The organism is Asticcacaulis aquaticus, assembly GCF_028550415.1.
GTDB lineage: Bacteria > Pseudomonadota > Alphaproteobacteria > Caulobacterales > Caulobacteraceae > Asticcacaulis > Asticcacaulis aquaticus.
Genome location: NZ_JAQQKX010000011.1, coordinates 1 through 161,932, shown reverse-complemented (window position 1 = coordinate 161,932; position 161,932 = coordinate 1). Strand labels below are relative to the sequence as shown.

Below are 161,932 nucleotides of genomic sequence, written 5' to 3'. Positions count from 1 at the left end.
CTTCCACCGGTTACAGCTTAACCCGCTCAGGCGGCCGGGCGGCGACCGGGAGATGGTTGAAATACTCGCTTTGGTTCTCCAGCATGACGAGGCCGTCGTTCTGCAGGCTGTCGAACTGGTGCTGGAAGCCGGCGTGCCGACCAAGACGCACGTCCTCAACCTGCTGCACCGACTGATCGACGGAACCCCGCCGCCGGACACGATCGATGCACCGCAGGCCCTGCGTCTGGCGCAGGAGCCGCGGGCAAACGTTGAACGCTACGACGCCCTGCGCAGGGAGACCCGCCATGCGTCATGATCCCGCCAGCGCGGCTATCATTATCATGCTCAAGTCCCTCAAAATGTACGGTATGGCTCAGGCCGCCGGTGAACTGATGGAGCAGGGTTCACCAGCGTTCGAAACCGCCATGCCGATGCTGGCCCAGTTGCTGAAGGCGGAAACAGCGGAACGCGAAGTCCGCTCGATCTCCTACCAGATCAAGTCGGCACGCTTCCCGGCCTACAAGGACCTGTCAGGCTTCGCCTTCTCGTCCAGCGAGGTCAATGAGGCGCTGGTACGCCAGCTTCATCTCTGCGAGTTCATTGGCGGCGCGCACAACGTCGTCCTGATCGGCGGACCCGGCACCGGCAAAACCCATGTCGCGACGGCCATCGGCGTGCAGGCTGTCGAGCACCATCGCAAGAAGGTGCGCTTCTTCTCGACTATCGAGCTAGTCAATCTGCTCGAACAGGAGAAGGTGCAGGGTAAGGTCGGGCAGATGGCCGACCGTCTGCTCAAGCTCGACCTGATCATCCTCGACGAGCTGGGCTATCTGCCGTTCAGCTCTTCCGGCGGCGCCTTGCTGTTCCATCTGCTCAGCAAGCTCTACGAGCGGACCTCCGTAATCATCACAACAAACCTCAGCTTCAGCGAATGGGCAGGTGTCTTCGGTGATGCCAAGATGACGACAGCCTTGCTCGATCGGCTAACTCACCACTGCCATATCCTTGAAACTGGCAATGACAGCTTCCGCTTCAAAGCCAGCTCGGCGACCGCAAAATCAAAGAAGGAAAAACTCGTGACTTGACCACGACCTGACCCTCACCATTATACCCTTTAGGCGGGTCACTTCTCAGCGGAAATCAACAACCTATTATCATTGCACAAATTACAAAAGGCGATGGGGCTGTCGTAGATAAGGCAACTTATCTATGGTGGCGATGTGGGTTTAAAGCGCTGTAAATTAAGTCGAAAAGTGCAGTTGCGGCTTCTGGAATTTTTTGTTCTGTAGGTTACCGCGCGTTCGGCTGCGGATGTGCTGGATTTGCAGGCCAACACAGTGGCCTTGTTTTACCGCAAGGTTCGCGAACTGATCGTCGAGCAGGCGGCGGCCAACGAAGAATTGCTCGGCGGTGAAGTCGAGATTGACGAGAGCTATTTCGGCGGTGTGCGCAAGGGCAAGCGGGGGCGTGGTGCGCTTGGCAAGGTGCCCGTATTCGGCTTGCTGAAACGGGGCGGAAAGGTCTTCGTCGTCCCTATCTCAGACGCCAAGGCCACAACCCTGATGCCCATTATTCGCAAGAAAATTCAACCAGATAGCATCGTTTACACCGACACATTCGGTAGCTACAGCGCGCTCGATGTATCCGAGTTTCATCACAGCCGTATCAATCACTCCAAGCTGTTTGCCAACGGACAGAACCACATCAACGGCATCGAGAATTTCTGGAACCAGGCCAAGCGGGTGCTTAGAAAATACAACGGAATCCCAAAGCAAAACTTCTTCTTGTTCATCAAGGAGTGCGAGTTTAGATTCAATCACGGGTCGCCCAAAGAGCGGCTCAAAACACTGCGACTTTGGGCCAAACTCTGATACTTATCTACGACAGCCCCAAGAAGTATGTCCGTGAGGAAAAGCTGGCGGCGCAATTTGCCGGCCTTCTGGAAAGCTTGAGATTTGATCAGGAAATTCATGATCTGGTTGTCGACGCTCTCAAGTCCAGCTTCGACGTCGAGCGTCGTGAGCATGCTGACGCTGTCCGCCGAGTGCGGGGAGAAATCGACCGCCTGAAGCAGCGTCTCGATGCCGTCTATATTGATAAATTAGACGGCCGGATCGACGAAGCTTATTACCATCGCGTTTCCGCTCAATGGCGAGACGAGATGGCTCGATGTCAAAACGACATGGAGCGATACCAAGATGCCAGCGACATTTATATGGATGAGGGCGTCGCTCTGCTCAATTTGGCCCAAAATGCGCATCACCTTTTTGAGAAGGAACGCGGAAATAGCCGAAAAAAACTCCTAAATTTCGTACTATCGAACTGTAAATAGCAAGATGGTCGATTGACCGCAGATTTCCGAGAACCCTTTAACTTACTTGCGGAAAATCTACAGCCGTTCGAACCTGCACATGGGAGCAAACTGTATCATAATGCAGGAAAAGAAAATTGGCTGGGGAACTAGGACTCGAACCTAGAATGACGGTACCAAAAACCGGAGTGTTACCATTACACCATTCCCCAGCAAATCGGCTAAAGCCTTAGCGGCTTTGCTGGTCTCGCTTGTGTCCGCGAGAGAGGCGCTTCACTAACCCAAGCTTTTGTGACATGCAATCCCTCCGCTGAAATTTTCCCCAGGTTCTCGCGTTTTCCGTTTATGTCCCCCTCTTCTACCTCACAGCCTTTATTGATCCTTTTGCCCGGAACCGATGGCACAGCGGCCTTTTTCGAAGGCCTGAAAGCCGCATTGTCGCCCAAATAGGAGGTGTGCGCCCTCGCCTATCCGCAGACGGGTGATCAGGCCTATGCACATCTGGGGCAGCTCTTACTGCCGGAAATGCCGCTCGATCGCGACTATATACTGGTCGGCGAGTCGTTCGGTGGGCCGCTGGCCATCTGGCTGGCCCTTCATGCACCACGCAAGCCTCTCAAACTGATTCTGGGCGCGACCTTTGCCGCCTCGCCCTATGGCCGGCTGGGGCAGATCGTTTCACCGCTGATCCCGCTGGGGCGGTTTCTGCCGCTATGGACGTGGCAGATACGCCTGATGCTGTTCAATGGCGGCCACGCGGAGACGGCGCAAATGATCCACGACACCGTCAGTCCCATCGACCGCCGCACGCTTCTGGCGCGGGTGCAAAGTGTCCTGACCTGCGATATGCGGTCGCAACTGGCGGCGTTGCAAATGCCGATCCTCAGCCTCAATGCCGGTAAGGACCGGCTGATCCCGCCCGTCCTGCCGCGCCATTTCGGCAAGAATATCCGTCAGATACGCCTTGGCCTGCCGCATATGATCTTTCAGTGCGACCCGGCCGGTATCTGCGAAAACCATATCCTGCCGTTCCTGCGCCAGGCGTGAGGGGCTTTAATATGCCGGGCGTTTGTGATAGCGCCTCGCGGATGTCCGATAAGCCTTACGTCATCGCCGCCTTCTACCATTTCTTCGACTTTCCGCAGTTCGAAGCAATGCAGCAGCCCCTGCTCGACCGCCTGAAACATCTCGGCATCAAGGGCTCCCTGCTGATTACGCGCGAAGGCGTCAACTCGACCATGGCCGGGACGCGCGAAGCCATCGACAGCTTCCTGACCTATCTGCAAAGCGACCTGATCGGCGAGCCGATCGTGTGGAAGGAATCGTTTGCCGACACCCAACCGTTCGGCAAGACGCGCGTGCGCCTCAAGAAAGAGACCATTTCGCTGGGTGAGCCGGTCAGCCTGACGCGACGCGGCGAGTATGTGGAGCCGAAGGACTGGAACGCTCTGATCAGCCGCGACGACGTGGTGATCCTCGACACCCGCAACGATTATGAGGTCAATCTGGGCACCTTCCGCGGCGCCATCGACCCGCAAATCCCGACCTTCAAGTTTCTGCCCCAGTGGACGCGCGATAATGCCGAGCAGCTTAAAGGCAAGAAAATCGCCACCTTCTGCACCGGCGGCATCCGTTGCGAGAAATATACGGCCTGGATGCAGGACAACGGCTTCGACGAGGTTTACCACCTCAAGGGTGGCATCCTGCAATATTTCGAGGACGTCCCCGCCGAAGAGAGCCTGTGGGACGGCGAATGCTTCGTGTTCGACGAGCGCATCGCCGTGGATCATAATCTGACGCCGTCGAAGACCGCCCTTCTGTGCCTCTATTGCGACCACGCCCTGACCGCCGAAGACCAGCAGAGCCCGCTCTACCTGCGCGGCGTTTCCTGCCCGCACTGCCACGGCGATCCCCGGTATCAGCACGACCGCCCGTCCACCGCCCGCCCGGCGGCGGGTCGCACGAAATTCTGATTTTACCCCATCGGGTTTATTACAGCCCTTTCATTTGACCTGTGGCCGCAACCGTCTATGCTAGGCGGTAGTGCGCGTGCGTCTGTGCGGGGGGCGTAGTGCAATTTTCGGCGCAATTTTTACCGCATCCGGGGATGACGATCATCTTATGAAACAGTTTCTCATTACGGTGGGCGCCGTCCTGACCGCCTTCATCCTGTTTTTCATCGGCGTGCCTTTCCTGCTGATCACCATGGTCGCGGCCTCTTCGAAGCCGACGACGCCATCGGCGGTGACCCTGCTGATCGATCTGCGCGAAGGCCTGACCGATCAGTCTAAGCCCGACCCGTTCGCCTTCCTCACCGGGCGTCCGCTGTCGACCATGGACATCGTCACCTCGCTCTACCACGCCGCCGACGACAACAAGGTCAAGTCGATCCTCATCCGTCTGCCCGAAGGCGGCATCGCTCCGGCGGCGGCCGAGGAAATCCGCACCGCCGTGCGGTATGTGCGCAGTAAGAACAAGACCGTTATCGCCCACTCGCAAGGGCTCTATCCCGACACCATGGTCGTCGCCTCCTACATGATCGGCTCGTCGGCGACCGAGTTCTGGATGCAGCCGCATTCGGCCTTTCAGGTGACCGGCATCTCGACCGAGAACATGTTCTTCAAGCGCGCCTTCGACAAGTACGGCATCACGCCGCAGTTCGAGCAGCGCTATGAATTCAAGAACGCGGTGAACCCCTATCTGCAAAGCGACTATACCCCCGCGCACCGCGAAGCGACCCTCTCGTGGATGGGCTCGATCTACGACTCGCTGCTGTCGGCGGTGGTTGTGGACCGCAAGGACCTGAAAATGGACCTGCCGAAGCTCAAGGCGGTCCTCGAAGCCGGGCCTTACGGTGCCGAACAGGCGAAGGAAATGGGCCTGATCACCAAGCTGGGTCAGGTCCACGAAGCCGAAGAGGCCGCCAAGGCCAAGGGCGGTGCCGATACCGAGCTGATGGACGTGCAATCCTACGCCGCCACGGTGACCTCGTCCGGTGCGCAGACCATCGCCGTCATCAATGGTGAAGGCGCGATCATGACCGGCAAAGGCGGTGGCGGCTTCGGCGGCGGTGAGCCGGAAATGCTGTCGGACGATATTGCTCAGGCCTTCTACGACGCCGTCGACAATGACAAGGTCAAAGCCATCGTCTTCCGTGTCTCTTCGCCGGGCGGTTCGGACACGGCGTCCGAGCAAATCGCTCAGGCGATCAAGTTCGCACAGGATTCCGGCAAGCCGGTCGTCGTGTCGATGGGCAACTATGCGGCGTCGGGCGGCTACTGGATCTCCGCCGGGGCCAATGCCATCGTCGCCAACCCCTCGACCCTTACGGGCTCGATCGGCGTCTATGGCGGCAAGCTGGCCATCGGCGACGCGGCGGCGCGCTTCGGCGTCGATTTCCGCCAGATCGGCGTCGGCGGCGAATACGCTCAGGCCTATTCGTCGGGCAAGCCGTTCAGCGACAGCCAGCGCGCCTCGATCTCCACCTGGATCGACGGTATATATAACGCCTTTGTCGAACGCGTCGCCAAGGGCCGCAAGCTGCCGGTCGATCGCGTGAAGGAAATCGCCAAGGGTCGCGTCTGGACCGGGGCTCAGGCCAAGGAACGCGGTCTGGTCGACGATCTGGGCGGCTTCTATGCGGCGGTCGAAAAGGCCAAGGCTCTGGCCAAGATCGACAAGGATGCCAAGGTCAAGCTGGTCAGCTACCCCAACACCAAGTCGCCGTTCGCCATGTTCGGCAAGGGTGTGGAGGCCAGCGTCAAGGGCGTCGAAGCCCTGTCTTTCCTCGGCTGGGCCTCGACCGATCCGCGGGCCGAAGCGATCATGAAGGAAGCGAAACAGGCCCGCCTGCGCGAACAGGGCGCCAGCGTCCTGGCCCCTGAGCCCTACGCTCCCTCCGCGCGGTAAACCACCGTTCGCAGCTTTAATAAAAACGCCGTCCGGATCATCCGGGCGGCGTTTTTGTTTGCAAAGCGCCCGACATGGCGACCCGTGGCGGCACGATCGTTCAGGATGATTACGTCGAAGCCGCGATTTGAAAGTCTCAGGGGCGCAGTACGCGCCCTCAATACATAGAGGTCAAGCTGGCGTCGTCTCGATTGCGTTTAACAATGACCCGGTCGTAACGAGCGCCATCCGGCTCCAGAGGATGAACGAACGCGTCAATGCGCTTCGCTCCTTAGCCACCGCACAACACCCTTCCCCGGCCCTCGCCCAAAAGAAAACGGCGGCAGGTTGCCCTGCCGCCGTTTCTGTACGCTTTACGCTACTCTGAGGAATTAGAACTCGTACTTCAGACCGATACGGACGTAACGCGGGTTCTGATAGCTCGACGGCGAACCGTAGTTCGGGTTGCGGCTGGTCAGCGAGATATCGCCCGTTTCGACGTACTGTTCCGCGCCCTGGAAATTGAAGACGTTGAACACATCCGCCGTCACCTTCACCGTGCCGATCGGGATCGGCTGGGTCCAGGTCAGGTTGACGTCGAGCTTCTTGATCCAGTCGCCCGAGAAGGACTCACCGCGCGGCGTCAGCTTGCCACCGCAGTACCAGGCCGTGATTGTCGTCGCCACAGCACGACCGTCGTTCAGCGGATAGGCACCGATACAGCCGTAATGACGCGGCGACAGGATGTTGGCGTTGAAGCCACCGCGCAGGTTTTCGCTGAACTCGTACGAACCGTACAGTTTCAGGTTATAGCCATGGTGGTTCGGCAGCAGGCCGTAGGAACCGTCGGTCCAGCCAGGTTCGTCGAAGTCCTGCGTCAGGCCGGTGTCGTCCTGACCGTTGTCCGACTTGACGCCGCCTTCGATGTTACCGACCGTACGCGACAGGGTCAGCGAGCCACCCAGATACCAGGTGCCATCCCACGGGCGTTCCGCCGAGAAGGTCAGGGCCTGATAGTTACGCTTGGCTTCCGGGAAACCGAGGGCGTCGGCGGAGATCGTCACGACCTTGCCAGCGGCCGCACCGAAGGAGTCACCCAGTGCGACGACCAGATCCTTGCCCGGGTTGAGCAGAACATAGCCCGAGCTACCGAACGAACCGCTGTTGGCCTGAGCCTGGGTGATGACGCCCTTCGACACCAGATAGGCGGCGGCATTGGTCATGTCGACGTCGGCGTCTTCCATAACCGCCGAGAGCTTGCGGTAGGTGAAATCGACGCCAACTTTCCAACCGCTGTCGAGGCGCTTTTCGTACCCGACGATGAATTCGTCCTGATACTGCGGCTCAAGGTTCTGCGACACCAGGGTACCGGCATCCGGAACAGTACCGTCCGAAAGCACTTCGTGAAGATAGAGCGTACCCAGCGTCGGCACCAGGGTGGTCGCGTTGCGACCGGTGTAGCTGTACCAATCCTGAGTGAAATTTTCACCGCCGGCCATACGGATGTTCGTGTTGGCAGCGACGGGCAGGTAGTAACGGCCATAGAAGGCGGTCAGCTTGCTCGACTTGTCGCCCGTCGGATCATAGGAGATGCCGATACGCGGTGCGACCTTGTTCTCCATCTTCAGGAACGACTTACCGGCCGCATTCATGTTGTCGAAATTATCCGAACGCAGGCCCAGATTCAGAGCCAGACGATCGGTGATTTCCCAGCTATCCTGAATGTAGAAAGCCTGGTTTTCGACATCGAAGGCACCGCCGCTGAACAGCTTACGAACGCGCACGCAGTTGGTGATCGTCGTACCACCGCAGCTCGTCGCGCCGGTGTAATAACGATAATAGACGCCGCCCGAATAGGACGAGATCGCATCGGCGTGCAACTCTTCCTTATCGACGCCGACCTTCAGGTGGTGCTTACCGGCAAGGTTGAAGTAGAAGTCTGCATCGACGCGGTAGTTTTTACGATCGTCAGTGCCGGTTTCGATCAGCAGATCGGTGTTGCCGCGAACGACCTGACCATTTTCATAGACGTTGGCTTCGCTGTCGACATCCGAGGACGAAGTCTGATTGTAGGTCGAACGACCGTACATGGCCGACAGGGTGAACCAATCAGTGAACTTACCGGTATATTTGACGATTTCGGTCTTGCCGCCCGACATACGCGTCACGGCCGGCGCTTTACCCGTAGACGTATCCAGGGTCGGCTTTACCGACGACTGATCGTCGTTGAAATAGGTGTATTCCAGGCGATGCTGCGGGTTCAGGACGAAATCCAGCTTGCCACCCCAGAACGGGTCTTCGCGGCTTTCGGTCGTCTTGTAGAGCAGCTTACCCGACGTCGTGTCGTAGGTGTTGACTTCGCTTTGCAGGTCGCGCGGATTGTAGAAACCGAAGAAGTAGATGTGGTCCTTGATAATCGGACCCGACAGCCACAGGTTGGCTTCCGAGCTGGTCGGATATTCCTTACGGGTCTTCTGGCTATAAATCTTGTCGTAGGTAAAGTCGCCCTTCGTAGCCAGGCTATCGGGCTGATAGTAATAGGCGACGCCGCCCTTGAAGGTGTTCGAGCCCGAACGCGTCGTGGCGATGAAAGCGCCACCGGTCGAACGACCGTATTCGGCCGAATAGCCACCGGTCTTGACTTCGATCTGGTCGTAGAAATCGTAAGGAACGGTCGTGCCGCCGAGGAAGTTACGGAAGTTCGTAACGTTCATCCCGTTGACATAGTAGATGTTTTCGGCAGGCGACGCACCGGCGATCGACGGCGGGCCGAAGACGTCGTTGATGGTGATGCCCGGCACGAGATCGGCCAGGGCTTCGATCGAACGCCCCATCGGCAAGCGCTCGGACAGGGTCTGAACATCGAGAACGGAACCGCGGGTCGTGCGGTCGAAGTCGAGGTTACGACGCGCCTTGCCGCGGACGACAACGGTCTGAATGGACGAACCGCCAGCGGTGAAGTCATAGCTCGACACAGCGCCCAGCGTCACCAGCACGGTTTCCGATGCCTTGGCGCCCGACTTCGTCGTGATATCTACGGTGTAGCGACCCAGCGGGATCTGCGAAATCTGGAACTTACCTTCCGCGTCCGTCGTGGCGGTGCCGGTATAGCCGGTCGATTCACCGGTGATGGTAACGGTCGCGCCGGCGGCGGGCGTGCCCTCTTCCGACTTCACGGTACCGCCGAGCGTACCCGAGGTTAAGTCCTGCGCCAGAGCCGTGGTCGGCACAGCCGTCGCCACAGCGGTCACAAGTGCGGGGACGGCCAGCGACAGCAGCGCGCCGCACAGCGTCGTCGAGACCATGAGGCCTGATCGCATCGTTTTCTTGATCACTCTAAGTTCTCCGGAATTTGGCCGATACCCTGAGGGTCCGACCTTCGTTGCCCAGCATTACAAGCTGTTAACGTCGAGTAGGACACCTGCGTCATATTTCCGTCAATCGAGCGTCACAGATTTTTAAATATCGATTGCAACCTGTTTCAATAAAGTCACATACGCAACATGCCGCAAGGGAAAGAGGATGAAAATCATAAAAATGCCATTATGGAATTCTGAGGTCGGAAAAATTTATGAAAAATAATCCATTTATTACAATATTTTATTTTGTTTTCTTTGAATAAATTCGCAAATTTCAGACAGGGAAAGACCAGCACATAAGGCCGGCACATTACCTGCTGAACGCCTTTTCTTTCCGATGGCAAACGCATCAAAAACGCTAAAAACTTGGCGATTCGACGGCCCACAAGGGAAAAGCGACCCCCTCCGCACCCCTGAGGCGTGAAAAACCACATATAGTTTATATTGAAACTTATGCACAGGCCTCACGGCTCTTTATATTGCGGCGCAACATAAATTTAGCAAAACAAGACGCCAGATACCTGCGTTCCGATAACCGATCGGCCTTTATGAGGAAAAATATTTGTTTTAACGGGATGTTACAGTTGCGGCCTGCGCGGGCCGCACCGCAACACGCACCGCATAGGAAGCCGTAGGTTCCGGCGTACAGCTGGCCAGGATCACCTGTGCCAGAAAAAGACACAGCCAGCCGGTAGCCACGTAAAGGGCGCGTTTTGAGACAAAATATCCGGCGGAAGCGAGCATGAAAGGAACCCTTGACGTCTTAACCAGACGTTAAGCAATTCCCGCGCCGTCCGGACGGATCACGCGCCCTTGATGCGCTTCAACAGGGTCAGGACCCGTCGGCAGTTGCCGCCCAGGTCGGCCAGTTCTTCACGGCTGACCGAACGGATATCGGTCTTGTCCGGCTCGATCCGCACCACGACGTCGGATTTGAGCCCCCAATAGGGGTCTTCGTAGGTCGCCTCCACCCGCCATTCCGACCGCCCGAAGACAACATACCCCTCGTCCTTGAGGATGTCGGCGACCTGATCGGCATTTTTCGGCTTGCCTAGAATGGGGATCGCATCTGGGCAGGTCTGGGCATTGATGGCCGCTACACTCTGACCGCGCCACTCATAGGACACAGTGTTGGCGGTGAAGGGATCGTCCTCTATGGGGTTGGCCTGCGCACCCCGGGCCGCCACCAGCTTGCTGGAGAAGGTGACCGGGCGCTCCCAGTTGGTCGAAACGTCATGGATCGGCGGATAGGCCTTCAATCGGGTTTCATACGCGTAGTATCCGGCCAGCAGCCCGCCGGACACGATTACCGACATGAGCGCCCACGGCCCGTAGGTTCGGGGCGCCATAAACAGCGATATCAGCAAGGACAGGGTACAGATGATCATCGCCGTGGTGGCGATCTTGGGCACGTAATCGAGTGCAATCTGATTGAAACCCAGATCGTAGCTGAGATAGCCGACGCTGGTCGACAGCATGGCCGCCAGCAGTGTCAACGGCGCAATAAGACTGACGATCAGCGCCAGATGCGCGAAGGCGAAACCTTTTTTGCGCTTTTTGGGCGCTACGGGCGTCTCGTGATGCGTAATCTCTTCAGACAATTGTCCGAACCCCTTGAAGTAGTTGCGAAATACAATCTCGCTTTTGAACCGCGATACACGCCGCGGACTATTATGACACTCAGGCTCGGCTATTCGCAGGCCGCCGTCACTGCCATACCTTCCAAAAAGGGAATTTAAAGGCACAAGGTGTCAAAAATTCAACCCTGGCTCAAAGCGCATATAATAAATATAGCGTCACGGATTCGGTGTCCGCGTCCATAAGGCTTCGTCCAGAACCGGATCGGTCTGCGCCCCGGCAATATCTGGCGTGGCGTCGGAGACGTCGTTCGTGCGTTGAAGCACACGCCGCAGTCGCTCCTCCGCCGGCACGTCCATCCACAGGGCGCTGAACGTCACGTCGGCGTTTTCGGCCAAGGCCTTCGCTTCGCGCGCCCGGTCCTGATTGCGGAAGGTCGCATCGAGGATCACCGACTGCCCGCTCTGGATCGCCGTGCGCGCCAGATCGAACATATGGTTATAGACGCGCTCGTTTTCCGCCGGGGTATAGGCCTCTTTCGGCAGGGTCTCGAATTCCGGGAAAGCCCACAAGCGCTTGCGCATCTCGTCCGAGCGCAGAATCAGGGCTCCCGGTGCGCGGCCGGTCGCCGGCGCGATACGGCGCGAATGGCTGCTCTTGCCCGACCCCGACAGGCCGCCGACCGCGATCAACTCCGCGGGTTTGATCTCAAGGAAACGATGCGCCGCCGCCAGATAAACCTTCGCCTTTTCCATGGCGTAGTTCGGCGTGCCGCCGTAATTGGCATTGACGTGGCAGCGCACGCCCGCGCGCACCGACATATACAGCGGCAGCAGTTTCAGGCCCGCATAGACGCTGTGGATGTCGTCTTCGAGGCGCGAGGCGCGTTCGACATATATATTGAGCACCGTATTGGCGGCGTCTTCGTGGCCCCTCACCCACAGGTCCATCAGCAGGAAACCGAGGTCGTAGAGCACGTCGATCTGGCTGAGGCGCTCATTGAATTCGATGCAGTCGAACAGGACCGGCTTGCCGTTTTCGATCAGGATATTCCCAAGATGCAGGTCGCCGTGGCAGTGGCGAACATAGCCCTCAGTAAATCGGCGCTTCACGTCGTCTTCGAGTTCCGCATAGGCCGCCTGAATCGCCACGTCATAGGCGTCGACCGCCTCGGCCCCCAGTTCGTCGCGGAAGACGTCGATGTTCTTCTTGTTGGAGTCGATGACGTACTTGATATTGAATTCGTGCTCGGCATCGCGGCAGATTTCGGACCCGGCGTGGAACTTCGCCACCGTGCTCCCCAGATCGTGCATCAGGCCGAGGTCCGGCGCCCAATCGTCCTGCGCCTGGCTCTGTTCGGCCAACACACCCGCCGTATCGAAGCGACGCATGACCAGCACGCTTTCGCCCTGAATCTCCTCGACGCCCAGATAGATATCCGACGCCATGCGCTGATTGTAGCGCAGTTCGCGCAGCAGGGCCTTGCGGCGTTTCTCGACCGAAGTGAAGTCGAGAAAACCGTAATCGACGCTCTTCTTGACCTTATAGGCGCGCTTGCCTTTCAGGATCACCACCGCACAGGACGTCGTGATGATATCGTCCGCCCCTTCCGACAGATGGGCGATAAGCGAATCGGGCAAGGTCAGGTCTTGATCTTGAGTGTCGGACATGTGCGTCTTTGTTCAGATTGAGGGTTTTACCGAAGCCACGACAAGGCTATAGCATTGCGCATGTCTGTACCCGCTGACCTCCTCCCGCCACCCGGCGTCAAGGCGCTGATCTTCGACTGCGACGGTACCTTAGCCGATACCTTCGCCGCGCACTACCGGGCTTTAAGCGTGGCCCTTGAGGTTTACAACATAAATCTTGAGCCGCAGTTTTATGCCGACCGGCTGGGTTTGTCGCGCTCGGTGCTGCTGGAGGAATACGCCCGGCAATCCCCCCTGCCCTTCGACGCCGACGATATCGCCGCCCGCAATGCACCGCTGTTCATGGACCATATCGACCGTGTGGCCGCTATTCCCGTCACCGAAGCGCTGGTGCGTGAATATCACGGCCAGCTGAAGCTCGGCGTGGCGTCAGGCGGGCAGAAGCTGATTGTGAAGGCTACGCTGAAAGCCATTGGCCTGATTGACTATTTCGAGACCGTGACGACGTTCGAGGATACCGGCGTCGGCAAGCCTGCGCCGGACCTTTACCTCACCGCCTGCGACCGGCTCGGTGTCGCGCCCTCGGAGGCCCATGCCTATGAGGACAGCGACGAAGGCATGGAGGCCGCCCGCGCCGCCGGCATGACGGTCAGCGATATTCGGCCGTTCTACACCACCGATCCGGCGCTTTGGTAATCAGAGCGCGTTCCAAAACGTGTGAAGCGGTTTTGGGAGACAAGACGCGCAGCAACTAAGCCCGTTTGCGGACCGGCACGGCGCTGGCCTCTTCCTCGTGGTCCTGCGCTTCGCCGACGATTTGCCGCACGGTAAGCCCGGCGGGTTTGGCGCGATCCTGAGTCAGGAAGCGCCAGATCTCACGGAACCAGACGCGCTTGCCCATCCGGTAATACCAGCGGATGGCGTGGTGAATCTTGCGGTCCGGATGATAAAGCAAGCGTAACAGGGCCTTGGGCCGCGCCTGCGCCACGATCTCCATGAACTTGACCCACAGCAGCACCCGCCACGGCGGCATGTGCCGCATATTGAGCACCTGATGCTTATAATCCCACAGGGTCAGGTCGGTTTGCACGACCTCGCGGTCCTCGGCCAGCCGGTAATAGGGCGTCCAGCGGTGCGGCGTGACATAGAGCAACTGAATCTGGTCCGGGTCGTAGGAGATAATCTGCTTCAACCCGTGCCAGAAATCCCTGTCGGTCTGTTCGTCGAATCCTGCCACCCAGGTCATCATCGATAATATGCCGTGCTGACGCATCAGCTGGATCGCTTCGCGGTCGACGCTTTCGGTCGCGCCTTTCTTGATCAATTTCAACGTCGCCGCATCGGTGGTCTCCATCCCCATCAGGAAGCGCTCGAAACCGGCTTTTTTGTAGAGGTGCAGCACGTCCTTGTCGCGAACGATATCCCCGGCGCGGGTCGAGCCGCACAGGGTGACGTCTATATTTTCGGCAATCACGGCTTCCAGAAAGGCGATCCACGGCTTGCGCCCGGCGCTGGGGTTCTCATCGGCGAAGTTGAACACCTCGACACCCTCTTCGCGGTGCAGACGCGCGATTTCGGCGGCCAGTTTCTGCGGATCGCGGTGACGCCAGCGTGTCCAGAACCCGCGCTGGCCGCAATAGTTGCACAGGTGCGGGCAGCCGCGCGAAAACTGGATGACCACCGCGCGCTTGCCGCCCCAGTAGCCGTAGTTCTTGTGCTCGATCAGTTCCCAACCGATGCGCTGGGCGTCGAGATCGGCAATGACCGGTGCGGCGGGGTTGCCGACAATCTGGCCGTTACGCCGGTAACTGAGGCCGAGGATGCCCTCGACCGGCCGCTGTTCGCTGAGGGCGGTGATCAGTTCAAGACATATGGCCTCGCCTTCGCCGCGCACGATATAGTCGACATGCGGCTCGTTATACAGGATTTCGCGCCAGAAATAGCTGGGGTGAACGCCGCCATAGATGATGGTGACCGACGGCATCCTGCGCTTTACCTCGGCGGCCATGCGCGCGATGATCGGATGGCCGGACGACGATCCCGAATGCCCGAACAGCACGGCATCAGGCGCGAAACCGACCGCCTGCCTCAGCACCTCGCCGTCCGGCAAGGGGCCACGCTCGGCGTCGATCAGCTTGACCTCATGCCCGGCGTCAATCAGCGGCCCGCCGACCCACAGCAGACCAAGCGGCGGCATCTGTTCCTTCGGAATCCGGCTGCCGATCGCCGGATGCGCGATATTGATAAGCAGGATGCGCACGCGCTCCCCCCCCCCCCCATTTCAGTACGGTGACTGTCCCTGCGGAGAGAGGACTGCCACCGCATGACTTTTGTAGGGCGGATTTGCGGTTTTTAAGCGCATGCCAAAAAGTGCCCAGCGGTTTTTGGAACCCATGCGCGACAAAACTTAAGGGTAGAGCTTGGAGGTCGTCCAGCCGTCGCCCACGCGTTCGAACTTCAGGCGGTCGTGCAAACGGAACGGCTTGTCGCGCCAGAACTCGATCTGTTGCGGCACGATGCGGAACCCCGTCCAGTGCGGCGGCCGCGGCACAGCCCCCAGACCGAATTTCAAACCGTATTCTGCCACCCGCTTTTCCAGCGCGAAGCGGCTTTCCAGCGGTTGCGATTGCGTCGAGGCCCATGCCCCGATCTGCGAATTGCGCGCCCGAGAGGCGAAATATTCGTCGGCTTCGGCATCCGTGACGATCTCGACCGTACCGCGAACGCGCACCTGACGGCGCAGGGATTTCCAGTGAAACAGCAGCGCCGCCTTGCGCGCCGACAAAAGCTGTTGCCCCTTGGCGCTTTGGGTATTGGTATAGAAAACAAAGCCTTGCGCATCGAAGTCCTTGAGCAGGACCATGCGCGCGTCGGGCATACCATCGGCGTCCACGGTGGCCACTGTCATGGCATTGGCGTCGTTCGGCTCCTTGGCACGCGCGTCGATCAACCATTGACCGAACAAGGTGAACGGCTCGGCCCCGTCGATGTCGGCCTCATGCGCGGTGTGGGCGTCAGCGTAGTCGGGACTGGGGGGTATCAGGTCGGAACGGGACATAGGCACATCCTTTACATATCCCGCGCCGTTTAGCAGAAACCGCCAGTCAACCCAACCTCAACCGCAGAATTAACGCCCTGTTGACCATGTTGCCGCCATAGTCAGGTCTTCCCTTCCCTCAGCGGCTCTTTCAGAATGAACAGATCCTCGGCCCTGGCCCTGCTCGACCTTGGCGACGACGCCAGCCTCGACCACATTCAGAGCGCGTTCCGCAAACGCGCCAAGCAGGCCCACCCGGACCTCAATGGCGGCACGGACGCCCATCTGCGCCGCCTGATTCTGGCGCGCGATCTGTTGCTGCGTCAGTTGAAGACTGGCGTAAATCCAACTGAAACCATTGATGAACTGGCCGATCCCGCCGAGATCCTACGCCTCACGCCCGAACAGGCGGTCAATGGCGGGGTCATCGTTCAGGACGTGCCGATGCCGCTGGAACTGATCCGCGACAACGGCCCGAATCGCAGCCTGATGCACACGCGATCCCTGCGCATCGCCCTGCCCAAAGGCCTGCGTCACGGCGACCGTTTGCGCCTCAAAGCGTCCCGCGCCGGGACCGCCGAACATCTGTTCCGCATCGAGATCACGCGTGATGAACGGATGCACGTCGCCGGCAACGACCTGTGGATGACCGCCGAGGTCGATGCCCGCCGCGTTTCTGGTGGCGGCCCGGTCAGCATCGATACCCCGCATGGGCCGCAGGACCTGTTTCTGGGCCGCACGACCGACGGCGCGTGCCTGTGCCTGAAAGGTCTGGGCCTGCCTGCTACGGCAACGCACGCGGCGGGCGATCTCTATGTCCGGCTGGCGGCGACCGCCCTGCCCGCCCGTCCGGCGTCCGACCTGCTGTCGGAATTCCACAAGCGCTGGGCGTAAGGTTGCGCTGAATATTGCGCCGGGCCACGAAGTGTCCTAAGGCACTGTGACAAATTTCGCAGGGCGCAAAACCTATGTCGCACAACAGCTTCGGTCACCTTTTCCGCGTCACCACCTGGGGCGAAAGCCACGGGCCGGCGCTCGGCTGCGTGATCGACGGCTGCCCCCCGGGGATCGCGCTCACCGAAGCCGACCTGCAATGGGCGCTCGACCGTCGCAAGCCGGGCGGATCGCGCTTCGTCACCCAGCGCCGTGAAGCCGATGAAGCGAAAATCCTGTCCGGCGTGTTCGAAGGCGTCACCACCGGCACGCCGATCTCGATCATGATCGAAAACACCGATCAGCGCTCGAAAGACTATGGCGAAATCGCCCATCAGTTCCGCCCCGGCCACGCCGACTACACCTATTTCGCCAAGTACGGCGTACGTGACTACCGCGGCGGCGGTCGGTCTTCGGCGCGCGAAACCGCCGCCCGTGTAGCCGCAGGCGCCGTGGCGCTCAAGGTGCTGCAAACCCTGATCGGGCCTCAGATCAAGGTGCGCGGCGCCATGGTGCAGCTGGGCGTTCACACCATCGACCGGACGCAGTGGGACTGGGCGCAGGTCGATCAGAACCCGTTCTTCTCACCCGACGCGACGCACCTGACTCTGTTCGAAGAATATCTCGACTCGATCCGCAAAGCCGGTTCCTCCATCGGCGCGGTCGTCGAGGTACAGGCCAAGGGCGTCCCCGCCGGTTGGGGCGCACCGATCTACGGCAAGCTCGACTCCGACCTCGCCGCCAATCTGATGTCGATCAACGCCGTTAAGGGTGTCGAAATCGGTGAAGGCTTCCACTCGGCGACGTTGTCGGGCGAAGACAACGCCGATGAAATGCGCATGGGGCCGGACGGCGTCGAGTTCCTGTCGAACCACGCGGGCGGTATTTTAGGCGGCATCTCGACGGGTCAGACCATCGTCGCGCGCATCGCGCTGAAGCCCACCTCCTCGATCCTGACCGAGCGTCAGTCGGTCGATGTCAGGGGGCAGGACGTCGATATCCGCACCAAGGGCCGCCATGACCCCTGCGTCGGCCTGCGCGCCGTACCGGTGGCCGAGGCCATGCTGGCCTGCACCCTGCTCGACGCCTTCCTGCGTCATCGCGGTCAGACCGGCGGGATTGCCTTTACACCAGGCGCCCTTCAGGGCTAGTCTCACCTCATAATTCGAGGGGAAATGCCATGATGATCAAAACCGTCCTGTTAGCGGGGATCGCGCTTGCCTGCGCCACAACCGCATCCGCGCAAACCGATAAGCCGGCACCGCAAAAGGTCGATATCGAAAAGCTCTGTGCCGAAACCGCCTGCCGCCCCGCGGGCCGCGTCGACGTCGTCGTGCGCATCAGCCCGACGGAGTTCCGTACCGCGCCGGTCGGCCGAAGCCCCTATGTCCTCGCCGACGGCGCGATCATGCTCTATCCGGGCGAAACCCTGGCCATTCAATACACCATCGTCGATGGGCAGCCGACGGCACCGAAACTGATCCAGCGCTACGCCCCGGCCATGCCCGCGCAGATTATGAAGGACGGCAAGGCGGTCGCCAATCCGGACAATGCCACCTTGCCCAAGGTCGAGCGCGACGGCGTGGTGGCGAAACTGCCGCCCAACACCCTGCTGGTGTCCTACGGTCAGATGGACGACAAACCGGACACGTGGCTGAAGATCGAATCGACCCTGCCCGAAAACCTGAAATACAACGCCCTCATGATGCTGTTCAAACCGGCGGGCGAAACGGGATATCAGTTCCGTCCGACCTCGTCCTGCCCGGTATTGTCGGGTAAGATCGCCATCGAACACTGGCCGCACCCGATCGGGCCGATCCTTCTGGCCAAGCCGCGATTTGTGGCCAAGGACGATCTGGCCTGCAAATAGCTAAGAGACTGTTTGGGAAGTCAGCGGTTGAGCGCTCGCGAGGGATTTTTTTCGCAAAACGTAGTTTGGCCGCAAGGCGGAAACGAAGCCTCGATGTGATCATCGGGGCAAGTTTCCAACATAGCGGGCGGAAATAAAGACCCGTGAGAGCGACCCGAAGACTTCCCAAACAGTCTCTAAAGGCCCGCCGCTCCTGAGAACGGCGGGCGTTTCACTTACATTCCGAAGCGATAGGTGACGGTGAAGCGCAACGAATGCGCCTTCAGCTTGTCTTCGCTGCGCTTCATGTCCGTGCCCTGCGCATTGGCGATCAGGAACGGATTGGTCGCCGGAGCCGTGCCCGGACCGACGCGCACAGTATAGTCGTCGTCATCGAGGCTGGTGTAGAGATATTCCGCGCCCAGCGTCCAGTTTTCCATAACCTTCTTTTCGGTACCGAAGCCGATCTGATAGCCCTTGGCATTGTCGCCACCACGCGGCGTGAAGCTGTTGGCGGTATTGGTCGTGGTGAAACTGCGGTCGAGATCGGCCCAGGCGAAACCCGCCGTCCCGTAGAGCAGGTAGTCGTTCATGGCGTAACCGGCGCGGCCACGCAGCGCCGTTACCGTACCCGTTTTACGCGTAAAGGTGTAGGCGGCGGGCGTCGTTGAAAAGCCCGTCACATTGTCGGTCAGGTCCAGCTTGGCGATTTCGCCCACCACGCCGTAGACGAAGTTGCCCGACTGCCAGTCATAGCCGAGGCGCAGGCCGACATCGGCCCCGCCGTCATCGTCGCGACACGCCGAGGCCGCGCTGTTGCCATTGGGCGCGCCGTCGCAGAAGCCGGGCGAAAAGGCATTGGCCCCCGCCGAGGTATTCACCGTATCATTGTAGTTGCCGTCCAGATTGGTGTCGAAATTCAGACGCTCGCTATTTTTGTCCGACAGGCGGCTATAGCCCGCGTGGCCGCCGACATAGGGACCGGTCCAGTCCTGCGCCACGGCAGGCACGGCGAAAATCGTGGCGGTCGCCGCCAGCAGCCCGCAGCGGAAAGCGTTCAGTGTCATTGTAAGGCTCCATTCATGAGGTGGTCGTTCTCAGGTCTCTGATCAAAAACGCTTGTGGAGCGGGAACGGTTCACTTCGCCGTATGGATTTTCTCTAAATAACTCAAGAAACTATGTGGTGTTTCTCATCCGCCACGCATCACTTGTTTACAATATCGTTTGCAAGGGCAACCTCGTTGCAAAATAAGCAACGCAAGGTTTTTGATCGAACGGCTTCTGGCAACGCCGATCGTCGCTATATTCACCTCAACATTCACGCACACCCTGAGGAGATCGCCATGATCGACCATCGCCCCTTCGAAAAGCTGTACAATGCCAAACACGGCTGGCTGAACGCCCGTCACCATTTCTCCTTCGCCGACTATTACGACCCGAAGAAGATGGGCTGGGGTTCGATCCGCGTATGGAACGACGACGAAATCGACTCGAAGTCGGGCTTCCCGCCGCATCCGCATGCCGACATGGAGATCATCACCTATGTCCGCGAAGGCGCCATCACCCACGAGGACAATCTGGGCAACAAAGGCCGCACCGAAGCCGGCGACGTTCAGGTCATGTCGGCGGGCACGGGCATCCGTCATGCCGAATATAATGTCGAGGACGTCCTGACCAAGATCTTTCAGATCTGGGTCATTCCCGACAAACGCGGCCACGCACCGCACTGGGGCGCCAAGCCCTTCCCTAAGACCGACCGTTCGGGCAGGTTCGTGGCTCTGGCGTCCGGTTTCGAGGCCGACACCGAGGCATTGAAGATCAACAGCCCGGCCCGTCTTCTGGGGGCGACGCTGCTGAGCGGACAGACCGAGACCTACGCGCCCGAAAAAGGCCGTCATGTTTACGTAGTTTTAGCCGCCGGACGTGTTAAGCTTAACGGTGTGGACCTTAAGGCGCGCGACGGGGCGGCGATCATCGACGAGGATATCCTGACCTTCGAAGCGACCGAAGACGCGGAAATCCTCCTGCTCGACGCCCAATAGCGCCGGATACTTTTTTGTCGCGATATTTAGCCGAAAACCGCTTACACTTTTCGGCATATCGCTTTTGTTGAGACCTAAGATGCGATTGAAGCCCCTGATCACCCTGACGGCCCTGCTGGGTCTGCCTCTTATGTTGCAAGGCTGTCTGGCCGCTGCCGTTACTGGCGCTGCGGTCGGGACCGCCGTCGGGGTGACGGGGGCCGTTATCGGCACGACCGGCAAGGTCGTCGGCGCGGCCATCCCCGATGGCGACGACGAAAAGAAAGACAAAAAAGACAAGAAAAAGAAGTCCAAAGACGAGGACGACAACTGATGCGTCGCCGGATCGGTCTGACCGTGGCGGGTCTGGCGGTTGCCGGGCTTGGGTTGGGGTTGGGATTGAGTGCCTGCTCGCCCAAGGTTGAAAAGCCGCCCGAACCGGAAAGCCAGCGCGTCGATACGCTGGGCGGCATAGATATCAATGCGCCCCTGTCGGTGATCGGCACCGAACCCTTCTGGGGCCTGACCCTCAAGGAAGACGACATGATTCTGGTGCGACCCGGCCAGGAGGATGTCGTCTTTCCGCGCCATATGTTCGAGGTCAACAAGGACAAGGACGGGGCCCAGCGCGCCGAACTTATCAGCAACGAGATCAGCCTGACCCTGATCGCGCAAAAATGCTCCGACGGGATGAGCGGCCGCACCTACCCTCTGACGGCCGAAGCCAATATCGGCGACGAAATCCTCAAGGGCTGCGCGCTGCCGACCGCGTCCATGGAAAAACCCAAGCCATAAAAAAGGCCTCCATACGGAGGCCTTTTCAAAGATCATCAGGGCAGAACCTTGACCGGGACCGGCACGTCGCACCCGGTAATTTCAGCGCGGCCTTCCTTCTTCTTGGCCTCGATCAGGGCCTTGAATTCGCTGGACCCCGTGTCCATGACCTCGATCTTGGGTCGCTCGGCAACGGGGATGTCGGCCAGAACCTGCACCTTGGTCATGGTGTCCGGATCGACCGGCGGTTCGCCCAATTTGAGTTTGCGCACCACATCGAGCCCGACCAGAGTCATGCCGAAGGCGGTATATTTCTTTTCCAGCACGTTATTATAGTTGCGCATCAGGAAGAACTGGCTGTTGGCCGAATTGACATCGCCCGCGCGCGCCATACCCAGAGCGCCAGAGCAATACATGCCCCAGGCACTGACCCGACTATCCTTGGTAATCGCCATCAGGCCGTTGGTCTGGGTCTGCACCGGCATGGCCTTGACATAGCCGGTAACCACGCCGCGCGTATCGTCGATGACGCTGATCGGAAAGGCACCATCGCGGCGGATCGTAAATTCCGACGGCACATTGGGCAGATCGGAATTGCCTTCGCCGGTCCCTTTGGGGTCGCCGGTCTGGGCCATGAAGCCTTCGATGACGCGGTGGAATTTCAGCCCGTTATAGAAGCCCTTGCGCGTCAACGTCTTCATGCGCTCGACGTGCTGAGGGGCCAGTTCCGGGTACATTTCAACGATGACACGGCCCTTGCTGGTATCGATCACCAGCGTGTTTTCGGCATCGACGTCGCGATAGCCGGGCGAGGCGGCGAACGCTGTGCCCGCGATAAGCGTTGCGGCGCAAGCCAGACCGACGGCACCCATAGCCCCCATTTTAGACGTCATATTCACTTTCCAACCTTAGACAAGAGCCGCTCGGCGACGCTTTGAGAGACGAACGGCGCGATATTGCCGCCCAATTGGGCTATTTCTTTGACCAGACGCGACGCAATCGCCTGATGCCGGGGATCGGCCATCAGAAACACCGTTTCGATCTCACGGTTCAACTGCTGGTTCATCGCCGTCATCTGAAACTCGTATTCGAAGTCCGCGACCGCGCGCAACCCCCGAATGATGACCGAGGCCTTAACCTCTTCGGCAAAGTGCATCAAAAGGCTGTCGAAAGGCAAGACCTCGACGCGATCGGCAAACGGGGCGCAGCTTTCGCGCAACATCTCGACGCGTTCGTCCAGCGTGAAGACCGGCGCCTTGCCGGTATTGCGCGCCACCCCGATCACCAGATGATCGACCAGCTTGACCGCCCGACCGATGATGTCGGAATGGCCGTTGGTAACCGGATCGAAGGTCCCCGGATAAAGCCCGATACGCATGGTGTGCCCTCTTATTATGTGGGTCTTCTATCCGGCATCCGGCGTGGTTTCAACCGTCGTATCGTCCGGAGCTTCGTCGGCGTCGTCACCGCTTTCAGCCAGACGCTCGACCGAGACGACCTTGTCGCCCGAGGTGCGGAAGATGGTGACACCCTGCGTATTGCGGCTGGCGATGCGGACCTGCCCGACCGGCGTGCGGATCAGTTGCCCGCCGTCGGTGACCAGCAGCAGTTGATCGCTGTCCTCGACCGGGAAGGAGGCGACCAGCTTGCCGCCGCGTTTCGACAGGTCGATGGCGACGATCCCCTGTCCGCCCCGGCCCGTGCGGCGGTAATCATAGGAGGAGGTCCGCTTGCCAAAGCCCGTATCGGCAATCGTGAGGATGAATTCTTCGGCGGCCCCAAGCTCGGCGATGCGTTCGACCGACAGGGCGGCTTCACCCTCGACCTCTTCGGTTTCCTCTTCGACCACCGGGGTGTCGACGGCCTCTTCGCCTTCACCCGATACGGCGGCGCGCAAGGCGGCGGCGTGCTTCAAATAAGCGGCGCGTTCCGCCGGATCGGCATTCACGCGGCGCAGGATGGCCATGGAGATGACGCTGTCGTCGCCATTGAGGCGCACCCCGCGCACACCGGTCGAGTCGCGGCCCTTGAAGACGCGGACTTCATCGACGGCAAAGCGGATCGAACGCCCGGCGGCGGTCGACAGCAGCACGTCCTGATCCTCGGTACAGACCGCCACGCCGACGATGGCGTCGCCGTCTTCCAGCTTCATGGCGATCTTGCCGGCGCGGTTGACGTTGACGAAATCGCTCAGCTTGTTGCGGCGGACGTCGCCCGAACGGGTGGCGAAGATAATGTCCAGCTTGTCCCAGCCGGCTTCGTCCTCGGGCAGGGTCAGGATATTGGTGACAGTCTCGGCCTTTTCGAGCGGCAGCAGGTTGACGAAAGCCTTGCCCTTGGACTGCGGATTGCCGAGCGGCAGGCGCCAGACCTTCAGCTTATAGGCCTTGCCCACCGACGAGAAGAAGAGCATCGGCTGGTGCGTCGAGGCGGCGTAGATGCCGGTGATGGCGTCCTCGTCCTTCATCGCCATGCCCGAACGGCCCTTGCCGCCGCGGTGCTGGGTGCGATAGGCCGACAGGGCCGTGCGCTTGACGTAGCCGGAATGGGTAACGGTGACGACCATGTCCTCGCGCGGGATGAGGTCTTCGTCCTCGATATCGCCTTCGCCATCGACGATGGTCGTGCGACGCGGCACGGCGAAATTGTCGCGCACCTCGATTAGCTCTTCACGGACGATACCGACAATACGGTCGCGCGACGACAGGATTTCGAGGAACCCGGCGATGGCGGCCGCCAGGGTGCGGGCTTCACCGAAGATTTCGTCCTGCCCCAGACCGGTCAGACGCGACAGGGTGAGGGCCAGAATGGCGCGGGCCTGTTCGTCGGTCAGGCGCACTTCGCCGCCGTCAAGCACGATCGAGCGCGGGTCGGCGATCAGGTCGATCAGCGGCTTCATGTCCCCGGCGGGCCAGTTGCGCGCCGTCAGGCGTTCGCGGGCTTCCGACGGATCGGCGGACGAGCGGATAATGTGGATCACTTCGTCGATATTGGCGACCGCGATGGCCAGACCGACCAAGACGTGACCGCGGTCGCGCGCCTTGTTCAGCTCGAACTTGGTGCGGCGAACGACGACTTCCTCACGGAATTCGAGGAACAGTTCCAGCAGCTTGCGCAAACCCATCTGTTGCGGGCGGCCATGGTTGAGCGCCAGCATATTGACGCCGAAGCTGGTTTGCAGAGCCGAGTAACGATAAAGCTGGTTGAGGATGACATCGCCCGAGGCATCGCGCTTCAGCTCGACAACGATGCGCATGCCCTGACGGTCGGATTCGTCGCGGATGTCGGAAATGCCTTCTATACGCTTGTCGCGCACCATTTCGGCGATGTGCTCGATCAGGGTCGCCTTGTTCACCTGATACGGGATCTCGGTGACGATGATGGCTTCGCGGTCCTTGCGGATCGTCTCGACGCTCGCCTTGCCGCGCATGACGACCGAGCCGCGGCCCGTCATCAGGGCCTGACGCGCGCCGGATCGGCCAAGGATTTCGGCCCCCGTCGGGAAGTCCGGTCCCGGCACGATGTCGAGCAGTTCTTCGAGCGAAATCTGAGGATTATCGAGAAGAGCTAAACAGGCGTCGATCACTTCGCCCAGATTGTGCGGCGGGATATTGGTCGCCATGCCGACCGCGATGCCGCCCGCGCCGTTAACCAGGAGGTTGGGGATACGCGTCGGCAGAACGGTCGGCTCTTCTTCCTTGCCGTCGTAGTTCGGCTGGAAATCGACCGTGTCCTTGTCGATATCGGCCAGGATCGGCATGGCGGCCTTCGACAGGCGGCATTCGGTATAGCGCATGGCCGCCGGCGCATCGCCGTCGACCGAGCCGAAATTGCCCTGACCGTCCACCAGCATCAGGCCCATCGAGAAGGGCTGCGCCATACGGACCAGCGAATTATAGATGGCCAGATCGCCGTGCGGGTGTAACCGGCCCATGACGTCGCCGACCGGACGGGCGCACTTCACATAGGCTTTTTCCGGCGTATAGCCCGAGACCTGCATCATGTAGAGGATGCGACGATGGACGGGTTTGAGACCGTCACGGGCGTCCGGCAGGGCGCGCGAGACGATGACGCTCATGGCGTAGTCGAGATAGGACCGCTTGAGTTCGTCCTCGATGGTAATGTGGGCAATACCTTGAGGCGTCAGGCCGGAAGCGGGCGTATCGGTCATGAATTCGGTTCTTTGATCGTAGCAAATACGGGGATTTGACGGGAATCAGTTCGATGCCCGCAAATGATCCGTCACCTTAGCATTTTTATGTTTAATTCCCAAATGCAGCCCGTCGTTTAAGGGCTTAAATGCCCGCCTGTTAACAACTATTTTGTGTCGACAAACGCCCTGAACGCTTCAGCATAGTCGGGGTGCCAGCGCGACAGCGGCGGACGATTTTCGATAAGGTCGCCCATGGCCCACTGCATGCGCTTTTCATCCAATTCACGCGACACATCGTTGTCCGGGCACAGAATGTAGAAGTCGCCCTTTGCGATTTCTTCCAACATGAAATCAATGAGTTGCTGGGACGTCCAGGCACCGTCCGGTTTAGCAGAAGGATTGCCCCCGGCCCCCTCGCCCGTCATGCCGGTAAAGACGAAACCGGGGATCAGCAGATGCGCCCTGATCTGACAATCGGGCGTGTTGCGCAACTGATGCTCCAGCGACTCCGTAAAGGCCTTCACGGCGGCTTTGGATACATTGTAGGCCGGGTTGCCCGGCGGCAGGGTGATGCCCTGTTTCGAGCCGGTATTGATGATCAGGCCAGGCGAGCCCTGGGCAATCATGCCCGGCGCGAAGACCTGCGTCCCGTGGATAACGCCCCAAAGATTGGCGTCGAGAACATTCTGCCAGTTATCGAGCGGACCGAAGATATCGCTTTTGCCACCGATCGCGGCATTGTTCATCAGCAGATCGACGCGCCCGAATTCGACGCGGACCGCCTGCTCAAGCCGTTCGACCGCCGCGCGGTCGCGCACATCGGTTTCCACCGCCAGGAGGTCGGCCTCGGGCGTCTGCGTCCAGATCGCGGCCTTGGCGGCCTCAAGCCGCGCCGCACCGATATCGGCAAGGACCACTTTCAGGCCCAGCGCCGCGAACCGTTGCGCGGCGGCCAGACCGATGCCCGACGCCGCCCCGGTGATGACCGCGACAGTGCCGGGAACGATAGCGGGATGGGTCATGAGCGCCTCCTGAAATGCAAAAGGCCTGCGTTACCGCAGGCCCTGAAACCTTTATCCGCAATCCCTAGAACGGGATTTCGTCGTCGAGGTCGAAGTTCTGCTTCGGGCCGGAACCCTGCGCCTTCGGACCCGACGAAGCCGGTGCGCCATAGCCATTGTCGTCGCCATAGCCGCCCTGGTCATAGCCACCCGACTGACCGCCGCCATAGGACTGGCCACCGCCGCTATCATTACGGCCGCCCAGAAGCGTCAGATTGCCGTTGAAGCGCTGGAGCACGATTTCGGTCGTATATTTTTCGACGCCCTGCTGATCGGTCCACTTGCGCGTTTGCAGCGAGCCTTCGAGATAGACGGTCGAGCCCTTGCGCAGGTACTGCTCGGCGATCTTGGCCAGGTTGTCGTTGAAGATGACCACGCGGTGCCATTCGGTCTTTTCTTTGCGCTCGCCCGACATCTTGTCGCGCCATTGCTCGGACGTGGCCACCGTCAGGTTGGCGACGCGTTCACCCGAATTGAGCGTGCGGATTTCCGGATCCTTGCCCAGATTGCCGATGATGATGACCTTGTTGACTGAACCCGCCATGTGCTTCCTGTTCTGCCCGCCAGCTGCGGACACACCTATCTGAATCAGATGAGCATAGGTCGCAAAACCAAATCTGCCAAGATATGTTAACGCTTTGTTCACATCTTTCGGCGTGAACACCGCGACGCGTTTTACTTCTTTTGCGGCAGGTTATCCGGCAGGGTCTGCACATCCGAGAAGTCCGGCTTTTCCTGCTCGAACGCGCCGGGCACCAGCAAACGACCGTCGGGCGCCTTGGCCAGCAACTGGAAGCGCGGTCCCTCATAGGTCTGGCCGATCTTCACGCCGCGCGCATCGACGAACAGGAAGGTGCCCTGAAAAGAGCCCACCAGTTCCTTGCGCGGCGAGCCCAGCCTCATGAAATCGATACGTACCCGGTCAAGATGCGCCGCGCAGTATTCGATCGACGGCAGGTCGCGCTTGACGACGTTGAACTTCGGTTTCTGGTCCTTCGGGAAGGCGATCTGATAGCAGACGCCCTGATCTTTGGGCGCCACCAGACGGTTGGAATCGCAGGCGGTCAGCGACAGGGCCATCAGCCCCGTCGCCATGATGATCTTCGCGTTCATGAAGCGCTCCCTATTTTACCGAGCCGTTTATTTTACAGAACAACCCTGGCCCTGTTCGATCAGGGTGCGGAAGCTCTTGTTATCATCCGAGATTTCGACCCTTTTGGGGACCAGGCGCAGGGTCTGCGTCCCCCAGCGCGCATATTGCGCCTGACCGGGCGACACGCAACGCCCGTCATAGAGCAGCGTCACGCAGGCATTGAGCGAAATGGCATCGGACAGGCGGTTCCATTCATTACCCGCATAGCGCAGGCAGGCCGCCACGGGGCCGGACGAGGCCTTGGGCTCGGGGACGACCTCACCGGGCTCGACCTTGACCGGGGTGGCAGCGGGATCGACCTTGACCGGCGGCGGCGGGGCCAGCGACGCGGTCGGTGCGGCGGTCATTTCGCCGCTTTCGTCAACGCCGACATCCAGCGCATTGGCCGCCACGCCGTTTTTCTTGGCGCATTCGGCGATGGTCAGCATGCCGACGAAGCTGCCGTCGACGAAGCAGCGCAGGGTTTTCTGATTGTCGAGGGCCGGCGCGTCGTCGATATCGAGCACCAGACCGGGCCCTTCAGTGTTCATGCGCGGGGTTTCTTTTTGCGACGACGAAATCGCCCAGGCCACCAGAACCGCCAGCAGCAGTGCCGCACCGCCGCCCGCCAGCCAGATCGTTTGCTTGCGACCCATAGCCATAAAATCTTCCCCTCGGAGGTGTAAGTCCAATCCCTCCTAAAGGCCTGTTTATGCGCCGCCTGTCAAGCGGGACAACGCCGCCGCATAGTTGGAAGACTGGGCATTCCAGTAGGCCGTCGACGAGGCCGTCGAGGTTTTCTTGCTCGCGGCGTCGTCCGACGTGTCCTCTTCGCCATAGCGCAGATAGCGGTAGGCGGCGCGCACATTTTTCAGCGCGTCGTCCAGAGTCTTGATCGCCGCAACGATGCTGTCTTCCGACGTCAGATTGATGTCCGCGTTGAAATTCAGCCCGATCAGCTTTTCGTCGGTCGAGCTCTTTTTCTTGCTGGCGGACGACGAAGACGAGGTGTCCGCCGTCGTGGTGATCAGGCCTTCGCTGAGGCCCAGCCCTTCGAGCGCATCCTTGCCCGCCGGTCCCTTGACGATTTCCATCGACGAGTTCTTGTTGGCCGGCTCGATGACCAGTTGCGATTCCGCCTTGCCGGTCACCTTGGCTACGGTAACCTTGAGCGTATAGCCCGCCGCGCGCTGGATCTTCTTGGCAAGGGTTTCCAGCGTGTCGCTGGCTTCGATGGTGATCTTCTTCTCGCTGCCGCGCGAGTCGCGCAGATAGAAGCTGTCCCCGGCCCGCGTCGAGGTCGCCGAAGTGATCAGGGTCGAGTCGGTATATTTGATCGTACCCTGCGGCAGACCCAGCCGATCCAGCACCGACGCCCCGCCTTTCGAGACGGCCATCGCGTTCGGATTGACCTCGCCGTCCTTACCCGTATAGCGCTGCGACCATTCGACCGCGCCCGAGGCCACGTCCATGCGCGCGATAAAGGCGTCGGCCTCGCCGATCTTGGTCGTGCCGGTGATTTCGCCCTCGGTCTGACCGCTGAAATAAACCTTGCCGCTGGAGAACTGCACCTTGACGTCGTCCTCGACATCGGTGCCACCGTAATAGACGACCTTGTCACCACTGGTGTCGGCGAAGTTGACATTGACGGTGGCGGCAAAAGCGTCCTGACCGCCGTGGAAGGCGGTGGCCCCCGTGCCGCCGCCCAGAATATTGGCGTTGCCGGAGGAACCGCCGACATAGACCTGGCCGTTATAGACATCGATGGCGCCGATCTGACCGCCCCCCAGCCCGCCGAGATTGCGTGTGCCGGTCAGGGTTGCCTTGCCAGCGACCGACAGGTCGTAGGCCTTAAGGACCATATTGCTGTCTTCGATGCCCGCCACGTACATGGTATTGCCGACGACCTTGACCGCGCTGGCCTGATCGGTGCCCGCCGTGCCGGACTGCGTCGTGAAGGTCGACTTGCCCGTGGCGTCGAAGCCCATCACATAGGAATCCCAACCCCCGGCCGAACCGCCGCCGCCCAGCATGACGCCGCGCGCCTTGCCCGCCACATAGACAGAACCGTCGGCGCCGAAGGTCACCCCCAGCGCCATGTCCTCTTCAGTCGAGCCGCGGCGCTTGGTCCACTGCTCGACGCCATCGGCATCGAACACGGTCACGAAGCTGTCGGCGACCGTGGCATTGGTGCCCGAGGTGCCGGTGTCTTCCTTGGTCTGGCTGACCGTATAGGTCTGGCCTTCGACCGTATAGCTGGTCGAGGTCGTGGTGACGGTCGGCAGGCTGCCGGTCACGGACCCTGCAATGGCCACCTTGCCGTCATCGGATACGGCCAGCGCATAGCCCGTCGCCGTGTCGGCGGCCCCCAGCGTCCGTGTATAGACCACCTTGCCCGCCGAATCGTACTTGATCAGGGCCACATCCTGCGTGCCCTTGATCGTCTGACCGTCGATCGTGCCGTTGACATCGGCCAGCACATAGACCGAGCCGTCAGGACCCGACACCGTCTGATGCACCTTGGTGATCGAGTCGGCCAGGTCTTCCTGCACGCTGCGCCCGGCAGTCCAGTAGGTATCGCCCGGCGTTGCGGTTGTCGTCGTCGGCGTGGCGTCGGCCTGAAACTTGACCAGTTCCATGGTCTGCTCAGGCGTGACTTCCTCGAATTTCTTGGTCGTCTTGTTGTACTCGGTCGTCTTGTCGGTATTGCCGACGCTCTGAACCATGAAGATCGAATCGGCCGTCGTGGGTGCCGAGAAGGTCAGGGCTTCGGTCGTATCGCCCTTGATCTTGAGCGAAAAGGTATCCGGATTGGTGCCGACCTTGGTCGTCTTGCCGCTGACCGTCACCGTCTTGTCGGTACCCGGCGTGCGCTGGACCTCGAACTTGGTCGAGGCACCCGCGTCTTTCAGCTTGCCGTTGATATAGTTGACGACATTGGACATCGAGCGCGTATCGCTGCCCATCTCGCTGAGGTCGATACTGACGTTTTTCGGTGTCGCCGAACCGGTCGTCTTGATCGAGATGTTGAACTTCACATCGCCCTGAAAGGCGTCGACCGCGTCGGTCGCCGTGCCCTGATGGATGTCCTTGGCGAAATAGTTGGTGTCGGTTTTGGCGACCCCTACCGTCGATTTCAGCTTGTCGGTAATCTTGCCCTGGATGAGGTCGAGATACTCGTACTGAGCATCCTTAACATAACCGCTGACCTCGGTCAGACCCTTGCTGAAATTGCGGCGCAGGGTGTTGAGCGTCGTCGTATTGGTGATCGAATCCGCATTCGATCCGGTCAGGATGCTTTGCGCCTTCGACGCTACGGCGCGCAGCGAACTGAGGCCCGTATAGAGAGTATAGAGCTTCTTATAGTCCGCCGCCGATCCCGCCACATCGATATTGGTCGCCGATTCGCGCACGAAGCTCTTGCCGGCAAGGATGTTCTTGACCAGTTCCTCGTCGTTCGTACCGCCGCGTTCCCACGGCGCGGTCGGCGCCTTGCTGGTTCCGGTGGGCGACGTGGCCTTGGTCGCAGCCGCCTGCGCCGCCGCCGAACCGCTGTTGGCGGAGGCGAGCTTCGAGTTGAAGTAACTCGTCAGCAGGCTGGAATCGAACGAGACGGTCATCGGGCCTTCGGCATACAGAATTCGGGATCAGTTTCGCCGAACAAAGCTTAAGAGTCGTTAACCCGCCATTGCAAAAGCGCAAAAAAGCCCGCCAGACGGCTCTGGCGGGCGGTAATCGATTGCACTTTTGTGAGGATTAGCCCTGGAAGAGCGACAGGATGGCCTGCGGTGCCTGGTTGGCAATCGACAGGGCCTGCGTCCCCAGCTGCTGCTGCACCTGAAGGGCCTGCAGGCGGGCGCTTTCCTTGGCCAGATCGGCGTCGACCAGGTTGCCGATCCCGACCTCGATCACATCCGACAGCTTGGAGACGAAGCCAAGGTGGCCTTCGATCTGTTTGGCCTGAGAACCGAGCGCCGCCAGATTGGCATTGACCAGCTCAATCGACGAGTCGAGCTTGGCCAGAGCCGAGGTGGCCAGGGTCAGGCTGAGGACATTGGCCGTCGAGGCCAGAGAGATGATCGAGCCGCCGAGCGAGAAGTTACGTGACGACAGGGTAATGACCGAAGACCCGTCGGCGTTGTCGATAAAGGCGATACCGTTGGTGATCGAGTTATTCAGCAGGTTCGTGCCGTCGAAGGTGGCGTTATCTACCGCATGCTTGACCTGTTTCAGCAGTTCCTTGAAGTCACCGTTAAGCGCGTTGCGCGACGCGGTCGAGATCGAGGGGTCCATGGCAGAGACGACCTTGTCGCGCATCTGCACCAGAAGGTCCGATACCGATTCCCCGGCCGCCAGCGTCACATCCGCCACCGAGGTTGCCCGGTTGAGCGAGGTCTTCACAGCGTTCAATGAGGAAAGGTCCGCCCGCTGCCCCTGTGCGATGGAATAGAGCGACGCATTGTCCTTGGCGCTCGACACATCAAGGCCGGTCGAGATCTTGGTCTGCGTATGCTCCAGTTTCCGGGTCGTCGCATTCAGGTTCTGCAACGCCGTCATGGCTGTCTTATTCGTGTTGACACTGACGGTAGGCATTGGGATTCTCCATGTACTTTTCGACTCACAAGTCTTAACGAACATGGTAAGCAAAAGGTTAACAAACGCAAACGACTTTATCCGCGCCCTTTGCAGGACACGGTTTGCGTGGCGTATGTTACCTCAGGGCACGGACGCCCACGGGCCTCAAATATCGGTCTTGAGCAGCGTACCGGCTTGATAAGCCTTGGATTCCCGCATGCTCATCAGTTCCTTCTGCGGAAACTGACGCACCACTTCGCCGGTGTAGCGATCGATGGCGCGGTAGATGAATTCACCACTGTCCGGGTCCTGCTCGATCGTCAGCTTGAGCATATAGGCGGGCTGCGATTCGGGTCTGGCCTTATTGGACAGGTCGGATTCGGTTCCGGTCTTGTTACCGGTGTCCGCGGGGGCGACTTCCTTGACAGGCCTGACCGCTTCGGGCGGTGCTACCTGAGCCAGATCGGTGGCCGGCGGAAAACTCACAACATTATTGATCATCTCCAAAAATACGCCCGCCACGGGGAGGTGGAACGGACGCCCCTCTGTTGCTAGCGCATCCCGAAAAGTGTGAAGCGGTTTTCGGAAAAGATGCGCGTCAATAGACAGAGCCTGCTGAGTTCAGCTTAAAGAAAAAGAGGGACGCGCGCCCGAACGCGCCCGCCCCTCTCAATCCATTAACGGAACAGACTCAGGACAGTCGAGGTCGACTGGTTGGCGATCGAGAGCGCCTGCACGCCGAGCTGTTGCTTCGTTTGCAACGCTTGCAGCTTGGCACTTTCCTTCGCCAGGTCGGCGTCGACGATGTTACCCACACCGGCTTCCAGCGAGTCCTGCAGCTTCCCGATGAAGGAAGCGTGATTCGACAGAGACTTCGACGACGTGCCCAGCTTCGCGAGCGAAGCCGAAACGTTGGCAATCGAAGTGTTCAGGGTGGAGATCGCCGCCGTAGCCTTGGTCACGGTGTCGATAACGGCCGCAGCCGACAGGGTGATGGCCGAGTTCGTGCCACCGACCGACAGCTTTTGAGCCGCAACGGTCAGACCGCCGCCCGAGGCGTTAGCCAGGGCCGCGATTTCCGTCTTCGAACCGTCCAGCAGGTTTACGCCGTTGAACGAAGCGTTCGAGATCGTCTTCTTGATTTGATCGCGAATAGCCTTGAAATCTTCGTTCAGCGCATTGCGGCTGGTGGTGTTCAGCGTGGTGTCGGAAGCGGCCAGGGCCTTTTCCTTCAGCTGCGCGAGCATGTCGGAAATGCCTTCGCCGGCCGAGACGGCCACGTCGACGACGGATTGGTTACGGGAGAGCGAGTCCTGAACCGCGTTCAGCGAGGTAATTTCCGAACGTTGCGATTGCGCGATGGCGTAAGCCGCACCGTTGTCCTTAGCGCTGGCGACCTTCAGGCCCGTGTTGATACGGTTCTGGGTCGTTTGCAGGTCAGAGTTGGTCTTGTTCAGGTTTTGCAGGGCAACCATAGCCCCGAAATTGGTATTCACGCTGTTGAGCGCCATGATTCTAGTCCTTCTTCTAGATGAACCGAAGACATTTTGTCGTTCGGCGGCATTTTGCCTGACCTCAAGGCTGCAAGGGACGGGCCACTGCGGCCATTTTTAAAATCGTCCATAAATATTTGAAATTATTGCGTTATATATGCGTTAAGCACGTCACTGACTGGGTATTTTTTGCCCGTGCGCGGCAATTTTTGCCCACCTCGGCATATTTTGCCCAGAGCGCGTTCCAAAAAGTGTGCAGCGGTTTTTGGAATTAAATGCGCGACAAAAAAATGGCAAAAAGAGACCGGAGGCCCAGCCCCGCAAAGATGGCGGGCGGGCGCTCCGGTTTACGCTTACTGGAACAGGCTGGTGACGATGCCCGGCGCCTGATTGGCGATGGACAGGGCCTGCACCCCAAGTTGCTGCTTGGTCTGCAAGGCTTGCAGCTTGGCGCTTTCCTTCGCCAGGTCCGCATCCACCAGGTTGCCGATACCGGCTTCCAGCGAGTCAGACAGTTTGCCTATGAAGACCGTATGCGCCTCCAGCGATTTTGCCGAAGTGCCCAGACGACCCAGAGCCGCAGAGACGTTCTCGATCGATACAGCCACCGCGTCGGCGATGGTTTTCGCCTGAGCCGCAGAGGTGAATACCGAACCTACCGACAGCGTGATATTGCTGCCCGTCAGGCTGAGATCCTGAGCCGCCACCGTCAGCGAGGACGAGGCGTCGGAATTGGCCAGGGGCGCGATGTTCGCCGCGCCGCTCTTGATCAGGTTCACACCGTTGAACGTCGCATTCGAGACCGTCTTCGAGATCTGATCCCGCAGGGCCTTGAAGTCTTCGTTCAGCGCGTTGCGGCTGATGGTTGAGAGCGTGGTGTCGGACGCCGCGAGCGCCTTCTCCTTCATCTGGATCAGCATGTCCGAGACGCTTTCGCCGGCCGAAAGAGCCACATCGACCGCCGATTTAGCGCGGTCGAGCGAGTCGGTGACCGCCCCGAGGGACGCCACATCCGAGCGCTGCTTGGTGGCAATGGCATAGATGGCGCCATTGTCCTTCGCGCTCGCTACTCTTAGGCCCGTATTGATCCGGTTTTGAGTCGTCTGCAGATCGCTGTTGGTCTTGTTAAGGTTTTGCAGCGCCACCATGGCGCCGACATTGGTGTTAATCGATACATTCGACATCGACGTAGCGTCCTTTCCATTCTGGTCGGGTTTCAAACGGCAATTTTGCCGCATAGCCATTTTGGCTTGACCCTCAGCACTGCAATGCCAGTGCCAGAACGGAAGACTTTGTTAAATATTTAATAGGTTGTTTTTATTGGTTATTTTATAATTGAAAATGACGAGAATCAGAGATTCTCGCCATTCAAATTAAGACTTACCCGGCAAATATTGCTTAAGGGAAAAATTAACCCAACGTGCCGCGCACCGTGCCGGCAAAGGCCGCATCCTGCGCGGGCGACGACGTGTCACGCGGCGCCAGACCCTGCATGATCAGGCGATTGACCTCGATCAGCGGCTGGATGTCCTCCTGCGAGCGCATGACCATCGAAGTGTGACGGTTGACCCAGATCGACAGCGAAATGATCTGCGCGCGCAGGCCTTCCGGCAGGCCGTTGCCGGCCAGCGCACAGTCAGACCCCAGCACCGACCACAGGCGGCGGTTCCAGTCGAGCGCATCCATGCGCTTGGCGATTTCACTCTTGTCCAGACGATCGGCCTCCATCAGAGCCCGCGTCACCTGTCCGAAAAGGCGGTACTCCGTCTGACGCGGATCTTCAGACCGCAGCGTCGCCTTCTGGTAGGCTTGTAGAGACATTCGATAATCTTTCGTCTTCGTATTCGATAAGCTTACGGGCGCCCATCAGGGCCTTGTAGTATTCGCGACCCATGATGGCCTTGGAGACCAGCACGCAATCGGCCAGGACCGCCGGATTGGCAATGACGCTCATGAACTCGGTCATCCGGGTCAGGAATTCGTCGTAGTATTTTTCCGCGCCCGCTTCGTCCAGGTACATCATCATGACCGGGAAGTAGATGTGGCGGGCGGGCGAGGTGACCTCCGACGCCTGCATGATATCCTTTTCACGCAGCACCGAAGCCTTGTTTTGCAGGACCAGCGAGCAACGACGGTCGCCGTTCTGCACGACCGCACCATTAAGGACGAATTTTTCACCCGGCTTGAGCGAGAGTTTGAGCGGCATAGATATCCCCTTGGCCACGGCCTGAAACAGTCGCTTCAGGACACAGCCTGAGACGAACTTAACCCTTACACAGTTAACACCAGGTTTCAGGCGACGCGGGCGGCAGCAAGTTTATGACGCCGTGTCCGTTACCGTGGTCTTATCGAATCAAGCCATAAGGATGACATGACTATCGCAGAATGTCGCTTTTTTGATGAAATTGCCGCAATCTGCTTATAATACAAGGCCTTGCTGCGGGAGCTGGATATGCCGAAAAAAACCTGGCCCATGACATCCGGTCAAAAGCCCGCTGCGATTCCCTTCGACCTGCCGCCCGAAATCGCCCGGCACCTGACGCCGGCGGTCGCCCCAAACCCCGAGCCGGGCCCCGACCCGAAGCCTGCCGCGACCTTCGATCCGGCGAAAATCCGGGTATCCGGCGACGCCGCCCTGCCCCAGCCCGTCGGCAATCCCGACGATCAGTCGATCATCCTCGGCGACTCCCTGTCGAACGAGGCCCTGCGCGTGCTGCTGGAGACCACGGCCCACATCAAGCAGCTTGAGCTGCTCCATAAGCTGAAGGACGCGCTCGTCCACCTCAAGGACAGCGAATTCAAAGAGGCCGGGGACGACGCGCTCAAGGCGCTGGAGGTCGACGAGAAATGCGCCACGGCGTGGCACATACTGGCCATCAGTCGCGAAAAATCCGGCGACCTGAGCGGTGCCTTTTCCTGCTACGAAGCAGCGATGCGGCTTGAGCCGGAAAATATCGGCATCGCCAACGATATCGGGCGACTGGCGTTTTTCATGGGGCTGCACGAAAACGCCGAACAGTTCTACCGCTACGTCCTGAAGCGTGAGCCGTTTCACCCGGAAGCGATCAACAATTACGCCAGCTCCTTGCGCGAGATGAGCCGCCTTGAGGACGCCATCGAGGTTCTGCGCCCGGCGCTGGAGCAGACCCCGGACAATGCCGCCCTGTGGAACACGCTGGGAACGGTGCTGAATGCCCAGGGCGATCTCGACACGGCCCTGATCTTCTTCGACGAGGCGCTGAAACACGATAAAAGCAACGGCAAGATCTGGCACAACCGCGGCCTGATCCTCGGCAATATCGGCCGCGTCGATGAGGCTATAGAGAGCCTCGATGAAGCGCTGAAACGGTTCGAAGACCCCAATCACGTCGAAGCGGCGCAACTGGCTCAGGCCTTCAACTACTTCCTCAAGAGCGATCTTGCGCGCGGCTGGGAATATTACGAGGCGCGCAAACAGACCCACGGCCACGACGGCATGAAGTACCTCACCGACATCCCGCAACTGGATGTCATGGCCGATCTGCGCGGTCAGTCGGTGTTCATTTCAACCGAACAGGGGCTGGGTGACGAAATCCTGTTTGCGACTCTCCTGCCCGATCTGCTGGAAGAGCTGGGCCCGGACGGCAAGCTGACTCTGGCCGTCGAAAAGCGTCTGGTGTCGCTGTTCCAGCGGTCGTACCCGCAAGCGCACGTCACGCCGCACCTGACCGCCAAACACAGTACCTATCAGGTGAGATTCTATCCGGAAATCACTGATGTTGCACCCTATTCCGGTTTTGCGGTTCTGGGCGATTTCCTGCCGAAGTATCGCAAGACCGTGGCCGACTTCCCGAAACGGACGGCATTCCTCACCCCCGATCCGGACCGCGTCGCCTACTGGAAGGGCGAACTCGACAAGCTGGGGCCCTTCCCCAAAATTGGCCTCCTGTGGAAGAGTCTCGTCAAGCATTCCCGCCGCGACCGCTACTACTCGCCGTTCGAGTCGTGGAAGCCGATCCTGCGCACGCCGGGGCTGATTTTCGTCAATCTGCAATATGGCGACGCCAGCGCCGAACTGGCCGAAGCGGCGCGCGAAGGCCTGACGATCTGGAACCCGCCGGGCATCGACCTCAAACAGGACCTCGACGACCTGAGCGCCCTGTGTGCCGCCGTCGATCTGGTGCTGGGGCCGTCGAATGCCACCAGCAATATCGCCGCCGGCGTCGGGACGCCGATCTGGCTGCTCACCCCGCCCAATTCGTGGCCGATGCTGGGGACCGACTATTATCCGTGGTACGCCGTGGCGCGCATGTTCGTCAATCCGGACCTCAGCGACTGGACCCCGGCCCTGACCGCCATGCACGAGGCCTTGATCGAGGAGATTGCTGTAGCGATCGATGCCCCGCCCGCCGCCGATCTCGCCCGCACCTATCAGCAGGTGCAACGCGCCCTGCTCATGCGCGACTGGGACGACGCCGAGGCGCAGGCCCGCGCCCTGACCCACGTGGCACCCACCCATTCCGGCGCGTGGCAGGCTCTGGCCACCGCCCTCGACCGCCTCAACCGCCTGCCCGAAGCACTCGACGCCTATCAGCGGGCGCTGGGCCTTGAGCCGGACTCGCTCGATATCGCCGCCGATCTGGCGCAACTGGCCTTCCGCATCGGTCAGTACGATATGGCGGAACGCTTCTACGCCCACGTCATCGCCCGCGACCCGACGCACCTGACCGCTGTCAACTACTATGCGGCGGCCCTGCGCGAGCAGTCGAAATACGACGTCGCCATCGCAACCCTGCAAACCTATCTCGGCGAATATCCGAAACAGAGCGAGTTGTGGGACACGCTGGGCACCATATTGATGGCTCAGGGCGACCTCGATACCGCCCTGATATTCTTCAATGAGGCAGTGAACCTCGACAACAGTCTGGCGGCGCGTTTCAACCGCGCCTGCGCGTGGATGGAGCAAGGATTGGCTGACCAGGCCCTGCCCGATATCGAGGTCTGCCTCGACCGGTTCAGCGAACCGTCGAACCTGCGATCCGCCGAACTGACGCTGGCCTATGCCTATCTGGCGTTGGGGCGCGTCGCCGATGGCTGGAAGGCCTATGAGGCGCGGCATATGCAGGGGACACCGCAAGCCGTGGTCCATGAGATCAATGTGCCGCGTCACGATCCAAAATCAACGATTGATGGAAGGCGTTTGCTGGTGGTCGCGGAGCAAGGCCTTGGCGACGAAGTCATGTTGGCAACCCTGCTGCCGGATGTCCTGCGCGATCTGGGTGAGGGACATCTGACCCTGGCGGTAGAACCGCGTCTGGTGCCGCTGTTCAAACGCGCTGCCCCGCAAGCGACGGTTTTAGCCCACCATACGCGCTTTGAAGACGGTCTGCGCCACCGCAGCGTGCCGGATCTTGAATTATCAACGATTGATGAATGGGTCTTGCTGGGCGATTTCCTGCCGGTCTATCGCAATGACACAGCGGCCTTCGCGGCCTCCGGTGCCTATCTTCAACCTGACCCGACGCGCGTGGCCTTCTGGCACGCGGAACTGGCCAAATTCGGTGACGGCCCCAAGGTCGGGCTGTTGTGGAAGAGCCTCAAGAACGACAGCCGCCGGTCACGCTTCTATTCGGCGCTCGATCAGTGGACGCCGATCCTGTCGCAATCCGGCCCGGTCTTCGTCAATCTGCAATATGGCGATGTCGAGGCCGAACTGACCGAGGCGAAGGCCGCCGGATACCATATCTACAATCCGCCGATCGATCTGATGAACGATCTGGACGAACTGAGTGCGCTTTGCGCCGCACTCGACCTGATCATCGGCCCGTCGAACGCCACGACACAAATCGCCGCCGCGACAGGGGCGACGGTGTGGATGCTGCTGCCCACCGGCACGTGGACGACGCTCGGGACGGATCATTATCCTTGGTACCCCAAGGTCCGCCTGTTCCAGCCGCAGCATAACGACTGGGCCGCCCTGCTCTCACACGTGGCGATAAGCCTCAAGGCCTTAAGCTTATCGAGCGTTTAGTGCGCCATATAGAGGTTGAGGTTCGTATTATGCAGCAGGGCGCGCGTCGTGCCGCCGAAGGCGAATTCGCGCAGGCGGGACCGCCCGAAGGCCCCGGCGACCATATATTGCGCGCCATGCCGCTTATTGGCCTCGACCAGCGCCCCGATCAGATCATTGGTCTTGGACAGCAGGTCGATTTCGACATTCAGGCCGTGCAGCATATAGTAGCGCGCCAGCTTACCGAGATCGGCGGGGCTTTCGCCGACCGGCGCGCCGACGATGACGACCTTCGAGGCCTTTTTCAGTAAGGGAATGGCGCGGCGGGCGGCGCGCGACGACGGCTCCTTGCCGTCCCACGCCACGACGGCGGGGCCGGACAGGTCGAACGGCTGACGGGCGATAAACACCCCGGCACGCTCTTCCATCAGCACCTGCTGGAACGCCTCGGACAGAAGGCCGCGTCCGCGCGCGCTCTCATCCCCGAAAACCACCAGATCGGACAGGCGCGTCTCGACCGCCAGACACTGCCACACCGGTGATTTCAGCGGCAGGAAGACCTTGCTGTCGTAACCGAGCGCGTCGAACGCCTCGCGCGCGGCGGCTTCGGCCTCTTCGGCGGCGGTTTTCAGGCCATCCATGGCGGCGACCTGCACCGTGCCCATGAACCCTTCGCCCAGCCACGGGGCCAGTTCGGCCGGATCTGGCGGCGCAAACAGGAAGTTCAGTTGCGCCCCAAAGCCCGCCGCGACGCTGGCGGCGATATCGACGCTGACCGCTTCGGAGTCCGAACCCGATACCGGTATGGAAATACGCGCCCAGCTTTGAGCGGGTGCGGTTGCAGGGGTATCGGTCATGGCGGGCCTCCGGTTTTTGTGCATAGCTGCATTTCGGCGTGTCACGAACCGGCTAAATCGCTATGATCCGGTCGCCGCGATACGCGTCAACATTGCCTGAATATAGACCCATCCGGCCATTTTCGGCACGCGGCATATGGCCTCAAGCCATAAGTTTTCCGTCAATCCTTCGTGAGTTCCAATGCCTGTGCGCCCTCGCCCGTCTAAATCCGCTGTGGTGGCACCGCGCGCCTGGCAGCGCATGTTGTCGGGCCGGCGCCTCGACCTGCTCGATCCATCGGCCATGGATATAGAGATCGACGACATAGCCCTCGGCCTGTCGCGGGTGGCGCGGTGGAACGGGCAAACGACCGGCGAACACGGCTTTTCCGTCGCCCAGCACAGCCTGATCGTCGAAGAGATCTGCGCCCATATCGAGCCGGAGCTGGACACAAAATGGCGGCTGGTGGCGCTGCTGCACGACGCGCCGGAATACGTCATCGGCGACATGATTTCCCCGTTCAAGGCGGCTCTGGGGCTCGATTACCGCCGCTTCGAGGATCATCTGGAGCAGGCGATTCATATCCGCTTCGGCCTACCCGCCAAAATACCTGCCGCGATCAAGACCCTGATCAAGCGCGCCGATCACGCCTGCGCCTATTTCGAAGCCACGCAACTGGTCGGGTTTTCAGACGCCGAAGCACGACAGTTCTTCGGCCAACCGCCGGAAGGCTATCATCTGACCATCGATCCCCTGCCTACACGCGAGGCCTGCGTGCAATTCGTTGACAGGTTCGAGGCTTTAAGCGAACGGTTAAGCGCGCAATTATGAGGGCCTCGTTTGTCCGTTAGCCTGACCATCGAACTGTCCGCCGTCGTTGTCACCATTAAGGACAACGAAGCGATGGTCCTGTGCCTGAACCTGCCCGACCGGCGGGTGGCCCTGCCGTCGGGACCGTTCATGCCCGAGGCGCACCGGACGTTCGACCTTGCCGTGCGGGCATTTGTCGCCGAACAGACCGGCTTTTCGCCCGGCTATGTCGAACAGCTCTATTCCTTTGGTGACGAAGGCCGTCAGGGCCTCAGCTCTCTGGCCCCCGAAGGTCCGGACGAACAGCAACGCGTCATTTCGCTTGGCTATCTGGCCCTGACCTCGGACAGCGCCTTTCAGTCGGCCTTATCGGCATCGTGGCGGCCCTATTCGGCATTTTTCCCGTGGGAAGACTGGCGCAAGGGCGAGCCCGCGACCCTGTCTGGCTTACGTCAGGCCCTGCGTCAGTGGTGCGACGATGCCCCGGACCTACCGTCCACCGCCGATCGCCGGGGACGGATCGAGACCCTGTTTCCGGCTGATGCCGACCACTGGAACGAAGAGCGCGTGCTGGATCGTTACGAGTTGCTCTACAGCGCCGGACTGATCGGGGAATCCGCACGACCGTCGCAAACATCTGTTTCCAGCGGTTGCGAGATGATGTCCGACCATCGCCGCATCCTCGCCACCGGTCTGTCGCGGTTACGAGGTAAACTAAAATACCGCCCGGTGATTTTCGAGCTGATGCCTGAACGGTTTACGCAGCTGGAATTGCAAAAATCTCTGGAAGCTGTATCGGGCTTCGGCCTGCACAAGCAGAACTTCCGCCGCGCGCTGGAACGGACGGGGTTTGTTACCCCGACGGCGGCCTACCGCGACGACACCGGCGGGCGACCGGCGGAATTGTACGCCTATAACCGCGATCAGTTCCGCTTCAGTCCGTCGCTTGGCCTGAGCCTGCCGCGCGCTTAATTTAAGCCGCGCGGGCGGCCATTTTCGCAGCCTGAGCCATCCAGTTTTCGCGCATGATGCGCTTGGCCGAATGGATGCGCGCCGACAGCCAGGCTACGTGTTCCGGCGTCCAACTGGCCACCTGCCAGTAATGGAAAATGCCGAGATCGTTCAACTCTTTCTGGTTCGGTGCCCCGATACCCGAAATGAGGGTCAGGTCGTCGGCCTTGCCGTCCGGCCCGCGCAGACGATGCGGTTCAAGCCCCGTCCCCGCTTGTTCGACGGCGGCTTCGACGCTTTCCGGCGTCATGGCCGACAGCATCGACGCCTTGGGGCGCGACGTGCGGTCTAGCGTTTCCAAAACCGGTTCCGCGACCACCGTTGTGGCAACGACCGGCGCTTCGATATGCGCCATGATGGCGGGTTCGAGTTCGGTCGACACGCCCACTGGCGCAGCCACCGGGGCCGTCGTCGCGACCGGACGCAGCGGAATGATTTCCGCCGAGGTCATCTGACGGGCGGCGGCGACCATCGGATCGGACTCCGTCTGACGGACGGGCTCGGGTGCCGCAAACACAGGTGCGTCATCAAAGACCGAAACCCGGTGCGCCTTGCGCTTCGGCTTGGGCGACAAAAGCCAGCCGACCGCGCCACTGATCAGAAACACCCCCAGCAGCAAGGCCGCCGATTGCAGGATAAGCAGTAACATAAATCCCCCTTAACCGGCGCGGCGCGCGAGGAAACCCGTCGCCAGCCCCAGCACCGCGACCCCCAGCAGCAGCCAGCGCAATTCAAAGATCAGATAGAGCATGATCGACCTTTCCGACGGCAATGCTGATGGGTTTTTGCGTGGTATCGGTCACGACATCAAGCGCCGGACCGTACAGATAGCCTTCGCCGCGCGGGGCATAGGCCTTGATCGTGTCCGGCAGTTCCGGCTGCAAGGCGCGCACAGCGGCGGCGGCCTGCGCCAGACGCGCGGTAGCACTGGGCGGCGTCGCTCCGGCCTTGAGGCTTAAGTGAACATTGAGGCCATCGACGCGCGCATTCACATCGTCGATGCCCTCGGATTTGAGCGCCGTATCGACGCGCTCCGTCAGCGAGGCTTCAAGTGGCGGCAGCATCTTGTACAGACTTACCGCGCCACCGCCCGCCAGCAGCAATAATCCCAATCCCCATACCGTCTTCGACGACATGTCCTACCCCTCGAAATACCGCCGATGAAAATCGTTAACGAGTTAACCCCAAATCCCGGCGGCTGACAATAGCGCCGGAGACACACTTATTGCCCTGCACCCTATCGGCTCTGCATGACAGCGCCAAGACATACCCCTGAGGGGGGAATTGAAGAGAAAAGGATTGACCACGAACGACACGAAAAGCACTAAAAAGATGCGTCATCTTCTGCGCGAAGCGCTTGAAACCTGAATGGTCACACTGTTGAAAATTTGCCCTTCGGGCGAAGATATATCAGCCTGCGTTTTCGTGCTTTTCGTGTTTTTCGTGGTCAAAAAAAAAACGTCCGATGCCAAAGACACCGGACGTTCAATTATAAATTCAAATCAACCGCTTATTTACCGACGTTAATGGCCGCCTGAGCCGCCGCCAGACGCGCCACGGGAACGCGGTACGGCGAACAGGAGACGTAATCGAGGCCGACCTTCTGACAGAAGGCGATCGACGCCGGGTCACCGCCGTGCTCGCCGCAGATGCCCAGCTTGATATCCGGACGGGTCGTGCGGCCCTTGGTGCGGGCGATGTCGATCAGCGCGCCGACGCCATCGGGATCGAGCGAGACGAACGGGTCCTTCTCGAAAATCCCCTTTTCGATATAGGGGTTCAGGAAGCGGCCCGAGTCGTCGCGGCTGATGCCATAGGTCGTCTGGGTCAGGTCGTTGGTGCCGAACGAGAAGAACTCGGCCGATTCCGCCAGCTTGTCGGCCAGCAGGGCGGCGCGCGGCAGCTCGATCATGGTACCGACCTTGTACTCGACCGATGCGCCGCGCTTGGACAGCACGCCATCGGCGATACGGCGAGTCAGGGCGACCAGATTGGCCATTTCTTCCTTGGTCGCGACCAGCGGGTGCATGATGTCGGGCTTGGGGTCGAACCCTTCGGCCTTGACGTCGGCGGCGGCCTCGAAGATCGCCTCGACCTGCATCTCGTAGATTTCCGGGAAGGTGATCCCCAGACGGCAGCCGCGCCAGCCCAGCATCGGGTTGGTTTCCGACAGTTCCTTGGTCCGCTTGAGCAGCTTTTCCTCAGACACTTCCGTGGCTTCGGCGACGGCCTTGATATCGTCGGCGGTATGCGGCAGGAACTCGTGCAGCGGCGGATCGAGCAGACGGATGGTCACCGGCAGGCCGTTCATGATCTTGAACAGCTCGACAAAATCCGACTTCTGGTGCGGCAGCAGCTTGGCCAGGGCCTTGCGGCGACCGGCTTCGTCATCGGCGAGGATCATTTCGCGGACGGCGGTGATGCGCTCTTCGTCGAAGAACATGTGCTCGGTGCGGCACAGACCGATGCCTTCGGCGCCGAAGCCAACGGCGGTTTTGGCGTCGGTCGGGGTTTCGGCGTTGGTCAGCACCTTGAGCGTACGGAATTCGTCGGCCCAGGCCATGATCTGATGGAAGTCGTCGGAGAATTCCGGCTCGATCATGCGGACCGCGCCCTTGAGGATTTCACCGGTCGAGCCGTCCAGCGTCACGATGTCGCCGAAGCGGAACACTTGACCACGAGTCGAAAACTCGCCGCGCTCGGTCGAGATGACCAGCTCCCCGGCCCCCGACACGCACGGACGCCCCATGCCCCGCGCCACGACCGCGGCGTGCGAGGTCATACCGCCGCGCGCCGTGACGATGGCCTTGGCGGCGTGCATGCCGTGGATGTCTTCCGGCGAGGTTTCGTCGCGGACGAGGATGACGTCTTCACCGGCGGCGGCCAGACGCACGGCGTCATCAGCCGTAAAGACGATCTTGCCGCAGGCCGCGCCCGGCGAGGCCGGCAGACCGCGCGCGATCAGGACGCGCTCGGCCTTGGGGTCGAGCATCGGGTGCAGAAGCTGATCCAGCGCCGACGGATCGAGCCGCATCAGGGCTTCCTGCGGCGTGATCAGGCCTTCTCGAGCCATGTCGACGGCGATTTTCAGCGCCGCGCGCGAGGTGCGTTTGGCGTTGCGGGTTTGCAGCATGAACAGCTTGCCCTGCTCGACCGTGAACTCCACGTCCTGCACGTCGCGATAGTGGTTTTCGAGCTTTTCGACGGTCGATTTGAACTGCGCGAAAACGTCCGGCAACGCCTCCTCCATAGAGGGGTTGCGCTCGCCCATTTCTTCGCGCGCCTTGACCGTCAGGGTCTGCGGCGTACGGATGCCCGCCACCACATCCTCGCCCTGCGCGTTGAGCAGGAACTCGCCGTACAGCGACGCATCGCCCGTCGAGGGGTTGCGCGTAAAGGCCACGCCGGTCGCCGAGGTGTCGCCCATATTGCCGAAGACCATCGACTGAATATTGACGGCGGTGCCCCAGTCTTCGGGGATGTCGTGCATCTTGCGATAGAACTTGGCGCGGTCGTTCATCCACGACCCGAACACGGCCTTGACCGCACCCCACAGCTGGTCCTGCGGGTCCTGCGGGAAGTCGTGGCCCAGTTCGCGCTTCACCAACGCCTTATAGTCGACGATGATGCGTTCCCAGTCCTTCGCCGTGATGTCGGTGTCGATCGACACGCCCAGACGGTCCTTATGGTCGTCGAGCACGTCTTCGAAATTGTGGTGGCTGAGGTCCAGCACGACGTTGGAATACATGGTGATGAAACGGCGGTAGCAGTCGAGGGCGAAACGGCGGTCGCCGGTCAGGGCCGCCAGACCTTCGACGGTGGCGTCGTTGAGGCCGAGATTGAGGACCGTGTCCATCATGCCCGGCATCGAGGCGCGCGCGCCCGAACGCACCGAGACCAGCAGCGGATTTTCGACCGAGCCGAAACCCTTGCCCGTCGAGGTCTCCAGATTTTTCAGCGCGGTCGCGACCTGTTCGACCAGATCGTCCGGCAGGGATTTGTCGTTCTTATAATAATGGACGCAGGCTTCGGTGGTGATGGTGAAGCCCGCCGGCACCGGCAGCCCCAGGGCCGACATCTCGGCCAGGTTGGCGCCCTTGCCGCCCAGCAGGTTCTTCATCGTCGCATCGCCGTCCGCCGCGCCCGCCTTGAAGGCGTATACCCAGTGTTTCGACATCGAAAATCCCTCTTTCATTTGTCTGATATATTATTGTTTTTACATGAAAATATTTCATGTGGCTTTTTGTGAGCCATATAAACACGCTGGCGATCACGCCTAAATAGATTATTGTAAAAATTCTTTACTGTTGGTCCGCCTACATTGCAGCGCAATATGTATACCATTGTGGCGGCGTGCCTCAAGGGGTGCCGCTCCGGCAAGGTGATCACAACCCCTTTACTGTGGCCGTAAAAGCCCGAATACACGTGCAAAACGAAAACGCGGCAGCTTGGAAAGCTACCGCATTTCATCAGATTATCCGTTTCAGGCCAGCTTCGATAGGTCGGCCACGCTGTCCATCAGGCGGCGTAGCGCGTTCAGCAAGGCCAGACGGTTTTCGCGTTCGGCGGGCACCTCCGAATTGACCAGCACGCCGTCAAGGAAAGCATCGATATCCGGACGCAGCGCCGAAAGCGCCGTCAGAGCCTCGGCAAAGCGTTCATCATCGACCTGCTTGTCGAGGGTTGGGGCCAGCGACAGGGCCTTGTGGACCAGGGTCACCTCGACCTCAGGCGCGCCCGGCAGAACCTTCGGCGCATGATCGGGCAACGCGCCCTTCTTGGTTTCGGCGTTGAGGATATTGGCGATGCGCTTGAACCCGGCCTCCAGCGCCTCACCTTCGGCACCGGCCAGCACCTCTTCCAGCGCACGGATGCGGGCGATGGTGCGGACCAGATCGTCGTCTTTGGCCGCAAAGGCGGCTTCGATGACGTCGAAGCGCACGCCTTCATCCTTCAGCATGACCTTGAGACGGTCGGCGAAGAAGTCGGCGAATTCGGCGCTGACCGTGCGGTAGTCGCGGAAGCTCAGGCGGGCGTTGTCCACCTTCGGCGCGTTGGTGACGTGCTCGAACTTGATATCGAGATCGTAGTCGCGGTCGGTCGGGATGACCCAGACCGGGCTTTCCTGCAGACCGGCGCGGAAGTCGCGCAGATAGTTCTCATAGACCTCCGTCTCGCCTTCGGCCCAGCGCGGACCGGCCGACCCGCGCCAGTTTTCGGTGTCGACATAGACCGCCTGATCCGGACCCGCATAGATCAGCAGGGTCTGATACCAAAGCGCCACCATGTCCGACAACGAGGCACGGACATTGTGCTGACGCAGGATACGCAGCACGCCCAGCGCCGCCCGACGCAGCGCGAACGGGTCTTTCGAGCCCGTCGGCTTTTCGTCGATGGCGAAGAACCCGACCAGCGTATCGATCTTGTCGGCCAAGGCCACAGCCGCCGACACCGCGCCTTCGGGTACCGAGTCGGAGGGCCCTTGCGGCTTATAGTGTTCGCGGATGGCGTCGCGCACATCGCCGGGCAGCTTGGCGGCTTCGGCGTAGTAGCCGCCCATGATCCCTTGCAGTTCAGGGAACTCCCCGACCATGTAGGAGGCCAGATCGGCCTTGGCCAGACGCGCGGCCTCCTTCGCCATGCCCGCATCGGCGCGCAGCAGCGGCGCGAGATTCCCGGCCAGCGCTTCGATGCGCGCCACGCGTTGCGCCATGGTGCCCAGCTTGGCGTGGAAGGTGACGCCTTTCAGCTTCTCAAGCCACTGATCGAAATTGCCCTTGCGGTTGTCTTCGGACCAGAAGAACACCCCGTCCGACAGACGCGCCGACAACACCTTGGCGTTGCCGCGCTTGATTTCCGCGCCCTTGTCGGCAGCCTTCATGTTCGAGACGATGAGGAACTTGGCGGCCATTTTTTGCGTCGAGAGATCGCGGACGGCGAAATATTTCTGGTGCGTGCGCATCGAGGTCTTGATGACCTCCGGCGGCAGGGTCAGGAACTTCGGGTCCATATCGCCGAGCAGCGGCGTCGGCCATTCGTTGAGACCGGCAACCTCTTCGAGCAGACCATGGTCTTCCATCAGGGCGCACCCGGCCTCAGACGTGACCTTGTGCGCCTTTTCGATGATGATCGACTGACGTTCGGCGTGGTCGAGGATGACGAAATTGTCTTTCAGACCCTGCTTGTACGACTTGAAATCGCTGACGGCGAAGGGCTCGCCCGACGACAGGAAACGATGGCCCTGAGTCAGGTTACCCGACGTGACGCCACCGATTTCGAACGGAATCACCGCGCCGTCGAACAGGAAGATGATGCGTTTCAGCGGACGCACCCAGCGGAAGCTCGACATACCCGAGCGCATCGACTTCGGCCACGGGAAGGCGAGGATGACCTCTTCAAGGATGCCCGGCAGGACTTCGGCGGTTTGTTTGGCAGGCTTTTCGATCCGCGCCAGCCACACGCCGTTTTCCAGCACCAGCTGGTCCTGAGTCAGGCCGACCTTGCGCAGGAACCCGGCCATGGCCTGTTCCGGTGCGCCCTCTTTCGGCCCCTTGACCTCTTCGGATACGGCAGCCTGCTCCAGTGGCAGGCCTTCGACGTGCAGGGCCAGACGGCGCGGCCCGACATAGGCCTTCAACGTTTCCCACGTCAGGCCCTGCGCCTTGAGTTTGTCGCCGAACAGACGTTCGAAATCGCGCGCGGCCTGAAGCTGCATGCGCGCGGGGATTTCTTCGGAGAAAATTTCGATAAGTAATTGTGCCATCAGAATTAACGCGCCTCTTCCTGAGCCGCCCATTCGAGCGCGCAGGCCTTACACAGATCACGGATGCGGCCGATATAGGATTGCCGTTCGGCCACCGCGATGGCGCCGCGGGCGTCCATCAGATTGAACAGGTGCGACGCCTTGAGCACGTGGTCGTAAGCCGGCAGAACAAGCTTGTAACCGAGCGAATTTTCCGTGTTCAGTATCTTGGTGACCTGACGTTCCATGTCTTCGAACTGACGCTTGAGGGTCGCCACGTCGGAGGCCTCGAAATTGAAGGCCGAAAACTGACGCTCCTGCTCCTTGAACACGTCGCCGTATTTGACACCGTCATTGTTGAATTTGAGGTCGTAAACATTGTCCACGTTTTGCAGATACATGGCCAGACGCTCAAGCCCGTAGGTCAGCTCGCCCGACACCACATCGACCTCGATGCCGCCAACGCCCTGGAAATAGGTGTACTGCGTGACTTCCATGCCGTCGCACCACACTTCCCAGCCGAGGCCCCACGCGCCCACGGTCGGGTTTTCCCAGTCGTCCTCGACGAAGCGGATATCGTGCACGTCGGTATCAAGCCCTATAGCCTTCAGCGAGCCCAGATAGAGGTCCTGAAGATTATCCGGGTTCGGTTTCAGGATGACCTGATACTGATAATAGTGCTGGAGGCGGTTGGGGTTTTCGCCATAACGCCCGTCGACCGGGCGGCGCGACGGCTGCACATAGGCGGCCTTCCACGGCTTCTTGCCCAGCGCCCGCAAAACGGTGGCCGGGTGCAGGGTGCCCGCGCCCACCTCGACATCATAGGGTTGCAGCACGACGCAGCCCTGCTGGCTCCAGTAGTGGTGCAGGGTCAGGATCAGGTCCTGAAACGAAAGGGGCGCTTTGGTGTCTCTAGCCATAGATTTTAAGCCGTAATTTGGTTTGGCGGCGACCATAGAGAGGTGCGCCGCACCGGGCAAGCTTCGGGTGCAAAGAAAACCTGTTCAGATCGCGGAGAATCGCGCTTTGCTTCTACCACCCTTAGCCCAGTGGGGAGAAGGTGGCACGAAGGGCCGGTCAGGAGGGGGGGCAAAATGCCCGGCTCCGGTGTTGCCCCCTCACCCCGACCCTCTCCCCCATGGGGAGAGGGGGAGACGCACCGATGGCTTCAACCAAACCCACCGCCCGCGACATCTTCGCCGCCCTGAAAACCCCAAACGCCTGGCTGCTTCTGGTGCTGGGGTTTTCCGCGGGCCTGCCGTTCCTGATGACCGGGGCGACGCTCGGCTTCTGGATGCGTGAGGAAGGCATCAGCCTGACAATCATCGGCTATATGGGCTGGATCAGCCTGTTCTACGGCTTCAAGGTCGTGTGGGCGCCGTGGATGGACAAGGTACGCCTGCCGATCCTGCACGCCTGGCTGGGGCAGCGGCGATCCTTCATGTTGCTGGCGCAGGCGGGCGTGATCCTCAGCCTGATCGGCATGGCCGCCATCGGCCCTGGCGGCAACATCTGGGCCTTTGTGGCGGTGACTCTGGTGCTGGCCCTGAGCGCCGCGTCTCAGGAAATCGCTATCCATGCCTGGCGCATCGAACAGACCGAAGGTCAGGCCGCCGAAGCGCTCAACCCCACCCTTTATTCGCTGGGCTTCAAGGTCGCGGCCATCGTGTCGGGCTCTCTGATCCTGCTGCCGGCGGAAACCTATGGCTGGCCTGCAACGGTCACCGGTCTGGCGGTGCTCATGCTGATCGGGGTCGGCGCGACCCTGATCGCCCGCCCGTCAACCGCTGAGGCCCTGACGCCGCAAGTGCCCTACAGCTTCGACACCTATGTCACTGAACCGCTGAAAAGCTTCTTCCGCGAACACACCCAAAAAGGTTCTTCTCTGGCGTGGTGGATACTGGCGACCGTGGCGCTTTATCGCCTGCCCGACTATCTGATCGGCCCGGTCGCCGGACCGCTTTATAGCGATACCGGCCTGAGCAATGCCGACATCGCCTATGTGCGCTCGACCATCGGGCTGGCAGCCTCGTTTGCCGGTGTGGCTCTGGGCGGTGCGTGCCTGTTGTGGCTCGGCATCGAGCGCGCCTTCTGGCTGGGGGCGGTAACCGGCCCCCTGTCGAATATATGCTTTGCGCTGATGGCCAGCTATCCGGGCGAGGTGTCGGTGTTCGGCGGTACACTGATCGTCGACAATATCGCCAATGGCATCGCTGAAACGGCCTTCATCGCCTTCCTGACCCGCCTGACGGTCAAGGAACACACTCTCACCCATTTCGCCCTGATGTATTCAGCCGCCGACCTTGCCGGCAAGCTGCTGAAAGGGTTTTCGGGGCAGATCGTCGATTCGATGACACCCGATCTGGGGCTGTTCGGGGCCTATCAGGCCTTCTTTGTCGGCACGGCCCTTGCCGGGATTCCCGCATTGATTCTTTGTCTGATGCTGCGGCATCGTGGGCTATTTAAAAGCGCCTGAAACGGGTGTATCTTCGTTCGGCGCTATAATAAAAAGTAGCAGGGCCGAAATGAAAATCACCAATACCTTCATTACGATAGCCGAAGATTCGAAAACCCGTCAGGGCACCGTACCGCCGCACAAGGACGGCCCAAGGACGCTGGCGCGACTACACTTCGATCTGCTGGAAGCGCATCCTTACGAATACACGATCGACGATCTGAACTTCACCGTTCACGCGCTGAAAAACGGCATCGACCGCGAGGATGTTGCGGCCCGCGCAGCGTTTTTATCGAAGGGCCATCCGTGCATGCGCGCCTCGCCCCTGACCAAGACCTACGGTTTCGGCGCCCACTATAATCACGCGGGTAAGATCGCCATTTACCCCGCCGATTCCGTCGCCTATCACAAGTTCCTGAAAGACCCGGAGGTCAGGGTCGAAAAGGCCATGCGCAACCGGCGCGCGGTTGAGACGGCCTAAGGCTCACTTCAACATACAGGCCTGCACCCACGCATTGGGCCAGTCCTGACGCAGTCTGGCAGCCAATCTGTCCGCATCGGCCTCTGTATCGCACAGGGCAAAACACGTCGCGCCCGAGCCCGACATGCGGGCAAATCGTGCGTCTTCGTAGGTCTCCAGCGCGCGTAAAATCTGCCCGATCAGGGGATGCAGCGCCATCGCCGGGGCCTCAAGGTCGTTGCGCGTGGTGCGCAGAAACGCGATGAAATCCCCCGATATATCCGCGTCTATGGGTTCGAACGACCCTTGCGCATCGTAGGCCCTGAACACGGCGGGCGTCGAACATGCGATGCCCGGATTGATCAGCACCGCCGCCAGCGACGGCACTTCGACCGGTGTCAGCACCTCACCGTAACCTTCGGCAATCGCGGCTTTCGACCACAGGCACATCACACCATCGGCTCCCGTCTGCGCCGCGACGGCTTCCAACGCCGCGTCAGACATGTCCGGCGCATAGGCTTCGCGCAGCAGGTGCAGGACCGCGCCCGCGTCGGCGCTACCGCCCCCGATACCGGACGCCACTGGCAGGTTCTTGGTCAGGTGGATATCGTGCCGATCCACGCTCACGCCCGTGGCCGCCTCGAACCGCCGCACGGCGTTCAGGATCAGATTGTCTTCGCCTGTACTTAGGCCCTCAGCGAACGGCCCGTCGATAGTCAGCCGACCCTGCCCCGGCGACAAACTCACCTCGTCGCCATAGTCGGCGAAGACCACCAGACTACGCAGAGGATGATAGCCCCGCGCATCGGGCGCGGCGACGTGCAGGTACAGATTGACCTTGGCCGGGGCCAATCGGGATATTTTGGGCATCAGCTTATTTGGTTTTGATAACCGGTTTGGTCACGGGCTTCGGCGCCGGTTTCACCGCATCGGCCTCGGCCAGCTTCTGCGCCGCAAGCTTATCCGCCGCCTCGATCTTTGCGGTCACGCTGGCTTTCTGCGCGTCGTCGGCCTCAAGCGTCAGGACGCGCGACCACTGGAACTTCGCTTCGATATCGCGGCCCATGGCGTTATAGACGTCGCCCAGATGTTCGTTGATTTCCGGATCGGCCGGTTGCAGCGCGATGGCGCGCTCGATCCACAGCAGGGCCTGATCGTTATCCCCCTGCTTGAAATAGCCCCAGCCGAGCGAGTCCATGATCGCACCCGACCGCGGGCTCTTGTCCAGCGCCTTGCGCACCATCGCCACGCCTTCGGGCAGGTTCTCGTTGCGGTCGATCATGCCATAACCGAGCAGATTCAGCAGTTCCGGGCTATCCGGTTGGAACGCCAGACCCTTTCTGGCGGCGACCTTGGTCTTTTCCCAGTCGCCCGACGCCTGATGCAACACAGCCAGCGTGAACCACGACTGCCACGTAAAGGCCCCGTCGCCGTATTGCGCAACGTAGTCGTCCATCAGTTTGATCGCGCCCGCCGTGTCGTCCTTTTCCCACAGGATGCGGGCGCGCTCGACCGCGATGTCGGCGTCCTTCGGATTGGCGGCGTTCAGGCGGGTGAAAATCTCGAACGCCCCGTCGAGGTCGTCGGCTTCCTTCAGGCCCCAGGCGGCGCGCAACTGCGCTTCCTGATAAAACGGCGAGTCCGGCTCAATCGACGCCCACTCCTCCTGCGCCGCCTGTGTGTCGCGCATGCGGACCAGCACCTGCCCGGCCAGAAGCCGCGACCGGTCCTGAGTGCGGGCCGCGTCGGGTGTATCCGGCGACGAAAACTGCGACAGGCGTACCGTCGCCAGCGCCATTTCAGGCTGCTGCTCCGACGCGTAGAGCGTCGCCGACAGGAACAGGCTGTCGGCCATGATCAGTCGCACCGTCGGCTTTTTCGGTTTGCGATAGCCCTTGGCATCGAGCGTCTCCAACTGATGACGGACCAGCCGGTCTTCGGAGACGCTGAGGATATCGGTATAGATCTTGCGCGCCTCGTCCTTGCGACCGCGACGCTCCAGAAACGACGCATAATAGGGCCCGAACAGGACATTGGCCGGACCGGGCTGACAGATCAGCTTATAGACCGACTCGGCGTCGGCATTGCGGCCTTTCAGTTCGAGCAGACGCGCCTGATTGGCGGCTTGCAGGAAGACGACCAGCCGGTCGCGCTTGCTGGCCGATTCGGGGCTGAGTTCGGCGATCAGGCCGTTGTCGATGGCCTTGTCCCACTGCTTCGCCTCGGCATAGATCAGCGGCTTGAGCAGCAAGGTCGTGCGGTCGTTGGCGTCGAGCGCGACGGAGGCCTCGATGGCGGTCACCGCCGCCTTGCCGTTGCCCGAGCGCACGGCATCGAGTGCCCTGACCTGCGTGCCGAGATTGCGGGAAAAGCGGCTGCCGGATTCCGGCAGGTGCTTCGCGGCAAAGTCCATATCGCCGCCCAGTACCGCCGCCAGAAAGGCGCGTTCACGCAAGGCGTTGTTGGCCGGATCGGCGTCCGCCGCCGCCATCAGCGCCCGCGCCGCGGTTTCCGTGTCGCCCTGAGACGCCGCCAGCTTACCGACCAGATAATCACCATAGGGATTGTCGGTAAAGCGCGCATCACGCGCCATGGCGGGCGCCGCCAGACACAGGAGCGCCGCAACGGCAACGGCGGATTTCAGGATAGACTTCATAATTGACGCTTTCGGACTAGGCTTGTCATGCAGTGAACCCGCGAAACAAGGCTGGATCAAGTCCTTAAACAACTTAAAATAATGCCAAATTCAGGCGAAGGGCCGCCCCGAGCCTGAATTTGTCGATATCCACCACCACTTTTGTCCCTCGTCAGAGGGGCAAAAGTGAGAGGATTACATATTGGGATAGTTCGGCCCGCCGCCGCCTTCGGGCGTCGTCCAGACGATGTTCTGGGTCGGGTCCTTGATGTCGCAGGTCTTGCAGTGGACGCAGTTCTGGGCGTTGATCTGGAAACGCGGCTTGCCCGCGTCCTCGACGATCTCATAGACCCCCGCCGGGCAGTAGCGTTGCGCCGGTTCGGCATATTTGGGCAGGTTGATGGCGATCGGCACCTCCGGGTCTTTGAGACGCAGATGGACCGGCTGGTCTTCCTCGTGGTTGGTGTTCGAAATGAACACCGAGGACAGCTTGTCGAAGCTCAGCTTGCCGTCGGGCTTGGGATAGGCGATCGGCTTGAAGTCCGCCGCCGGTTTGATCGACTGGGCGTCGGACTTGCCGTGTTTCAGCGTACCCCACGGCGACCAGCCGCCGAAGAGGCCCGTCGTCATCATTTCAACCCCACCCAGCAGCGTGCCGAGCGTCGTGCCGAATTTGGTCAGCAGCGGCTTGACGTTACGCACGGCGTACAGTTCGCGCGCGATGTCCGACGCCTTATAGGCCGCATCATAGGCTTCCAGAGTCGACGGTGCGTCGCCGGACGCAATGGCCTTATAGGCGGCATCGGCAGCCAGAATGGCCGACTTGACGGCGTTGTGACTGCCCTTGATGCGCGGCACATTGACGAAACCCGCCGAGCAACCGATCAGCACCCCGCCGGGGAAGCTGAGCTTCGGCACCGACTGATAGCCGCCTTCGGTGATCGCCCGCGCGCCGTACGACACGCGCGACCCGCCTTCCAGATGCTCGCGCACCACCGGGTGCTGCTTGAAGCGCTGGAATTCGTCGAAGGGCGACAGATACGGGTTCTGATAGTTCAGGTGAACGACGAAGCCGATAGCCACGAACTCATCGCCGAAGTGATAGAGGAACGACCCGCCGCCGGTTTTGTCATCCAGCGGCCAGCCAAGCGTGTGCTGGACATAACCCGGCTTGTGCTTCGCCTTAGGTATTTTCCACAACTCCTTGATACCAAGGCCGTATTTCTGATAATCGCTGTCCTTGTCGAGCTCGTACTTACGGATGACTTGCTGCGACAGCGAGCCGCGCACGCCCTCGGCGAAGAAGGTGTATTTCGCCCGCAGTTCCAGACCCGGCTGATAATCGCCCTTGGGCTCGCCTTCGCGGTTGAGACCGAACACGCCCGCCACGACCCCGGCCACCGCGCCGCTATCGTCATAGAGCACTTCGGAGCAGGCCATGCCGGGATAGATTTCGACGCCCAGAGCCTCGGCCTGTTCGGCCAGCCAGCGCGCCAGATTGCCGAGCGAGCCGATATAGCAGCCGTGGTTCTTCATGTAGGACGGCATGGGCAGGGCCGAAATATCGAGCGCGCCCTGCGGCCCCAGATAGATAAAGCGGTCCTCAGTCACCGCGGTTTCCAGCGGTGCCCCCAGTTCCTTCCAGTTCGGGAACAGTTCCGACAGGCCCGACGGGTCGATCACCGCGCCTGACAGGATGTGCGCGCCGATTTCCGAGCCCTTTTCGAGCAGGGCCACGGAAATGTCGCCGCCGTCGGCCTGCACCTTCTGCTTCAGACGTATTGCCGCCGCCAGGCCCGCCGGACCGCCGCCGACGATGACGACGTCATATTCCATCGATTCGCGTTCAACTGCGGCGTCGGACATGTCTCTAAACCCTCGGTCGCGCCTTTCGCAGAGGCGCGTTTGATTATGATGTTTGATCTTTTGGCACAGTTTCCGTAAAGACTGTAAAGACCCTCATCGGTTCTTTTTTCGCAAAGTGTCCGCGCCGCCATGCCGCCAAGCCCCCAACAGATCCGGGAGTGGGAAAGCTATCTCAGCTTTCTGAGCGACCATGAGCTGGAAGACACCTTCGATCCCGAGCCTACTAACCGTCTTTTGGCGGAAAATAAATCGCGTTTTGCGGGCGGCCCGGCCAATTCCGCGCAAGCCAGCACCTTGGCCACGGTCACACCCCTGCCGATCGCGACGCGCGTCAATGCGTTGCGGCCGGAAAACCTGAAAAATTTCAATCTCGATCAGGCCGTCACCCTGGCAACCGCGCTGGCCTCTCAGGCGCCAACGATCGAGGCGCTTTATACGGCCATCGACGGTTTTGCCGACGCGCCGATGCGCTACGAAGGCGGCAAGGGCGTAATCAGGGGGCGCAGCGCGACTCAAGGCGAGGTCCTGATCATCGGTGAAGTGCCGGACGCGGACGAAGACGAAGCGCTGGAGGCGTTCACGGGCAAACCCGGTCGTCTGGTCGATGCGGCTTTGAAGGCGCTGGGCCTGACCGAGCGCGCCACCCTGCTGCCCGGCCTGTTCTGGCGTCCGGCAGGCAGCCGTCCGGCGACCGACGAGGACGTGGCCCTGACCGCGCCGTTCATGACGCGCCTGATCGAACTGAGCGCGCCGAAAACCGTGATTCTGCTTGGTGGGACGGCCATTCGCGTGACCTTGGGGACCAGCGACAGCGTCCAGAAACTGCGTGGCAAGCCGCAGGACATCGCCCTGCCCAACGGCACCAAGGTGCCCGCCTATGCCACCTTCCCAGCGGCGTTTTTGCTAACGCAACCCTTGGCCAAGAAGGCGTTCTGGGCCGATTTCCTCGCAGCGACGGCCTCTCTGTAATTGGCCCTCACATAAGCGTGCAAGCCGTCAGACTTGCTTTTGCATTAAGATTTGATTAGACTTTCAACTGCATCCTTGATGGGCATCATGACCAATAGGTCACTGGGGGATGCTGATTTAGTACATCGTGATTTCGCGCCGCGATTTTCCGGCCTGACGGTGGACACTCTACGACTCGGATCAACAACGACGGAGAGCCCCCTTGACCAGAGACGCGATGCGCGCCCGAAACCTCCGTGCCCTGATCACGACGGCCACCGCGCTGACCGGCCTTTGCGTGGGTTCCCCCCTCCTCGCCCAGACGGGCGACAAAACCGTCGATGCCATCCTCAATGCCCCGCAGAACGCCTACAAGGGCGTGGTGCAACTGGTCTCGGCGTCCGACACCCCGAAAAAACCCGTCGCCTATACCAGCCTCAAGAAAGTCGCCCCTGCCAATCCGGCGCTCGATAGCGGCCTGTCGCCGTGGGATGCGCAACTCTATCAGGCGGCGTTCGATGCCATCGAAAAAGGCGATTTCGCCGCCGCCGACGCCTCGATCGAAAAGATCACCGACAAGAGCCTGATGGGCTATGTCGAGTTCAACAAGCTCTTCCACGCCGGTTACACCGCCTCCTACGAAGAGCTTATGAGCTGGCTGGAGCGCTATCCCGATCATCCTCAGGCCATGCGGGCCTGGAACCTGGCCAAGCGCAAGAAACCCGACGGTGCCGAAGACCCACCGTTTCCGAAGCTTGAAGGCGCACAGAAACTCTCCGGCGTCAGCTTCAATCAGCCGCAAAAGTCCGAAGTCAAGGCCGCCACCGCCGGTCCCGACTCGGCCCTGACGCCCAAATCGGCGCGTTCGGCCTATAATGACGGCAAGCTGGATCAGGCGATCCGTCTGGGCGTTCAGATCGGCGACCGCTGGGTCGCGGGCCTCGCGGCGTTCCGGCTCAAGCGCTATGACGAGGCGCTGAAACACTTCGATTTCGTCGTCAACGACCCCAGCCAGAACGCGTGGAGCCAGTCGGGCGGCGCCTACTGGGCCGGACGCATCGCCACCAAGCTGGGCCGCAAGGACGAGGCCGACCTCTATTTCAAGTTCGCGGCCTCCTTCCCCTTCACCTTCTACGGTCTGCTGGCCGAGCAGCGTCTGGGCGTCGAGCCCGCCGTCATGCGCGCGCAAAAAGGCCTGCCGCCGGTATTTCAGGAAGGCACGCGCGGTGCCTATGCCGCGACGCTGAACGCCGATTTCGACTGGGCCAAGGGCAATCCGCAGGCAAAGCGCGTCTCGATGCTGGTGCAACTGAACCGTAAGGGCGAGGCGAAGACCGAACTGCAAACCGCCATTCAACGTTCGCCGGATCAGGATACGCGCAACAACTGGCTGGCGCTCGCGGCCGCGCACGACCTGTCGGTCAATCAGGTCAAGACCTCGGACCGCCTGTTCGACGCGTCTAACTACGCCATGCCGGACCTTGCGCCCACCGAAGGCTATAAGATCGACAAGGCCCTGCTCTATGCCTTTGCCAAAAAAGAGAGCAAGTTCAACGCCAAGGCCAAGAGCTATGCCGGGGCCTATGGCCTGCTGCAACTGATGCCCGCCACCGCCTATGTGGTCACGCGCGACTCCAGCCTGATGAGCAAGCCGGATCAGTTGCTCGACCCGGCGGTCAATCTTCAGGTCGGTCAGGATTACGTGCTGAAACTGTCCTCATCAGGGATTATCGACGGCGATCTGCTGCGCGTCGTGGCCGCCTATAATGCCGGCGAAAAGTGGGTGCAGGACGCGGTGCGCTCGGTCGGCGACGACGCCGACTCGCTGCTGGTCATGGAATCAATCCCCGTGGCCCAGACCCGCCAATATGTCGAAGAGGTCGTGGCGTCCTACTGGATCTATCGTCAGCTTATGGGCAAACAGAGCAAGTCGCTGGCTCAGGCCGCGTCGGATTCAAAGATCATCGACGTAATGGCGGATCACTGATTTTTTTCTAGCCGCGCATTTAATTCCGAAAACCGCTGCACACTTTTCGGAATGCGCTTTAACTCTTCTTTATCGGCGGCTTTGGCGGGAAACCGAGCAAATAGGCGATGAAGCCGAAGAACTTGCCGAACAGCGACAGATACCAACTCCCTTTGCGGAAGCGCTCGCCGTTGGTCGTCAGGCTAACCGGGATCGACCGCAACCGCGCCCGGCCAAGCGCCAGATCGATGCTCAGGTCCTCGAACGCCACCTGATCCTTATAGCCGCCGACCGCGTCGTACAGCGCCCGCGACAGGAACAGGCCGTGGTCGCCCGACGGAATGGCCATCCAGCGCGAATTGAAGGCTACCACCTCGGCCCATAGGCTGGCGAACCACGACGGATCGTCGAAGGCCAGCCGGAAATAACCGGCGCGCAGCGGATGATGCCGCATATGGGCGCGGACGTGCTCCATCCAGCCGTCGCCGAGCAGCGAATCCGGATGCAGGATCAGCAGCCAGTCGCCCTTGGCCTCTTTGCATCCCTGCCACAGTTGCAGGCCACGATTGGCGTCGGCGCGGATGATCGTACAGCCGGTCGAATCGGCGATTTCCAGCGTCGAATCCTCCGACCCCGCATCGACGATGATCACTTCCTTGATCAGACCTTCGACCACGGCAGGCACCAGCGCGCCCAGCGTGCGCACCAGCGACGCTTCGGCATTGAGGGTGGGAATGACGACGGAAATCAAGAACTGTACCTAACGCGAAAAAACCCCGACCAGCTCGACATGGCCGGACCACAGGAACTGATCTATAGGCGTGACGTGCTCCAGTTTAAAGCCCGCCGCCGTTAAAATCTTGGCATCGCGGGCAAAGGTTTGCGGGTTGCAGCTGATGCCGACCACGCGACCGGCTTTCGAGCGGGCGATCTGCCCGGCCTGAGCCTCGGCCCCGGCGCGCGGCGGGTCGAAGACGATGGCGTCGAAACCGGCCATTTCCTCGGCCACCACCGGCGCGCGGAACAGGTCGCGGACCTCTGCCGTGATGGGCTTGAGGCCCGGCGTGCGTCCGATCGCGGCCTTAAGCGATTTGAGCGCTCCGCCGGCCGTATCGGCGGCATAGACCGAGGCGGTCTCAGCCAGCGGAAAGGTAAAGGTCCCCGCGCCGCAGAACAGGTCGGCGACCGATTTCGCACCGCTCACCGCCGCCTTGACCAGCCCCACCATATCGGCTTCGGACTTCGGCGAGGCTTGCAGGAATGAGCCCGTCGGCAGTTCGACCATCGCGCGCCCGAAACGCACGGCAGGCAGGCGCACCTGATAGAGGATTTCGTCGGACAGCGAGATACGCGCCAGATCGGAGGTCTGCGCGATCATGGCGATTTCCATCCGCGCCTGGGCGCTCAGGCCACCGCTTTTGGTGCGTTCGACACCGCGGATATCGATGTCGAGCCCGGTCTGCGACACGGTGACCGACAGGATCGGCGCCGATTTCGGGTGCTCGAACAGATGAGACGCGATCTCGGTCAACACAGGAATAGCCGCCACGATGATCGGATCGGCGATCGGGCATTCCTCGATGCGCACCTGATCCCACGACCGGCGCAACTTGTACCCCAGTTCTGTGCGCACGATGCCTTTGGCACCCTTGAACTGCTTAGCGTGCAACCCGACGCGACGGCGCGTACCCGGCGGCGTGGTCAGGATCGGCCGCACCTCGGTCTCAAGCCCGGCGCGCGACAGCAAGACCTCAAGCGTCTCCTGCTTCCACTGGCTATAGGGCAGCAGGTCCCAGTGCTGGAGGCTGCATCCGCCGCAGACAGTGAAGTGCTTGCAGGCCGCCTCGACGCGCTCAGGCGACGGCGTCAGGACCTCCAGCAGCTTGGCGTGGTCCTTGTCGGCGCGCACCCGCACCTCTTCGCCGGGCAGGGTCAGGGGCACAAACAGGCCGTCGGCAGTGATACCGTCGCCCTGAAAGCCGACTTTTTCGATTTTACACGTCAGTTCGCTCATAGGGAGGCCTTAGACAGTCTGTGAGAAAACCTGAACAAAAATCTGAAAAAAAGTTTCGATGGTTTCGTGGGTCTGATCTGTCCCACATGCCCTCACCACCCCGTAAGCATTGTTTTCTTACGCTAATTTCCCGATTTTGCACCTCAATGCTGCCGCCTGAAAAAAGCGAACCTGAACGAAGATGAACGGGTTTCTCAAAAACCGTTCAGGTTCGGAGACTTATAAAGGGTGTCATCAACGGCCAAGGCGATCCCCGCCGACGCTCACGAAATTGAGGAATAACCACCATGACCAAGATCAACACCACTAAGAAGATCATTCTGTCGGCCGTGGCCTCGGGTATGCTCCTGAGCGCCGGTATGGTCGGCACGGCCTCCGCTCGCGATCGTTACGACGACCGCCGCTACACTGAAAACTGCGGCGATCAGAAGAGCAACAACAAGACCAATGGCGCCATTCTGGGTGCCGTCGCCGGTGCGGCGGTCGGCAACGGCGTCTCGGCCCGCAACGCCAAGACCGAAGGCACCATCCTGGGTGCGGTCCTCGGCGGCGTGATAGGTGCCAAGGTCGGCTCGGACAACACCAAGTGCCAGTACTACGGCAACAGCCGCGACCGCTATGACGACCGTTACGACCGTCGCGAGCGTTACGACGACCGCTATGACCGTCGCGATCGCTACGACCGTCGTTACTAAGTCCTTCTCCCCGAAGAGCGTCCCTTCCTGAGGGATTCCAGATCGACTTGCCCCGCCTCTCATCCCCCGGAGGCGGGGCTTTTTTTGAGTCTTTACAGACGCGCATCTGATTCCAAAAACCGCAAGGCACTTTTTGGGATGCGCTTTCACAGACGCGCATCTGATTCCAAAAACCGCAAGGCACTTTTTGGGATGCGCTTTCGAGGCCCTTAGATCCCCTTCTTCTGGTTCCAGGCCAGTGCCTTGGCGCCCCAGTAGTTCCACACGCCGCTCAACAGCGCCGCCGAAATACCCGCCGCGAACCAGTGGAAGCCGAAATAATCCTTCAGCAGGATCGCCACGCCAAGGCTGAGGATCGCGCCGATCGAGCAGGCGAAATAAAAGCCCAGAAGCCCGGTCAGCATCGGCCAGCCTTTGAGGCGCTTGTCGCGGAAGGTCAGGATATTGTTGAGCCAGAAGTTCCACGTCATCGACAGCCAGATGGCCAGACCGTAATTGATGATATCGTCCCAGCGCACCTGATAGCGATAGAGCGGCAGGGCCCCTTCGACGCGCAGCAGATAGTGGCTGACCGCCAGAACCAGCGCATAGACGAACGCGCCCGACACGCCCACCAGCCCGAACAGGACGAAGCGCGCCGTGATGATGCCATTGGTGGCTTTTTCGACCAGCAGCGCCGCCAGATCGAGCACCACGCGGATATCGAGTTTCGATTCGCCGCCCTGACGCTGACGCAGGGCCGCCTTGACCTCACCGAAGCGCGGCTTGACCCTGGTCGAGGCCACGACATCGACCAAAATCTTGAAACCCACACCGGTCAGGTTGGGGCGCGCCGTATCGTACCAGTCGCGCGTCATCATGAAGCAGCCGCTCATCGGGTCGGTCAGCGGCACCTTGAGCACCAGACCGGTCGCCAGAGTCGCGGCCTTGGACCCCAGATCCCGGATAAAGCTCAGGCCGGTATCGGTCTTGCCGATATAGCGCGAGGCGCAGACCAGATCCTTGTCGCCGGCCAGAATCATGTCGGCCAGGGCGCGGATCGCCACCGGGTCGTGCTGACCGTCGCCGTCCATGATGCCCAGCACCCGGCCCTTTGCGATATCCCAGCCCTTGATCGCCGCCGAGGACAGGCCACGCTCGCCCTTGCGCACGAACAGGCGCACGCGCGGATCGGTCTTGCCCAGATCGAGGACTTCGGCGGCGGTATTGTCCTTGGAATCGTCATCGACGACGACGATTTCATAGTCGATGCCGGTCAGGTGTTCGCCGATCTCGGTCACGACGCTGCGAATCGCCGCGCCTTCATTCAGGGTACAGATAATGAGGCTGAGAGCGGGGGCATTGTCAGCGGCAAATTTTGCGTCTGGCAAAAAGAACTCCTAAAACATAAGGTCGGCGTCATCGCCGTAGGCAACAGGCCTTTCGCTTGTTATAGCGGCGACAAGATGTCCGCCCGCTATATCGCGGTTTACAAACCAACACCAGAGGGTGCTGGCTTCGAGGGGTGAAGGCCTAAAGATGTCCCTGTTTTCAGCGCCGGTAAAGCGCGCCCTGCTCATTTTCCTGTTCGCCCTGCCGCTCCTCAGCGGTGTGGTGGGCAAGATCAGCAAGTCCAATGCCTGGTTCGGCGACTATCGCGCGGTGGCCTGCGGCGCGCAAAAGATCATCGACGGCGGCGCGCTCTACGACATGAACCTCAAGTGCGAGGACATGGACGGCACGACGGCGGTCTATGTCTATCTGCCCGTGGTGGCCGAGGCCTTTGCGGCGGTTGTGCGGGTCATCGGACAGGACGGGTTGTTCGTGCTCTATACCGGGCTTTACGTCCTCAGTCTGGCAGTACTGTTCTGGGGCACCTATTGCGTCCTACCCGGTACAAAGGAAGACAGTACAGAGACGGAAAGTGTTGCCCCCACCCTCATGCAGAAACTGCCCTTCGCCGCCTTCCTGACCGGCAGCGCCATCGTGTGGGGTAATATCGCCGTCCTCGGCCACGCCGCCGTGCTGGCGTCGGCCATGACGGCCCGACGCTTTCCGTGGCTGTTCGTCGCCGTCGTCGCCCTGTGCGGGGTCGTCAAACCGGTGTTCCTGACCTATCTGGCCGTCGTGCTGTTTCTCGATTTCAGCGTGTGGAAACGCCTGGGCCTGTTTATCGCCGGCGCCGTCGCCGGGGTGTTGCCGACCGTCCTGTTCGCCGCCGAACACAGCCCCCTGTCCGAACAGTGGCGGCAGACCCTGTCCTATTTCGTCTATAGCCTGACCCCCGGCGAAAGCTTCTACGGCTGGCTGTCGCTGGTCGGTATCCGCGCCGACAGCTCCATCGCCTCCATCGGCTGGCTGGTCTTCGCCGGGCTGATGACCCTCAGCGGCCTTGCCATAGCCGAAGGGCTCAGACTGAGTTCCCGCGCCCGCATCTGGCTGGGCCTCAGCCTCGGCGTGCTGATGATCCCGCGCCTGATGTCGCAGGACGTCTTCCTGATCGGCGTCGGTCTGGTCTATGCCGCCCTTCATGCGCGCGACCTCAGCGCCCCGTCAAAGCCCCTGATGGTGTTCAAGGACCGCGGCCTGACGATCCTGACCGTCCTTTGCCTGTTGTGCCTGATCGGCGGTGCGGCGGAACTAGGCGATTACACGACCCGACTGGCCACTCTGGGTCTTAGCCTCTATGTCCTGACGCTCGGCGTCCTGACCTTCGCGCAGCGCCGCGACATCGTTCTGAGCGCCCTCCTGCCCCGCCTGAAGACGTCCCCCCAATGACCGTATCCCCGCCTCCCGTCCGCAAACCCTGGGTCACCACCCTGTGGGTCGCCCTGTTCACCATGCCGGTCTGGTCGTCGCTTCTGGGGCGGATGCTCAAGGGCAAATGGTGGCTCAACGATTTCGATTCACTCATCTGCGGCGCCGATCACCTCCGGCGCGGCCTGTCGCCCTACGCCCTTATGCCCGTCTGCGCCGGCATCAACCCGGCACCCTTCGTCTATCCGCCGGCGATCGCCGCGTTTTTCGCTCCCCTGACGGCCCTGTTCAGCTTCGATCAGTTGCGGCTCATCTATGCCCTGATGCTGGTGCCCGTGGTGGCGCTCAGCGTCTGGTACGTCTTCATCAAGGCCTTCCCGGAGATGAGCCTGCGCTGGCGCGCGCTCGGCTGCGCCATCCTGACCGGCAGTTCGCTGGCCAGCGGCAATGTCAGCCTGATCCTGCACGGCGTGATTCTGGCGGCGGCCCTGTACCTCAACCGCAGCCGCTGGCCGTTCCTGATCGCGGTCGTGACCGCCGCCTTCATCAAGCCGGTCCTGCTCACCTATCTGGTCGTTCTGCTGTATCAGGACCGTAAGATCCTCAGCCGCATCGGCTTCACCCTGATGGGCGCGGTCGGCGGGATCGCCGCCTTTTATGGGGTGTCGCACGGTAGCGGCCCCCTGCATGCGGAATGGCTGGCGCGGATGGATCAGATCGTCCTGACCCAGCAGCCGGGCATTAGCTTCTTCGCCTGGGCCTCGGTCTTCGGCGGCAGCCCGGACAGCCCGCTGTGGCTGGGCCTGCTGCTCGTCTATCTGGGCGTCGTGACTCTGGGCGGCTTCGCTCTGGCCGAGATCACGCGCCTGAACGCCGATCAGCGGCTCCTGCTGGGGCTGGGGTTCGCGCATCTGCTCAATCCCCGCCTCATGGATTACGACATCCTGATCCTCGGCCCGTTTCTGGCGCTGATCGCCCTGACGGCCCGCCATGCCGGGGCGACCGCCGCCCGGTGGGCGCAACGCGGCCTGTGGACGGTGACGTCCATCACCCTGTTTTTCAGCATGGCCGATATCGACGCCGTCAAGGCCGCTCCGCTCGGCATATTGCTGAGTGCGCTTCTGTGCGGGTTCGTCACGAGCGCGGTGGTCGTCGCCCACTGGCCGCTCTTACGGGCCGAGGCCGCCACCTTGCCCCTCAGGCTTCGCCAAATACTGGCACGAAAAATCTGAACCAAATCATCCGTCTGGCGATTTTCGTGACTTTTCGGCGACGGGCGTCTGAAAATTCGTATGAAAATTGTCTTTATGCTTTTTTTATATCAAAAACCGGGTTAGCCAACACAACCCCTACAATCAAGGCATCAGGTTTCCCGCACCCGACATTGCCACAAAGTCACATTTCGAGCCTCAATTTCTCCCCAATAAAACGCTTTGGTCAGAGCCTCGAAATCGGAGTCCTGCATGTCGTTCCTTTCCGCCGCTCAGCGAGGCCTGAGCCTTGCCGGCAAACTGTCCCCCGCTGAGGATGCCATTAGCTGGCTGAAGCGCGTATGCGGCACGACGGCGGCGCGGAACGGGCTGATCCTTGCCTTTACCCTCCCCCTCACCGCCGGCGTCATCGGACGCATCGTCAAGGGTCGTCCGTGGCTGGTCGATTTCGATGCCTACGCCTGCGCCGCGGAAACGGTCGGGCGCGGACAATCGCCTTACAGCCTGACGCCGGTGTGCGAAGGACTCAGTCCCACGCCCTACGTCTATGCGCCGCAGATCGCCAGAGCGTTCGCGCCGCTGCTCGACCTGATCGGCCATGACGCCGCGCGCGGGCTCTACCTGCTCGGCCTGTGCCTGGCGCTCGCCTATATCGGCTGGGTCGGCATGATCAAGGCCTTCCCCAAGGCCTCGCCGCTGCTGCGTATCCCCGTCTATGGAGTCCTGACCGGCTCCAGCATCGCCTCGGGCAATATCGGTATCATCCTGCACGGCCTGATCCTGTGCGGCCTGTTTCAGCTCGACCGGCGGCGCTGGCCGTTCATTGCCGCCGTCATCTTCGGCGCCCTGTTCAAGCCGACGCTACTGACCTGCCTGCTGGTGCTGCTGTGTCAGGACCGGCCCTGGCGTTCGCGTCTGGGTGTCGGGCTTGCCGCCGGAGTTCTGGGCATAGCCGCCTATGCGACCCTTGTGCTCACCGCCGGGGCGTGGGGCGACGACTGGAAGGCCAGCCTCGCTCAGATCGTCATGACCGAGCAGCCCGGCATCGGCCTCCTCGCGTGGCTGAGCTGGACCGGCCTGACACCGGACGCGCCCCTGTCCATGGGGCTGGCCCTGATCTATATGGCGGGCGTCGCCCTGACCGGCCTGCTGATCGCCGAATTCGGCCGCCTGAACGGCGAAGAACGCCTTCTCTTCGGCCTCGGCATCGCGCAGCTCGTCAATCCGCGCCTGATGGACTACGACATCCTCTATGTCGCGCCCTGCCTCGTCATCCTGCTGAGGCTTACGCGGCAAACGGGACGCACCGGTTACCGCTGGCTGAGCTGGGCCTTTCTGGCGCTGTTTACCGGTATACTGCTCATCAACCTGCTGGACGGCGATGCGATACCGATCATTCCGCTGTCGGTACTGAGTTTCACTCTGCTGCTGACGACGACCGCCGGGCTCATGCTGTGGGCGCGGCGCGGCCGGATACGTACCGGTCTTTCGGGACAGGCGACATCGCTGCCGGTCGCGACCGCCGCCGAATAAAAAAGCCCTCCGGTACAAACCGGAGGGCTTTATCATTACAGCGCGGCTTTCAGCCGCTCAAGCGCCACCGAGAGGCGCGCCTTGCCGTCTTCGGCATCCTTGAGACGTTCCTGATTTTCGCTGATGACCTCTTCCGGGGCCTTCCGGACGAACTCCGGATTATCGAGCTTGCGCCTGGTGCCGTCGATCGTCTTGGTGAAGTCGGCAATCGCCTTTTCCAGACGCGCGGCCTCGGCCTTAAGGTCTATGAACTCGGCCACACTGAGATTACCCGTCGATTCGGCGATGACGAACGGCACCGAGCCGGTCGGCGCGGCCTCGGCGGTGGTGACCTCACCCAGACGGCCGAGGAACAGGATCAGATCGCGGTGGGTCTCAAGCCACGCCTTCGTCGTGTCGTTGGCCCCCGTGAGGGTCAGCGGCACCTTGGCCGAACCCGGCACGTTCATTTCCGAACGGACCGAACGGACTTCCGAGATCAAGTCGATCAGCCAGTTAATCTCCGTATCCGCTGCCGCGTCGATGGCCGCCGCGTCATAGGTCGGCCACGACTGGACGATCAGGGCATTGGCACGGCCTTCCGTCGCCTGCCACAGTTCCTCGGTCAGGAACGGCATGACCGGGTGCAGCAGGATCAGGCACTGATCGAGCACCCACGCCGTCGTGGCGCGAATTTCGGCCTTGGCGTCGGCATCGTCGCCATTGAGGATCGGCTTCGACAGTTCGACGTACCAGTCGCAGACGACGTTCCACACAAAGCGGTAAAGGGCATTGGCCGCGTCGTCGAAGGCGCAGGCCTCCAGCGCTTCGGTCACCGTCCTGACGGTCTTGTGCGTCTCGCCGCGTATCCAGCGCGACAGGGTCAGCTTGACGTTCGCCGGATCGAAACCGACGGGCGCGGCGCATTCGTTCATCTGGGCGAAGCGGTGCGCGTTCCACAGCTTGGTGCCGAAATTGCGATAACCTTCAATGCGTTGTTTGGCCAGCTTGATGTCCCGGCCCTGACCCGACATGGCCGTCAGGGTGAAGCGCAGGGCGTCGGCGCCGAACTCATCGATCAGGATAAGCGGATCCATGACATTGCCCTTAGACTTCGACATCTTCTGCCCCTTCTCGTCGCGAACGAGGGCATTGATGACGACGCGCTGGAACGGCGCCTTGCCGGTGAAATGCAGACCCATCATCATCATCCGGGCGACCCAGAAGAAGATGATATCGAACCCAGTGACCAGCGTATGGGTCGGGTAAAAGCGTTCCAGATCACGCGTATTCTCCGGCCAGCCCATGGTCGAGAACGGCCACAGCGCCGACGAGAACCAGGTGTCGAGAACGTCTTCGTCCTGAGTCAGTTCGACGGCCTTACCGTAATGTGTCGCGGCGGCAGCGCTGGCCTCTTCGGCGGACATTTCGACGAAGATCTGACCGTCCGGCCCGAACCACGCCGGGATACGGTGGCCCCACCAGAGCTGACGCGAGACGCACCACGGCTCGATATTGCGCAGCCATTCGAAATAGGTCTTTTCCCAGTTCTTCGGCTCGAAGACCGTGCGGCCATCCTCGACGGCGGCCAGCGCTTCCTTAGCCAGTTCACCGGCATTGACGTACCACTGATCGGTCAGGAACGGTTCGATGACCACGCCCGAACGGTCGCCGTGCGGGACGATATGTTTGGTCTTTTCGATCGCCTTCAGCCAGCCTTCGGCCTCGGCGCGGGCGACGATCTCCTTGCGCGCGACGAAACGGTCCTTGCCGCGATAATCCTCCGGCACGCTGTCATCCAGCGTCGCAAACGCCGTCAGGATATTGATGACCGGCAGGTTGTGGCGCTTGCCGACCTGAAAATCGTTGAAATCGTGTGCCGGGGTGATCTTGACCGCGCCGGAGCCCTTGGTGGGATCGGCGTAATCGTCGCCGACGATGGGGATGCGACGGCCCGTGATGGGCAGGATGACCTCCTTGCCGATCAGGTCCTTATAACGCTCGTCGTCGGGGTGAACCGCCACGGCGGTATCACCCAGCATGGTCTCAGGCCGCGTCGTGGCGACGACGATATAGTCGCGCGTCTCGAAGCCCTCAACGCCCTCTTCGTCCTTGACCGGATACTGGAACGTCACACCATCGGCCAGCGGATAGGCGAAGTGCCAGTAGTGGCCATCGACCTCCTTCTGTTCGACTTCGAGGTCCGAAATCGCGGTCTGGAAATGCGGGTCCCAGTTGACCAGACGCTTGTCGCGATAGATCAGGCCCTGCTTGTGCAGGGTAACGAAGACCTTGCGCACGGCATCCGACAGGCCGTCATCCAGCGTAAAGCGTTCACGCGACCAGTCGCACGACGCCCCCAGACGGCGCAGTTGCCCGACGATGGTGCCGCCCGATTCGGCCTTCCACTGCCACACCTTCTCGACGAAAGCCTCGCGGCCCATATCACGGCGGCTGATGTTCCCGGCGGCCAGTTGACGCTCGACGACCATTTGCGTGGCGATACCCGCGTGATCGGTGCCCGGCAGCCACAGAGCTGCCTTACCGCGCATCCTCTCGAAGCGCGTCAGCACGTCCTGAAGCGTGTTGTTCAGCGCATGACCGATGTGCAGCGACCCGGTTACATTGGGCGGCGGGATAACGATCGAAAACGGCTCAGCCCCCTCGTCTTCGCTCGGCTTGAACGCGCCGGCGCTTTCCCACATTTCGTACAGGCGGGGTTCGGCGGACTTGGGGTCGAAGGTCTTGTCTAACATGATCGCTTTTGGGCTGTGTGCAGATACGGAAAGAGCGGCGTCTTAGCACAAGACGCCGCTCCGGTAACAGGTAAAAAGGTAAGCTCTTGTCTTAGCGGCGGGCTTGGCGCGCCAGACGTTCCACTTCCTCACGCACCGCCGTTTCGACGATAGCCGGCAGGTTGTCGTCAAGCCAGTTTTGCAGCATCGGGCGCAGGATTTCCGACAGCAGATCCTCGATCGTGCGGCCTTCCTTCGGCAGCAGGCTGCCCGAGGTCAGTTGACCGAAGGCCGAAACGGCGCTGGCGACCGTGCGTTCGGACACCAGGTGCTCGGTCGGGGCATAGTCGATCTTCGGGGCGGGCTTGGGCGCGGCCTTGGCGACCGGGGCCGGATCGAACGCGTCGATATCGCCGATGGAGACGGCCGGGGTCGGCGCGACATAGGGCGTCGTCAGCTCAAGGACGTCGTCGTCCTCTTCCTCGATTTCGGGCTCAGGCTCGGGCTCCGGGGCCACCGCTTCCACTTCGGGTTCCGGCTCAGGCTCGGGCTGGGCCTTTTCCGGCGCATCGTCCTCGGAGATGATCCGGCGGATCGAGGCGAGGATCTCTTCCATAGTGGGTTCGTGTGCGGTCTCGGACATGTGTGAATCGCTCGAAAGGAAAAATAGTGTGCCATAAAGACACGGCTTAGGGGTTTTTGGCAACTGCTAAGCGATGTTTTCGCCGGGGAATTTCGCCTCACAGGCTATTTTCTAAAGCCCGCACTCTGTATTTGCGTCTATCGAAACACAATTATGCTTAACAAGAGATAAATCCGCCGGAATCGGCCCCGAAATGCAAAAGGGCGGCAAGGGTTTCAGTCCCTGCCGCCCTTTAGATTTCAACCGCTTAGCTTATTGCCGACGCGTCGTGACGATCTCGCCCGACGAATCAGCCGTGCCGTCCAGAACGCGAATCACCGGCTCGAACGGGGTGAAGCCCTTGCGCTTGACCGAGTCGAAATTCTTTACCGGATCATAGGCCTCGACGCCCGGCGTCAGGGTGGTGGCGTTGAGGTCGCCCATTACCCCCAGAAGCTGCGACGCCGCCACATATTCGGCGCGCTGAGCATCGATGAGCGCCAGCTGCGCCGACCGCAGTTCCTGCTCGGCATTGAGCACCTCGATATTGGTGCGCAGGCCGACCTGCTGCTCGTACTTGACGCCTTCGGCGGCGACCTGAGCGGCACGGACCTGCTCCTGATTGGCCAGGGTCGCCGAACGGGCGGCGGTCATATTGGCCCAGGTGCTGGACACGTCCTGCACCACGCTGCGGCGGGCCAGCTCGACCGTGATCTTCTGTGCGTTGTGGCCTTCGGCGGCCTGACGGACGCGTGAGGAATTATAGCCGGCGCTGAACAGCGGCACGGTGAAGCGCAGGGTCGCGGTCGCCGCGTCGCGGCTGTCGAGGTTCTTGAAATCGTCGGTCGGGGCGCTGGCCCCATAGCCGGCACCGAGGGTCACGCGCGGCCCAAGGCCCGACTTCGCCAGCGACACGCGGGCCCGGGCGGCGGCTTCGGCCCATTTGGCGGCATTGAGCTGCGGGTTGTTGCCCTCGGCGCGATCCAGTGCCAGATCGAAGGTCGCCGGCAGGTTCGGCAGCGGCGGCGGCGCGTCGAGCGCGACCGGCGCCTGACCGACGATGGCGACATACTGGGCACGGCTGACGTCAAGCTGCGCCTGCGCCCGCGCCAGAGACGCCGAGGACGCGGCCAGACGCGCCTGCGACTGTGCCACATCGGTGCGGGTCAGTTCGCCGACATCGAAACGCGCCTGGGTTTCATCCAGCTGACGCTTGAGCACGTCGTAGTTTTCCTTGCCGATGCGCAGGGCTTCCTGATCGCGGCGGACGGCGGTATAGACGCTGATCACATCCGACAGCACCTGCGCTTCGACCGCGCGCAGGTCTTCGCGACCGGACCGCACATCGGCCTCGGCGGCCTTGACGCTCGCCGACAGGCCGCCCGAAGCGAACAGGGTCTGGTTGGCGGACAGGTTGAGGGCCGTGGTCGAGCGCGTGCCGACAAAGTCCTGATCGTAGTCGGTATAGTCGGTGCTGGCGCTGGCGTCGACCGTCGGCCCCAGACCGGCGCGCGCCTGTACGTAGGTTTCGTCCGTGGCGCGCTGCTGCGCGCGGGCGCGTTGCAGGGTCGGATTGTTGGCATAGGCCATCGAAATCGCGTCGGCCAGCGATTCTGCCGACACCGGCCCCACCGCCCCCATCATCGCCGCAAAGGACAGACCGGCCATCAGCAGGCGCGAAAGCTTGAACATCAAAATGGTTCCCTTGAAGATGAAGGTCCGCACCCCCGCCCGCCGGTCATGACATCGCCTGACCCGTTTGCGTCGCGCCCCCTCGGAAGACTATCGCCGCACCCTGACAGAAGGAACCGGGTTTGGCGAGTTACGCTTTTTTCACATTGGAAAATTTGAAACGATTTCGATGCGGAAGTGTTTTTTAAAACACGAAGCTCGACGTCTTGCCGAAGCCCGGCAGCAGCGACGGATTGGAATCGAAGCTGTGTGCCTCGGAAACGCCATGCGACAGACGGGTAAAGACCTTGGCATGGCCGACCGCGTCGGTGCGCACCACGACACCCAGACGACCGCCCGGCTTAAGCGCCGCCAGCCAGGCTTCGGGCACCTCGGCGACCGCGCCTTCGACGATAATGATATCGTATTGACCCTCGGCGGCGGTTTTGAGGTCGGCATTGACGACGCTTACACCAAGCGACGTCAGATAGGGCTCGACCACGGTCTGCACGCGCGCATCGGCTTCCTGCGCCGTCACATCAAGACCGGCGTGCTTCAGAACCGCGGCGGCATAGGGCGCGGCGATGGCCAGCACCGACTGACCGGCGGCGGGTTTCACGGCGTGCAGCAGCTTGGCGATATCGCGGGCCTTCATCAGGGCGCGACCGGGGGCGACCGAGGCCTCGACCTCGCCATAGGCAGCAAAACCCTGACCCGGCGCGACCAGACGCTCGCGCTCGATATGACGCATGGCCTTTTGCAGGGCCGCGTCGGTGACGTCGTTCACCCGCACCTGAGATTCAACCATGTTCTGACGCGCGGCGAAATAGTCCATTGGGTCGGGCCTTGATACAGTTACCGTTCTAGATTCTGCGCTTATAGGCGTTTGCGCGCGCCGCTTCAATGTACGGCGCGGGCAAACGACGTCGAAATCGCCGCCTGTGGCATTTTTTCCTGTAAATAATTCCACGAACGCATTGAAGCGGCCGGAATCATCTGATAGCAGGGCTGTCTCGCGATCTTGAGCATGCCGCGAAAAAGTGGAAACCGGTTTTTCGCGCCAGGCATGCGACCCTTAAGGGACTAGATTGCGCATCGGGACGGATAACCGCAACTGCTTCGTCCCCGGTGTTTTCAGGTAAGGCCTGATGGCGGAGCGGTTACGCAGCGGATTGCAAATCCGTGTAGCCCGGTTCGACTCCGGGTCAGGCCTCCACCCCCTCCATTTTCATAAAAAACGCTTTCCCGTAACGGGAGTTGCAAAATTAACGCGCCATTAACCCAAATCGGGCGAAGTAGCCTTGTCTTTGCTTTTTTGAAGACACCCACCATCACCAAACTTTCAAGGCCCGGGCATCTGTTCGGGCTTTTTCTTTGGGTGTTGGATCGCGTGGCCAAAACAAAAGGCCCCGAACCGAAGTTCAGGGCCTTTGTGGCGATGCTGGCTCCCCGGACAGGACTCGAACCTGTGACAAGTCGATTAACAGTCGACTGCTCTACCAACTGAGCTACCGGGGAATATTCAGCAGCGAGGACGGGCCTATAGCAAGGGTTCCGCCGGGAACGCAAGCCTTAAGCTGCAAATTATCCACCAATTTGAGTTTTTTGCCGCGCAGGATCAGAAAAGCACGGTGACCTGAGTACCGCCCCCCGTCAGGGGCCGGTCCACGTACCAGACGCCGTTCTCGATCCCGGCGCTGGCCGCCGGGCGCGGGGCGCGCAGGATCAGGGGATGGGTTTCGTAGGACTGACGCGACCGCGCGCCCACGACCAGCCTCTGCCCGATCGCCGACGCTTCCAACGGAATGAGCACGCTATATATGCCATCGGCGCCGGAACGCACCTCGGCAGCCTTCTGGCCGTTCAGGTCGATCTCGATCAGGGCGTCGCTTTCGGCCCGACCCGACACCGACAGCGCGCCCCCGGCGTCATAATCAGCCAGAGCCAGCAGTGGCGCCTGCGGCCACAGGGGCAGGCCCGGCGCGCCCATGCGCAGGAATACGGCCCGTGGCGGCTCGTCTATCCGCGTCGCCGGGGGCACGAACAAGCGCCCCTGGGCCTTCATCAGGCGTCCCTGCTGCTCCATCGACAGGTCGTACAGGCTGCCGCCCGGCGTCTGCGGCAGGCTGGCCTGAAAGCGCCCGTCCTTGCCCGCCGTCACGCCATAGGCCTGCCCCGTGATGCTGGTCAGGCGCACACGGCCTTCGGCGGCTGCCGTGCCCGTCACCAGCAGCTCGCCCGCCGCCGTCACCGCCACAGACGTGACTTCGGGTGTCTTTTCGTAGCCCAGCGCGCTCGAATCGTAGGCAGCGGCCTCTTTCGTCTCCGGCCCGGCCTGCCCACAGCCGGACAATCCGCCCGCGGCGGCTGTCAGGCTGAGGAGGACGAGGCAGGCGGTTTTGCAGGACATCATGAAGCACGGCCGATCTGATAAAGCGCTTGTCGAAATTCGTCTTCCGGGCTTAACCTGAGGACGCGCGCCAAACGCAGACTTTTATTATCGTTAATAGTCTTGACCCTAAGATCATATCGTTTTCGCCATCGCCCGATCAATAGCGATGGCCTGTAATTTAAGTACCACCGAGGATACCCGTATGCCCGACGCTTCGCCCGCCCCCCGCCGCCCCGTCCTGTCCGTCTGCATCTATTGCGGGTCGTCCGACGCGGTCGATCAGCGCTATAAGGACGAAGCCTTCGCGCTGGGGAAAATTCTGGGCAGCAACGGCCTGCGCCTCGTCTATGGCGGCGGCGGGGTCGGCCTGATGGGCGAATCGGCGCGCGGCGCGCACGAGGCCGGCGGCAAGGTGCTGGGCATCATGCCGCAGTTCCTGATGTCGCGCGAACGTCTCTATGACGACGTGGAAACCATCGTCGTGCAGTCGATGCACGAGCGCAAGATGATGATGTTCGAGGAATCCGACGCCTTTGTGGTGCTTCCCGGCGGCGTCGGCACGCTGGAAGAGGTCATCGAGCTTCTGTCGTGGCGGCGTCTGGACCTGCACAAGAAGCCAATCATCTTTTTGAACTCAGGCGGCTTCTGGGAGCCGTTCTTCAAACTGGTCGAAGCCACCATCGCGACGAACTTCACGCCGGAAAGCTTCCTGCGTACCTATAAGAGCGTCGATACGGTCGAGGAAATCCTGGGCGCGATCAACGAGCTGTCGAGCCACGACGAGGATATCGACACCCGTAAGGTGCTGTAATCATTTCGGACAGGCGGCGTAGCTGAAATCGATGCGTTTCGTCTGCCCCTTGATCGTGCCTTCGATGGCGGCGCTCATGGTGCCGCCCTCACCGCGTTTATAAATAACACGCTGAGGAAAATCGTGGGCGGTATTTTCGAAGACCGCCTCACCGTCTTTAAAGGATTTCAGCGGAAACGACGCCCCTCCCTGTCCCGACGGATGCGCCGTGAAGGTCAGAACGCCGTCGCGCTGACCCAGCACCATGAATTCGTAGTTCAGCACCTTATCCGCCGAAAAGGTGCGCCCGATGCCGAACAACTGACCGCCGTCGGCGGGTGTCCAGTGCTCGGTGATCTTTCGCGCGCCCTTGTCCTGCACCCAGCAACCGGTGAGCCACGACAGGTCGCTTACGGTCTGCGCCTGAGCGCTGCCGCTGAGCAATAGTCCTGCAACGATAAGATATTTCATGCCCGATCTCCCTGAACCCGTCAGGGAGATTAAGCTATTTCAGCGCGGCTCGCCAGTCTCAGCCTTGCAGACGCTGGGCGATCTTGTCGCGCCCGATCAGGAAGCTGAGCGCGCCCATGTCGGGACCGTGCGGCTGCCCCGTCAGGGCCAGACGCAGCGGCATGAACAGGGCCTTGCCCTTGGCCCCGGTCGCGTCCTTGATCGCCGCCGTCCACGCGCTCCAGCTCTCGCGCGTATAGTCGGCGGGCAGCAGTTCGAGCGCCTTGGCGGCAAAGGCGGCGTCTTCGATGGTGGTCTCGACCTCACCGCCGACGACCTGCGCCCACAGGGTGACCTCGGCGAACTTGTGCAGATTGGCTTTGACCGTGTCCCAGAACAGTTCACCCAGATCGGCGTTCAATGCCGCCAGACGCGGCTGCGCCTCGGCATAGGACATGGCCTGCAACACGCCCGCATTGAGGCGCATCAGGTCGTCGAAGTCGTAGCGCGCCGGGGCGCGGCCCATCTTGTCGAAGTCCTGAAGGTCTGCCAAAGCGTCGAGCGACGGCGCGACCTCCAGCGGGTCCGACGTGCCGATCTTGGCCAGATGCGAGGTGATGGCCATCGGCTCGATACCGTCTTCGCGCATCTGGGAAATCGACATCGAGCCCAGACGCTTGGACAGGCCCTCGCCGTCCGCCCCGACCAGCAGGGTCATATGCGCAAACGTCGGCAGCGGGGAGCCACCAAAAAACGCCGACAGCGCCTCGAAAATCTCGATCTGCGTGCCGGTATTGGCGACGTGATCCTCGCCACGGATGACGTGGCTGATCTTCATGTCGATATCGTCGACCACCGACGGCAGGGTGTAAAGGAACGCCCCGTCTTCGCGGATCAGCACCGGGTCGGACATCGAGGTCGTATCGACTTCGCAGTGCCCGCGCACCAGATCTTCCCACGCGACGCGCTTGCCTTCCAGCTTGAAACGCCAGTGCGGACGACGACCTTCGGCCTCATAAGCCGCCTTCTCTTCATCGGTCAGCTTGAGCGCGGCACGGTCATAGACCGGCGGCAGGCCGCGCGACAACTGCACCTTGCGGCGGCGGTCCAGTTCCTCGGCGGTCTCGTAACAGGCATAGAGACGCCCGTCGGCCTTCAACGCGTCGGCAGCTTTCTGATAGATGTCGAAGCGCTTCGACTGATTATAGCGCTCCTGCCATTCGAGACCGAGCCATGTCAGGTCGGTCTCGATCAGGTCTTCGTTTGCCTTGGTCGAGCGCTCAAGATCGGTGTCGTCGATGCGCAGCACGAAGACGCCCTGATTCTTGCGCGCGAACAGCCAGTTGATCAGCGCGGCGCGCACATTGCCGGCGTGGATGCGGCCGGTGGGCGAAGGGGCAAAACGAACCTTGACGGTCATAGGGTATCCGGAGCTTGTAATAAATCAGTTGGCTCTCATACGCCCTGTGACTTCGTTTTTAAAGTGCGGATTTAAACGGTTTCCGCCGTACGCGCGAAATCGACCTCGACCGGCTGCCCGGCCTCGGTCAGGCGGCGCTGATAGCTCTCCAGCACATAACTCAGACGCAGACAGGCCTCCTCGAAGGCCGCGCTTTCGTGATCGAGGCTCAGCGGCCTCAGACAATGGTCTATAAGATCGGACGGCTGGTCGTAACGCTCGGTCATGGCGCGCTCCTGCAATGTCCCCATGTGAGCAGTATAGCGCAGGTTGAACCGAACAGCAAAAAGGGCGCTGTCGCCAGCGCCCTTTTTCAGCTTTTAATCGTCGCGGTGGACGCGCTCGGAACGCTCGTGGCGTTCCTGCGCTTCGATCGACAGGGTCGCCGTGGGGCGGGCCTCCAGGCGACCGAGGCCGATCGGCTCACCGGTCTCTTCGCAGAAACCGTAGGAGCCGTCGTCGATACGCCCGATGGCTTCGTCGATCTTCGAGATCAGCTTGCGCTGACGGTCGCGCGTGCGCAGTTCCAGCGCACGGTCGGATTCGGACGAGGCCCGGTCAACCAGATCAGGGTGGTTTTCGGTCTCTTTCTGCATGATCGAGACGGTTTCCTTGGAGCCAGCCAGGATTTCATTCTTCCAGTTGACCAGCTTTTTGCGGAAATAGGCGAGCTGACGCTCGTTCATATATTCTTCGTCGTCGCGCGGACGATAGGTATCGGTATTGGAAAGCTCGACTGCACTCATTTTAGCACCACACCCCACAGAATTTGTTCACCGGAGCCCGCGCCACCTTTCCCCATAGGAAACAATAGCCCGACATGACACCCTAGGCTGCAAAAGCGAGGCCATAAATGCACGGGTCCGATGGGGCGGCTTATAATGCGCTTTCCGGGAACTGTGAAGCGGTTTTAATGCGCAAAGCCGTCGCGAATAGCGCCCGCAACCCCTTTATTTATAAAGGTTTTGTAAAAATCGAAAATGGTGCGCCGCACACAAGCGAACCTCACCCCGTTCGCCCGATACGCGAATCCTACATCAGCTTGCGCTTGGCCATCTCGACATAGGCGCGCGTCTCGATCTCGTTCAGCACGCCCTGCAGCCGCTCGTCCTCGATATCCTCGCGCTGGGTCTCGATCATCTTTTGCAGGGAGACCAACGCCTGATCGTCGATCACGCCGCCCAGCAGCGAGACCTTAAGGTCTTCGAGCGCATCGAGAATATCGTTGGAGCGCTTGATCTGACGGCGGCGGCGACCGGTCATCACGTCGTCTTCGGCCTGAAGCGCCAGAAGCGCGTCCAGACCGCTCAGGGACATGGCCTGAGACACCGAAGCCGCGGACGCCGTCGAACGCGCCTCGCCCGAGCCTTTGAGCGAAAACCCACCCGCCGCGCGCTTGGGGGCGCTGGCAGCGCCGGTCGCGGCCGTCCCCATAGGTCCGTTGATCTTCATATTCATGGCTGCCCCAGTATTGGTAAGCGGTAATATACTCATGTGGGTCACAGCCGTTCTGGCGCAAACAACGTCAAGGTTCAATAGACATCGCGGGTAACGGTCATTATTTGCCGGGTACGGTTTCCAAGCCCTTAACGGGCGGCATTTTTTTCCGCATTGAGGACATGACCAAAAACAGACGCTTGAAACACCTTGATTTCTATAAATAAAAGATTTTTGCCGTCTGGCACGACATTCGCATCGTTGGAAAACATGGTTAACGCCACTTCTGTGAGATTTCCGATTATGCGTCTGCTGCCCCTGCTCCTCGCGACCCTGACCATGCTCCTGCCGATGACAGGCCATGCCGCGTCGCGCATCAAGGACATCGTCAATATCGAAGGCGTGCGCGACAACCAGCTGATCGGCTACGGCATCGTCGTCGGGCTCAACGGCACGGGCGACACCGTGCGCAACTCGCCCATGCTCAAACAGAGCCTTGAGAGCATGATGGAGCGCATGGGCGTCAATATCCGCGACGCCAATCTCAACACCAAGAACGCCGCCGTGGTCATGGTCACGGCCAGCCTGCCGCCGTTCGTCGCCGCAGGCTCGAAGATCGATGTCACGGTCTCCGCCGCGGGCGACGCCAAGAGCCTGCTGGGCGGCACCCTGCTCATCACGCCGCTGCTCGGTGCCGACGGCGAAGTCTATGCCGTCGCTCAGGGCACGGTGCAGACCGGCTCGGTCTCCGCCGGCGGCGCGTCGGGTTCCTCGATCACCAAGGGCGTGCCGACCGCCGGGCGCATCGCCTCCGGAGCCAATATCGAACGGGAAATCGCCTTCGATTTCAACGCCCAGCCGATCATCCGCCTGACCCTGAAAAACCCGGACTTCACGACATCGAAGCGCATCGCCGACACGATCAACAAGGCGCAACCCGGCACGGCCTATGCCGATAACCCGACCATCGTCGCCGTGCGCGCCCCGCCGGGCAGCAATATGATGAACTTCATCGCCTCGATCGAAAACCTGCCCGTCACGGTCGATACCCCGGCCAAGGTCATCATCGACGAGGTCAACGGCGTCATCGTCATCGGCGACAATGTCCGCATCTCGCGCGTCGCCATCGCTCAGGGCAATCTGACCATCTCGGTCAATGAACGCCCCTTCGCCAGCCAGCCCGGTGCCTTTTCGCAGGGACAGACCGCCGTCCTGCCCGACAGTCAGGTCTCGGTCGAGGAAGAAAAGGGCAAGAAGCTCTACGATCTCAAGGAGACGGCGTCTCTGAGCGACGTCGTCAACGGCCTCAATGCCCTGGGGGTCAGCCCGCGCGACATGATCTCGATCCTGCAAACCATCAAGGCTTCGGGCGCGCTGCAAGCCGACATTGAAGTTATGTAGGGGAGATGATGTAATGAACACGCCCGACACCTCTATCGGCACCCTCAACCTGCAATCGGCGGCTCTGCACAAGTCGACCGGCAAGGACCCGAAAAAGACCGGCGACGAATTCGAGTCGATGGTCATTTCCCAGATGCTCAAGCCGATGTTCGAAGGCCTTGAGACCGACGGCATGTTCGGCGGCGGCGAAGGCGAAGAGGCCTTCCGGTCTTTCTATCTCGACGCCATAGCCGGTCAGGTGGTAAAATCGGGTGGGGTCGGCATTTCGGCCACCGTCCAGAAACAGTTGCTTATGATGCAGGAGGCGCAAGGCTGATGGCTATTTCCGCCCACAACACTCAGGATCACGCCCGTCAACTGCTCGTCCTGACCGAGCGTCTGAGCGAGCGTCTGGCCGCCGAAATCGCCGCCTTCGAGGCGCATCGACCGTTCGATATCCACGCCACCGTCGAAGAGACCCGCGCCCTGTCGGCCCTGTACCGTCAGGAAACGGCCCGCGTGAAGGCCGATCCGTCGCTGCTCTCCGGTCTGGACGTCGCGACCAAAACCGCTCTGCGCGCCGCGACCGAAAGCTTCATGGCTGTGTCCGAACGCCACGCCCGCGCCGTCGAAGCCGCCAAGACCATCTCCGAAGGCATCATGAAGGCCGTCGCCGACGAAATGGCCGAAACGCGCAAGCCCAGCCTGACCTACGGCCCCGGTGCCGGCCTCAGGGACAAGGCGGCCCATTCGCTCAACTACGGCTTTAAGGCCTAGAGACATAGACCTTATCGGTTTTTTAAGGCGAAAGCGTTTACCCTGCCCCGGATAAGGGGGTCTTTACGCATGACATTCAGCCTGCCGCGCCTGCTCGAACGCTATCGTCGTCACCATAAGGGCAATGTGACGATGATCTTTGCCCTGACCCTGACGGCTCTGCTGGGCCTGACCGGCGGCGCGATCGACTACTATTCGGCCTGGTCGGTGAAATCGAGCCTTCAGGACGCCATGGACGCCTCGGTGCTGGCTGGTCTGCATCGCGACACCGATCAGCGCGCGGCCGAGGCCGGCAAGGTGTTCGCCTCGAACCTCCCCGCCGACATGACGCTTACCCCCACCTACGCGACCGATGCCACCACCCTGAGCGGTCAGGCCAGCTACCAGAGTCCGACCCTGATGTTGGGGCTTATCGGTATTTCCCACCTGCCCCTGCGCGTCGCGGCTACCGCCATCGGCACGCCCGGCACCGGCACCGCCGGGCCTTGCATCCTCGTGCTCGACCCGACCGGTGCGCAGGCCCTGCTGGTCAATTCCGGTGCCAAGATCGTGGCGCCCGAATGCGAAATCCACGTCAAGTCGAAGGCCAGCCCCGCCGCCATCTTCAATTCCGGTTCGTCGCTCGACTTCAAAAAGCTGTGCCTTGAGGGCAGCAACGTCATTCGCAATTCGACGACGGTCAATAATCTGTCCTTAAGCTGTGCGACCGCCGCCGACAGCTGGGGGCCGACCCTGCCTGCCGTGGCCGACAGCGCCTGCACAGCCTCGAACGGCAATTTCAACGACGCAAGCGTGAACCTCAGCCCCGGCACCTATTGCGGCTGGTTCAACTTCAACAACGGCGCGGCCAAGGTCAATTTCGCGCCCGGTCTGTATGTCATCAAGAACGGCGGCTGGAACGTCAATGGCGGCACCTGGACCGGCAACGGCGTCACCTTCTATTTCGCCGACACCTCGAAGATTCAGTTCAATTCGGGCATTGCCGCCAGCCTCTCGGCCCCGACCTCCGGCACCTATAAGAATGTGCTGTTTTTTGAGAAGCCCGCCCTGTCGAAGTCGGACTTCATCTTCAACAACGCCAAATCCAATAAGATGACCGGCCTGATCTGGCTGCCCAGCCGCAACGTCACCTTCAATGCCCAGTCCCTGATGGACAGCGACAGCCTGACCATGGTCATCAACCGCCTGATCGTCAATCAGACGGCCTGGAACCTCACGCCCGAAACGACGAACAAAAGCAGCAGCGGCGGCCTGACCAATATCCGTCTGGCTAAGTAGCTTACACGACGCTTACGGCCTTAGTGGTCGCAGGCTTGATGCGAAAAACCGGTTTCCACTTTTTCGCAGCATGCTCTAGTTCACAAAACGTTCTTGAACCCTCGCTCGAATTCGGGCAAGGATCGTGGGCCTGCCTGACGTAGCGATAAATTTCATACTGACACTTTCAGTCAGCAGGGGTCTGCCTATATAGGCGGATTGATCCGTGCTGAATGGAATGTGCGTACTATGGCCGATGCCCGACACGATAAGGACTCCCTGATGAGCAGCTCGAACCTGATGCAGGGCTTCATCAAGGTGCGCGGCGCGCGCGAGCATAACCTCAAGGGCGTCGATGTCGACATTCCGCGCGGCAAGCTGGTCGTCCTGACCGGCCTGTCCGGCTCGGGCAAGTCGTCGCTGGCGTTTGACACCATCTATGCCGAGGGGCAGCGCCGTTACGTCGAATCCCTGTCGGCCTATGCGCGGCAATTCCTTGAGCTGATGTCGAAGCCCGATGTCGACCTGATCGAAGGCCTGTCGCCGGCCATTTCCATCGAGCAGAAGACGACCTCTAAGAACCCGCGCTCGACGGTGGGCACGGTAACCGAAATCCACGACTATATGCGCCTGTTGTGGGCGCGTGTCGGCATCCCCTATTCGCCCGCCACGGGCCTGCCCATCGAGAGCCAGACCATTTCGCAGATGGTCGACAAGATCATGGCCTTGCCGGAAGGCACGCGCCTGCTGCTGCTGGCCCCCTTCGTGCGCGGTCGTAAGGGCGAGTACAAGAAGGAAATCGCCGACCTGCAACGTCAGGGTTTCCAGCGCCTCAAGGTCAATGGCGAATACTATCCCATCGAAGAGGCCCCCAAGCTCGACAAGAAGTACAAGCACGATATCGACGTCGTCGTCGACCGCGTCGTCGTAAAGGGCGGCCTGATGCAGCGTCTGGCGGATTCGCTGGAAACCGCGTTGCGTCTGGCCGACGGTCTGGCCATCGCCGAATTCGCGGATAAAGCTGAAGGCGAGACCGAACCGCAACGCATCATCTTCTCGGAAAAATTCGCCTGTCCGGTGTCGGGCTTTACGATCGCCGAGATCGAGCCGCGTCTGTTTTCGTTCAACAATCCGTTCGGGGCCTGTCCGACCTGCGACGGTCTGGGCGTCAAGCTGACCTTCGATCCGAACCTGATCGTGCCGAACGAGGCCGAAACCCTGAAAGGCGGGGCCATCGCGCCGTGGTCCAAAGGCCCCTCGCCGCTCTATGCGCAAACCCTTGAGGCCCTGGCCCTGCACTACGGTTTCCAGATGGACACCAAGTGGCGCGCCCTGACGCCCGACGCTCAGAACATCATCCTGCAAGGGTCGGGCTCGGAAAAGATCAAGTTTACCTATCAGGACGGTTCGCGCCGCTACGATGTGACCAAGCCGTTCGAGGGCGTCATCCCGAACATGGAGCGCCGCTACCGTGAAACGGATTCGTCGTGGGTGCGCGAAGATCTCGGTCGCTATCAGGCCGAAACGCCGTGCGAGGCCTGTGGCGGCAAGCGTCTCAAGCCCGAAGCCCTGGCGGTCAAGGTCGATGCCCGCGACATCGCCGAAATTTCGCAACTGTCGATCAAGAAGGCGCACGAATGGTTCGCGGCGCTTGAGGGGCATCTGAGCGAAAAGCAGATGGATATTGCCCGGCGTATCCTGAAAGAGATTTTGGATCGTCTGAACTTCCTCAATGCGGTGGGGCTCGACTATCTCAACCTGTCGCGCAATTCCGGCACCCTGTCGGGCGGGGAATCGCAGCGCATCCGTCTGGCCTCGCAGATCGGCTCGGGCCTGACCGGCGTGTTATACGTACTGGACGAACCGTCTATCGGCCTGCATCAACGCGACAACGACCGCCTGCTGGAGAGCCTCAAGGGTCTGCGCGACCTCGGCAACTCCGTGCTGGTGGTCGAACACGACGAAGACGCCATCCTGACCGCCGATTACGTCATCGACATGGGCCCCGCTGCCGGGGTGCATGGCGGTGAAGTCGTCGCCGAAGGCACGCCCGAAGAGGTCAAGAACAACCCGAAATCCCTGACCGGTCAGTATCTTACCGGCAAGCGTGAAATCCCGCTGTTCTTCTCGAAGGACACCGATCAGGAACGCCGCCCCATCGACAAGAAGCGGATGCTCAGGGTTATCGGAGCGCGCGGCAACAACCTGAAAAACGTCACCGGCGAAATCCCGGTCGGCGTCATGACCTGCATCACCGGCGTTTCCGGTGGCGGCAAGTCGTCGTTTACGCTGGAAACTCTGCACAAAGCGGCGGCCAGACGGCTGAACAACGCCTCGGCCAATGCTGCCCCGCATGATAAGATCGAAGGGCTGGAGTTCTTCGACAAGGTGGTCGAGATCGATCAATCGCCCATCGGCCGCACCCCTCGCTCGAACCCGGCGACCTATACCGGGGCGTTCGGGCCGATCCGCGACTGGTACGCCGGTCTGCCCGAATCCAAGGCGCGCGGCTATGGTCCGGGGCGCTTCTCGTTCAACGTCAAGGGCGGGCGCTGCGAAGCCTGCACCGGCGACGGCCTGATCAAGATCGAGATGCACTTCCTGCCCGACGTCTACGTCACCTGCGACGTGTGCAAGGGCAAGCGCTATAACCGCGAGACGCTGGAAATCTCGTTCAAGGGCCATTCCATCGCCGACGTGCTGGACATGACGGTCGAGGAAGGCGCCGAGGCCTTCAAGGCCGTGCCGACGATCCGCGACAAGCTGGAGACGCTGAAACGCGTGGGGCTGGGCTATATCAAGATCGGTCAGCAGGCGACGACGCTCTCCGGCGGCGAAGCCCAGCGCGTCAAGCTGTCGAAGGAACTGTCGAAACGCGCGACGGGCAAGACGCTCTATATTCTGGATGAGCCGACGACCGGGCTGCACTTCGAGGATACGCGCAAGCTGCTGGAAGTGCTGCACGAACTGACCGACCACGGCAATACGGTGGTAGTCATCGAGCACAATCTCGACGTCATCAAGACGGCGGACTGGTTGCTCGATTTCGGCCCGGAAGGCGGCGATGGCGGCGGCGAAATCGTCGCCTTCGGCACACCGGAAAAGGTGTCGGACAATCCGAAATCGTGGACGGGCAAATATCTGAAAGACATTCTGGCGCGGCACAAGACGCGGAAGAAAAAGTAGATTTAACCACGAAAAACACGAAAAGCACAAAAAAGCAGATTAAAACATATTTGCCCAAAGGGCCTTTTGCATAGCGGTGCGGCTCAATTTGTGGCGCTTCGCGCAAAGCCGGTGACGCATCTTTTTAGTGCTTTTCGTGTTTTTCGTGGCCAATCCTTTCTTCACATCGTAGCCAACCTATGAACCCGGCGTTAACCCTATTCGGGCATCTAATCTGAGAACATTCCCGCTCAGATTCGGATTCCGCCATGCGCCGCCCTGCCCTGTTGTTTTCGGTTGCCGCCTTCGCCCTGATGGGCCTGACGGCCTGCGGCGGCAAGCCTAAAACTGAACATGGCGCCGATCACGGCGGCGGCGATGCCCATGCGGCGGCCGAAGGCCATGGTGATGCGGCGGATACCGGACACGGCGATGCTGAACACGGTGGCGCGCAAATGGCGCAGATCGCCCACTGGAGCTACGAAGGCGACGATGGCCCGACCCACTGGAGCCAGCTCGGTGGCGACAATAAGACCTGCGGTACGGGGCACCGGCAATCGCCGATCAACCTGTCGGGTATGGCCGGGGCCAAGACCGTCAATATGACGCTCGACTACACCTCGTCCGCCGCCAAGATCCAGAACCTCGGCCACGTCGTTCAGGTCTCGCCGACCGACGGCGGCGGCGTCATCATGGACAATGTGCGGTACAAGCTGATCCAGTTCCACTTCCACACCCCGTCGGAACACACGATCGACGGCCATCGCGCCGCCATCGAGGCGCACTTCGTCCATAAGAACGATAAGGGTGAATTGCTGGTCATCGGCGTCCTGTCGGATGTCGGGGTCGCCGACCCGATGCTGGCGCCGATCTGGACGTATCTCCCGACCGATCCCGGTCCGGCGGCGGTCATCCCCGACGTGCTGATCAATGCGCGCGACCTGATGCCGGCGACCGAGGAATTCTATGCCTATTCGGGCTCGCTGACCACGCCGCCGTGCTCGGAAAACGTCACTTGGCTGGTCTATGCCTCGCCGCTGTCGATCAGCGCCGAACAGGTCGACGCCTATCAGCGCCTGACCGGCCCCAATGCCCGCCCGATCCAGACGGCGCAGGGCCGCGACATATTGCACATTATCGGCGGTTAAACCGCCCGGGCCGCTTTCAGCATCTTGTAGGCCGAGGCTCCGGCACCGACCAGAATGGCTGTGGTCAGGGGCGCGATGAGGCCGCTGACCAGCAGGGACAGCGCATTCAGCGGCAGCAGGATATTGGCCAGTTGCGACATATCCGGGCGCGGGATTTCAGACAGGGTTTCGATGTCCTTACCGCTAATCAGCGCGGCCAGCGCCATGTAGATCGACTGAAACAGTACGATAACGACCACGGTCAGCAGAAACGCCAGAGCGAAACCGCCCAGCAACGACCAGAACCGCCCCTGAGTCAGTCTGAGCGAGCCGGTGATATTGAGGTGCCGCTCCTCGAAGCTTTGCACACTGACCATCGACAGACGCACCATCAGCCAGATATTGGCCATGACCGCCGCCAGAAAAGTCAGCGCGCCGACCAATGGCACCAGAGCCGACATGACGGCCCCGGCGATCATGGACAGCAACCCCCCGACAATGCTCAGCACCACGGCGCAGGTCAGGCCGACAACAAGCACCAGAAACAACAGGATAAAATAGAGAACGATCTGCCGCACCTCGTCGGCCCCCAGTCTAAGGTAGCCGAACCGCGGTGAATGCCCGCCCAGCACGGCGCGATAGACGCCGCAGGTGATCACCGCATTGAATATCAGGGACATCATCAGGGTAAGCAGATAGGCCGGTCCGAAACGCAGCATGATATCGGCGGCTTTTTGCGGGTCTTCCGGCACCTGCCCCTGAATCAGGGCGTTCCACTCGGGCCCGGCGACCGACATCAGCAGGGCCGTCGACAGGACGACCCCGACCAGCAAGACCGCGCCCCACCACGCGATAAGGATGGGGCGTTCGCGGATGATGCGAAACCCTTCGAAGGCGAAATCGACGGACAGGGCCATGGGGCGGCTTTCGGGAGAAATCTTGTACAGACTATCCCTTAGCGCGCAGGTCCATGATTTGCCTATAGGCCGAGGCTAAAAAAGCGATGCTGACCGGCAGGAAGACGCCGACGCCTAAGGCCAGATTGACGATCAGGGACAGGTTGCCCGCCGTCGGAATTACCGCGCTCAGAACGATGAACGGCAGGGCCAGATACAGATAGCCGAGGAACAGCTTGACCGTCTGCCCCGACGACAGGGTGAGCGCATTCAACGACACGACCCGGTGTTCGGCCACCGTCGCCGCCTGATGCAGCCACAGCTTCACCGACAGGATGGTCAGGGTCAACATGACCCCCGCAATGGCCACGAGGAGCACGACGCCCTGCGGCTGAGGCCCGTTGACCAGTTCGAGGAAGAAGCCGTGCGGCGTGTTGTGGCTCTGATCCGCAAGGCCCGCCGCCCCGAGAAACAGGGCCAGCACCACGCATAGGGTCGCAAACACCATCAGCCAGAACAATCCGGCCAGCAGCCCGGCACCGATCAGACGCGCCTCCGGCTTACCGAACTGCACCCCGCCGAAGCCCAGACCTTCGGGCTTGGCATAGCGCTCCCCAAACAGGGCGACGCGGTAGAGGCCGCCCGCGACCACGAACTGAAACAGCAGGCTGGCCACGATCAGCGCGCGGCGCGTCCCCAGGCCGATCTGCGGTAACTGGCTAATCAGAACCAGCCCGAACAGGACGAGCAGCGCCAGCCACGCCTGACGCCACAGGGTCGGCAAGGTCGTCACCGCGCTTTTCAACGCGCCCACCAGATGGAACGCCGGACCGAAACTCATGACACCCATATCCCCACACACAAAGGCCTTAACCCCAAGCCTTAATCATGCGCCAATCTGAAACAAATCATTTCGCTTTTAAAGCGCAAAGGCAAGCCTGCCATGATTTTGTCGTCGCCCCGTGACATGACGACACGCTGAGACTATAGAGCGCGCATGACACATTCTTATTCCCCAGTTCATATCATCGGCGGTGGCTTGGCCGGTTCCGAAGCCGCCTGGCAGTTGGCGCAGGCCGGTGTGCCCGTCGTCATTCACGAAATGCGCGGTTCGGCAACGACCGACGCCGCCGGTCAAACGACGACGCGCGGCACCGATGCGCACCAGACCGACGGGCTGGCCGAACTGGTCTGCTCCAATTCGTTTCGCTCGGACGACTGGGAATTCAACGCGGTGGGCCTGCTGCACGCCGAGATGCGCCGCGCCAACTCGCTGATCATGGCCTGCGCCGACAAGCATCAAGTGCCGGCCGGTGGCGCTCTGGCCGTCGACCGTGAAGGCTTTTCGCAGGCTGTGACGAAGGCCCTCACCGCGCATCCGCTGATCACGCTGGTGCGCGAGGAAGTCACTTCCCTGCGCGACAAGGACTGGGACAATGTCATCTGCGCCACCGGGCCGCTGACGTCCGAGCGCCTGTCGGACGTCATCCTCGAACTGACCGGCGAAGGGCATCTGAGCTTCTTCGACGCCATCGCGCCGATCGTGCATACCGACTCCATCGATATGAACATTGCCTGGCGTCAGTCGCGCTACGACAAGGAAGGCCCCGGCGGTGACGCGGCGGCCTATATCAACTGCCCGATGACCAAGCCTGAGTATGAGGCGTTTATCGATGCCCTGCTGGACGGCCCCAAGGCCGATTTCAAGGATTGGGAGCACGTCCCCTATTTCGACGGCTGCCTGCCGATCGAGGTCATGGCCGAACGCGGCCGCGAAACCCTGCGCTTCGGCCCGATGAAGCCGGTCGGCCTGACCAATCCACGAGATCCTCTGGTCAAGCCGCACGCCATCATCCAGTTGCGTCAGGACAATGCGCTGGGCACGCTTTACAATATGGTCGGCTTCCAGACCAAGCTGAAGCACGGCGCACAGGCGGAGGTCTTCCGCATGATTCCGGGTCTGCAAAACGCGCAATTTGCCCGTCTGGGCGGGCTGCACCGCAATACCTTCATCCAGTCACCGAAAGTGCTGGATCGCAATCTGCGTCTGAAATCGCTTCCCTCTCTTCGGTTCGCGGGGCAGATCACCGGCGTCGAAGGCTATGTCGAATCCTCGGCCATCGGTCTGCTGGCCGGGCGGTTTGCCGCGGCTCAGGCCAAGGGTGAGACGCTGGACGCACCGCCGGAAACGACGGCTTTAGGTGCCCTGATTGCGCACATTACCGGCGGGCACCTAGCCGACGAGAAGGCCTCGTTCCAGCCGATGAATATCAATTACGGCCTGCTGCCGCCGCTGGAAGCGCCGAAGGTCGATGAGAACGGCGTCAAGATCCCGCTCAAGGAACGCGGCCGGGCGAAAAAACGCCTGATGAGCCTGCGCGCCCTGCGCGATATCGATCAGTGGCTGATGCCCCAATCCGAGACGACCAATGCTTAAGACCTCGCTGAAAGCTTTTGTTTGCGTGAGCGTTCTGGCCCTGACCGGGTGCGCGACCGACGGACCTGCGCCCATTCAGCAGCCGGTCGTCATCCCCTCGTCCCTGACGCCGCAACCGGTCCTGATGTTCGACGTGCAGAAGGAAGGGCGCAAGCTCTATACCCTGAACGACGAGTTCCCCTATTGCGACCGCACGACGGGCAAGGTCATCGTGGTGCCGAAATGGTTCCAGACGGACTTCGCCTCGGTGCCGTGGTACGGTCAGATGGCTGTCAATACCAACGGCCCGACGATCCGCGCCGCCATCATCCACGACTGGCTCTATGCCATCGGTGAGACCGGCAAGCGCAAGGATGCCGACGACATCTTCTACTATGCCATGCGCAAATGGGGCGTCAGCGAGATCGAGGCCCGCATCGCCTATAATGCCGTCCGTCAGGGCGGCGAGCGCGGCTACGGTCTGGCATCGGACTGGGTCTTTATCAATCCGGCACAGCCAACCGTGCGACTGGCCGCCCCCTTTGCGAAACCCAAGACCGGTGTGGTAATGGTTCTGCCGCAGTGCAAGGGCTTCGAGGAAATGGTGGCCAGAGGCTGGAAGGCCTATGCGCCGAAGCCCGTGATCGTGGAACAGCCGAAGAAGAAGCCTCTGTTCGGGATTGGTTAAATCCGGCCCGACACGAACGCCCACAACAGGCGGGCGCGGACCGAAAACGCCCCGCGCGTCCGGCCGAACCACGCATCCCCTGCCAGAGCCGACGGCAGAACCAGCGGCAACAAAGCCGTGGGAACGCGTTTCAGCGCCGCGCGGGCTTCGCGATACAGGTGCCGGTATTCGACCTCCCCAGCCTCTTCGGCCTTGAGCAGACGCGCCGCTTTCAACGCCGCCAAAGCCTGAAAGCGGGCGGGCGCCGCAAGGGTGTCAAGATCGGCCTCGGCGTCGAGCAACTGCGCCGCCTGCCGGATCAACACGACGATGCCCTGATCGGCGACATTAAGCGCATCACGCATCGACAGCTTGCCATCGAGCAAGACGCGATGCGCCTCGATGGCCTCACGGAAAGCCTCCGCGTCGAGGCCGTGCTCACGGATCAACGGCTCCAGCGCGGCGCTTAAGGGGTGGTAACGCACCTTGCCGCCCGCCGCGATTTCCTCGATGGCCTCAAGCCACCACGTATAGCGGATATCGCCCAGCAGCGGCTCCGACACGCGCGCCGGAACGTCGCGCAGCAGTTCGATGAAGGCGAAAATCGCCAGCACCTGCTCACGCTTTTGCGCATCGTCGATGAAGTTGGCGCTCAGGCGGACGATCTCGTCGCGCGGCACGGTTTCGTTATCGGTCAAGGCTTCGGACATGACGCTCGCTTAAACCCACCGGCAGCAAAAGCAACAAAAAACCGCCCGGCACTGACCGGGCGGTTTGATGTTTTTAAAGGCGAACGGCTTAACCCTGCGGCGACTTCTTGCCCTTGAAGCCGCCGACATCGACGACCTCGGCTTCGGTCTGGTTGCGGTTGACGCCCCACAGCAGGATCGCCGGCGCCGCCACATAGATCGACGAATAGGTGCCGATGATAATCCCGAAGATCAGCGCCACCGAGAAGGAGAACAGCGCTTCGCCGCCCAGCACGGCCAGACCGGTCAGGGCCATGACCGCGGTCACGCCGGTGATGATCGTCCGTGACAGGGTCTCGTTGATCGACAGGTCGACCACGTCCTTAAGCGGCAGTTTCTTGTACTTGCGCAGGTTCTCACGGATGCGGTCGAACACGACGACGGTGTCGTTCATCGAATAACCGATGATCGTCAGGATGGCCGCGACCGCCGTCAGGGTGAATTCCAGCTTGAAGACGGCGAACAGGCCGAACGTCAGGATCACGTCGTGGACGAGGCCGAACACGGCCCCCAGACCGAACTGCCACTCAAACCGGAACCAGATATAGACCATCATCAGGCCGATGGCCCAGACCAGGGCCAGCACGCCGCCGGTCAGCAATTCACCCGAGACCTTCGGGCCGACCACGGTGGCGGGCTTGAAGGTCGCCCCCGGGAATTCAGCCTTGAGGCTGTTCTGAACCTTGTCGATGGCAATCTGCGGATTACCCGTCGGGGTCTCGAACCGGATCAGCACGTCCTGACCGGTGGTACCCGCACCCTGAGCCTGAAGATCGTGGAGGTCCAGCTTGCTGAGATTATCGCGCACCGCTTCGTCGCCGACCGGCTGCGGATTCGACATTTCGAGGATCGTACCGCCCTTGAAATCGACGCCGCAGTTCAGGCCGCCGCACGGCGGGGTGCCCGGCCAGATGGTGAAGAACAGCGAGGCGCAGACCAGAACCACCGAGGCCATGCCCGCGATTTTCGAGAAGCGGACGAAGTTGAAATTGGTCTTTTGCGGCAGGATCTTGATCAGCGGCCACTTGGAGTTTGAGACGTGATCCTCGATCGGCAGGGTCTTCGGACGGCGCGCCTGATACCACCAGGCCAGCAGAACCTGCGTCACCAGAACCGCCGAGAAGACCGAGGTCACGACGCCGAGCGACAGGGTCCAGGCGAAGCCGCGCACGGGACCCGCGCCGAAGAAGAACATGATCGCCGCCGCGCCCAGTGAGGTCAGGTTGGCATCGATAATGGTTTCCATAGCCTTCGAGAAACCGGCGTCGAGCGCCCCGATGACATTACGGCCCGAGCGTACCTCGTCGCGCATCCGCTCATAGATCAGCACGTTGGCGTCGACGGCCACGGCGAGGGTCAGAATAAGACCGGCGATGCCGGGCAGGGTCAGGGTGGCCTGCGTCACCGACATGCCGGCGATCAGCAGGACAAGGTTGACCAGAAGTGCGGCGATCGAAATACCGCCGAACAGCCAGCCATAGGCCAGCACCATGAAGATCAGCACCGAAATGAAGGCGATGACGGTCGACAGGCCGCCCTTGGCCACCGCGTCGGCGCCCAGTTCGGCCGACACGACGCGTTGCTCCTCGATATTCAGCGGCGCGGTCAGCGCACCGCCGTTGAGGATATTGACCATTTCCGAGGCTTCCTGAATCGAGAAGCCGCCGGTGATCTGACCTGAACCGCCGGTGATGGCGCTGACGATGTTCGGGGCCGACACGATCTTGCCGTCGAGGATGATGGCGAACGGCTTGCCGATATTGGCGGCGGTGACTTCGCCGAATTTGCGCGCGCCCTGACCATCGAAGCGGAAGCCGATGGCCGGGCGACCGTTCTGATCGGTATCGACGAAGGCCTTGGTCAGGTTCTCACCCGACACGACGACGCGCTTCTTGACCACCATGACGGGGGCCAGCTTGGGGTCGGAGGTCGGCAGCAGCTCGGAACCCGGCGGAATACGCCCGGCCGCCAGATCGCTCTGGCTGACCGACTGATCGACCATCTGGAAGGTCAGCTTGGCCGTGGTGCCGATGACGCGCTTGAGCTGCTCCGGATCGCTCTCGCCCGGGGCCTGCACCATGATGCGGTTGCTGCCCTGACGGATGATGGTCGGTTCCTTGGTGCCCAGATTGTCAATCCGGCGACGCACCGTCTCGATCGAGGCGTCCACCGCCCCGGTCGCCGCCGAAGCCTTGCCTTCGGTCGTATAGGTCAGGCGCAGGGCCTGACCGTCGCGGTTCAAGGTGAATTCGCGCGCCGACGGGTTATTGGCCAGCGGCGTCGACAGGGCGTTGAGCGCCGTCTGGGCCTGCGTCACCTGCGCCGCGTCGGTGATATTGACGCGCACCGTGTCGCCCTGAGCCGTCAGGCCGGTAAAGGCGATATTCGCGGTCCGCAGACGTTCGCGCACCTCTTCGGTCAGGTTCTTGACGCGCTCCGCCGCCAGAGCATCGGTATCGACCTCAAGCAGGAGCTGCGATCCGCCCTGAAGGTCGAGACCGAGGTTCAGCCCGTTCTGCGGCAGGAACTTCAGGTCGTCCTTTACGCCCTGCGGCAGAAGATTCGGCAGGGAAAACCAGATACCGGCAAGGGTGGCGATGACCACCAGTGCGATTTTCCAGCGGGATGTTTGCATCATGGGCGGAGAAACCTGAATATACTATTTTTGACTGTCGCGATATTATAGTCGAAAACCGCTGTACACTTTTCGACATATCGCTCTAACACAAAAAGCCTGCCCGCAGGATATGCGAACAGGCCGGGTAGCTCGGAGAGGTATTAGGCGGCCTTGTCGTTGGCGGCGGCGGGCTCACCCTTGGTGCGCACCTCGGTGACCATCGCCTTGACGACGCGGACATTGACGCCCGACGCGATTTCGACCATCACCTCGGCCTCTTCGACGCGGGTGATCTTGCCGATCATGCCGTTCGACAGGACGACCGTGTCATTACGCTTGATGCCGGAGATCTGGGCCTGATGCTCCTTGGCGCGCTTTTGCTGCGGGCGGATGATCAGGAAGTACATCAGGGCGAAAATCGCCACGAAGGGCAGAAGCTGAAGCAGGGCAGCTTGATCCAAGACGGTTCTCCGTTAGTCTCATTGGGGCCTGAAAACAGGCGCAATTATCGATGCGCCATACATAGGCGCAGAAACAAAAAGGTCAATGCGCTTTTTATGCGCCCTTATGAGGGCCTATCGTGCAAACGGTTTACGGCAGGACCAGGGTCGGATCGATCGGCTTGGCGATTTCCGACGACGGCGTATAGCGGATCTCGAAGTGCAGTTGCGCGCGGTCGACCGCCCCGGTCTTGCCCAGCGTCCCCAACGCCTGCCCCTGCTCGATCTTCTGGTTGGCCTTCACGCTCACCTTGCCCAGATGCGAATAGCCCGTATAGAAACCGTTGGCGTGCTTGATATAGACGGTGTTGCCCAGTTCTTTCACCTGATCGCCGACATAGACGACGATGCCTTCATCGGCGGCCACGACCTCGGCCCCTTCCGGACCACCGATATTGATGCCGTCATTGCGCACGTTCGGCCCCAGCTGACCGTAGCGAACCAGCACATTGCCCTTGTACGGCCAGACGAATTTACCCTTGCCCAGTCTGGCGATACCGGTCGAATCCGGGAACACCTTCGGGGCCGCCGGCTTGATCGGCTCGACCTTTTCGGCCTCCTTGACGACCGGTTTCGGCGCAGGCGGCACGACGACGGGCTTCGGCGCCGGCGTGACGACCGTGGCGTCGACCACCTTGACCGGCGGCTTTTCGACCGGCCTAGGCGCGGGTGCCTTGTCGGCCTGGGCGACGACGGTCTTCACCTTTTCCGGCGCCGGACCGTTGGCATAGGCCTCAAGCCCCTTGTCCTTCGCCGTTTCCGGCAGCAGCACCTTCTGACCGATGCGCGTCACCGACGCCGCGGTCAGGCCGTTCATCTGATAAAGCGTCTGAATCGGCACGCCGAACCGGCGCGACACGCCGTACAGCGTATCCTGCGCCTGAAGCGTATAGACATAACCCGCCGTGAGCGTCTTTACCGCCGGGGCGACGGCCGGTTTCGGCGCACCCGGTTTCACCTCGGGCGCTTTCACCGCGACCACCTTCTCGACCGGCGGCGGCGGGGGTGGCGGTGGGGGCGGCAATTCGTTGGTGGTGATCTCACCCTTCGTGCCCAATCCCTGCACCCCGGCGTTTTCATCGACCGGCTTTTCAGGGGTGAGGGCTTTTTCCGGCGAAGGCGCTTCGGCGACCGGCTTGTCCTGCATATAGATCGGATATTTGGGAGCTTGCGGCGCGACCGTACACCCGGTCAGGCCGACACCGGCCACCAGAAGCGTGGATAAAAGAAACGGTACGCGCATGGGGTCTCTCCCGACAAATCTCTTCAGGACGTCTTTACGCGCTCTTTATGGGGGAATTATGGATAATGAAAGATTACCGTGCGCGCGTTCCAGTCACGTTTTGAAAAGGAATTCGGGGATCGAATCGAAAAAATTTTCGTGATCCGCATCCAATACCCGCCCCGGCGGACATTCAGTCGCATAAGGACGCCACAGGGGTCGTCCGGCGCAAAGGAAATCAATCATGGACTATTTTCATCAGTACTGGTGGCTGATCTTCCCGATCCTCGGGATGGGGATGGGCTTTTTCAGCATGTACAGCGCCCACCGCGCGCGGACCGAGAAGATCCGCCTGATCCGCTTCTACGTCGAACAGGGCAAGGAACCTCCGCCCGCCCTGCTCGCCACCCTCAGCGACAACGACAGTACGGACGGCTGCGGCGGCACGCGCTCCGGCCGTATCACCAGCCTCGTTTCCGCCTTCACCGTGTTCGCGGCGCTGGCGCTGGCGTTTGGCTACACCGGCTGGCGCACGGGCGAGACCGTGTTCATCGCGCTGGGTCTGGGCTTCGCGCCCGCCGCGCTGATCATGCTGATCCTGCTCATCTACCGCCTGCGCACCGAGCGTAAGGACTGAGGTGCGCCAGCCGGGGGACGACACACGCCTGTCGCAGGCGAAGCAGGGATCGGATCAGGCCTTCGCGGCTCTGGTCGGCGCGCATCAGCAGGCGGTGCGCGCCTTCCTGCGTCGTCTGGTCGCCACCCCCGCCGATGCCGACGATCTGGCGCAGGAAGCCTTCGTCACCGCGTGGTCGCGCCTTGACCGTATCGCGCCGGGCGTCGCGTTCCGCACCTTCGTCTGCGGCATCGCCTACCGCAAGGCGCTCAACGACCGGCGACGGTTGAAACGCGGCAGCGAACGCGACGCCGCCTGGCTATCCCTGCGCGACGACGCCGAGACGCCCGCGCACGAGACGCGCCTGACGCTGGACGCCGCCATGCAGACCCTGCCGGTCGAGCAGCGTGCCGCGGTATCGCTCTGCGTCGCCGAAGACTACAGCCATACTGAGGCCGCCGCGATTCTGGGGCTTCCCCTCGGCACCGTAAAATCGCATATTCAGCGGGGCCGTGCGCGGCTGTGTGCGCTGCTGGGAGTTGAAAATGACTGATAGCCTGAAAGCGATGTTTGCCGCCGAACCGGTCGTGCCGACGCGCGACTGGGCCTTCGAGGTACGCGTCATGGCCGCCGTCGAGCGCCGCCGCTTCCGCCGCCATGTCGGTCAGATGATCGTCGTCGCCCTGTCTTTATTGATAGCCGCCGTGGCCCTGACGCCCGCCGTTGCACCGGTGCTGGACGGCCTCTATGCCCTGCCCGTCTTCGTGGTGATGATCAGCGCCATCCCCGCCGTCTTCGCGATCCTGCGTCAGGCGCGGTTCAACCGTCCTTAGCCACGCCTTCGATCAGCGGCACGAAACGCACCTCGCCCAGATCCTCGACCTCATAGGCGTCCGGCGTCCGCGTATAGCGCAGCAGACGCTGCACCGAGCCCTTGCCCTGCGGCGCGACCATGATCCCCTTGACCTTGAGCTGCGACAAAAGCGGCATCGGCTCGTCCGGCAGGGCAGCGGTGACCAGAATCCGGTCGAACGGCGCCTGCTCCGGCCAGCCGGCCCAGCCGTCGGCGAAACGGTAGATGATGTTTTCAAGCATCAGCCGCTTATGGCGGATTTCCGCCTCCAGCATCAGCGAACGGTAGCGCTCGATCGTATAGACATACCGCACCAGCCGCGACAGGATCGCCGTCTGGTAGCCCGACCCGGTGCCGATCTCCAGCACCCGGTGACGGCCTTCCAGCTTGAGCGCCTGTGTCATCAGGGCGACGATATAGGGCTGTGAAATCGTCTGGCCTGCGGCGATCGGGATGGCCGAATCCTCCCACGACCGGTCAAGGAACAGCTCCGGCACGAACAGATCGCGCGGCGTATATTCCATCGCGTGCAGCAGCTTTTCGTCGCTGATGCCCTGCGCCTTCAGGCTCTCCAGCAGACGCTCGATCCGGGTCTGGCCCTTATCCGTATCGTCCATCATTGATCGGCCTCCAGCATGACTTTTTTCGGCACGGCTCCACCCAGCACACCTTTGAAATCGTTCAGGGTTTCATAATGCGTCAGGTCCAGATGCAGCGGCGTTACCGAAATACGGTTTTCCGCCACGGCCTTCAAATCCGTGCCATCGAGCAGCGTATGTTGATGGGCATGGAAATCAAGCCAGTAATAGTTGCGCCCACGCGGATCGACGCGTTTCACCGCATGCAGGTCGTGCAGGTCGCGGAACCCCTGACGGGTCATTTCAACGCCGGTCACCGCCGCGTCGTCGCAGTCGGGGAAATTGATATTGAAGATCAGATTCTTCGCCCAGCCCTTTGACAACAAAGCGCTAATCACCGGCGCGCCATGGATGCGCGACGCTTCCCACTGCGCCTCGACGTCGATATCGAAATCGAGGCACTGCGACAGGGCGATCGACGGAATCCCCAGACTCATGCCCTGCAGGGCGCCCGCCACCGTCCCCGACAGCGTCACGTCCTGCGCCAGATTGAAGCCGCGATTGACCCCCGACAGCACGAGGTCCGGCGGCTCGGGGAGCAAATCATTGACCGCGATCTGCACGCAGTCGGTCGGCGTCCCGCTCACCGCAAAGCTCTTGTCGTCCCGGCGATGCGCCCGGATCGGATCGTGCAAGGTAATCCCCCGCCCCTTACCGGACTGCTCATACAACGGCGCGCAAACCCACACATCGTCGCTCAGGTGCGCGGCGATCTCACGCAGCACGGTCATACCGTAGGCGTCGATACCGTCGTCATTGGTCAGGAGGATACGCATGCAACCGTACTACTGCGATTTCGCGTAAATCCGCAAGCTTGGTCGCAGTCGGAAAGTCAAGTTATGCAGGGTCGCGGACCCTGCACCCGTCACTTGGAGCAGGTGGCACGGCTCGCTCTCAAAATCCCCTCTCCCTGAGGGAGAGGGTTAGGGTGAGGGGGAAATGCCGCACACACGCGCTTGAGGATCAGACACTTTAAAACGCCACATAAGTACAATAGGAAACAGCTACCCCTCACCCGGCGCTCCGCGCCACCCTCTCCCTCAAGGGAGAGGGAAATCTACCCGATATGCGTCAGGCCGCCCATGTACGGCTGCAACACGTCCGGAATCGCGATTCGACCGCCTTCGTCCTGATAGTTCTCCATGATCGCCACCAGAGTCCGACCGACCGCCAGACCCGACCCGTTCAGCGTATGGACAAACCGCGTACCCTTTTCGCCGGCCTTGCGCGTGCGGGCGTCCATGCGACGCGCCTGGAAATCCCCGCAGTTCGAGCAGGAGGAAATCTCGCGATAGGTATTTTGCGACGGCAGCCATACCTCCAGATCATAGGTCTTGCGCGCGCCGAAACCCATATCACCCGTACACAGCAACATGGTGCGGAAGCTCAGACCTAACTTCTTGAGGATCGCCTCAGCGCATTCGGTCATGCGCTCATGTTCTGCCGCCGACTCTTCCGGCGTGGTGATCGAGACCAGTTCGACCTTCTGAAACTGATGCTGACGGATCATGCCCTTGGTATCGCGCCCCGCCGATCCGGCCTCGGCACGGAAACAGTTGGTCAGGGCCGTCAGGCGCAGCGGCAGTTCTTCCTCGGCGGTAATCGCCTCGCGGACAAGATTGGTCAGCGACACTTCAGCGGTGGGGATGAGGTAATGCTCGACCGTGGTCTTGAACAAATCCTCTTCAAACTTCGGCAGTTGCCCGGTGCCGAACAGCGCGTGGTCCTTGACCAGCACCGGCGGATTGACTTCCAAATAGCCGTGCTCGGTCGTCTGGGTGTCGAGCATCCACTGACCGATGGCACGTTCCAGCCGCGCCAGTTGCCCCTTGAGCACCACGAAGCGCGAACCGGACATCTTCGCCGCCGCTTCGAAGTCCATCAAACCGCCCAGCGGCCCTTTCAGAGCCTCGCCGAGATCGGCGTGATCCTTGGCCGGGAAGCTCAGAATATTCGGCGCACCATGTGTGCGGATTTCGACATTGCCCGCCTCGTCCTCGCCCTGCGGCACGTCCTCGAACGGAATATTCGGCAGTGAAGCCAGCAGGTCGCGCAGTTCCGCGTCCTTCACGCGCTCCTGCTCCTGAGCCTCGGCAATCGCGCCTTTCAGGCCCTCGACCTCGGTCATCAGTTCCGCAGCGCGCGCCTCGTCCTTTTGCGCCTTGGCCTTGCCGATTTCGCCGGACAGTTTTTTCAGTTGCGCCTGATTGGTTTCGAACGCCGTCTTGGCGGCGCGGAGGTCCTTGTCCAGCGCCAGAAGCTGATCGACATCGGCCTGAGCCGTTTCGCGGCCTCGCGACGTCCAGCCCTTGAGATATATGTCCGGGGTTTCACGCAGGGCTTTGATATCGTGCATGGCGTTGGTCCTTAGGTCTCAACAGGTGGCTTGCCCCACCCACCGCTTCGCGGTCCCCCCTCCCCGCTGTGCAGGGAGGGATGTAAAAAATCCTTCCCCGTTTACGGGGAAGCTGGATTTCTCGTCAATGCTTCATTGACGAGAAAGACGGAAGGGGGAATGCGTCAGCGCCGCGACCTAAGCCGCCGGTTCTTTCCGACGCCATTCGATGACGCGGACGCAGACAATCGAAATCTCGTACAGAATGGCGATCGGGATCGCCAGCATCAGCTGCGAAATCGGGTCCGGCGGCGTTACCACGGCGGCCACGACCACGATACCGAGGATGGCGTAGCGCCGCCCCTGCGACAGCATCTTGGCCGACACCATCCCCGTCAGGCCCAGAAGGGTCAGAACGATCGGCAACTGAAAGCACAGGCCAAACGCCAGCATCAGGGTCGTCACCAGAGACAGATATTCCGAAATCTTGGGCAGAAGCTGCACCGAGACCTGACCGGCGCCGAAGATCTGCTGATCGAGCGAGAACCACAGCACCATCGGCAGCATGATGTAATAGACCAGCAGCGCCCCCAGCACGAACAGGATCGGCGCCGCGATGAGGAACGGCAGGAAGGCCATGCGTTCGCGCTTGTACAGACCCGGCGCGACGAAGCGATAGATATGCCAGGCGATGATCGGGAACGAGACGATGATCGCACCGAACCCAGCGATCTTCATCTTGGTGAACAGGACTTCGAGCGCGCCGGTCGAAATGACCTGAGCGGGCGTCGTCGCGACCACTTCCTTGAAGCCGAGCAGCACCAGAATCATGTCGAACGGGCCGTGCGCGTGGCCATTATTGGCCCCGGTGACGGCGAACATCTCGTTGGCAACCACAAAGGGGTGCAGCAGGAAGATCGTAATCCGTTCGGCCTGAGTGAAACAGGCAATGAAGGCGACAGCGAAGGCCGCCACCATCCAGATCAGGCGCGAGCGCAACTCGATCAGGTGGTCCATCAGGGGAGCGCGCGACGATTCGATATCGTGCTCGTCGGCGTCGTCGCGGGTCACGATGTCGTTCATGACGCCACCTTCTTGGCACGGGTGCGTTTCGGCTTGACCGCGTCCTCTACGACCGGTGCGGCCTCGACAGCTTTGGCTCTGGGTTTTCTCGGCTTTTTGACCGGCGCGGGCGTTTCCGCGACCGGCGCATCGGTCACCGAAGGCTGGCCATAGTCATCGCTGAAATCGTTGCTGTCCGGCGACGGCACGTCGTCCGAACCGCTGTAATAGTGGCCCTTGGGCTGAAGCGTTTCGTCGATTTCGCCTTCGATGCGGCGCATATCCTCGCGGATATCGTCGATGACCGGCGAGGATATCTGCCCGGAGCGCAGGGCCTCGACCTCCTTGCGCAGGTCGTCCAGTTCCGATTGCCGCGCCATATCGTCGAAGGACGTGCGGAATTCGTCGGCCATCGACCGCATCTTCGCGACGAACTTGCCCAGTTGGCGCAGAAGTTTCGGCAAATCTTTGGGCCCGACCACGATCAGAGCCACGACCGCGATCAATATGAGCTCGGAGCCCCCAATACCGGGCAGCATCAGTCAGCCTTTGTCTTAGTATTTATACAGCACACCGAGGTGCGAAAGGCGCTTAGTTGCCGTCCTTGTCGGTGACGGTCTTGGCCGACTCGTCCTTCTTGGGCGCGTCTTCGTCCTTGAGGCCTTCCTTGAACGCCTTGATGCCCTTGGCCGCGTCGCCCATGATGCCCGACAACTTGCCACGGCCGCCGAACAGCAGCAGCGCGACGACCGCGACGATGGCCCAATGCCAGATGCTCATACCACCCATTACTACTCTCCTGCTTTGCTCTTCTGCACAATCTTAGATCTGCGGTTCGCCAATTTGATAGCGAGATACACCGGCACGAAGATAATTGCCATAAAGAAGAGCGGTACAACCAATACAATCAACCAATGCCATAGACTTACGCTTCCCATATCCCCTCCGAAAGCCGTGGCGTCCTCTGTATTATAGGCGGATTGTATGACGACATCAAAGCGAAAATAAGCCCTGTTGCAAAAGCTTATCGGTCGCCGTTTTCGGCGCTCTCGAAGAAGTCCTGAGCGAATTCGACCTGCTCCATCTCGTCCGCCTCGATCGGGTCTTCGGCGGGGCGGGACCCCGCCGGGTCGGGGATGACGAAATCGGCGGGGACATTGAGGTCGAGCAGCCCCGCCGCGCGCATATCCGCCGCGCCCGGCAGGTCGTGCAGGCTGGGCAAAGAGAAGGTCTCCAGAAAGTGTTCCGTCGTGCCATAGGTCACCGGGCGGCCCGGCGTGCGCCGCCGTCCACGCAGCCGGATCAGGTTCATCTCATGCAGCACATCCAGCGTCCCGCGCGACAGGCCGACACCACGGATCGTCTCGATCTCGGCGCGGGTGACCGGCTGATGGTAGGCGATGATAGCGAGCGTTTCCAGGGCGGCCTTCGACAGCTTGCGCGGTTCTTCGCGCTCCTCGACCATCAGGTAGCCGAGGTCGACGGCCGTGCGGAACTGCCACTTGTCGGCGATGACCTCCAGCGTCACGCCACGATCGGCATAGCGGCCTTTAAGCGCCGCCAAAGCCTTGCCGACATCGGCGCCTTCGGGCAGACGCCGCGCCAGATCGGCGGCGGACATGGGCCCGGCGGCGGCGAACAGCAGCGCTTCGAGGGCGCGTTCGGTGTCGATAGCCATCTACATCCTCCCCTGTGAGCGAAGCGATACGGGGGAGGTGGCAGCGCGAAAGCGCTGACGGAGGGGGCATTCTTCGTGTGGCTCCCCCCACCCACCCCTTCGGGGTCCCCCCTCCCCGTAAACGGGGAGGGATGTCAGAATGGTCATCATCGTCCCTCCACCAGCGGCGGGCGTTGCCGCATATAGAGCGTCTCGAACGTCCCTAGCTGCTGGACCTGCATCAGGCCCTCCTTGGTCAGTTCCAGACTGGCCGACAGGGTCGAGGCGACGTAGGAGGCGCGCTTCGGACCGCCCTCGCCGATCGGCTGAGGGGCGATCTCATCCAGTGGCGTCCACTCTTTCAGTTCCGGCAGGACATCGCGCAGGTGGTCGCGGGCGTCTTCCAGCGGATAGGCCTCGACGCGCATCGACGGGTCGTAATGGCGGGCGATTTCGCGCTGGCGCTGCGTAACATAGGCCCCCATCAGGTCGAACAGCGACACATCCAGCCGCGACGACGGCAGGATGACGCGCGCCTCCGGATCGCCGCGCGCAAAGACATCGCGCTTCAATTGCGGGCGTGAGGTGATCGCCTCGACCGCCTTGCGGATAGCTTCGAGCTTTTTCAGGCGAAAGGCGAGCGCCGCGGCCAGTTCTTCGGGTTCCGGTTCGTCGGTCGCCTTGCGTTCGGGCACCGGCAGCAGGAGGCGCGATTTCAGATAGGCCAGCCACGAGGCCATGACGAGGTAATCCGCCGCCAGCGAAAAGCGCAGTTTGCGCGCCTGCTGGATGAAGCCGAGATACTGTTCGGCCAGTCGGGTGATCGAGATTTTGAGCAGGTCGACCTTCTGCTGCCGCGCCAGAACGAGCAGCACGTGCAGGGGGCCTTCATAACCGTCAAGATCGAGGACCAGCGCGTCGTCGGCCTCGATGTCGCTGTCGGGGACGGCGTCGGCGGAGAAGTCGAGGCGGTGTTGGTGCACCTCGTTCTCCAGCCGGACATTGTCCCCGCGTGTGGCCATACTTAACCGACCTGATAGACGGTCGGGTCGGCATAGCCTTCGTAGTCTTCGCGCACGGTGGCGACCTTGCGGCGCAGGGCGACGCTCAGGCGGGTGCGCGCGGCATTGACGTCGAGCGGCTCGACGACGTGCTTCAGGCGCGCCACGGCAGACATCGCCCGCTCCAGCGCCTTGCCCTTGAGGACCGGCGTCGCGGCGGCGACCTGCTGCATCTCGTCCATATTGCCGTTGCAGTGCAGGACCACGTCGCATCCGGCGCGCAGGGACGACTTGGTGCGGTGGGCGAAGGTGCCTTTCAGCGCCCCCATCGACAGGTCGTCGCACATCAGCAGCCCGTCGAAACCGATATCCTGGCGGATGACCTTGATGACCTTTTTCGAGGTCGTCGCCGGGTTACGACGGTCGATGGCCGCATACACCACGTGCGCGGTCATGGCCAAAGGCATGTCGGCATTGACGGCGAACGGATAGAAGTCGGTTGTGTCCAGTTCCTCACGCTTCGCCTTCACCACCGGCAGGTCGTGGTGCGAATCGGCAAGCGCTCGGCCATGACCCGGAATATGCTTGATCACCGGCAGGACGCCCCCGGCCAGTAGGCCTTCGCAGGCGGCGCGGCCCATGGTGGCCACGGTTTCCGCCGTGTCGCCATAGGCGCGGTCGCCGATGATGTCGTGGGCATTGGGCTGCGGCACGTCGAGCACCGGCACGCAGTCGACATTGATCCCCAGCGCCGCCAGATCGTGCGCCATCAGACGCGCCCCCAGCCGGACCAGCTCACGATGTTCGAACACCGATTCGGTGACGTCGCCGAAGGTCGCGGCGGGCGGATAGGTCGGCCAGTGTGGGGGTTTCAGGCGCTGAACGCGGCCGCCTTCCTGATCGATAAGAATGAGCACGTGCGGGTGACCGGCGGCGGCCCTGAGCGCGGCGACCAGCGCCTTGACCTGTTCCGGCGTGTCGATATTGCGCTTGAACAGGATGAAGCCCAGCGGCTTTTTCGCGGCGAAGAAGGCGATCTCCGCCTTGCTCAGTTCCAGCCCTTCGCAACCGAAGATGGCCGCAGTGATCTTACCCTTGAATGTCGTCTTAAGCACGTCGTTACAGATCCTGTCTTATTTGACGAAGCAGCTCTTGCCCGCCGCTTTCAGCGCGTCGCAAAACTGCTTCGCCTTTTCCTTCGAGGCAAAACCGCTAAAAGACGTCCTGTAAAAAGTCGATCCGTTGACTTCGACCTTCTGAACGGTCTTGGACGTGCCGCCGACGAACATGCCGTAGGTCGACGCCGCCTGCGCGTATTCGCGGTCGGCGATGGCCTGCGACGAGAAGGCGCCGATCTGCACCGAAGCGCTGCCGCCGGACACGGCCACAGGCTTTTCAACGGGCTTGGGCGTTTCAACGGGCTTGACCGGCGGGGCGGCAGGCTTTGCATCGCTCACCGGCGCGGGCTTGTCTTCCGCCTTGAAGACCGGCGGTGCCGTCTTGCTGGCCGGGGGCAGGATGTTTTCGGCGGCATCGGCGGGCTTGACCGGCGCGACGGCGCTGGAGGCGTCACGCAGTTGCGGCGCTTCGGTGTCGTTGGCGAATTTCGGCGCGGTGGCCGAGGTGTCGGCCGCCGAATCGATCAGGTCGTCCTCACTCAGCGGCTTCGCCTCCTCGATAGCGCCATCCTTATAACCGGCCAGCGGCTCACCGACATCGCCGACCTTGCGCGAATTCAGGCCCGAATTATAGAACAGGACCACCGCCAGCAACAGCACGACCAGCACGATGCCCGAGGCGATGAGGGTGATCGGCGTCTGGTCGCGCGACGGGGCCGGACGGCGCGTCTCGTAACTCAGATGATCCTCCGTCGGCGGCGAATAGGTACCGCGCTCGTTATCTTCCACCATGGCCCTCGTCCTCACTCCAAATCATTCCCGGCACCGCCCTGGGCAACATGCCGGAAAACGCCTATCCCACGAATGCCGGGCTCAACTCAAGTGTCAAAAGCCGGACCATGGCGGGCGATGCGCCCTCGCCTGCGAATCACAGGCAGCAAAGCAGCTGATTTTGTCATCCCCGGGGCCGGAGTAAAAGCCTTTCCTCAAAAGTGACGGGGGCGAAAAATAAACCGGCGTTATGTATTATTTTCGCCGCACTCGTCAAAAATACGTCGAAAAGTTGAGCGTTTTGATGAAAAACGCCCTCGGGGCGACGTTTTCGGCTTGCTCGCCTGTGTCCTGTTATTTTACGCTCATGAGACGAGTAGCGAGTGCAATGAGGCGTGCATGCTGTTTGCGGCATCCGGCTATATGTTCGAGGATTTTATCCACGACACCTCCGAAATCACGTCGCGCGAAAAACTGTACGAGGTTTTTCGCGAGGCGATGGGGGCGCTTGGCTATGACCGAGTCAATTTTTCCATCGGCCGCGATCAGGACGTCCCCGCCAGCGAGATGGGCTTCGGCCTGATCAGCAACTATCCTACCGACTGGCAGAAATATTACGCCGAAAAGAACTTCGTGAAGATCGATCCGGTGTTTCGTTGCGCCGTCAGCCATTACGGCCCCTTCCGCTGGTCGGATCTGGAACGCAAGCTGCGCCTCAGCGACAAGCAGATCCGCTTCCTGCGCATGGGCGAAGAGGCCGGGCTCAACAACGGTATCGGCATACCCTTCAACGGACCGCGCCTTCAGATCGCCGGGGTCGGTCTGGCGACCTCGGCGAAACAGATCAAGCCCTATGCCAAGCTGGATCTGGTCAGCGCCTACTGCAATCAGTTCTATACGGTCTATAAGCGCATCGTCGCCAAGTCGCACGGCCTGACGCCCGAAATGGCCGTCCTGTCGTCGCGCGAACGCGAAATCCTGACCTGGGTCGCCCACGGCAAGACCGACGACGATATCGGCTGCATCCTCGGCATCAGTTCGAATACGGTCGACTACCACATCCGCAATATCTACGGAAAGCTGGGCGTCAATAACCGCGTCGTCGCCGCCATCAAAGGCATCTCGAACGGCTTCATCGAGCTCTGATCAGACCCCGATCAACCCCTGAACGCGACTCGCCTCCGCATCACCCCCATCACCGCATTTCCACGCCTGCGTGTGCGTCCGCGCGCCTGACGGGTAAATCAGGATAAAATTCATCGCCTTCCGGCGCAAACCCCACGCGTTCGCGTGGTATTTTTTCCGCCCTCTCAACGGCACCATATCCAGACCACCACACCGGGAGGCTGATATGATCAAGCTTTTGAGTTATAAAAACATTTCGCAAAATGCCGAACTCTATTTCGATCAATTCCGATTGCGCCACCGCGAGTTCATCGACCGGCAGGATTACGACGTCAAGGCGCATGACGGCATGGAGTTCGACGAATACGACACCCTGGCGGCGCAATACCTCGTCTATAGCGAGGACGGTCGCACCGCACTCGGCGCCAGCCGCCTGACGCCGGTGGTCATGGGCTGCATGCTGAAGGATCACTTTCCGCATCTGGTCGACGATCACGCCATCCTGTCGCAGGCCGACGTCTGGGAAGGTACGCGCTTCTGCATCGACAGCCGCCTGCCGCCGGAACAGCGTCGGCATATCTGTCAGAGCCTCGCCCTCGCCTATGTCGAAGCCGGTCTCGAACTGGACGCCACCCATATTATCGGCCTGATGCCGACCCTCATCCTGAGGTCGGTGTTCGAACGCTCCGGTATCGCACTCGACCGGCTGGGCGCGCCCCACGCCATCGGCGCTCACTCCAAAATACAGGCCGCCTCGATCCAGGTCTGCGTCGAACAAATCACTCGCGCCGCCGCCACCAGCGGCCTGTCCAAAGTTATGGCGCACACTCCGATCTAATCGATCGAACCGGCACGCCAATTTTTTTTAACGCGCATCTGATCCGAAAACCGCCTTGCACTTTTCGGGATGCGCTCAGCGGAGACACCCCCCACCATGCTGCGTAATCGCGATGCTTCCGTCGAACAACTGCTCGACGCCCTCGACTTCATGCGTAAAGACCTGCGCACCCACGATCTCAACGGGTTCGCCGATATCATCGACAAGGCTTTTGAGACCTGCGCCGACCGGTATGTAGAGGACAAGATGCGCGGCCTCTATACCTCGCTGGAGACGCGTCAGATCAATACACGCCCGATCTGAAACGTGCTGGAAATCAGACGTCCGGCCTCCTCCGCCGTTTCCTGAACCGGACGTCTGCACCCTGAAAGGCGCGCCTTGCCCAAGGGGGCGCGCCTTCTTTTTCTATTTGGGCTCGTCGTGCGACATGGCCTTGACCAGCGCCAGAACGCTGCGGCGCTTGGTGGCGTTGATGCGCACGAAATAGCGGGCCAGTTCGGCCCCTTCGGCGCTGGCCAGAAAACGCGCCACGCTCATGCCCGATTCAAGGCCGAAATCCGGCCCGGTGGGGCTCGCCTTGCTCTCCGCCGCCCCCGGGTCCGACGCCGCGGCGGCATCGATGCCATCGAAAAACCGCGCCACGGGTATGCCCAGAAAGCGCGAGATTTCGAACAGCTTGGACGAGCTGATGCGGTTGGCGCCGCTTTCGTACTTCTGCACCTGCTGAAAGGTCAGACCAATGGCATCGGCCAGAGCCTCCTGAGTCATCCCCAGACGCTTTCGGTTCATGCGGACGATCTGTCCCACATGCACGTCAACCGGGTGTTTCTCGCCTTCCAGCACGGGCTACTCCTGTTCACTAAATCCCCTGAAAACAACGCATAGCAGCCTTGGCCGCCGCCGGTCAATGCAGGGGTTTCGTAAACCTGAGGTGGCAGGAAGGGTTGGTAGGCCCGGAGGGACTCGAACCCCCAACCAGACCGTTATGAGCGGTCGGCTCTAACCATTGAGCTACAGGCCCCCGTCAAGGGAAGGCAGCGTGCCTAACATGACCGCCTGCCGATTTAAAGCCCCACACCCGCGTTTATCAACAAATGGCAATCTAACAGGCGGGTTCATGCCCGGTTCAGACACCCCAATCGATAATTGATTTCAGCTTCGGTAATCGATCACAAATCGATCACACGGGCGACGTAAGGCCGACGCATTACGGCATTTATCTAACCCAGATGGCACGGCCCTACCGTCCCGCAACCTTAAGAGACCCCGACTATGAAAAAGACCCTGTCCCTGTCCGCCGCCATCCTGATTCTGGGTTTCGCCGCCGCTCCTGTTCTGGCGCAACCCGCCCCCGTTGCTGTGGAGAAAATGATGCCGGAGGGCACGATCCTCAATCTGTCCGAAACCGCCGAGGTCAAGAGCGCGCCCGACGTCGCCTTCATCACCTTCGGCGTCGTCAGCGAAGGCAAGACCGCGCAGGAGGCCATGGCCGCCAACGCCGCCCAGATGAACAGCGTCTTTGCCGCCGTGAAAAAGCAGGGCATCGCCGACAAGCACGTTCAGACCTCGGGCCTCAACCTCAATGCCGTCTATGACTATCCGCCGAACGCCACGCCGGTCCTGCGCGGCTATCAGGCCTCGAACCAGATCAGCGTCCGCGTCGAGGACCTGTCGAAGCTGGGCGTCACGATCGATGCCGTGGTCAAGGCCGGGATCAACCAGATCAACGGCATCTCGTTCGGCCTGAAAGATTCCTCGAAAGCCGCCGATCAGGCGCGCATGGATGCCACGAAAACCCTGCGTGCCCGCGCCGACCTTTATGCCAGGTCGCTGGGCCTCACGGTCAAGCGCATCAAGGTTCTGAGCGAAGCCGCTGATACCTCCGGTCCGCGCCCGGTGCCGATGTACAAGACCATGGCCATGGACCGCGCCGAGTCCACACCGATCGCCGGCGGCGAGGTCTCGACCAGCCTGACGCTCAATGCCGTGTTCGAACTGGAATAGGCTCCACACCTTTTCTGACAAAGGGCGGCTGGCAACAGCCGCCCTTTTTTCGTGTCCGCTCACACGACTGTGATGACAAACCCAAATATCGGTGTTAACTTTTTATTAAGGATATTTTTCCGGGGGATGCGGGGCATGTCAACACACCTGAAATGGGCGAGCGCCATCGTGATCGGCGGCGCGCTGGCCGTGACGGTCGCCGTCGGGTTTGCACAGGCGCAAGACGCCAAAAGCAATAGCACCGCCAGCCGCGCCACAACGCTGAAACCCACCGCGGTCAGCGCTGCAAAGATCAATCCCGTCCTGCTGCGCAAGCCCGAGGCCCCCGCCCGCGTCGACTGGTCCGCCGCCGTCATGCAGTCGCGCGCCGCGCCGATCAGTACGCTGAACCTCAAGGCCGCGCGCGATCCGAAAGCCCCGACGATCCAGCCGCTGGCCGCGCGCCTGCCGCGTCAGGAACTCGACAAGACGCGCCTGCCCATGCTGATGCCGAAGACCGGCGGCCTGATCAAGATCGACAAGGCGAAAGTCGTGTCCTTCGGTGATGCCTATTCGCTCAACCTGCCGCAGGACAAGGGGATGCAGTTGACCCTGATGGGCAACCGCTCGATGATCAAGGCCGACCGCGGCATGATCTCGGCCAAGGCCCGCGCCAAGGTCAACGGCGTCGCCGAAACCGTCCGCATCACCAAGCTGGAAGACGGCTGGACGGCCAGCTTCCGCCGCTACGGCGTCCTCTATACGGTCGATCTGCTGTGCGAGGACCTGCAAAGCGCCGCCTGCGCCACCGACGGTTATCTGCGCGCCGCCATCGCCGACATCAGCGAAGTCACGCTGGGGGCCGAGGCGATGAAAGAAGCGCAAGCGGCGGGGGTCAAGTGATGCGCGCCTTCGCCCTTATCCCCCTGCTGCTCTTCGCGGCCTGCGACCAGACCGGCACCGGCGGCGGCACGTCATCCTCGTCTGCCTCGTCATCTTCGTCCGAAAGCAGCGCCGCGTCGTCATCGAGCGCGGCGTCCTCATCGGAATCCTCATCGTCCATCGCCCTGCCCGACTTTCCGCACGATCCGGCCACGCAACTGGCCGCCGGGTCCGGGTCGGGCTATACCGACCTGTCGAACTGGGCGCCGGGCATCTGCTTCCCGCTGGCCGATACCCCGGCCTATGCCAATTCGCAGGTCTATCGCCCCGGCGGCAGCGCCCGTCCCTCCGAACCGAGCCAGTGCGCGACGGAAAACTACAGCTATCCGTGGCAGGATAATTTCTGCGAAAGCCGCAGCTGGTCGAACCCGCTGTGCACGTCCGGTCAGGGCCATCAGGGGCAGGACATCCGCCCGAAAACCTGTAAGTCGAACCTTTACTGGGCCGTGGCCCCCGAAGACGGCGTGGTCACCCAGATGGGCTCGATGACGGTGGCCATCACCGGCAATGCCCCGCCGCACCGCGTCTATCGCTACCTGCATATTTAGAAATCGACCCTGCGCGTGGCCCTGCACGACACCGTCGTGCGCGGCCAGAAGCTGGGGCTGGTGTCCAACAATCTCGGTGTCAATTCGCAGGGCCAGCAGCAATATACGACCATCCACCTGCATTTCGAGATCCGCGTGGGCCAGACCGAAACCCTGTCCGACGGTACGGTTTTGAGCGCCGACGACTTCGTGCCGCCCTATACGGCGCTGGTCGATTCCTATCAGCGCAAGCTGGGCGGCGACTGCCCGACGGTGGAATAGACTCTGGCCAAAGCGCAGGGTTGTCTTTAGGGTAATCTCAATACGGGGGGATTATTCATGCTGACATTTCTGTTTTCGACCAAGGGTCGCGTAAAGCGCGTGCCCTATGTGGTGTTTGCGCTGACGCCAACCCTCATTCTGTGGATTACAGGTGAAATTCTTAGCGGGCTGGTTCCCGGCCTGCATATACCTGCCTATAGTCTGCCCCTGATAAGCTTGGACATCGTGCGCCTTTTGCTGGTCTGGCCGATCTATGTTCTGTCCGTTAAGCGCCTGCACGATCTGAACCGGCCGGGCTTTCCGGCCCTGATCATTCTGTCGTCCTTTGTTATGGACGTACTTTATCTGATGGTGCCGCTTATCGTTCCCGCGATCGATCTGGAGATAGGGATAGTCAGCAACCTGTATGAAACCGCCGCAAGCCTTCTAAGTATGCTGGGTAGTATATTCTTTTTTGCCCGCCTCGCCTTTATAGCCACGCTGTGCTTTGTCCCCGGCACCAAAGGCCCTAACCGCTTCGACTCGGCGCAACCCGACGACAGCGTGTTCGAATAGGCGCCTCAATGTTGAATGTCTTTTTTTCGCCTCGGGGCCGGATCGCGCGCCGCGCGTTCCTATGGGGCATAATGGCGATCTATATCTTCAAAGCCGCCCTTATCATCGGTCCGAAAGCGTTTCTTCGCACGTTTGGCGCGGCCCTGCCTGAACGAGCCATAGATAGCCTTTTTCTAGGGATCATGGGTTTGAATATCGTGACTCTGTGGTGCCTGTCCTGCATCACCAGCAAGCGGCTGCATGATACAGGCGCCGTAGGCTGGCCGGCCTTCGGGCTGTTTTTCTTCGCGTCGGCGTTTGTCCTGGCGGCCACGGCGCTCAAGGCGCTTCAGTTATCGACAGGACTTTCCGGCGAAACCCGGCTGGTCGTCCAGACGATCTATTATGGTTTGTGGGGATTGACGTTTTTAGCGCTCCTTTTCTGGCCCGGTCAGAAACAGCCGAACCGCTACGGCTCGCCACCTGGGCGAAAGCTGACACCCGACGTCGACGTTTTCGAATAGGCTTGCCCCCATCCCGCCTTTGCGCGACAAGAGCGCATGAACACTCCGCCCAAAGCCGCTAACGACGCTTCCGTCACGCCCCTGTTCGTGTCGGAGGTCTATCGCGCCGACCTGAGCGCCATCCCCGATTTCGAGACCTTGCTCGAAGACCTCGACGACACCTGCCGCGCCTTCGCCGACGAGGACGAGGCGGGACAGAACTGGTCGCAGCAGAAGGCCTATCTTGGCTATACCTCCTATGGCTCGCTCAACGACCTGCCGCTGCTCGCCAGCGTGTTCGAGGACCTGAAAACCCACCTCGACGCCCACGCCGCGCGCTTTGCCGAGGCGCTGGAATACGACCTGCCCGAAGGTGCGCTGAAGCTCGACAATATGTGGATCAATATCCTTGAGCCGATGGGCACCCATTCGGGTCACATCCACCCGCACAGCCTGATTTCCGGCACCTTCTACGTCCACGTTCCCGATGGCGCCAGTGCGCTCAAGTTCGAAGACCCGCGCCTGACCTCGTTCATGAACAGCCCCCCGCGCAAGGCCAATGCCCGCCGCGACCATCAGGCCTTCGTCTACGAAGCGCCGCAGCCCGGCACGCTTCTGATGTGGGAAAGCTGGCTGAGGCACGAAGTCCCGATCAATCTCAGCGAAGACGTCCGCATAAGCATCAGTTTCAACTATAGTTGGTGAGGAAACCATGACACCCGTTAATACCGCGCTCGTCGGCTTCGGTCCGGCGGGGAAAATCCTGCACACGCCTTTGATCAAAGCCGCGGGTCTCAATCTGAGCACTGTTGTCTCCAGCCGCCCCGACGATGTCCATGCCGACCTGCCCGGCGTCAAGGTCTGCGATTTCGAGACCCTGCTGGCCGATCCGGCGGTCGAACTGGTCGTCGTCGCCACCCCCAACGACCTGCACGCGCCTCAGGCCATCGCCGCGCTGAAAGCGGGCAAGCACGTCGTCGTCGACAAGCCGTTCGGCACCAGCATCAGTGAGGCCGAAAACGTCGTCGCCACCGCCAAGGCCGCCAACCGTCTGGTCACCGTGTTCCACAACCGCCGCTGGGACGGCGACTTCCTCACGGTGAAACACCTCGTCGAAAGCGGCACTCTGGGTGAGGTTTCGCTGCTGATTTCGCGTTTCGACCGCTTCCGTCCGCTTCTGCGCAATCGCTGGCGCGAAGACCCTGCCCCCGGCACAGGCGTATGGTATGATCTGGGGCCGCACCTCGGCGATCAGGCCCTGACCCTGTTCGGTCAGCCCGACGCCGTTTCCGCCGACATGGCGGCCCAGCGCGACGGCTCTCAGGTCACCGACTATTTCCACGTCACCCTGCATTACGGGACGCGCCGGGTCCGGCTGCAAGGCGGCTGCCTGACGCCGGCCCCCGGACCGCGTTACGAGGTCCACGGCCATCTGGGCAGCTATGTCAAATACGGCCTCGACGCGCAGGAAGACCATCTGCGCGCCGGGATCGCCATCGGGGACGAACGCTGGGGTGTCAACAGCGACGGGGTGCTGACGCCGGTCTCGGGCATCGACCCGCAACCGCCGCACGCCTATCCGACCGAGCGCGGTCGCTGGACGAGCTTTTATGAGGGCGTCGCCGCGGCCGTGCGCGGTACAGCCCCGCTGCCCGTGCTGCCGGAAGAGGCGCTCAACGTCATGCGCCTGCTCGATACCGCCCGCGAAAGCGCCGAACAGGGCCGGGTCATTCGCTTCAAAAAGGGACTGTCGTAGATAAGTTGCCTTAATCTACGACAGTCCCTTTTATTTCAACTTTCGGCACATCATCCAGGTGTCGACCCTGAACAAAATCCTCAACCAGTTTCAGCGCCAGAAAGGTCGGCGTGATCACAAGGTAGACAAAACCTAGACCGCGAGCTCCTTGCGGACGATATCTGCGCCGGCCCCTAAAGCCGCCAGTTTGCCTCTGGCAACGCCGCGCGGCAAAGGGGCCATGCCGCAATTGGTACAGGGGTAGAGCTTGTCGGCATCGACAAACTGAAGCGCTTTGCGCAGCGTATCGGCGACCTCCTCCGCGGTCTCGATGGCATGGCTGGCCACATCAATGGCCCCGACCATCACCTTCTTGCCGCGTATGAGTTCGATCAGGTCCATCGGCACCTGAGAATTATGGCACTCAAGCGAGACCATGCCAATGCTGGATTTTTGCAGCCTGGGGAAGGCTTCCTCGTACTGGCGCCACTCCGACCCCAGAGTCTTTTTCCAGTCCGTGTTGGCCTTGATACCGTAGCCATAACAAATATGGACGGCGGTTTCACACGTGAGCCCTTCAATAGCCCGCTCCAGTGTGGCGACACCCCAGTCATTCACCTCATCAAAGAACACATTGAAGGCGGGCTCATCGAACTGGATGATATCGACGCCAGCCGCTTCCAGTTCTCTGGCTTCCTGATTCAGTATCCTGGCGAATTCCCAGGCCAGTTTTTCGCGGCTCTTATAATGGGCGTCATAAAGCGTATCGATCATGGTCATCGGGCCTGGCAAGGCCCATTTAATCGGTTGCTTCGTTTGCTGACGCAGGAACTTCGCATCCTCGACAAAAACCGGTTTCCGGCGCGCCACAGCGCCGACGACGGTCGGCACGCTCGCGTCGTAGCGATCGCGAATCCGAACGGTCTCGCGCTTTTCGAAATCGACTCCGTCGAGGTGCTCGATGAAGGTGGTGACGAAATGCTGACGTGTTTGCTCGCCGTCGCTGACGATATCGATGCCGGCCTGTTGTTGATCCGCCAGTGCCAGACGCAGGGCATCCTGCTTGCCTTCGATGAGGGCCTCACCCTGCAACTTCCAGGGGGACCAGAGCGTTTCAGGTTGGGCAAGCCAGACGGGTTTGGGCAAGCTGCCGGCGGTTGAGGTGGGCAATAGCGTTTTCATGGCGGGTGACCTTGTGGTTTGGGCCGATCAGGCGGCGTAGGTGGCGGACCATTGCTCAAGGAGGGGCTGGTAGGGTTTGATGAAGTGTTCCTCAGCAAACCTCCCCTGCTCAACAGCCAGTCGACTGCGTTCCTCCCGGTCATATACAATTTGAGTCAGGGAATAGTCCTGATGCTCCAGACTGGGCCGATAGTGCGCCCCGGCCGCAGAATTGGCGTTGTAAATCTCGGGCCGGTAGATCCTTTGGAAGGACTCCATCGTGCTGATGGTGCTGATAAGCTCAAGATTGGTGTAGTCGCCACACAGGTCGCCGAGGAAATAGAAGGCCAAAGGCGCAACGCTGTCTTGAGGCATGAAGTAGCGGACTTTCAGACCCATCTTACTAAAGTACTGATCGGTCGAAGAGCATTCGCCCTGCCTGTATTCGACCCCCAGTACAGGGTGGCGATTGTCAGTCCGATAATAGGTTTTGCTGCTTGAGGCACTCAGACATATGACCGGCGACTTATTGAAATTCGCCTTGTATGCCTTTGAATTCAGAAAACATTTGAACAGATTTCCATGCAGATTGCCAAAATTGTCCGGCACACTGAATGAAGCCTGATTTCTGTTATGCTCCCGCAACAAGATGCTGAAGTCGTAGTCACGTACATAAGAGGAGAAATTGTTCCCCACCATGCCTTCAATGCGTTCGCTGGTCGTTTGATCAACGACCGTCGTTTTCAGTATTTCAATCAGGGGGAAGGCCTCACTATGGCCTTCCAAACCCAGGCTCATCTCAACGGAAATGATATCAAGCTCGATCGAATAGCGGTCGCCTCTGGCATTATCCCAGTGCGCCAGCGCATTGAAACGATTGTCAATCATCCTCAAGGCATTGCGCAGGTTCTCCTGACGATTATTACCTCTCGCGAGATTGGCGAAATTGGTGGTGGCGCGGGTGTTATCTGCAGGTCGATAATCCTCATCGAAGCGGAGGCTTTTTAGGGTGAATTCAAGCTCGACAGCCATCTTGATCGCGCGTCCTAGGTTTTGAGTTGGGTTCCATATCTCCCCTTTGACAGGATCGACCGCCGGGCTCCGACGACGTTCCCATCAGGATCGCGATGACGCATACACCATTCAATTCATGACAAAAAATGACTTGTTTTCACCTATCAATGAATTAAAGTCATGAATATGCTTGACCTTCAACACCTTGCCATTCTCCGCGAAGTCGATCGCTCCGGAAGCCTGACCGCCGCGGCCGACAGGCTGAACCTGACGCAATCCGCGGTGAGCCATGCGGTTCGGCGCTTTGAAGACCGTTTCGGCATCGCCTTATGGGAGAAGGCGGGGCGCGGCATTCGCCTGACTCAGGCGGGGCAATATCTGCTGGCGGTAGCCAGCCGGGTCTTGCCGCAGATCGACCATGCCGAGCGCGTCCTGTACGAATTTGCCCAAGGCCGCCGGGGGGCGCTACGCGTTGGCATGGAGTGTCACCCGTGTCAGCAATGGCTCACGCGTGTGCTCGACCCGTATCTGAGACAATGGACCGAGGTGGATATCGATGTCACGACGGCGTTCAAATTCGGCGGCATTGCGGCTCTGCTGGGTCATGAGATCGATCTGATCATCTCCCCGGACCCCATCGCGCATCCGGGCCTTACCTTTGTGCCGGTGTTCGACTACGAGATCGTACTGGCCGTCGGCCGACAACACCCTTTGGCCCGCAAGGCCATCGCCAGCCCATCGGACCTGGGTTCAGAAACCCTAATCACCTACCCCGTCGCTGTAGAGCGCCTCGATATCTTCACGCAGTTTCTCGTCCCCGCAGGCTGGCGCCCCCGACGCCACCGAACCGTCGAGACGTCTGAGCTTATGCTTCAGATGGTCGATGCCGGACGGGGCGTAAGCGCCATGCCGGACTGGCTTCTACACGAAATGCCTTTAGGTGCCCGCGCGCACGCCCTTCGGCTGGGGGAAAAGGGTATCCCCAAGAGCATTCATGTCGGCCTGCGTACGGAAGATCGCGCGGTCGCCTATATCGAAGGCTTTATCGACATAGCCAAGGCGACAACCCGTACATGACGACTGAAATGTCGCTACACCCTAACGGTCCAGCCTGAAACTGACTTCGGTCACGATGTCGATACGGTCGCCGTTCACGTCGGCGGGTGGCTTCGGCAAAGGCTGGGCATCCACCAGCATATCGAGGGCGGCCTGATCCAGTTCCGTCGAGCCCGAGCCCCTGACGATCTGCGACAACAGCAGACGTCCCTGACGATCCACAGTGAAGCTCAACGTCACTACCCCCTCGATGCGGCGGCGTTTGGCCTGTTTGGGATAGACCTTGAAGCTTTCGACGTGCCGCCGGACCAGGGCCAGGTAGGCGGCTGTCGGTTTGCCGGTCTTTGCCGCCGTCTGCGGCGCGGGGCCGGGATGGGGCGATTGCGGCGCATCGGACGCCGCACGGCCAGTGCCCGGCGCGACAGGGGTGAGCGTCGCCGGTGATTTGGTCGCCGTATTCGACGGCGCTGCGGCGCGGATATCGGCGGGTTTATCGGCTGGCTTTTCCTGCGCTTTTTCCGGAGATTTCGTCTCGGATACCGGAGCCGGTTTCGGTAAAGGTTCCGACGCGATTGGTGGCGGAGGCGGTGTGGCCCCGGCGGGCGGCGGTGCAGCACTGTCGCGGGCGATCTCCGCCGACAGGTCAAGCGGTTCCATCGACACCTCCATCACGACATCGGAGGTGGGCCTGCTCACCGTGGGCGACCAGAAAGCGAGCGCCAGCAGGACGCCTCCGTTGATGACAACGGAGGCGCCTGTAGCGAACAGCTTATGTCTGAACGTCAGCATATAGCCTTAGAAGGTCTTGCCGACGCTCAGGCGGAAGGTCTGGCCCTCGGCCGGCAAAGCCGACAGGTGGCGCTGATAGTATTTGTCGAAGATATTGTCCCAGTTCAGACGCACATCGAGGCCCTCCAGCGGTCCCGACGGCGCACGATAGCTGAGGAACAGGTTGTGGATCGTATAGGAACCGTGCGAGGTCGAAGGGCTGACCACACCCGCCGTCGTATAGGCGTATTGCTTGTCGGCGATCTCGCCCTTCCAGCCAAGCGTCAGGCCGAGATCGGGGAATATATAGCCCGCCGTCAGGTTCAGTTGCTCCGCCGGGATGGTGGCGAACGGGATATTGGTCACCTTGTTATAGCCGTTGACCGTCGAATAGGCCGCGCGGGTAAAGAACCGGCGCGAAGCATATTCGGCCTCAAGCTCGGCGCCTTCGTAGCGGGCCTCGCCGACATTGGTATAGGCCGACGACGTCGCCGTGGTGCGCGTGATCAGGTTTTTTATGTCGTTCTGATATATGGTTAGTTTGACGTTGAAGGCGTCGCCCGACTGGAGCAGGCCGCGCGTCGAGAAAGACGCCCCGATTTCGCGGTTTTCCGACTCTTCGGGCTGAAGGTTGAGGCTGATCGTCTGGGCTGCGCCGCGGGTGTAGATCTCATCGAGCACCGGCGAACGTTCGGTGTGCGCCAGCGAGCCGAAGACATTGAATTTATCCGTCACGGCATAGATCACCGCCACCTTGGGTGAGACGGCGTCCAGATCGACTTCCGACGGGGTGCCGGTCGAACCGATGACATAGGTGCCCGCGCCGGGCTTCAGCTTCGACTTGTCGAAGCGCACGCCGGGGATGACGGTCAGCTTGTCACCGATGAGGATTTCATCCTGCACATAAAGGCTGACGCGGTTCATGTCGCCTTCGGGGTGCGTCGTCGCGCCGTTGGTGACGGTGCCGGTCAGGCTGTAGCGCGGGTTGCGGCGTTCCTGATGATAGGTTTGCAGGCCGACCGTCAGGAAGTGCGCCGCCGCGCCGGTTTCAAAGCGCGACACGTTCTCGATCTTGGTCTGGACGGTCTTGTAGCTGTATTGCGAGGTATAGCCGAGGGCGGTCGGCGAAAAGGTGTTGTCGCGCTGATCGGTGGCGGATTCGTCGAAGGCGATCTGCGCCTTGACGTCGAGCCAGTCATTGCCTTCGAAGCTGTTGTAGTAGCCGATGACATAGTTGGTGTCGTCGGTCTTGCGGCGAACCATATTGGTAAAGGCGGCCGCCTGCTGATCGTAAAGCTGGTACGAGTCGCTGGTCCACTTTTGTGCCGACGCCCAGACGCTGTGCTTGCGGTCGCCGCCGATATAGTAACGCGTCTTCACCAGCACCGAGTCGCCCGACGCCTGAGACGGCGAAACGACGTTACCATTGCCGTCGGTATAGTCGTTGGAATCGCGCTTATTGGCGACGAACAGCAGGTCGAGGTTTTCCAGCGGCTTTACCGCTACGATGACCGAAGCCAGCGTCCCCTTGGCATTGGTGTCGTAACCGCCCTTGAGACGCACGGCAAAGGTGTCGTCGCCCTTGAGGAAGTCCGAGGCGTCCTTGGTGGTGAAATTGACCGTCCCGGCCAGCGCGCCTGTGCCGAACACCGTCGAGGACGACGGGCCGCGCAGGACTTCAACGCGCTTGTAAAGCTCGGTGTCGGTGAACAGGCTTCCCATGCGGTAGCCTTCGAAGAACTTGGTCACGCCATCGACCGTGAAGACGACGCGGCTGTCCGATTCCGACAGGGCGGTGCCCATGCCGCGGATGTTGAAGCCCTGCCCCAGTGACGAGACACCGCCCGCCGAATCGACGCCCCCAACGCTTTCCAGCAGTTCGCCGACAGTGCCCGCTTGCGCCGCGTCGATATCTTCCTGATCGAGAACCGTGACCGATTGCGGCGTGTCGGTGGCGACCTTTTCCTTACCGGCGGACACGACGATCTTGCCCAGCGACAGCTGCGTGGTGGCGTCGCGTTCGGTGACCTTGATGTCTGTTTCCTGCGCCAGAACCGGCGCTGCGCTAAGCGCCAGAACCGACGCCGCCAGCAGGCAATTTGATTTGAATGACATCCCCATTACTCCTTTGCAAAAACATAGCGAGGCGGCAACATAACACCGTTATTATTATTGCGAATAATTCTCATTTACCCGGCACCTATACCTCACACCACGATGCGTCAAGGGTCTTGCAAATAATAATGATTCTCATTAGTGGATTGTGGCAATGCGACAACATCGCGTTTCAACCCTTGGGGACCACATGTCAAAATCACTGAAAATGGGCGTCAGCTCATTGATCCTGCTGGGCTTTTTATCCACGCCCGCTCTCGCTCACTCGCCCTACCTCAAACCGAACAGCTTCACGCCCGCCGCCCAGCGCGACCACGTGACCGTCGAGGCCTCGTTCGCCGAGGGCGACCTGCGCCCGGACGTGGCGATGAAGTCGGACAGCTTTTCCGTCACCGGTCCGGACGGCAAGGTCACACCGCTGACGCCCGCCGCCACACTGCGCGACGCGGTGTTCTTGGAAGTGCCGCTGGCCGCGCCCGGCACCTTCCTCATCTCGTCCGGCGTACGCAAGGGCCGCATTGCCAAGGCCGCCATCGTCAATGGCGAGGTTCAGTTCGTCGAGCCGGGCAAGACCCCCGCCGCCGGGGCGCAACTGGTCGACGTCCAGAGCCTGACCCGCGCCGACGTCTATGTGGCGCACGGCACGCCAACTAAGCCCGACGTGGCGGTCGACGGCGTTCAGATCCACCCGGTCACCGCCCCCTACGACGCCTATGCCGGTGAGCCGGTCACCGTACAGATCCGTGAAAACGGCAAGGGCCTGAAGGGCGAGAGCCTGACCGTCATCACCGACGGCCAGACCTATGCCGCGAACAAGGTTGCCGAATACGACCTGAAATCCAACGACAAGGGCGAAGTCACCTTCACCCCGAAAACGGCGGGTCTCTACCTGCTTCAGGTCCGCGTCCGCCGTCCCGCCGAGGGCACGCCGAACCTGTGGAACAGCCACACCGCCACCCTGACCCTTGAAGTCCTCCCCCAATAAGGCCCCCGAGTATGAAACACCTGCTTATCACCACCGCCGCCCTGATCGCCTTCGCCGCCCCGGCCTTTGCCGCGTCGCATTCCTCCACCGTCTTCATCGAAGAACAGGACCTCAACGGCGATGGCAAGGTCTCGACCGAAGAGTTCAAGACCGGCCGCAAGGTCGAGTTCGTCAAAGCCGACTTCAACGAAGACGGCACGCTCAGCGAGGCCGAATATGTCGGCGAATTTGAGGGCCGCCTGATGATCCGCCTGAGCAAGATCGCCGATCCGGAAAAGCGCCTTGAGGAAAACCAGCGCCAGATGCGTCAGGCCAAGGTCCGCTTCGGCGTCCTCGACACCGACAAGAACGGCGCGATCAGCTTCGGGGAATATCTGGCCTCGGGCCTGCGCATGTTCGGGATGCACGACCGCGACAAGGACGGTTTTGTCACCGACAAGGACGTCGCTCTGGCCGAAAAAGCGGCCAAGGAAGGCAAGAACGACTTCGTCCAGCCGTAAGGCGATACCCATACGCCCCATTCGTGGGGCGTATAGGACGCCGCGACCCGAAGCGGACATCGCACCGTTGAGCGATTGAGTTGCCCGTTAGCGGACTTTAAGACCTCTTTTTATTGCCAGGGGTCGTTAAAGAACAAAAAAGCCCGTGACTTTGCACGGGCTTTCCGATGGCTCAGGAAATGGGCAAACACACACACAGAGTTTATGGCGCGGGAAGGGAGTGGCTTTCGCGCCAGGATCAAAATCAGTTCAGCTTGTAAATCACCCCAACGGAGAAACGGCGACCGCCGTAGCCGATACGCCAGAGGTTGGGCACCCCGTCGGAGAAGCCGCGGTCGTCGGAGCCCACGATAATCGCCGCCTCCTTCAGCAGGTTCCGCCCTTCGAAATACAGTTCGACATTGGGTCTGAACTTGTGCGTCAGCTTGGCATCGACATACTGATAGGCTTAGGTGAAATAGGGCTCACCGGGGTTGTAGGGCTGACCGGTGACGTTGATGGGGTTGGCGTTGGGGGTGTTGTTCACCCCGCTGTCGCCGCAGGCGGAAACGCAGGTAAAGACGCGGTCTCGGCCTTGCCAGGTAATACGGGCATTGGTCTTGCCATCGTCGTACCATAGCGCCAGATTGGCGAAGTATTTGTACTGGCCCGGCGGGGTCTGGTACTCGCCCGTGATGGGGTCTACATAGGTCCGGCTGTTGCTGGCCTTGGTCGTCGAAACGTTGAAATCGGCCCCCGTATAGCGCAGACGCCACGGCAGGAAGGTGAAAGCGGTCTTAGAGGCGAACTCCCAGCCGCTTTGCGTATAGCCTTCGCCATTGACGTAGGTGTTATAGCGGAAGGTCAGATTATCCAGGCTTTCGCCTGTTTGGGGATCGACTTCGCCGGTGCCCGCAAACAGATTGGCGTTGTTGACCGTGACCGTGACCGGGCCACCGACGCGGATGGTCTGGCGATAATAGGCCAGCGACAGTGACGTGTCACGGTTGGGATACCATTCAAGGCTCGTATTGGCCTTGGCGGCCTGATAGGGCTTCAGGTCCGGGTTGCCGAACGTGTCGCAGCTATTGTCCTTGGCGGTGCCGTCGGCGTCGAATTCGTTCTCATTACGCTCATCGACGGTGCAGACCCCGGCAGGCCACAGACGGCCGACCGGTGGTCTGGCCACGGTTTTCGACCACGAATAGCGGGCCACCAGCTTGTCGTCGAGGACCCAGAGGGCGAGGTTATAGCTGGGGAGCCAGTCGGTATAGGTCTTGTCGATGGCCACCGGCTTCTGAAGATTGAACGAGGAAATGCCCGCGGCGGCGTCACGGTTGGCCGGATCGTAGAGCGCGGTCTTCTGGATCGAGGTCAGGCGGACAAAGCCCGACGCCTGAACGCTGGTGCTGACCATACGCACGCCGAAATTACCGTTGAACGACATGCCCCAGGGCAGGTTCTGCTCGAACTCGGCCATATAATAGGCCGCCGTGATCTGCTCGGTCGATTTGCTGACCGGCTGGGCATACATCTTTCCGTCGCTGCCCTCGCACACCTTCATGCAGTCGAGGTTATAGTGCTCGGAATTAACCAGGGCATAGAACTTGTCGGCGTCGATGCTGGTCCAGTTGGTCATGCCTTCCGCGCCGTCATAGCCGTTGAAGAAGACATCGCTATTTTCTTCGAGCGATTGCTGGAGAATGGCAATCGCCTGAGCCTGGGTTATCGTCTCCACGCCGTAGTAACGGTTGCGCGCCGACGGGTCGGGCACGTAGCCGTAGACGCACTGGTTGGCGACCGTCGTCGTCGGCAGGTTTTCGCAGGCACGGACATTGCCGCGCAGATTGAGCGTCGGCACCTCGACCCCGCTCACCGGCTGGAAACCGCCGCCACTCCAGTAGGCCGTCTTCATGTCGCGATAGCTGGCGCCCGTCTTGACCCGCGTGAAGAACGGCACGACACCCTTGAGGTTATAGCTGGCGTCGATCTTGCCCGCGGTTTCCGAGCTTTCCGTCATGCGCGGATTCAGCTGGATGCCGAAATTGCGCGTCAGCGGCAAACCGGCTGTCACCGGGTTGAACTTGACGAAATTGGCCATGTCGTTTTCGTTGTAGTCCGCCGGCAGATCGTAGGTCCACATGCCGCTGGGCAGCAGCCTCATACGGGCATTGCCGTAATTATAGGTTCGGGCGACGCGGCGATCGGTCCGCGAATAGGAGGACTCCGTCTGGTTGGCCTGAAAGGTGACGAGCAGCGGCCCGTCCTTGTATTCCCCCCCGACCAGCACATAGTTGCTCTTGGCTTCCACGCGGTTGCGGATATGGTCGATGCCCAGCGTGGCATTGGTAATGTCCATCTGAGTGATGTGGTGATTATCATCCATCACCAGCGTCGCCGGATTGACGTTCAGCGCCTGCCCCAGGATCGGGAAGGTATAGTTGGTCGTGGTTGACGTCGCGTTGGCGTCCAGCTGTATCCCGCCAGAGACCTGAGTCGGATTATAGATCCAGTACCCGCCCCCTGCCACCGGTGTCAGAACCTGCGACGAACCGACCGGAATATTGGTGTTGTTGTTGAGGCTTTGGGTGACAAAACCCGTCGATGCCGCCGTCAGAACAGATACGCCACCGCGCGAACGGAAGCGCGTGTCTTCCTCCTGATAGCGATCCGCCACCTGATATTTGGCATAGACCTTGAGGTGGTCGTTGACGCGGAAGTCGAACCGGACATCCCAGGCCAGACGGTCCTCATAGGCAGTGTAGCGCTGGTCGCGCACCGAGTTTGGCGCATAATCGTTCCACTGGTTCAGGCAGGACTGCTGCTCGCTGATCCTTTGCGCCTGCGCCGCCGAGCGGTTGGCATTGTTCGATCCGGCCTGAATCGCGTTCAGTTCTGCCGCCGTCAGGAGTGGGAAGGCCGCGACGCAGTCGGCTTTCGACTTGGCCGCTGCCGATTTTTCGATGATCTGACGCCGGGAGCTCGAATCGAAGAAGGTGCTTGTATTGGCCGCCAGCGGCGAGCGCAACACCGGCGTGTCGAGGCCTTCGCCCGACACCGTCGCCGGGTTCAGCGAATAGGTCTTTTCCGGCGAATTGTCGAAATCCGTCGTGCGCAGGTAACCGGCGCGGTCATTGGTCCCCGCCATGCCCATCTTGTGGCTGTCACCCAGCCGTTCCGACTGGGAAAAGTTGAGCAGCACGCCCAACCGGTTGTCGAAGAACTTGCGCGAGGCGATGATATTGATGTTGGGCGACCATTTCTCGCTGAGCGAATTGCGTTCGCCAGCCACGCGCATCTGGAAATAGGGCTTGCTGAAATCGAGCGCATCCCGCGTCTTGATCTGAACGCTGGCGCCCAGACCGCCTTCGGTCAGGTCGGGCGTATTGCCCTTGATCACATCGACGCTTTTGATCAGGTCGGCGGGCAATTCACGCATGTCCGAGCCGCGTCCGCCACCGTTCGAGCCGTTGATGGCCAGATCGGCACCATTGGTCGCGACCCCCATGCCGTCCATTTCGATACGAATGGCCCCACCGCCGTTGCCGCGGATATTGATGGAAGACCCCTCGCCGGTTTCATCGCGTGACAAGGCCGCGCCCGGGATACGCGACAGGGCTTCGTTGAGGTTCCGATCCGGGAACGAGCCGACATCGTCGGCGACGATGGAGTCCTGAGCCGTGTTCGAGCGCTTCTTGCGGTCGATGGCCGATTGCTGAGCCCGGCGCGCCCCGACGACCACGACCTCCTGAACGCCGTCGACGCTGACACGGTCTTCCGCTACGATGGCGCGCACCGGCAGAACCTGTGGCAGGGCGTCGGGGGCATCCGCCCGCGGGCTGGTTTTCTGACCGGAAATCTTGATCAGAAAGGTCGTGCCGTTGACCTGTTCGAGCGTGGCATTGGTGCCTTCGAGCAATCGGCGCAGTGCCTCGTTCGGTGTAAAGGTTCCCTTGACGCCGGACGTCGTTTTCCCGCCCAGTTGGCTACGGTCGAACATCAATTCAACGCCACTTTGGCGTCCGTATTGTTCGAGCGCCGAAATAAGGGACTGCGGGGCAATGTCGACGGGTTTGGCAGCCTGTGCATAGGCCGGACTGGACATGACGAGCGCGGTGGCGGCGCCGGCCGCCAGAGCGCGTAGAGTGGTGCTGAGCATTCGCGTTGTTTCCCCTGCCTGTTTTTGGGTGGCAGCGGGCCCTCGTTATGTGGGCCTCTGAATTGTAAGATGAATGCTCGGGAGGACTCCTCACTTCTCTTACATTATTTTTCTATACTCCCGCTGTCGCGCCATACCAGCTCAGTCGTGCCCGCCGAGGTCCGGCGTGCTTCAACGGGATAGAAACCCGTGACGGCGGCCACGAAATTCTGCGGGCGGTCGACGCGAAACACGCCGCTGACGCGTAGATCGGCGACCTTTGGATCGGTGATCATAAGGCGCACGTCGGAATAGCGATTGAACTCGGCCACGGCCACGGACAAGGCATCGTCACGGAACACGACCTGCCCTTCCTGCCAGCTGATCGAGCGTTTGACATCGGCCGTCTCGACCTTGACGTCGCTAACGCCCGTCGTCGCGGTCAGTTGCTCACCCGCCACAAGCTGCTCCGCCGCCAGTTGCGGCAATACGCGCTCTATGCCTTTCGGCTGCAACGGCTCGACCCGGACCTTGCCCTCAACCAGCACCACCCGGACATCATCTCCGTTCAGGCGCACATTGAAGGCTGTACCGACGGCCACGACATGGCGGTCTCCCGCTGTGACGACGAAGGGCCAGGCCGTATTGTGCGCGACCTCGAACAGGGCCTCACCGCGCAGTAACCGGATGTCGCGTCTGTGTTTGGAAAACACGACCTCGACAATCGTATCCGTATTCATCGAGACAACGGAGCCATCGTCAAGGGACACCTTGCGGCGTTCGCCCAGACGCGTCTCGTAACGCTTGGTCGCCGCAAGACTGGCTTCCGAACGACCCGGCGCATAGTCGGATCCAGTGGCCACGACACCGAAGACCGCTGCGCCGGCGATGACCATCAGCCCGATCGATGCCGCAACGCGCATCCGGTTCGAGCGAACTTCGGGTGCGACCGTGAGCGCCTCCTTTCGCAGATGCAGAAATTCAGACTCCGCCGCCAGTCCGCCGATATCGTCGAACAAACGGCTTGCTGCGGCATAGGCTTCTGCATTGGCCGGATCGGACAGCCAGACCTGAAACGCCGCCTCGTCGCGCGCGCTTAAGGTCCCCAGCACGCGCCGGGCCAACCACCAGTCGGCGGCGTCCGATGCGGCCTGCGGCATACCTTTGATGAGGCCTTTGGTCATGGACATCGTCTTATCGGTCATTGTGCGCAACGCCTAAGGTGAGCCAGCGCTCTCATCATGTGTTTCTCGACCGCCGACGCCGATATGCCAAGCCGCCGTGCTATCTCGGTACCCTTCATATCCTCGAAACGGCTCAGGATAAATATCGTCCGCGTACGCTCGGGTAATTCGTTCAGGGCCGCCTGAATGCGGCGCACCGCGTCTCGGCCCATCAGGATGCGTTCGGGCGTCTGAACGTCTTCACCCTCAACCAGTTCCGGCTGGATTTCTATGATCTGCGCCGCATTGCGCAGCGTATCCCGCCGCCCGGATTCGCGCAGTAGATTGGCCGCCGCCTGAAACAGATAACCTTCGACATTGTCGATAGGGCCGCTTTCGGCACGTTTAAGCACCCGGGCCAGAACTTCCTGCGTCAGATCTTCCGCTTCCATAGAAGAGCTTGTTCGCCGGGCCAGATAGTTACGGATCGCCGGCGTATAACGCACCAGAAGGTCGCTAAACGTCGCTTGCTCCCAACTCTGCCCTGATGGCTCATTCATCTCATTACCTGCAAAGGCAACATGCCCTCATATGCATAGATGAAAGTGACCCAGGAATCCTCACATCAATAGGGAAAAAATCAACCTTATAACGCCAAAGCGCCAATCCGGGCACTTATTCAACGATGCGTAGGAGCGCCGGAAAGCAGACATTGACATTACCGACCATCGCCGCAGTGGCTAATTTCAAACGGTCGCAAGCGTGATGTACGGCGGGTATGCAGACACGAGTTACCGGACGGAATAAATTCACCCTAAAATTAAGCAATGCAAAGCGGCCCCAAGTGCGTATTTGGGCCTGACATACTGATCGAATTCGACATTTTGAGCCCAAGTAATGTCGTATCAGGAAGGCGTCCGCTTGCAGCACGCCTTCCATCTACCCGTGTTGCGGAAACTACCCTCTTCCTCGCCCGTGGACTAACCGGTAGAGCGCCGGGAGGACCAGAAGCGTCAGAAGCGTAGAGGAGACGATTCCGCCGATGACGACGGTGGCCAGTGGTCGCTGAACCTCAGCTCCGGCTCCGACATTGAGCGCCATGGGCACGAAGCCCAGTGATGCCACCAGTGCCGTCATCAGCACTGGCCTGAGACGGGTCAGCGCGCCGTCGTAGATCGCGGCATCGAGCGGTTTGCCCTCACTGATAAGGCTGCGGATAAAGGTGACCATCACCACGCCGTTGAGCACCGCCACGCCCGAAAGCGCGATGAACCCAACCCCCGCCGAGATCGACAAAGGCATGTCGCGTACCAACAGAGCCGCCACGCCACCCGTCAGGGCCAGAGGCACGCCGGAAAAGACGATGGCCGCATCCTTGACCGAGCGGAACAGGGCAAACAGCAGACCGAAGATCAGAATCAGCGCGGCGGGCACCACGAACTGAAGCCGTTTGGCCGCCGAGATAAGCTGCTCGAACGTCCCGCCATAGCCGATCCAATACCCTGTAGGCACCTCGACCTCGGCTCCGACCTTTTGCTGGACCTCGGTGATGAACGAGCCCAGATCGCGACCACGCACATTGGCCGAAATGACGACGCGGCGCTTGCCGTTTTCACGGCTGATCTGGTTCGGGCCTTTCTCCATGCTGATCGCGGCGACATCCTGAAGCGGCACGAAGCCGGTCACGGTCTCACCGGACGTCAGCGGAATACGCAGCCGCCCGATCTCGTCGAGATTGCTGCGGATATGTTCGGGGAGACGCACGACGATGGCAAAGCGTCGGTCGCCCTCGAAGATCTGCCCCGCTTCGGTGCCGCCGATGGCCGTCGCCACCACCGCCTGCACATCGGCGACGTTCAGACCCAACCGCGCCAGGGCCGCGCGATCCGGGCGGATTTGCAGCACCGGCAGGCCGGTCACCTGCTCGACGCCGACGTCCTGCGCGCCGTCAATGCCCTCGATGACCTCACCGATTTCACTACCCTTGGCCAGCAGCACATCGAGATCGTCGCCATAGATTTTGACGGCAACATCGGCGCGCACCCCGGACAGGAGCTCGTTGAAGCGCATCTGGATCGGCTGAGTAAACTCGTAATTATTGCCGGGGACCGTTTTAACCGCCGCTTCGATTTCGGCGACCAGTTCCGCCTTGGGCTTGTTCGGATCGGGCCAATCCTTGCGGTCCTTGAGCATAACAAAAGTATCAGCGACGCTGGGCGGCATGGGATCGGTTGCCACCTCTGCCGTGCCGATCTTAGCGATGACGCGCTCGACCTCAGGGAACTGTTTGATACGCGCTTCGAGCGCCGACTGCATCTGCACGGCCTGGGTCAGGCTGGTGCCGGGGATACGCAGGGCGTGGAGCGCGATATCGCCTTCGTCGAGGTTCGGGATGAACTCCGACCCCATGCGGCTGGCGGCAAAACCGGCCAGCAGCACCAAAGCGACGGCGCCTCCGACCATGACGACGCGCAGGCGCAGGGCAACCGACAAGGCCCGCTCATAGACGCCGCGCACGGCGCGCATGATGGTGCTTTCCTTTTCCTGCACCTTGCCCGTGACGAACATGGCGACCGCCGCCGGGACGAAGGTCAGCGACAGGATCAGCGCCACCGTGAGCGCCATGACGACGGTGATCGCCATGGGATGGAACATCTTGCCCTCGACGCCGGTCAGGGCGAAGATCGGCACATAAACTAGCGTGATGATCAGCACCCCGAACAGCGAGGGACGAATGACTTCGGAGGTCGCCTCCGCCGTCAGCCTGAACCGCTCGTCCCGCGTCAGCAACCGCCCGTAGTTATGCTGCGCCTCGGCAAACCGCCTGAGGCAGTTCTCGACGATAATCACCGCCCCGTCGACGATGAGGCCGAAATCGAGCGCCCCCAGCGACATCAGATTGCCCGACACCCCCGCCTGCACCATGCCGGTGATGGTCATCAGCATGGCAAACGGAATGATCAGCGCCGTGATCAGCGCCGCGCGGATATTCCCCAGCAGCAGGAAGAGGATCACCACGACCAGCAGCGCCCCTTCGGCAAGGTTCTTTTCGACCGTGTGGATGGCGCGTTCGACCAGACCCGTGCGATCGTAAACCGCCACAGCCTCGACGCCATTGGGGAGCGCCTTAGCCGCCTGTTCCAGCCGTTCGGCGGCGGCTTTTGCCACCGTGCGGCTGTTTTCTCCGGCCAGCATGAAGACCGTCCCGAGCACGACCTCCTTGCCGTCCTCGGTCGCCGCCCCGGTGCGCAGTTCCTGCCCCAGACCGACATCGGCGACGTCGGCCACCCGGATCGGCAAGCCACCGCGATTGACCACGATGATGCCACGCAGGTCGTCGAGCGTTTCCGCCTGACCCGGCACCCGGATCAGGTATTGCTCGCCATAACGTTCGACATACCCCGCCCCGACGTTCGCGGTGTTGCGCTCGATGGCTTCGACGACCTCGGTCAGGGTCAGACCATAGGCCGACAGGCGCTCCGGCAGCGGCGTGACGTGATATTGCCGCTCGAAGCCGCCGATGGTGTTGACCTCGGTCACCCCCGGCGTGTTGCGCAGTTGCGGCCGGATGACCCAGTCCTGAAGCGTGCGCAGGTCTTCGGGCGTATAGGTCGAACCGTCTGGTTTGCGCGCGTCCGGCTTGGCCTCGACCGTATACATGAAGATTTCGCCGAGACCGGTGGCGATCGGCCCCATCTCCGGGCTCAGGCCCTCCGGTAACTGGCTGCGCGCGCCCTGAAGCCGCTCATTGACCAGTTGCCGCGCGAAATAGATGTCCGTACCGTCCTTGAAGACGACGGTGACCTGAGACAGGCCGTAGCGCGAAATCGAGCGCGTATAGTCGAGCCCCGGCAGTCCGGCGATGGCGGTTTCCACCGGGAAGGTGACGCGCTGTTCGGCCTCCAGCGGCGAGAAGCCGGGGGCTTCGGTATTGATCTGCACCTGTACATTGGTGATGTCGGGCGTGGCGTCGATGGGCAGGCGCTGAAAGCTCCACACGCCGATGACGGCGGAAACCAGCACCAGCGCCAGAACGACCCAACGGTGACGGATGGCGGCGGCAATCACCGCCTCCAGAAAGGGTGTTTTCTGCATGTCGCCCTCCCCTAGTGGTCGTGGCTTGCGCCGGACTTCTCGATGTCCGCGCGGATGAGGAAGGAACCATCGGTGACGTATTCGGTGCCGGGCTCAAGGCCGCCCAGAACCTCGGCCCACTCCGCCGTCTTGTGGCCCAGATCGAGCATACGCACCTCATAGGTGTCGCCGGATTTGGCATAGACCACGGTAAAGTCACGGAACGACTGAAGCGCCTTGGTCCTGACCGCCAACGGCACGGTCTGCGCATTGACGGCAAAATCGCCTTCGATGCCCATGCCGGGACGGAAGGCCTCGGCGTGGCTGGCCGGGATATGCACATGCGCCACCAGCGTCTGGCTGACGAGGTCCGCCGTCGGCAGAATCGCCTCGACCTTCGCTTCGATTCTCGTGTCTCCGGACAGGCTGCGCACGGTGACGATCTGCCCCACCTTCACCCGCTCGGCGTCGCGCGGATAGACGAAGAACTCCGCATGCAGCTTGGTCGGATCGGCGATGACCACCATCGTGCTATCGCCGGAATAGTCGCCGGTATTGGCGTTCTTTTCGACGATGATGCCCGAAATCGGTGCCGGGATCGGATAGGTTTGCAGGCTATCGCTCGACTCGACGCGGGCGATGATCTGTCCCTTGCGTACGCTTTGCCCAAGCTCGACGCTCAGGCTCATGATGCGGCCCGGATACCAGGCGCGGACCTGCGACTTGCCTTCGGGCTTTATCTCGATGCGCCCGGCCATGGTGATGGTTTCACCGACCGTGGCCGGACCGGCGATCTCGGTTCTGATGCCGCCCGCCTGCGCCGCCTCGGCAGTAATGGTCGTACGCCCTTCATAGGACGCATAGGACCACGAATGCGCCTTGCCCTGATAACCGGCGGTCACCTTGACGTCGAAGGAATGCGGCTCAAACACCACCGAATTGCCGCGCAGATAGTCGGCCTGAGGGGCAAAGGCGATGGCGTTTTTCACCCCGCCCAGCCGCGTTAGTTCGATGTCGAGCGTCACCTGAGATGGCGACAGTGGCTTGTCTTTCAAGTAGGCATAGACGCGGAATTCCGGCTCGACGCCGTCCTCAAAAATGGTGATTTCGACGGCAAAGTCGCCGTCGCGCAGCATCCGTCCACGGTGCGGCCCGCGTTCGAATTCCTCCGCCTCGCCTTCACCGTGGCCGTGGTCTGCCTCAGCCGCTTTTTTGTCACCACAGGCGGTCAGCGCCGTCAGGGACACCGCCCCGAGCATCCACATCCGGCGGTTTGGTTTAAGATTCGTCATTGTTGTATCTCCGGAAGCAGGGCGATCCACTGACCGCTCAGCCGCTCATAACGGGCGCGTTCGAGATGAAAGGTTTTGAGAAGCGCGATGCGTTCGGCCTTGACGGCCAGCAGGGCTTCGTGGGCGTTCATCAGGTCGCGATAGGCGAACCCACCGCGCGCAAAGCCCTCCTCGACCAGTCGGATGGCGCGTTCGGCTTGGGGGACAACCTCGGCATCGAGCCGTTTGACCTCATGGATATAACCACCCAGTCGCGCGTGAATCGCCGCCAGTTCGCGCGCGCGTTTGAGGTCATAGGCGCGGATATCCAGCGCTGCGGCCTCCGCTTCGGCGCGGGCCTGAGCGATGGCGCCCTGATTGGTGTCATGACGCGCCAGAGGGATCGAGCCGCCGACCACGAAGGCCACAGAGCCGTCGGCATTGAAGTGCCGCACACCCGCCGTCAGGGTCTTATCTCTAAGCGGACGGGTCGTCTCGACCCGAATACGGGCCGTTGAGCTTCGCTCACGCGCCCTCAACACCGCCGCATCCGGCATGTCCTCGGCGACGAAGGTCGGCAGGCCGGGAGCCCTGAAGGCGTTGAGGTCAAACTCCACATCTGCCGAGCCACCCCAGTAGGCCGCCAATTGCGCTTTCGCGGTACGGGCTTTGAGTTGCGCCTGATCCAGACTGATCTGCGCCTTGGCGACACTGGCATCGACAAGGGCGCCGGCAAACAGCGGATCACGCGCAGCATTGACGCGGCGGCTGATTTCTTTCTGCGAGCGCTGCGCCATGTGCAGACGCTCCGCCGCCAGTTCAGCCTCGGCTTCGGCTGTCAGGGCTTCGATCCACACGGTTTCGATTTCGTGCATAAGGTCAAGCCCGCGCACCCGCGCCTCGGCGACGATCAGGTCGCGCTGGGTCAGGGCCATATCCTGACGCGCGCGGCGCTTGTCGGATGGCTCATAGACCTGACTATAGCTGAGGGTCGTCTCCGCCCCGTCGATGCCGCCATAACCTTTAGAACCAAGGACATTCTCGGTTTCAAGACTCAATGTCGGATTGGGCCGCACACCGGCCTGCTGCACCGCGCCGTCCACGGCTTCTAATCGAGGCGACACCGCGTTCAGAGCGGGATCGTTCTGAACAGCGCGGGTCAGCGCCACGGACAGCGGCAGGGGTTGACGCTGGGTTTGGGCCCACGCCATGGTTGTCAGGCCGAGGCTTGCACAGGCAAGCAGGCTTAGCCCGACGCGCCCCAAAGCGGAGCGCATATATTTGTTTTGCATGAAATTTTCCTTGAATCGAACCTGACCGCGGCAAGCGCGGCCCTATGGATGTTCGATTCAGGCGCGCGGTGGCTGGAACGGCCCCGAAGGCCGCACCCCGTCAGGCGCGGGCATATCACCCGGCAGGACCCGCACCGCCCTCATCCCCAGCGGCGCGAAGGTATCGGCGGTCGATGGCACCAGGCTGGCGGTCGTTTCGCTGAAATGATGATGGTGATGGACATCAAGCGGATTGTCGCTGTCGCCCGTCACATGCGCGTCACCATGCGCATGATGGTGGTCGTCGAGAGCCACCACCTGCTCATTGTGAGCCCGCGTCCTATGATCGAGGATATTGAGGTCCGACTGAATACCGACCCAGAACCCATGCGCGAACAATCCCAGGCACAGCCACAGCCATACCATCGAGAGCGATCGTCCGGTTCTGTTCAGGCCGCGTGACATAGGCCGGGCCGTCTCCTCAGCCAAGGCATTGAGAATGAATTTCAATGGTTAGATGCTTCAGTTCGTGCACCGGTGTCAAGCGCTGGCGAACAACGTCCCGTGTCAGGTCGCTCGCGACGCTGACGATGGCCGCATGGGCTTCCGGTCCGATGCGCCAGACGTGCAGATCGACAATCTTTGCGTCACCGTTCGCCTCGACAAGCTCCGTGATTTCCCCGGCCACATGATCGTCAGTCCGGTCAAGCAGCACTGCGGCGGTATCGCGCATCAATGACCACGACCAGCGCGCGATGACGACGGCACCGACAAGCCCCATGACCGGATCGAGCCACACCCAGCCGAAGAACCGTCCGCACAGCAACGCGACGATGGCCAGCACCGAGGTCAGGGCATCGGCAAGGACATGAACATAGGCCGAGCGCAGATTGTTGTCGCGTGCCTTCGGTAAGGGACCATGGTGGTGATCCTCGTGCAACGCATGATCATGGTGATGGTGGCCATGATGATGTCCGTGATCGTGGCTATGTCCGTGTCCGTGATGATGCCCACCGGATAGCAGAAACGCGCTGGCTATATTGACCGCCAGACCGACCGCCGCAATGAGGGTCGCTTCGGTAAAGGCCACCGGCGACGGTTGCAGCAGGCGCAGGACCGACTCGACGCCGATACCGATGGCGACAATGCCCAGTACCAGTGCCGAGGCGAAACCGGCCAGATCGCCGACCTTGCCCGTGCCGAAGCTGTAATCGCGGTTGGCCGCGTGCTTTTTGGCGAAGCCATAAGCTATGGCAGCGATGGTCAGGGCGCCCGCATGGGTCGCCATGTGAAACCCGTCGGCCAGAAGCGCCATCGATCCGGTCACGTAACCGGCGACGATTTCACCGACCATCATGATGGCGGTCAGGCCGACCACCCAAAGCGTGCGGCGGGCATTTTCATCGTGCGCCGAACCGAGAAAAACGTGGTCGTGTGTCAGGTGATCCGTACTCTGCATTGTCGCCCTCACTTCGCGTACCGGCGGATGGCCTGAAGCACCTCGGCGGCTCCTTCGGCGCGCTCGGCATCCGTCAAACCCGGCGCGGCGACGTGCTCAAGCAGATGCGCCTCGATAACCTCGTCGACCAGTCCATTGACCGCACCTCGAACCGCTGCGACCAGATGCAGCGTCTTGGCGCAATCCGCGCCGGAGGTCAGTGCGCGTTCTACCGCTTCAAGCTGTCCAGCGATGCGACGTACCCTCATGACGAGGGCATCTTGATCTTTGTGTGTATGTGACATAGGATACCCCCCTACCCTATAGTTTTAATAACGTCAAACCACCAGGGGCGAAACCTGATAGCTGGCCGTTATTGCGATTTGAATGGCCGCCGTTTAACACGGCGTCATGTCGATTGAACTTGTCCCTCATGATCCCGCGTGGCGAAGCGCCTTCGAAGCCGAGGCCTATGCCCTTCGCCACGTCATGTTTAGTGCACTGGAGAACCTTCATCACATTGGTAGCACGGCCATTTCCGGGATCGTCGCTAAGCCGGTTATCGACATGCTGGGCGTCGCCACGTCGCTTGACGCGGTCGATACCCTGACCCCGGCATTACAAACGCTGGGCTATGTCGCAAAAGGCGAGAACGGTATTCCCGGTCGGCGGTACTTTCAGAAATCCACCCCCCTCACCGGTGTACGCAGCCATCATCTGCATATTTACGCGAATGGCGATGCGCACATCGAGCGGCATTTGGCGTTTCGCGATTATCTCCGCGCTCACCCGGAAAGAGCTGCCGAATACTCCGCCCTGAAAACAAACATCCTTTTAGGTGCGCCCGGGTCGAGAGCTGCTTATCAGGATACAAAATCGCCCTTCATACTGAAGACCGAAACGGCCGCGCTTGAATGGTTTCGGCAGGCGGCAAAGCCCACCCGGTCCGACAAGGCCTGCCCGGTCATCTTACGGCGACAGAATGACATCATCGAAATTCTGGCCTTTCGCCATCCGACCGCCGGCCTGCAATTCGTCAAGGGCAGCATCGAACCGGGCGAAGCGCCTGAAACGGCCGCGCGACGCGAATTGAAGGAGGAGAGCGGCATCGCCCTTTCCACGCCTATGACCTTCATCGGTGTCAGCCGTCTGGGCGAGCAGCAAAGACAATGGCACTTCTACATGACGGAGATATCAGGGATGCCCGACCAATGGCGGCATCAAACCGAAGATGATCACGGCCATATCTTCGCGTTTTTCTGGCATCCTTTATACGACGACCTCGACGATCAATGGCACCCGCTGTTTCACGAGATGTACCATATCATCCGCAAATACCGCCGTCATCGTTCTTAAAATCTGCACGCCAAGCAAGAGTTCAATGCGTCAGTCAGTCGGTGCCAATGCGGACATGTACTCTCTTGTGAACCAGTTATACAGATCGCTCCCAGAAGCGGACGAAACCGCATGATCAAACTAAGGCCCGCGATAGCGTAAGGCTTCCACCACGGCGGTGAGCGCAGGCGAATGGCGACGGCTGGGATAGTAAAGGTGGTAGCCGGAGAACCGGTCGCACCAGTCTTCCAGCACCCGGATCAGGCGACCGTCCGCAACTTGCGCCAAAATCGCGTCTTCAGGGACGTAGCACAAACCCAGACCATCGAGCGCCGAGTTAATCCGCAGGGCGAGATTGTTGTAGACCAACTGCCCATCGACCCGCACCTTGACCTCGCGGCTGTCTTTTTCGAACTCCCAGGCGAACAGCCCGCCATAGGTTGGAAGGCGCATATTGATGCAGTTATGGCCCGTCAGTTCCTGCGGCGTCTGTGGTATTGACCGCTCACGGAAATAGTCGGGAGACCCCACAACGGCCATCCGCATGTCCGGCGCGATGCGGACGGCGATCATATCCTTGGCGACCTGCTCCCCCAGCCTGACCCCGGCATCGAAGCGTTCCGCCACGATGTCGGTCAGGCCGTAGTCGACGATGATCTCGACATTGACCTCCGGATGATCGCGCAGGAGCGGCGCGAGCGCCGGTTCCAGAACCGACACCGCCGCATGCTCTCCGGCCGTAATCCGAACGGTGCCGGCGGGACGATCCCTAAGCGCGGTCAATGCCTCCAGTTCAGATGTAATTTCCTCCAGCCTCGGTGCCAGAGTACGCAACAGGCGCTCGCCCGCCTCGGTCAGTGAGACGCTGCGGGTGGTCCGCGTCAGCAAGCGCAGACCCAGCCGCTCCTCCAAAGCGCGCACCGTCTGGCTCAGGGCGGATTGCGACACGCCGATTTTCGCCGCCGCACGCGTAAAGCTCTGTTCGCGCGCTACCTGAGCAAAGGCGGCAAGATCGTCGAAACTGGGCGTCGGCATTCATTAGGCTTTCTAATAATAGCATCCCGATTATAGCGGCTAATCAAAATTGTCCAGCGCGACTAGGTTACGTCCGGATCAGTACAAAGGATATGGATATGCAGACCAGAACGCTTGGAACTCTCGGCCTGAAGGTGTCCGCCCTCGGCTTCGGCTGCATGGGCCTGAACTTCGGCTACGGCACGGCCGTGTCAAATGACAAAGGCATCGCCCTGATCCGTCAGGCGGTCGAACGCGGCGTGACTTTCTTCGATACCGCCGAGGTGTATGGCCCCTTCACCAACGAAGAGATGGTAGGCCAAGCCTTGCGCCCGGTGCGTGACGACGTGGTCATCGCCACCAAGTTCGGTTTCAACATCGTGGATGGCAAACAGGCCGGGTTGAACAGCCGCCCCGACCATATCCGCGCCGTCGCCGAGGCCTCGCTGAAGCGCCTCGGTGTCGAGGTCATCGACCTCTTTTACCAGCACCGTGTCGATCCCGACATACCCATCGAAGACGTCGCCGGGGCCGTCAAAGACCTGATCGATGCCGGCAAGGTGCGTCACTTTGGCCTGTCCGAACCGGGGGCCGCCACGGTGCGCAAGGCTCACGTCGTGCAGCCCGTCACGACCCTGCAGAACGAATATTCGCTATGGACGCGCGGCCCGGAGACCAACGGCATCCTTGAGACCTGCGAAGAACTCGGCATCGGCCTAGTCGCCTATAGCCCGCTCGGCAAGGGCTTCCTGACCGGCGCCATGTCGAAAGATACGACTATCGCCAAGGGCGATTTTCGCGCCAGCCTGCCGCGCTTCACGCCCGAGGCCATGCAGGCTAATCAGGCTCTGGTCGATCTGCTCAGGCGCATCGCGCAAGCAAAGACCGCGACACCGGCCCAGATCGCGCTCGCCTGGCTGATGGCGCAAAAACCGTGGATCGTGCCGATCCCCGGCACAACCAAACTGCACCGGCTCGAAGAAAATCTGGCCGCCGCCGAGGTCGAACTGACACCTGCCGACCTTGCCGACATCCAGACCGCGGCTGCCGCTATCACCGTCGAAGGGGACCGCTACCCGGCCCATCTCATGACGACGGTGGGGCGCTGAGATGCAAAACGTCACCCTCAATAATGGCGTGACCATGCCGATGCTGGGCTTCGGCGTGTTTCAAATCCCCGATCCCAAAGACTGCGAGCGCTGCGTTATCGACGCGATCGACGGCGGTTATCGGCTGATCGATACGGCGGCTTCCTATCTCAATGAAACCGCCGTCGGCGCGGGTCTGAAAAACAGCGGCCTTGCCCGGTCCGACCTTTTCGTGACCAGCAAGCTGTGGGTGCAGGACACGGGCTACGACAGGACGCGCGACGCCATCGACGGCTCGCTAAGGCGCCTCGGTCTCGACTATCTCGACCTCTATCTTATCCATCAGCCGTTCGGCGACGTCCACGGGTCGTGGCGGGCGATGCAGGACGCCTATCGGGGTGGGAAACTCAGGGCCATCGGCTTGAGTAATTTCCACCCCGATCGCCTGATGGATATCAAGGCCTTCAACGAGATCGCCCCCGCCGTTAATCAGGTCGAAATCAACCCGTTCAAGCAGCAGGTTGACAGCGTGCCCTTCATGCAAGGCATCGATGTTCAGGCTGAGGCCTGGGCACCGTTCGCCGAAGGACGCAACGGTTTGTTCGAGACTCCGGTCCTGACGGAGATCGGTCAGAAATATGGAAAGTCGGTCGGCCAGGTCGTCCTGCGCTGGCTGGTGCAGCGGCATATCGTTGTCTTGGCCAAATCCGTTCGCAAGACGCGCATGGCCGAAAATCTGGCCGTGTTCGACTTCGCGCTCGATGAGGCGGATATGGCGCGGATCGCCATGCTCGATACCAATACTTCAAGTTTCTTTTCTCACCGCGACCCCGAAATCGTCAAATGGATGAGCGAGCGCAAGCTCGACATCTGACGGCCCCTCACAGGAGACCGACATGACCGACCTGCCCTCGAACGCCGCCTCACCCCATCGCCGCCAGATCCTGTTCGGTGCTGCCGTCGCAGGTGCCGCGCCGCTGGTCGCGCCTGCCGGAGCGCAGGCGGTCGCGAGCAACATCAGCCGTCCGGGTCGTCGCAAGCTCGGCACCCTCGAAGTTTCCGCCGTGGGGATCGGGGTGCAGAATATGAGCCGTACCTATCAGACGACGATCCCCAGCCGCCCGGAGATGCACAACATCATTCGCAAGGCCTTCGATAACGGCGTGACCTTTTACGATGCCGCCGAAGCCTACGGCCCGCATGAGGTCGAGCGCATTCTGGGCGAAGGCGTGCAGCCGTTCCGCGACCAGATCGTCATCGCCACCAAGTTCGGCTGGAACATCGATCAGGCCACGGGTCAGCGTTTGCCGGGACTGAACAGCCGCCCCAACCATATCAAGGTCGTCGTCGACAACATGCTGAAACGCCTGCGCACCGACCGCATCGACCTGCTCTATCAGCATCGCGTCGATCCCGCCGTGCCGATCGAAGACGTGGCCGGCGCCATTAAGGACCTGAAGCAACAGGGCAAGGTGCTGCACTGGGGCCTGTGCGAGATGGGTTTGAATACGCTGCGTCGGGCGCACAAGGAACTGCCGGTCAGCGCGGTGCAGAGCGAATATTCCATGCTGTGGCGCGGACCTGAAACGGAGGTCCTCGGGGTCTGTGAGGAACTCGGTATCGGTTTTGTGCCGTGGAGCCCGTTGGGCGTCGGCTTCCTGACCGGTGCCATAGATGAGCGCACTGCCTATGCCGACGGCGATATCCGCAAAGGCGAAACTCGTTTTGCCAGAGAGAATCTGCCCAACAATCTGAAGCTGGTCGCCCTCCTCAAGACCTGGGCCGAGCGCAAGCAGACCGCCCCTGGCCAGATCGCCCTCGCGTGGTTGCTCGCTCAGAAGCCGTGGATTGTCCCCATTCCGGGGACCACGCAAATGGCGCATATGCTGGAAAACACCGGCGCGGCGAACCTCACCTTCACCGCTGCCGAGCGCACGGAACTGAACGCCGCCGTTGCCGCCGTCGCGGTGCAGGGCGCTCGTCTGCCCGAAGGCGTGCTGCGCTTCTCTAATGTCGAGGCCCCGGTGAAAGGTTAAGCCATGACCGATCTGTCAAGACGCGCGCTGTTGACAATGCCGATCGTGCTGTCAGCCTGTTCGCCCGTGGCATCGGAGGCTAGTGACATGCCCAAATCGAAGATACTCGTGGCCGTCTTCACCCGTTCCGGCAACACCAAGGTGATTGCTGGAACGGTACAGCGCGACCTGTCGGCGGACCTGTTCGAAATCCAGCCGAAGACGCCTTACCCCGACGATTACGAAGCCACCGTCGAACAGGCCCGGATCGAACGCGACAAGGATATCGAACCGCCCCTACTCAGAACCGTGACGGACTTCGACCGTTACGGAAAAATCTATCTCGCCTTCCCCATCTGGGGTGAAACCGCCCCGCCCATCATTCGGTCATTCCTGAAGACACACGATACGTCGGGCAAGATCATCCGACCCATCATCACGCACGGCGGATACGGGCTTGGCAACAGCCTCATTATGCTTAAAACTCATGCGCCCAATGCGCAGATCGAACCACCTTTCGTCATGGAGGCCGATCAGGAGCGGCGCACGCTCACCCAAGTCCGAGTATGGCTTGGCCAACTCGCTGAAAATTAAAGTCCGGAATTCTCAATCGCGCCCATTCCGGACATTCTAGCTCTCACATGTGAATGCAAAAAGGGGACATAGCTTAGGTATCAGGGCGCGGCGGAATTCGACGCATCTGGAATCCAATTTTGGATTGTTCAAAGCCAGCTCCGAGATAGAACTGGATCGTTTCTGGTTTCTTTGATCCTGTCATAAGCATAACTTTGTAGCAGTCTGCTTTTAGTGCGATATCGCTGGCATAATGTAGAAGCTGACGTCCAAAGCCATGGTTTCTAAAATCGCGATGTGTCACGACATTCTCTAACAAGCCATAAGGCCTGCCACCGCGAGTTAAGTTCGGCACAACAACTAACGTACACGAGGCGACCAACTGGCCGGCCACTTCCCCAACAATAATTTCACTACCTTGATATGTAAGGAATTTTTCGAAAATTTCCTCCGCGACTGTCAGCAAGGGCTTCTCATCCCCTTCGGACAGATGCTGATATAGGTCTATCAGAGAGGTTAAGTCGGACCGACCAGCTGACCGTATTTTTAGAGATGTGGCATTCATTTCATCAACCTGCATTAGGTAGAGGACATGCGCAAGGTCGTCACGAGTTGATCTTTACCGCGCCCATTGCGGACATTTTGGATTGAACACGCTTCCTATCCCAATGCGGACATTCAAAACACCTGCAAGCCTGTTGACGAAGCTCGGAATCCGTCCTCAAATATCTTCAGGGCGCGGCGACTTCGCGCTGGGGATATCAGTAATTGACCTGGTTGCGTGACATAGATCGTTGGTTTTGTGCGGAAATTTCTCCCTATGAAAGCCAATATACAGCACTGGCGATGCGCCTGACCGGCACGATCGACAATGCCCGCGACCTTGTCCATGATGCCTATGCTCAGGTTTTGTCGCAGGAAAAATGGCGTCAGATCGACAATCCGCGCGCCTATGTGATGCGCACGATCTATAATCTCGGCCTCAACAGCATTCGGCGCGCGCGCGTGGTCTCAATGCAACAGCTTGCCGACGCTGACGCCATTACGCAGGTCGATATTTCGCCCGATGCCTTCGACACCTTTTCCGACCGCGAAGAACTGGGGCGAGTGCTGGCCGCCGTCGAGCAACTGCCGCCTCAATGCCGCAAGGTCGTGGTCATGCGCCGCATCGAGGACCTGCCCCCACGCGAGGTCGCCCGCCGCCTGAATCTCAGTTTGTCGACCGTCGAAAAGCATCTGGCGCGCGGGTTGGTGCTTCTGGCGGACCTGCTCGATGCCGAACCCGAGGTGACGGTTCCGTTGAAAACCACGCGTCCTGCGCGAATGACATCTTTCCAAGCCTGGCAATCGCGACTATTAAGGCGCTAAGAATTAGACAGGGCCAATGACACAAGGGATCTGGGCGTGACATCCGGCGACACATCGCGGCAAACGCTTATGGAGACCGCCGCCCTGTGGCAGGCGCAGCTTGATTCCGGCAGCGCCGACCGTGACGCCTTCGAGGCCTGGCGCGCCGCCGATCCGCGTCATGCCGCCGCCTTTGCCCGCTTGTCCGGCGTTCTGCATCAGATCGATCGCGCCAAAAAGGCCCATCCCGCCCGCCGTCCGGTGTCCGCGCCCCTGCCCTCGCGCCGACGCGTTCTCATGACCGGCGGCGGACTGGCGGCTGCCGGTTTGGCCGGTGCGGTGTTCCTGCCCTCTCTGGCGCGCGCCCGGGTGCGCACCGATATCGGCGACCATAAACGCCTCAGCCCCGGTTACGGCCTGAACCTCGATATCAATACCCTGTCGACTGTGTCGTGGATAACCGGCGACGAGCGTCAGGTGTGGCTGGAACGCGGAGAAATGGCGATCACCGTGCTGGCCGGAGCCCCGCCGTGCCGGATAACCGGTGGCAAGGGCCGCCTGACCCTGGTCAGCGGCACACTGAATGCCCGTCTGCGCGGTGAAACGCTCGATCTGATGGTCATGGACGGCGACTGCGTGATCATCCCCGACCGCACACCGGTCGTCGAGACCGGCCCGACGGGGACCGTCGGTCAGCCCCTCACGGTCAAGGCCGGACACGCGATCATGGCGACCGGCACGGCCATACGCGTTCGCCCGGTCAATGAAGGCGACGTCGAATTCACCGCCGCCTGGCGCAAGGGCGAACTGATCCTCGACGGGCAGACCCTCGGCACGGCGGTGGATGAATATAACCGCTATCTGAAAAACCACATCCTGATCGCCGATCCGCAACTGGAGAGCCTGCGGCTGGGCGGGCGGTTCGATACACGCAATCCTGACGACTTTTTGTCGGCCCTGAATGCCGGTTTTGGCATCCACGCCGTGCGCGAACCGAATGGCGCCATTATCCTGACGAAATAAATATCTCGTCTATAGAGCCACTTAACAGAAATATGAATTTTTTGCAGCGCAGCACTAGCGGTTTGCGGCGGCTAATATGTCTTTACCATGACACTGCGGCTGTGCGCGGTAGTTACATGTTAGAATCGCGCATTTAATCCGAAACATCGTTCGGCGGAGCCAAAAACCGCTGCACACTTTTCGGAATGCGCTCAAAATCGCGCACCCGTATGCGCGCTGCACCTTGGGGATATATATGCTGAAACACACACTCAAGCGCGGAGGCTCTGTGGCCGCGCTCGCTTTGGGCCTGAGCCTGATGACCGTCGGTATGGCAGCGTCCGCCGCCGAAGCGCCGAATCCCGTTATAGCCTTCAATATTCCGGCCCAGAACGCCGCCAAGGCGCTGAACGACTTCGCCCGTCAGGCCCATGTTCAGCTGCTTTTTCCCTATGACGCCGCCGCCCGAATCAAGGCCGCGCCGCTCAAGGGCAGCTATACCCGCGATGAGGCCCTGAGCCGACTTCTCTCCGGCACCAATTTCGAGATCGCCAAGGTCACCGACACCACCATCACCCTGCGCGAAAAGCCTGTTGCGGAGGCGTCAGACGCCCGCCCCCAGTCCAGTGAGGACGTGCAGGAGGTCGTGGTCACCGGGTCGCGCCTCCGCCGTCCGACCTTCGACAGCCCCATCCCGCTGGTCGAGATCGACAACGCCATTCTGGCCGAAGAAGGCTATATGGATATCGCCGAGGCCCTGACCGACATTCCGGGCATCGATCAGTCGGCCAGCCTCACCAATGGTCAGTCCTCGACCCAGACCAACGGTATCTCGACCATCTCGCTGCGCGGCATGGGCTCGAACCGTACCCTGACCCTGATCGACGGCCACCGCACAGTGTCGAACGTCGGCAACAGCAACACCGTGTCGCTGTCGACCATCCCTGCGGCCTTCGTCGATAAGATCGAAGTGACGACCGGCGGCGCCTCGGCGGTCTACGGCTCCGATGCTATCGCCGGCGTCGTCAATATCAAGACGATCTCCCGCTTCGACGGCATCCGCGTCCGCGCGGTCAAGGGCCTGACGCAGGACGGCGGCGGTGGGTCGAGCGAAGTTGCCTTCCTCGCCGGCACCTCGTTCCTCGACAAGCGCCTGCAACTGATGATCGGCGCCAACCACGAAGAGCAGGAAATCCTGCGCGCCTCCGACCGCGACTGGGCACTGGTCAATTCGGTCTATTCGCAGACGACCAACCTGCTGACCGGACCCGACGTCTCCAGCTACACTTTCGGTGGCCGCTTCCAGACCTCGACCAGCTCGACCGCGACGAAATACTATTTCGACGAGACGAGCGGCACGGCCTACAAGACCGGCTTCGTCACCGCCACCAACGGCGTCGATCTGCGCCCTGAAGGCACGCTAATTGCGCCGCGCACCAGCGACAACTTCGCGGTCAAGGCGACTTACGATTTCGGTAACGACCTGATCCTCAAGGGTCAGGTACTCTATTCGACGATCGACACCGCCGGGACGCGCTATACCCCCAGCGCCTATTACAACACCACCTACGGCGTCAACGACGAATACACTGTCGGCCGCATGAACAAGGCCAACCCCTATCTGGCGCTCTATCCGACGCTCCAGACGGCGACACCGACCGCCGGTCTTTACTGGTATCGCCGCTTCGGTGAAGTCGGTGTTATGACGATCAACAACACGCGTGAAACCCTGCGCGGCATGTTCAGTCTTGAAGGCAAGACCTTCGGCGGCAACTGGGACTGGGACCTCGGCTATTCGTTCGGCAAGTTCGAGCAGGATCAGTACCGCTCGAACGGCCTGAACTACGAGAATCTGTCCTACGCCATGAAGGCGACGACGGTAAACGGGCAGATCGTTTGCCTCGATACGACCGCCCGCGCCAATGGCTGCGTGCCGGTCAATCCGTTCGGCGTCGGCTCGATCAGCGTGGCGGCGGCCAACTATATCCGCGCCAATGCCTGGTATCATTCGGAAAACGAACAGGAATCGATCACCGGAAACCTGACCGGCACCCTGTTCGAACTGCCCGCCGGTCCGGTGGAAACCGCTTTTGGCTTCGAAGTGCGCCGCGACTCGACCAAGACCCAGACCGACGACCAGACCGAACGCGGTGTGACCAGCTACGCTTACATCCCCCGCTATGAGGGCGAAGTGAAGGCCAGCGAAGTCTATGCCGAAATCGCCGTGCCGCTACTGCGCGACGCGCCGTTCGCCTACCGCCTGAATGTCGATGCCGCCGTGCGCGCCGCCAAATACGACCTGAGCGGCGTGGACAACACCCTCAGCTATCGTGCGGGTCTGCAGTGGGCGCCGGTCAAGGGCCTGAATTTCCGCACGACGTTCGCCCGCGCCCAGCGCGCGCCGAATATCACGGAGCTGTACTCGCCGCCGCGCGACGACTACGAAACGGTCGTCGATCCGTGTTCGGGCGTCACCGCCACGACGACCGGCACCGTGGCTCAGAACTGCCGCAGCAATGCCGGGATCGCCGCTGAAATCGCCGCCAACGGCGTTTTCACGCAGGATTCGAGCAGCATCAATACGCCGAACAGCGGCAATCTGGACGTCAAGGAAGAAACTGCCGACACGATCACCGCCGGTGTCGTGTTCAGCCCGTCCTTCCTGCCGCGTTTCCAGGCCAGCATCGACTATTACGATATCAAGGTCGAGGGCGTGATCGCCTCGCTGCAAACCTCGACCATCCTCGGTTCGTGCTATGCGGACGCGTCGGGTACAAACAACCGCTTCTGCGGCTTCGTGTCGCGCGATTCCGAAGGCCAGTTGACCCGCATCGTCAATAAGGTCGATAACCTTGACGAGATGCGCGCCCGTGGCGTCGATGTGGCCGTGGCCTACCGCTTCGACCTCGATCAGTGGCACGTGCCGGGCCGCTTCGACGTGCGTGTGAACTACAACCGCCGCCTCGAACTGGAAGAAAGCTATCAGGGCCTGAACGGTCTTGAGGTTGACGACTGGGTTGGCGAAGTCGGCGGTGCCGAGCATCAGGCTCAGGGCAGCCTGGCCTGGAACAACAAAGGCCTGCAACTGAAGTGGACGGCCAACTATATCGGCGAGGTCGTGGACTCCAACGAGCGTCTGGCCGCCGTCAAGGCCGCCGGTACGGTCAACCCGCTGTACCTCTATCTCGGCGCCTATACGCGTCACGACCTCAGCTTCAGCTACAAGCCGAACACCAACAAGGCGCTGAAGGTTTTTGGTTCGATGCGCAACGTGTTCGACGAATACGGCCCCTACCTGCCGTCCGGCACGGATTCGGGCAACGACTTCAACTATTCGTCGATCTACGGCGTGACGGGACGGTCGTTCAGCATCGGCTTCCAGGTTGATTTCTAAACCACCTAGTTAAGCCCCCGCTCGACCGGCGGGGGCTTTTTTCTCAAGCGCATCCCAAAAAGTGTCCAAGATGCTTTCAGGCGGTTTTTGGATTCGGATGTGCGTCAAACATCACTGAACATCGTTATGCTACCTAAGGAACTCTTATGCGTTCGCTTTGCCTTGTCCTGCTCCTGTCCGTCAGCCTGCCCGCCCTTGCCATCGCCACGCCTGACCCCGCAGCCGCTACCGCCGAACTGCCGCGCGCCCAAGCACGTATGATGACCGCGGTCGATCTCCTCAGCCTGCAACGAGCCTCCGATCCGAAGATATCGCCGGACGGACAAACCGTTCTGTACCGCGTCAGCACGGCGGACTGGAAAAAGAACAAGGTCACCCTGTCGCTGTGGCGCGCCAAAGCGGACGGTACAGAGCCGCGCCTTATGGTAGAGGACGGCGGTTCGGACCTGACGTGGTCGCCGGACAGCCGCCATTTCGCCTTCGTCGCCAAACGCGGCGAGGATAAGGCCTCGCAGATCTACGTCATGTCGCTCGACGGCGGCGAAGCCAAGCGCCTGACCGATAGCGCAAAAAATGTCGGCAATCTCAAATGGTCCGACGACGGGCGTTTTATCTATTTCACCGCTCAGACGCCTGACTCCAAGACCGACAAGAAACGTATCGCCGACAAGGACGACATGTTCGCCTTCGAAGAGCCGCGCGGGCGCAATACGCTGCGCCGCGCCGATGCCGTCACGGGGAAATTGCATACCCTTGTGTCGGGCGATTTCGATGTGAAGTCCTATGATGTCGCAGCTAATGGCGAGACCGTCGCCTATGTCCGCGCGCCGTCGCGGCTGCTCGATGACGGACAGTTCGGCGAAATCTGGCTGCACACCGGCAAGGGCGCGGACCACCGACTGACCGACAATAATTATGGTGAGAGTGGCGTGAAGATCGCGCCGGACGGCAAGACGATCCTGTTTCTGGCCAATGCGAAGGACGGGCGTTATGGCACGGTCAACACCAACCTGTTCGTGCTCGACGCGACCTCTAAGGCCATCACAGAACTCGGCACCCGCACAACGAATGCGCCCGCCGAAGAGCCAGGATGGGAAATCGAAAGCGCCGCTTTTGCGCCCGATGGCAAGAGCGTCTTTTTCACCGCCAACGAAGGTGTGCGGTCCACGCTGAACCGCGTCCCGGTCACCGGCGGTGCGTGGACGATTCTGATCACCGGCGACAGTGTGGTGTCGGATTTCGACGTTGCGTCCGGTAGCGGCCGTCTGGCCTATATCCAGTCCTCGGCCATGCAACCCGCCGAACTCTACGCGCTCGATCCGGCGAAAAAGCCGGTTCAGGTTTCGCATCTGAACGACAATTTGGCCCAACGCTTCCGCCTGCCGAAACAGGAGGCCGTGCAATGGACCGCGCCGGACGGACAAAAGCTTGAGGGCCTGATCACCTATCCGCTCGATTATGTGGCGGGCAAGGCCTATCCCCTAATCGTCCAGAGTCACGGCGGCCCGCGCAGCGTCGATCAGTTCAATATCTTCAGCTATGGCCGCCTCAATCCGCTGCTGGCGGCGCACGGCATCATGACCCTGAGCGTCAATTATCGCGGCGGGACGGCCTATGGCGACACCTTTCTGCAAGGGATGAACGGCGGCTATTTCAAATATGCCGATAAGGATGTCCTGTCAGGCGTCGACGAGCTGATCAAGCGCGGTCTGGCCGATCCGGAACGTCTGGGGACGATGGGCTGGAGCGCGGGCGGGCACATGACGAACCGCCTGATCACCACGACCAACCGCTTCAAGGCGGCGGCGTCCGGCGCGGGCACGGTGGACTGGACGTCGATGTACCTGACGTCCGACACGCGCTGGCAGCGGCAGGAATGGTTCATCACCCCGCCCTACGGCACGACGGCGCGGCGCGACCTCTATGAGGAATATTCGGCTCTGTCGCGCCTCGACAAGGTGACGACGCCGACCCTGATCATGGCCGGGGCCGAGGACGACCGCGTCCCGACCCAGCAGTCGATCATGCTCTATCGTTCGCTCAAGATGCTGGGGGTGGAGACAGAACTTTACCTCGCGCCGCGCGAACCGCATAACTTCGCCGAACTGCGCCACCGCCTGTTTCAGGTCAACAAGCACATGGACTGGTTCCTCAAACACCTGACCGGCGAGACCTATATGTGGGATAAGGCGCCTGACGTAAAAGCGGATGACCTCGACACCCTTTGAACGGTCTCACGACCGCTGGTCACGCAACGCATCTCCACCCTGGAGCCTATTGGAGACATGGAGTCGAATCCAAGAGGGCATGCCCGAAACTGACACCATTTTTGACCTGCCTGCCACCAATGAAAAAGGCATGTTAACAGAGCCCCTCTTTTTAGCTTTTTGGCGTGCCTTAAGCGCCCAAAGCGGTCATTCTGAATCGTACAAGCGTCACCGTCTGAAAACGGACATTTGCTCTTAATCTTTATGTCTGGCAGGGATCGTTTGCATAACCCCGATGTGCCGGTCTATGGATAGGACACGCGCAACGGCGCGCCAACTGGACTCCGGTGTAACCTTTTCTGTCATGTCAACGTATAGTGCAGAGGAATGGCGATCCCTGATGCGTGACGCACAAGGCGGGGACGCGCGGGCGTATCGCGCGCTGCTCCTGTCTTTACGTCCCTGGCTGTTGTCCTATTTCAAGCGCCGCCTGAGAGGGGGCGATGTCGAAGATCTGGTACAAATGACTTTGTTGAGTTTACACGAAAAGCGTCACACCTACGATCCGCAGGCGGCCTTCATGCCGTGGATCGCGGCGGTCGCCCGCCACAAGCTGATCGACTATGTGCGCAAGGCCGGACGACGCGTGCATATCGAACTGACCGAGGATCTGGGTCTGGCCGATGGTCTGTCGACGGAACTGGCCCATCGCGATGTCACCGTACTGCTCGCTCAGTTGCCCGCCGAGCAGGCCCGCTTCATATCGCTGCAAAGGATCGAGGGGCTGACGACCGACGAAATTGCGACCAGCACCGGAAAGAACCCGTCCGCCGTGAAGGTCTCCATCCATCGCGGGCTGAAGAAATTGCAGGCACTGGTCGGTGTCAAAAACAGCGGAGTGGCCGATGAGTGATCCGCACGACGACCTGATCGATTCGCTTGCATCCGGGTTGACGCCGACGCGACCGCTGGTGGATTCGCGCCTGTGGCTGGGGACCATGTTCGGTCTGGTGCTAGCGATCCTCTATGTGTCCGTTGTCTTCGGCATCCGGCCCGAACTCAAAGGGCTATGGGGCGGCCAATGGCCGGACGCCTTTACACCCATAGGCAAGCCGCTGTTGTTTCTCTTGCTGGGCCTGACCTCGCTTTGGACCGTCACCCGACTGTCGCGCCCTCAGGGGGAAATGAAGCTCGCCTATTGGCTCCCGGTCGCCGCCGCTCTGAGCCTGACCCTGTTCAACATGACGCTCGAACTGGCGCGCGACGGCTGGCAGGTCTCGGCTCAGCAGCTGAATGGTGGCGTGGTCTCTTGCTTTTCGACCATACTGTGCGGCGGTCTGGCGGGTTTGGCGGTGTTGTGGCGCTTCTGGCTGCGCCGGGCGGCAACGACCTATCCTACGGCTCTGGCCGCCATAAGCGCTCTGATGTGCGCCTCGCTGATGGCATCGGCCTATGCGCTTCACTGCAATATGGACGCTCCGGTCTATATCGTCCTGATCTATGGTCTGGCCGTAGCTCTCTTCACCGGAGTCAGCACGCTTGCCGGGCGCCGTCTCCTGAGCTGGTAACGACACCCCTCAAAAAATCTTTCTCCAGCGATGTAACCCACAGCGGGCCTGCGGCGTAATCCTCAACATGGCCGCCCGAGGGGCGAGACCATTTAACCGCTGCAAGGAGATCGATAATGACCCATCTGAAGACTGGCATCGCTGCCGCTGCCGTTCTGGCGCTCGTGTCGGGCGCGGCCATCGCCGCCGACAAGAAGCCGATGGAAACCGAAAAGTGCTACGGCATCGCCAAGGCTGGCCAGAACGACTGCAAGGCGGGGGCCGGGACCACCTGCGCCGGCACGTCCAAGGTCGATTACGACGGCAAGGCCTTCAAGTCCGTCGCCAAGGGCACCTGCGTCACGATCAAGACTCCGAAGGGCATGGGCTCGCTGATGCCCAAGGCTTAAGTCGCGGACCGGAGGTGCACCATGCCCCCTCACCCGACCGCCGGTATCGGCCTGAAACCCGAGCATTATGCCGACGCTGCCGACGACCGGCGGGACGGGCTGTGGTTCGAGGTGCATCCGGAAAACTACATGGTGGATGGCGGGCCGCGTCTGGCCTGGCTGGAACGCATACGCGCCCGTCATCCCCTGTCTCTGCACGGTGTCGGCATGTCGCTGGCCGCCGATGAAGGCCCCGATGCAGGACACCTCGCGGCCCTGAAACGACTGATCGACCGCTTCCAGCCGTTTGTGGTGTCCGAGCATCTGGCCTGGTCGAAACGGCGGGGCGCCTATGCCCCCGATCTTTTGCCGTTCCCCAGAACCAGAGCCGCCCTCGACCGCATCGCCCGTAATATCGATCAGGCCCAGTCCGTCCTGAAGGTTCGTTTGCTGATCGAAAATCCCTCGCTCTACATGCCTTTGTCCGGGCATCAGATGTACGAAGTCGAGTTCCTGATCGCCCTTGTTCGAAAAACCGGCTGCGGTCTTCTGGTCGACGTCAATAATGTCCACATCAGCGGCCATAATTTGGAGTACGACGCAACGCAGTACCTCGATAGATTACCGGCGGAAGCCATCGGCGAAATCCATCTCGCCGGACACGACGTCGATCCCGGTCGCAGCGGATTGCTGATCGACACCCACGCCGCGCCCGTGTCGGACAGCGTATGGAACCTCTATGACCGGCTGATCCGTCGCATAGGCCCTCGCCCCACCCTGATCGAGCGCGACGACCATATTCCCGCCTACGACGTTCTGATGATGGAGCGCGACCGCGCCCACCAGCGTCTGGTCGATGAATATGTACAGGATCCGGCCCATGCCTGAACCGGATCTCTTTCTTGACGCCTTTGCGGAAGCCTTGTCCGGTCATGACAACGCCTTGTTGCCGTGGTGGCCCGACCGCACGCGGGGTCTGGAAGGCCTGAGCGTCTATCGCAATACCGTGGCCAAGGGGCTGTCGGACGCCCTCATCGCCTCATACCCCTCCGTCGAGACCATCGTCGGTGCGGATTGGCTGCGCGAAGCCGCGCAGGTGTTCGCCCGAGATATCCCGCCCGTGTCAGGCGTGCTTGTCGATTACGGAGCGGCCTTTGCGGACTGGCTGGGTGGTTTTGCACCCGCGTCGTCGATGCCGTTTCTTCCCGGTCTGGCGCGGCTTGACCGGATGTGGACCGAAGCGCATCTGGCGGCAGATGCCCCTGCATTCGATCCGCAAACCCTAATGGCCCTGTCGGCGGAACGCTTCGATGAGGTCCGGCTGTCACTCATGCCTTCGGTGCGCCTGGCCCGTTTCGCTACGTCCCTGCCGGACCTCTGGCAGGCTTTGCGCTTTCAGGCCCCCGCCGATGTGCTGGAACTGGGCGATGCGCCGCAGTCGATCCTGATCTGGAGACCTTTCGACGCGGTCAGGTCCAGGGTTCTCTGTCCGGCGGCGTCGGCCTTCCTTGACGCCTGCCACCGCGGCGACAGCCTCGCGCAGGCGGCGGCATCGGCCCGGACCTGCAACCCGACCGGGGACCTGTCTGCATGCTTTGCCGACCTGATCTCGCTCAATGTCTTTACCACACTCATTCCCCTTGAGGACACGCACAATGACCGCGCCCGCTTCGTCTAAGCCTGCCGCTCTGGCCCTTATCAATGCTTTGGGCCTCGTGTTTCAGCGTCGTATCCCGGACAATGTCATCCTTCTGACCAGCCGGGTCGCCGTCGCCAGCATATTTTTCCTGTCCGGACGAAGTAAGGTCGATGGCGTTCTGCATATTACCGACGGCACCTATGCCCTGTTCCAAGACGACTATCGTCTGCCTCTGATCCCGCCGGACATCGCGGCGCATCTGGCGACCTACGCCGAACACGCGTTTTCAATTCTGCTGGTGCTTGGACTATTCACCCGGTTTTCGGCGCTGGCCTTTCTCGGCATGACCGCGGTCATCGAAATCTTCGTCTATCCCGACGCTTGGCCGACTCATCTGAGCTGGGCCGCCTTGTTAGGGCTGCTGATCGCCCGTGGTGGCGGAAACTGGAGCCTTGATCGAAAATTCGGCATCACGTGATATCGGCCCTGAATCGACCACTTGTCTTTGAACGGGAAGAGGCAAAATTTCAGCCTCTATACGCGATCTATACATGCTCGCACCTCAATTATACGCCAGCTATATGCGCCCTGTTATATCTGGCGGGCCTCGTTCCTGAATCCCGGAGGGGCTCTGTGTTTATCCTTTACATCCTTAGCGGTGCGGCATTCTTTGCCCTGTGCATCGCCTTTGTCGGTCTTGCCGACCGTCTGCGCGAGAGCGGCTCATGACGGCGCTCTACCTTATCGCCGGTGGCGTGGTCATCGCCCTTACGGCCTATCTGATCATCGCCCTGATCAAGCCGGAACTGTTTCCTTAACAGAGCGCATTGGCTGCGCCGAACTTCGTTTCCAAATAACATAATCTTCGGAGAACCGACATGATGTTCGGTATCACGGTCAATAGCTGGTTGCAGCTTGGCCTCTATATGTGCGCGCTCACGGCTCTGGCGGTGCCGCTGGGCGCGTTCATGGCGCGCGTCCTTTCGGGCGAGCGCCATTTCCTGTCCCCGGTGCTTGGTCCGATCGAGCGGCTGATGTTCGCCCTGTGCGGCGTCAGGCCCGATGAGGAGAGCAACTGGAAAGGCTATGCGCTGGGGGTGATTTCATTCTCGCTGGCCGGTTTTCTCCTGCTCTTCGTCCTGCTGATGACGCAGGCTTGGGGCCCTCTCAACCCGCAGGGCATGGCCAATCTGACGCCAGACCTCGCCTTCAATACGGCGGTCAGCTTCGTCACCAATACCAACTGGCAATCCTACGCCGGTGAAACGACGATGAGCTATTTCAGCCAGATGGTCGGGCTGACGGTGCAGAATTTCGTCTCCGCTGCCGTCGGCATCGCCGTCCTCGCCGCCCTGATCCGCGGGCTGTCGCGCCAAAGAGATAATATGGCGACGGACAAGGTCGGCAATTTCTGGGCCGACATGATCCGGGTTAATCTCAATATCCTGCTGCCGCTGGCCCTTATCGTCACGGTGGCGCTGGCGTCTCAGGGCGTGATCCAGACCTTCGACGCCTATGCCACGGCCAAGACGCTGGAAGGTACGGATCAGGTCATCGCTCTGGGGCCGGTCGCGTCGCAGGAAGCGATCAAGATGCTCGGCACCAATGGTGGCGGCTTCTTCAACACCAACTCGGCGCATCCGTTCGAAAATCCGACGCCCCTCAGCAACTTCATCGAAATGCTGTCGATCCTGATCATTCCGGCGGCCCTGTGCTTCACCTTCGGTCGCATGGTCGGCGACCGGAAGCAGGGTGTGGCCATCTTCGCCGCCATGACGCTGGTCTTCGTGCCGTTCACCGTGGCCGCCATCGGCTTTGAGCAGTCGGGTAACCCGCATCTGGTCGCCACCGGAGCCGATACCGCCGCCAACATGGAAGGTAAAGAAACGCGTTTCGGCATCACCAATTCCGCCATCTGGGCCGCGGCGACGACCGCCGCCTCGAACGGTTCGGTCAATGCTATGCACGACTCGTTCACGCCGCTGGGTGGCATGGTTCCGATGCTGCTGATGAAGTTCGGCGAAGTCATCTATGGCGGCGCAGGCTCAGGCCTTTACGGCATGCTGGTCTTCGTCGTCTTGACTGTCTTCATCGCCGGGCTGATGGTCGGGCGCACGCCGGAATATCTGGGCAAGAAGATCGGTGCCTATGAGATCAAGATGGCCTCGATCGCCGTGCTGCTGCCTTGCGCCTTCGTGCTGATCGCCACCGCCGTCGCGCTGCTGACCCCGTGGGGACAGGCGGGCATCTATAATCCCGGCGCGCAGGGCTTCTCCGAAGTCCTCTATGCGGTTACCTCGGCCTGCAATAATAACGGTTCGGCCTTTGCGGGCCTGAGTGCGAACACGCCCTTCTACAATACGCTGCTGGGGGTGTGCATGCTGTTCGGACGGTTCTTCGTCCTTCTGCCGGTTCTGGCGATTGCCGGATCGCTGGCCGCCAAGAAAACCGTACCGGTCTCCGCAGGCACCCTGCCCACCCATACACCGCTGTTCATCGGCATCCTGATCGGCGTCATCGTGCTGGTCGGCGTCCTGACCTATGCCCCAGCACTGGCGCTGGGCCCCGTGGTCGAACACATTCTCATGATCAAAGGCTAAACGGCCATGTCCACCCCTACGCAAACCCATAAGACCGATATCATGTCGGCCGTGCTTCAGGCCTTTATGCGCCTCGATCCGCGCTATCAGATCCGCAACCCCGTCATGTTCCTCGTCTGGGTCGGATCGGTGGTCACCACCCTCGTACTGGCCATCATGTTCGCCCAGCCGGACCATGTCATTGGCGGTGGCCAGCCCGCATGGTTCGTCGGCCTGATCTGCTTTTGGCTGTGGTTCACCGTCCTGTTCGCCAACTTCGCCGAAGCCCTCGCCGAAGGGCGCGGCAAGGCGCAGGCCGACAGCCTAAAAAAAGCCCGCCGCGACGTGTCGGCCAAAAAGCTGGACAAGTCGAAGACACAGACCGTCGTCGCGGCCAATACCCTGCGCAAGGGCGACATGGTCATCATCGAAGCGGGCGACGTCGTCCCCGCCGACGGTCAGGTCATCGAAGGCATTGCCTCGGTCGATGAAAGCGCCATCACCGGCGAATCCGCTCCCGTCATCCGCGAATCCGGCGGCGACCGCGACGCGGTGACCGGCGGGACGCGTGTCCTCAGCGACTGGCTGATCGTGCGCGTCACCGCCGATCCGGGCGAGAGCTTCCTCGACAAGATGATCGGCCTGGTCGAATCGGCCAAGCGCCAGAAGACCCCGAACGAAATCGCCCTGTCGATCCTGCTCGCGGCCCTGACGCTGATCTTCCTGATGGCCTGCGCCACCCTCCTGCCCTTCTCGTTGTTCAGCGTCGAGCGCGCCGGTTCGGGCGTGGTGGTGTCGATCACGGTTCTGATCGCCCTGTTGGTCTGCCTGATCCCCACAACCATCGGCGGGCTTTTGTCGGCCATCGGGATTTCGGGGATGCAGCGCCTGATCAAGGCCAATGTCATTGCCACCTCGGGCCGTGCGGTCGAAGCCGCGGGCGACGTCAATGTCCTGCTGCTCGACAAGACGGGCACCATCACCTTCGGTAACCGTCAGGCGGTGGAATTCATCCCCTCCAATCAGGTCTCGGTCCAGCAGCTGGCCGAAGCCGCCGAGCTGTCGTCGCTGGCCGACGAAACCCCGGAAGGCCGCTCGATCGTCGCTCTGGCGCGCGGTCAGTTCGGTTTGCCAGAACGCACCGCCGCCGATGTCACCGCCGAGTTCATCCCCTTCTCCGCCGAACAGCGCGTGTCGGGCATCGTCATCAACGAGCGCCATATCTTCAAGGGCGCGGGCGATGCGATCAGCAAACTGGTCTCGCGCAAAGGCGGCTCTATGCCCGCCGAAGTCACCGCTGCCGTCGAGGAGATCGCGAAGAAAGGCGGCACACCGCTGATCGTTGCCGAAGGGCCAAAGGTTCTGGGCGTCATCTACCTGAAAGACATCGTGAAACCCGACATCAAGGCGCGTCTGGCCGAGCTGCGCAAGATGGGCATCAAGTCGATCATGATCACCGGCGACAACCCGCTGACCGCTGCCGCCATCGCCTCTGAAGCCGGGGTCGACGACTTCATGGCCGAGGCGACCCCCGAAGCCAAGCTCAAATACATCCGTAAAATGCAGGAAGGCGGCGAGATGGTCGCCATGGTCGGCGACGGCACCAACGACGCCCCGGCTCTGGCGCAATCCGACGTGGCCGTGGCGATGAACTCCGGCACGCAGGCGGCCAAGGAAGCCGGGAACATGGTCGATCTCGATAGTGATCCGACCAAGCTGATCGAGATCGTCGAGATCGGCAAACAGCTTCTGATGACGCGCGGGGCGCTGACGACGTTTTCCATCGCCAATGACCTCGCCAAGTATTTCGCCATCATCCCGGCGGCCTTTGCGACCACCTATCCGGCGCTCGGTCTGCTCAATGTCATGGGCCTGTCGTCGCCGCAAAGCGCCATCCTGTCGGCGGTCATCTTCAACGCCATCATCATCGTGGCTCTCATTCCGCTGGCGCTGAAAGGCGTCAAGTACCGGGCGGAATCGGCATCGAACATGCTGACGCGTCATGCGTTCATCTATGGCGTCGGCGGTATCATCACCCCGTTCATCGGCATCAAGCTCATCGACCTCGGCCTGACGGCGGCGGGGCTAAATTAAGAAAGCAAGACACCCCACCACCACGCCTTTCAGGCGCGGCCCCCCTCCCCGCCAAAGGCAGGGAGGTATAAGAAACGCCCCCTTTATACCTCCCCAGCTTGCTGGGGAGGGGGACCGCACGAGATGACCGAAGGTCAGCGAGAGGTGGTGGTGGGGGTTCTTCGATCAAAGGACTCACACCATGTCACTCGATTCCCAAATCCGCCCCGCCGTCATATCGCTGGGCCTGTTCACGCTCCTCCTGGGTGGAGCCTATCCCCTCGCCTCGACCGCTCTGGTCGGCGCATTATTTCCCAACCAATCGGCGGGCTCGCTGATCAGGCACGGCGACACCGTCATCGGCTCGCGCCTGATCGGGCAGAACTTTACCCAACCACAATATCTGTGGGGCCGCCTGTCGGCCACCGGCCCCGCGCCGTACAATGCCGGTGCTTCGTCGGGTTCGAACCTTGGCGTCAATAATCCGGCCCTGCTAGACGCATCGAAAGCCCGCCTAGACGCGTTGAACGTGTCCGGCCCCGTGCCGGTCAATCTGATGACCGCCTCAGGCTCCGGCCTCGACCCGCACATCAGCCCCGCCGCCGCCGCCATTCAGGTGCCGCGCATCGCCGCCGCGCGTAACCTGCCCGAAGACCGCATCCGCGCGGCCATTGCCGCCTCGACCGAAGACCGGACATTCGGAATCCTCGGCGAAGCGCGCGTCAATGTGTTAGAGGTCAATCTCAGACTCGACGGCAAGTTTAAGTGACCCCCGATACCCGACCCGACCCCGATAAACTGCTCGCCCTCGTCGGTAACGACGGGGGCGACAGTGCGCGCCGGCGCGGGCGTCTGAAAATCTTCTTCGGTGCCAATGCCGGAGTGGGCAAGACCTACGCCATGCTGTCCGAAGCCCGCCGTTTACACAGTGACGGCCACGACGTCCTGATCGGGGTGGTCGAGCATCATGGCCGCGCCGAGACTCAGGCCCTGATCGAGGGTCTGCCGATAATGCCCCGCCGCGAGGTCGTCCATCGCCATGTCCATCTGTCCGAATTCGACCTCGATGCGGCGCTGAGCCGCAAGCCCGCGCTCATTCTGATGGACGAATATGCCCACACAAATGCGCCCGGTTCGCGCCACCCCAAACGCTGGCAGGACGTCGAGGAACTGCTCGACAACGGCATCGACGTCTGTACCACGCTTAATGTGCAGCATCTGGAGAGCCTCAACGACGTCGTGGCGCGCCTGACCGGCGTCTGGGTCAAGGAAACTGTGCCCGACGCGGCCTTCGATGCGGCGGACGAGATCGCCCTGATCGACATCCCCCCCGACGAACTGCTGAAACGCCTGTCCGAAGGCAAGGTCTATGTCACGGACGGGGCACACACTCGCGCTGCCGACAATTTTTTCAGAAAGGCCAATCTGGGCCGCCTGCGCGAGATCGCACTGCGTCGCGCCGCCGAACGCGTCGACGCCCAGAACGACGCCCTGAGCGCGGCCATGGGCCAGTCGGAAGCCGCCACCGGCGACAAGATACTGGTGCTGGTCGGTCCCGATCCCTTGTCGGCCCTGCTGATCCGCCACACCAAGCGCATGGCCGACCGGTCACGCGCCCCGTGGTATGCCCTGTACCTTCAGACCGACCGGCACGAGACCTTATCCGACAATGCCCGCCGCCGTGTAGAAACCCATCTGCGACTGGCCGAACGGCTGGGGGCGCGCGTCGTCAGGCTCAACGCCGGTCGCGCGGCGTCCTCCATCCTGACCTATGCGCGGCAAAACGGCTTCACGCGGCTGGTGCTCGGCCACACGACACAGCCTTGGTGGCGCAGCCTGTGGGGCGGGCAATCCCTGTCACAGAAGCTGATCGCTCAGGGCGCGGGCCTTGAGATCATCACGCTCAATGCCGACACGCCGACGGAGGCCAAGGACACCGGATCACGCTTCCGCCTGACCACCTCGCCGCGCGACTACCTCATCGCCACGGCCATCACCGGGGTCGCCACCGCACTGGGGGTACCGTTCCGCGCGGTGATCGATCCCGACAGCTTCATCATGCTGTACATCACCGGTGTCGTCGTCACGGCAGCGCGCTACGGTATCGGTCCGTCGCTGTTCGCCTCGGTCCTGTCGGTCTGCGCCTTCAACTGGTTCTTCGTGCAGCCCTATTACAGCTTCACCTTCGACAATGTGAGCTACGCCCTGACCTTCGCGGTGATGCTGACGACCTCGCTGATCGTCGGCTCCCTGACGGCGCGTCTGTCGCTGCACGCCCGGCTGGCCCGGCGCAGCGAAGCGGAAACGCGACTGCTCTACGACGTATCGCGCGCCCTGTCCTCGGTCAGCACACCCGAAGCCATCGGTCAGGTTGCTCAACGCCAGTTACAACCGGCCTTCGACGCGGACATCGCTCTGTGGCACGATGGCGTACAAATCACCGGTGAGCCCATAGGTGACCCGCGCGAACTCGGGGCTATGCAATGGGTCGCCCAGAACCGGCAAATCGCCGGCCGCGACAGCGACACCCTGCCCACCGCGCAGGGCCTTTACCTGCCCCTCGCGCTGGAGGGCACCCGCCTCGGAGTCTTGTCGCTGACACCGAAGGACCGCACGCGGCAGTTCAGCGGGGCCGAACATCTGGTCTTCGAGACGGTGGCCAGCCTGATCGGCGGGGCGCTGCAACGCGCCCGCCAGACCCAGATCGCCGAAACCTCGCGCGTCGAGAGTGAAAACGAGAAACTGCGCAACGTGTTGCTGGCTTCGCTTTCGCACGACCTCAAGACGCCGCTGACCGTCATGAACGGCGCGGTCGGCACACTGCTGAAAATGCGTAAAAAACTGCCGCGTGAGGCGGTCGACGAATTAACGGCCTTGTGGAACCATCTGACGCGCTTGCAGAAATTCGTCAGCAACCTCCTGCGCATGGCCGCCCTGACGTCGGGCCAGTTGAAGCTGAATTTCGAGCCCTACCTTATTCAGGAAGTCGCCGGTGCCGCCCTGGCTCGCATCGACGCGCAAAAAGGCCAGCGCCGCCTCCAGACCCAGACCATCGGCACAGTGCCCATGGTCCGCATCGACGGGGCTCTGATCGAGCAGGTGCTGATCAACCTGCTGGAAAACGCCATCGCTCATACGGCAGACGACGGCCTGATCAGCCTGACGTTCGAGACCGACGCCGACCGGGTGCGCGTGCGCATCAGCGATAACGGTCCCGGCCTCAAGCCCGGCGAAGAAGACCGTATCTTCGAAAAGTTCTACACCTACGGCCAGCAAACCTCTGATAGACAGACTGAAAGCACCGGTCTAGGCCTCGCCATCTGCAAGGCGATTGTCGAAGCCCACGGCGGCCTGATCTATGCCAAGAACAATCCATCTGGCGGTGCCAGTTTCATTTTCACCCTGCCTGTAGATTATAGATGACGACCGTCCTTATCATCGAAGACGAAACCGATATCCGGCGTTACCTGCGGGCCACCCTCACCGCGCAGGACTACGACGTACTGGAGGCGGCGACCGCGAAAGAAGGCCTGCAAAAGCTGACCCTCAACCGGCCCGATCTGGTCATTCTCGACCTCGGCCTGCCGGACAAGGACGGGCAGGACTTTATCCGTACCGTGCGCGACTGGAGCCGGACGCCGATCATCGTCCTGTCGGCGCGCGAACACGAGACGGACAAGGTGACGGCGCTGGAAAACGGCGCCGACGATTACCTGACCAAGCCCTTTTCGCCCGCCGAACTGCTGGCGCGGCTCAAGGTCGCGCTGCGTCACGCCACCCCCGCGCAAACCCCGGTCAGCGATGTCTTCAAACATGATGGCCTGACCGTCGACCAGACCAACGCTCAGGTCTGGCTCGACGGTCAGGAAATCCACCTGACCCCGATCGAATTTCGCCTGCTGACCGCTCTGATCAAACACCCCGGCAAGGTGCTGACCCACGCGCAACTACTGAAAACCGTTTGGGGCCGTCATACGACCGAGCAGAACCACTATCTGCGCATCCACACCCAACACCTGCGCGAAAAGCTGGGCGACGACCCGCTGAACCCGCGCTTTATCCTGACACGTCCCGGTATTGGCTACGGCTTCAAGAGCTGACTTATAGTATATAAGGGCATTTATTTGGTTGTATTTATTTAGAAATGTGGGTGCGGGGGCCAGATTTGAACTGACGACCTTCAGGTTATGAGCCTGACGAGCTACCGGGCTGCTCCACCCCGCGTCACCAAGAATACGGGCGTATGAGCGCAGCCCGGTTTTTTT

At 61.2% G+C, this 161,932-nt stretch carries 145 protein-coding genes, 5 tRNA genes and 2 pseudogenes; 73 read left to right on the top strand and 79 right to left on the bottom strand.

Going from position 1 to position 161,932, the window contains the following annotated elements; all coding sequences use genetic code 11:
- From PQU92_RS13870 to PQU92_RS13855, 4 genes and pseudogenes are all read left to right on the top strand, one after another.
- A pseudogene (locus tag PQU92_RS13870) lies at positions 1 to 298 on the top strand (IS21 family transposase); the annotation flags it as partial.
- On the top strand, positions 288 to 1,067 hold the full coding sequence (gene istB, locus PQU92_RS13865; protein WP_272748841.1) for an IS21-like element helper ATPase IstB: 780 nt from the start codon (positions 288 to 290) through the stop codon (positions 1,065 to 1,067). The pseudogene PQU92_RS13870 and the gene istB, both read left to right, overlap by 11 nt.
- A gap of 135 nt (positions 1,068 to 1,202) precedes the next feature.
- Positions 1,203 to 1,853: pseudogene (locus PQU92_RS13860) on the top strand (IS1595 family transposase).
- Positions 1,838 to 2,314: a hypothetical protein gene (locus PQU92_RS13855; protein WP_272748840.1), complete on the top strand. Its 477-nt coding sequence runs from the start codon at positions 1,838 to 1,840 to the stop codon at positions 2,312 to 2,314. The pseudogene PQU92_RS13860 and the gene PQU92_RS13855 overlap by 16 nt, the downstream one beginning before the upstream one ends.
- 117 nt (positions 2,315 to 2,431) lie before the next feature.
- Here PQU92_RS13855 and PQU92_RS13850 read toward each other — a convergent pair.
- Positions 2,432 to 2,505 (bottom strand) — tRNA-Gln (locus PQU92_RS13850).
- Between the two features lie 241 nt (positions 2,506 to 2,746).
- Between PQU92_RS13850 and PQU92_RS13845 the strand changes: the two genes are divergently transcribed.
- The 3 genes from PQU92_RS13845 to sppA all read left to right on the top strand — a co-directional run bounded on the left by PQU92_RS13845 (position 2,747) and on the right by sppA (position 6,202).
- Entirely contained in the window at positions 2,747 to 3,340 is a 594-nt protein-coding gene (locus PQU92_RS13845) for an alpha/beta fold hydrolase (RefSeq protein WP_272748839.1), read from the top strand.
- A gap of 41 nt (positions 3,341 to 3,381) precedes the next feature.
- Positions 3,382 to 4,266 (top strand): oxygen-dependent tRNA uridine(34) hydroxylase TrhO, encoded by an 885-nt coding sequence (gene trhO / locus PQU92_RS13840; protein WP_272748838.1) that lies wholly within the window; start codon positions 3,382 to 3,384, stop codon positions 4,264 to 4,266.
- Positions 4,267 to 4,414: 148 nt separating this feature from the next.
- Positions 4,415 to 6,202 (top strand): signal peptide peptidase SppA, encoded by a 1,788-nt coding sequence (gene sppA, locus PQU92_RS13835; RefSeq protein ID WP_272748837.1) that lies wholly within the window; start codon positions 4,415 to 4,417, stop codon positions 6,200 to 6,202.
- 371 nt (positions 6,203 to 6,573) lie between these two features.
- On the opposite strand, the gene PQU92_RS13830 is transcribed toward sppA, so the two are convergent.
- From PQU92_RS13830 to PQU92_RS13815, 3 genes are all read right to left on the bottom strand, one after another.
- Entirely contained in the window at positions 6,574 to 9,516 is a 2,943-nt protein-coding gene (locus tag PQU92_RS13830; RefSeq protein ID WP_272748836.1) for a TonB-dependent receptor, read from the bottom strand.
- Positions 9,517 to 10,343: 827 nt separating this feature from the next.
- A complete protein-coding gene (locus tag PQU92_RS13820; RefSeq protein WP_272748834.1) occupies positions 10,344 to 11,141 on the bottom strand; it encodes a DUF1499 domain-containing protein in 798 nt (265 codons plus the stop codon).
- A gap of 195 nt (positions 11,142 to 11,336) precedes the next feature.
- On the bottom strand, positions 11,337 to 12,788 hold the full coding sequence (locus PQU92_RS13815) for a bifunctional aminoglycoside phosphotransferase/ATP-binding protein (protein WP_272748833.1): 1,452 nt from the start codon (positions 12,786 to 12,788) through the stop codon (positions 11,337 to 11,339).
- 60 nt (positions 12,789 to 12,848) lie between these two features.
- Between PQU92_RS13815 and PQU92_RS13810 the strand changes: the two genes are divergently transcribed.
- Positions 12,849 to 13,463 carry an HAD family hydrolase gene (locus PQU92_RS13810; protein ID WP_272748832.1) on the top strand — a complete coding sequence of 205 codons (615 nt, stop codon included), beginning with the start codon at positions 12,849 to 12,851 and terminating at the stop codon, positions 13,461 to 13,463.
- 55 nt (positions 13,464 to 13,518) lie between these two features.
- Here the strand turns inward: PQU92_RS13810 and bchE are convergent, their stop codons facing one another.
- Both bchE and pdxH read right to left on the bottom strand, forming a co-directional pair.
- Positions 13,519 to 15,027, bottom strand: coding sequence for a magnesium-protoporphyrin IX monomethyl ester anaerobic oxidative cyclase (bchE, locus tag PQU92_RS13805; protein WP_272748831.1), 1,509 nt, complete (start codon positions 15,025 to 15,027; stop codon positions 13,519 to 13,521).
- A gap of 147 nt (positions 15,028 to 15,174) precedes the next feature.
- Positions 15,175 to 15,825 carry a pyridoxamine 5'-phosphate oxidase gene (pdxH, locus tag PQU92_RS13800; RefSeq protein WP_272748830.1) on the bottom strand — a complete coding sequence of 217 codons (651 nt, stop codon included), beginning with the start codon at positions 15,823 to 15,825 and terminating at the stop codon, positions 15,175 to 15,177.
- Between the two features lie 135 nt (positions 15,826 to 15,960).
- Between pdxH and PQU92_RS13795 the strand changes: the two genes are divergently transcribed.
- The 3 genes from PQU92_RS13795 (at position 15,961) to PQU92_RS13785 (ending at position 18,607) form a co-directional block, all read left to right on the top strand.
- A complete protein-coding gene (locus tag PQU92_RS13795) occupies positions 15,961 to 16,698 on the top strand; it encodes a J domain-containing protein (protein WP_272748829.1) in 738 nt (245 codons plus the stop codon).
- Positions 16,699 to 16,772: 74 nt separating this feature from the next.
- Complete coding sequence (gene aroC, locus PQU92_RS13790; RefSeq protein WP_272748828.1) at positions 16,773 to 17,888, top strand: chorismate synthase; 1,116 nt, start codon at positions 16,773 to 16,775, stop codon at positions 17,886 to 17,888.
- Positions 17,889 to 17,917: 29 nt separating this feature from the next.
- Positions 17,918 to 18,607, top strand: a complete 690-nt coding sequence (locus tag PQU92_RS13785; RefSeq protein ID WP_272748827.1) for a P-loop NTPase family protein — start codon at positions 17,918 to 17,920, stop codon at positions 18,605 to 18,607.
- A 215-nt stretch (positions 18,608 to 18,822) separates the two neighbouring features.
- Here PQU92_RS13785 and PQU92_RS13780 read toward each other — a convergent pair whose 3' ends face one another.
- The gene (locus tag PQU92_RS13780) at positions 18,823 to 19,653 is read right to left on the bottom strand and encodes an outer membrane protein (RefSeq protein WP_272748826.1); all 831 of its coding nucleotides are present in this window, start codon (positions 19,651 to 19,653) and stop codon (positions 18,823 to 18,825) included.
- A 277-nt stretch (positions 19,654 to 19,930) separates the two neighbouring features.
- Here PQU92_RS13780 and PQU92_RS13775 point away from each other — a divergent pair, with 277 nt between their 5' ends.
- From PQU92_RS13775 to PQU92_RS13765, 3 genes are all read left to right on the top strand, one after another.
- Positions 19,931 to 20,629, top strand: a complete 699-nt coding sequence (locus PQU92_RS13775) for a pirin family protein (RefSeq protein WP_272748825.1) — start codon at positions 19,931 to 19,933, stop codon at positions 20,627 to 20,629.
- A 79-nt stretch (positions 20,630 to 20,708) separates the two neighbouring features.
- Positions 20,709 to 20,942, top strand: coding sequence for an NF038104 family lipoprotein (locus PQU92_RS13770; protein ID WP_272748824.1), 234 nt, complete (start codon positions 20,709 to 20,711; stop codon positions 20,940 to 20,942).
- Entirely contained in the window at positions 20,942 to 21,403 is a 462-nt protein-coding gene (locus PQU92_RS13765) for a COG3650 family protein (RefSeq protein ID WP_272748823.1), read from the top strand. The genes PQU92_RS13770 and PQU92_RS13765 overlap by 1 nt, the downstream gene beginning before the upstream one ends.
- Positions 21,404 to 21,438: 35 nt before the next feature.
- Here PQU92_RS13765 and PQU92_RS13760 read toward each other — a convergent pair whose 3' ends face one another.
- The 14 genes from PQU92_RS13760 to flbT form a co-directional block, all read right to left on the bottom strand.
- Positions 21,439 to 22,275: a peptidylprolyl isomerase gene (locus PQU92_RS13760; protein WP_272748822.1), complete on the bottom strand. Its 837-nt coding sequence runs from the start codon at positions 22,273 to 22,275 to the stop codon at positions 21,439 to 21,441.
- Between the two features lie 2 nt (positions 22,276 to 22,277).
- Positions 22,278 to 22,760, bottom strand: a complete 483-nt coding sequence (coaD, locus tag PQU92_RS13755; RefSeq protein ID WP_272748821.1) for a pantetheine-phosphate adenylyltransferase — start codon at positions 22,758 to 22,760, stop codon at positions 22,278 to 22,280.
- A 27-nt stretch (positions 22,761 to 22,787) separates the two neighbouring features.
- Positions 22,788 to 25,553: a DNA gyrase subunit A gene (gene gyrA / locus PQU92_RS13750; RefSeq protein WP_272748820.1), complete on the bottom strand. Its 2,766-nt coding sequence runs from the start codon at positions 25,551 to 25,553 to the stop codon at positions 22,788 to 22,790.
- A gap of 146 nt (positions 25,554 to 25,699) precedes the next feature.
- The gene (locus PQU92_RS13745) at positions 25,700 to 26,557 is read right to left on the bottom strand and encodes an SDR family NAD(P)-dependent oxidoreductase (RefSeq protein ID WP_272748819.1); all 858 of its coding nucleotides are present in this window, start codon (positions 26,555 to 26,557) and stop codon (positions 25,700 to 25,702) included.
- A gap of 64 nt (positions 26,558 to 26,621) precedes the next feature.
- Entirely contained in the window at positions 26,622 to 27,140 is a 519-nt protein-coding gene (gene ssb, locus PQU92_RS13740; protein ID WP_272748818.1) for a single-stranded DNA-binding protein, read from the bottom strand.
- A 131-nt stretch (positions 27,141 to 27,271) separates the two neighbouring features.
- Positions 27,272 to 27,709: a hypothetical protein gene (locus PQU92_RS13735; RefSeq protein ID WP_272748817.1), complete on the bottom strand. Its 438-nt coding sequence runs from the start codon at positions 27,707 to 27,709 to the stop codon at positions 27,272 to 27,274.
- Between the two features lie 27 nt (positions 27,710 to 27,736).
- Complete coding sequence (locus tag PQU92_RS13730; protein WP_272748816.1) at positions 27,737 to 28,390, bottom strand: hypothetical protein; 654 nt, start codon at positions 28,388 to 28,390, stop codon at positions 27,737 to 27,739.
- A gap of 48 nt (positions 28,391 to 28,438) precedes the next feature.
- Entirely contained in the window at positions 28,439 to 31,348 is a 2,910-nt protein-coding gene (locus PQU92_RS13725) for a transcriptional regulator (protein ID WP_272748815.1), read from the bottom strand.
- Positions 31,349 to 31,484: 136 nt separating this feature from the next.
- Positions 31,485 to 32,321 (bottom strand): flagellin, encoded by an 837-nt coding sequence (locus PQU92_RS13720; protein ID WP_272748814.1) that lies wholly within the window; start codon positions 32,319 to 32,321, stop codon positions 31,485 to 31,487.
- A 147-nt stretch (positions 32,322 to 32,468) separates the two neighbouring features.
- The gene (locus PQU92_RS13715) at positions 32,469 to 32,804 is read right to left on the bottom strand and encodes a flagellar protein FlaG (RefSeq protein WP_272748813.1); all 336 of its coding nucleotides are present in this window, start codon (positions 32,802 to 32,804) and stop codon (positions 32,469 to 32,471) included.
- Positions 32,805 to 32,980: 176 nt separating this feature from the next.
- The gene (locus PQU92_RS13710; protein WP_272748812.1) at positions 32,981 to 33,814 is read right to left on the bottom strand and encodes a flagellin; all 834 of its coding nucleotides are present in this window, start codon (positions 33,812 to 33,814) and stop codon (positions 32,981 to 32,983) included.
- A 335-nt stretch (positions 33,815 to 34,149) separates the two neighbouring features.
- On the bottom strand, positions 34,150 to 34,980 hold the full coding sequence (locus PQU92_RS13705) for a flagellin (RefSeq protein ID WP_272748811.1): 831 nt from the start codon (positions 34,978 to 34,980) through the stop codon (positions 34,150 to 34,152).
- 226 nt (positions 34,981 to 35,206) lie between these two features.
- On the bottom strand, positions 35,207 to 35,617 hold the full coding sequence (gene flaF, locus PQU92_RS13700) for a flagellar biosynthesis regulator FlaF (protein ID WP_272748810.1): 411 nt from the start codon (positions 35,615 to 35,617) through the stop codon (positions 35,207 to 35,209).
- Complete coding sequence (gene flbT, locus PQU92_RS13695; protein ID WP_272748809.1) at positions 35,577 to 36,002, bottom strand: flagellar biosynthesis repressor FlbT; 426 nt, start codon at positions 36,000 to 36,002, stop codon at positions 35,577 to 35,579. Before flbT ends, flaF begins: the two co-directional genes overlap by 41 nt.
- A gap of 246 nt (positions 36,003 to 36,248) precedes the next feature.
- On the opposite strand from flbT, the gene PQU92_RS13690 reads away from it, so the two are divergent.
- Complete coding sequence (locus PQU92_RS13690) at positions 36,249 to 39,806, top strand: tetratricopeptide repeat protein (RefSeq protein ID WP_272748808.1); 3,558 nt, start codon at positions 36,249 to 36,251, stop codon at positions 39,804 to 39,806.
- Here the strand turns inward: PQU92_RS13690 and PQU92_RS13685 are convergent.
- Entirely contained in the window at positions 39,803 to 40,642 is an 840-nt protein-coding gene (locus tag PQU92_RS13685) for a universal stress protein (RefSeq protein ID WP_272748807.1), read from the bottom strand. The genes PQU92_RS13690 and PQU92_RS13685 overlap by 4 nt on opposite strands.
- Positions 40,643 to 40,823: 181 nt before the next feature.
- Between PQU92_RS13685 and PQU92_RS13680 the strand changes: the two genes are divergently transcribed.
- Together PQU92_RS13680 and PQU92_RS13675 are read left to right on the top strand one after the other, a co-directional pair.
- The gene (locus PQU92_RS13680; protein ID WP_272748806.1) at positions 40,824 to 41,453 is read left to right on the top strand and encodes a YfbR-like 5'-deoxynucleotidase; all 630 of its coding nucleotides are present in this window, start codon (positions 40,824 to 40,826) and stop codon (positions 41,451 to 41,453) included.
- A gap of 9 nt (positions 41,454 to 41,462) precedes the next feature.
- Positions 41,463 to 42,404, top strand: a complete 942-nt coding sequence (locus PQU92_RS13675; protein WP_272748805.1) for an NUDIX hydrolase — start codon at positions 41,463 to 41,465, stop codon at positions 42,402 to 42,404.
- Position 42,405: 1 nt separating this feature from the next.
- On the opposite strand, the gene PQU92_RS13670 is transcribed toward PQU92_RS13675, so the two are convergent.
- The 5 genes from PQU92_RS13670 to PQU92_RS13650 form a co-directional block, all read right to left on the bottom strand.
- Entirely contained in the window at positions 42,406 to 43,092 is a 687-nt protein-coding gene (locus PQU92_RS13670) for a helix-hairpin-helix domain-containing protein (protein ID WP_272748804.1), read from the bottom strand.
- Between the two features lie 82 nt (positions 43,093 to 43,174).
- A complete protein-coding gene (locus tag PQU92_RS13665; protein WP_272748803.1) occupies positions 43,175 to 43,579 on the bottom strand; it encodes a hypothetical protein in 405 nt (134 codons plus the stop codon).
- 374 nt (positions 43,580 to 43,953) lie between these two features.
- On the bottom strand, positions 43,954 to 46,620 hold the full coding sequence (ppdK, locus tag PQU92_RS13660) for a pyruvate, phosphate dikinase (RefSeq protein WP_272748802.1): 2,667 nt from the start codon (positions 46,618 to 46,620) through the stop codon (positions 43,954 to 43,956).
- 306 nt (positions 46,621 to 46,926) lie between these two features.
- Positions 46,927 to 49,206 (bottom strand): glycine--tRNA ligase subunit beta, encoded by a 2,280-nt coding sequence (gene glyS, locus PQU92_RS13655; protein ID WP_272748801.1) that lies wholly within the window; start codon positions 49,204 to 49,206, stop codon positions 46,927 to 46,929.
- A gap of 5 nt (positions 49,207 to 49,211) precedes the next feature.
- Positions 49,212 to 50,105: a glycine--tRNA ligase subunit alpha gene (locus PQU92_RS13650; RefSeq protein ID WP_272748800.1), complete on the bottom strand. Its 894-nt coding sequence runs from the start codon at positions 50,103 to 50,105 to the stop codon at positions 49,212 to 49,214.
- A 242-nt stretch (positions 50,106 to 50,347) separates the two neighbouring features.
- On the opposite strand from PQU92_RS13650, the gene PQU92_RS13645 reads away from it, so the two are divergent.
- Together PQU92_RS13645 and PQU92_RS13640 are read left to right on the top strand one after the other, a co-directional pair.
- A complete protein-coding gene (locus tag PQU92_RS13645; protein ID WP_272748799.1) occupies positions 50,348 to 51,661 on the top strand; it encodes an AmpG family muropeptide MFS transporter in 1,314 nt (437 codons plus the stop codon).
- A 49-nt stretch (positions 51,662 to 51,710) separates the two neighbouring features.
- On the top strand, positions 51,711 to 52,121 hold the full coding sequence (locus tag PQU92_RS13640; RefSeq protein ID WP_272748798.1) for a DUF6157 family protein: 411 nt from the start codon (positions 51,711 to 51,713) through the stop codon (positions 52,119 to 52,121).
- Positions 52,122 to 52,124: 3 nt separating this feature from the next.
- Here the strand turns inward: PQU92_RS13640 and PQU92_RS13635 are convergent, their stop codons facing one another.
- The 3 genes from PQU92_RS13635 to PQU92_RS13625 all read right to left on the bottom strand — a co-directional run bounded on the left by PQU92_RS13635 (position 52,125) and on the right by PQU92_RS13625 (position 56,601).
- Positions 52,125 to 52,970, bottom strand: coding sequence for a 4-(cytidine 5'-diphospho)-2-C-methyl-D-erythritol kinase (locus PQU92_RS13635; protein ID WP_272748796.1), 846 nt, complete (start codon positions 52,968 to 52,970; stop codon positions 52,125 to 52,127).
- A gap of 4 nt (positions 52,971 to 52,974) precedes the next feature.
- Complete coding sequence (locus PQU92_RS13630; protein ID WP_272748794.1) at positions 52,975 to 54,756, bottom strand: tetratricopeptide repeat protein; 1,782 nt, start codon at positions 54,754 to 54,756, stop codon at positions 52,975 to 52,977.
- A gap of 174 nt (positions 54,757 to 54,930) precedes the next feature.
- The gene (locus tag PQU92_RS13625) at positions 54,931 to 56,601 is read right to left on the bottom strand and encodes an electron transfer flavoprotein-ubiquinone oxidoreductase (RefSeq protein WP_272748793.1); all 1,671 of its coding nucleotides are present in this window, start codon (positions 56,599 to 56,601) and stop codon (positions 54,931 to 54,933) included.
- A 129-nt stretch (positions 56,602 to 56,730) separates the two neighbouring features.
- Here PQU92_RS13625 and PQU92_RS13620 point away from each other — a divergent pair, with 129 nt between their 5' ends.
- Together PQU92_RS13620 and PQU92_RS13615 are read left to right on the top strand one after the other, a co-directional pair.
- Positions 56,731 to 57,570 carry a uracil-DNA glycosylase gene (locus PQU92_RS13620; protein WP_272748790.1) on the top strand — a complete coding sequence of 280 codons (840 nt, stop codon included), beginning with the start codon at positions 56,731 to 56,733 and terminating at the stop codon, positions 57,568 to 57,570.
- Positions 57,571 to 57,772: 202 nt separating this feature from the next.
- Positions 57,773 to 59,536, top strand: a complete 1,764-nt coding sequence (locus PQU92_RS13615; RefSeq protein WP_272748789.1) for a lytic transglycosylase domain-containing protein — start codon at positions 57,773 to 57,775, stop codon at positions 59,534 to 59,536.
- 58 nt (positions 59,537 to 59,594) lie between these two features.
- On the opposite strand, the gene PQU92_RS13610 is transcribed toward PQU92_RS13615, so the two are convergent.
- Positions 59,595 to 60,266: a glycosyltransferase gene (locus PQU92_RS13610; RefSeq protein ID WP_272748787.1), complete on the bottom strand. Its 672-nt coding sequence runs from the start codon at positions 60,264 to 60,266 to the stop codon at positions 59,595 to 59,597.
- Between the two features lie 9 nt (positions 60,267 to 60,275).
- The gene (locus PQU92_RS13605) at positions 60,276 to 61,529 is read right to left on the bottom strand and encodes a class I SAM-dependent RNA methyltransferase (RefSeq protein WP_272748786.1); all 1,254 of its coding nucleotides are present in this window, start codon (positions 61,527 to 61,529) and stop codon (positions 60,276 to 60,278) included.
- Positions 61,530 to 61,816: 287 nt separating this feature from the next.
- On the opposite strand from PQU92_RS13605, the gene PQU92_RS13600 reads away from it, so the two are divergent.
- Positions 61,817 to 62,224 carry a YMGG-like glycine zipper-containing protein gene (locus PQU92_RS13600; protein WP_272748785.1) on the top strand — a complete coding sequence of 136 codons (408 nt, stop codon included), beginning with the start codon at positions 61,817 to 61,819 and terminating at the stop codon, positions 62,222 to 62,224.
- A 209-nt stretch (positions 62,225 to 62,433) separates the two neighbouring features.
- Here the strand turns inward: PQU92_RS13600 and PQU92_RS13595 are convergent, their stop codons facing one another.
- The gene (locus PQU92_RS13595; protein ID WP_272748783.1) at positions 62,434 to 63,594 is read right to left on the bottom strand and encodes a glycosyltransferase; all 1,161 of its coding nucleotides are present in this window, start codon (positions 63,592 to 63,594) and stop codon (positions 62,434 to 62,436) included.
- 148 nt (positions 63,595 to 63,742) lie between these two features.
- On the opposite strand from PQU92_RS13595, the gene PQU92_RS13590 reads away from it, so the two are divergent.
- From PQU92_RS13590 to PQU92_RS13580, 3 genes are all read left to right on the top strand, one after another.
- Positions 63,743 to 64,981, top strand: a complete 1,239-nt coding sequence (locus PQU92_RS13590; protein ID WP_272748782.1) for a hypothetical protein — start codon at positions 63,743 to 63,745, stop codon at positions 64,979 to 64,981.
- Positions 64,978 to 66,192 carry a glycosyltransferase 87 family protein gene (locus PQU92_RS13585; protein ID WP_272748781.1) on the top strand — a complete coding sequence of 405 codons (1,215 nt, stop codon included), beginning with the start codon at positions 64,978 to 64,980 and terminating at the stop codon, positions 66,190 to 66,192. Before PQU92_RS13590 ends, PQU92_RS13585 begins: the two co-directional genes overlap by 4 nt.
- A 231-nt stretch (positions 66,193 to 66,423) precedes the next feature.
- Complete coding sequence (locus tag PQU92_RS13580; protein ID WP_272748780.1) at positions 66,424 to 67,704, top strand: hypothetical protein; 1,281 nt, start codon at positions 66,424 to 66,426, stop codon at positions 67,702 to 67,704.
- A 35-nt stretch (positions 67,705 to 67,739) separates the two neighbouring features.
- On the opposite strand, the gene PQU92_RS13575 is transcribed toward PQU92_RS13580, so the two are convergent.
- From PQU92_RS13575 to PQU92_RS13560, 4 genes are all read right to left on the bottom strand, one after another.
- Positions 67,740 to 70,439, bottom strand: a complete 2,700-nt coding sequence (locus PQU92_RS13575; RefSeq protein ID WP_272748779.1) for a valine--tRNA ligase — start codon at positions 70,437 to 70,439, stop codon at positions 67,740 to 67,742.
- Positions 70,440 to 70,530: 91 nt separating this feature from the next.
- Positions 70,531 to 71,061: a PopZ family protein gene (locus PQU92_RS13570; protein WP_272748778.1), complete on the bottom strand. Its 531-nt coding sequence runs from the start codon at positions 71,059 to 71,061 to the stop codon at positions 70,531 to 70,533.
- A gap of 252 nt (positions 71,062 to 71,313) precedes the next feature.
- A complete protein-coding gene (locus PQU92_RS13565; RefSeq protein WP_272748777.1) occupies positions 71,314 to 72,732 on the bottom strand; it encodes a TolC family outer membrane protein in 1,419 nt (472 codons plus the stop codon).
- Between the two features lie 184 nt (positions 72,733 to 72,916).
- Positions 72,917 to 73,546, bottom strand: coding sequence for a protein-L-isoaspartate O-methyltransferase family protein (locus tag PQU92_RS13560; protein WP_272748776.1), 630 nt, complete (start codon positions 73,544 to 73,546; stop codon positions 72,917 to 72,919).
- Positions 73,547 to 73,853: 307 nt separating this feature from the next.
- Here PQU92_RS13560 and PQU92_RS13555 point away from each other — a divergent pair.
- Positions 73,854 to 73,927 (top strand) — tRNA-Cys (locus PQU92_RS13555).
- Between the two features lie 226 nt (positions 73,928 to 74,153).
- Here the strand turns inward: PQU92_RS13555 and PQU92_RS13550 are convergent.
- A tRNA-Asn gene (locus PQU92_RS13550) sits at positions 74,154 to 74,229 on the bottom strand.
- Between the two features lie 100 nt (positions 74,230 to 74,329).
- A complete protein-coding gene (locus PQU92_RS13545; RefSeq protein WP_272748775.1) occupies positions 74,330 to 75,124 on the bottom strand; it encodes a hypothetical protein in 795 nt (264 codons plus the stop codon).
- Positions 75,125 to 75,305: 181 nt separating this feature from the next.
- Between PQU92_RS13545 and PQU92_RS13540 the strand changes: the two genes are divergently transcribed.
- Complete coding sequence (locus PQU92_RS13540; protein WP_272748774.1) at positions 75,306 to 75,914, top strand: LOG family protein; 609 nt, start codon at positions 75,306 to 75,308, stop codon at positions 75,912 to 75,914.
- On the opposite strand, the gene PQU92_RS13535 is transcribed toward PQU92_RS13540, so the two are convergent.
- From PQU92_RS13535 to PQU92_RS13510, 6 genes are all read right to left on the bottom strand, one after another.
- Positions 75,915 to 76,364, bottom strand: a complete 450-nt coding sequence (locus tag PQU92_RS13535) for a DUF6265 family protein (RefSeq protein WP_272748773.1) — start codon at positions 76,362 to 76,364, stop codon at positions 75,915 to 75,917. It lies immediately after the preceding gene.
- Between the two features lie 58 nt (positions 76,365 to 76,422).
- Complete coding sequence (gene gltX / locus PQU92_RS13530; protein ID WP_272748772.1) at positions 76,423 to 77,763, bottom strand: glutamate--tRNA ligase; 1,341 nt, start codon at positions 77,761 to 77,763, stop codon at positions 76,423 to 76,425.
- A 71-nt stretch (positions 77,764 to 77,834) separates the two neighbouring features.
- Positions 77,835 to 78,029, bottom strand: a complete 195-nt coding sequence (locus tag PQU92_RS13525; protein ID WP_272748771.1) for a hypothetical protein — start codon at positions 78,027 to 78,029, stop codon at positions 77,835 to 77,837.
- A gap of 93 nt (positions 78,030 to 78,122) precedes the next feature.
- Positions 78,123 to 78,548, bottom strand: coding sequence for an RNA polymerase-binding protein DksA (gene dksA / locus PQU92_RS13520; RefSeq protein WP_272748770.1), 426 nt, complete (start codon positions 78,546 to 78,548; stop codon positions 78,123 to 78,125).
- 286 nt (positions 78,549 to 78,834) lie between these two features.
- Entirely contained in the window at positions 78,835 to 79,260 is a 426-nt protein-coding gene (locus tag PQU92_RS13515) for a flagellar assembly protein FliX (protein WP_272748769.1), read from the bottom strand.
- 128 nt (positions 79,261 to 79,388) lie between these two features.
- The gene (locus PQU92_RS13510; RefSeq protein WP_272748768.1) at positions 79,389 to 79,511 is read right to left on the bottom strand and encodes a hypothetical protein; all 123 of its coding nucleotides are present in this window, start codon (positions 79,509 to 79,511) and stop codon (positions 79,389 to 79,391) included.
- A gap of 31 nt (positions 79,512 to 79,542) precedes the next feature.
- On the opposite strand from PQU92_RS13510, the gene PQU92_RS13505 reads away from it, so the two are divergent.
- The 6 genes from PQU92_RS13505 to PQU92_RS13480 all read left to right on the top strand — a co-directional run bounded on the left by PQU92_RS13505 (position 79,543) and on the right by PQU92_RS13480 (position 86,966).
- A complete protein-coding gene (locus PQU92_RS13505) occupies positions 79,543 to 80,640 on the top strand; it encodes a flagellar basal body P-ring protein FlgI (RefSeq protein ID WP_438263827.1) in 1,098 nt (365 codons plus the stop codon).
- Positions 80,641 to 80,653: 13 nt separating this feature from the next.
- Positions 80,654 to 80,956, top strand: coding sequence for a rod-binding protein (locus tag PQU92_RS13500; RefSeq protein ID WP_272748767.1), 303 nt, complete (start codon positions 80,654 to 80,656; stop codon positions 80,954 to 80,956).
- Positions 80,956 to 81,396: a flagellar basal-body protein FlbY gene (locus PQU92_RS13495; RefSeq protein ID WP_272748766.1), complete on the top strand. Its 441-nt coding sequence runs from the start codon at positions 80,956 to 80,958 to the stop codon at positions 81,394 to 81,396. The genes PQU92_RS13500 and PQU92_RS13495 overlap by 1 nt, the downstream gene beginning before the upstream one ends.
- Before the next feature lie 69 nt (positions 81,397 to 81,465).
- Complete coding sequence (locus PQU92_RS13490; RefSeq protein WP_272748765.1) at positions 81,466 to 82,674, top strand: pilus assembly protein TadG-related protein; 1,209 nt, start codon at positions 81,466 to 81,468, stop codon at positions 82,672 to 82,674.
- A gap of 279 nt (positions 82,675 to 82,953) precedes the next feature.
- Entirely contained in the window at positions 82,954 to 85,839 is a 2,886-nt protein-coding gene (gene uvrA / locus PQU92_RS13485; RefSeq protein WP_272748844.1) for an excinuclease ABC subunit UvrA, read from the top strand.
- A 248-nt stretch (positions 85,840 to 86,087) separates the two neighbouring features.
- Entirely contained in the window at positions 86,088 to 86,966 is an 879-nt protein-coding gene (locus PQU92_RS13480; protein ID WP_272748764.1) for a carbonic anhydrase, read from the top strand.
- Here the strand turns inward: PQU92_RS13480 and PQU92_RS13475 are convergent.
- Together PQU92_RS13475 and PQU92_RS13470 are read right to left on the bottom strand one after the other, a co-directional pair.
- The gene (locus tag PQU92_RS13475; protein WP_272748763.1) at positions 86,963 to 87,862 is read right to left on the bottom strand and encodes a hypothetical protein; all 900 of its coding nucleotides are present in this window, start codon (positions 87,860 to 87,862) and stop codon (positions 86,963 to 86,965) included. The two genes, PQU92_RS13480 and PQU92_RS13475, sit on opposite strands and share 4 nt — an antisense overlap.
- Before the next feature lie 31 nt (positions 87,863 to 87,893).
- Positions 87,894 to 88,682: a hypothetical protein gene (locus PQU92_RS13470; protein WP_272748762.1), complete on the bottom strand. Its 789-nt coding sequence runs from the start codon at positions 88,680 to 88,682 to the stop codon at positions 87,894 to 87,896.
- A gap of 156 nt (positions 88,683 to 88,838) precedes the next feature.
- Between PQU92_RS13470 and trmFO the strand changes: the two genes are divergently transcribed.
- Positions 88,839 to 90,278, top strand: a complete 1,440-nt coding sequence (gene trmFO / locus PQU92_RS13465; RefSeq protein ID WP_272748760.1) for a methylenetetrahydrofolate--tRNA-(uracil(54)-C(5))-methyltransferase (FADH(2)-oxidizing) TrmFO — start codon at positions 88,839 to 88,841, stop codon at positions 90,276 to 90,278.
- Positions 90,271 to 90,945 carry a DUF1353 domain-containing protein gene (locus PQU92_RS13460; RefSeq protein WP_272748759.1) on the top strand — a complete coding sequence of 225 codons (675 nt, stop codon included), beginning with the start codon at positions 90,271 to 90,273 and terminating at the stop codon, positions 90,943 to 90,945. Before trmFO ends, PQU92_RS13460 begins: the two co-directional genes overlap by 8 nt.
- Here PQU92_RS13460 and PQU92_RS13455 read toward each other — a convergent pair.
- The 4 genes from PQU92_RS13455 to PQU92_RS13440 all read right to left on the bottom strand — a co-directional run bounded on the left by PQU92_RS13455 (position 90,942) and on the right by PQU92_RS13440 (position 96,033).
- Positions 90,942 to 91,634, bottom strand: a complete 693-nt coding sequence (locus tag PQU92_RS13455; protein WP_272748758.1) for a squalene/phytoene synthase family protein — start codon at positions 91,632 to 91,634, stop codon at positions 90,942 to 90,944. The genes PQU92_RS13460 and PQU92_RS13455 overlap by 4 nt on opposite strands.
- 88 nt (positions 91,635 to 91,722) lie before the next feature.
- Positions 91,723 to 94,311, bottom strand: coding sequence for a protein translocase subunit SecD (gene secD / locus PQU92_RS13450; protein WP_272748756.1), 2,589 nt, complete (start codon positions 94,309 to 94,311; stop codon positions 91,723 to 91,725).
- A 140-nt stretch (positions 94,312 to 94,451) separates the two neighbouring features.
- Positions 94,452 to 94,751: a preprotein translocase subunit YajC gene (yajC, locus tag PQU92_RS13445; RefSeq protein WP_272748755.1), complete on the bottom strand. Its 300-nt coding sequence runs from the start codon at positions 94,749 to 94,751 to the stop codon at positions 94,452 to 94,454.
- A gap of 130 nt (positions 94,752 to 94,881) precedes the next feature.
- The gene (locus PQU92_RS13440) at positions 94,882 to 96,033 is read right to left on the bottom strand and encodes a M23 family metallopeptidase (protein WP_272748754.1); all 1,152 of its coding nucleotides are present in this window, start codon (positions 96,031 to 96,033) and stop codon (positions 94,882 to 94,884) included.
- A gap of 223 nt (positions 96,034 to 96,256) precedes the next feature.
- Here PQU92_RS13440 and PQU92_RS13435 point away from each other — a divergent pair, with 223 nt between their 5' ends.
- From PQU92_RS13435 to PQU92_RS13425, 3 genes are read left to right on the top strand one after another with little or no spacing between them, the layout of a single operon-like run.
- A complete protein-coding gene (locus PQU92_RS13435; RefSeq protein WP_272748753.1) occupies positions 96,257 to 96,649 on the top strand; it encodes a hypothetical protein in 393 nt (130 codons plus the stop codon).
- Between the two features lies 1 nt (position 96,650).
- On the top strand, positions 96,651 to 97,181 hold the full coding sequence (locus PQU92_RS13430) for an RNA polymerase sigma factor (protein ID WP_272748751.1): 531 nt from the start codon (positions 96,651 to 96,653) through the stop codon (positions 97,179 to 97,181).
- Positions 97,174 to 97,461: a DUF1622 domain-containing protein gene (locus tag PQU92_RS13425; protein WP_272748750.1), complete on the top strand. Its 288-nt coding sequence runs from the start codon at positions 97,174 to 97,176 to the stop codon at positions 97,459 to 97,461. The genes PQU92_RS13430 and PQU92_RS13425 overlap by 8 nt, the downstream gene beginning before the upstream one ends.
- Here the strand turns inward: PQU92_RS13425 and PQU92_RS13420 are convergent.
- From PQU92_RS13420 to PQU92_RS13375, 10 genes are all read right to left on the bottom strand, one after another.
- Complete coding sequence (locus PQU92_RS13420) at positions 97,448 to 98,101, bottom strand: protein-L-isoaspartate(D-aspartate) O-methyltransferase (protein ID WP_272748749.1); 654 nt, start codon at positions 98,099 to 98,101, stop codon at positions 97,448 to 97,450. The genes PQU92_RS13425 and PQU92_RS13420 overlap by 14 nt on opposite strands.
- Positions 98,098 to 98,895 (bottom strand): 5'/3'-nucleotidase SurE, encoded by a 798-nt coding sequence (surE, locus tag PQU92_RS13415; RefSeq protein ID WP_272748748.1) that lies wholly within the window; start codon positions 98,893 to 98,895, stop codon positions 98,098 to 98,100. Before surE ends, PQU92_RS13420 begins: the two co-directional genes overlap by 4 nt.
- Positions 98,896 to 99,176: 281 nt before the next feature.
- Complete coding sequence (gene serS / locus PQU92_RS13410; protein ID WP_272748747.1) at positions 99,177 to 100,475, bottom strand: serine--tRNA ligase; 1,299 nt, start codon at positions 100,473 to 100,475, stop codon at positions 99,177 to 99,179.
- 177 nt (positions 100,476 to 100,652) lie between these two features.
- A complete protein-coding gene (gene tatC, locus PQU92_RS13405) occupies positions 100,653 to 101,537 on the bottom strand; it encodes a twin-arginine translocase subunit TatC (protein WP_272748746.1) in 885 nt (294 codons plus the stop codon).
- Positions 101,534 to 102,055: a Sec-independent protein translocase protein TatB gene (tatB, locus tag PQU92_RS18910; RefSeq protein ID WP_368407113.1), complete on the bottom strand. Its 522-nt coding sequence runs from the start codon at positions 102,053 to 102,055 to the stop codon at positions 101,534 to 101,536. Before tatB ends, tatC begins: the two co-directional genes overlap by 4 nt.
- Positions 102,056 to 102,107: 52 nt before the next feature.
- Positions 102,108 to 102,305, bottom strand: a complete 198-nt coding sequence (locus PQU92_RS13395; RefSeq protein ID WP_272748745.1) for a twin-arginine translocase TatA/TatE family subunit — start codon at positions 102,303 to 102,305, stop codon at positions 102,108 to 102,110.
- Positions 102,306 to 102,540: 235 nt separating this feature from the next.
- A complete protein-coding gene (gene scpB, locus PQU92_RS13390) occupies positions 102,541 to 103,194 on the bottom strand; it encodes an SMC-Scp complex subunit ScpB (protein WP_272748743.1) in 654 nt (217 codons plus the stop codon).
- Between the two features lie 146 nt (positions 103,195 to 103,340).
- The gene (locus PQU92_RS13385) at positions 103,341 to 104,195 is read right to left on the bottom strand and encodes a segregation and condensation protein A (protein ID WP_272748742.1); all 855 of its coding nucleotides are present in this window, start codon (positions 104,193 to 104,195) and stop codon (positions 103,341 to 103,343) included.
- A 2-nt stretch (positions 104,196 to 104,197) separates the two neighbouring features.
- Positions 104,198 to 105,289: a beta-N-acetylhexosaminidase gene (gene nagZ, locus PQU92_RS13380; RefSeq protein WP_272748741.1), complete on the bottom strand. Its 1,092-nt coding sequence runs from the start codon at positions 105,287 to 105,289 to the stop codon at positions 104,198 to 104,200.
- A gap of 18 nt (positions 105,290 to 105,307) precedes the next feature.
- Positions 105,308 to 106,084 carry an SPOR domain-containing protein gene (locus tag PQU92_RS13375; RefSeq protein ID WP_272748740.1) on the bottom strand — a complete coding sequence of 259 codons (777 nt, stop codon included), beginning with the start codon at positions 106,082 to 106,084 and terminating at the stop codon, positions 105,308 to 105,310.
- Positions 106,085 to 106,462: 378 nt separating this feature from the next.
- On the opposite strand from PQU92_RS13375, the gene PQU92_RS13370 reads away from it, so the two are divergent.
- From PQU92_RS13370 to PQU92_RS13360, 3 genes are all read left to right on the top strand, one after another.
- Entirely contained in the window at positions 106,463 to 107,209 is a 747-nt protein-coding gene (locus PQU92_RS13370) for a LuxR family transcriptional regulator (protein WP_272748739.1), read from the top strand.
- 205 nt (positions 107,210 to 107,414) lie between these two features.
- Complete coding sequence (locus tag PQU92_RS13365) at positions 107,415 to 108,026, top strand: acyl-homoserine-lactone synthase (protein WP_272748738.1); 612 nt, start codon at positions 107,415 to 107,417, stop codon at positions 108,024 to 108,026.
- A 96-nt stretch (positions 108,027 to 108,122) separates the two neighbouring features.
- On the top strand, positions 108,123 to 108,329 hold the full coding sequence (locus tag PQU92_RS13360) for a hypothetical protein (protein ID WP_272748736.1): 207 nt from the start codon (positions 108,123 to 108,125) through the stop codon (positions 108,327 to 108,329).
- Positions 108,330 to 108,431: 102 nt separating this feature from the next.
- Here PQU92_RS13360 and PQU92_RS13355 read toward each other — a convergent pair whose 3' ends face one another.
- Together PQU92_RS13355 and PQU92_RS13350 are read right to left on the bottom strand one after the other, a co-directional pair.
- Complete coding sequence (locus tag PQU92_RS13355) at positions 108,432 to 108,869, bottom strand: helix-turn-helix domain-containing protein (RefSeq protein WP_272748735.1); 438 nt, start codon at positions 108,867 to 108,869, stop codon at positions 108,432 to 108,434.
- Positions 108,870 to 108,971: 102 nt separating this feature from the next.
- Positions 108,972 to 109,047, bottom strand: a tRNA-Ile gene (locus PQU92_RS13350).
- A gap of 251 nt (positions 109,048 to 109,298) precedes the next feature.
- Between PQU92_RS13350 and PQU92_RS13345 the strand changes: the two genes are divergently transcribed.
- The 8 genes from PQU92_RS13345 (at position 109,299) to PQU92_RS13310 (ending at position 114,553) form a co-directional block, all read left to right on the top strand.
- The gene (locus PQU92_RS13345) at positions 109,299 to 110,030 is read left to right on the top strand and encodes an SIMPL domain-containing protein (RefSeq protein ID WP_272748734.1); all 732 of its coding nucleotides are present in this window, start codon (positions 109,299 to 109,301) and stop codon (positions 110,028 to 110,030) included.
- Between the two features lie 135 nt (positions 110,031 to 110,165).
- A complete protein-coding gene (locus PQU92_RS13340) occupies positions 110,166 to 110,912 on the top strand; it encodes a hypothetical protein (protein ID WP_272748733.1) in 747 nt (248 codons plus the stop codon).
- Positions 110,912 to 111,499 carry a hypothetical protein gene (locus tag PQU92_RS13335; protein ID WP_272748732.1) on the top strand — a complete coding sequence of 196 codons (588 nt, stop codon included), beginning with the start codon at positions 110,912 to 110,914 and terminating at the stop codon, positions 111,497 to 111,499. The genes PQU92_RS13340 and PQU92_RS13335 overlap by 1 nt, the downstream gene beginning before the upstream one ends.
- A gap of 15 nt (positions 111,500 to 111,514) precedes the next feature.
- A complete protein-coding gene (locus PQU92_RS13330; protein ID WP_272748731.1) occupies positions 111,515 to 111,760 on the top strand; it encodes a hypothetical protein in 246 nt (81 codons plus the stop codon).
- 57 nt (positions 111,761 to 111,817) lie between these two features.
- Complete coding sequence (locus tag PQU92_RS13325; protein WP_272748730.1) at positions 111,818 to 112,315, top strand: DUF805 domain-containing protein; 498 nt, start codon at positions 111,818 to 111,820, stop codon at positions 112,313 to 112,315.
- Between the two features lie 8 nt (positions 112,316 to 112,323).
- Positions 112,324 to 112,818 carry a DUF805 domain-containing protein gene (locus tag PQU92_RS13320; protein ID WP_438263826.1) on the top strand — a complete coding sequence of 165 codons (495 nt, stop codon included), beginning with the start codon at positions 112,324 to 112,326 and terminating at the stop codon, positions 112,816 to 112,818.
- 36 nt (positions 112,819 to 112,854) lie between these two features.
- On the top strand, positions 112,855 to 113,502 hold the full coding sequence (locus PQU92_RS13315) for a TIGR02466 family protein (protein ID WP_272748728.1): 648 nt from the start codon (positions 112,855 to 112,857) through the stop codon (positions 113,500 to 113,502).
- 7 nt (positions 113,503 to 113,509) lie between these two features.
- Complete coding sequence (locus tag PQU92_RS13310; RefSeq protein WP_272748726.1) at positions 113,510 to 114,553, top strand: oxidoreductase; 1,044 nt, start codon at positions 113,510 to 113,512, stop codon at positions 114,551 to 114,553.
- Between the two features lie 132 nt (positions 114,554 to 114,685).
- Here PQU92_RS13310 and PQU92_RS13305 read toward each other — a convergent pair whose 3' ends face one another.
- Complete coding sequence (locus PQU92_RS13305) at positions 114,686 to 115,714, bottom strand: methionine synthase (protein ID WP_272748725.1); 1,029 nt, start codon at positions 115,712 to 115,714, stop codon at positions 114,686 to 114,688.
- Between the two features lie 27 nt (positions 115,715 to 115,741).
- Positions 115,742 to 116,725 (bottom strand): DUF1852 domain-containing protein, encoded by a 984-nt coding sequence (locus PQU92_RS13300; protein ID WP_272748724.1) that lies wholly within the window; start codon positions 116,723 to 116,725, stop codon positions 115,742 to 115,744.
- Positions 116,726 to 116,893: 168 nt separating this feature from the next.
- On the opposite strand from PQU92_RS13300, the gene PQU92_RS13295 reads away from it, so the two are divergent.
- Complete coding sequence (locus PQU92_RS13295; protein ID WP_272748723.1) at positions 116,894 to 117,784, top strand: LysR family transcriptional regulator; 891 nt, start codon at positions 116,894 to 116,896, stop codon at positions 117,782 to 117,784.
- A gap of 21 nt (positions 117,785 to 117,805) precedes the next feature.
- Here the strand turns inward: PQU92_RS13295 and PQU92_RS13290 are convergent, their stop codons facing one another.
- Positions 117,806 to 118,552 (bottom strand): energy transducer TonB, encoded by a 747-nt coding sequence (locus tag PQU92_RS13290; RefSeq protein ID WP_272748722.1) that lies wholly within the window; start codon positions 118,550 to 118,552, stop codon positions 117,806 to 117,808.
- Positions 118,553 to 118,558: 6 nt separating this feature from the next.
- Positions 118,559 to 120,646, bottom strand: a complete 2,088-nt coding sequence (locus PQU92_RS13285; RefSeq protein WP_272748720.1) for a TonB-dependent receptor domain-containing protein — start codon at positions 120,644 to 120,646, stop codon at positions 118,559 to 118,561.
- 190 nt (positions 120,647 to 120,836) lie between these two features.
- On the opposite strand from PQU92_RS13285, the gene PQU92_RS13280 reads away from it, so the two are divergent.
- Positions 120,837 to 121,631: a DUF4198 domain-containing protein gene (locus PQU92_RS13280; RefSeq protein ID WP_272748719.1), complete on the top strand. Its 795-nt coding sequence runs from the start codon at positions 120,837 to 120,839 to the stop codon at positions 121,629 to 121,631.
- A gap of 11 nt (positions 121,632 to 121,642) precedes the next feature.
- Positions 121,643 to 122,131 carry a CREC-EF hand family protein gene (locus tag PQU92_RS13275; RefSeq protein WP_272748718.1) on the top strand — a complete coding sequence of 163 codons (489 nt, stop codon included), beginning with the start codon at positions 121,643 to 121,645 and terminating at the stop codon, positions 122,129 to 122,131.
- Between the two features lie 448 nt (positions 122,132 to 122,579).
- Here PQU92_RS13275 and PQU92_RS13270 read toward each other — a convergent pair whose 3' ends face one another.
- From PQU92_RS13270 to PQU92_RS13230, 9 genes are all read right to left on the bottom strand, one after another.
- Positions 122,580 to 126,269 (bottom strand): TonB-dependent receptor, encoded by a 3,690-nt coding sequence (locus PQU92_RS13270; RefSeq protein WP_272748717.1) that lies wholly within the window; start codon positions 126,267 to 126,269, stop codon positions 122,580 to 122,582.
- A gap of 104 nt (positions 126,270 to 126,373) precedes the next feature.
- A complete protein-coding gene (locus PQU92_RS13265; RefSeq protein WP_272748716.1) occupies positions 126,374 to 127,432 on the bottom strand; it encodes a FecR family protein in 1,059 nt (352 codons plus the stop codon).
- A gap of 17 nt (positions 127,433 to 127,449) precedes the next feature.
- Positions 127,450 to 127,971, bottom strand: coding sequence for an RNA polymerase sigma factor (locus tag PQU92_RS13260; protein ID WP_272748714.1), 522 nt, complete (start codon positions 127,969 to 127,971; stop codon positions 127,450 to 127,452).
- 397 nt (positions 127,972 to 128,368) lie between these two features.
- Positions 128,369 to 131,506, bottom strand: coding sequence for an efflux RND transporter permease subunit (locus PQU92_RS13255; RefSeq protein WP_272748713.1), 3,138 nt, complete (start codon positions 131,504 to 131,506; stop codon positions 128,369 to 128,371).
- Positions 131,507 to 131,517: 11 nt separating this feature from the next.
- A complete protein-coding gene (locus PQU92_RS13250; protein ID WP_272748712.1) occupies positions 131,518 to 132,777 on the bottom strand; it encodes an efflux RND transporter periplasmic adaptor subunit in 1,260 nt (419 codons plus the stop codon).
- Entirely contained in the window at positions 132,774 to 134,048 is a 1,275-nt protein-coding gene (locus PQU92_RS13245) for a TolC family protein (RefSeq protein WP_272748711.1), read from the bottom strand. The genes PQU92_RS13250 and PQU92_RS13245 overlap by 4 nt, the downstream gene beginning before the upstream one ends.
- Before the next feature lie 57 nt (positions 134,049 to 134,105).
- Complete coding sequence (locus PQU92_RS13240; RefSeq protein ID WP_272748709.1) at positions 134,106 to 134,492, bottom strand: hypothetical protein; 387 nt, start codon at positions 134,490 to 134,492, stop codon at positions 134,106 to 134,108.
- Positions 134,493 to 134,508: 16 nt separating this feature from the next.
- Positions 134,509 to 135,486 (bottom strand): CDF family Co(II)/Ni(II) efflux transporter DmeF, encoded by a 978-nt coding sequence (gene dmeF, locus PQU92_RS13235; RefSeq protein ID WP_272748707.1) that lies wholly within the window; start codon positions 135,484 to 135,486, stop codon positions 134,509 to 134,511.
- 8 nt (positions 135,487 to 135,494) lie between these two features.
- Entirely contained in the window at positions 135,495 to 135,770 is a 276-nt protein-coding gene (locus tag PQU92_RS13230) for a metal/formaldehyde-sensitive transcriptional repressor (RefSeq protein ID WP_272748705.1), read from the bottom strand.
- 106 nt (positions 135,771 to 135,876) lie between these two features.
- Between PQU92_RS13230 and PQU92_RS13225 the strand changes: the two genes are divergently transcribed.
- Complete coding sequence (locus PQU92_RS13225) at positions 135,877 to 136,821, top strand: GrpB family protein (protein WP_272748704.1); 945 nt, start codon at positions 135,877 to 135,879, stop codon at positions 136,819 to 136,821.
- Between the two features lie 120 nt (positions 136,822 to 136,941).
- Here the strand turns inward: PQU92_RS13225 and PQU92_RS13220 are convergent, their stop codons facing one another.
- Entirely contained in the window at positions 136,942 to 137,835 is an 894-nt protein-coding gene (locus PQU92_RS13220) for a LysR family transcriptional regulator (protein WP_272748703.1), read from the bottom strand.
- 98 nt (positions 137,836 to 137,933) lie between these two features.
- Here PQU92_RS13220 and PQU92_RS13215 point away from each other — a divergent pair, with 98 nt between their 5' ends.
- From PQU92_RS13215 to PQU92_RS13200, 4 genes are read left to right on the top strand one after another with little or no spacing between them, the layout of a single operon-like run.
- On the top strand, positions 137,934 to 138,923 hold the full coding sequence (locus PQU92_RS13215) for an aldo/keto reductase (protein ID WP_272748702.1): 990 nt from the start codon (positions 137,934 to 137,936) through the stop codon (positions 138,921 to 138,923).
- 1 nt (position 138,924) lies between these two features.
- The gene (locus PQU92_RS13210) at positions 138,925 to 139,776 is read left to right on the top strand and encodes an aldo/keto reductase (protein ID WP_272748701.1); all 852 of its coding nucleotides are present in this window, start codon (positions 138,925 to 138,927) and stop codon (positions 139,774 to 139,776) included.
- A gap of 22 nt (positions 139,777 to 139,798) precedes the next feature.
- Positions 139,799 to 140,938, top strand: coding sequence for an aldo/keto reductase (locus PQU92_RS13205; RefSeq protein ID WP_272748700.1), 1,140 nt, complete (start codon positions 139,799 to 139,801; stop codon positions 140,936 to 140,938).
- 3 nt (positions 140,939 to 140,941) lie between these two features.
- A complete protein-coding gene (locus PQU92_RS13200; protein WP_272748699.1) occupies positions 140,942 to 141,511 on the top strand; it encodes a flavodoxin in 570 nt (189 codons plus the stop codon).
- 73 nt (positions 141,512 to 141,584) lie between these two features.
- Here the strand turns inward: PQU92_RS13200 and PQU92_RS13195 are convergent, their stop codons facing one another.
- Complete coding sequence (locus PQU92_RS13195) at positions 141,585 to 142,055, bottom strand: GNAT family N-acetyltransferase (RefSeq protein ID WP_272748698.1); 471 nt, start codon at positions 142,053 to 142,055, stop codon at positions 141,585 to 141,587.
- Between the two features lie 203 nt (positions 142,056 to 142,258).
- Between PQU92_RS13195 and PQU92_RS13190 the strand changes: the two genes are divergently transcribed.
- From PQU92_RS13190 to PQU92_RS13115, 16 genes are all read left to right on the top strand, one after another.
- Positions 142,259 to 142,858 (top strand): RNA polymerase sigma factor, encoded by a 600-nt coding sequence (locus tag PQU92_RS13190; protein WP_368407112.1) that lies wholly within the window; start codon positions 142,259 to 142,261, stop codon positions 142,856 to 142,858.
- Between the two features lie 36 nt (positions 142,859 to 142,894).
- A complete protein-coding gene (locus tag PQU92_RS13185) occupies positions 142,895 to 143,860 on the top strand; it encodes a FecR family protein (RefSeq protein ID WP_272748697.1) in 966 nt (321 codons plus the stop codon).
- A gap of 235 nt (positions 143,861 to 144,095) precedes the next feature.
- Entirely contained in the window at positions 144,096 to 147,233 is a 3,138-nt protein-coding gene (locus PQU92_RS13180; RefSeq protein WP_272748696.1) for a TonB-dependent receptor, read from the top strand.
- Between the two features lie 146 nt (positions 147,234 to 147,379).
- Entirely contained in the window at positions 147,380 to 149,461 is a 2,082-nt protein-coding gene (locus PQU92_RS13175) for a S9 family peptidase (protein ID WP_272748695.1), read from the top strand.
- 379 nt (positions 149,462 to 149,840) lie between these two features.
- Positions 149,841 to 150,353, top strand: a complete 513-nt coding sequence (locus PQU92_RS13170) for a sigma-70 family RNA polymerase sigma factor (protein WP_272748694.1) — start codon at positions 149,841 to 149,843, stop codon at positions 150,351 to 150,353.
- Positions 150,346 to 151,008: an NrsF family protein gene (locus tag PQU92_RS13165; RefSeq protein WP_272748693.1), complete on the top strand. Its 663-nt coding sequence runs from the start codon at positions 150,346 to 150,348 to the stop codon at positions 151,006 to 151,008. The genes PQU92_RS13170 and PQU92_RS13165 overlap by 8 nt, the downstream gene beginning before the upstream one ends.
- Before the next feature lie 116 nt (positions 151,009 to 151,124).
- On the top strand, positions 151,125 to 151,397 hold the full coding sequence (locus PQU92_RS13160; protein ID WP_272748692.1) for a BufA1 family periplasmic bufferin-type metallophore: 273 nt from the start codon (positions 151,125 to 151,127) through the stop codon (positions 151,395 to 151,397).
- A 21-nt stretch (positions 151,398 to 151,418) separates the two neighbouring features.
- A complete protein-coding gene (gene bufB / locus PQU92_RS13155; protein ID WP_272748691.1) occupies positions 151,419 to 152,264 on the top strand; it encodes an MNIO family bufferin maturase in 846 nt (281 codons plus the stop codon).
- Entirely contained in the window at positions 152,257 to 153,054 is a 798-nt protein-coding gene (locus PQU92_RS13150) for an HvfC/BufC N-terminal domain-containing protein (protein WP_272748690.1), read from the top strand. The genes bufB and PQU92_RS13150 overlap by 8 nt, the downstream gene beginning before the upstream one ends.
- Entirely contained in the window at positions 153,032 to 153,493 is a 462-nt protein-coding gene (locus tag PQU92_RS13145) for a DoxX family protein (RefSeq protein ID WP_272748689.1), read from the top strand. The genes PQU92_RS13150 and PQU92_RS13145 overlap by 23 nt, the downstream gene beginning before the upstream one ends.
- Positions 153,494 to 153,740: 247 nt before the next feature.
- Entirely contained in the window at positions 153,741 to 153,833 is a 93-nt protein-coding gene (locus tag PQU92_RS13140) for a potassium-transporting ATPase subunit F (RefSeq protein WP_272748688.1), read from the top strand.
- 60 nt (positions 153,834 to 153,893) lie between these two features.
- A complete protein-coding gene (gene kdpA / locus PQU92_RS13135) occupies positions 153,894 to 155,615 on the top strand; it encodes a potassium-transporting ATPase subunit KdpA (RefSeq protein WP_438263825.1) in 1,722 nt (573 codons plus the stop codon).
- A 6-nt stretch (positions 155,616 to 155,621) separates the two neighbouring features.
- Positions 155,622 to 157,688, top strand: a complete 2,067-nt coding sequence (gene kdpB, locus PQU92_RS13130) for a potassium-transporting ATPase subunit KdpB (protein WP_272748687.1) — start codon at positions 155,622 to 155,624, stop codon at positions 157,686 to 157,688.
- 181 nt (positions 157,689 to 157,869) lie between these two features.
- The gene (gene kdpC / locus PQU92_RS13125; RefSeq protein WP_272748686.1) at positions 157,870 to 158,436 is read left to right on the top strand and encodes a potassium-transporting ATPase subunit KdpC; all 567 of its coding nucleotides are present in this window, start codon (positions 157,870 to 157,872) and stop codon (positions 158,434 to 158,436) included.
- Entirely contained in the window at positions 158,433 to 161,090 is a 2,658-nt protein-coding gene (locus PQU92_RS13120; protein WP_272748685.1) for a DUF4118 domain-containing protein, read from the top strand. The genes kdpC and PQU92_RS13120 overlap by 4 nt, the downstream gene beginning before the upstream one ends.
- On the top strand, positions 161,087 to 161,767 hold the full coding sequence (locus tag PQU92_RS13115) for a response regulator (protein WP_272748684.1): 681 nt from the start codon (positions 161,087 to 161,089) through the stop codon (positions 161,765 to 161,767). The genes PQU92_RS13120 and PQU92_RS13115 overlap by 4 nt, the downstream gene beginning before the upstream one ends.
- Before the next feature lie 47 nt (positions 161,768 to 161,814).
- On the opposite strand, the gene PQU92_RS13110 is transcribed toward PQU92_RS13115, so the two are convergent.
- A tRNA-Met gene (locus tag PQU92_RS13110) sits at positions 161,815 to 161,891 on the bottom strand.
- Positions 161,892 to 161,932 lie beyond the last annotated feature (41 nt).

Coding starts and splice junctions, on each gene's coding strand:
- istB (WP_272748841.1), top strand. CDS start 288: ATGCGTCATGATCCCGCCAGCGCGGCTATCATTATCATGCTCAAGTCC.
- trhO (WP_272748838.1), top strand. CDS start 3,382: ATGTCCGATAAGCCTTACGTCATCGCCGCCTTCTACCATTTCTTCGAC.
- sppA (WP_272748837.1), top strand. CDS start 4,415: ATGAAACAGTTTCTCATTACGGTGGGCGCCGTCCTGACCGCCTTCATC.
- PQU92_RS13815 (WP_272748833.1), bottom strand. CDS start 12,788: ATGTCCGACACTCAAGATCAAGACCTGACCTTGCCCGATTCGCTTATC.
- PQU92_RS13810 (WP_272748832.1), top strand. CDS start 12,849: ATGTCTGTACCCGCTGACCTCCTCCCGCCACCCGGCGTCAAGGCGCTG.
- pdxH (WP_272748830.1), bottom strand. CDS start 15,825: ATGTCCCGTTCCGACCTGATACCCCCCAGTCCCGACTACGCTGACGCC.
- PQU92_RS13795 (WP_272748829.1), top strand. CDS start 15,961: ATGAACAGATCCTCGGCCCTGGCCCTGCTCGACCTTGGCGACGACGCC.
- aroC (WP_272748828.1), top strand. CDS start 16,773: ATGTCGCACAACAGCTTCGGTCACCTTTTCCGCGTCACCACCTGGGGC.
- PQU92_RS13785 (WP_272748827.1), top strand. CDS start 17,918: ATGATGATCAAAACCGTCCTGTTAGCGGGGATCGCGCTTGCCTGCGCC.
- PQU92_RS13780 (WP_272748826.1), bottom strand. CDS start 19,653: ATGACACTGAACGCTTTCCGCTGCGGGCTGCTGGCGGCGACCGCCACG.
- PQU92_RS13775 (WP_272748825.1), top strand. CDS start 19,931: ATGATCGACCATCGCCCCTTCGAAAAGCTGTACAATGCCAAACACGGC.
- PQU92_RS13770 (WP_272748824.1), top strand. CDS start 20,709: ATGCGATTGAAGCCCCTGATCACCCTGACGGCCCTGCTGGGTCTGCCT.
- PQU92_RS13765 (WP_272748823.1), top strand. CDS start 20,942: ATGCGTCGCCGGATCGGTCTGACCGTGGCGGGTCTGGCGGTTGCCGGG.
- PQU92_RS13760 (WP_272748822.1), bottom strand. CDS start 22,275: ATGACGTCTAAAATGGGGGCTATGGGTGCCGTCGGTCTGGCTTGCGCC.
- coaD (WP_272748821.1), bottom strand. CDS start 22,760: ATGCGTATCGGGCTTTATCCGGGGACCTTCGATCCGGTTACCAACGGC.
- gyrA (WP_272748820.1), bottom strand. CDS start 25,553: ATGACCGATACGCCCGCTTCCGGCCTGACGCCTCAAGGTATTGCCCAC.
- PQU92_RS13745 (WP_272748819.1), bottom strand. CDS start 26,557: ATGACCCATCCCGCTATCGTTCCCGGCACTGTCGCGGTCATCACCGGG.
- ssb (WP_272748818.1), bottom strand. CDS start 27,140: ATGGCGGGTTCAGTCAACAAGGTCATCATCATCGGCAATCTGGGCAAG.
- PQU92_RS13735 (WP_272748817.1), bottom strand. CDS start 27,709: ATGAACGCGAAGATCATCATGGCGACGGGGCTGATGGCCCTGTCGCTG.
- PQU92_RS13730 (WP_272748816.1), bottom strand. CDS start 28,390: ATGGCTATGGGTCGCAAGCAAACGATCTGGCTGGCGGGCGGCGGTGCG.
- PQU92_RS13725 (WP_272748815.1), bottom strand. CDS start 31,348: ATGACCGTCTCGTTCGATTCCAGCCTGCTGACGAGTTACTTCAACTCG.
- PQU92_RS13720 (WP_272748814.1), bottom strand. CDS start 32,321: ATGCCTACCGTCAGTGTCAACACGAATAAGACAGCCATGACGGCGTTG.
- PQU92_RS13715 (WP_272748813.1), bottom strand. CDS start 32,804: ATGATCAATAATGTTGTGAGTTTTCCGCCGGCCACCGATCTGGCTCAG.
- PQU92_RS13710 (WP_272748812.1), bottom strand. CDS start 33,814: ATGGCGCTCAACAGCGTGAATACCAATTTCGGGGCTATGGTTGCCCTG.
- PQU92_RS13705 (WP_272748811.1), bottom strand. CDS start 34,980: ATGTCGAATGTATCGATTAACACCAATGTCGGCGCCATGGTGGCGCTG.
- flaF (WP_272748810.1), bottom strand. CDS start 35,617: ATGTCTCTACAAGCCTACCAGAAGGCGACGCTGCGGTCTGAAGATCCG.
- flbT (WP_272748809.1), bottom strand. CDS start 36,002: ATGCCGCTCAAACTCTCGCTCAAGCCGGGTGAAAAATTCGTCCTTAAT.
- PQU92_RS13690 (WP_272748808.1), top strand. CDS start 36,249: ATGCCGAAAAAAACCTGGCCCATGACATCCGGTCAAAAGCCCGCTGCG.
- PQU92_RS13685 (WP_272748807.1), bottom strand. CDS start 40,642: ATGACCGATACCCCTGCAACCGCACCCGCTCAAAGCTGGGCGCGTATT.
- PQU92_RS13680 (WP_272748806.1), top strand. CDS start 40,824: ATGCCTGTGCGCCCTCGCCCGTCTAAATCCGCTGTGGTGGCACCGCGC.
- PQU92_RS13670 (WP_272748804.1), bottom strand. CDS start 43,092: ATGTTACTGCTTATCCTGCAATCGGCGGCCTTGCTGCTGGGGGTGTTT.
- PQU92_RS13665 (WP_272748803.1), bottom strand. CDS start 43,579: ATGTCGTCGAAGACGGTATGGGGATTGGGATTATTGCTGCTGGCGGGC.
- ppdK (WP_272748802.1), bottom strand. CDS start 46,620: ATGTCGAAACACTGGGTATACGCCTTCAAGGCGGGCGCGGCGGACGGC.
- glyS (WP_272748801.1), bottom strand. CDS start 49,206: ATGGCACAATTACTTATCGAAATTTTCTCCGAAGAAATCCCCGCGCGC.
- PQU92_RS13650 (WP_272748800.1), bottom strand. CDS start 50,105: ATGGCTAGAGACACCAAAGCGCCCCTTTCGTTTCAGGACCTGATCCTG.
- PQU92_RS13645 (WP_272748799.1), top strand. CDS start 50,348: ATGGCTTCAACCAAACCCACCGCCCGCGACATCTTCGCCGCCCTGAAA.
- PQU92_RS13640 (WP_272748798.1), top strand. CDS start 51,711: ATGAAAATCACCAATACCTTCATTACGATAGCCGAAGATTCGAAAACC.
- PQU92_RS13635 (WP_272748796.1), bottom strand. CDS start 52,970: ATGCCCAAAATATCCCGATTGGCCCCGGCCAAGGTCAATCTGTACCTG.
- PQU92_RS13630 (WP_272748794.1), bottom strand. CDS start 54,756: ATGAAGTCTATCCTGAAATCCGCCGTTGCCGTTGCGGCGCTCCTGTGT.
- PQU92_RS13625 (WP_272748793.1), bottom strand. CDS start 56,601: ATGTCCGACGCCGCAGTTGAACGCGAATCGATGGAATATGACGTCGTC.
- PQU92_RS13620 (WP_272748790.1), top strand. CDS start 56,731: ATGCCGCCAAGCCCCCAACAGATCCGGGAGTGGGAAAGCTATCTCAGC.
- PQU92_RS13605 (WP_272748786.1), bottom strand. CDS start 61,529: ATGAGCGAACTGACGTGTAAAATCGAAAAAGTCGGCTTTCAGGGCGAC.
- PQU92_RS13600 (WP_272748785.1), top strand. CDS start 61,817: ATGACCAAGATCAACACCACTAAGAAGATCATTCTGTCGGCCGTGGCC.
- PQU92_RS13590 (WP_272748782.1), top strand. CDS start 63,743: ATGTCCCTGTTTTCAGCGCCGGTAAAGCGCGCCCTGCTCATTTTCCTG.
- PQU92_RS13585 (WP_272748781.1), top strand. CDS start 64,978: ATGACCGTATCCCCGCCTCCCGTCCGCAAACCCTGGGTCACCACCCTG.
- PQU92_RS13580 (WP_272748780.1), top strand. CDS start 66,424: ATGTCGTTCCTTTCCGCCGCTCAGCGAGGCCTGAGCCTTGCCGGCAAA.
- PQU92_RS13575 (WP_272748779.1), bottom strand. CDS start 70,439: ATGTTAGACAAGACCTTCGACCCCAAGTCCGCCGAACCCCGCCTGTAC.
- PQU92_RS13570 (WP_272748778.1), bottom strand. CDS start 71,061: ATGTCCGAGACCGCACACGAACCCACTATGGAAGAGATCCTCGCCTCG.
- PQU92_RS13565 (WP_272748777.1), bottom strand. CDS start 72,732: ATGTTCAAGCTTTCGCGCCTGCTGATGGCCGGTCTGTCCTTTGCGGCG.
- PQU92_RS13560 (WP_272748776.1), bottom strand. CDS start 73,546: ATGGACTATTTCGCCGCGCGTCAGAACATGGTTGAATCTCAGGTGCGG.
- PQU92_RS13545 (WP_272748775.1), bottom strand. CDS start 75,124: ATGATGTCCTGCAAAACCGCCTGCCTCGTCCTCCTCAGCCTGACAGCC.
- PQU92_RS13540 (WP_272748774.1), top strand. CDS start 75,306: ATGCCCGACGCTTCGCCCGCCCCCCGCCGCCCCGTCCTGTCCGTCTGC.
- PQU92_RS13535 (WP_272748773.1), bottom strand. CDS start 76,364: ATGAAATATCTTATCGTTGCAGGACTATTGCTCAGCGGCAGCGCTCAG.
- gltX (WP_272748772.1), bottom strand. CDS start 77,763: ATGACCGTCAAGGTTCGTTTTGCCCCTTCGCCCACCGGCCGCATCCAC.
- PQU92_RS13525 (WP_272748771.1), bottom strand. CDS start 78,029: ATGACCGAGCGTTACGACCAGCCGTCCGATCTTATAGACCATTGTCTG.
- dksA (WP_272748770.1), bottom strand. CDS start 78,548: ATGAGTGCAGTCGAGCTTTCCAATACCGATACCTATCGTCCGCGCGAC.
- PQU92_RS13515 (WP_272748769.1), bottom strand. CDS start 79,260: ATGAATATGAAGATCAACGGACCTATGGGGACGGCCGCGACCGGCGCT.
- PQU92_RS13510 (WP_272748768.1), bottom strand. CDS start 79,511: ATGTTTTCCAACGATGCGAATGTCGTGCCAGACGGCAAAAATCTTTTA.
- PQU92_RS13505 (WP_438263827.1), top strand. CDS start 79,543: ATGCGTCTGCTGCCCCTGCTCCTCGCGACCCTGACCATGCTCCTGCCG.
- PQU92_RS13500 (WP_272748767.1), top strand. CDS start 80,654: ATGAACACGCCCGACACCTCTATCGGCACCCTCAACCTGCAATCGGCG.
- PQU92_RS13495 (WP_272748766.1), top strand. CDS start 80,956: ATGGCTATTTCCGCCCACAACACTCAGGATCACGCCCGTCAACTGCTC.
- PQU92_RS13490 (WP_272748765.1), top strand. CDS start 81,466: ATGACATTCAGCCTGCCGCGCCTGCTCGAACGCTATCGTCGTCACCAT.
- uvrA (WP_272748844.1), top strand. CDS start 82,954: ATGCAGGGCTTCATCAAGGTGCGCGGCGCGCGCGAGCATAACCTCAAG.
- PQU92_RS13480 (WP_272748764.1), top strand. CDS start 86,088: ATGCGCCGCCCTGCCCTGTTGTTTTCGGTTGCCGCCTTCGCCCTGATG.
- PQU92_RS13475 (WP_272748763.1), bottom strand. CDS start 87,862: ATGGCCCTGTCCGTCGATTTCGCCTTCGAAGGGTTTCGCATCATCCGC.
- PQU92_RS13470 (WP_272748762.1), bottom strand. CDS start 88,682: ATGAGTTTCGGTCCGGCGTTCCATCTGGTGGGCGCGTTGAAAAGCGCG.
- trmFO (WP_272748760.1), top strand. CDS start 88,839: ATGACACATTCTTATTCCCCAGTTCATATCATCGGCGGTGGCTTGGCC.
- PQU92_RS13460 (WP_272748759.1), top strand. CDS start 90,271: ATGCTTAAGACCTCGCTGAAAGCTTTTGTTTGCGTGAGCGTTCTGGCC.
- PQU92_RS13455 (WP_272748758.1), bottom strand. CDS start 91,634: ATGTCCGAAGCCTTGACCGATAACGAAACCGTGCCGCGCGACGAGATC.
- secD (WP_272748756.1), bottom strand. CDS start 94,311: ATGATGCAAACATCCCGCTGGAAAATCGCACTGGTGGTCATCGCCACC.
- PQU92_RS13440 (WP_272748754.1), bottom strand. CDS start 96,033: ATGCGCGTACCGTTTCTTTTATCCACGCTTCTGGTGGCCGGTGTCGGC.
- PQU92_RS13435 (WP_272748753.1), top strand. CDS start 96,257: ATGGACTATTTTCATCAGTACTGGTGGCTGATCTTCCCGATCCTCGGG.
- PQU92_RS13425 (WP_272748750.1), top strand. CDS start 97,174: ATGACTGATAGCCTGAAAGCGATGTTTGCCGCCGAACCGGTCGTGCCG.
- PQU92_RS13420 (WP_272748749.1), bottom strand. CDS start 98,101: ATGATGGACGATACGGATAAGGGCCAGACCCGGATCGAGCGTCTGCTG.
- surE (WP_272748748.1), bottom strand. CDS start 98,895: ATGCGTATCCTCCTGACCAATGACGACGGTATCGACGCCTACGGTATG.
- serS (WP_272748747.1), bottom strand. CDS start 100,475: ATGCACGATATCAAAGCCCTGCGTGAAACCCCGGACATATATCTCAAG.
- tatC (WP_272748746.1), bottom strand. CDS start 101,537: ATGAACGACATCGTGACCCGCGACGACGCCGACGAGCACGATATCGAA.
- tatB (WP_368407113.1), bottom strand. CDS start 102,055: ATGCTGCCCGGTATTGGGGGCTCCGAGCTCATATTGATCGCGGTCGTG.
- PQU92_RS13395 (WP_272748745.1), bottom strand. CDS start 102,305: ATGGGTGGTATGAGCATCTGGCATTGGGCCATCGTCGCGGTCGTCGCG.
- scpB (WP_272748743.1), bottom strand. CDS start 103,194: ATGGCTATCGACACCGAACGCGCCCTCGAAGCGCTGCTGTTCGCCGCC.
- PQU92_RS13385 (WP_272748742.1), bottom strand. CDS start 104,195: ATGGCCACACGCGGGGACAATGTCCGGCTGGAGAACGAGGTGCACCAA.
- PQU92_RS13375 (WP_272748740.1), bottom strand. CDS start 106,084: ATGGTGGAAGATAACGAGCGCGGTACCTATTCGCCGCCGACGGAGGAT.
- PQU92_RS13370 (WP_272748739.1), top strand. CDS start 106,463: ATGCTGTTTGCGGCATCCGGCTATATGTTCGAGGATTTTATCCACGAC.
- PQU92_RS13365 (WP_272748738.1), top strand. CDS start 107,415: ATGATCAAGCTTTTGAGTTATAAAAACATTTCGCAAAATGCCGAACTC.
- PQU92_RS13360 (WP_272748736.1), top strand. CDS start 108,123: ATGCTGCGTAATCGCGATGCTTCCGTCGAACAACTGCTCGACGCCCTC.
- PQU92_RS13345 (WP_272748734.1), top strand. CDS start 109,299: ATGAAAAAGACCCTGTCCCTGTCCGCCGCCATCCTGATTCTGGGTTTC.
- PQU92_RS13340 (WP_272748733.1), top strand. CDS start 110,166: ATGTCAACACACCTGAAATGGGCGAGCGCCATCGTGATCGGCGGCGCG.
- PQU92_RS13335 (WP_272748732.1), top strand. CDS start 110,912: ATGCGCGCCTTCGCCCTTATCCCCCTGCTGCTCTTCGCGGCCTGCGAC.
- PQU92_RS13325 (WP_272748730.1), top strand. CDS start 111,818: ATGCTGACATTTCTGTTTTCGACCAAGGGTCGCGTAAAGCGCGTGCCC.
- PQU92_RS13320 (WP_438263826.1), top strand. CDS start 112,324: ATGTTGAATGTCTTTTTTTCGCCTCGGGGCCGGATCGCGCGCCGCGCG.
- PQU92_RS13315 (WP_272748728.1), top strand. CDS start 112,855: ATGAACACTCCGCCCAAAGCCGCTAACGACGCTTCCGTCACGCCCCTG.
- PQU92_RS13310 (WP_272748726.1), top strand. CDS start 113,510: ATGACACCCGTTAATACCGCGCTCGTCGGCTTCGGTCCGGCGGGGAAA.
- PQU92_RS13305 (WP_272748725.1), bottom strand. CDS start 115,714: ATGAAAACGCTATTGCCCACCTCAACCGCCGGCAGCTTGCCCAAACCC.
- PQU92_RS13300 (WP_272748724.1), bottom strand. CDS start 116,725: ATGGCTGTCGAGCTTGAATTCACCCTAAAAAGCCTCCGCTTCGATGAG.
- PQU92_RS13295 (WP_272748723.1), top strand. CDS start 116,894: ATGCTTGACCTTCAACACCTTGCCATTCTCCGCGAAGTCGATCGCTCC.
- PQU92_RS13290 (WP_272748722.1), bottom strand. CDS start 118,552: ATGCTGACGTTCAGACATAAGCTGTTCGCTACAGGCGCCTCCGTTGTC.
- PQU92_RS13285 (WP_272748720.1), bottom strand. CDS start 120,646: ATGTCATTCAAATCAAATTGCCTGCTGGCGGCGTCGGTTCTGGCGCTT.
- PQU92_RS13280 (WP_272748719.1), top strand. CDS start 120,837: ATGTCAAAATCACTGAAAATGGGCGTCAGCTCATTGATCCTGCTGGGC.
- PQU92_RS13275 (WP_272748718.1), top strand. CDS start 121,643: ATGAAACACCTGCTTATCACCACCGCCGCCCTGATCGCCTTCGCCGCC.
- PQU92_RS13270 (WP_272748717.1), bottom strand. CDS start 126,269: ATGCTCAGCACCACTCTACGCGCTCTGGCGGCCGGCGCCGCCACCGCG.
- PQU92_RS13265 (WP_272748716.1), bottom strand. CDS start 127,432: ATGACCAAAGGCCTCATCAAAGGTATGCCGCAGGCCGCATCGGACGCC.
- PQU92_RS13260 (WP_272748714.1), bottom strand. CDS start 127,971: ATGAATGAGCCATCAGGGCAGAGTTGGGAGCAAGCGACGTTTAGCGAC.
- PQU92_RS13255 (WP_272748713.1), bottom strand. CDS start 131,506: ATGCAGAAAACACCCTTTCTGGAGGCGGTGATTGCCGCCGCCATCCGT.
- PQU92_RS13250 (WP_272748712.1), bottom strand. CDS start 132,777: ATGACGAATCTTAAACCAAACCGCCGGATGTGGATGCTCGGGGCGGTG.
- PQU92_RS13245 (WP_272748711.1), bottom strand. CDS start 134,048: ATGCAAAACAAATATATGCGCTCCGCTTTGGGGCGCGTCGGGCTAAGC.
- PQU92_RS13240 (WP_272748709.1), bottom strand. CDS start 134,492: ATGTCACGCGGCCTGAACAGAACCGGACGATCGCTCTCGATGGTATGG.
- dmeF (WP_272748707.1), bottom strand. CDS start 135,486: ATGCAGAGTACGGATCACCTGACACACGACCACGTTTTTCTCGGTTCG.
- PQU92_RS13230 (WP_272748705.1), bottom strand. CDS start 135,770: ATGTCACATACACACAAAGATCAAGATGCCCTCGTCATGAGGGTACGT.
- PQU92_RS13225 (WP_272748704.1), top strand. CDS start 135,877: ATGTCGATTGAACTTGTCCCTCATGATCCCGCGTGGCGAAGCGCCTTC.
- PQU92_RS13220 (WP_272748703.1), bottom strand. CDS start 137,835: ATGCCGACGCCCAGTTTCGACGATCTTGCCGCCTTTGCTCAGGTAGCG.
- PQU92_RS13215 (WP_272748702.1), top strand. CDS start 137,934: ATGCAGACCAGAACGCTTGGAACTCTCGGCCTGAAGGTGTCCGCCCTC.
- PQU92_RS13210 (WP_272748701.1), top strand. CDS start 138,925: ATGCAAAACGTCACCCTCAATAATGGCGTGACCATGCCGATGCTGGGC.
- PQU92_RS13205 (WP_272748700.1), top strand. CDS start 139,799: ATGACCGACCTGCCCTCGAACGCCGCCTCACCCCATCGCCGCCAGATC.
- PQU92_RS13200 (WP_272748699.1), top strand. CDS start 140,942: ATGACCGATCTGTCAAGACGCGCGCTGTTGACAATGCCGATCGTGCTG.
- PQU92_RS13195 (WP_272748698.1), bottom strand. CDS start 142,055: ATGAATGCCACATCTCTAAAAATACGGTCAGCTGGTCGGTCCGACTTA.
- PQU92_RS13180 (WP_272748696.1), top strand. CDS start 144,096: ATGCTGAAACACACACTCAAGCGCGGAGGCTCTGTGGCCGCGCTCGCT.
- PQU92_RS13175 (WP_272748695.1), top strand. CDS start 147,380: ATGCGTTCGCTTTGCCTTGTCCTGCTCCTGTCCGTCAGCCTGCCCGCC.
- PQU92_RS13170 (WP_272748694.1), top strand. CDS start 149,841: ATGCGTGACGCACAAGGCGGGGACGCGCGGGCGTATCGCGCGCTGCTC.
- PQU92_RS13165 (WP_272748693.1), top strand. CDS start 150,346: ATGAGTGATCCGCACGACGACCTGATCGATTCGCTTGCATCCGGGTTG.
- PQU92_RS13160 (WP_272748692.1), top strand. CDS start 151,125: ATGACCCATCTGAAGACTGGCATCGCTGCCGCTGCCGTTCTGGCGCTC.
- bufB (WP_272748691.1), top strand. CDS start 151,419: ATGCCCCCTCACCCGACCGCCGGTATCGGCCTGAAACCCGAGCATTAT.
- PQU92_RS13150 (WP_272748690.1), top strand. CDS start 152,257: ATGCCTGAACCGGATCTCTTTCTTGACGCCTTTGCGGAAGCCTTGTCC.
- PQU92_RS13145 (WP_272748689.1), top strand. CDS start 153,032: ATGACCGCGCCCGCTTCGTCTAAGCCTGCCGCTCTGGCCCTTATCAAT.
- PQU92_RS13140 (WP_272748688.1), top strand. CDS start 153,741: ATGACGGCGCTCTACCTTATCGCCGGTGGCGTGGTCATCGCCCTTACG.
- kdpA (WP_438263825.1), top strand. CDS start 153,894: ATGATGTTCGGTATCACGGTCAATAGCTGGTTGCAGCTTGGCCTCTAT.
- kdpB (WP_272748687.1), top strand. CDS start 155,622: ATGTCCACCCCTACGCAAACCCATAAGACCGATATCATGTCGGCCGTG.
- kdpC (WP_272748686.1), top strand. CDS start 157,870: ATGTCACTCGATTCCCAAATCCGCCCCGCCGTCATATCGCTGGGCCTG.
- PQU92_RS13115 (WP_272748684.1), top strand. CDS start 161,087: ATGACGACCGTCCTTATCATCGAAGACGAAACCGATATCCGGCGTTAC.